We start from the raw sequence: 229223 nt of genomic DNA, 5'->3' as shown, positions 1-229223 counted from the left end.
GCGCTGGCCAAGGATGCCGGAATCGCTCTGACGGCCGCCGGCTCGGCCTTCCCGTACGGAAAAGATCCGGAAGACAAGAACATCCGCCTCGCCCCGAGCTTCCCGTCGCTCGGTGAGCTGGAGAAGTCGATGGACGGCGTCGCAACCTGCGTTCTGCTGGCCGCGACGGAGAAGCTGCTCGAAGGCTGAACGCATGTGAGTGGAAACTCGTAGCAGGCTACGCGTTTCCACTCACATGCGGCGAAGCCGCTCTCAGTGCCCGACGACAACCGCACCTTCGGGGGCCGAGGGCAACGGCCCCTTCTTCAGGAGCGTGGCCGAGAGCACCGCGCCGAGCAGGAAGATGCCCGACGCCCACCAGAAGGTGGTCGTGTAGCTGGCGATCTCGGCATTGGCCTGCAGCAGAGCCGCATCGGTTGCCGTTGCCATGTTGGTGCTGACGTAGCTGGTCGCGGCGTTGGCTGCCACGGTGCTCAGCAGTGCGGTACCGATCGAGCCGCCCACCTGCTGCATGGTGTTCACCGTTGCTGACGCGACGCCGGAGTCGTCCGGAGCGACGCCGGAGATTGCGCCCTGCATGGCCGGTGCCATGGTGGCACCGAGGCCGAGGCCCATGATGATCAGGCCGGGCAGGATGTGCGTGACGTAGCTGCTGTCCAGATCGATCTGGGTGAGCAGTCCCATTCCGATCGACGCGACGACAAGGCCGGTCGTCATCAGGATCCGCGGCCCGAACCGGGGGAGGATCAGTGCCGTCGACAGTGTCGCGGTGAGGATCAGCGACGCGATCATCGGCATGAACGCGAACCCGGTGGTGATCGGGGTGTACTTCAGCGTGCTCTGCAGGTAGTAGGTCAAGAACAGGAACACCGCGAACATGCCTGCGCCGGTGACGAACACCGCGAGGAATGATCCGGCCCGGGTGCGGTCCAGAACGATGCGCAGCGGCAGCAGAGGGTGTTCGACGCGATTCTGGATGGTCACGAAGACGGCGAGAAGAACGACACCTGCCGCCAGGAATCCGAGGGTGACGGGGTTGCTCCAGCCGTCGGATTCGGCGTGCGCGAAGCCGTAGACGATCGAGAACAGCGCGGCGGAGACGGCGATCGTTCCGGGGATATCGAGCTTGGGCCGGACGTCGACCTTGTGCTTGGCCAGGAACAGGAAGGCTCCGACGAAGGCGAGCGCAGCGAAGATCAGGTTGACGTACAGGCTCCAGCGCCAGTTTGCCCACTCGGTGAGCATGCCGCCGAGCAGTAGACCCAGTGCACCGCCGCCGCCGGCGATGGCACCGAAGATGCCGAAGGCCTTGGCGCGTTCCTTGGTGTCGGTGAAGGTGGTGGCCAGCAGTGACAGAGCCGCGGGTGCCAGCAGTGCGCCGAAGACGCCCTGACCGGCGCGGGCTGCGACGAGCATGCCGAAGTTGACGGCCGCGCCGCCCACTGCCGACATCAGCGCGAAGCCGACGAGGCCGATGAGGAAGGTGTTACGTCGACCGAAGAGGTCGCTCAGGCGTCCACCGAGGAGCAACAGGCTGCCGAACGCGAGTGCGTAGGCGGTGACGACCCAGGAGCGGTCGGCGTTGTCGAAGCCAAGATCGAGCTGGGCGGCGGGGAGTGCGATGTTCACGATGGTCGCGTCGAGCACGACCATGAGCTGGGCCAGTCCAAGAGTGGCGAGAATCAACCAGCGATTCCGGTGCGCACGCTCGTCCGCCGGCGTCGTGGTCGACGTTGAGCCGTCCACGTTCTCCGATGAAAGGGTGGTCATGGTGTCCTCGGTTCGACTATGCGGAGGTGTATCCTCCGGTTGTAGGGCAAAGGTAGCAGCTAAGTGGAGGAATGTCCTCCGCTTATCGGGTGAAACGGACATCGAATGAGTGTGAGAGCGGACACAACGGCATCGAAGCCCCTACGGGCGGATGCCGAACGCAACCGACGCCGCATCGTGGACGCGGCTCGCGAGCTGTTCGCTTCCCGCGGTATCGACATCACGCTCGACGACGTCGCCGCGCACGCCAAGGTGGGCGTCGGCACCGTCTATCGCCGCTTCTCGTGCAAGGAAGAGCTCATCGACGGCGTCTTCGAGCAGCGCCTCGAAGGAATGCTCGCCAGTGCCGAACGCGCCCTCGAAGCGGAAGATCCCTGGAGTGGGTTGGTGGGCTTTCTCTCGGACGTATGCGAGGAAATGGCGTCCGACCGCGGCCTCGGTGATGTGGTCCTCGGGTCGGACGAGGGGTGCCGCGGCATCGCGGAGATGCGCCGACGGATCGATCCGTTCTTCGCGAAAATCGTTGATCGCGCCCTCGAATCCGGTCAGCTGCGTCCCGATGTGGCCGTCACCGACTTCTATCCGGTGCTGGGGATGATCGGCTCGACCGTCGAATTCTCCAGTCATGTCGATCCCGCGAACTGGCGTCGGTACTTCACGGTGCTGCTCGACGGCCTGCGCGGTGATTCGGTACCCCGATCGGATCTCCCCGGACGTCCCTTCACCGACGACGAAGTGGATACGGCGAAGGCGGCCATGCACGGTCGCCGCCGCTGACTGGTGATTCGTCCAACTTCGGTCTGTACGTTGTGTGCGCCGTCACGTAAGGTGCGTCACGGTAAGTGCTACGCGGGGTAGCGCACACCTGGCAGCAGGTGTTCAGACGTTGGGGGTTCGATTTGCGTTCGACGCGTGTCTTCGGTTCGGCCGTGGCAGTGATGGCAGTGTTCATGGGGGTGACTGCGCCGGCCGTGTCGGCAGCACCGTCGACGGGTTCGACCGTCGAATCCGACTTCTACATTCCGCCGAGCCCGCTGCCTGCAGGCGCGGCGGGCGACGTGATTCGTTCCGAGCCTTCGCATCTCGCGCTGTCGGTGCCGGGCATCGGCGGCACCCTGCCGGGTGAGGCAACCCGAATCATGTACCGCAGCACCGATTCCAACGACGACGCCAACGCAGTCACGGGTACCTACATCGACCCGGCCGCGCCGTGGACCGGTCCGGGGCCGCGCCCGCTCGTGGTGTTGGCACCGGGAACGCAGGGGCAGGGCGATCAGTGCGCGCCGTCGAAGATGCTCAACAACGTCATCACCTACACCCCGCCGCTCGGATTCATGGTCGAGTACGAGGTACTGGCCGCGTATTCGCTTCTCTCCCAGGGCTATGGCGTCGTGATCACCGATTACGAGGGTCTCGGCACGCCGGGCGCGCACACCTATGTGAACCGCGCGTCCGAGGCTCATGCAGTGCTCGACGCGGCCCGCGCAGCTCAGCAGCTGCAGGGCACCAAGATCTCCGGCGACGGCCCGGTCGCGGCCTACGGCTACTCGCAGGGCGGCGGAGCTGCCGCAGCGGCGGCCGAGATCGCCGATGAATACGCCCCGGAACTCGATCTGGTCGGCACCTACGCAGGAGCACCTCCCGCGGATCTGAAGGCGACCCTCGAACAGGTCGACGGCACCATCCTCACCGGCGTGATCGGCTACACCCTCAACGGCCTGCTCAATTCCGACCCCGGTCTGCAGCCGATCGTCGACGAGAACATCAACGACGCAGGAAAGGCCATGCTCAACCTGGTCGCGAATCAGTGTGTCGGAGAGACGATTCTGAACGTCGGGCTGCACCGCACCACCGAGTACACCAAGACCGGCGAGCCGTTGTCGGTCGTGCTGGACAGGTTGCCCGTCGCGCAGGAAATCCTGGCCAAGAACAAGATCGGTGAGCGTACGCCGAATGCCCCGGTACTGATCCAGTCCGGTACCTCCGACGACATCGTGCCCCACGGTCAGGCCGTCGAACTGGCAGGCGACTGGTGCGGCAAGGGTGCAACAGTGCAGCTCAGTTCCGCGCAGGTCCCGGCTATCGTGCCGGGTTCCGGTGCCGGGCATCTGATCCCGGACATCCTCGGTCTCGGCGAAGCTCAGAGCTGGATCAAGGATCGCTTCTACGGAGTGCCCGCCCCGTCGAATTGCTGATCGGCAACCGATGATCGAACGGCCCGCGCTCACCGAGCGCGGGCCGTTCGGCGTTCCCTCCCATGTCGGCCATCGATTCGTGTTCAGCAGGCATGACCGACGTCACACCGTCGAGTTCTCCAACGAGCCCACAGCGGTGTGAGGGTGTAGAAGGATGCGCAGCAGGGTACTGCCCTGCAATGCCCTGAGGTTGGGCTGTCGAGCGGTTGGGGTGAGTGAACATGCGGGACAGTTACACGGAGGCGCTCGACACGTTGGCGTCGGAGCTGTCCGAAATGTCGAGAATTGCGGAACGAGCGATGGCTGACGCCACGCGCGCGCTCCTCACCGCCGACATCGTGCTCGCCGAGCAGACGATCGAGTACCGCGAAGAGATCGACACTCTCGCCGTCGAATGGGAACACGAGGCCTTCGCTTTCCTCGCTCGACAGTCGCCGGTTGCTCACGATCTGCGCCGTGTTGTATCCGGGATCAACATCGTGGCCGACCTCCAGCGCATGGGTGGACTCGCGGTGCACATCGCCGAGCTGGCCCGCCGCCGTCACCCCGCGCATGTGCTGCCGCCCGAGGTCGAGGGCGTGTTCACCGAGATGGGTCGGGTAGCCATCGCTCAAGCGGAGGCGACCCAACGGGTGCTCGAGACGCGGGACGCCGAACTCGCCGCGAGTCTGCGAACGCAGGACGAGGAGATGGACGCACTGCACCGCAGCCTGTTCATGTTGACCTCCGCGCCCGACTGGCCGCACGGTGTACCGGCCGCCGTCGACATCACGTTGCTCGGCCGCTTCTACGAGCGGTATTCCGACCACACCGTCGAGGTCGCGAAACGGGTCATCTTCCTGGTGACCGGAGCGCGCCCCACCGACGAGTCTTAGTCTGCGAGAACCCCTCGGAGATGGCAGGATCGGCACGATGAAACGTGACGTCTCCGCGTACCTCGATGTCGATGTGACCGAGGCCAGCACCCTCGAGTTCCAGATCGCGATCGCGCCGCATCCAGGAACCGAAGTGTGGGAAGCACTCTCGTTCACACTCGACGGCCAGCCCGTCGAAGCGCAGGAAATCAGTGGCGCGCACGGCACCCGCATCCACAAGCTGCACGCCGGCGTCGGCAAGCTCGAAGCGTCGTACTCGGCGACGATCTACGGCAACACCGATCCGGCACCGGTGTCCGATTACGACCTGTCGCTGTATCTGCGGCCGAGCCGCTACGCCGAGGCAGACAAGTTCTTCGGTTTCGCGGCAACGGAATTCGGCTCGTACCCCCCGTCGGAGAAGCTGCTCGCCGAGGTGTCGTCCTGGGTGGGAGCCCGGCTGAGCTACGTTCCCGGCAGCAGTGACCCCATCGACGGCGCCGTCGACACCCTCCTCGCCGGCGCCGGGGTGTGCCGCGACTACACCCACCTCGTCGTCGCACTGCTCCGCGCAGTGAACGTGCCCGCTCGACTCGTGGCCGTGTACGCGCCGGGCTGCGATCCGATGGACTTCCACGCAGTTGCCGAAGCCTTCGTCGAAGGACAATGGCGAGTGGTCGACGCCACCTGCCTCGCGCCGCGATCGACCCTGGTGCGTATCGCAACCGGACGCGACGCAGCCGATACCGCATTCCTCGACAATCACGGCGGATCGATCATCCTCAACAGCGCTGTCGTCGGAGCCGTCGTGGATGGGCCGCTGCCCTTCGACGACATCACCCAATTGGTGTCGATCACCTGATCCGGTCGCTTCGAGGCGCGTTAGGCTGCGGCCCGTGCGAATGTCGTTGCGGCGTGGTGGTGTGTGGACCGATGCGATCGTCGTCGGCGTGGTCGTAGCCGTCGGTGTCGTTGCCGCAGGTCTCACCCACCAGCCGATGGGGCAGTCAGGATATGTCAGTGAGCCTGTCGAATACCCTGTGGACATTCCGGGGTGCGAATCCGTGGAGCCGCCCGAGGAAGAGCAGTTCTACGGTGTATTCACATCAGGCCAGGAGAACTACGACAATCCCGCTTACCCTTGGCTGACGTCGAAGAAGGCGCACGCAATGTCGATCGCAGTGCGCGGCGCTCTCCCCTCGCAGGTTTCCCTCGTTGCCGGTTCGTCGTTCTCGCCCGGCGGTGATCCGCTGGTCTTCCAGCCGGTAGCCAGCGCGGACGCGGCATACGACCCCGGCACCTCCGCGGACGCGGTGGTCACACGCGACGGTGTCGAAGGTTCGCTGACGGTCAACGTCACCCGCGTCGACGACGGTCCGAAGCCCTGCCAGGCCGGCTGGCTCGATGCTCGCGAAACACTCTCCGACGGAACTGTCGTCGACACGCGGGACACCTGGGACGAATTCGACGGAGACCGCTCCCATACCAACTTCGCGCGCGTGTACGCACCCGATGGTTCCGTCGTCGTCGCGTCATCATCCGACCAAAACGCCGATTTCGAGACCACCGGTACCGTGCCACTGTCGATCGAGGAGTTGCGCTCGATAGCGCTGCGGCCGGAGTTGCTGTGGTCCACACCGGTTCCGATCGACACGCCTCCGCTCCCGATTTCATGCGACACCAATTCCGAGGGCGCAGGGCAGTTCTCGTCTCAGTCCGTCGATCGCCTCAACGCGTCTCTGGACGAGTTCTGGCGAGCGGCCCAGCTTCCAATCGAACTCGACAGACCGCTGGGCTCGATGCGAACCTCCCCGTCGGGATCGGCCGGAGCGTGCGGAGCCGTGATGGTCGGCGACGGCACCCTGACGATCAGAGTGATCGACGCGGACTACGAGCCCTCCGAAAACCCCTGGGGTGCGCTGACATTGCCTGACGGATCGCAATTCCGCGACGACAACCCAGGCGCGAGTGCAATGACTCTCGACGGTGATCCGATCGAGGACGTCACGTTGGTCAAACCGTCGGGCACCCGCGTGGACGTGCAGATTGCGGCTCGCGCAACCAGTGTCGACCGACCACTTCTGCAGGCAATCGCGCTGGCTGTAGCCGGTTCGGTCGACTGAGAATCGTGATCTTCATTGCCGGATTCATGATCGTGGTGGTGCTATCGACTGCGGCTGTTCGTTCACGTGACGGTCTCTGCAAGGCCGCCGTCGCGCTGGTGTGGCTTCCCCTCGGCATTGCTTTCCTGACCATTTGGGCGTTCAGCTATCGGTGGGCAAACCAATCAGGTTGTCGCGAAGCCTTTCCCGAGTATTTCGGGTACCGGCCGCCGGATTACGAGGTGGAGCCGTTTCCCGTCGAGGACCGGCAGACGTGGTGGCCTCTCGGTCGAGAATGCGTCGGCCGCGACTCCGATACCGGCACCGTGATCGTCGAGCACACTGGCTGGGTAACAACGATGATCGTGTATCCAGCCGTGACCTGTGCGGTGGTCGCACTGACTGTCGTCGTAGTGAGACTGTCTGCTCTCGGGCGACGCGCCGGCCGTGCGCGGTCGTGAGCTCCTGACGTGTCCGCCGGCCTGCACGGCGAACTGTATCGGTTTGATTGGGCGGGTTCTCGAGGGAATCCGCGGGCTTGTCACTGCCGCCTCGCGCGCCACTGAACCGGCCTGCGGGAGCAATCGTCATCCGCTGTAGATGACGCATGGCAGGATCGAGGCCATGTCTCGCACTCTGAACCTCGTCGGCGATCCGGAGGCCGATGCATTGCTCGCCGAGGATCCGTTCGCGCTCTTGATCGGCATGCTTCTCGATCAGCAGGTGCCGATGGAATCCGCCTTCGCCGGGCCGAAGAAGCTCGTCGACCGCCTCGGTGATCTGAAAGTCGATACCGTCGCCGACGCCGATCCGGACGACTTCGCCGCATTGTGCGCGCAGACCCCGGCCGTGCATCGTTTTCCCGGCTCGATGGCCAAGCGCATCCAGGGACTCGCCGCATTTCTCGTCGAGAACTACGACGGCAAGCCGCAGGAAATCTGGACCCGCGACGACCCCGACGGTGCCGAGGTTCTGAAGCGTCTCAAAGCACTTCCCGGCTATGGCGACCAGAAGGCGCGCATCTTCCTCGCGCTGCTCGGCAAGCAGATGGGCGTGACGCCCGACGGGTGGCGAAAGGCTGCCGGAGCGTACGGCGACGAGGGTGCACGTCGATCCATCGCCGATGTCGTCGACGAGAAGTCCCTGCTCGAGGTACGCGAATTCAAGAAGGCAGCGAAAGCGGCAGCCAAGAACAAATAAGTCTGTCGGTGCCCGTCGGTACGTTGTGGCAGAACTTGCACCGGGGGGACGAGATGACCGAGACGATCGGGACGTACGAGGGGTGGCTGGCCTCGCTCGACGAGGACGCACTGACGGATCTGCTGCGACGTCGACCGGACGTGGCAACCGACCCGCCACCCCGCTCGTTCGGGTTGCTCGCGCAACTGCTCGGCTCGCCTTGGCGGGTGGCGGCGTTACCTCGAAAACTCGACAGAGGTGCGCTCGACCTGCTCGAGTTGTTCGCGCTCATGGAGGATCTCAGCCGCGCCGAGATCGGCCACTGGACGGGCGAGGGAATCTCGAACGAGACGGCGCATATCGATACGGCCCTGAACACGCTGATGGCCTACGGCCTGATCTGGCCGCACACGGCAGAGGGCTCGGACGCGGTCGAGTACCGCCCCGTCGATCTGTCCGGCGTGTTCTCGCACCCATTCGGTCTTGCCCGTAGGCAGCGAAAGTTGTTCTTGCACTGCGCCGTCGAGCAGGACCGACTTGCTTTGTTGACCCGCCTTGGAGTCGACTCCTCGCTCGATCGAGCCGAACGCGCCGACGCCGTCGCGGCCGCGATGACCCCCGAACGTATCCGAGCCTTGTTCGACGACGGCCCGCCCGAGATGCGAGAGATGTTGTCTCGCTTCGTCGATGGACAACCGGCGTCGTTAATCTTCGACGTGCCGCCGACCGCAGGTACCGCCGCCTTCGAGCGCGGATTGCTGTACCGATCGGACGGGCATCGCGTCGAGATGCCGTTGGAAGTGAGCATCGCGTTGCGAGGAGACGGGTGGCGATTGCCCATCGAGCTGAGGCCGCCGGAATTCGCCAATCATGCTCTCTCACAGGATGACTCGCAGCGCGCCCGCTCCATAGCCTTGCTGCAGTTCTGTGAGCACACGCAGGCGTTGTTGACGGCAATCGACACCGATGGCCTGGCAATGATGAAGACCGGTGGCCTCAGCGCCAAAGAGCTCCGTGCGCTGACTGCTCGTCTGGGATTCGCCGACGAGCATCACACCGCGCTGATGCTGATGCTGGCGCGCGAAGCCGGTTTGCTCGCCGACCGGGGAAAGACCGGTATCGCATTGACCTCGACGTACGAAACATGGTCGACGAGCTCGCGATCCGAGCAGGCGGCAGCATTGCTGGCGGCGTGGTGGTGCTCGCCCTTCACGCCGACCCATCGGGTGCCGAGATCCTCCCAGAAGACCTCGCCGGTACTCAAGAAGATGCTCGACGATCCCGCAGCCGCAGACGTGCGTTCGACTGCCTTGGCGGCTCTTCTGCGCCTCGGCGGATCCGACAGCCCGACGCCGGTGTTGTCCGATCCCGACGAATTCGCCCGCTACCTCGACTGGCATATTCCGGTCGTCTCGACGAGCGCCGGGCCTGGCCACGTGCGCGCACTCTGGGCCGAGGCCACCCGCCTCGGAGTTCTGGTCGACGGCGCACCGACAGATCTGTGCGCCACCCTGACGGACTTCCGAGTGGGCCGAGACGGCGATCCGCGCCAGATCGCCTCCGCGCTGGCAACGCAGCTACAAGATATGGCCGAATGGGTGCCGTTCTCGGTGCGCCTGTTGCCCGATTCGACCGCAGTGGTCACCGGGCCGCCGAGCACCGAGGTGGCGTCGATACTCGGTGCGGCCGCGCAACCGGAGTCGAGGGAAGTGGCGTCGGTCTGGCGGTTCACGCCGGCGACGATCCGCAGGTTCTTCGACACCGGCGGTACCGGGGAGGAGTTGATCGACGCCCTCGCCGAGATGGCCGACACCGATGTTCCCCAAGCCCTGGCCTACACGATTCGAGACTGTTGGCGCACCTACGGCGCACTGGCCGTGCGCAAGATCCCGTGCGCCATCGTCTCCGAGGACGTCGTACTGCTGACGAACATCGAGACGGACGAGGCATTGGCGGTGCTGAAGTTCCAGCGGCTCGCGCCGACAGTCCTGATCAGTTCTGCCACACCCATCGACACTCTCGCGGTGCTGCGCAGGCACGGATACTCCCCGGTGCGACATTCCGACACCGGCCGGCTCGAGCTGGACAGCGCGACCAAGGTCCGCGCCAACACCACCCGCACCCCGCACCCGAGCGCACCCGCAGCACCGGCTCGACGCGAATCACGCGAGCTGGCACAGCTGCTGCAGACAGGCGACCCCGGCACCGTCGACGACGCGCGGGTGCGCTCCGCACTCAGCAGGCACAGCAGACTGCTGCCACGGGAGCTCGACGCGCTGACCGACGCCGCAGCGCGCGGCGCGCCCGTCTCGATCGACTATCAGAACTCCAAAGGCGCAATCGTGCGGCACGCGATCTCGGACGCGCTGCAGGACGGCAACTGGCTACTCGCGCTGTCGACGTCCACCGGCGCCCGGGAAAGCTTCGCGATCATGAACATCAGAGCGGTGTCCGTCGGTCCACACTGATGCACGATGCAACCGAGCCGTGGGTTCCACCGCGCACACCGACGCGCGATGCAACTGAGCCAATGGTTCCACCGCGCACACCGACGCGCGATGCAACTCTGTCGTCGGTCGCCGGTACCCTTTCGGGCGTGGCCCTCTACCGGAAGTACCGTCCTGCGACGTTCGCCGAAGTCGTCGGTCAGGAGCACGTCACCGAACCGATCAGCGTGGCGCTCGATTCCAACAGAATCAACCACGCCTATCTCTTCTCAGGCCCTCGTGGCTGCGGAAAGACGTCCTCGGCGCGCATCCTCGCCCGATCGCTGAACTGCGCCGAAGGACCGACCTCCACCCCCTGCGGTGTGTGCAACTCCTGCGTCGCACTGGCACCGGGCGGGCCCGGCAACTTCGACGTCGTCGAGATGGACGCAGCCAGCCACGGTGGCGTCGACGATGCACGCGACCTTCGAGACAAAGCCGTGTACGCCCCGGCCGAGTCGCGCTACGTCATCTTCATCATCGACGAGGCGCACATGGTCACCCCGGCCGGCTTCAACGCGCTACTCAAGGTCGTCGAGGAACCGCCGGAGCACCTGGTCTTCATCTTCGCGACCACCGAGCCCGAGAAGGTGCTCCCCACCATCCGCTCGCGAACCCACCACTACCCGTTCCGACTGCTCGCGCCGTCGACGATGCGCGGCCTGCTCGAGAAGATCTGTGGTCAGGAACAGGTCCCGGTCGAGGACGCGGTCTATCCACTCGTCATCCGCGCGGGTGGCGGTTCTCCGCGTGACTCGCTGTCGGTCATGGACCAGTTGCTGGCCGGAGCCGGACCGGAAGGCGTCACCTACCCGCGAGCTCTGTCACTGCTCGGCGTCACCGACGTCGCGCTGATCGACGAGGCCGTCGACGCCCTGGCCGCGGGAGACGGTGGCGCACTGTTCGGCACCGTCGACAAGGTGATGGACGCGGGCCACGACCCACGTCGCTTCGCGATCGACCTCCTCGATCGCATGCGAGACCTGATCCTCATGAAGGCCGTACCCGACGCCGGTGAACGTGGCCTGGTCGACGTGCCGGGCGACGTCCTCGAACGACTCCGCGACGAGGCGGACCTGCTCGGCTCGGCGACCCTGACTCGCTACGCCGAGATCGTCCACTCGGGCCTCGGCGAAATGCGAGGGGCCACCGCGCCGCGTCTGCTGCTCGAAGTGATGTGCGCACGGATGCTCCTGCCGTCGGCCTCCGATGCGGAATCGGCTGTGTTGCAGAGGCTCGAACGCGTCGAACGTCGCCTGGACGTCACCCTTCCTGCCGGCGAACAGGCCGCAGTGGCACAGGCAGCCGCAGACCCGGCACGACCACAGCTGCCCGCGACCGAAGAGCCTGCACCCTCCGGCCCGCCCCCGGTGAACAAATTCCAGCGACCGTCCCAGCGACAGCCGGCTGCCGAGGCCGCCCCCGCTCTGGCGCCAACCCCCGCTCCGACACCAGCGCCTGCGCCTGTCGCGGCACCCGAACCCATGGCGGTCCCGGAACCGTCTCCGGTGCCAGAGCCTGCAGCCCCCGAGCCCGCTCCCACACCCGAGCCTGCAGCCCCCGAACCGGCTCCCGCACCCGAACCGGCTCCCACACCCGAATCGGCTCCGACCCCCGAACCGGCTCCAACACCCGAACCGGTCCCGACACCCGAGCCCGAACCGGCTCCGACACCCGAGCCGGTCCCGACACCCGAGCCAGCTCCAACCCCCGAACCGGAACCCGCGCCCGCACCGGTCACGACTTCCGCTGCAGCGCAACAGCATTCGGAACCATCGCTCTCTCACGAGGATTTTCCGCCGGAGCCCGAGGACGAGTACGGCCCGGAACCCGAGCCGGTGTACGAATCCGAACCCGAGCCTGTCGCGGCACCCGCGGCTGCCTCCAACGAGCCCGATGCGGCGGCCGTCCGCGCGGTGTGGTCCGAGGTGCGAACCAAGGTACGAGAGCGAAGCAGAACCGTCGAGGTGATGTTGTCCGGTGCGTCGGTACGCACCGTCGAGAACGGCACCATCACTCTGGGCCACGATTCGGCACCGCTCGCGAAGCGTCTCGAAGAACCCCGCAACGCCGACGTCATTCGGGACGCGTTGCGTGACGTGTTCGGCGTCGAATGGTCGGTGGTCTGTCTGGTGGGTGCTGCGGCACCACCGGAACCGTCATCAGCAAAAAAAGATGAACCGGCAGCGAAACCCGCGTCGCTGCCGAAGTTCTCGAGGCCGAGCCAGGCAGGGGCTCCCCGTCCGACGTCGGACGGTTTCGGTTCAGCGGGCGATGGATCGGACGCAGATATTCCGATGCCCGAGGCCCCGGACTATCCCGATGATCCCGAGCCGGTAGGTCCGCCGCCTCCGGAGACACCGGAGGACGAGGAAGAACTGCTCAAGGCCGCGGCCGAACCCGCGGACCCGTCGGTTCGTCGGGACCCGGAAACGGTCGCCATGGAGCTGCTGGTGAGCGAACTCGGAGCGGTACCGCTCAAGGAGATCTGAGGCTCAGGCGAGCGTGAGATCGTCGGTGTCGACGAATACCAGTCGGCCGCTGTCGAGGGCGACGGCCCATCGCTTGGCGACGGCCCAGTCCCGCGAGGTGCTGTCGGTCGCTTGGACTCCGAAGTCGTCGACGATCGCGCCGGTCTCGTAGGCGTCGGATCCGGAACTGTCGGCTCCGGACTTGTCGTCGTTGCGAGTGCGTACCTTGACGCGAGCGCCCACGGTCGGTTCGTTGTCGGTTTCCATGGTCGGTCTTCTTTCGCCTTCGGTCGATCTGACGCATCGTAATTTCCCATGACGGGGTCGTTCAAACCTGAACCGCATCGTGGGTCATGCGAAACGCTCGTTTCGGTCCTTATGTCGGATCGGTATGCCAACTTACTGTGGCATGAGCTGAGGTCTGTCATGGCCTCGCACCGACGCGATCGGCCGGCACGGCGATCGCGACAAGATCGAGTATGTGGAAGGAACTGCGCGCTGTGACTACAGAGGCATTCATTTACGAGGCCATCAGGACTCCCCGAGGTAAAGGAAAGAACGGCTCCCTGCATTCGGTGAAGCCGATTTCCTTGGTGACCGGGCTGATCGACGAGCTTCGTCGACGTTTCCCCGACATGGACGAGAACCGAATCTCCGACCTCATCCTGGGCGTGGTCTCGCCCGTCGGAGATCAGGGTGCCGACATCGCCCGCACGGCCGTGCTCGCAGCCAAGATGCCCGACACCGTCGGCGGCTTCCAGCTCAACCGCTTCTGCGCGTCGGGCCTCGAGGCCGTCAACCTGGCCGCGCAGAAGGTGCGCTCGGGCTGGGACGAACTGGTTGTCGCGGGCGGCGTCGAGTCGATGTCTCGCGTGCCGATGGGCAGTGACGGCGGCGCATGGGCCATGGACCCGGCCACCAACTACGACACCTACTTCGCCCCGCAGGGCATCGGTGCCGACCTGATCGCCACCATCGAAGGATTCACCCGCGAGGACGTCGACGCGTATGCCGTCCAGTCCCAGGAGCGCGCCGCAGCGGCGTGGTCCGGTGGTTACTTCGCCAAGTCCGTCGTTCCGGTCACCGACCAGAACGGTCTGCTGATCCTCGATCAGGACGAGCACATGCGTCCGGGCAGCACCGTCGAGTCGCTCGGCAAGCTGAACCCGGCGTTCACCGGTATCGCGGCCATGGGCGGATTCGACGACGTGGCGCTGCAGAAGTACCACTGGATCGAGAAGATCGATCACGTCCACACCGGCGGCAACAGCTCCGGCATCGTCGACGGCGCAGCCCTCGTCCTCGTCGGCAGCGAGCAGGCGGGCAAGGACCTGAACATGGTCCCGCGCGCCCGCATCGTCGCGACGGCCACCAGTGGTGCCGACACGACCATCATGTTGACCGGACCGACCCCGGCGTCGAAGAAGGTTCTCGCCACCGCGGGACTGACCGTCGACGACATCGATCTGTTCGAGCTCAACGAGGCTTTCGCTTCCGTGGTGCTGCGTTTCCAGAAGGATCTGAAGATCCCGAACGAGAAGCTCAACGTCAACGGCGGCGCCATCGCCATGGGCCACCCGCTCGGTGCCACCGGAGCCATGATCACCGGCACCGTGCTCGACGAGCTCGAGCGCCGCGGCGGCCGGTACGCCTTGATCACCCTGTGCATCGGCGGCGGCATGGGCGTTGCCACCATCATCGAGCGAGTCTGAGGTAGAACGATGTCTGACAACATGATTCAGTGGGACCAGGACGCCGACGGCATCGTCGTTCTGACGATGGACGACCCCAACCAGGGCGCCAACACGATGAACCAGCTGTACAAGGACTCGATGGGCGCGACGGTCGACCGCCTCGAGGCCGAGAAGGACAGCATCACCGGAGTCGTGCTGACCTCCGCCAAGAAGACGTTTTTCGCCGGCGGCGATCTGCACACCCTCATCGAAGCCAAGCCCGAGGACGCCCAGCGGGTGTTCGACGAGGTCCAGGAAGTCAAGGGACAGCTGCGTCGGCTCGAGAAGCTCGGTAAGCCGGTCGTGTCCGCCATCAACGGCGCGGCACTCGGCGGCGGACTCGAGATCGCGCTCGCCACGCATCACCGCATCGCGGCCGATGTTCCCGGCGTGCAGATCGGTCTGCCCGAGGTCTCGCTCGGTCTCCTGCCCGGCGGCGGCGGCGTTGCCCGCATCACCCGGCTGCTCGGCATTCAGACCGGCTTCATGACGGTCCTCGCTCAGGGCACTCGGTTCCGTCCGGCCAAGGCTCTCGAAATCGGTCTGGTTCACGAATTGGTCGGCAGCATCGACGAATTGGTGCCCACCGCCAAGGCATGGATCAAGGCCAACCCCGAGGGTGGCGTCGCACCGTGGGACGTCAAGGGTTACAAGATCCCCGGCGGCACGCCGTCGAACCCGAAGCTCGCGCAGATCCTGCCTGCTTTCCCGTCCAATCTGCGCAAGCAGATCAAGGGCGCACCGATGCCGGCTCCGCGCGCGATTCTCGCTGCGGCAGTGGAGGGTGCACAGGTCGACTTCGACAATGCGTGCACCATCGAGTCGCGGTACTTCACCGAATTGGTCACCGGTCTGGTGTCCAAGAACATGATTCAGGCGTTCTTCTTCGACCTGCAGGCGATCAACGCCGGTAAGTCTCGTCCCGACGGCATCGAGAAGACCACCTTCACCAAGGTCGCGGTTCTCGGCGCAGGCATGATGGGCGCGGGCATCGCGTACGTGTGTGCCAAGGCCGGAATCGACGTGGTGCTCAAGGACGTTGCGATCGAGTCGGCGCAGAAGGGCAAGGCGTACTCCGAGGCCATCGAGGCCAAGGCACTCTCGCGTGGCAAGACCACCCAGGAGAAGTCGGACGCTCTGCTCGCACGCATCCACCCGACCGCCGATGCCAAGGACGTCGAAGGTGCCGACCTCGTCATCGAGGCCGTCTTCGAGTCGGAAGAGTTGAAGCAGAAGGTCTTCCAGGAGGTCGAGGACCTCGTCGATCCGACGGCGCTGCTCGGTTCCAACACCTCGACGCTGCCCATCACGAGCCTCGCTCAGGGCATCAAGCGTCAGGAAGACTTCATCGGCATCCACTTCTTCTCACCCGTCGACAAGATGCCGCTGGTGGAGATCATCCGCGGCGAGAAGACGTCGGATGCAGCCTTGGCCAAGGCATTCGACCTCGTGCAGCTCATCAAGAAGACCCCGATCGTCGTCAACGACAGTCGTGGATTCTTCACCTCTCGCGTGATCGGTACGTTCATCAACGAGGCCATCGCGATGTTGGGCGAGGGCGTCGAGCCGTCGACCATCGAGCAGGCCGGTCTGCAGGCCGGTTACCCGGCTGCGCCGCTGCAGCTTTCGGACGAGCTCACGCTCAACCTGATGCAGAAGATCCGCAAGGAAACCTACGACGCCATCAAGGCTGCCGGTGGAACCCCTCCCGAGGATCCGGCCGGCGAGGTCATCGACAAGATGGTCGACGAGTTCGAGCGTCCGTCGAAGGCCAAGGGTGCGGGCTTCTACGAGTACGAAGGCGGCAAGCGCGCCGGCCTGTGGCCCGGACTGCGTGATGCGTTCAAGTCGGGTTCGGCGGACATCCCGTTCGAGGACCTCAAGGAACGCATGCTGTTCATCGAGGCCATCGAGACGCAGAAGTGCTTCGACGAGGGTGTCCTGAACACCACCGCCGACGCCAACATCGGCTCGATCTTCGGCATCGGCTTCCCGGCGTGGACGGGTGGCGTGCACCAGTACGTCGTCGGCTACCCGGGTGGTCAGGCCGGATTCGTCGCTCGCGCGGACGAATTGGCCAAGAAGTACGGCGAGCGCTTCCAGGTTCCGGCCTCGCTGCGCTGACCCCATGTGAGTGGAAACGCGTAGCAGGCTACGAGTTTCCACTCACATGCGCGTAGCGCTCTCACCCGCGATGCGCGATCAACCTCTCGGCGCCGTCTGTGAATTGTTGCTTCATCAATTCGCAGGCGGCGTCGATGTCGTTTCGAACCAGGGCCGCGATTAGATCCTCGTGATTGCGCACGGCTGCTCGGCCCCAGTCGCGGTCGGTGGCGTAGAGACGGGTCGGGGTGTAGCGGGTGGCGTTGTTGAGAAACCACGCCAACTTGGACGACTCGGCCAGACGGTTCAGCACACGATGGAACTCGAACTCGATGTTCTCGACATCCTCGGCCCGGCCATTCTCGACGGCGACCGACAGGGCAGCGGTGAGCTCGGCGAGCCTGTCGAGTTCAATCTCGGTGATCTTCGGTGCCGCCCGGCGTACCAGTTCGACCGCGATCTGCCCCTGCAGCCAGAAGATGTCGACTATGTCGCTCGGCGTCAGCGCAGACACCACATAGCCGCGGTGGGGGACGAGCTCGACGATGCCCTCACCACGCAAGGTCAGTAGCGCCTCACGCACAGGGGTGACGCTGACGCCCAGCTGGGCTGCGGTCTCGTCGAGCCGGATGAAGTCTCCCGGACTCACCTCTCCGGACATCACCAGGTGCCGGACGTGGCTGGCGACTTCCTCGGACAACTGCGGCCGTCGCCTCAGAGCCGTCCGCTTGTCTGCCATGTCGAAAAGCCAATCACACCGCGGGCTTGGTCCGGAGCACAACCTTCGCGACGGGTTCGACGACGCGGGCAGCAATCGGCCCCAGGATGGCCATCAGCAGCACGTATGCGGTCGCCAGGGCTGCCAGTTCGCCTTCGACAGCTCCCGCGGCGACGGCCAGTCCGGCGATGACGATGGAGAACTCTCCGCGCGCCACCAGAGCCGCACCGGCGCGCAGTCGTCCCGGCCTGCCGATTCCCTGCCGACCTGCCGCCCACCAGCCCGTCGCGATCTTGGTCGCGGCGGTGGTGACGGCGAGGACGACGGCCCACCCCAGCACGGGCGGGATGGTCGACGGGTCGGTGCCCAGGCCGAACACGACGAAGAACATCGCGGCGAACAGGTCGCGTAGGGGTTCGAGGACGCGGGTCGCGTTGTCGGCCGTCGAGCCGGAGATCGCGATTCCCAACAGGAACGCGCCGACGGCCGCCGAGACCTGCAGTTCCGACGCGATGCCGGCCACCAGCAGGGCGGATCCCAGCACCTTGAGGAGCACGATTTCTCGGTCGGGACTGTCGACGATCGCCGAGACGAATCTGCCGTATTTCAGCGCGACGACCAACACGAAGGTGATGACGAACAGTGAGATGCCGAGGGCTTCGAGTCCGCCGAGGAAGCTGACTCCGCTCAGGACGGCGGTGAGGATCGGGAGGTAGATGGCCATCGCGAGGTCTTCGAACACCAGGATCGACAGCACGACCGGGGTTTCACGGTTTCCCAGACGGCCCAGATCGGTGAGAACTTTGGCGATGATGCCCGACGACGAGATGTACGTGACGCCGCCCATCACGAGCGCCCCGACTCCGCCCCAGCCGAGCAGCAGCGCGACGACGGCACCGGGCGCGAAGTTGAGGACGATGTCGACCAGACCCGCCATCCACGATCGACGCAGGCCGGTGACGAGCTCGGTTGCGGTGTATTCGAGGCCGAGCAGCAGCAACAGCAGGATGACGCCGATTTCGCTGGCGATCTCGCTGAACTCGTCGATGCCGCCGAGGTTGACGAATCCGCCGTTTCCGAAGGCCAGTCCGCCGAGCAGGTAGAACGGGATGGGGGAGACGCCGATCCGGCCGGCGAGACGAGCGAGAAGTCCGAGAACGAAGAACACGGCACCCAGCTCGGTGAGGGCGAGCGCGCTCTCGGCCACGGGTCAGCCCCGACTGATCTCAGGCATTGCCGAGCAACTTGGCTGCTGCGTCCAGTCCGTCCGCGGTGCCGACAGCGACCAGCAGGTCACCTGCGGCGAGCGTGAAGTCGGGGGTGGGTGACGGTTGTACCTGGCCGGCGCGCATGACAGCGACGACGGATACTCCGGTCTTGGTGCGCATGGCGGTGTCACCGAGTGTGCGGCTGACGAACCGTGAATTCGCGCGAATGGGGAGCTGACGAGTGTTGATTCCGGGGAGATCGCGATGCTCTTCCCCGAGCTGAGCAATGAGTTGCGGCGACCCGAGCAGATTGCCCAGGGCCGCCGCTTCCTCATTGCTCAGGGTGATGGACGCCTGCGTCGCATCGGGGTCGTCCTTGCGCGAAACGATCAACTCGTTCGCGCCGTCCTTGCGGGTGATGACGCCGATGCGGCGCCCGGAAGCGAGGGCAAAATCTTTCCGCACCCCGATTCCGGGCAGCAGGGTCACTTCGACGTTCATGGTCGAAATGCTAGCCCTGCAGGCAACGCGTTATCGCAGGATCAGGAGTGGAGCCTGCAGGAACGACCCGTGAAAATGTGAATCAGGATGCGACGGCAGCGAGCAGCGCTTCGCGCTGGTTTGCGCCGAGGCCGCCGATGCGGCGCGTATCTGCGATGGACAGCTGCTCGAGCAGCTGTGCGGCGCGCACGGATCCAACGCCCGGCAGGGCCTTGATCAGCGCGGACACCTTGGTCTTCTTGACGATCTCGTCGTTCTCCGCCTTGGCGAGGACGTCAGCGACGCTCAGTTCGCCGGACTTGACGGATGCGAGCAGCTTCGACCGCGCAGTGCGTGCCTCGGCCGCCTTGGCCAGCGCCGCGGTGCGCTGTTCCGGTGTCAATACTGGTAAAGCCATGGCCTGTTCTCCTCGATTGTGGTGACCCGTCGCTCGTTGACAGGTCTCGACCCTCTTGCATCGTGCCTGGTGGCTCTTCCAATCTAACCGAACAACACGGGTGTCATTCACGGTCGAACCACCGAACCTCCCTCGCCAGGCTACGTCCTATCCGATTCGGGGTGTGCCCCGACCAGCACTTCGGCCTTCCGGAGTCGGTGTGTGCTGGGTGTTCGACGCCTCGAGCCGGCCCGGTCGGGAGCGGTCGCGTGCGTTTTTCGATGGGCGACGTCGAGTGCCGTGCCGCGGGTACGGGCAGCGTACCCATATCCGAACGGTCGGTCGGATTGTTATTCTGGCGGCATGATGCGCACCCGAGGACTGCTGGCCGGACTGGCCGCGTCGATGCTCCTGCTCGTCGGCGCGGGTACCGCGGCCGCTGCTCCGATCAACGTTCCGTGGTCACCCGACGACGCGCTCGATTCGGAGGTCAGCTTCGAGTCCGGTGGCATCACCTTCTACGGCAGCCTTCGCATGCCGGTCGGCGACACCCGCGGCGTGGCATTGGTGCTGCCGGGCAGCGGGCCGACCGATCGCAACGGGAACTCGGGTGATCTGCACCTGAACACGACTGCATACGTCGCCGACGAGTTGTCCCGACGCGGTATTGCGAGCCTGCGTTTCGACAAGTTCGGGAGCGGCCGCACCGGACTGGCCGGGATGGATCCGAACAATCCTCCGGGCTTCGATGCGCAGGTCGACAATGCGGCCGACGCACTGGCGTTCCTGCAGCAGCGCACCGGAGTCGGGGCGGATCGCACGACGGTGATCGGGCACAGCGAGGGTGCACTGACGGCACTGCGCCTTGCTGATGCCGACAGCGCGGCGTTCACCCATGTCGGCCTGCTCGAGCCGTTGTCCATCCGCTACCTGGATCTGCTGACCGCGCAGGTCGATCGCAACATCGGCGAGGCCGTGGCGGTCGGCCAGTTCACCGAGGAGCAGGCCGCGTCGTCGCGGGATCGCTTCGCCCAGGCCGTCGCCGATATTCGCGCGGGACGACCGCTGTCCGCGGAGCCCGACCCGATAGTTGACGGTCTGAGACTGCGGCAGAGCGCCACCTTCCTGCGGGAAGCGGATGCCACGGACCCGGCGGATCTGGCTGCCGCGCTACCGGACTCGTACTCCTCGTTCCTGACCTGCTCGGACAAGGACCTGAACGTGTCCTGCGGCCAGGTCGAGAACGTGCGAGTGGCCCTGGGCCACACCGATCTCCACTTCGCGCACTTCGCCAACAGCTCGCACATGCTGGGCGAGCTCGGCCCGCTGCCCGCCGATCCGAACACCGCCTTGGCACCGCTGCCGCTCTCGGGGGAGTTTCGCGATGCGTTCGGCCGGTGGGTGGACGGACTCTGACCCGTCGAGTGCGCAGTTACGTCGTCGCTACCGGACAACCGCGAATCGGTGATGCGGCCTGGGTGCCCAGATCTCGCGGGCTGTACCCGACGGGATAGCCGGGGTAGGTCTTGTTGCCCGCGTCGGCTGTCGTGCGTGAGTGTTTTCTCGTGGGCAGGAAACGCTCCACACGAGCCTTGGTCCGCAGCGCCCGCACCGCGGCCCGTTCCAGCATGGGTGAGCCGGCGGGGAAGCCGAATGCGTTCGCCATCCGATCGTCGAGCAACGCGAACACGCCCTGCCGGACGGCCGGGGTGAGCGCGGCGGGAAACCACGAGCAGTACAGATCGAGGGTGTAGGTGCCGATGCGACGGTTGTCCTCGCTGAAGCGGAACGTGCGTTCTTCGTAATCGAGCTTGAACTGTGCGAACTCGGTGTACGACTCTGGAATGTCCTTGATGCCCATGCGTTTACCCACTTCGCTGTAGAAGTGGAAGGTCGCGAGCCGCTCCTTGGGATGCAGGCGACGCCACCCGTAGGTGTCGATCCATTCGATGGGCTCGTAGATGAACGTCGTGAGCACGTACAGCATGTCGTCGTTGGAGATGTCGTACTGCGCGTGCATTCGATTGACCGTCCGCAGTGACTCGCGACCTCGTTCGGAGTCGTATCCGTGCTCGACCATTTCCGACATCAGCAGCGAGGTGTCGTCGTACCGCTTCTGCGGTCGCTTCTCGAACTCGCCGGTCCGGGCCAGCAGAGCGGAGATCGTCGGCACGCAATAGGTTCGGAACAAGGCGAATTCGAGGGCCCGCTGATAATCCCAGGGGAACTCGTACCCCGCGGTGATCCGGTGAATGGTGTGACAGTCGCGGACCGGGTCGAGTTCCTCGACGCGGCGCAACCACCCGTATCGACCCCGACCCGGCGCGATGTCCATGGTCAGCCTCGTCCGTGGCGGAGTTTGAGCGCCAGCACCGAGAGCTTCATGTTCCGGGCTTTGCGCTTCATCGTCAGCAGATCGATCGGTGCCGCGAAGCCCTGCACGGTCAGTGATTTGACGGTGCTGAATTCACGAAGGCCGTCGTCGCCGTGGATGCGCCCGAAGCCCGAGTCGCCCGTTCCGCCGAACGGTAGGGCCGGGACGCCGGCGAAGCCCAGCACCGAATTGACCGTCACGACACCACAATCGAGCTTCTCGGCGGCGCGTCGCCCGACCGCGGTGTCCTTGGTGAACACCGATGCACCCAGACCGTAGGAGGACGCGTTGGCACGGGCGATGGCCTCGTCCAGGTCGCGGACCTTGTTGACGACGACGGTGGGCCCGAACGTCTCCTCGGTGATCGCGGTCGAATCCTCGGGAACGTCGGTGAGGACGACGGGGTCGATGTACGGCCCGTGCAGTGAGTCGAGACCTCCCACCAATGCGGTGCCGCCCTTGGCCAACGCATCCTCGATCTGGCCGCGGACGATGTCGCTCTGCTTGCCCAGCGTCATCGGGCCGTAGGACGAGGTCTTCGATCCACCGGGCTTCAATTCCTTGACCGCCCTGGTGAATTCGGCGACGAACCGGTCGTACACCGGGGCGGCGACGTAGATACGTTCGACTCCGGCGCAGGTCTGCCCGGCATTGCCCATCGCGCCGAACGTCGCGAACTCCACGGCCGCAGAGATATCGGCGTCGGCGTCGACGAGCATCGCGTCCTTACCGCCGCACTCGGCGATCAGCGGCGTCAACGACTTCGCGCACGTGGCCATGACTTTCTTGGCCGTCGCGGTCGAGCCGGTGAACGCGATCTTGTCGACGCGGGCTTCGACCAGGGCAGTGCCGGTGGAACCGTCGCCGGTGATCGTCTGGAACACCGGGTGGGGAGCGGCGAGCGACTGCCACTTCTCGGCCAACCAGACGCCGACACCCGGAGTGAGTTCGCTGGGCTTGAAGACGACGGTGTTGCCTGCGGCGAGGGCGTACGCGATCGACCCCATCGGCGTGTAGAGCGGGTAGTTCCACGGCCCGATGACGCCGACGACGCCGAACGGGCGGTAGCTGACGTAGGCCTTCTGGTTGATGGCGAGCAGACCCGATCCGACCCTGCGCTGTTTCAGGGTCTTGCCGGCGTGGCGCGCCGCCCAATCGATGTGCTCGACGCCCAACATGACTTCCAGCAGGGAGTCCTCGTCCGGCTTGCCGGTTTCGGCGGCGATGACGGCGGCAAGGCTCGCGGCGTCGCGGGCGATCGCGGTCTTGAATTCCAGGAGCCACCGCTTACGGCCCTCGAATCCCTGCGCGTCCCACCACCGGGCGGCCGAGCGGGCGCGGGCCACGGCGATCTCGACCTCGGCGGCGTCGGCGAAAGGGTACGTGGCGAGTGCGAGACCCGTTCTGGGATCGAGGCTTTCGAAGGTGCTCTCGTTCGTTCGTTCGATCTGGTCCGTCACGGGCTCTATCCTCCAGCAGATCGCATCACATATATTTGATGTGATTCAATGTTGTCCAGGACACACTATGCGTCCGTCACCGTTGCAACAACCCCCGCCGCCCCGCTGTGCAGGAGATGTGGAATGAGCCTCGATCTCACGCGCACGGCATCATCGAAACAGCCGATTCCGCGACGTCCGCAGTTGTCCGAGGATGTCGCCGTGAACATTCGTCGCAGGATCGTCGCCGGTGCGCTGAAGCCGGGGACGTTCGTCCGCATCGACGAGACCGCAGCCGAGTTGGGAGTCAGTGCCACCCCGGTACGCGAGGCGCTGGTGTCGCTGCGCGGCGAAGGGCTGCTCGAATCGGTCCCGCATCGGGGCTACCGCGTCGTCGAACTGACACAGCAGGACATCGACGACATCTTCTGGTTGCAGGGCACGATCGCCGCGGCCCTGGCCGAGCGCGCATCCCGGCGGGTGACGGCGGAGCATCTCCAGCAGTTGACCACCCTCAACGACGATCTACGCGACGCCGTGACACGCGCCGCCGCCGATGCCGTCGAACGGTGCGAGTTCGAGTTTCACCGCGCCATCAACAAGATCGCAGGCGGCACCACATTGGCGTGGTTTCTGCTCGGTGCCGTCAAGTACACCCCGACGCATCTCCATGCGTCCGACACCGACTGGGGACGGCGGGCGGTACGCGGCCACGAGGAATTGATCGAGGCGATGCGTCGAGCCGATCACCGGGCCGCCGGTGAACTGATGCGGCATCAGTTCACCGACGCGGCGACCCTGGTTCGATCGTTCAGCTGAGTTCGCTCAGCTCAGGTGATGCGGCTGGGGGTGCGACTTGTGTCCCTCGTCCGAGCCCTCGTTGTCCTGATGACCGTTCGACGTGCCCTGCGCTCCTGTTCCCGCCGGAACCATCGAGATGATCACCGACTTCGAGGTAGGGCAGTTGCTCTGCAGCGCAGTCGAATCCAACGGGATCAGCGGATTGGTCTCGGGGTAGTACGCAGCAGCCGACCCACGCGGGGTGTCGTACTCGACGATGCGGAACGACGGCGCGCACCGTTCCACGTCGTCGTCGTCCCACTTGGTGACGAGATCGACCATGTCGCCGTCGCGGAAGCCGAGCGTCGAGATGTCTTCTCGGTGCACGAAGATGACGCGTCGGCCGTTCTCGATGCCGCGGTACCGATCGCTGAGGCCGTAGATCGTCGTGTTGAACTGATCGTGGCTGCGCAACGTCTGCAGAATCAGATGGCCGGGCGGAACCTGCAGCACGTCGATCGGCGAGACGGCGAATTCGCCCTTCCCGCTCTTGGTTTCGAACGTCCTGCTGTCGCGAGGGGGATGTGGAAGGACGAAGCCGCCGGGGCGTCGAACATTGACCTCGTACCCTTCGCAACCGGCGACGACGCGCGAGATGTGCGTGCGAATGTTGCGGTAGTCGTCGCGGAAACCCTTCCAGTCGAGACCGTATCGGTCGCCGAGTGTCGCCTCGGCGATTCCGCTGACGATCGCGACCTCCGAGCGCAGGTACGGGCTCGCTGGCTTCAGCGGTCCTCGTGACGAGTGCACCGAGCAGGTGGAGTCCTCCACCGAAATCCATTGCTCGCCACTGGCTTGCACGTCCTTCTCGGTGCGTCCGAGGGTCGGCAGAATGAGAGCTGTCTCGCCGCAGACGAGATGCGAACGGTTGATCTTCGTGGAAATCTGCACGGTCATGCGCATCTTGCGCAGCGCCTCGAACGTGACATCGCTGTCGGGCGTCGCCTGTACGAAGTTGCCGCCGAGGCCGAGGAAGAAATGGGCCTTGCCGTCGCGCATGGCGCGGATCGAGTCGACGGTGTCCAAGCCGTGCTCACGGGGCGGCTCGAAGTCGAACTCTGCCGCCATGGCGTCGAGGAAGGCCACCGGAGGGCGCTCCCAGATGCCCATCGTTCGGTCGCCCTGCACGTTCGAATGGCCACGAACCGGAAGCAAACCGGCACCGGCCTTACCGATGTTTCCTTGCGCGAACGCGAGATTGGTGACTTCCTTGATGGTGGCGACGGCATTGCGATGCTGCGTCAGACCCATCGCCCAGCAGAAGACGGTGGCCTTGGAGTCGCGCAGCATTTCGGCGGCCTCGGTGATCTGCTGCATCGACAGACCGGTGACCTCGGTGACGAGATCGAAATCGACCTCGGCAACGTGTGCCTTCCACTCGTCGAATCCGACGGTGTATTCGCCGAGGAATTCGTGATCGAGGGCGTCCCACTTCACCAACAGCGCCCCGAGGGCCTGGAACAGAGCGAGGTCGCCGTTGAGCTTGATCGGCAGGTGCAGATCCGACAGATCGGTACCGGGACCGACCATGCCGCGCGGGGTCTGGGGGTTCTTGAAGTTCAGCAGTCCCGCTTCGCGAAGGGGATTGATGGACAGAATCTTTGCGCCGTTCTGCTTCGCCAGCTCGAGGGCGGAGAGCATACGCGGGTGATTCGTGCCGGGATTCTGGCCGGCCAGGATGATCAGTTCGGCGTTGTGAACGTCGTCGAGCGTGACGCTGGCCTTGCCGATGCCGATGGATTCCTGCAGCGCGATGGACGTCGACTCGTGACACATGTTGGAGCAGTCGGGCATGTTGTTGGTGCCGAACGACCGAGCGAACAACTGGTAGATGAACGCGGACTCGTTGGACGCACGACCCGAGGTGTAGAAGATGGCCTCGTCCGGGCTGGCCAGGCTCTTCAACTCGTCGCCGATCAGACGGAACGCATCGTCCCATTCGATGGGCTCGTAGTGGCTGCCGCCGGGGAGCTTGATCATCGGATGCGTGATGCGGCCTTGCTGACCCAACCAGTGTTCGGTGTGCGCATCGAGCTCGGCAATGCTGTGCTGCGCGAAGAACTCCGGAGTGGCTCGCGTCGTCGTCGCCTCCTCGGCGACGGCCTTGGCACCGTTCTCGCAGAACTCGGCGGCGTGCCGATGACCCGGATCGGGATCGGGCCACGCGCAGCTCATGCAGTCGAAGCCCTCGGCCTGGTTCAGCTTGAGGAGCGTCTGCGCGGTGCGCTTGGGACCCATGTGTCCCAGCGCGCGCTTCATCGACACCGCGACGGCGGTGGCACCTGCCGCATGGGTCTTCGGCTTCTCGATGTCGAGCTCGGCCTCGTCGACGTCGCTGTCGGTGCGTCTCATGCGGGTCCCTTCGTTGCGTTACCCCCGCCCTCGACCATAGCCGTAGGCTCAGCCGGCGAGGAGTGCGGTCACCAAATCCACGTACTCCTGTTTCGCCGAATCCTGGCTCGTGCCTTCGAGCTTCGCCCAGGCATCGAACTTTGCGCGGTTCACCATGTCCAGCCGTCCGGGACGCTTACCCGTCACGTCTCCGATCGAACCTTGCTTGAAGAGCGAGTACAGGCGCAGCAGATCGTCGTTGCTCGGCTTGGACGTGAGCTTCTTGACGTCAACCTGCGCATCGGCGAACGACTGGTCGAGATCGGACATGAACGAGCTCCTTCGGCTGTAGGTGCCGTCATCCTTGCACGGCGGCCTGCTCGAGGATGCGTATACAGTGCGCGACCAGAGCGTCGCGAGTGGCGTCGAGGGTGCCGTCCAGAAAACCGATGAACAGAGCCGTCAACGCGCCGACGGTTCCGACGGCGACGAGCTGCCGGTCGGCGGACTCGGGTAGCCGGGCACGAACCAGTTCGACGAACCCGGGCAGCAGGTCGAGTCCGCGTCGGCTCAGCGCAGGTTCGGCCAACGGAGCGATCAGCAGCACTCGTCCCATCCGAGGCTCGTCGACGACGATTTCGACGAACGCCCGGACGGGCGCGGCCACGGCGTCCTTCGGTGGTGCTCCGGCGACGGCGTTCTCCAGGGCCTCCTGCGCCCGAGCCCCTACCCAGGCGTAGACCGCGCGAACGAACGTGTCGCGATCGGTGAAGCTCTCGTAGAAGTAGCGCTCGGTGAGTCCGGCTGCGCGGCACACGGCGCGCACGTTGACCGCAGGTCCCTCCTGCGCGCCGAGGAGTTCGATCCCCGCATCGAGCAACGCGTCGTATCGCATGGATCTGCGCTCTTCCAACTGTTGACCACGCATGTTGTCGAGGCTACTTTGACAACATGCGTAGTCAGTTCGATCGACCTGTCCCACTCGGTCCCGACTCGCTCACCTGGAAGTACTTCGGTGACTGGCGGGGGATGTTGCAGGGCGTGTGGGCGGGGTCGATGCAGAACATGCACCCGGGCCTCGGAGCGGGCGTCGAACAGCATTCGACGTTCTTCGACGAGCGATGGCAGCGCCTCTACCGCTCCCTGTATCCGATCGGGGGAGTGGTGTTCGACGGCGACCGCGCCGAGGAAACCGCCCGCCAGGTTCGCGGCTACCACAACGACATCAAGGGAATCGACTCGAAAGGGCGCACGTATCACGCCCTCGATCCCGACACCTTCTACTGGGCACACGCGACGTTCTTCATGGGCACGGTGCTCACCGCCGACCGTTTCATGGGCGGACTGACCGAAACGCAGAAAGTGCAATTGTTCGACGAACACGTGCAGTGGTATCGGCTCTACGGCATGAGCATGCGATCGGTGCCCGAGACCTGGGCCGAATTCCAGAAGTACTGGGAGCACATGTGCACACACGTGCTCGAAGACAACATGGCTGCACGTGGAGTACTGGATCTGTCCGCGCTCGGACCACCTCCGTACGCGTCCTGGCTACCGGAACGACTGTGGGCAGTACTGCGCCGCCCGGTCGCATCGTTGTTCGTCTGGATCACCGTCGGGCTCTACGACCCGCCCGTCCGCGAGCTACTGGGATACACCTGGTCGGAGCGCGATGCACGACGGTTCGCACTGTTCGGCAGGGCAGTGGACCTGGCGTTCGGGCTGGTGCCGCGTCGTCGCCGACTCCATCCGCGCGCCCGGGCCGGCTGGGATCGCGTCGCGGGCCGCAGGCCGGCATCGGCTCCTCTGGCGCACACGCCCGCCCGCAATCTGCCGCCGGTACAGCGTCGCTCGCACCCGTCGCACTACAGCCCGAAAGTGTAGGTTTCCGGTCTCCGGGTACAACGCGGGTATGTACAACGTCAGAACTGGCAGCGGGTCGCCGCTGGTCCTCGTCCACGGGCTCGGGTCCTCGCACCGCAACTGGGATCCGATCGTCCCGGCACTTGCGGAACACCGCGAGGTCATTGCCCTCGATCTGCCCGGGTTCGGACGGACGCCGCCGTTGGCCGACGTGTCCATCGCGTCGTTGACCGATGCCCTGCGCGCGTACCTCGACAGCGAGGGATTGTCCGACGCCGATCTCGTCGGCAGCTCGATGGGCGCGCGGATGGTCGTCGAGCTGGCTCGCCGGGGGCACCGGGGGTCGATGGTGGCCCTCGATCCGGGCGGCTTCTGGAACGACCGTCAGGTCAAGGTTTTCGGGGCGACCATCACGGCATCGCTGGCGCTGATGAAGCGGGCGCAACCGCTGGTGCCCTTCCTGGCCGGAAATCCGATCACGAGAACCGCTGCGCTGGCGCAGTTCTCGGCCGCGCCGTGGAAACTGCCGAGCGGACTGGTCGAACGGGAGCTGAAGGGCTTCTCTGCCAAGACTTCACCCTCACTCGATGCGGCGCGGAAGGCGCTGATTCACGGGCCCAAGCAGCAGGGTGCCCCGAAAGGTTCCCTGCAGGGGTCGCTACTCATCGGCTGGGGCCGTCAGGACAAAGTGACGACGCCCAGCCAGGCAGAGGTGGCGATGCAGCGTTTTCCCGACGCCACCCTGCACTGGTTCGACAAATGCGGACACTTCCCGCACTGGGACCAGCCGACCGAAACCGCCCGAGTCATCCTGCGGGCAACCGGTCGCTAGCTCCCATGTGAGTGGAACCTCGTAGCCTGCTACGAAGTTCCACTCACAAGGCTCAACCGTTCCACCACGGACGCAGAGGTACGTCGGCCTGACCTTTCGGTCCCAGCTTGACCGCCAGAACCTGGTGCAGCTGAACGACATTGCGCTCGAATCCCAGACGGGACCCGGCCATGTACAGGCCCCAGACACGGGCGGTTCCCTCGCCGGCCTCGGCGACGCACGCATCCCAGTTGTCCACTAGGTTCTGGCACCACCCGGCGAGGGTCAGCGCGTAGTGCTCGCGCAGGTTCTCCTCGTGCCGGACCTCGAGTCCGACGTCCTGGATCTCGGTGATGATGCGACCCGATCCGGTGAGCTCCCCGTCGGGAAAGACGTACCGGTCGATGAAGCTGCCTGCCTTGGCGTGCGCGCGGTTGTCGGGCCGGGTGATCGAGTGGTTCAGCAGTCGACCACCGTCACGCAGCTTGGACTGGATGAACGTGAAGTACGCCGGGTAGTTGCCGACACCGATGTGCTCGGTCAGCCCGATCGACGAGATCGCGTCGAAATTCGTCTCGGGCACGTCGCGGTAATCGGAGAAGCGAACCTCGGCGAGGTCCGCAAGACCCTCGTCTTCGATGGCCTTCTGCGCCCACGAGGCCTGCTCCTGCGAGAGAGTCACACCGATGACCTGAACTCCGCGTCGCGCTGCGTAGCGCACCATCGAACCCCAGCCGCATCCGATGTCGAGCAGGCGATCACCGGGCTGCAGACCCAGTTTGTCGAACACCAACCGATACTTGTTCTCCTGCGCGGCCTCCAGAGACTGCTCGACGTTCTCGAATGCCGCACAGGTGTACGTCATCGAGGGACCGAGGACCATCTCGTAGAACCTGTTGGACACGTCGTAGTGGTGGTGGATCGCTTCGGCATCGCGTGTCTTGGAATGCCGCAGACCTTCGGCGATGCGACGCCACCGCGGAATCGCCTCCTGGGGCGGAGGAGCGATGGGGCGCAGCACGTCCCAGCCGAGCGACCGAGCGATCGAGGTCAAGGTCATGGCCGACGGGCGGCGAAAATGGAGCTCGTCGCCCATCAGCGCGAGCAGTTCGTAGGGATCACCGGGATGAACACCGGTGGCCTCCAGGTCGCCGGAGACATAGGCGCGGGCCATGCCGAGATCGCCGGGAGCTGTTGCGAGATAGGTGGTTCCGCGTGGGCTCTTGAGGTTGAGGCCGATCTTGGCATCCTCGGGGCCGGCCACGCTGCCGTCGTACGCGGTGAAACGCAGGGGAATGTTGCCGTCGGAGATCAGCTCGAGGATCTCGGAGATCTTGAGTTTCTGTGGCCCGTTCACCGTGCGATTGCCGGAGTCCTTGAACGTCGTCATTTGCGCTGCACCGCCTTCGAGTACAAATCCAGCAATCGGGATTCGCGATCGTATTTCTTCTTCAGTTCTCTGTATTTCTCGCCGCTGTAGAGAACGGCGAATTCATCCTCGGTGTAGTAAGCGTCCGAGTACAGCGATTTATGCCCCTCGAACTCGGTGACCTTCTTCTCGATGGCGCGGTTCGCGGCACCCTCGGGTCGACCGGGCACGATCGGCACCGACGACCAGAAGCCGATGTTGACGTAGGTGCGCTTGGGCTCGAGCGGGTACAGCGGCCACGGCCTGGACGGATCGGCTCCGGGGGCGGCCGGTTCGCGAAGACGCAAGGGGCACAACCACAACGGCTCGATCGGAATCTCGTCGAGAAACCAGCGTACGAATCCGGCGGTGTGTTCGATGGGAACCTCGACGTCCTGTACGACGCGTTCGCGCGGCGGATTTCCCTTGCGCTTCTCGAGTCGATCGGCGATGTCGTACTTGCGATCGAGGCCGATCAACTTCCAGTAGAAGCTGCTGCGCCGGTACTTGCGCGGCCAGAAGCGTCGGATCCGGGGGTTCTGGGTTCCGAACGCACGCGAGCACCAGAACCAGTCGGTGTCCCAGCGCCACAGGTAATCGTGGATGGTGAGCCGATCGGTCTTCGGAGTGTCCGACGAATGCTGGATCGAACGGTAGAAGATGTCGGCACCGGTGTAGTCGCTGACGGGTCCGGGCTCGTCGGTCTGAACCCCGAGAGTGAGATAGCTTTCGTCGGCGCTGAAGACGACGCCGTCCAGGTACTGAACTTCGATGCCGTCGTACTCACGCCGAGCGACGATGGTGTCCATCGTCGTTTGAAGCGTGTCCAGATCGTGGAATCGCAAGTGGCGCAGGGCAACGAACGGAAGTACCGGCTCGAGTTCGATCTTCAGCCGCGTCGAGTAGCCGAGAGTGCCGTACGAGTTGGGAAAGCCCCAGTACAGGTCCGCGTGCTCGCCCTCGGGGGTTGCCGTGAGGATTTCGCCGCTACCGGTGAGGACGTCGATCTCGAGTACCGACTCGTGCGGAAGCCCGCTGCGGAACGACGTCGACTCGATGCCGAGTCCGGTGACCGCGCCGCCGAGGGTGATCGTTTTGAGCTGCGGAACGACGAGAGGGGCGAGGCCGTAGGGCAGCGTCGCGTCGACCAGATCCTCGTACGTGCACATCCCCGCCACGTCGGCGGTGCGAGCCGCGGCATCGACGGTGACGACCTTGCTCAATCCCGAGACGTCGAGTCCCGGCGTCTTCGAGGTCGTCCTGGCCCGAAACAGGTTGGACGTCTTCTTAGCCAGACGCACCGTCGCGTCGGTCGGTATTGCGCGATAGCTGCGAAGCAACTTCTCGACACCCGACCGATGCGCTGCGTAACCGCTCTCCCTCGGTTCTGGCCGTCGTCCGAGAAGAGCATTCACTGAAGCCACGAGTAGACGCTATATCTCGTACTGCTCGGTATCCACCGAAGCTGCCGACGGTCCGGTGAAACTTCACGCAACTGTTGTCGAATCGGCCGGCTGAAACAGAACTATTCGGACAAATGGTTGCATCATGCATGTGTTTTTCGACGACAACTGATCCTGTGTGAACCACCTCACACACCCTCGGCGGCAGTGCCGACATCGGGAGCGACGCGAGGCAGGATGGAGAACGCAACCCCAATCGACTCGAAGGAGAACGTTCTCGTGGCTCAGGTCAGCGCATCCAGTTCCGCCACCATCGCCACCACACCCGATCAGGTGCTCGCCGCGCTCGCCGACTACGAAACCGTGCGGCCCCGCATCCTTCCCGAGCAGTATCGCGACTACCGGGTGGTGCAGGGCGGACAAGGCGGCGGCACCGTGGCCGAATGGACCCTGCAGGCCACCGAGAAGCGAGTGCGCAACGTGAGCGCCTCCGTCACGGTCTCCGGCTCGACCATCACCGAACGCGACGCCAACTCCTCGATGGTCACCACCTGGACCGTCGCCCCCGAAGGCAACGGGTCCGTCGTCACCACGACGACCGAGTGGGCGGGTGCCGGAGGAATCGGCGGATTCTTCGAGAAGACGTTCGCGCCCCTCGGATTGAAGAAGATCCAGGCCGCGACCCTCGACAACCTGCGCCGCGAGTTGATCTAGACCCGCTCGAAATCCGGCTCTTCGATCAACGCCAACGTGCCGACCACCACGGTGCGCATCGACCACAGAAACATCCCGTCGGGTCCACGGTCGATCGTGTCGTAGGCCCCCGGCAGGGTGTCGAGGTCGGTGCGCGCCGCGATCGCGTCGTCGTACTCACGGTCGCGGCGATCGGCGTTGTACACCATCTGCGCCAACGCCAGTGCATGTTCGCTGACGGTGATGACGGCCCACGTCGCCTGCTTGGAAGTCAGTTCGTAGCGCACTCGATATCGGGTCTGCACGGTGTCGGCCATGCGCAACGCGTCGACGGAACTGGGAGTCAGTCCGATCAAATACGCGGCGATGCCCGGGTTGCGGTGAACCAGCGCGCGAATGGCGGAGGCAAGTTCCAGCAACGCGTCGTGCATGGGCTCGTCGTCTCCGGGGAGCGGCGGAGACCACCGGCGCAGGATCTCCTCGGCGACCAGGGCCTTGAGCGCGGCCGGACCGTCGATGTTGTTGTAGATCGCGACGATCGATACGCCCAGCGCGTCGGCGACCGACTTCACCGTCACCTTGGGCAGCGTCAGGGCGATGCCCGCCTCGGCCATGGTTTCGGGAGTCACTCGACGCTTGCGCGGGGTCGAGCTCGCCGGCGCGTTCATGCCCTCAGGCTACGTGGGCTCAGAACTGACGGAACCTCAGCCGAGTGTCGAACCAGATCGTGCGGTCGAACGTCGTCCGACACCGTGCGACTACGCTGGAGGTCGCTTCGACCCACGCGAGAGGACGGCACAGTGCAACCCGGTGAACAGCCCGACATGGCCTCGATTCTGCAGCAGGCTCAGCAGATGCAGCAGCAACTGATGGCGGCACAGGCGGAGATCGCCGAAACCGAGGTCACCGGTCAGGCCGGCGGCGGACTCGTCGTCGCGACCGTCAAGGGAACGGGCGAAGTGGTCGGACTGACCATCGACCCCAAGATCGTCGATCCCGACGACGTCGAGACACTGCAGGACCTGGTGATCGGTGCCATCGCCGACGCGTCGAAGGCAGCGCAGAACGTAGCGAGCGAGAAGCTCGGCCCCCTCGCAGGCGGTCTCGGCGGCGGCTCCCTCGGACTACCCGGCTTCTAGGCGAGACGAGTGTACGAAGGTCCCGTACAGGATCTGATCGACGAGCTGGGAAAGTTTCCCGGCGTCGGTCCGAAGAGCGCTCAGCGCATAGCGTTTCACCTCCTGGCCGTCGAGCCACCCGAGGTCGATCGCCTCATGCGCGCGTTGCAGCGCATCCGCGACGGCGTGCAGTTCTGCATCGTCTGCGGGACCGTATCGGACAAGGAACTGTGCCGAATCTGCGCCGACTCCCGACGTGACAGGTCCATGATCTGCGTCGTCGAAGAGCCCAAAGACGTTCAGGCCGTGGAACGTACGCGCGAATTCAAAGGCCGATACCACGTACTCGGCGGAGCGCTCGACCCACTCAACGGGGTGGGCCCCGACCAGCTGCGCATCCGAGAGTTGTTGACCCGCGTCGGAACTCAGGACGACGGCGTCGACGTCACCGAGGTCATCATTGCCACCGACCCCAACACCGAGGGCGAAGCAACGGCTACGTATTTGGTGCGGATGATGCGCGATTTCCCCGGTCTCGCCATCACCCGTCTCGCCTCCGGCCTGCCGATGGGCGGAGACCTCGAATTCGCCGACGAACTCACACTCGGCCGAGCTCTGACCGGTAGGCGTCGTATGTGAGAGCGGCTTCGCCGCACGTGCGTGGAAGTTCGTAGCAGGGGTCGTGTTCAGTCCGGGGACATATGAGACACGAGATGTCCACGGACATGTGACACACGGGCTGTGATGATGCTGCGGGGCACTGAGACCGGCTATGGAGTAATCCATGGCCAGATCGGATGCCCGGATGAACCTGCTCGACGCCACCTTGACCGCATGGATCATCGAGGGAGCCGACGTCTTCGACGAACGAGGCCTGTCAGGCTTCTGCGCCGACCACGGGCTCTCCCGCAGTACCGCCAACCGTCACGCCGCCCGGATCCGAGAACGGGGCCGGTGGGAACTCGACTCCCGCCGGCCCCGCTCGAGCCCGACACGCACCCCCGACACCATCGAAGCCCGCATCATCGCGCTCCGCGGCAAATTGGGCCGCGACAACGGTGCCGACAACATCCGCTACGAGCTGACCAAGATTGCCGCCGAACATGATTGGGCCGGCAAAGGCTGGAAGGTCCCGGCCCGATCGACCATCAACAACATCCTCACCCGCCACGGCCTGGTGACCCCGGAACCCAAGAAGCGACCCAAATCGTCCTACCGCCGATTCCAATACGCCCGACCCCGTGACTGCTATCAGATCGACGCCACCGAAGTCGTACTCGCCGACGGCGGGAAAGCCACCGTCTTCGAGGTTCTCGACGACTGCACCCGCACCCTCGTCGCGACGTACGTCTGCCACGCCGAGACCACCACCGGAGCCATCACCGCCATCGGCAGAGCGTTCACCGACTACGGAGTACCGGCAATCGTGTTGTCCGACAACGGAATGGCATTCTGCGCGACCGCGTCGAAGGGCCGCTCGAAGTTCGGCGCGTTCGTCACCGGGTCCGGTGCCCGGCTCATTCACTCGAGCCCGTACCACCCGCAGACCAACGGCAAAGTCGAACGCCACCACCGCACCTTCAAACAGTGGCTCACCGACCAACCCACCCGGCCCGCCACCACCGCCGAGTTGCAGACGTCGTGCAACCGCTACCAGACGTTCTACAACACCGACCGCCGCCACAGTGCCGTGAACATGCCCCCGCAGCAGGCATGGAACCGCGCAACAACCCTGGGCGGCCCGCAGCACCTACCCGCCCAGGTCGACGCCACAGTCGGCACCCACTCCGTCTCCGGCTCCGGCGTGATCTCCGTCGGCGACCACACGATCTCGGTCGGACGGCCCCACGCACACACTCGCGTGACCGTCCTGCGCGACGGCAACCACATCACCACCTACACGGCCAGCGGAGAAGTCCTCGGCCACTTGCACCTGAACACCGACAAGCGCTACCAAGGACAACTCCACCGCCCCGCAGCCTAGAATCGTGTCTCACATGTATCGAGACACCCGTGTCCCACATGTATCAAGACAGCACACGTAGCAGGGGTCGAGTTTCCACTCACGACCCCGTCTATCCACAGCCTGTGGATAGATTCTGACGCGGTCACCGTAAACCGGCCATCCTGAGATACATGAGGACGAGACCGGCGGGTGCCTGGCAGCGACTACTGGACGATCAGCACGGAATCATCACCACGAAACAAATGCACGAGAACGGGGTCAACAAGGACTCCATCGACCACTGTGTGGAAACCGGGCAGTGGCTCCGGGTGTTTCGTGGAGTCATATCGGTGACCAACGGACCGCTGACTCGTGAGATGCAGCTGTCGGCGGCATTGTTGTTCGCGGGCCGGGGAGCGTTGCTCAGCCACACCACCGCCGCTGAGGAGTGGGGGTGGCGGCGGGTCAGTTCTGGGCCGGTTCATCTCACCGTTCCCTACGGGTGCTCGGCAATCAGCAGGCCGCCGACAATGCGACACGCCAAGCAGAACTTCACGTCGGAGAGCAATGAACAAATTCATCCCGGCGTGATCGTGCACCGTTCCCGAGCCATGAGCCACATCGGCGTCGAGACGAATCCGGCGCGAACGAGCGCTGCCGACACGGTGCTGGATCTGACAGTCGCGGAACCGTCGTCGAGGCAGGCGGTGATCACGCTGGTTTCAGCGATGTCATCGGGCGGCGTGAACGTCGCGGCAATGACGCGCAAGATCGAGGTCCGACGGCCGATGCGCTACCTGAAGGCGATTCTGCATACATTGGCTCTCATGCGCGACGGGGTCCATTCTGCGCTGGAGCACCGCTACGTGCTCGATGTCGAACAGGCGCACGGACTTCCGGCCGGGAAGCGACAGGCACCGGTCTTCGTCGACGGCCGTCAACTCTTCGAGGACATTCGTTACGAAATATGCGACCTCATCGTCAGGCTGGACGGCCAGGCTTTCCACTCCGCCAAGCAGCGGCGTTTTCGCGATCGACGACGCGACAATGCCGCGGAATTACGAAACCTGCCGCGGCTGATGTACGGCTGGCACGAAGTGACCGAAGACCCGTGCGGTGTGTACCGCGAAGTCCGCGAGGTGCTGGTCAGAGAGGGATGGAACGACGCGTCGTACCCCTGTGAACGGTGCACGTCGTGAGTGGAAAATCGTAGTGGGCTACGAAGTTTCACTCACGTGCGGCGGAGCCGCTCCTTGCGGAGTTGCGTGACCTCGGGGAGGTCGAGGGGAGCGAGAGTAGTGCCCAGCGCCCGTTCGAGTAGGTAGTCCGCCAACTCCGGGTTTCGGGCGAGTACCGGCCCATGCATGTACGTGCCCAGCACCGAACCCTGCACGACGCCTTCGCGTCCGTCTCCGACACCGTTACCCACCCCGTGCGTGACCTTGGCGAGCGGTGAGGCATCAGGCCCGAGTGTCGTTCCGCCGCGGTGATTCTCGAATCCACTGAGCTTCTGGGTGAGACCGTCGAGCGTGGGTTCGGTGACGACTTCACCGATGGATCGGGTGGCCTGGGGCGCGGTGGTCACGTCGAAGAGGGAAATGCCGTCGACGCGTTCGCCTGCGGAGGTCTCGTACCAGTGCCCGAGTACCTGAATCGCGGCGCAGATAGCGAGTACCGGCACACCGCGAGCAGCTGCGTTCTGCAGGCCCGGGTATCGGGTGAGGTGACGCGTCGCGAGGCGCTGAGCCGAATCCTCTGCTCCACCAAGGGTGTACACGTCCAACGAATCCGGGACCGGATCGTTGAGCGTGATGTGCACGACCTCGGCGTCGATGTCGCGCATCCGCAGTCGCTGGCGGAGAACGAGGGCATTGCCGTTGTCGCCGTAGGTGCCCATGACGTCGGGCAGAACGAGGCCGATCCGAACGGTGGACTCAGACATCCTTGGTCTCCCGTGCCAGTGCGCGACCGAGATCGCGGAACGCGGTGTAGTTCGCCAGCACTTCGACGCGTCCCGGCGGGCAGGATGCGATGGCCTGCAACGGATCTGCGATGGTGGTGTGCTGCGAACCGGCATACAGCAGGCGGACGCCCAGGTCGGTCGCGCGTTCACCGGCCGCGACGACAGCGACGTCCTCGAAGTGCTCGAAACGCACGTCCCACAGCCACGACAGGTCTTCACCGTCGGGAACCTGCCCGTTGACGGCGATGACGAGACCGTCGCACGTGGGGTCGATCATCGACAGCGCTTCCTGCCATCCGGCCGGATTCTTGGCCAGAAGCATTCGGACGGAATGCGATCCGTACTGGACGGTGGAATAGCGTCCGGCCACCTCGTCGACTCCCGATGCGGCTGCGACGGCGTCGGCAGGCGATGCGCCGAGAGTGACGGCTGCGGCCACGGCCTGAGCTGCGTTGCCGCGGTTGGCCTTTCCCGGCAGCGCCAATGTCATCGGCAGAACGAGCCCATCGGGGCCGTAGAGATTCTCGTCGTCGAGCCACCAATCCGGCGTCGGACGCTTGAAATCGCTTCCGGTGCTGTACCAGTGCTCGCCGTCCCAGACGATGGGTTCGCCGGTACGCGGGCAACTGACGGAGTCGCCGGCCCAGCCGCCGCCCGCTGCGACCCACACGACGTTCGGCGCATCGAACGCCGCCGAGGTGACGAGGACGTCGTCGCAGTTGGCAATGACGACGGTGTCGGGATGACGGGCCAACCCGGCGCGCAGGGCTCGCTCGATCATATTGATCTCGCCGACACGGTCGAGCTGGTCGCGGCTGAGATTCAGCAGCACGATCGCCGCGGGATCGACCGCGTCGGAAACGTGGGGGACGTGGAGTTCGTCGACCTCCAGGGCCGCCAGCTCCGCGTCGAAATGAGCGTGCAATGCCGCGACGATGCCGGCATCCATGTTCGCTCCGTCGGCCTGGGTGGCGACGTCGCCGAGAGTGGCCAGTGCTGCGGCCGTCATCCGCGTCGTAGTCGATTTGCCGTTGGTGCCGGTGACGATGACGGTGCGTCGCCCACGGCCCAGGCCGCCCAGAATGGTCGGATCGATCTTGAGCGCGACCAGACCACCGATCATCGAGCCCTTACCTCGGCCCGCCTTGCGGGACGCCCACGTCGCCAGCTCCGCCGCGCGTAATGCCACGCGGCCACGGGCGCCGATACGTCTGCGCTCACCCAGTTCAGCCATCCGCCGAGTCTGGCACAGAAGAGCGTGCAGTTTCACGTCGACGCTTGCTACCCCTCGCTCATTCCGCACGCTCCACTCCCGCCCTCATACCGGTACTTTCTCCAGAACTGGGGTCGGCTTCCTGGCAGCCATTCCGCCCAGGCAGCCGCCGATGACGATCGCTCCGCCGAGCAGGGCCAACAGCGACGGGGTTTCGTCGAGGAACGCCCAGGCACCCGCGATACCGACGACGGGAACCAGCAGCGAGAACGGTGCGACGAGACCGGCCGGGTTGCGGCTCATCAGGATGCTCCACAGGCCGCTTCCCATGATCGTGGCGGGAATCACGATGTACGCCAACGCGACCAGACCGGGCCAGCCCTGCGATCCGAACGAGTCGGCCAGCGCGTGCCAGCCCGTGCTCGGGCCCTCGACGACCGCCGACAGCGCCAACATCGGCACCGGCGGGATGACGGTCATCCACAGCATCAGTGTCATCGGGGAGTTGGATTTGGCCAGTCGGTTTCCGAGATTGCCGAAGGCCCAGCCCAGACCGGCGAGCAGGGTGAGGACGACAGGCAGCAGGGTGGCGTTCTGGGCGCGATCCCACCCGATGAGGACCATGCCGAGGACGGCCACACCGATGCCGATTGCCTGCCTGCGGCTCACGTGTTCGCGTAACAGCAGCGCGCCGAGAATGACGGTGAACGGAGCGGACGACTGCAGGACGAGCGACGCCAATCCGGTGGGCATGCCTGCCGCCATCGCCGCGAACAGGAAGGCGAACTGCAGGAAACCGAAGCCGAAGCCGTAGAGCAACAACCATTTCAGGGGCACCTTCGGTCGCGGAACGAACATCACGACCGGAACTGCGATGACCAGAAAGCGCAGTGCCGCGAAGAAGAAGGGCGGAAAGTGGTCGAGCCCGACGCGGATGGCGAGGAAGTTCAGTCCCCACAGAACGGCGACAGTCAGTCCGAGGAGGCGGTCGCGTGTGGTCATGCCATTTATCGTGACGGGTGCAAACAATCAGCACAATCGAATATATCCGCACCAACAGTTAAGATTTTCTGTATGAATGTGGAGCGGCTCCGGATCCTCGCTGAGCTTGCCGACCGCGGGACCGTTGCATCGGTCGCCGAGGCGATGTCGATGACTCCGTCGGCGGTGTCTCAACAGCTCAAGTTGCTGGCGCGCGAGGCCGGCGTGACATTGCTCGAACCGGACGGGCGCCGGCTGCGCCTCACCGACGCCGGGCGGGCACTGGTACTCAGAACCGACGAGGTTCTCGCTGCCCTCGCCCGCGCCACAGCAGAAATGGATCGTTATCGAGCGTCTCCGCGGGGACGCGTCCGAGTTGCCCTGTTCCCGTCGGGTGCGGCACTGCTGCTGCCCGGGGTCCTGACGCGGTTGGCGGACTCGGACGTCGACATCGATGCGCGCGACGAGGACCTGCCCGCATCCTCGGTGCCCGAGCTACTCGCCGATTACGACGTGGTGCTCACCCACCGAGACGACAGGGCTCCGTCGACGGCGGGTCCACGGATCGAGGTGACGACCCTGATGCGCGAGCCTATCGATCTGGTGTTGCCTCTCGATCACGCACTGGCGCAGCAAGGCTCGATCGATCTGCGAGACCTGATCGACGAGCGGTGGATCAGCGTTCGCGGCGGTTTTCCGGTCGACGACGTGTTGCTTTCCGTGGCCTCGGTGACCGGAGTTCAGCCGCGAGTTGTCCAACGCATCAACGACTTTCGAGTGACCGAAACACTCGTCGCGGCCGGGCACGGAGTGGCGTTGATGCCGCGCTACGCCGTTGTGCATCCGGGCCTGGTACGTCGAGAGCTCGCCGGCGTTCGAGCCGGGCGAATCTACGAACTCGCGACGAGGATGGATGCGCGGCGACTACCCGCGATCGCCGCTGTGCTCGATGCGTTCGGAGCGGAAGCGACGTTCAGGACAGCGCTTTGGCCTTGAGCGTCGTGAACTCGTCCTGATCGATGGTTCCGTTGTCCAGCAACGCCTTTGCGTGTGCGATCTCTTCGGACGCAGATCGACCGGCGACGTGCTTGATGTACTCCTCCTGCTGGTCCTGTGCGTGCTGCAGGGCGGCAACCTGACGCTTGGCCATGTTGCTGCCGTTCACGATGAGGTAGACCAGCGCGGTGAGGAACGGCGCAACGATGAGGAAGAGCACCCACAGGGCTTTGACGAACCCGGATGTCTTGTGGTCCCGAAAAAGATCTCCGATGATCGAGAACATCACCATGAGGTAGGCCACGAAGGCGAACCCGACGATGAGAAGCCAAAGAAAATCCCAGAAAGAATCCATGGCGAACTTCCATTCTCTAAGGTGCCCCGGCGGCTGATTCAGTGTGGCATTTGCGGCACCCCGTGCACACGGGTCTTTGGTCCCTTTCGTCGACCGGAAATCCCAGTGAGCCCCACGTCGACCGCGCCCGCTTTCTTTTCGTGAGGGCCCCACAACGCAACACGCCGCCCACCCCGAAAGGTGAGCGGCGTGTCGTCGAGCAGCGAAGTTACTTCAGCGCGCGGTTCACGGCCGAGACCACAGCGCGCAGTGACGCTGTGGTGATCGAGGTCGCGATGCCGACGCCCCAGACTGTGGTGGCGACACCTGCAGCCGAGGTGACCGAGGCTTCGACGTAGGCGGCGGCCTGGGCGTCGTCGCCTGCGGACAGTGCGTGCTCGGAGTAGTCGAGGACGCTGACGTCGTAACCGATGGTGGACAGCGCGTCGACGAACGAGGCGAGTGGTCCGTTGCCGGAGCCGGAGATTTCCTGCTCGACGCCGTCGACCTTGACCGTGGCGGTGATGGTGTCGGTTCCGCCGTCGATCTCGGCAGCCTGTACCGACTGCTTGATGCGCTCGAGCGGACGGATCGGCGTCAGGTACTCCTCGGCGAAGACGTCCCACATCTCCTTCGGCGAGACCTCGCCGCCCTCACCGTCGGTGATGCGCTGGACTGCCTGGGAGAACTCGATCTGCAGGCGACGCGGCAGGTTCAGCCCGTGATCGGACTTCATGATGTACGCGACGCCGCCCTTGCCGGACTGCGAGTTGACACGGATGACGGCCTCGTAGGTGCGGCCGACATCCTTGGGGTCGATGGGCAGGTACGGCACCTGCCAGGTGATGTCGCCGATGTCCGAACCCTGTTCGTCTGCCGTGACCTTCATGGCATCGAGGCCCTTGTTGATCGCGTCCTGATGGCTGCCCGAGAACGCGGTGTACACCAGATCACCGCCGTACGGATGACGCTCGGCGACGGGCAGCTGGTTGCAGTACTCGACCGTGCGGCGAATCTCGTCGATGTTGGAGAAGTCGATCTGCGGATCGACGCCGCGAGTGAACAGATTCAGGCCGAGCGTGACCAGGCAGACGTTGCCGGTGCGCTCACCGTTGCCGAACAGGCATCCCTCGATGCGATCGGCACCGGCCTGGTAGCCGAGTTCGGCTGCGGCAACACCGGTTCCGCGGTCGTTGTGCGGGTGCAGAGACAGTACGATGCTGTCGCGGCGATCGAGGTTGCGGCTCATCCACTCGATCGAGTCGGCGTAGACGTTCGGCGTCGCCATCTCGACGGTGGCCGGCAGGTTCAGGATCAAAGGCTTCTCGGGCGTCGGGTCGATGACCGCGGTGACCGCGTCGCACACCTCTTTGGCGTAGCTGAGTTCGGTGCCGGTGTAGGACTCGGGGGAGTACTCGTAGCGCCAGTCGGTATCGGGGAACTTGGCCGCTTCTTCGAGAACCTTGCGAGCACCGTCGGTCGCGATCTTCTTGATGACGTCACGATCGGCCCGGAACACCACTTTGCGCTGCAGGATCGACGTCGAGTTGTAGAAGTGCACGATGACGCTGCGAGCGCCCTCGCACGCGACGAACGTGCGCTCGATCAGCTCGGGACGGCACTGCGTCAGAACCTGGATGGTGACGTCGTCGGGAATCGCGCCGTCCTCGATGATCTCGCGGACGAAGTCGAAGTCGGTCTGGCTGGCGGACGGGAAGCCGACCTCGATCTGCTTGTAGCCCATCCGAACGAGCAGGTCGAACATGCGGCGCTTGCGCGCGGGACTCATCGGATCGATCAGCGCCTGGTTGCCGTCGCGCAGATCGACTGCACACCACTGTGGCGTCCGGTCGATGATCTTGTCCGGCCACGTGCGGTCGGGGAGGGTGATGGACTCCACTTCCTCGGCGAACGGCCGATAACGGAACGTGGGCATCGAGGAGTTCTTCTGAGTGTTCCACGCTGGCTGGTCGCTGGGAGCGGGCCGCGAGGGCGGGGTGATGGTGCGAGATCCCGAGGTGAATGCGTCGGCTGGTGACATGGTCTTCGTCTCTCCGTACAGATCAGAGCAATGGTGTTCGACCGGCGCAACGAACCCCGCGACGGGAAGCCAGTCTGGTCTCAGACCCCGTCGCGGCTGTTAAGAAGGAGAGCTCGCAGCATAGGGTGAGTGTACTACCGCAGACCGACCGCCTACCCGAGGGTTCGGGAGTCGAATTTTCCGGTCACGGTGTCGTGCCTGCGCTGCCACTGATCGATGTCGTTCAGTCGTCCGACATCGTCCGCGGTCCAACACCGTGCGAGGAGTTCGTAACCGAGATGATCGACCTCTGCGTGCCTGTCCCAGACTCGATGCGCCCAGCGGCGATCGTTGTGCGCCGCTTCGGCTCCCGCGAGCGCGGCACCGACCAGCTCGAACTGGATATCTCGTCGTAGCTCCATTGTGGCTGCCGCCGAGGAGTTTTCGCTTCGGAGGGCCGTCAACAATCGGTCGGTCAACTGCAGAACCCGCCGATCGGACCACAGCAGCGCCCGCCGAAAAGCGCCTGGCAGCAACAACCACAGCGCCGCGAAGGCCAAGGCGACACCCACCGCGGTCTCCACCACCCGATCGACGACGATGCCGCCGAGCGGAGCACCCGGATGCGAGATGGTGCCCATCAGCAACGCGAGTGGGGTGATGAACGTGACGGCGAGACCGTAATTGCGCGCCACACTGATCTCGATCGCGAACTGCAACACCATCAACACCACGATCACCGCGAGACCGGTCAGCGGCGAAAGATAGATCGCCGAGAACAGCACCACTCCGGCCAGAGTTCCGCCGAGCCGCTGCATGCCGCGATACGTCCCGTGCACACGATCCGGCCCCTGCTGGAGCACCAGGACCGCGCCGAGGATCGCCCAATCCGGCCTGCTCAAACCCATCGCCACACTGATCCCGCCGGCACCTGCCGCCGCGCAGAACACTCGGATCGCCGTCGACGCCGCATGCGAATCTCGATGCAACGACCGCTTCAACCGATACCCGATGCCCGGACGCGCCAGCGGCAGCTGGTCTCGTGGCGATTCGACCTCGTTCTCGGGATCCAGGACGGCACCGGCGCGCGCCCTCGTGGCAGCCGCAAACGCGAGATGGGCGTCGAACAGGGTCTGTACCAGCGCGGGGCGCGAGGTCCCGCGCGTCGACCCGGCCTCGTACACCGCGGCCCACGCCGCGTGCAGATGCGAGGCGGCGGTATGTCGATCGCCCACGGACGCCGTCGGCGATGTCGTGTACTTCTCGATCGCCGCCACGGCCGCACCGACGGCCGCCCGTTCGGGACCTCTCGGGTCACGCACCACCCCGGACATCGCGACCACCAGCGCCGACGCCACCCCGATCGCCGCGCACACGGCACCGCGGGTCGCGCTGATGTCGGCGGCAGGGAGGTACGACGCCACCGCGCACACCAGCACGAAGAAGAACGCTCCGGGCGGGCCGAGTCGCAGCGCTGCCACGACGTAGACCGCGACGAGAGCGAGAACGGACAACACAGTCACCGGGATCATCCGCGCCCACCCGGTCTCGCCGAAGTCGAGGGCGAGCCGACCGGCCGTCGCGCCCAGCCACACCGAGGCCACCAGGGCGGCCCCTGCGGTCAGCACCACCCACCACCGCGACCGGTAGGGACGGCCCTCGCCGTAGATCACCGCGAAACTGCCCGAGACCACCAGCAGTGCCTCGGTGTGGAAGCCGAGCAGCCACGCCAGGATCGCCGGAACACCGAACGCCAGGGCCGAACGCAGTCCACCGGGCCAACGCCGGCCGACAGCGGGGAGCCCGAAGAGCACCTTCAGGCCTCGAGCCGGCGGTGGTGGGAGATGTTCGGGAACGGTCACTCGAACATGTTAAGGCAGGCGAGAGGCCCTAAAGTCCCAGCTCGGAGCTACCCGGCCCACTGCTCGGGGCATTCGCTCGGTAAGGTGACCCGCGGACAATCGAACGATTGTCGGCTATCCAGCGGAGGTAAAACGCGTGGCTCTCATCGTCCAGAAGTACGGTGGATCGTCGGTGGGGACCGCCGAACGTATCCGACGCGTCGCTGAACGAATCGTCGAGACCAAGAAGGCGGGCAACGACGTTGTCGTCGTCGTATCGGCGATGGGCGACACCACCGACGAACTGCTCGACCTGGCACAGCAGGTGTGCCCGGCCCCGCCCGCTCGCGAGATGGACATGCTGCTCACCTCGGGTGAACGCATCTCCAACGCGCTGGTCGCGATGGCCATCCACTCGCTCGGCGCCGAGGCACGGTCGTTCACCGGTTCCCAGGCAGGCGTCGTCACCACCAGCGTGCACGGCAACGCCAAGATCATCGACGTCACCCCCGGCCGCGTCCGCAGCGCACTCGACGAGGGTTCGATCGTGCTCGTCGCCGGCTTCCAGGGCGTCAGCCAGGACAGCAAGGACGTCACGACGCTCGGTCGTGGTGGGTCCGACACCACCGCCGTCGCGCTCGCCGCGGCATTGAACGCCGACGTCTGCGAGATCTACACCGACGTCGACGGCATCTTCACAGCAGACCCGCGCATCGTTCCCAACGCACGCCACCTCGAGACCGTCTCGTTCGAGGAGATGCTCGAAATGGCAGCCTGCGGCGCGAAGGTGCTGATGCTGCGCTGCGTCGAATATGCCCGTCGCTACAACGTTCCCGTTCACGTGCGCTCGTCGTACACCACCAAACCCGGAACGATCGTCTCCGGATCTATGGAGGACATTCCAGTGGAAGAAGCAATTCTCACCGGCGTCGCACACGATCGCAGCGAGGCGAAGGTCACCGTCGTCGGTCTGCCCGACACACCGGGCTACGCCGCCAAGGTCTTTCGCGCCGTTGCCGACTCCGAGATCAACATCGACATGGTGTTGCAGAACGTCTCCAAGATCGACACCGGCAAGACCGACATCACCTTCACCTGCCCCAAGGCCGACGGCCCGACGGCTGTGGAGAAGCTCACCAAGCTGCAGGCCGATATCGGCTTCGCGCAGGTGCTCTACGACGACCACATCGGCAAGGTCTCGCTCGTCGGTGCCGGTATGAAGAGCCACCCCGGCGTCACCGCGACGTTCTGTGAGGCCCTCGCCGACGCCGGCATCAACATCGATCTCATCAGCACCTCCGAGATCCGTATCTCGGTGCTGTGCAGCGACACTCAGCTCGACGACGCCGTGCGCGCACTGCACGCCGCCTTCGATCTCGGCGGCGACGAAGAAGCCGTCGTGCACGCAGGAACAGGACGATAGCCATGACCACAGTTGCAGTCGTAGGAGCCACCGGCCAGGTCGGTGCCGTCATGCGAACCCTGTTGGAGGAGCGCAACTTTCCCGCCGACACCGTTCGATTCTTCGCCTCCGCACGCTCGGCGGGCAAGAAGCTGCCGTTCCGCGGCGAGGAGATCATCGTCGAGGACGCGTCCACTGCGGACCTCACCGGTATCGACATCGCTCTGTTCTCGGCCGGTGCCACGCTTTCGCGTGAGCAGGCACCGCGATTCGCTGCCGCAGGTGCCACCGTCATCGACAACTCGTCGGCGTTCCGCAAGGACTCCGATGTGCCGCTGGTGGTCAGCGAGGTCAACCCCGAGGCGGCGAAGAACCCGCCCCGCGGCATCATCGCCAACCCCAACTGCACCACCATGGCCGCCATGCCGGTGCTCAAGGTGCTGCACGACGAAGCCGGCTTGCAGCGGTTGATCGTTTCGAGTTACCAGGCGGTGTCCGGTAGCGGCCTCGCCGGCGTCGACGAGCTCGCCACGCAGGCACGCGCCGTCATCGACGACGTCGAAAAACTGGTGCACGACGGTTCGTCGGTCGATTTCCCGGCCCCGAACAAGTACGTCGCGCCCATCGCTTTCAACGTCCTGCCGCTGGCCGGCGCGTTGGTCGACGACGGATCCGGCGAGACGGACGAGGACCAGAAGCTACGCAACGAGTCGCGCAAGATCCTCGGACTGCCCGACCTGCTGGTCAGTGGCACCTGCGTGCGCGTTCCGGTCTTCACCGGGCACTCGCTGTCGATCAACGCCGAGTTCGCTTCACCGCTGTCAGTGGAACGCGCTCGTGAACTGCTGGCCTCCGCACCGGGTGTCTCGCTGGTCGACGTACCGACGCCGCTGGAAGCCGCAGGCAAGGACGACTCCCTCGTCGGCCGCATCCGCCAGGATCCGGGCGTCCCCGAGGGCCGCGGACTCGCGCTGTTCGTCTCGGGCGACAACCTGCGTAAGGGTGCCGCGCTCAACACCATTCAGATCGCCGAGCTCCTGGTCTGAGGTCGTGCGCGTTGTGTGTCCCCAGGGGTACGCACAACGCGCACGACGGTCAGTTCAGGCGGTGACCTTCGGCGGAGGCGTCGAAGATGTGCGCATGGGCTTCGTCGATGCGGACGTGAACGCGGTCGCCCTTCTCGGGCGGGCTGCGCCAATCGGCCCGAGCGACAATGGTTTCGGTCCGGCCGTTGATGTCCGCGCGGCCGAACACGAAGGCCTCGGAACCGAGCTCTTCGACGACGTCGATCTCGAGAGCTATTCCGCTGCTCGCGATCTCGATGTGCTCGGGACGAATGCCGAACATCACCTCGGTGGCGGAACCGAGCGTCTGACGTGGGACCGGGACTACCTGATCGGCCAGGCGGACGCCGCCGTCGGTGACCGGAGCGCGGAACAGATTCATCGACGGTGAGCCCATGAACCCGGCGACGAATGCGTTGACCGGGGTTCGGTAGAGCTCACGCGGGGTGGCGCACTGTTGCAGCACACCACCTTTCAGGACGGCGACGCGATCACCCATCGTCATGGCCTCGACCTGATCGTGCGTGACGTAGACCGTCGTCGTGCCGAGCCGACGCTGCAACTGAGCGATCTGCGTCCGCGTCTGAACCCTCAGTTTGGCGTCGAGATTGGACAGCGGCTCGTCCATCAAAAACACCTGGGGCTGCCGAACGATGGCGCGCCCCATGGCAACTCGCTGCCGCTGGCCGCCGGAGAGCGCCTTGGGCTTGCGGTCCAGGTACGGCTCGAGGTCGAGTAGCTTGGCGGCCTCCTCGACGCGAGTGCGAATGTCCTCCTTGTTCGCCTTCGCCAGCTTGAGGGCGAACCCCATGTTCTCGGCGACGGTCATGTGGGGGTACAGCGCGTAGTTCTGGAACACCATCGCGATGTCGCGATCCTTGGGTTCGGAATTGGTGACGTCCTTGCCGCCGATGAGGATGCGTCCCGAGTTGACCTCCTCTAGACCGGCGAGCATGCGGAGCGACGTCGACTTGCCGCAGCCGGAGGGGCCGACCAGAACGAGGAATTCACCGTCCTCGATGTGCAGGTCGAGCTCGTTCACCGCGGGGGTGTCAGAGCCGGGAAAAAGCCTGGTCGTGCGCTCGAACGAGATTGTTGCCATGCGAAATAGATCCCTCCACCGGCAGGAACGTGCCGGACGATCCGAGTGTGGGGTGACGGCGGGAGCCGACCAGCACATAGTATGGGCCCCATCACAACCAGGAGGAAGGTGGCCGGGTGAGCGGCTCCGTGTCCAGACGCACCGCCCTACGTGGGCTGGCGGCGGCCGCAGTGGCAGCCGGAGCAGCAGCCATACCCGTGGCGTCGACGACGCGTCGAGCACTGGCCGACGACTTCCTCCGCGGGCAGAGCCCACTGCTGTTCCATTCGCCGCAGCTGACGCCGTTCCGTGACGAGCTACCGCGGTTGCCGCTGATCAGCGGTACCGAGATCTCCCTCGACGCGCACAGTGCCACCCACTCGTTCCACGCCGATCTCAGGCCCGCTCCTACGTTCGGCTACGGCCAGTGCGACTACCTCGGGCCCACCATCGAGTCTCAGCAAGGCCAGCCCTGGACGCTGAAGTACTCGAACACCACCGCCGGCAATCCTCTCGCCGCCGACGTCGACACCTCGCTGCACGGCATGAGCGAGATGGATCGCACGATGACGCCGACGGCACTGCACCTGCACGGTGCCGTCACCGAACCGGCCAGTGACGGGCACTCCGAGATGCTGGTGCGTCCGGGCGAGTCGATGACTCACAATTTTTCCGGGCTCAATGATGCTGCCGGGCTGTGGTACCACGACCACGCCATGTCGATGACGCGCATCAACGTCTACGCGGGCCTGCTCGGGATGAACCTCGTCCGTGATCGTTGGGACACCGGTACTTCCGACAATGCGCTCGGTCTGCCTTCGGGTGAGTTCGAGTTGCCGTTGGTGCTGCAGGAAAAGATCATGAATCCCGACGGCAGCATGAGTATCCGCTCCAATATCACTGTGCCGCAGGGTAAGTGGGAGGGTGGCGGTACCGGCGACGTCGGCGTCGTCAACGGCAAGATCTGGCCGACGATGGAAGTGGCCCGGGGCATGTACCGGCTGCGACTCGTCAACGCCGGGTCGTACAGCGTGTGGAACCTGTTCTTCACCAACAAGTTACGTTTCTGGGTCATCGGAAACGACGGTGGATTGCTCGACGCGCCGGTGGAAACCACCAGCATCCGGCTCGCACCCGCCGAGCGCGCCGACATCCTCGTCGACTTCGGAGCCGTCGAGGCAGGTGCCCTCGTCGAGCTGCTGAACGACGAGCCGCCTCCGGCGCAGGCCGCGTCCCTCGGAGCCGTCCCGATGCCGATGTTCTGCCAGTTCCGCGTCGCGTCCGCGGCGGGGTTCCGGGGCGGGATGCCGTCGTTGCTGCGCGGGGGAAAGGGGCAGCCGGATCTGTTGCCCGCGTTGCCGACACCCACCTTCACGCGCACTGTCACCGTCAACCAGCCCTCCGGTGGGCTGAACCTCGACATGACGCTGATGAACTTGAACAACCTGCGGTACTCCGACCCGGACATCGAGATGCCCAAGCAGGGCACCGTGGAGATGTGGAACATCGTCAACACGACGGTGGAGCCGCACCCGATTCACCTGCACCTGGCGCACTTCCGGACGCTGGGGCGAATTCCCATCGACATCGCGGCGTACCAACGCGACTTCCCCCGGCCGACGTTCGGCACCAAATGGGCTCCGCCGGTGGAGAAGTTCCTCACCGGGCCCTCGGTGCCGCCGGCCACCTGGGAAGCCGGGTGGAAAGACACCGTCAACACGTACCCGGGCACCGTTACCCAGATCCTCGTTCGATTCCCGACGGCCGACGAACTCGGCTTCGATCCCGACGCCAGGTTCGCGGGACCGGCGGCACACCACGGCGGTCACGATATGAGCGGTCACGACATGAGTGGTCACGACATGCCGGCTACGGGCCCGTCCGAATTGCAGGGGTACATGTGGCACTGCCACATGCTCGACCACGAGGACCACGAAATGATGCTGCGGTACCGCACCGTCGCTCCGTGACGCACGACCCCGAACCTGTCCCGGGTCGAGAGTTGGTTGTATTCGCCGTCAGGTCGGCCCACACTGACCGTGCCGTGTAAGGCAATCACTGTGCTCGGTCGGTCTTTCTGCCCGTCGGCCGACTGCGACAACTGAACGGACCCAGGCCATGACCAGCGGAACGAAATCCGACCCGTGGGCTCTCACCACCGCCCCCGGCACCTCGGCGTACACCATGTACCGTGATCCCGACCACGAGCCACCTGCCCTCGTGTGCCAGGTTGGGTCGACGACTCTGCGATACCGCATCGAGGCAATCGAAGACCTGCACGGTTGGCTCACCGAACGTGGCGACTGGGTATTGCTCGGTGCCGCTGACGAGAAGAAGCCGGCTACGCCGGACACGGTCGAAGCGTGGGGACGCTCGCCGGACAACCCGGTCGGTGGTTGGTACGGGCTCAGGAACGGATACCGCGGCCGCTTCGGCATGTATCTGCCACCGCTACTCGAAGAGCTCGGCCTTGCAGAGCTCACCCACAATGCGCGGAACAACAGCATGCGCGCCTTGTAAGGGGCTCGTTGAAAAAGTCTGTCGGTGGGTGGGTATAGCTTTCGTGGTGTGAAGACATGGGGGGATGTGTTCGAGCTCGGGGACCAGGAATTGGTCTCCGAGCTCGCCGATGTGACCTCCCTCGAAAACGCTCTCGCAGCAAAGAGATTGACGTTGCTCGCCGAGATCGACCGACGCGGCTTGGCGATGAAACTCGGGCACTCGTCCGTCACCCGCTGGTACGCCCGATCGATACGGATCACCGACGGATCCGCCGCCCGCCAGAACGCACTGGGGTACTGGCTGTTCGATCACCCCACCGTGCTCGACGCCCTCGCCGACGGCCGCATCCATGCCGCACACGCCGCCGCCATCGCCGAGGGATACGACGTCGCGCTGGTGGCCGACCCGACGTTGGATCAGGAGCGCCGCGACGGAATTGTCGCCGAACTCCTCGACACCGCGATGCGCAACACCGCGGGGCAGGTGACCTCCCGCGCGCAGGCTTTGGCGCATGCGGCCGCGGACGACGCCCGAGCACGACACACGAAAGCCGAGAAACAAAGACGAGAGCAGGAACAGCAGGAACGCGAGCGTCATGATCAGGAGCGGCGGAAAGATGGTGGTGCGACCGCTACCGCTACCGGCCGGCTGCCCGATCCGGAACCGCCTGCACCCGAGCCTGTTCCGCCGACACCTACACCGCGACCGGTGTCGGAGAACTCGGCACTGAACCGGTTCGACCTGCATGCTCTGGCCAACGGCCGCTTCCAGGTCGGTGGCGACATCGACCGGTTGCTCGCCGAGAAGCTGCTCACCGCTCTGTCGCAGTTGACAGCACCGCGACCAGGTCCCGGCGGGGAGCGCGACCCACGCAGCCCGTCGAAGCGCCGGGCCGATGCACTCGATCAGATCCTCGACCGACACCTCCGCGGCAGCACTCGTGGGTCGGCGGGCGGGTCGCGGGCGTCGGTGCACCTGATCGTTCCCCTGCGGGACTTGCTCGCCCACGGCGCAAACAAGCAAACGGTCAGCACCGCAACGGAATCGGGCGACACCGGTACGGGCGCGGGGAGCTCCTCGAACGGCGGCGACAGCAACGGCTCGCGTCCGCATGGAGTGGCTCGAGGGGATATCGCTGCTCACGGCGAAGCGGCATCCGGATGTGGTGGTGCCGTGCAGAAATGTGTCCCCGAGCCGGGCGACGCGGACTGGCCGTTCCACCTCGACTGGACCGGGCCCATCAGTCGCTTCCTCGCCGAGCTGGTCACCTGCGACGCCGACCTGACCCCCGTCATCGTCGACCACCACGGCGTACCACTCGCGCTCGGACGAACCACCAGACTCGCCTCCGACGACCAACGCATCGCCCTGACCATCCGCGACACCTGCTGCGTCATGTGCGGCCGCCCCGCACAGTGGTGCCAAGCCCACCACATCAGATTCTGGGAACACGGCGGCCCCACCGACATCGACAACCTCGCGCTCGTCTGCGGAGAATGCCACCGCCTCGTCCACCACGGCGACTGGCAGCTGCTGATGGGCGACGACGGACACCCCTACGCCATCCCACCCGAATCCGTCGACCCCAGACAGGAACCCCTCCCCAGCTACCACCGACGAAAACAACGAGCAGCCTGACTCCACGCCGACAGCGGTCCAGCCGATCTATCGGACGGGAGGTACAACCGTGCGGTAGTGCGCCGCGATGTCGCCGGGGGTGGTGAACCAGACGCCGTCGTTGTTGGCGGTCAGGTGCTCGAGTGCAGCACGGAACCGTCGCAGTCGGTAGGGCTGTCCCGTCAGGAAGGTGTGCACGGAGATCGCGAGCACCACCGGTTGCCTTGCCGAGTTCTCCTTCAGCTCGTCGAAGCTTCCGATGATGTTGTGCTCGAACGCTTCTGCGGTCTGATGGTGATGGACGAACATCGGCAGATCGTTGATCTCGTGGGGATACGGGACGCTGAGCAGTGGGCCGCCGCGGGTCTGTAGCCACACCGGTTGGTCGTCGACGGGCCAGTCCAAGGTGTACTGGTAACCGCGCTCCGCGAGGAGGTCCTCGGTGACGCGGCTCGGGTTGGCGCCGGGGCTCATCCATCCTCGGGGCGGCGCTCCCTCGTGTCGCTCGATCGCGGCGGTGACATCCTCGATAGAGCGGCGTTCGGCGTCCTCGTCCTGATCGTTCGGTTGCACGGCATTCGTTCGGCCGTGTGCGACGACCTCGGCGTCGAGTGCTCGGAACGCCGCGGTCAGCTGCGGAGCGTGCTCGTACACCTCGGTGTTGACCAGCAGTGTCGGCCGAATTCCGTACTGCTGCAATGTCTCTGCGATGCGGAAGCCGCCGACGCGATTGCCGTATTCGCGCCAGCCCCAGTTGTACGTGTTGGGTTGGTCCATCGCGGGCGTGTAACCCAGGCCGGGCTGCCCGTCGTCATACGGAAAGTGCTCGCAGTTGACCGCGACATACACCGCGAGACGTGCGCCGCCCGGCCACTCGAACCGAGGCCGATCGACGATGGGGGAGTACTCGAAGCGGCCATGCGAGGGGAGAGCCATGGCCGGGGTATTGCCCGCGGCGAGTCGGCACAAACTGTCGGTCAGTCGGTGTGAGTCGCGACGTCCACCAGGTGGGCGATCTGCGGGTCCCGTGGCTCGAACACTCCGATTGCCGCCAGCTGCGGTGCCAGCTCTTTCAGCGTCGCGATCAGTTCGTCGTGAGCCTCGGTCCCGGGTTCCACGTCGCGGAGCGCGTGCGCATTCGCGACGAACGCCGCCACGGTGCCTTTCCTAATCCGGAGTCCGTCGAACGAGGATCATTCGTTTGAAGTGCGTCCTGGGGACGCACCGAATTGCCGGTCACGGTGGATCTCTTCCGTCGACGTGAGACGTGCCCGCCCCCCCTGGAACGTGGGTGTGCCCGATATCCGCGCGACGATTGGCTCTCGCGATGGCGGGGTCTTCGCTCGAGATCGGAGTGATGAGCGCAGTTGCGACAAAACTTAAAGTCAGGCTGGACTGTTTGTTGTTTTGACGCTACTGTGCGAAGTGTGACTACCGACACAGAGCTCAGCGACGGCGCGCCTACCCCGCGCCGCACGCAGGCCGAACGCACCGCGGGGACCCGCGCAAAGTTGCTCGATGCAGCCATCGAGTGCCTCGTCGAGCTGGGTTTCTCGAAGACCAGCACGCAGGAGATCGCGCGGCGTGCCGGAGTATCCCGTGGAGCGCAGCTGCACCACTTCCCGACCAAGGAGACGTTGGTGACCGCTGCCGTCGAGCATCTCGTCGACCGCCGCCTGTCCGAGATTCTGGAAGCCGAGCCCGATCCGGAACGCGGACCCGAGATCCTCGTCGACGCGTTCTCGGGCCCGCTGTTCTATGCCGCGCTCGAGCTGTGGGTCGCGGCACGTACCGATCCGGCTCTGCACGAGGCAATGGTTCCGCTCGAGCGCCGCGTCGCCGAGGCCATCCAGAGCGGCGCTCAGATCGTCATGGGTAGCCGCATGTCCACCGAGTCCATCGAGCTCAGCGTCGAGCTGGCACGCGGGCTCGCTGTATCGGCTCTGTTCCGTACCCCCGAAGCCGACGCGCAGCTGCGCGGACGGCTCCTCCCCGTCTGGTCCGAAAAGGTGATGGACTCGTGAATTCTGCACTGCCCCAACAAGTCGACGTGCTCGTCGTCGGAGCCGGTTTCGCCGGCCTCGCCGCGGTGGCGAAGATCCTCGCCGCCGATCCGAGTGCCGACGTGACCGTCATCGAGCGAGCGTCGGAGGTGGGCGGCACATGGCGGGACAACACCTACCCCGGGTGTGCGTGCGATGTCCCGACGTCGTTGTACTCGTTCTCGTTCGCGCCGAGCCCGAAGTGGAGTCACACCTTCGCGCGCCAACCGGAGCTGTTCGACTACCTCCAATCGGTGGTCGAGCGGCTGAACGTGCGGGATCGCATCGTCACCGATTGCGAACTGCTGTCGGCCGATTGGAGTGACACGGACCAGCGGTGGACCGTGCAGACCTCGAAGGGCGCGGCGAGCGTCAGAGTTCTCATAGCTGCCACCGGCGCACTGTCGACGCCGAAGATCCCGGACGTCCCGGGCATCGACACATTCCAGGGAACTGTGTTCCACTCCGCGACGTGGAACCACGAGCACGATCTCACCGGAGAGCGCGTCGCCGTGATCGGCACTGGAGCGTCGGCGGTGCAGTTCGTGCCCGAGATCGTCGACAAGGCCCAGCGGCTCACCGTCTTTCAGCGCACACCCGCCTGGGTAATCCCACGTCTGGACCGCACCATCGGCCGGGTCGAGCGGACTCTGTACGAGAAGGTCCCCGCGGCTCATCGCGCGGTTCGCGGCATCATCTACGGGTACCGCGAGGCATACGTGACCGTGCTGGCCGACAACCCGTGGATGTTGCCCGCCGTCAAGGCATTCGCGAAGGCCAATCTGAAGCGTCAGGTCAAGAACCCGACGAAGAGGGCGGCTCTGACCCCCGACTACGCACCCGGCTGCAAACGTCTTCTGCTGTCCAACGATTGGCTGCGGACGCTGGATCGACCCGACGTCGACTTGGTGACATCGGGCCTGACGTCGGTGACCGAGAACGGCGTCGTCGACGCGTCGGGCCGCAACTACGAGGTGGACACCATCATCTTCGCGACGGGGTTCACCCCGACCGAACCGCCGGTGTCGCATCTGTTGCGCGGCAGCGATGGTCGTACTCTCGCGGAGCGCTGGGGCGGTAGCCCGCAGGCCCACCTGGGTACCACCGTCGCCGGGTTCCCGAATCTCTTCCTGATGTACGGCCCCAACACCAATCTCGGGCACAGTTCGATCGTCTACATGCTCGAGTCGCAGGCCAATTACGTCGTCTCGGCGCTCAGCGAGATGCGGGACCATCATGCAACCGCCGTCGAGGTATCCGAATCCGCTCAGCAGCAGCACAACTCGTGGGTCGACTCTTCTCTCGACGGCACAGTCTGGAATGCCGGCGGCTGCTCGAGCTGGTACCTCGACGCCAACGGACGCAACTCGACGATGTGGCCCACGTACACGTTCCGGTTCCGCAACAAGACGCGAACGTTCGACACCTCGAATTACCGACTCGTCTCCGACACCCGTGAATCAGACAAGAAGGCGGTTTCCGCATGAGCGACTACGACGTACTGATCATCGGCTCCGGGTTCGGCGGGAGCGTCGCCGCGCTGCGGGCCGTCGAGAAGGGCTACCGGGTGGCGGTGCTGGAATCCGGCCGACGGTTCGCCGATCACGAATTGCCCAAGACCAGTTGGCGTTTGCGTAAGTACCTGTGGGCTCCGGCGCTCGGCTGCTACGGCGTCCAACGTATCCATCTGTTGCCCGACGTGCTGGTGATGGCGGGGGCAGGCGTCGGCGGAGGCTCGCTCAACTACGCCAACACGCTGTACCAGCCGCCGACGAAGTTCTTCGAGGACCCGCAGTGGGGCGCCGTCACGGACTGGAAGCGTGAGCTGAATCCGTACTACGACCAGGCGCGTCGGATGCTCGGGGTCGAGACGAACCCGACGATCACTGCCTCGGACAAGGTCATGAAGGAGGTCGCCGAGGACATGGGCGTGGGCGACACGTTCACCTCGACTCCGGTGGGCGTCTACTTCGGTGACCGTGGCAAGACCGCACCCGACCCGTTCTTCGGTGGTGCCGGCCCCGAGCGGACCGGGTGCACCGAGTGTGGTTCGTGCATGACGGGTTGCCGCGTCGGCGCGAAGAACACCCTCGTCAAGAATTACCTCTACCTCGCCGAACGTGCAGGCGCACACATCCTTCCGCTGACGACCGTCGTGGACGTCCGCCCGAACGGCAGCGGCTACGACGTGGTGACGCGGCGCACCGGCGGCAAGTTGCGCCGCAAGGAGAAGACGATCACCGCCGATCAGGTGGTCTTCTCGGCAGGCACCTATGGAACGCAGAAGCTCATGCTCGCCGCCAAGGAGACGGGCTCTTTGCCACGGCTGTCGAACAAGATCGGTTCGTTGGTACGTACCAACTCCGAGGCCGTGCTGGCCGCAACGGCGCGCGGACGCGAGGTCGATTACCACGAGGGAGTGGCGATCACCTCGTCGTTCCATCCGGACGATCACACGCACATCGAACCCGTGCGATACGGCAAGGGCAGCAACGCAATCGGGCTGCTGCAAACCGTTCTCAGCGACGGCGGCGGCAAGGTGCCGCGGATTCTCAAGACGCTCGGAGTGGCGCTGCGTCACCCCGGCGCGGCGGCCCGCAGTCTGTCGGTTCACAGGTGGTCCGAACGCACCGTCATCGCTCTGGTGATGCAGACCGACGACAACTCCCTCGAACTCGGCTCGAAGAAGGGGCCGTTCGGGCGTCGTCTGACGAGTCGGCCCGGGGCGGGCGATCCGCCGCCGCAGTGGATTCCGCAGGGGCACACGGCTATCAGGTTGCTCGCCGACAAGATCGGCGGCGATCCGGGCGGGTCGATCGCCGAGATCGTCAACATTCCGATGACCGCGCACTTCCTCGGCGGCTGCGCCATCGGTGATTCACCGAATACCGGTGTGATCGACGGCTACCAGCGGGTGTACGGGTACGAGGGCTTGCACGTGCTCGACGGGTCTGCCGTCAGCGCCAACCTCGGCGTCAATCCGTCTCTGACCATCACCGCGCAGGCCGAGCGGGCAATGGCGTTGTGGCCCAACAAGGGTGAGCCGGACCGTAGGCCTGCCGTCGGCTCGGGTTATGTCGAGGTGGCACCGGTTCAGCCGTCCAACCCGGTGGTGCCGGTGACCGCGCCGGGCGCGCTGCGCCTGCCGCTGACCGTCGTGGGGAGGGACTCCTGATGTGGAGCGTCGCCGAGTCGGAGACCGAGCGCACCGATTGGCCGGTCAGCCCCGCTGCGCCGTGGCCGGCGAACGTCCGAGCCACGATCTGGTGGCATCGCGCCCGGTCGTCGGATTTCGCGCCTGCCGGCGCGAAGACGTTGCCGATCACGATGTGCATGGTCGTCGACTACATGACGTCACCCGTCGGTCCCTACCGCGAGATACTGGCGAGCCCGGTGTTGCGCCGGGACGTCGGAAAGATTCCGCGGATGTCGGTGCCGTTCATCGCCGTGGATTCCGCGACGTCGGTGCACGGCGGCAGGACCAACTGGCATCTGCCCAAGGTGCTGGCCGAGTTCGACGGCGACGTGCTGAACAAGGCCGGGGTCAGCGGTGGGGACTGGTCGGTGCGGACCGGCTCCCGCGGCTTCGGGCCCGCTTTTCCGATGCGCGGATCGATCGGGTTCGCGCAGCCGGTGCCCGGCGGATCGGCTCTCGGCGTCGCAAGTTTGAAGGGGAAAGCCAGGTTGGCCCGGGTGGAGGTGGATGCGTCGGGGCCGACGCTCGATCGCTGGATGCCGTCGGGCACGTATTTCGGGTTGCAGATCGTGTCGGGTTCGATGCGGACGGGCGAAGCGCGGCTGGTGCCCTGACGGCAATCCTTTTCTTGACTTAGTACAGATTGATGGCATGCTGGTGGTCGAGCTCGAGGGTTTATGCCGCGTGAGTACGGGCATTCCCCATGAGAATCCGGCCGCGCCCTCGGCCGCACAGATTTCGTCCGGGACAGCCCTCTCGGACTCTCTACAGCCATCAGGAGGCTTCGTATGACCAAGCCGACCACCAGCAAGCCCACAACCAGCAACTCGGGAATCCCCGTAGCCAGCGACGACCAGTCGCTCACCGCCGGCGCACAGGGCCCGATCCTGCTGCACGATCACTACCTCATCGAAAAGATGGCGCAGTTCAACCGCGAGCGAGTCCCGGAGCGCGTCGTGCACGCCAAGGGCGCGGGCGCGTTCGGCGAGCTCGAGATCACCGGTGACATCAGCAAGTACACCAAGGCGAAGGCGTTGCAGCCCGGCGCGAAGACCGAGATGCTGGCACGGTTCTCCACCGTCGCCGGCGAGCAGGGTAGCCCCGACACCTGGCGTGATCCGCGCGGCTTCTCGCTGAAGTTCTACACCGAGGAAGGCAACTGGGACCTCGTCGGCAACAACACGCCGATCTTCTTCGTCAAGGATCCGATCAAGTTCCAGGACTTCATCCGCAGCCAGAAGCGCATGCCCGATTCCGGTCTGCGCGACAACAACATGCAGTGGGACTTCTGGACCCTCTCGCCCGAGTCGGCGCACCAGGTCACGTGGCTCATGGGTGACCGCGGCATCCCGAAGTCGTTCCGCCACATGGACGGTTTCGGTTCGCACACGTACCAGCTCATCGCCGAGGACGGCACGAAGACCTGGGTGAAGTTCCACTTCAAGACCGATCAGGGCATCGACTTCCTGACGCAGGACAAGGCCGACGAGGTTGCGGGTACGTCACCCGACCACCACCGTCAGGATCTGTTCGGGTCCATCAAGAACGGCGACTTCCCCAGCTGGACCCTCAAGGTCCAGCTCATGCCGTACGACGAGGCCGAAAACTACAAGTATAACCCGTTCGATCTCACCAAGGTCTGGTCGCAGAAGGATTACCCGCTCATCGAGGTCGGCAAGATGACCTTGAACCGGAACCCGGAGAACTTCTTCGCACAGATCGAGCAGAGCTCGTTCGAGCCGTCCAACACCGTGCCCGGCATCGGCTTCAGCCCCGACAAGATGCTGCTCGGCCGCGTGTTCTCCTACGCGGACGCGCATCGTTACCGCATCGGAGCGAACTATGCGCAGCTGCCGGTCAACGCCCCGAAGTCCGAGGTCAACTCGTACTCCAAGGACGGCAACATGCGGTACTCGTTCAACTCTCCGGAGACGCCCGTCTACGCGCCGAACTCCTTCGGCGGTCCGTCGGCGGACACGAACAAGTACGGCGACGACGGAGCGTGGGACTTCGAGCCTCGCTTCGTCCGCACCGGCTACATCGAGCACCCCGAGGACGGCGACTTCGTCCAAGCGGGAGCCCTCGTCCGCGAGGTCATGGACGATGCGCAGCGCGAGCGTCTGGTCGGGAACATCGTCGGACACGTCCTCAACGGCGTCAGCGAGCCGGTTCTGAGCCGAGTGTTCGAGTACTGGACCAACGTCGACCCCGAGCTCGGCAAGAAGGTCGAGGAAGGTGTTCGGTCGCAGCAGAACGAGACCGCTCCCACCACCGGTGCCGGCGCGATCGACGATCCTGCCGACGAGGCCGCCAAGGTCTGATCCGGACGTTCCTGGGATCGGCGTCACAACGACGCCGATCCCGGAATAACCGGCGCAGTGCCGCCGTTGTGCAATACAGACGGAAGCACAATAATGGCGTGCGATGCACACCGTCGTACAACGGCAGGGAGGCCACATCATGACGAACCCCATCACCAGCACCCTCGACGCAGGTCAGCAGAAGATCGCGGGCGACGCTCTGCAGGGCACCGTCGTCGACCTGATCGATCTCTCGCTCATCGCGAAGCAGGCGCACTGGAACGTGATCGGCAAGAACTTCCGGTCCGTGCACCTCGAGCTCGACGAATTAGTCACTGCTGCACGTGAATTCACCGATCAGGCGGCCGAGCGCGCGACCGCGATCGGTGTCAGCCCTGACGGCCGGGCAGCCACCGTCTCCTCGACGGCCGGAACCAAGGGCTTCGGTGCCGGGTGGACCCAGGACAGCGAAGTGGTGCCGGCCATCGTCGACAACATCGCTGCCGTCGTCGACCGGCTACGTGGACGCGTCGCCGATACCGCGGAAGCCGACCCGGTGACGCAGGACCTGCTCATCGCCATCACTGCTCGGCTCGAGCAGTTGCACTGGATGTGGCAGGCCCAGGCCAGCTGAAACCTGAATTCGATGCGGGCCCCTCACCGGTGGTGAGGGGCCCGTTTTGTTTGCGTGTACAGCCCATGGGTATTCGTACGCCCATGTCTGAAAGTGCTCCGAAGGTCGACGCGGTGTTGTTCGATATCGACGGCACGCTCGTCGATTCCAATTACGTCCATGTCGACGCGTGGTCCCGCGCGTTCCGCGATGCCGGGCACGAGGTGTCGTCGTGGCGCATTCATCGTAGTATCGGGATGGACGGGTCGAAGTTGCTGGAAGCGTTGGTCGGTTCGTCCGACAGCGCGCTCGCGCAGGAAGCGAAAACCCTGCACGGGGAGTACTACGCGGCGGCGTCGAAGACCTTGGAAATCCTGCCGGGTGCACGAGAGCTGTTGGCAGAGCTGAGTACTCGCGAGGTCACCGTGGTGCTCGCGACGTCCGCTCCGGAGTCCGAGCTGTCGACGTTGCGTGATCTGCTCGAGGTCGAGGATTCGGTAGCGGTGGTGACATCCGGCGAGGACGCCGAGGTGGCAAAGCCGGAGCCCGACATCATCGGTGTTGCGCTCGAGCGCGCCGGCGTCGACGCCGAACACGCGATCATGGTGGGAGACAGCGTGTGGGACATCGAATCCGCGGGCCGGGCAGGGGTGCGGGCCATCGGCGTGTTGAGCGGCGGTATCTCACGCGCAGAGCTGCTCGACGCGGGTGCGGTGGCAGTGTTCGACGACCCGGCCGATCTGCTGGAACACCTCGCCGCGAGCCCGATCCTTGCCGACAAGGCAAGTGCTTGAGCAACTTCCGAAAGCCTTGTCCGAGGGTCGACGGGTACGTCCCCATCGAAAGTTACGGCGCGATCGGTGACGGCCGGACCGTCGCGATGATCGCCGACGACGGCCGCATCGATTGGTTCCCGGTACCGAATCTCGATTCACCACCGCCGTTCGCATCGCTGCTCGACGCCCCGCACGGTGGGTACATCGAACTGACGCCCAGAGGCGAGTTCACCGTCGAGCGCGAATTCGTCCCCGGCACAAACGTTCTGACCACCACGTTCCGCACCGACAGCGGTACCGTCCGAATCACCGACTCGCTCAACACCGGTGTGGCCGGGCGATTGCCGTGGGTGGAGTTGGCGCGCCGTATCGACGGACTGGACGGAACAGTGGACATGACGTGGTCCGTCGCACCGGGCACGATGCTCGGTATCGCGTCGCCGTGGGCGTACGACACCGAGCACGGAACCGTCCTGCGCGTCGACGGATTGACGCTGGCAGTCCGGACTTTGGGGATCGAAGACGTGCAGCTCGCGGATCGCGACATCAGCGGCGTCTTCACCACCCGCTTGGGTTCTCGTCACGTCATCGGTGTTGTCGGAACCGAGAACGAACCGCTACCGCTGCCCGATCCTCGACACCTCGACGAGGGCATCGACCGGACCATCGACAATTGGCGCGTCTGGTCGGACGAGTTCTCGTATGAGGGCCCGTGGGCGAAGCACGTCGCTCGTAGCGCGTTGGCGTTGAAGCTGTTGCTGCACAGCCCATCCGGTGCTATCGCGGCGGCAGCGACCACGTCACTGCCCGAGAATCGCACCGGTGGCAAGAACTGGGACTACCGGTACGCCTGGGTTCGCGACGCCGCGTACACCATTCGGGCGCTGCAACGGTTCGGTCTGCGTGAGGAAATCCATGCTGCGGTCGCGTGGCTGCTGAAGGTCATTCGGGTCAACGATCCGTTGGTGAACGTGTTCTACACCCTCGGCGGCGAATTGCCGGGCGGCACAGAGCAGCCCGACGTGCCCGGCTGGCGCGGCATCGGACCGGTGGTCAACGGTAACGCCGCGGCGGACCAGCTCCAGCTCATGATCTTCGGAGACCTGTTCTCGATCATTCGGCAGTACGTGGACGCGGGCAACATCCTCGACGCACAGACCGGTCGGCTGTTGGCGACCATCGCGGACGAGGCCTGCGACTCGTGGCAGCGCAAGGATGCCGGTATCTGGGAGCTCGAGGTGGAGCAGCACTACACGAGCTCCAAGCTCGGGTGCTGGCAGGCACTGGACTGCGCGGTGCACCTGGCCGAAGCCGGGGAGATCCCGGGCATACCGGATCGGTGGAAAGCCGAGAAGGAGTGCATACGGCGGTACATCGAAACCGAGTGCTGGTCCGAGGAGCGGCAGACCTACCTCGCGTACCCGGGTGCCGACGGGCTCGACGCGTCGGTGCTGCTGGCAGCCGAGATGAACTTCGATCGCGGAGAACGCATTTCGTCCACGATCGATGCGCTCGGCGAGGAGCTCGGTGCCGGGCCGTTGATGTACCGCTACAGCGGAGTATCCGAGGAAGAGGTCACGTTCGTGGCCTGCGCGTTCTGGCGAGTGTCGGCGCTGTCGTGCGTCGGCCGCGACGACGAGGCCACGGCCCTGATGGACCAGTTGGTGGAAATGTCCAACGACGTCGGGCTGTACAGCGAGATGATCGATGCTTCGGATGGGTCGTTTCTGGGTAACTTCCCGCAGGGCTTGAGCCACCTGGCCCTGGTGAATGCGGCGTTGACCATCGCGCGTTCGCACGACGCCACAGCCTGACAACCGACCTCTAGCGCAAAGTGGGATCGAATGGATTTGGGAATCGACGGTAGAGCCGCACTGGTGACCGGAGCCGACTCCGGCATCGGGTGGCACACTGCGAAGCTGCTGCTGGCCGAAGGCGTCCGTGTGGTCGTCAGCGACAAGGACCAGAGTTCGCTGGACGAAGCCGCAGCGAAACTCGGTGCAGCGGAAGGACAGCTGTTCGCGTTCGCCGCGGACGTGACCGACACCGAGGCCGTCGAGAACCTGGCAGTGCGCACGCAGCAGGCCGTGGGCGACATCGACATTCTGGTGCAGTCCTCCGGTGTCACCGGCGCGCAGGGGCTGTTCCACGAGATCGACGAGGAAGGGTGGCGCTCCACCCTCGACATCGACCTCATGGGCCCGGTCCGCCTACTGCGCGCGTTTCTCCCCGCCCTCCGGCGCGGTGGATGGGGGCGCATCGTGCTGTTGACGTCCGAGGACGCCGTGCAGCCGTACGACGACGAACTGCCGTACTGCTCGGCCAAAGCCGGAGTACTGGCTCTGGCCAAGGGGCTTTCGCGCAGCTACGCGTCGGAGGGCCTGCTGGTCAACGCGGTCTCCCCGGCATTCATTCACACCCCGATGACCGACGCGATGATGGACAAGCGAGCCGAAGAGAAGGGCACCGACAGAGACGGTGCCATCGAGAGTTTCCTCGACGAGGAGCGTCCGTACATGGAACTGGGACGCCGCGGCGAACCCGAGGAAGTGGCCTCGGTGATCACGTTCCTGTGCTCGGATCGCGCGTCCTTCGTCAACGGATCCAACTACCGAGTCGACGCCGGTTCCGTCGCAACAATTTAGGAGAACAGCATGACCAATTTCGGATACACGTTGATGACCGAGCAGAGCGGTCCCAAAGAGCTGGTGAAGTACGCCGTCGGAGCCGAGAAGGTCGGCTTCGACTTCGAGGTCAGCAGTGACCACTACTCGCCGTGGCTCTCGTCCATGGGCCACTCTCCTTACGCGTGGACCACTTTGGGTGCGGTCGCGCAGGCCACCGAGCGCGTCGAACTCATGACGTACGTGACGTGCCCGATCATCCGGTACCACCCGGCCGTCGTCGCCCAGAAGGCGGCGACGTTGCAGATCCTGGCCGACGGACGCTTCACCCTGGGACTCGGCAGCGGCGAGAACCTCAACGAGCACGTCGTGGGTGAAGGCTGGCCCTCCATCGACAAGCGTCAGGACATGTTCGTCGAGGCACTCGAGATCATCCGCGCACTGCACGCCGGTGGCCTGGTCACCTACGAGGGCAAGCACTTTCGCGTCGACTCGGCCCGGATCTGGGACCTGCCCGAGGGCGGCGTCCCGATCGGCATCGCAGCCGGCGGCGAGAAGGCAGTAGCGCGGTTCGCCGAGTACGGCGATCACCTCATCGCCACCGAGCCGGACGCAGACCTCGTCAAGGCGTGGTCGGACAACCACGAGGGACCGGCGCGCTCCATCGGCCAGATCCCGATTTCGTGGGACCCCGACAAGGACGCCGCCATCGATCGCGCGCACGACCGTTTCCGCTGGTTCGCCGGCGGTTGGGCCGTCAACGCGGATCTGCCGACGACGGCCGGTTTCGCCGGTGCGACGAAGTTCGTCCGGAAAGAGGATGTGGCCGACACGATCCCGTGTGGACCGGACCTGGACGCCATCGTCGAGGCCGTGAAGCCGTACTGGGAGGCCGGTTACACCGACATCGCGCTGGTTCAGGTGGGCGACGAAACTCAGGAGCGCTTCCTGGCCGAGGCGGCCGGCCCACTGTTGGAGAAGCTTCGCGCTGCGTCCAGCTGAGCACACACGAGAAGACCCCGATCGAGACCATCGATCGGGGTCTTGTCGTTGTGCGGCAGTGCTACCGAGCCAAGCGCGGCAGGTTCTTCGAGATGCTCGACGTCAGTGCTTTGCCGACGATCGCAGCGAGACCGGGGATCGGGGCGTCGAATCCAATTGTGTAGTCGAGTTCGGTACCGCCGTCAGTGGTGGGGGTCAGCTTCTGCACACCCCAATGACCGCGTAGCGGGCCACCTTTGGTGATGCGGTACTCGATGAGGGTGTTCGGCTCGGAGACGGTTGTGGTCTCCTCGAACGCTGGGAGTGGCCCCAGCTTCAGGCTACGAGCCGATCCGACGCCGTTGCGGGAGGTGTCTCCATCGCGCACCCGGCGGATCTTGGCCAGAAACAACGGGCCGAGGTTCTCGTGTTCGGACAGCGCCGCGAAGACGACGTCGGGAGACGAAGCGAACCGATGGGTGACATGAACGCGGGTGGGGGTCGGCATGCCTCACAGTAGCGCCGATCAGGCAAAGAAAAGGGACCCGCTCGACTGAATCGAGTGGGTCCCTTTTCGTGGTCCAACTGTCGGGGTGGCGGGATTCGAACCCACGACCTCTTCGTCCCGAACGAAGCGCGCTACCAAGCTGCGCCACACCCCGTGTACCGCTGGAGAAGTCTAACTCACGACTGCCTCAGAACGCGAAACGCCCTCGTCGGAGACGTCCTTCGGGCCTTTTCTGGGGGCAGGAGTGAGCGTGATCAGGGTGGCTTCGGGGCGGCAGCAGAAGCGGGCAGGCGCGTACGGCGAGGTCCCGAGACCGGCCGATACGTGGAGCTGCGTGTGCGCACCCCACTTGGACGGACCCTTGACCCGGGAGCGGTCGATCTCGCAGTTCGTCACCAGCGCACCGTAGAACGGCAGGCACAGCTGGCCGCCGTGGGTGTGCCCGGCGAGGACGAGGTCGTAACCGTCCTGCGCGAACTTGTCCAACACCCGGGGCTCGGGGGAGTGGGTGATGCCGAGGCGCAAATCCGCCAACGGGTTCGGCTGGCCGGCGATGGTGTCGTAGCGATCGCGCTTCAGGTGCGGATCGTCGACGCCCGCCGATGCGATCCGGACTCCGGCGACCTCGAGTTCGCGGCGGACATGCGTCACGTCGAGCCAACCGCGTTCGGAGAACGCAGCCCGCAGGTCACGCCACGGAAGCGACTCGCCCGTCGTGCGCTTGTGGTTCTTGTCGAAGTACTTGAAGGGGTTTTTCGGCTTGGGCGCGAAGTAGTCGTTGCTGCCGAACACGAACAGCCCTGGACGCGACAGCAGCGGCCCGAGAGCCTGCACGACGCTGGGAACGGCGCGTTGGTGCGACAGATTGTCGCCGGTGTTGACCACGAGGTCGGGTTCGAGGCGGTCCAGTTCGCGGAGCCAGTTCTGCTTCATCCGCTGGCCCGGCATCATGTGCAGGTCGCTGATGTGCAGTACTCGCAGCGTCGCGGAGCCGGGTTCGAGCACCGCCATCGACGTCTCACGGAGCGTGAACGCGTTGCGCTCGACGAGGGTGACGTAGCCGATGCCCAAGGCCGCAGCACCCGCCGTCCCGATCACCGAGCTCTTGAGCGGTGCCGCTCTGACGACGTCGCGCGTGTGCTCGGCAACCGACCGCAGCTGCGTGGAGGCACTGCGCAGTTGCGTGGAAGCGCTGCGCAGTTGCGCCGAGGTTGGCAGTAACGAGGAACTGAAGTGAACGGCCACCCAGTCCACGATACGGCAGCAAGCCGATATGGACGCGCGAGCCGACGGCTGGGCCGCGTAGCGTTTCTGCCATGTCCGAACTCAAGGCCCGTATCCGAACCGACCTGACAACAGCGATGAAAGCGAAGGACAAGCTCCGGCTGGCAACGCTGCGCATGATCCTCGCCGCCATTCAGACCGAGGAGGTCTCCGGCAAGGAGGCCCACGAACTGACCGACGACGACGTTCTGAAGGTGCTGGCGAAGGAATCGAAGAAGCGCGGCGAATCGGCCGAGATCTACACGCAGAACGGTCGCGGCGAACTCGCCGCCAACGAGCACGCCGAGGCGCAGATCATCAACGAGTACCTGCCCACTCCGTTGACCGACGAGGAACTGGCCACCATCGTCGATACCGCCATCGCCCAGGTCGCCGAAGAATTGGGTGAACGACCAGCCATGAAGCAGATGGGTCAGGTCATGAAGATCGCGTCGGGACTCGCTGCCGGTAAGGCCGATGGATCCCGCCTGTCGAAGGCCGTCAAAGACCGTTTGTGACCACCCATGTGAGTGGAACCTCGTGACGGGTTCACGTGGTCGTCGCAACGTGCAGTCGTTTGTTGTACTCCTCGAGTGGAGTATCCCATCCCAGGGTTTTTCTGGGGCGGTTGTTCAGTAGAGCGGCGACCTCGTCGAGCCGTTCGGGACCGTGCACCGACAAGTCGGTGCCCTTCTTGAAGTACTGACGGAGCAGACCGTTGGTGTTCTCGTTGGTGCCCCGCTGCCACGGGGAGTGCGGATCACAGAAGTAGATCTGCACCCCTGTGGCGACGGTGATCTCGGCATGCTTGGCCATCTCCCCGCCTTGATCCCAGGTGATCGAACGCATCAGTGCCGCAGGCAGTTCCGCGATCTTCTTCGTCATCGCCTCGGCCACCGACGCCGCCGAATGATCGATGGGCAGATGCAGCAGCATCACCAACCGTGACGTCCGCTCGACCAGTGTCCCGATCGCCGACCCGCCCTTGGTGCCGATGATCAGATCACCCTCCCAATGGCCGGGAACGTTGCGGTCGGCGACCTCGGCGGGCCGTTCGGAGATGTTGATCATCCCGCGGATTTTCGATCGCCGTTCGGTGGTGCGGCGGTGCGCCAGCCGCACCGGCCGGCCCGTCCGAAGATGCCTGGTCAGCTCCTTGGTCAGGCCACCTTTGCCCTGAACGAAGAGGGTCTGATAGATCGTTTCGTGCGACACATGCATCTCCGGCGAGTGAGGAAATTCCTTCCTCAGTGTCGCCGAGATCTGCTCGGGCGAGTAGTCCAACTCGAGCAGCGCCTGCACCCGATCGCGCAGCAACGGCGTGAGCTCGAGCTTGCCCTTCTTCGGCCGTTTGGCTGCCTTTCGGGCATCACGCTCGGCCTGATGTGGCTTGTACTGTCCACGGAAGTACTTGTGCCGCTTGAGTTCTCGACTGATCGTCGACACCGCTCGCCCCAGGCATGTCGCGATCGCGGTCATCGTCCAGCCGTCCCGGACACCGTCGGCGATGAACTCGCGTTCCTCCAGTGAGAGGAAACGGCCCGTCGGCTCCGGTGTCGAGCGTGGACGCACGCCACCACGTTCGTACACCCAGTTCCAGCCGCTGCCCTCGCTGATACCGACTGCGAGGGCAGCGTCCTTGATCGTCACGCCACTGCTACGCAGTGACCAGAACGTCATCCGAACCTGATGTGAGAAACCCGGGTGAACCATCGCAAACATCCCTAATGATCAGGCACGTTGCAACCACCGCTCGAATCCGCCCGTAGTCCACTACGAAGTTCCACTCACATGCGGCGAAGCCGCTCAGCGAGGAGCGGTGAGCCCTGGGATTGCCGGTATCTGGATACCCGGCGGCAGGTCCGGTATCTGGATACCCGGCGGCAGGGCAGGGGCCGGAGCCGGTGCCGGGCGAACCGATCCGTCACTGACGTAGATCGTGATGTTCGATCCGGGAACCGCACTGCCCGACGGTGACGTCGACACGACGGTTCCGCGCGCAGCCTGATCGGCCGTCGTCACCGCTGTCACCTGGAAGCCCGCACCCTGCAGCGTGGACGTCGCGGACGACTGGCTCTGGCCGGTGACGTCGGGAACCTGTCCGTTGGCCGAACCGCGGACGTACTTCTGGTCGACGGGTGGAAGTTGGACGGGCCCGAAGTTGGTGGCGATCGGGCTCATCGCGTCGAACCAGGTTCTCGCGGGTTCGTTACCGCCGTACAGGTTTCCCGAACCGCAGGGCCGCAGCGGGAACGAGCAGATCTCGCTGGGCGTCGGTGAGTCGCCGTAGGTGTACACGGCGGCGGCGTAATTGTTGGTGAATCCGAGGAAGCCCGAGGATCGGTTCGACTCGGTGGTACCGGTCTTGCCGGACATCGGCAGGTTCCAGCCGGCCGAGGCAGCGGCGGACGCGGACGTGCCACCTGCCTGGTCGTCCTTGCTCATAGCGTTGGCGAGGGTGTTCGCCAGACCGGGTTCGACGACCTGCTCGCAGGCCTGGTGAGCGACGGGAACGGGCTTGCCGTCGCGGTCGAAGATCGAGTCGATCGGGGTCGGCGGGCACCATTTGCCACCGGAAGCCAAGGTCGCGGCCACGTTGGACAGCTCCAGCGGGTTCACCCAGGTGGGTCCGAGGGTGAACGAGCCGAGGTTCTGACTCTTCTGGAAATCGGCCATCGACTGCTCGGCACCCGAGGAACCCGGGTCGGTGTACGAGCGCAGGCCGAGACGGACGGCCATGTCGACCGTCGGCGTGACGCCGACGGACTCGATCAGCTTGACGAAAGCAGTATTGGGGGACTGAGCCAGCGCGTCGGTGATCGACAGCGCGGGTGGGTAGTTGCCCGCGTTCTCCACGCAGTAGGTGGAGGCCGGGCAGTTCCGAGCACCACCGTCGCCGACGCCCTTGACCTCCACGCGCTTGGGGACCTGCAGCGTTGCGCTGGTGCCCAGTCCGCGTTCCATGGCGGCGGCCGTGGTGAAGATCTTGAAAATGGAGCCGGCTCCGTTGCCCACGAGGGAGTGCGGTTGTGGCTGCACGGTCTCGTCGGCGTCGGCGTTGAGGCCGTAGGTGCGGCTGCTGCCCATGGCCAGGACGCGGTGCTGGTCCTGGCCCGGGGCGACGACGTTCATCACCGTCGCCACGCCGTCGAGCGAGGGGCTGGTGTTGCTGACCAGGGCGGCCTTGGTGGAGTTCTGGACCGCGGGGTCGAGCGTCGTGCGGATGAGGTATCCGCCCTTGTCGATCTGCTCTTGGCTGATTCCGGCCTGTGCGAGGTACTGCAACGCGTAGTCGCAGAAGAATCCTCGGTCGCCTGCTGCGATGCAGCCGCGGGGCAGGGTCTGGGGGACGGGCAGCACGCCGAGGGGCTCGGCCTTGAGTGCGGTGAGCTCGGCCGCACGCTCGGGGAGGTTCTGGATCATCGTGTCGAGCACGGTGTTCCTGCGCTCGATCACACCCTCTTCGTTGGTGTACGGGTTGAGGGCCGAGCTGGACTGGACCATGCCGGCGAGCATCGCGGCCTGGACGGCGCTGAGCTGGCTGGCATCGATGCCGAAGTACGTCTGAGCCGCGTCCTGAATGCCGAAGGAGGCATTACCGAACGGCACCAGGTTGAGGTAGCGGGTGAGGATCTCGTCCTTGGTCAGTTCCTTGTCGAGCGTCAACGCCATCCGGATCTCACGGATCTTGCGGGCGGGCGTCGTCTCGATGGCGGCGCGTCGCTCGGCGTCGGTCTTCGCCACGACCAGCAGCTGGTAGTTCTTCACGTACTGCTGGTCGATGGTCGATGCACCCTGCTGGACCTGGCCGCTGGTGGTGTTGGTCAGGAACGCGCGCAGCGTGCCCTGCCAGTCGACGCCCTGGTGCTCCGCGAAGCGCCGGTCCTCGATGGAGACGATGGCCAGCTTCATCTCGTTGGAGATCTTGTCGCTCGGTACCTCGAAGCGGCGCTGCTCGTACAGCCACGCGATCGGGTTGCCGTTGACGTCGGTCATCGTCGAAACAGCAGGTACGGCACCCTCGACCAACTCGGCCGAGACGTTGTCGACGGTATCGGCGGCGCGGTTGGACGCGAACCCGAACCCACCGGCCAAGGGGAACATCACGCCGGCGAGCAATGCACCGGCGAGTGCTGAACATCCGGCGAGCTTCGCCACGGTTTTTCCAACTGACACAGAGCACAGCGTACGTGTGCCTCGTTCGGATCGGCAGTGCCCCGCATGCGTTGTGCGCTGCGCCCCTGCTCGGGACGCCCGTACCAGAAATGTGACCTCACCGTCTTGCATTCGGGGCCGGGTTTACCTAAATTATGAGCACAGTGTGATTCGCATAACACTTGATAATGAATGTGGGGCAGCTCCTAGAATTTGTGCTTCGACACCGAGGTACAAACTGCTCGGAGCCTCCAGGACGCCCAGTGAGGGCGACCGAGACGTAAAGGGGATCCGCCATGCACACGACAACCGCGCCGACGCGACTCGATGTAGAGGAAGCAGAAGCACGTATCGCTTGGGTGTCACACGCTCGGTGCAAGGGCACGGATCCGGACCAGCTGTTCGTCCGGGGTGCAGCGCAGCGCAAGGCCGCGACCATCTGCCGGCACTGCCCGGTTCTGATGCAGTGCGGCGCGGATGCGCTCGACAATCGCGTCGAGTTCGGTGTGTGGGGTGGCATGACCGAGCGTCAGCGCAGGGCACTGCTCAAGCAGCACCCCGAGGTCGACTCGTGGTCCGAATTCTTCGAGACCCAGCGTCAGCAGCAGGCGGCGATCTGACCGCCTGCCGGCACGGCCGATCAGCCTCTGCGGGTCAGCTGGTCGGCCACCGCGCGTAGTGCGGCGAGGTCGGACACCTCGAACGGCAGGGACGGAACACCGACGATGGGCACGCGGGGGTGTGCGCCGGTGAAGCGTTTGAGCAACCGCACCTCGCGCGCCGCGGTCACTGCGCGTTGAGCGTGGATACGCAGCACCGCAGCAGTCAGTTCGGCACCGGGGTCGTCGATTCGGTCCAGGAGATCGGCGGCAGTGGCGGCGTGATCGGCCTGCACCGACGACAACGTCGGATGCGTCCGGTTCACCACCAGTCCGGCCAGCGGCATGTTCTCGGCGGAGAGTCGCTCGACGAAGAACGCGGCCTCGCGCAATGCGTCGGGCTCGGCGGCAGCGACGACGAGGAAACTGGTGCCGTCCTCGCGGAGCAATTGGTATGTGCGCGTAGCGCGTTCGCGGAACCCGCCGAACATCGAATCCAGCGATTGCACGAAAGCCGAAGCGTCGGAAAGCATTTGGCTGCCGATGACGGTCGAGACGCCGCGCATCGCCAGGCTCATCGCGCTGGTGACGACGCGGGTGATTCCTCGTCCGGGAGCGGTCAACAGCCGGATGAAACGACCGTCGAGAAACGACCCGAGCCGTTGCGGAGCGTCGAGGAAATCCAACGCGTTGCGCGACGGCGGAGTGTCCACCACGATCAGATCCCACGACGCGTCGAGGGACAGCTGCCCCAGCTTCTCCATCGCCATGTACTCCTGCGTGCCCGAAAAGGACGACGCCACAGTCTGATAGAACGGGTTGGCCAGAACCTGCGCCGCCTTTTCCGGCGTCGAATGTTCGATGACCATCTCGTCGAACGTGCGCCGCATGTTCAGCATCATCGCGTGCAGTTCGCCCTTGGCGTCGGCACCCAATTTCACCGGCTGCGGGCTGTTGTCGAGGTCGCCGAGCCCGAGGGCCTGAGCCAGCCGGCGAGCCGGATCGATGGTCAGCACGACGACACGCCTGCCCTGCTCGGCGGCGCGCAAAGCCATCGCCGCTGCGGTGGTGGTCTTCCCGACACCGCCTGCGCCGCAGACCACGACGATTCGTGACGCGGGGTCGGTGAGGATGCGGTCGACGTCGAGTTCGGTTGCTGCTGGTCGAGTCATCGGACACCCTGTTCTGCGAGCGTGGCGGCGAGCTCGTACAAGCCGCCGAGGTCGACGCCGTCGGCCAACATCGGCAGCGTCATGCGTGCGACGTCGAGCTCGTCGAGTTGTGTTGCGCTCTCCACCTGAGCGGACAGCGTCGACGCGTGCTCGATCGATTCGGTCAGTAGACCCGCGAAGTCGGCCTCGGACAACGTGATTCCGGTCTTGGCCAGACCCTCCTGAATTGCGACGGCGTCGATCTCGCCCTCGGCGATGGGTTCGAGGGAGTCGGCAGGCAGGTACGTCGGCTCGGTGCGGTTGACGATCACCGTGCCCAGGCGGAGGTCGGCTGCTTCGAGCTCGCGTACCGCATCTGCCGTCTCCTGCACCGGCAATGCTTCGAGCAGGGTGACCAGGTGCACGACGGTGTCCGACGAATGCAGCAACCGCACCACGCCCTCGCTCTGCGAGCGGACCGGGCCGCCCTTGGCCAGGTCGGCCATGGCCTTGGTGACGTCGAGGAAGTTTCCGATGCGGCCGGTGGGCGGCGAGTCGACGACCACCTCGTCGTACGCGCGGTTGCCCTTCTTGTCGGTGCGCACCACGCACTCCTTGACCTTTCCGGTCAGCAGTACGTCACGCAGGCCGGGCGCGATGGTCGTCGCGAACTCGATGGCACCGATCTTGCGCATCGCGCGGCCGGCGAAACCGAGGTTGTAGAACATGTCGAGATACTCGAGGAACGCGGTCTCGATGTCGATCGCCAGCGCGTAGACCTCGCCGCCGCCGTCCGCCGAGGCGACGCGGGTCTCCACCGGCGGGAGCTGCGGCACGTCGAACAGCTGCGCGATGCCCTGCCTGCCCTCGACCTCCACCAACAACACTCGCCGGCCACCCGCGGCCAGCGCCAACGCCAGCGCGGCAGCGACCGTCGACTTACCGGTACCGCCCTTGCCGGACACGAAATGCAGCCGCGCGGCGTCCGCCTTCGCCGGCCATCCCTCTTGCTTCGATGTACCCACGCCTCGACCATATAGAGACGCGATGCCGGTCGTCCGACAGAACCGAGAATCACCCGATCGCAGTGACGCACCCCTCGTACTCCGGTGGGCGATAGGCTTCGAGTCATGAGCGAAAAGATCATCTGGGAGTACTTCACCGCACCGGTGCTGATTCACGCCACCAAGCAGATTCTCGACAACTACGGCTCCGAGGGCTGGGAGCTCGTGACGATCATGGCGGGACCGAACGGCGGCGACACACTCGTCGCGTACTTCAAGCGTCCGAAGGGCTGACGCCGTGGCGAACTGGAGCGAACGCCTCTCCGAGCTGGGCATCGAGCTGCCCGACGTCGTTCCGCCGCTGGCCGCGTACGTCCCCGCCGTACAGGTGGGTTCGCTCGTCTACACCTCCGGTCAACTGCCGATCGTGGACGGGAACCTGACCTCCGTCGGCAAGGTGGGTGCCGACGTGTCGGCCGAGGACGCCACGGCAGCTGCGCGGATCTGTGCGTTGAACGCGCTGGCCGCGGTGCATGCGCTGGTCGGTATCGACTCGGTCGCACGCGTGATCAAGGCCGTCGGCTTCGTTGCTTCCGCGGAGGGCTTCACCGGTCAGCCGGGTGTCGTCAACGGAGCATCGAACGTCATCGGCGAGATTTTCGGTGACGCAGGCAAGCACGCCCGCTCGGCCGTCGGCGTCGCAGAACTTCCGCTCGGTGCGTCGGTGGAAGTGGAGCTCATCGTCGAACTGCAGTAGTCGACGTCCCATGAAGTGCACCGCAGGTCTCGTCGATTGCGGAACGCAGCAGGTCGGCATACACGGCGTGATCGGGGATCGTCGTCGGGCAGGCCGTCACACAGACGGTGACGACGTCCCCGTATCCGTACACGGCGTGGGTGATGCTGCAGCCCGGGCTCAGCGATGCGACCCCCGCGCACAGGGTTGCCCGGCTCGACCCCAACTCGAGGTCCAGACCGGTTCGATTGACGCTCGTCACCACGGTATGGCTGGTGACACGCTCGGGCGTTCCGCTGCGAGGGGCGACGAGCCGGGCGCGGCGACCGAAGCCGAGCAGTAGCGCGGCCGGGTAGAGCTCGGCCGACCGAGTGGCGTCGATGTGGCGGCGATCGTTCACGCGTTCACGCTGCAGGTTGAGCGCGTGCGCCACTGCCGATGCTCGGTCGGGCACGTCGGTGAGCTCGGGATGCAGATCGACGGCAGCCGGGACGGTTCGGTTGACGGCAGGCCAGGCCGCCGACGTCTCGATCGCGGTGGGCACCGTGGCGCGGATGCGGGTGCCGCCCCTCTCTCCGTGCGCAGCGAGATACGCCGACAACGCCGCTCCGACGGCGGTGAGCGCGGTAGCCGTGACGGTGGCCGGCCCGCCTGTCCACTGCGACTTCGGGAACTGCAGGACGTGCACCGCTCTTGTTTCGTCGGGATGGGCGTTGACGCGCGTGGGTTCGACCGGTGCGGGGGCAAACAGCTCCCCGGTCCGCACGGCGTCGAGATACGTCTGCTGTGCCCGCCCCATCCGCCGCTGCGACCGCGCCCAGCGGTAGGGCAGGAGCGCCGTCGCAACGGCCGCATCTCGCACGCGACGTGGACGCGAGACGGCAGGGTCGTCGGGGAACGTGACGTTGTCGGTCGGCTCGTCCGGTCCGAAGAGAGCGCGAACGATGCGGGTACCGACCGACCCGTCGGACAATGCGTGGCTGACCTGAACGATCATGACAGTGGCCGCACCGCGGATACCGTCGACGCCCGACAGGCCCCGGCCGACGTGCACGGTCCATGCCCGCGTCGTCGCATCGACCGGAACGCACGCGCGTTCGGCCAGAAACGAATTCAGCGTGTGACGACCGTCGGAGAGATCGTGGTCGACCACGTGGTCACGAGGCGGCGTCGGGTCCCTGATCCATCGGGGGTACTCCAACAGACCCACCGCATCGCCGATGCGAATCTGCAGTCTCGGAACGAATCGAGCGCGTCTCTCGACGTGGGCCACGACGTCGTCGAACGTCGGTGGCTCGTGGTCCCCCGAATCGAAGACGAACGTCGTGTACTGGTCCATCGAGCGATGCGGGGCCGAGGTGTAGTGGAACATCGCATCTTTGACGTCCATGGTGGTCACACCATCAGGGTGCCCACTCCCGCGCCCGATCAATCACCCTCTGCAAGTGCAATCCTCGGTGCACCGAGCATTCGTGGTCGACACCCGATTCCACCGACTCGAGGAACTCGTCCAGCAGTACGGCATAACAGTCGGTCGACGACGTGGATCGGTCGGTGAAGGTGTCGACTCCGGCGGGTCCGGACAGCTCGATCCGCATCAGCGACGGCATGACCGGTGTCCGCAGCGACAATTGGACGGTGCTACGTGCGCCGCCCTCGTGTTCGAGCAGAACGGTCCAACTGTCCGACGGCGTATCGCGGTGCGAGTAGGCAACGCGCGCAATGGTTCCCAGTGCCGCGTCGAGGAGATCGAAGACGTGTGGCCCGATGTCGAGGATCGCCCCGTCGTCGTGTCGCCACTGCGATTCCGAGTACGCCCCGCCGAGAGTGGCACCGGAGAACCAGGTTCCGGAGCCGGCTGCCCAGGGGCGGCCCGCTGTCGAGGCGAGGAATTGCCTTGTCTCCGGGGCGAATCGGAGTGTCAGAGTCACCATCGAACGAACTCCGGCGGTGGTGACGGCCTCGGCCAGTTCTTCGGCCTCTGCCACGGTGGCGGCAATGGGCTTGTCCAGCAACACATGTTTGCCTGCTCGCGCGGCGCGGAGCGCGAACCCGGCTTGCACGGCCGGTGGTACCGCGAACGCCACCGTGTCGACGGCATCGAGCAGGGCGTCGAAGGACTCGTAGACGGGTGCACCCAACTCGGCCGCGGCGTCCGGTCTGCGTGCCCACACTCCGGTGAAGTCCACTCCCGGATGGGCGAGCAGCGAGGGGGCCTGAGTCTTGCGGGCCCAGGGGCCGGCTCCGACGAGTCCGATCTTCATATGCGTCGACGTTAGTCGTCGTCACCGGTCCTGTTCCACCTCGAGAACAGTGGGCGTCCTACAGTGTTTCAATGGCCGACTCGAACTTGACGCATCCCGCCTACGGACTGGTCCGGCACGTGACGCCCACGGCGTCGGTTCTGCTCGCGGAGAACCCGGGCAAGATGACGCTCGACGGAACGAACACGTGGATTCTGCGGGCACCGGGTTCGGAGGAGTGCATCGTCGTCGACCCGGGTCCGAAGGACAAGGCCCATCTCGACGCCGTCGCCGCGTCGGGCACGGTGGTGCTGACGCTGGTGACCCATCGCCATGCCGATCACACGGCGGGGTTGAAGCGGTTTCACCGCAAGACAGGGGCACCGGTGCGGGCGGTGGGGGAGAAGTTCCTGCACGGCGGCGGTGAGCGGTTGGCCGACGGCGAGGTCATCGATGCGGCGGGTCTACGGATCCGAGTACTCCACACGCCCGGTCACACGGCGGATTCGGTGAGCTTCGTGCTCGACGACGCGGTCCTGACGGGAGATACGATCCTCGGCCGCGGCACCACGGTGCTCGACCCGAAGGACGGCTCGCTCGCGGACTATCTGAATTCGCTCGATCGACTCGAGGCCGCCGGTGCGGGCAAGACGGTGTTGCCGGGGCACGGGGCCGATCTACCGGACACCGCCGAGGTGGCGCGACTGTATCGCGCTCACCGTCGGCAGCGGCTGGATCAGGTGCGGGCGGCGTTGGCCGAGATCGGAGACGACGCCAAACCGATGCAGGTGGTGCGCCACGTCTACTCGGACGTGGAGAAGAAGTTGTGGCCGGCTGCGCGGATGTCGGTCAAGACGCAGCTGGCCTACCTCAGGGAGAACTAGCTAGCGAGCTCGGCGAGCCAGGCGCTCGGAGTCCGAGATCAGTACGGACTTGCCCTCGAGGCGCAGCCATCCGCGGTGTGCGAAGTCGGCCAGTGCCTTGTTGACGGTCTCGCGCGACGCTCCGACGAGCTGAGCGATCTCTTCCTGCGTCAGGTCGTGGGTGACGCGCAGCGATCCCGCTTCCTGGGTGCCGAAGCGCTGGGCGAGCTGCAGCAGCGCCTTGGCCACGCGTCCGGGGACGTCGGTGAAGATGAGGTCGGCCAGGTTGTTGTTGGTGCGACGCAACCGGCGAGCCAGGACGCGCAGCAGCTGCTCGGCGATCTCGGGGCGCTGATCGATCCAGTCCTTGAGGGCAGCGCGGTCCATGCTGACTGCGCGCACCTCGGTGACCGTGGTGGCCGAGGACGTGCGAGGGCCGGGGTCGAAGATGGAGAGCTCGCCGAACATGTCCGACGGTCCCATGATCGTCAGCAAGTTCTCGCGGCCGTCGGGGGAGCGTCGCCCGAGCTTGATCTTGCCGGAAACGATGATGTAGAGCCGGTCTCCGGGCTCACCCTCGTTGAACACCACGTGTCCCCGGGGGAAATCGACAGGCTGCAGCTGCTTCGTCAGTGCCGCAACCGCAGAGGGTTCGACTCCTTGGAAGATGCCGGCCCGTGCCAGGACGTCGTCCACTTGCGCTCCTTTTGGGATGTCGGCGATGCGGTGACCCGCACCCCCGAAGGCGTCTGTACACACTCGTCTCACCACCGAATCGCGCTGCGATTCAGGCGTCGATGCCGATGCAATGTTCAAACACAACAATTACCTCAGGGGAGTCTACTTCGACTCGGCCGAAACCGAGTGATCGACGCCACCACAGGTTGCCAGAGGAACGGCACGTCTGTTCGCGTTCACCGTAAATTCATCCGAATGCGGACAAATGGGTGCTCAACTGGCCCGTTGGTCGACCATGCCGTCGCGCGTGTCGATCGTGCGCGGAGGAGTCTGGTGACGCTTGCGGGTGTTGAACCGAGCCAGGGCGTGGGGGAAGCCCTCGTTCGCCAGTGTGGCGACCTCGGACTTACTTGCCTGATCGAGGAATTCCTCTACTTCGTGCTCCCGGACGCCGAGCTTGCTGAGCCGGAACTCGACGCGCTCCATCGCGAGTGCGAAGAGCATGAGTAGTACCGGAAAGAGCACCACGGCGAGTCCTTGCATACCGGCCAGTTAACACCGAAAAGGTCTCGATACAAACACAGCTCGGCGCGCTCGCGTAGTTCGTTACGCATTCTTGTCCGTACAGTTGTGGCGTGGAATCGACAGCCCCGAAACGCCCCGACGTGCGCAAACGCGAGGAGACGCGACTCGGCCTCGTGCGGCGGGCCCGGCGGATGAACCGAACGCTCGGGGTCGCGTTTCCGCACGTCTACTGCGAACTCGACTTCACCACGCCCCTCGAACTCGCCGTCGCGACCATCCTCTCGGCGCAGTGCACCGACAAGCGCGTCAACATGGTGACTCCGGCCCTGTTCGTGAGATACCGCACAGCTCGCGACTACGCCGAAGCCGACCGAACCGAACTCGAAGAGTTCATCCGAACCACCGGCTTCTACCGCAACAAGGCCAACTCGCTGATCGGGCTGGGTCAGAAGTTGCTCGAGAACTTCGACGGCGAAGTCCCCGCATCGTTGAAGGATCTGGTGACGTTGCCCGGCATCGGCCGGAAGACGGCCAACGTCGTGCTCGGCAACGCGTTCGACGTTCCCGGCATCACCGTCGACACCCACTTCGGCCGACTGGTGCGGCGCTGGCAGTGGACCGAAGAAGAGGACCCCGTCAAGGTGGAGCACGCCGTCGGCGCGCTGATCGAGCGGAAGGAGTGGACCGTGCTCTCCCATCGCGTCATCTTTCACGGTCGACGCGTCTGCCACTCCCGCACGCCGGCGTGCGGGGTGTGCGTCCTCGCCAAGGACTGCCCGTCGTTCGGCCTCGGCCCGACCGATCCGGCGACCGCTGCAGCCCTGGTGAGAGGTCCCGAGACCGATCATCTGCTCGCTCTCGCCGGAATCGTGTCGTGAACAAGGCCGCACTCCGCTGGTCTCTGGTCGCGCTCATTCTCGTCGTCGGGATGGTCTATGCCCTCTGGCCACGCAATGAATCTCCGGCAACGCAGCGCGCCGATGGTCCCGGTCTGGGGCAGCAAGGACCGTCGACGGCCGAGCGTCGGGCCGCCGATACTCCCGAGGCTCTGGCACCGCTGCGGCAGACCGCCGGTCTCGACGCATGTCCGACGCCGTCGGGCGCTGCAGCAGGCCCGTTGACGGGCATCACCCTCGAATGCATCGGCGACGGCTCGTCGATCGACCTCGGCCAGGCTCTGGCCGGGCGACCCGCACTGCTCAACATCTGGGCCTATTGGTGCGGCCCGTGCGCGAAGGAGTTGCCTTACCTGCAGCAATACGCGCAGCGGGCGGGTGATGCAGTCACGGTGTTGACCGTCCACAACGATGCCAACGAGTCCAACGGGCTGACCCGTCTGGCCGAGTACGGCGTCACGCTGCCCGGCGTTCAGGACGGTGCCGGACGCGTCGCCGCGGCGGCGGAAGCGCCGAACGTGCTGCCCGTATCCGTTTTGATATCTGCGGATGGCACTGTCGCCAAGGTGCTGACCGAACCCTTCACAAGCGTCGACGACATAGCCGACGCAGTCCGCGAGAACCTCGGAGTCGCGTCGTGAGCGCACCCGAGTGGCTCGGGCGCATGCTCGACGTCGCCGGCAGCGAAAGCGGACTGACCGACACCACCGGCATCAACCCGGTGCTGCAACGGCAGGCGCAGCCGGCCGATCGAACCCGCTCGGCGGCGGTGTTGGTGCTGTTCGGCGGTCCGGCTGCCGCCGATCCGACCGCGCCCGGTGGGCTACCCGCCGAGGCCGACGTACTGCTGACCCAGCGGGCGTCGACCTTGCGCGACCACAGCGGGCAGATCGCCTTCCCCGGCGGTGCCACCGACCCGGGTGACGACGGGCCCATCGGAACGGCGCTGCGCGAGGCCCAGGAAGAGACCGGTCTCGACCCGGCCGGCGTCGTACCGCTCGCGACGATGCCCGGCATCTACGTGCCGCCGTCTCGATTCGACGTGGTTCCCGTGCTCTCGTACTGGCAGAGTCCAACCCCGGTCCGCGTCGTCGACGCCGGCGAAACCGAGCGCGTGGTGCGAGTTCCCCTGCGCGAGTTGCTCGATCCGGCCAACCGATTCCAGGTGCGTCACCCCGCCGGCTACCAGGGCCCGGCCTTCTCGGTGCAGGGAATGCTGGTGTGGGGATTCACGGGCGGTATTCTGGCGGGCCTGCTCGCTGTGTCGGGCTGGGAGTCCGATTGGGACACGGGGGATATACGCGATCTGGAGGCCAGCTTGACTGCGGTAGGAGCGAGGCTCGATCGGTGACGGGTTCAGGGTGGGTCGATATCGCGGTGCTCGCCGTCGCGCTGCTGGCGGCGACGTCGGGATGGCGACAGGGGGCGGTGGCGTCGGCGTTGGCGTTTCTGGGAGTCGTTCTGGGTGCCGTCGCCGGGATTCTGGTGGCACCGCACGTGCTCGAACACGTCGACGGATCACGCACGAGGGTGTTCGTCGGTATCGCGTTGATCGTGGTGTTGGTGATCGTCGGTGAGGTGGCCGGCATGGTTCTGGGTCGTGCGTTGCGCAGCGGAATACATTCGCGCTCAGCAAGATCGGTCGACAGCACGATCGGGGCAGGTCTGCAGGCCGCGGCCGTGCTCGCTGCCGCATGGTTGCTCGCCATTCCGCTGACGTCCTCGTCGCAGCCCGAGGTGGCCAGTGCCGTGCGTGGCTCGACGGTCCTGGGCAAGGTCGACGAGGTGGCACCCGAGTGGCTGCGTCAGGTGCCCAAGGAATTCTCGGCGCTGCTCGACACCTCCGGGCTGCCGGACGTCATCGGTCCGTTCGGACGAACTCCGGTCGCCGACGTCGCCGCTCCCGACTCCGGGATCGCCGCAGGCCCCGTCCCGGTGGCGTTGCAGGCGAGCGTCATCAAGATCAACGGAATCGCCCCGAGTTGCCAGAAGGCGCTCGAGGGTTCGGGTTTCGTCGTCGGGCCGGATCTGGTGATGACCAACGCCCACGTGGTGGCCGGTACCTCCGAGGTGACCGTCGATTCTCCGGACGGCCCTCTCGACGCCGACGTCGTCCTGTTCGATCCCGAAGAAGATGTTGCAGTGCTTCGTGTTTCGCAGCTGCAGGCTCCGGTGTTGCCGTTTGCGCCGAACCCGGCCGAATCCGGATCCGACGCCATCGTGTTGGGCTACCCGGGCGGCGGTCCGTACACGGCGAGCCCAGCGCGCATTCGCGAGATCATCAACCTCAGTGGACCGGACATCTACCGCACCGGAACTGTTCAACGCGAGGTCTATACGGTTCGCGGATCGGTGCGGCAGGGCAATTCCGGTGGGCCACTGGTCAATTCGAACGGTGAGGTACTCGGTGTGGTGTTCGGTGCTGCCGTCGACGACCCCGATACCGGATTCGTCTTGACCGCAACCGAGATCTCGGACGAGCTCGCCCGCAGCTTCGATGCGCCGGTCAGTGTGGGCACCGGCGACTGCATCGTCTGACGGCGGGACGTCAGCTTTCGAGCGCGACGCGCAGGATTTCCTCGGACACGACGTCGGGGGCTTCCTGGTGCACGTAGTGCCCCACGTCCCGCACTGTTCGACGGGTCAGCCCCGGTGCCCAGTGCCGATCGCGATCGAGGGTGGTGGGTAGGACGTACGGATCGAGGTCACCGCTGATCTGCGCGACGGGGATCGAGGTCTTCACGTCGACGGCGTCCATGAAGCGTCGGCCCTCGGCGCGGAACTGGCTACGGAACGCCCAGCGCTGATATTCGAGTGCGCTGTGCGCGGCCCCGGGAATTCGGATGGCCGAGCGCATCTTGCCTGCGGTATCGGCGAAATCGTCGGTGCGCTGCCACTGCGACCCGGCGCGGCTGCGCATCAACTCCTCCACTGCCGCGCCCCCTCGGCGCGTCAACAGCTTCTCGGGGCGCAGCGGAACTTGATACCGAACGAAGTGCGGCAGCAGAGCACCGCGCTGTTCGGAATCCTTCAGCACGGCGCGGCGTAGCGAGATCGGGTGCGGTGCATTGATCAGGACCATGGAGCGGACCATTCGCGGATGCAGAGCCGAGCTTGCCCAGCACACCAGGCCGCCGTCGGCATGACCGACGAACGTCGCATGTGGGTACCCCAGCGCGCGAACGAGACCGACGATGTCGCCGGCCAGGGTCCATCCGTCGTAACCACGTGGGGGCTTGTCGGAGTCGCCGTAGCCGCGGAGGTCGACTGCGACCGCTCGCACTCCGGAACTCGCGAGCGCGTCGAGCTGGTGGTGCCAGGAGTACCAGAAGTCGGCGAAGCCGTGCAGCAGCACCACCAGCGGGGCATCGGGAGCATGCTCGCCGACCTCCACGGTGTGGAACCGGATTCCATTGGCATGGATGTCGCGATGGATCCACTGTCCCGGGTAACGGACCGTGGACGGATCGGGATGATTCATACTGCTCGACTCGCCGGGCGTCGTCTACTTCTTGTAGCCGGGGATTCCGGGAATGCTGTCGTGCTGGTTGGGCAGCACGGTCGACGCCTGCTTGAGGGAGTCGATGGTCTTCTCGGGCTTGCGCAGTTTCTTGACCCTGCGGTAGCCGAGGAACCCGAACAGGCCGGCGACCAGCACCATGAACACGAAGACGATGAGGAACGAGGCCCATCGGTAGAGCCACACGTCGAGGAGCTCGGCGGCGAAGAAGAAGAAGAAGAACGAGCTGAACAGCAGCACCGTCAGCGCGACGATGAAGAAGACGCTGCCCTGCAGACCCTTCTTGACCTCGCCGGTGACCTCGGCCTTGGCGAGGGCAACCTCGGCACGCACCAGCGTCGAGACCTGAGTCGTGGCGTCCTTGACGAGGTTTCCGATGCTCGCGCTACCGGGTGTGCGGGCATCGACATCGGTGAGAGGTATCGACGAAATCGTGTTCGGGACGCCGTTGCCGTATCCCTTGTCATTGCTGACGCTCAACTCTCGACCCCTTGTAATCGCTGTGCTCGGTATTGCGGTGATCGCTCTGCTCGGTGTTGCGGAAGATCGTATCGACAGTAGTGCCTAAGTAGCAGATTATCTGTCCCGCGGCGGCTGAGCGACGCTCGGCCCGTCGTCGGTTACCTCTCCGCCCGTCGCGACAAACACGGGAATGTTGCACGAATCGGCAACGAACGGCCCGGGGGCGTGAAATTCTCAGGTGTTCATCAGGTAATTTTCAGGGAACTTTCCCCTTCAGGAGCACTCGTGAGTTCACCACACGCCGTCACGGACGACGGCGCAATTCCCGCACCTCAGGTGCCTCGGTCCCGAATCGTCATCGCCTCGATGGTCGGTACGTCCATCGAGTTCTTCGACTTCTATATCTATGCAACGGCCGCAGTGCTCGTCTTCCCCCGCCTGTTCTTCCCCGCGGGCAACGACACGACCGCGCTGCTGGCGTCGTTCGCGACGTTCGGTTTGGCGTTCGTCGCGCGACCCATCGGCTCGATTCTGTTCGGCCACTTCGGTGATCGCATCGGACGCAAGGCCACCCTCGTCGGGTCCCTGCTGACGATGGGTGTCGCGACGTTCGCGATCGGGCTCCTGCCGACCTACGCCGCGGCGGGTCTGTGGGCACCGGCTCTGTTGGCGCTGATGCGCTTCACTCAGGGCGTGGGCCTCGGCGGTGAATGGAGTGGTGCGGCGCTACTGGCCACCGAAACCGCGAAGCCGGGCAAGCGAGCCTGGGCGGCGATGTACCCGCAGCTGGGCGCGCCGATCGGCTTCTTCTTCGCCAACGGCATCTTCCTGCTCATCGTCATCGCGACCGGCTACGACTCCGCGAACTCCGGCACCGACCATGCGTTCCTCACGTGGGGCTGGCGCATTCCGTTCCTGCTCAGCGCGATCATGGTGATCATCGGCCTGTACGTCCGCCTCAAGCTCGAGGAGACGCCGGTGTTCAAGCTGGCAGTCGAGCGCGGCCAGAAGGTCAAGACCCCGTTGGCCCAGGTGTTCAAGACGAGCTGGCGTCAGCTGATCATCGGCACGTTCGTCATGCTCGCCACGTACACGCTCTTCTACATCATGACGACGTGGGTGGTCAGTTACGGAACAGGCAAGGTGGCCGACGTCAACGGGCCCAAGCTCGCGATTCCGTACACGGACTTCCTGGAACTCCAGCTCATCGCGGTGCTGTTCTTCGCGGCGCTGATCCCGGTCGCCGGGCTGCTCGCCGACAAGTACGGCCGCCGCCCCACGCTCATCGTCATCACCGCGGCGATCGTGCTGTTCGGTCTGTCGTTCCACTGGTTCGCCGACCCGTCGTCCGCGTCGGCAGGCAAGATGCTGGTGTTCATGTGCGTCGGCCTGGGACTGATGGGTCTGACGTTCGGACCCATGAGTGCCGTTCTGCCGGAACTGTTTCCGACGAACGTGCGCTACACGGGCTCGGGAATCTCGTACAACACCGCGTCGATCCTCGGAGCTGCAGTGGCTCCGTTCATTGCAACCTGGCTGGTGAGTTCCTACGGCGTCGGCTGGGTGGGCGTCTATCTCGCCATCGCCGCTGCGCTGACCCTGATCTCGCTGATCATCATGAAGGAAACGCGAGACCAGTCGCTCGACAGCGTGTAGGTGCCTTCGGCAGTGGTGTGGATATGTGCCTCATAGGGCGCATATCCACACCACTGGCCGCTAGCGGCCCTTCTTGATCGCCTCGAACACCTTCGGGTCGACGAGAGTGGAGACGTCACCGAGTTCGCGGCCCTCGGCCACGTCACGGAGCAGGCGGCGCATGATCTTGCCCGACCTGGTCTTCGGCAACTCCGGCACGATGGAAATCTCTCGTGGCCGCGCGATCGGCGAAATCTCCTTGGAGACTTGAGCTTTGAGTTCGGCGATCAATGCGTCGCCGGTGTTCTCCTCGCCGCCGCGCAGGATGACGAACGCGACGATGCCCTGACCGGTGGTCTCGTCGGCGGCACCGACGACGGCAGCCTCGGCGACACTGTGATGACTGACCAGTGCCGACTCCACTTCCGACGTGGAGATGCGGTGGCCCGAGACGTTCATGACGTCGTCGACGCGGCCGAGGACCCACAGGGCGCCGTCCTCGTCGTACTTGGCACCGTCACCGGCGAAGTACCAGCCTTCTTCGGCGTAGCGGGACCAGTAGGTGTCCTTGTAGCGGTCCATGTCGCCCCAGATCCCGCGGAGCATCGCCGGCCACGGCTCGGAGAGAACGAGGTATCCGTTGCCGCCGTTGCCCAGTGGCTTGGCGTCGTCGTCGACGATCTTGGCGGAGATACCGGGCAGCGGAGTCATTGCCGAGCCGGGCTTGGTCGCGGTGACGCCGGGGAGCGGGGAGATCATGATCGCGCCGGTCTCGGTCTGCCACCAGGTGTCGACGATCGGTGCGCTGCCGCCGCCGACGACGTCGCGGAACCAGCGCCACGCCTCGGGGTTGATGGGCTCGCCGACGGACCCGAGCAGGCGGATCGAGGACAGATCGTGTGCCTCGGGAATCTCCTTGCCCCACTTCATGAATGTACGAACGAGGGTGGGGGAGGTGTAGTAGATCGACACCTTGTACTTCTCGATGACGTTCCAGTGCCGATGCTCGTCGGGCGAATTGGGGGTTCCCTCGTAGACGACCTGGGTGGCGCGGTTCGAGAGCGGTCCATAGACGATGTAGGAGTGCCCGGTGACCCAGCCGATGTCGGCGGTGCACCAGTAGACGTCCGTGCCCGCCTTGTGGTCGAAGACGTTGTGGTGGGTGTACGAGGTCTGTGTCAGGTAGCCGCCGGAGGTGTGGATGATGCCCTTGGGCTTACCCGTCGTACCGGAGGTGTAGAGGATGAACAGGGGGTGCTCGGCCGGGAACGGCTGCGCCTCATGCTCTTTCGACGCTTTCGCGACGGTCTCGTGCCACCACAGGTCGCGTCCCTCGGTCCAGGCGACGTCGGAGTCGGTGCGCTTGACGACCAGAACGTTCCGGATGGAGGCGGCTCCGTCCACGGCTTCGTCGACGGTGTCCTTGATGGGGGCGGGCTTGCCGCGTCGCCACTGGCCGTCGGTGGTGATGACGAGTTTGGCTTCGGCGTCGTCGATGCGCGAGCGCAGTGCGGTGGCGGAGAACCCGGCGAAGACGACCGAATGGGTCAGGCCGAGGCGTGCACAGGCGAGGATCGAGACGATGGCCTCGGGGATCATCGGCATGTAGATCGCGACGCGGTCACCGGAGACGAGGCCGAGTTCGGTCAGGGTGTTGGCCGCCTGGCTGACGTCGGCGAGCAGATCGGAGTAGGTGATGTCGCGGCTGTCGCCGGGTTCACCTTCCCAGTGGATGGCGACCTGGTCGCCGTGGCCGTCGAGGACGTGGCGGTCGACGCAGTTGTAGGCGACGTTGAGCTCGCCGTCGGCGAACCATTTCGCGACGGGGGCGTCGGACCAGTCGAGTACCTCGGTGAACGGGGTGTGCCAGTGCAGCCGGCGAGCCTGCTCCGCCCAGAACCCGAGTCGATCCTTCTCCGCGGCGGCGTACAGATCTGCCTGAGCGTTCGCCTGCGCCGCGAACTCGGCCGACGGCGCGTAGGAGGCAACCGCGGTGTCGTCGCTGCCGGAGGTACTGGTCGTCATCTCGAATAGCTCTCTTTCGTCCGATGCTTTTCGCCCATGAAACGGCACTTACAGGCCGGTCTCGAGCCCCTAGTGAGGGTAGTCACATGTGATGGCGATCGCACCGTTGCAATCGGCTGCAACCCCTTGATCTGCGGTGATCGGTTGTTTCCGCACGATGGACGGTCATCGCCGTCGTCGACGGGAGGCTGTCTCGGCGGCTATGCCCGCACTGTGAGAAATCGACTTGCCGAAACGTTTCGATCATGTTTCCGACTTACTCGCCGGTCAACAAAACCCGGGGGAGTTCACATGTTCGTTTCAGGATGTGTCTAAAGTTCGTTCCATCAGATCGTTGGTACGGCTCACAGGCCGTGTCTTGCGGTCGCCCACGAATCCCCGGGCGTCGCGCCCGAGGAACTGAGCACGGACGACCCCGTGTTCACATCTGGATGGAGGATTTCCTTGCGTAAAACACGCATCGCGTCAGCTGCAATCGCAGTTGTCGTCGGAGCGGCGCTGGTGACGGCGTGCTCTTCGAGCGATTCGACCGGCGGCGGAGGGTCAGGAGACGGCTCCGGCATCATCAACGCCTGGAGCGGTGAGCCGCAGAACCCCTTGGTGCCCACCAATACGAGCGAGAACACCGGCGGACGTGTCGTCGACTCGATCTTCGCAGGCTTGGTGTCCTACACCCCCGAGGGCGGTGTCGAGAACGAGGTCGCGGACTCGATCGATACCACCGACGGCCAGAACTACACCGTCACGTTGAAGGACGGCTGGCAGTTCACCGACGGCACGCCGGTCACGGCCAAGTCGTTCGTCGATGCCTGGAACTACGGCGCACTGTCGACCAATGCGCAGCTGCAGGGATCGTTCTTCGATCCGATTCAGGGCTACGACGAGGTCGCAGCCGAGAACCCGACGGTGCAGACCATGTCCGGTCTCAAGGTCGTCGACGACAAGACGTTCACCATCGAGCTCAAGCAGCCCGAGGCAGCGTTCCCCGATCGTCTCGGCTTCGCCGCGTACTACCCGCTGCCCGAGGTTGCGTACCAGGACATCGCCGCGTTCGGCGAGAACCCGATCGGCAACGGCCCGTACAAGTTCGCCCAGGAGGGCGCTTGGCAGCACAACGTGCGGATCGACCTGGTCACGAACCCCGACTACGCCGGTAACCGCAAGCCCGCCAACGGCGGCGTGAGCTTCATTCTGTACAGCAACCTCGACACCGCATACACGGACCTGCTGTCGAACAACGTCGACGTTCTCGACAACGTTCCGGCCTCGGCCGTCACCACCTTCGAGTCCGATCTTCCCGACCGCACGGTGAACCAGCCGTCCGCGTCGATCGAGACGTTCACGATTCCGGGCCGCCTCGCGCACTTCGGTGGCGAAGAGGGTGTGCTGCGTCGTCAGGCGATCTCCAAGGCGATCAACCGCGACCAGATCACCGAGCAGATCTTCAACAAGACCCGTACCCCGGCCAAGGACTTCACCAGCCCGGCCATCGACGGCTGGACCGGCGACCTCTCCGACGTCGGAAACGTCGAGTACGACCCCGAGGGTGCCAAGGCTCTGTGGGCCCAGGCCGACGCCATCGCGCCGTGGTCCGGAACGTTCTCCATCGCGTACAACTCCGACGGTGGACACCAGGAATGGGTGGATGCGGTCAGCAACAGCATCCGCAACACGCTCGGCATCGAGGCGCAGGGTGCGCCGTACCCGACGTTCGCTCAGCTGCGTACCGAAGCCACCAACCGCACCATCGCGACCGCCTTCCGGTCGGGCTGGCAGGGTGACTACCCGCAGCAGTACGGCTTCCTGGCACAGAACTACCAGACCGGTGGCAGCTCCAACGACGGTGAGTACTCCAACCCCGAGTTCGACCGTCTGCTCCGCGAGTCCGCAGGTGAGACCGACAAGACCAAGGCGCAGGAGCTGACCAACCAGGCTCAGGAAATTCTGCTCAACGACCTGCCCGCAGTGCCGACCTGGTACCGCAACGCAGCGAGTGGTTGGTCGGAGAACGTCACCAACGTCAAGATCGGTTGGGACGGAATCCCCATCTACAACCAGATCGAGAAGAACTGATCACGTTCGCTCCACTGCTGTAGAGACCGAGAAGGGCGGTAGGTCTTCCACCTACCGCCCTTCTCGTGTGCTCGCTCACTCCCGTATCTACGTTCGACGCCCCGCTGCAGCTGATCCTTGCGCCTCTGCGGTGACGTCCACCTTCCTCCAAAGGAGGTGATCCGATGCTCTGGTACATCGGACGCCGATTACTTCAGATGATCCCCGTGTTCATCGGGGCGACATTCTTGATCTATGCCATGGTCTTCTTGCTGCCAGGAGACCCCATCGCGGCATTGGCCGGAGACAAGGCGATCAGTCCCGCCGTCGCCGACCAACTGCGCGCCCGCTACAACCTCGACCAGCCGTTCATCGTGCAGTACCTGCTGTACCTGAAGGGCATTTTCACGTTCGACTTCGGCATGTCCTTCTCGGGCCGCCCGGTCAGTGAAGTTCTCGTACAAGCGTTTCCGATCACGGCCAAGCTCGCCTCGATGGCCCTCGTGATCGAGGCCGTGTTCGGTATCGGCTTCGGTCTCATCGCGGGTCTGCGCAAGGGCAAGCTGTTCGACTCGACGGTCCTCGTCGTCAGCCTCGTCATCATCGCCGTGCCGATCTTCGTCATCGGCTTTCTCGCGCAGTTCTTCATCGGTATCAAGTGGGGTTGGGTGCCGCCGACAGTGGGAGGCAACACCAGCTTCACCAACCTGTTGCTGCCGGCATTCGTACTCGGAGCCGTCTCGTTCGCCTACGTGGTGCGGTTGACGCGCACGTCGGTGGCCGAGAATCTCAGTGCGGACTTCGTGCGGACGGCGACGGCCAAGGGGCTCTCGCGTAACCGGGTCGTCAACGTGCACGTGTTGCGTAACTCGCTGATTCCCGTCGTGACGTTCCTCGGTGCAGATCTGGCCAGCCTCATGGGCGGCGCGATCATCACCGAAGGAATTTTCAACATCAACGGAGTCGGCGGCACCATCTACCAAGCCGTCATCCGCGGTGAGGCACCGACCGTTGTGTCTTTCGTGACCGTGCTGATCGTCGTCTATCTGGTCGCCAATCTCATCGTCGACCTTCTCTATGCCGCGCTCGACCCGAGGATTCGCTATGTCTGATCCCATCACCCCGAAGAGCGTCGACGCCGATCGCGCTACTCGCCAAGCACGTTTCGTCGAGGCCGACGAGGTCATCGACGTGTCGCAGACCGACGCTGTCGTCATCGACGACGCACCCGCCAGCATCTGGTCGGATGCGTGGCGGAACCTGCGCACGCGTCCGATGTTCATCGTCTCGGCCATCATCATCCTGGCCGTCATCGTGGTCGCAGCCGTACCTGGCCTGTTCACCAGTACCGATCCGCGCTTCTGCGATCTGCAGTTCAGCATGCAGGGCCCGGGATCCGGACACTGGTTCGGTTACGACCGCCAGGGCTGCGACATCTACTCCCGGGTGCTGTTCGGTGCTCGGGCGTCCGTGCTGACCGGAGTCGGGGTCACGTTCCTCGTGCTGGTCATCGGCGTCGTGTTCGGTGCTCTGGCCGGCTTCTACGGCGGCATCGCGGACTCGTTGCTCTCACGGATCACCGACATCTTCTTCGGCGTTCCGCTGATCTTGGCGGCCATCGTCCTCATGCAGCTGTTCACCGATCGCACGATCTTCACGGTGATTCTGGTGTTGGCGTTGTTCGGCTGGCCTCAGATGGCTCGCATCACTCGCGGTGCAGTGCTGTCGGCGAAGGGCAACGACTACGTAATGGCCTCGCAGGCTTTGGGTTTGACGCGACTGCGAACTCTGATCCGGCACGTCCTGCCCAACGCGATGGCACCGATCATCGTCATCACGACGATTTCACTCGGTACGTTCATCGTGGCCGAGGCGACGCTGTCGTTCCTCGGTATCGGACTGCCTCCCACCGAGGTCTCCTGGGGCGGCGACATCAGTGCCGCCCAGGTCACCCTGCGACAGGGCTCGACCATTCTCTTCTATCCTGCTGCAGCGCTGGCAATCACGGTGCTCGGCTTCATCATGATGGGTGACGCCCTGCGCGACGCCCTCGACCCGAAGGCGAGGAAGCGATGACGGATCCAGCACGCATCGCAGTGGAGCAGCCCCTGCTCGACATCCAAGATCTCGAGGTCTCGTTCCGGTCCAACTCCGGTGCGGTCCCGGCTGTTCGCGGAGTATCGCTGACGGTCTACCCGGGGCAGACCGTTGCGATCGTGGGCGAATCCGGTTCCGGTAAGTCGACCACCGCGCACTCGATCATCAACCTGCTTCCCGGAACCGGCACGGTGACGGCGGGGCGCATCCTGTTCGAGGGCCGTGACTTGGCGCAGGCCAAGGAAAAGGACTTCGTCGACATCCGCGGCAGCCAGATCGGCCTGGTTCCTCAGGACCCGATGTCCAACTTGAACCCGGTGTGGAAGATCGGCTTCCAGATCGAGGAGGCCCTCGCTGCCAACGGCATCGCCAAGGGTAAGGCGGCGCGTGTTCGGGCAGCCGAGCTGCTCGAAGAAGCGGGCCTCAGCGATTCGGAGAAGCGGGTCAATCAGTACCCGCACGAGTTCTCGGGCGGTATGCGTCAGCGCGCGCTCATCGCGATCGGGCTTTCGGCACGTCCGAAACTACTGATTGCCGACGAGCCGACGTCCGCTCTCGACGTGACCGTGCAGCGTCAGATTCTCGATCATCTCGAAGGTTTGACGAAGGAACTCGGAACCGCGGTTCTGCTGATCACCCACGATCTGGGCCTGGCTGCCGAACGAGCCGAGCACCTCGTCGTCATGAGCAAGGGGCGGATCGTGGAATCCGGTCCGGCACTGGAGATCCTGCAGGACCCTCAGCATCCGTACACGCGCAAGCTCGTCTCCGCCGCGCCGTCTCTCGCGTCGCAGCGACTGAAGTCGTCGGTGGTGCGCAAGGACATCGTCGAGCATGCCAAGCAGGTGGCGGTCGAGGCCGTCACCGAGGAGACCGACTCGGCATTCGAGCCGGCCGCGGACACTGTGCTCGTGGTCGAGGGGCTGACCAAGGAATTCAAGCTCCGGGGCGGCAACCCGTTCAAGTCGTCCGTGTTCACGGCCGTCAAGGATGTGTCGTTCGGAGTCGCACGCGGTACCACCACTGCGATCGTCGGCGAATCGGGTTCTGGCAAGTCGACTGTGGCACAAATGGTTCTGGGACTTCTCGAGCCCACTGCGGGTTCGGTGAAGTTCGACGGGCGCGATGTGGCGGGGTTGAACAACAAGGACGCGTTCGCGTTTCGTCGTCGAGTGCAGCCGATCTTCCAGAATCCGTACGGGACGCTGGACCCGATGTATTCGATCTTCAGCACCATCGAGGAGCCTCTGCGCACCCACAAGGTGGGGTCGAAGTCCGAGCGGGAAGCCAGGGTCCGTGATCTGCTGGACAAGGTGGCACTGCCGTCGTCGGTGATGCGCAGGTTCCCCAACGAGCTGTCCGGCGGCCAGCGGCAACGTGTCGCAATCGCTCGTGCGTTGGCCCTCGAGCCCGAAATGGTCATCTGCGACGAGGCAGTGTCGGCTCTGGACGTGTTGGTGCAGGCGCAGATCCTGTCTCTGCTCAACGACCTGCAGGCCGAGCTCGGGTTGACGTACCTGTTCATCACGCACGACCTCGCGGTGGTCCGTCAGATTGCTGACGACGTGCTCGTGATGCGCAGCGGCGAGATCGTCGAGGCGGCGTCGACCGATGCCGTCTTCGACAACCCGCAGCAGGAGTACACCCAGAAGCTGCTCGCAGCAATTCCGGGTGGCTCGGTGCAGCTGGGCGCATAGCCGCGGTGGGTGAGGGGGTACCGTCGTCTGTCGTGACGGACCCCCTCGCCCCGCTGCTGGAATTGCCCGGAGTTGTCGAATCCGCCGAACGGGCACGCGATGCCCTCGGTGCCGTGCATCGGCACAAGGCCAATCGTCGTGGGTGGCCGGCGACCGCGGCCGAGGCCGCTGTTCGGGCAGCTCGTTCGTCCTCCGCGCTCGAGGGCGGTTCGATGGATTTCCCTCGCGAAGGCGAGGAGGGTGACCCGATTCTGGCGGGTGCGCTGCGAGTGGCCGCTGCTCTCGACGGTGACGCCCTGCAGAACACGTTGTCGACGTGGAAGCGCGCACCACTGCAGACGCTGGCCCGCCTACATCTGTTGGCCGCCGCGGATCTCGTCGACGACGCGTCCTCGCTCGGTCGGCCGCGCGCGGACGCGGGCATCGGCGAGCGGCTCGATCTCCTTGCACAGTTGGTGACGGGTGGAACCTCCGCGCCGGCTCCGGTGATCGCGGCAGTCGTGCACGGTGAACTGTTGACGCTGCGGCCTTTCGGAACTGCCGACGGCATCGTCGCGCGTGCTGCATCGAGGTTGGTGGCTGCATCGTCGGGATTTGATCCGCACAACCTGGGCGTGCCCGAGGTGAGCTGGATGCGTCGAGCGAACGCGTACCGGGATGGAGCCGCCGGGTTCGCCGAGGGCACGGCAACGGGCGTCGGTAGTTGGGTGATCCTCTGCCTCGGAGCATTCGAAGCTGGTGCGGCAGAAGCGACTTCGATTGCAGAAGCTGCACAGTAGGAGTTGTGCACACGTAAAAGGGCGGCGATGCCGACTTGCGTCGACGTCGCCGCCCGTTAGCACGGAGCGCCTGGTTACCAAGCGTGCACAGGTGGGCTGTGATGGACTACCACGTGGCCTCGGCGAGAACTCGACGGTGATGAGGTCATCCCTGCAACCGGTGCAGGGTTCTTGCTGATCACCCACGAATATCGCAGGCCCACAACGCTTCTGCCATTAGGTGGCAAGCTCCGCGTGGGTGCCGGTGTCCGTGCTGGGAATCGCGGTCGGGAGAAGCGAACCTTCTCTTCCGGTTCGTTCTTGGCCTTCCGTTCTTCCGTACGTCATTTGTACCCCGTGACGCCGCTCACATCAAGGGTTTGGGCTCATCGTTTTCTGCGGAGTAGTCCGTAGGTGATCGCGCCGGCCGCTATTGCGCTGAAACCTGCTGCAGCACTGGCTACTACGGTCTTCCCGGACGGATTCGGAATGCGGGAGCGCAGCGAAACGGGGTTCGAGAATGTCAGAATCGGCCAGCCGAGGGACGAGGCCTCTTTGCGGAGCGCGCGGTCTGGATTGACGGCGGTGGGGTGCCCGACCGCCCGCAGCATCGGCACGTCGGTGATCGAATCCGAGTAGGCGTAGCTCTTGGCCAGGTCGTAATCATGTTGTGCCGCCAGGGACTTCATGGCGTCGACCTTGCCTTCGCCGTAGCAGTAGAAGTCGACCTCGCCGATGTACTTGCCGTCGACAGTCACCATCGTCGTGGCCATGCTGTGGTCGGCACCCAGCAGTTCGGCGATGGGGTGCACGATCTCGTCACCCGACGCCGAGACGACCACCACGTCGTGTCCGCGGAGTTTGTGGTCCGCGATCAGATCGGCCGCTTCGGCGAAGACGAGGGGATCGACGATGTCGTGCAGGGTTTCGGCCACCACTGCTCGCACCTGTTCGACGTCCCACCCGGCGGTCATGCCGGCGATGTGCGCGCGCATGCGTTCCATCTGGTCGTGATCGGCACCGGAGAGCAGGAACAGGAACTGCGCATAGCTGCTCTTGAGTACCGCTCGCCGGTTGATCAGACCTTGGTCGAAGAACGGCTTGCTGAAGGCCAGAGTGCTGGACTTCGCGATGATCGTTTTGTCGAGGTCGAAGAAGGCGGCGACGCGCGCTGCGCGTCGGCCGGCGGGGGCGTCGTCGGTGTCTGCGCTGAGGGTCACGATTGTCACCATAGTGGCCGGTGGTGACCGGTGGATGTCGCGCAACTTCTCTTCTCGACTCGCTCCGAACATGTCCACAAATTGAGACGGTTGAACTTGCAAACAAGGACGTCCACGGGTGTAGTATTTTCCACGAGCCCGGTTCATTCCGGGCGGTGTTCAGCCCGACCCCCCGGGGCTGAACCAGACGACCCTCGCCTCCTCCCCCCCTGGCGAGGGTCGTCCTCTTTTTCGGGGTAGGCCGAAAACTGGTACCGCGGTACCGGTATTCATCCACAGGGGCCGATCTATCCACATTTCCCCAAGTCGCGCGCCGCGCGAGCGGATTCTCGCGCACGCTTGGGTCCATGAAAACGGATCCGATTTCACGGCGGACGAATGCGAACGCGTCGATGTCGATCGACCATCACGGACTGCGTCAGGACGTGTATCGAATCGCCGCAGCCGCGGATTGTGTTGTGGAAGAGCAGAACTTACTGGTCGGTATCGGATCGGCGCGCCCGATTTGGGAATTCCAAGGAATTATTTTGATCGATTTTTCTTCTGCCGAGTCGGCGCTCGCAGGCGGATTTCCGCGGCGGCCCGGCGTCGTTCTTGTCACGGCCGCCTCGCCGACACTCGACGATTGGCGGACGGCCACAGCGCTCGGTGCCGAACACGTCGTCTCGTTACCCTCGGACGAGGACACGCTCGTTCGCATCCTCGGTGAACCCGTCGCCACATCGCCGGGCGGCGGTGGCGTCATCGTGGTCGTCGGTGCCCGCGGAGGTGCGGGTGCCTCCACGTTTGCGGCGGCGCTGGGCCTGTGCAGCAGTCGCACGGGGCAACGCACACTCATGGTCGAAGCCGACCGGTACGGCAGCGGCCTCGATCTGCTGCTCGGCTGGGAGAACGCCCCAGGTTTGCGATGGTCCGGCCTCGTCGTCGAGGGCGGGCGAGTATCCGGCGACGCACTCCACGGCGCGCTGCCATCGAAGAACGGATTGTCGGTGCTGGCACTCGGGCGAACCGACGACCGGCGAACCGGACTCTCGGCCGTTTCCGCGGCGGCTGTGCTCGACGCAGGGCGCGCTGGAGGCGATCTCGTGGTGTGCGACGCCCCGCGCCACTCCGATGACCTCTCGGACGCCCTGTACGCCGCGGCCGACCTCGTCGTACTGGTGCTGCCTGCGGAATTGCGGGCCGTGACGTCGGCAGAAGCAGTAGCGGACGAGATCTCGAGTCGAAATGCGAACGTCGGATTGGTCGTTCGTGGCCCCGCCCCCGGGGGACTGCGGGCCGCGGACATCGCGGCCGCCCTCGACCTGTCGCTGCTGACGTCGATGCGGGCCGAGCCGGGATTGGCCGAGCGTCTCGAGCGGGGCGGACTTGCTCTCGGCCGCCGGTCACCGCTCGCGGCGGCGGCAACCGTGGTACTGGATACGTTCGCGCACAAGCCCGGTGGTCAGCGGTGGGCCGCATGAGCGCAGTCGTCACCGCCGATCTGCTCGACCGCGTACGAGATCGGCTGGCTGCCTCGGCGCAGTCTCCAATGCCGGCGACCGTTGCCGCGGCCATCCGCACCGAGGCCGGGGGAGTCATCGGTGACACCGATATGCTTGCGGCACTGCGTATTCTGCAGACCGAGCTCACCGGAGCAGGACCGTTGGAGCCGCTCCTGTCCGAGCCAGGGGTGACCGATGTCCTGGTCACGGCGCCGGATCAGGTGTGGATCGATCGCGGTAGAGGCCTGGAACGCACCGGAGTCCAGTTCGCCGACGAAGCCGCGGTCAGGCGGCTGGCGCAACGGCTCGCTCTCTCGGCCGGTCGGCGATTGGACGATGCGCAGCCGTGGGTCGACGGCCGATTACCCGGCGTCGGACAGGGAGCGTTCGGGGTCCGTCTGCACGCGGTGCTGGCACCGGTGGCGAGCGGTGGAACCTGCCTGTCGTTGCGAGTGCTCCGCCCTGCTACCCAGGGGCTCGCCGCGCTCCGGGCGTCCGGTGCGGTGACCGAGGAGGGCTACGATCTGCTCGCGCGGATTGTGCTCGCGCGCTTGGCGTTTCTGGTCGTCGGAGGTACCGGCGCTGGAAAGACCACGCTTCTGGCTGCTCTGCTGGGCGAGGTCGACCCGGCCGAACGAATCGTCTGCGTGGAGGACGCGGCCGAGTTGGCACCGGCGCATCCTCATGTGGTGCGCCTGGTGGCCCGTGCTCCGAACGTCGAAGGTGTGGGCGAGGTGTCGGTTCGGCAATTGGTTCGCCAGGCACTGCGGATGCGACCCGATCGGCTCGTCGTCGGTGAGGTGCGCGGGGCCGAGGTGATCGACCTGATGACGGCGCTCAACACCGGGCACGACGGCGGCGCCGGAACCATCCATGCCAATTCGCCCTCGGAAGTTCCCGCTCGCCTCGAAGCTCTTGCCGCACTGGGCGGAATGGGTCGCGACGCCCTGCACAGTCAACTTGCGGCGGCCGTGCAGGTCGTCCTGCACGTCCACCGGAGCGCCGACGGCACGCGCAGATTGCGGGAGATCGGACTGGTGGAGGTGGATTCGACGGGTCGTGTTCATATCGTGCCGGCATGGTCCGCTGATTCCGACGCCGTGCCCGGGCAGCGCGGGCTGCACGAACTGCTCGCTCGGCGCTGTGGCGAGATGCGATGACGGCTGCACTGTGTGTCCTGGCCGCTGCATTTACGCTGTGGCCCAGCCGCTCTCGCCGACTACCGCGCCGCGGTCGAGTTGCCGTCGGCGTTCCTGGGTGGGCGCTCCCTGTCGCTGTTGCCGCGGCGTCGGCCGTGGGCATGTTCTGGATCGGCGGTCCGTGGGGCGCGGCGGCTCTGTTCGTGGCGGGCGGTACCGGATGGCACCGACATCGCCGTCGCACCGTGCGCGCCCGTCGTACGGCCGAATTGGATTGGTTGGCAACCGGAGTCGAAGTGGTCATCGGTGAACTGCGGGTCGGTGCGCACCCGGCGACGGCCGGCGAAGTGGCTGCGGACGAGTGCGGCGGGATCGCCTCGGAGGCGCTGCGCGGTGCTGCGTCCAGATCGCGAATCGGTGGACGCGCTGCCGACGGGATAGCCGCGTCGGATCCACTGTTGAACCCCGAACTGGACCGCTTGGCCGCGGCATGGCGGGTGGCCGACGAACACGGCCTCGCACTCGCCGAGTTGCTCGACGCCGTGCGCGAGGATCTGCTCGGACGTCGGCGATTCCGGGAACGAACCGAGGCGTCGCTCGCAGGGGCCCGCGCTACTGCATTGGTGTTGGCTGGACTGCCCGTTCTTGGGGTCGCGCTCGGACAACTGATGGGGGCCGATCCGCTGCGCATACTGCTGGGCGGCGGGCTGGGCGGAATCCTGCTCCTCATCGGAACCGCTCTCGGTTGCGCAGGTCTGCTGTGGACCGATGCGATCACCGGCAAGGTGACGACATGACGTGGGCGATCACGCTCTGTCTGGCAACGGCTTTGGTCGTCGTCCCCGCTGCCCGTGGCGGTTTGGCGCGAGTAGAGGTTTCAGGGCTTTCGACGACAGAAGCCGTCGACGACTCCGGACCCGATCCGCTCGCCGTGGCGACGACGTTCGACCTTCTCGCTGCGTGTCTGCGTTCCGGACTCCCGATCTCGACTGCCGCGGCGGCCGCAGCCCATTCCGCTCCGCCCGCATTCGGTGTCGCACTGCGCAAAGCCGCCGATCTGCTCGAGCTGGGGGCCGATGCAGCGACGGCGTGGGATGCAGTGGCAAAGGATCCGAAGACCGAGGCGCTGGCACGGATGGCGCGACGATCCGCTCGGGCCGGGTCGTCCATGGCGTCGGCGATGACGGAACTGGCTGCCACCCAACGAACTCGGGCCGAGGATGCGTCGGCGGCTGCGGCCGAACGGGCCGGTGTGCTGATAAGCGGACCGCTGGGCCTGTGCTTTCTGCCGGCTTTCATCTGCCTGGGCATCGTGCCCGTGGTGATCGGCCTTGCGGGCAATGTGCTGGCCGGCGGCGTGCTGTGACCGCCGAACTACGAATCGTCCGGTGCGGATACGCCGCGCCGGAATACTGGGAGGGGAAGCGTCATGATGCGGAATGCACTGCAGGAGATCAAGACTCGAGTCGCATTGTTCGGTGTGGAGGACGACGGTATGTCGACCGCGGAGTACGCGATCGGCACCATCGCGGCCGCGGCATTCGGCGCGGTGCTCTACACGGTGGTGACGGGGGACAGCATTGTGACCGCGCTGACGGGGATCATCGATCGAGCGCTCAACACAGCCGTCTGATTCCGGGCGGTGAGGACGGGGCTGTGACGGTGGAGGCGGCGATTGCCGTCGCGTCCATCGTCGCAGTGATCGTGGTGTGCATCGGTGCGATCGTGTCGGTGACGATGCACATCGGCTGTGTCGATGCTGCGCGGGAGGCGGCTCGGTTGGCGGCGAGAGGTGATGCGACCCGGGCGGTGTCGGTGGGGGAGCGGGTTGCGCCGGAGGGTGCTCGGATCACGGTGCGCGAAGACGGTGAATTCTTCGTCGCGCGGGTGGAGGTGGAGAGTCCGCTCCCGGGACTGACGTTGTCGGCGGAGGCCGTTGCTGCTGCGGAACCGGTTGCAGCGGAATGAGGCTCGCATTCCGAAAGGCGCTGCGCGATGACGAGGGCGGGGCGACGGTCTTGGCGGCACTGGCGATGTCGGCGTTGATCGCCGTCGTGGTGATGGTGATGCACGTCGGGTCGGCGGTGGGCGCTCGTCATCAGGCGCAGTCGGCTGCTGATCTCGCTGCATTGGCCGGTGCGGGGGCCCTCGATCGCGGGGTGGCCGATGCGTGTGAGACGGCGAGGGGATTGGCGATGCGAATGGGAACGGAGTTGCGGGAGTGCACGATCGACGATTGGGACGTGATCGTGACGGTGGGTCAGTCGGTGTTCCTCGGACGCTTCGGAATGTCCGACGCCACCGCGACGGCGCGGGCGGGGCCGGAGTGAGTCCGGGCCCCTGCCCGCCGGCCGCCCGAATCCGCAAACGCGCGCGCGTTTGTCAGGTGCGAGCGGAATCGCCCCGTTCGAGCCGGCGAATTCGCGCGCGTTCAGCGAATGCGCGCGCGTTTGCGGTGAAACCCGGCCTCGACCCCCGCCCGAGGACCCGAACCCGTGGCCGAGAGTCTTGCCACGGCCTCGGCGGGTCGGGATGTCCGCAGCGGTCAGCGCGGCGTGAATGCGGCGGTACCGGACTGCAGAGGGGCCAACCGAGTGAGTTGCGTGACGTGTTCCGGGGTCAGTTCCGCGAGTGAATTGACCTGCAGCAGTTGCATGGTGCGGATGATCTCCTCCCTCAGAATTTCGATCATGCGGTCGACGCCCGCGCGGCCACCGGCCATCAGGCCGTACAGATACGCGCGGCCGACGAGCGTGAACGATGCTCCCATTGCGATGGAGGCGACGATGTCGGCACCGTGCATGATGCCGGTGTCGACGGCTACTTCGAAGTCGGAGCCGACTTCACGGACGACCTGCGGCAGCAGGTGGAAGGGAACGGGAGCCCGATCGAGTTGTCGGCCTCCGTGATTGGACAGAACGATGCCGTCCACACCCAGTTCGGCCAGGCGCGCCGAATCCGCCACCGACTGAACACCTTTGACGACCAACTTGCCGGGCCAGATCTCACGGATGACGTCGAGATCCTCGAACGAGATGGAGGGATCCATCGCTGAATCGACCAGCTCTCCGACCGTGCCGCCGGTAGAGGTCAGCGACGCGAACTCCAGCTTGGGCGTGGTGAGGAAGTCCCACCACCACCATGGACGCGGAATGGCGTTGGCGATGGTCGACGCGGTCAACTGCGGCGGAATGGAGAACCCGTTGCGTTTGTCTCGCAGGCGAGCCCCGGCGACCGGTGTGTCGACCGTGAACAGGAGGGTGTCGAAGCCAGCTTTCGCGGCGCGTTCGACCAGACCGAACGAGATGTCGCGGTTACGCATGACGTAGAGCTGGAACCAGTTTCGGCCGTTCGGGTTGGTGGCCTTCACGTCCTCGATCGACGTGGTGCCCAGCGTCGAGAGGGAGAATGGAATTCCAGCAGCGCCGGCGGCGGCAGAACCGGCGTACTCACCCTCGGTCTGCATCAGGCGCGTGAAGCCCGTCGGGGCGATACCGAACGGAAGCGCGGACGGTCCGCCGAACACCGTCGTCGAGGTGTCGACGTGGGAGACGTCTCGCAGGATCGAGGGGTGGAATTCGACGTCACGGAAGGCCTGCCGGGCTCGGGAGAGTGAGATCTCGGCGTCGGCCGCGCCGTCGGTGTAATCGAATGCCGCGCGCGGGGTACGGCGACGGGCGATGGTGCGGAGATCGTCGATGGTCAGTGCCGCGCTGAGGCGTCGTCGGCGCAGGTTCAGATCGGGCTTCTTGAACGAGAGCACCTCGCGCAAGTCGGTGGCTTTCGGTATCTGCCGGGCAATGGGCATGCGTCGTCTCGATTCTGTGGGCTGATCCTCTCCCCACCACACCACCCGAGGTGTCGGCAGCAACGAGCAGGGTGGCGCACCAGTTCGATCCAAGCCTTGAACGCGCGCGCGTTTGCGAAAAATGACTGGCAATCCCCGCGAAACCCTGGCAATTTTGCGCGCGCATGGCAAGTGCGCGCGCGTTTGCGGCGAACCCCACAATTGGTACCCAGCCACCAGGTTCCTGACTGCGAGATGGGCCGGCTCATCCCTCGCGAGTGACGGCCGCCAACACTGCGGTCAGCACTCGAACGGCACCCTCTTTGTCGAGGGGGTCGTTACCGTTTCCGCATTTCGGGGATTGCACGCAGGACGGGCAACCGGTCTGACACTCGCAGGAGACGATCGCGTCCTTGGTGGCGGCGAGCCAGTCGGCGATGGCCACGTGTCCGCGGTCTGCGAAGCCTGCTCCGCCGTCGTATCCGTCGTAAACGAAGACGGTCGGGAGCCCGGTGTCGGGGTGTAATGCCGTCGACACTCCACCGATGTCCCATCGATCGCAGGTCGCGACCAACGGCAGCAAGCCGATGGCGGCGTGCTCGGCCGCGTGCAGCGATCCGGGGAATCGCTCGAACGGAACACCGCTGTGCTCCAACAAATCCGGGGTGATGGTGTACATGATGGCGCGGGTGTCGAGGGTCTGCGCCGGCATGTCGAGTTCGATGGAATCGAGGACCTCGCCCGAGGGGAGGCGTCGAAGATATCCCACCACCTGATGGGTGACGTTCACCTGCACCAGCGCGACGCGGACCTCGCCGTAGTCGACGGATTCGTGCACCGCCGTGATGGCGATGTCGGTGATCTCGCGGGCCGAGGTGTTCCACTCGGGTTGTTCGGCGTGCACCAGCGCGAGGCCGGCCTCGAGATCGAGCTCGTCGACCACGAAGGATTCGCCTTGATGAATGTGCACCGCACCGGGATGTGCTGTGGCAGGCGCACGTCCGCCGTCGACGGTGCCGAGCATGCGGCCGGACTCGCCGTCGACGATGGCGACCTGCACGCCCGTGCCGCCGCGAATGTTGACCGCACCGTGCGGAGACAGCTGCTGCCCCTCGGGGGTGATGAACCACCCGTGAGGACGCTTACGCACGTAGCCCTTCAGCTCGAGCTCTTCGAGTACCGATTCCGCGCTCAACGCCTCGGCCTCGGCTAGGGTGATCGGTAGTTCGACTGCAGCGCAAAGTAATTGGGGAGCAAGAATATACGGATTGGTCGGGTCGGTGACGGTTGCCTCGACCGGCTTGTCCAGCAGGGCCGCCGGGTGATGCACCAAGTAGGTATCCAACGGATCGTCGCGCGCGACGAGTACCAGCAGTGAGCCCTCCCCGCGTCGTCCGGCACGCCCACCCTGCTGCCAGAACGAGGCGACGGTACCGGGGAAACCGGCGACGATCACCGCGTCCAAACCGGCGATGTCGACGCCGAGTTCGAGGGCGTTGGTGGTGGCCACTCCCAGCAGAGTTCCGTCGGAGAGGTCCCGTTCGAGCTTTCGCCGATCCTCGGCCAAATAGCCTGCGCGATAAGCGGCGACGCGTCGGACCAACTGCGGATCGACGTCGGCGAGAATTCTCTGGGTCCCCAACGCGGTGACTTCGGCACCGCGCCTGGACCGTACGAACGCAAGTGTCCGCGCACCCTCGATCAACAGATCCGCCATGATGCGCGACGCCTCGGCCCCCGCCGATTTGCGTACCGGCGCACCGTTCTCGCCGGTGATTTCTCTGAGCAGCGGCGGTTCCCAGAGTGCGACGGTACGCGCTCCGTGGGGCGAGCCGTCCTCGGTGATCTCCTCGCAGGGCGCTCCGATGAGTCGGCTGGCAGCGCGTCCCGGCTCCGAGGTGGTGGCACTGGCGAGAACGAACACCGGAGACGCTCCGTAGCGCGCGCAGAGGCGTCGCAACCGACGGAGTACCAGGGCGACGTTGGAGCCGAAAACACCTCGGTAGTAATGGCATTCGTCGACCACCACGTAGCGAAGGTTGCGCAGGAAACGCGACCATCGTTCGTGCGCGCCGAGGATGCCCAGGTGCAACATGTCGGGATTGGTGAAGATCCAGCGCGCATTGGTTCTGGCCCACTGCCGAATCTCGATCGGGGTATCGCCGTCGTACGAGCTGGGAAACACCTCGGCGAGATCGTCTGACAGCGAACGTAACTCGTCGGTGATCGAGATGGTGGTGCGTAACTGATCGGCTCCGAGGGCCTTGGTCGGTGCGAGATACAGTGCCGTCGCCCGCGCGTCGGCGGCCAGCGTCGTCAGAATGGGCAGCTGATAGGCCAACGATTTGCCCGAAGCCGTACTCGTCGAGAGCACCACATGGCTGCCCTCGGCGGCGAGCGTCGCGGCCCGGGCCTGATGCGTCCACGGTTGTGCGATGCCCCGAGAGGTGATCACCTGCACCACTTCCGGGCCGACCCACGACGGCCATGGTGCAAAGTTGGACGATCGAGCCGGCATCTCGGCGACGTGCGTGACGGGGCCGTCGTCGGCGGGGGTACCGGCCAACACTCGATCCAGCAGCCGCTGCCCGTAACTCCGGACATCCGCACCGTCGTGCGGATGCTTCTCGCTCACTGCCGCTCTCCATGCATTCGTTCGATCTACTGGCCAGCCCGTTCGGGCTTGCTGGGTCGTTCCGCAGGCTCCACTCCTGGGCTTGCCGGGTCGTTCCGCAGGCTCCACTCCTGCCTAGGCGCGACCTGTGGTCCTCATGCTATCGCGGACCCGAAACGAGCGGCTCGAGCCCTGGTGAGAGCCGCATTCCACCCGTCCGGCGTTGTGTGTTGTTACAAGACGGGCAATTTGTTCGAAAAGGGGCGGTTTTCGACTGTTGCGAACGCGGAGTTCATGGTTCACTTGACGCGGTCGCAGCTTCTGTGTTCGTTCTACGCTTCGCAGGATCTTATGTTGCGGGCGCGGTACTGGGAGAGCTCGTCCATCAGGGGGAATCCTGAGGGGGATTCGTACAAGTGCAGCGGTCGGAACCGGCCCGATGGATCGAAAGTGCGCTCCATCGAATCCGGTGTTAGAAAGAGAAGGAAAAGCATGGCACAGGGAACTGTGAAGTGGTTCAACGCCGAAAAGGGCTTTGGATTCATCGCACCAGAAGACGGCTCCGCTGACGTTTTCGTTCACTACTCCGAGATCCAGGGCAGCGGCTTCCGCACCCTCGAGGAGAACCAGCGCGTCGAGTTCGAGGTCGGCCAGGGCACCAAGGGTCCTCAGGCAACGGGCGTTCGCGCAGTCTGATTCTTTTCTCTTCGGAGACGAGAACCTTCATCCCCCTTTCTCGATCGGCCGTGAAAAGCCGTTCGAGAAAGGGGGATGTTTCGTTCGTGGCGAACCACCAGGAAGAGTCGAAAGCAGTGTCTGCCGGTGTCGATGTCCTAATGTCCATGCTGTGAACCAGCTGTCCTTCTTCTCTGCCGAGTCGTTGCCGCCCGCGGTGACCGATCTCAGCGGACTGCTGGCTGCCACCGGCCATGTCGTCACGTCCTCGGGAGCGGCGCGTATCTCCGTCGTCGTCGACGCGCAGTGGCGGGCCGATGCCATTGCCGAGTTGATCGAACAATGTGGTTTGTCGGCAGAGCTGGGACGGTCCGAAGAAGACCGTCCTCTCGTCCGCACCGCGTCGGTTCCGGAACTGTCCGCGTTGGCGTCGTTGTGGACCAAGGGCGCGGTGAAGGCCGTGCCTCCCGGGTGGGTGCCCGGTTCTCGGGAGTTGCGGGCATGGGTGCTCGCGTCGGGGCGTCCCGAGGCGGAGGGGGAACGCTACGTACTCGGCCTCGATCCGCACGCGCCGGAGACTCATGCGGTCCTCGCTCAATCGTTGATGCGCGCGGGCATCGCGCCGACTCTGATCGGCACCCGCGGGTCCAATCCTGGCCTTCGAATCACCGGCCGACGTCGGCTGTTGCGCCTCACCGAGAACGTCGGCGAGGCTCCTGCGAATGTGGACGCACGTACCAATTGGCCCCACGCTGAGTAGGAAGATGAATGACTGATCTGCGAGTATTTGCTCGACGTATGTCAGTCTGTTAGGAGTGGGGCAGGCAAATCTGCTTGTGAAAACGCACTAGGGAAGGTTCGGCAGCAAGGTGGCAGCACGTAACAACGGCTCGGGGGACAGCTCCGCCGAGCCGCGTCGTCTGGTCATCGTCGAGTCTCCGACCAAGGCCAAAAAGATCGCTCCCTACCTCGGGAGCAACTATGTCGTCGAGGCCTCGGTCGGCCATATCCGCGACCTTCCTCGTGGTGCTGCCGACGTGCCCGCCAAATACAAGGGCGAGCCGTGGGCACGTCTGGGCGTGGACGTCGACCACGACTTCGAGGCCCTCTACGTCGTCTCGCCCGAGAAGAAGGGCAAGGTCGCAGAGCTCAAAAGCCTGCTCAAGGACGCCGACGAGCTGTATCTCGCCACTGACCCCGACCGCGAGGGCGAGGCCATCGCCTGGCATCTCCTCGAGACCCTGAACCCCAAAGTCCCGGTTCGACGCATGGTCTTCCACGAGATCACCAAGCCGGCGATCCTCGCGGCCGCCGCCGATACTCGCGACCTCGACCAAGACCTCGTCGACGCACAGGAAACCCGCCGCATCCTCGACCGTCTCTACGGCTACGAGGTCAGCCCGGTGCTGTGGAAGAAGGTCATGCCGAAGCTGTCGGCAGGCCGTGTGCAGTCCGTGGCCACCCGCATCATCGTCCAGCGTGAGCGCGAGCGGATGGCGTTCCGTAGCGCCGAGTACTGGGATATTTCTGCCACCCTCGACGCCGGGGCCGAGGCGAGCCCGCGCAGTTTCGGAGCTCGGCTGGTCAACGTCGACGGCAATCGCGTCGCCGCCGGCCGCGACTTCGGTCCCGACGGCAAGCTCAAGACCGAGTCGGTCACCGTTCTCGACGAACCGCATGCCCGACGCCTCGCCGACGCTCTCGAAGGCGTCGACCTCACCGTCGCGTCCGCCGAGGACAAGCCGTACACGCGCAAGCCGTACCCGCCGTTCATGACGTCGACGCTGCAGCAGGAGGCCGGCCGCAAGCTGCGGTTCAGTTCCGAGCGGACCATGCGCGTCGCGCAGCGTCTGTACGAGAACGGCTACATCACCTACATGCGTACCGACTCGACGTCGCTGTCCGCGTCTGCGGTCTCCGCGGCACGGGCGCAGGCGACCGAGCTGTACGGCCCGGAGTACGTGCACCCCACTCCGCGGCAGTACACCCGCAAGGTCAAGAACGCGCAGGAGGCGCACGAGGCCATCCGCCCCTCGGGTGACGTGTTCCAGACTCCCGGTCAGCTGCATTCGGCTCTACAGACCGACGAGTTCCGGCTCTACGAGCTGATCTGGCAGCGCACGGTGGCGTCGCAGATGGCAGATCTGCGCGGCACCACGCTGACCCTGCGCATCACCGGAACCGCCGGTACCGGCGAGGAGTGCACGTTCTCCGCGTCGGGTCGGACCATCACGTTCGCGGGCTTCCTCAAGGCCTACGTCGAGAGCGTCGACGACGAGGCAGGCGGTCAGACCGACGACGCCGAGTCGCGTCTGCCCGCGTTGAAGGCCGGCCAGGCGGTGACGGCCACCAAGCTCGATCCCGACGGTCACACCACCAACCCGCCGGCTCGATTCACCGAGGCGTCGCTGATCAAGACGCTCGAAGAGTTGGGAATCGGTCGGCCGTCGACGTATTCGTCGATCATCAAGACGATCCTCGACCGCGGTTACGTCTACAAGCGTGGCAGCGCTCTCGTGCCGTCGTGGGTGGCGTTCTCGGTGATTGCGTTGTTGGAAGCGCACTTCGGACGTCTGGTGGACTTCGACTTCACCGCCGGCATGGAAGACGATCTCGACGCGATCGCGGGAGGTCGTGAGCGGCGCGGAGATTGGCTGCAGAGCTTCTACTTCGGCGGCGAGACCGGTGCCGAGGGTTCGGTGGCGCGCTCGGGTGGCCTGAAGAAGATGGTGGGCCAGAACCTCGAAGACATCGATGCGCGCACCATCAACTCGATTCGTCTGTTCGACGACTCCGAGGGGCGCGAAATCCATGTGCGCGTGGGCCGTTACGGTCCGTACCTCGAGCGCATGGTCAAGAACGACGACGATCCGGACGGCGATCCGATCAGCCAGCGCGCCAACCTGCCCGACGACTTGCCGCCGGACGAGCTGACGATCGATTTCGCCGAAAAGCTGTTCGCCACACCACAAGAGGGCCGCAAGCTCGGTGTGGATCCGCTGACCGGTCACGACATCGTGGCGAAGGAAGGCCGTTTCGGGCCCTACGTCACCGAGATCCTGCCCGAGCCGGAACCTGAACCCACGCCCCCCGAGCCCGACATCGTCCCGGTGCCGTCCGGCAACGACGGTGATGGCGGCGGTGGCGTCAAGACTGCGGTGAAGAAGGCCGCGGCCAAGAAGGCCCCGGCCAAGAAGGCTGCAGCGAAGAAGGCCACCGGCCCCAAGCCGCGGACCGGTTCGTTGCTCAAGTCGATGGATCTGGCGACGATCACGCTCGAGGACGCGCTCAAGCTGCTGTCGTTGCCACGCGTCGTCGGTGTCGATCCCGAGTCCAAGGAAGAGATCACCGCGCAGAACGGCCGCTACGGCCCGTATCTGAAGAAGGGCACCGACTCTCGCTCGCTCGCCGACGAGGATCAGATGTTCACGGTCAGTCTCGAAGAGGCTCTGAAGATTTACGCCGAGCCCAAGCGTCGGGGCCGTCAGGGCGAGGCCAAGCCGCCGCTGCGGGAACTGGGCGTCGACCCGATCAGTGAGAAGCCGATGGTGATCAAGGACGGTCGATTCGGGCCGTACGTCACCGACGGCGAGACCAACGCAAGTCTGCGCAAGGACGACGAGGTCGAGACGATCACCGACGATCGCGCGTCGGAGTTGTTGGCGGACAGGCGTGCTCGTGGCCCGGTGAAGAAGAAGGCTCCGGCGAAGAAGGCCGCTGCGAAGAAGGCTCCGGCCAAGAAGGCTGCTGCGAAGAAGGCTCCGGCCAAGAAGGCTGCAGCCAAGAAGACCGCCACGAAGACGACGGCGGCCAAGACGACGACGAAGAAGGCTGCTGCCAAGAAGGCACCGGCGAAGAAGACCGACGGCGAGTAGCTCGCGAACTCGAAGTTGTGGATGGAATCGGCAGCGATCACGTCCACAGCTTCGAGTTCGGCACTGTCCGGGAACAGTGCGCCGGGACTAGTCGGTCCCAACCGTTAGGGTTGCCAGCATGGCGGGTGTGTTCGATCGTTTGGTCGGTCAGGAAGATGTCGAGGCCGATCTGACGGCTGCAGCAGTGGCTGCTCGTACGGGCGTCGACTCGTCGGCGATGACGCATTCGTGGCTCTTCACCGGCCCTCCCGGGTCCGGGCGTTCCATCGCCGCCCTGTGCTTCGCTGCGGCGTTGCAGTGCACCACCGAGGGCACTCCGGGGTGCGGACACTGTCAGGCGTGCTCGACGACGATGGCAGGCACTCACGGCGATGTGCGACGCGTCATCCCGGAGGGTCTGAGCATCAGCACCAAGGAGATGCGAGACATCGTCTCGGTCGCGTCGCGTCGGCCGAGCACCGGTCTGTGGCAGGTGGTCGTCGTCGAGGATGCCGATCGACTCACCGAGGGTGCCGGAAACGTACTGCTCAAGGTCGTCGAGGAGCCGCCCGCTCGGACGGTGTTCCTGTTGTGCGCTCCGTCGGTCGATCCGCAGGACATCTCGGTGACGCTGCGCTCGCGCTGCCGGCACGTCTCGTTGGTGACGCCCACCGTGCCGGCCATCGCGCAGGTGCTGCAGACCCGCGACAAGCTCGACGCCGAGACGGCGGAATGGGCCGCGTCGATCAGCGGCGGCCATGTGGGCAGAGCACGCCGACTCGCGACCGACGAGGACGCGCGGGCGCGACGCAAGCGGGCACTTGCCCTGGCGTCGGCTGCTGCTCGCCCCAATCAGGCGTACCTCGCAGCCGAGGAACTGGTGAAGGCCGCCGAGGACGAGGCCAAGGAAATGAGTGCCACTCGTGACGAGGCCGAGACCGAGGAGTTGCGCACGGCCCTCGGAGCCGGAGGCACAGGTAAGGGCGCTGCCGGAGCATTGCGCGGCTCGGCGGGCGTGCTCAAGGACCTGGAGAAGCGGCAGAAGTCTCGCGCCACCAGAACCGGCCGCGACTCGCTGGATCGGGCGTTGATGGACCTGGTGGGCCTGTACCGCGACGCGCTCGCACGTTCGTACGGCTCGACCGCGACGGCCACGCACCCCGACATGGCCGAGCAGGTCGAGCGAATGGCGAAAGCCGTGCCGCCCGAGGCTCTGCTGAAAAGCATCGAGGCGATCCTCGAATGCCGAGAGTCGTTGGCTGTCAACGCAAAACCCAAATTTGCGATCTATGCGATGGTCGCGACGCTCGGCGACGTGCTGCGTTAGTCCATCGCTTTTTTCCGCGCCCGCGAAGCGCGAAGATTGGCGACATTGCCGCACGTCTTCACGTCGTGCCAGACGCCGCTGTTGTTGCGGGAGCGGTCGTAGAAGGCAGATCCACATGCCTCGTTCTTGCATCGCTTGAGTCGACGCCACGTGTCCGCTTGTTGGGCGAGAAGCACTTCGGACCACATTTTCGACGCGATGTAGTCGGCCCCGGTGCCGGTCGGCATCAGTCGTACGGTGCCGTCGCCGCCCGGTAGAAGTTCCGCTCGGACGGCCGGACGCGTGGGCAGGTCGCCGGCAATTGCCGCTTCGACATCCGAGCGCAGAGCCCGCAGCGTGGCCGCATCGTCGTCCGACAGCGCGGTCTCCCACACGAGCGATGCTGCCTTCCCGTCCGCTAGGAGGTCGGGGAGGCCGTACGCGTCGATGGCTCGCGTGTTGAGCAGATTCTGAACCACCTGCAGTCCGTCGGGTGCCGGTGCGAGGTGAAAGCGCTCCGTCGGCGACTGTGACATAAGTGAACAGTATTTGACTATGTCGAACTGGTCAATTACTACTGACAGAGTCAAAAGCATTTAACCTCTGTCGTTAGGGTGAGTTCGATGGTGTCTGTTTCGGGAGCAACGGTATTGGTGACCGGCGGTCAGCGCGGTCTGGGCAAGGCGACAGTCGACGCATTGCTCGAGCGTGGGGCAACGAAGGTGTACGCGACTGCGAGGAGCCCGCGAGAGGACTCGGATCCTCGGGTGGTTCCCGTTGCTCTCGATGTCACCGACGCGGATTCCGTTGCCGCACTTGCCGATATCGCGTCCGATGTGTCGATCGTCTTCAACAACGCCGGCGCTCCCGGAACGACACCGTTGCTGACGACGTCGATCGACGACATTCGCGCGGTGTTCGAGACCAATGTCTTCGGCGCGCTGCGAATCGCACAAGAGTTCGCTCCGATACTGAAGGCAAACGGCGGCGGGGCGTTGATCGACATTCACTCGGTGCTGTCGTGGCTCGGCGGTGCAGGTGCCTACGGGGCATCGAAGGCGGCGATTTGGTCGGCCACCAACTCGCTCCGGCTCGAGCTCGCACCGCAGGGAACCCTCGTTGTGGGGGTGCATCTCGGGTACACCGACACCGACATGATCGCCGAACTCGACGTCCCGAAGAACGACCCGCGCGACGTGGTGCGCCAGGTACTCGACGCCCTGGAGGCGGGGGAGACCGAAGTGCTCGCCGACGACCTGACCAGGCACGTCAAGACGATCCTCAGCGGGCCTGCGGAAGGACTCGGCCTCGCGGGCTGACCGCCAGGGAGGGCGATTTTCGTTTCGACCCGATGCTCCGTTAGACTCACCAACGCCGAAAGGCACGCCGCCTTAGCTCAGTCGGTAGAGCATTTCACTCGTAATGAAAAGGTCAAGAGTTCGATTCTCTTAGGCGGCTCGCATCAGGGCAGGTCAGAGGTAGTTTCCACAGCCTCGGTCCTGCCCTTTTTCGTGCCCAAGGCACGTTTACGGCACGGTTTCAGCGAGGAGCCAGCTTGTTGAGTACTCCGCTTGCGTCTGGTGCCATCGCTGCGCGCTCGATGTAGTGCTTCTCGGTCACTGCGCTACCCGAGTGCCCGAGCTGTGCCGACGCCGCGCTCAGTCCCAGTTCGCGCTCGATCATCGTCCCCACGGTCTTGCGGAAGCTGTGCGGCTTCACCCAGGCGTAGTCGTCGCCTCGCACTTGTCTCCACGAAGTCCGGACGTTTCCCGGCCACCGAGGTGTACCGAGCCGAGACGGGAACACCAGACCCTCGGCCGACGGGATACCGCGGTCCCGCTGCCTTCTCAGGGCATCGGCTGAAAAGGTGGGGATCGTCACCGTGCGCCGTCCGCTCTTCGTCTTTGGGTGGTCCTGTCGAAACACTCCAGTGCCGGCCAGCTCGACAAGCGTCCCCGCAACGGTCACCACTACGGGGCCATCACCATCGAGGCCGGAGACGTCCTGCCATCGCAGCGCGAGACATTCGCCGATTCGGGTACCCGTTCCTATCATCACGTCGATGATCTCTGCCAGATCGTGGGCGCGTTCCGGGCCGAACCGCTTGCGCCCGTTCCCCAGGTCTCGGTCCTGCCATGCGGAAACTCGCCGTCGTAGCTCGTGCACGTCGTCGACGTCGAGTGCTCGTGCCTGGTTGCTCGAGGTCGGAGCCGGACTGGTGTCCGAGACAGGGTTGTAATCGACGGCGTCGAGGCGTGCCGCGAGCGCGAACGCCTGACTGAGGATGCCGCGCGCGTCCCGCTTACCCGAATCGGTCCGCACGGCACGCAGGAACGTCTCGATGCGGCCCGTGGTGGCCTCGTGTAGTCGGACCTTGCTCAGTCCGGGCGCAATGACCTTGTCGATGCAGCGTTGATACCCGGCAAGCGTCTGCAGTGAGCGCGTACCCCTCGGTGGAGGCGTGGCGATCCACAGCGCGAGCAGTTCACCCACCGTCGACTTGCCTGTGAGTCCGCTGCCACCTTGGGAGCGCTGCCGGTCTCGCAGCGAAACCTTCAGCGCGGTCTCAGCTTTCGCACCGCTCGCCCCGTTCGCCTTGACCTGACGGGTCGTGCCGTCGTAGTCGCGGTATCGGGTCCGAGCCACCCAGGTGCCGGTCGGATCGCCGTTGCTGTCCTTGAGCTCGGTCCGGGTGATCCTGCCCCACGTCCCGAGTTCGAGCGGCGGCCTAGGCATCACGAACCGTCCAGCTATCTGGCTCCGACCGGAGGCGTTCCAACAGCGAGTCGAGCTTCGCATCGATGAGAGAAAGTGTGCGTTGAGCTTCCTCGCGCGTTCCCCACAGGCCGTCGGACCCATCCTTGTCAGCGAGGGCCGCGTCCACCGCCACTACGTCGCGCTTCAACTTGAGGTCGGCGTATTCTCGCGCCTTCGATATGCGTGTTGTGTCCACGTGGTCACCCGAAGGATTGACGCCCTGACCACTAAACCATTGCGCTGCATCGAGACTCGACGAACTGACGTCTGGGAGTACCTGAACGGGGCCGTCGGGCAGGTGGGGGTAGATCAACGTTATTGGGGGGACCTCGAGCGCAGCCGCGATGGCAACGAGATCGGTCACTGGGATGGCTTTACGCTTCCCCGTTTCGTACTCGGATATTGCGGTGCGTGAGATTGGATGACCCAGTTCTGCGGTCCGTTCCGCAAGCCACATCGCAGGCCGTCCCTGTCGGTGAAGTCGAATCTGCTCGCCGATTCGCGCGGTGGTTTCACTAGCCCATGCCGTCATTTCAGTCAGCATATCCGCTCCCTTGCGCGGATTCCAGACGGTGTGTAGCGTCGCAGTCATTCCAGTCAGGAATGCGCAGTCTGTGATTTGAAACCAGTCAAGGAGAGTCATGACACCCGATGAGCTGCTCGCCCTCGGTACGAGCACTGACATCCCGACGTCCTGCAAGGCGCTTGGGATCAGCACGAGTAACGGCTACGCCCAGGCGAAGAAGGGAGAATTTCCGGTGCGCGTAATCCGAGTTGGTTCGCGGTACGTCGTGCCCACTGCAGGCTTGCTGGAGCTGCTAGGAGTACAGCGGTCTCCCGCCTCGGGCGCGGCCTGATGCCACTCACGCCCGACCCGTATGAAGTCGAGAGTTTCCCGGAGGAACTCGCAAACGAAAACGCCCCCGACGCGGCGGCAACCGCGATCGAGGGCAATGAATCCATTCCCAGCAGAAGGAAGAAGATCTCATGACCATCATAGCGACGGCACCGACAAGTGCCGAAGTGCACGCCCGGCTCGAGCCCGACGGCATGGAGCTGACCGTCTTGGCCGAGGTCGTCCGTGGCCCGTTCAAGGCGGCGATCAAGAGACACGACGCGAGGGACGGTGACGAGCCCTACTCGGACGCCCCGCAGATCGAGATCGACTGCAGCGAGCAGGACGGCGGCGAATGTTTTTGTGACCTAACCATTCTCCCGCATTATGTGGACGATTTCTTGCACGTGGCGATCGAGATCTGGGCGGACTTCAAGGTCATCTCCGGCGGCATCGAGATCGAGCGTGACGGCGGTGCATTCGTCGGAGAGTGGTTTGTCTCGGCCGGTACTAAGGGCACACCGAGCCGCTACATCGGAGAGGAGAAGCGCGAGGTGTTTGCGAGCACCACGTGGCAGGAGAACGACTGTGGACAACGCACTCAGCCGTACGTAGCCATCACGGCCGGGCCGTGCGTCGGTTTTCTGCCGTCGGAAGCGATGACGTTCGCTCTGGAGTGTGTCGAGGAGTCCGCCAGGGCCAAAGCCATCGAGGCGCTGGGGGTGACGGCGGCATGACCATCGACGTCATCAAGATCGACTGCACTTCGTGGTGTGTTGATGGTGATGGGCACCCCACCGAGACAGGGCGGGCTGACCAGAACTGCTACGGCATCGACAACTACGTGAACCTCAGCCTCGAAGAGGTCGAGAAGGATTCTTACGGGTCGTACTCATCGCGATTGGGGGTGACTCCCTACCGTGGGTTCAATCAACTGCCGACGGCGTACCTCCACGTTGACCTAATTCAACACGAGCTCGGGAACATCGATCGGGCGGTTCATCTCACCGCTACCGAGGCCCGAACTCTCGCAGCCGCGCTACTGACAGTGGCCGACACGATCGCCGAGGTGGCCTGACATGCCGATGATCACGACGCAGGTTGACTGCCCGACACCGACGATCACCCGATCCGGCTCGTTCACCACAATCCGCTTTGACCGAGGCCTGGCGCTCCAACTCGATCACGACGAGTGGACTGCGCTAGTCGAAGCCGTCGTCGCGACCGCAGCCGTGAGCGCAATTATCGACCACCAACGTGCGATCACACGCGACGAGAATGCCGTTCGTTCCGACGCCGAACTTCGGGAGGCCTTGCAGTGACGCCTACGGAGATCGTCCTGACGGTCGTTCTCATCATCGAAAATCTGGCGCTCATCGCGTCCGGATTCCATTCCTACACAGCTGAATAGCAACACACGTCATCAAAGGTCTGCCAACCAAATGACGAAACCCCGGCTACTCGGGTCATCAATCCGAGTAGCCGGGGCCAGAAAGGGACACGCCATGTCCAACACCACCCATCCTACCGAAACCGACCCCACCAATGCCCAGCCCACCGAACTCTGGCCGATCGAGCTGAACGATCCACCACCACTGAACAGCATTCTCGCGTTCGTCGGACCCATGATCCTCGAAACCCGAGACCGCGGCGAAGGCCGACTCAGCCCCCTCCCCATAGCAGGCACTCCCGACTGGGAGACCGCACCTGATCGAGTGAAATGGGCGGCCATCGCAGTCCTCGCACTCGAAGCGGCATGGATGTCCGAACGAGGACCAGTCGAGCGTGTGGCCTACAGCGAATCCGTCGAACGCGTTGCGGCCGAGATGAACTGGGGAGCCTACGGATATGAGGTCGGCTACGAAACCGGCCGACGCGATCAGGCCACTATCGAACGACGAACACGGCGTAACGCCGAGAAGCGAAGGAGCACAGCAGCGTGAGCGACGAGGAGTACGCCCTACCGAAACTGTGGAAGGCCACCGACCTGACGGCAGCGGCGCAACCGAAGTGGCTCGCTCGAGGTCGCATCCCCCGCGCTGCGATCAGCCTGCTCGTCGGCGACGAAGGCATAGGCAAGTCCCTGTTCTGGGTTCTCATCGCGGCCGCCGTCACCACCGGCCGAGCGTTGGCCGAATTCGGAATCCCCCGCCGCGATCCGGAGAACGTCATCGTGGTAATCACCGAGGACGACTGGGCCCCGGTCGTGCTGCCGAGGCTCATCGTCGCCGGGGCGGACCTCGACCGTATCTCGGTGATCTGCACCGAGGACGACGGATCGGGAGCGCCGATCTTCCCGCGGGACATGCACGTGGTGACCGACGCCGATGTAGCGCCAGGACTGATTGTGGTCGACGCCTGGCTCGACACCGTGCCGTCGAACCTGTCGGTCAAGGATCCCCAGCAGGCCCGCCGAGCCCTGCATCCATGGAAAGAGGCCGCGGTGAAGACAGGGGCGGCCGTGTTGCTGTTGACCCACACCAACAGGCTCGCGAGCGCCAACGCACGAGACAAGTACGGCGCGACTGGTGAGCTACGGAAGAAGGCTCGCATGGCGCTGTTCGCACAGGCCGACCCAGACGACGAAGGTCACCTGTTGATCGGGCCGGAGAAGGCGAACTCGGCCGGCAAGGTCGTGGCGTCGAAGTTCGCGATCGTAGCTGTGTCGCACTTCGCCTCCACACCCGACGACGACGGGACCGTCCCGAGGCTCGACCTGATCGGTGACTCAGCACAGACCATGAAGGAGCACATCTCGAATTCGTTCGACGGGCAGTCCGGTGAGCAACGCGGCGACTACACCGGTGCCGCCGCATGGCTCGAGGACTATTTGACCCAGCAGGGACGGTGCCCGGCGAAGCAGGCCAAGACCGAAGGAATCAAGGCCGGACACAACGAGCGCACCATCGAACGCGCCGCCAAGAAACTGAAGGTCGTCTCGGAATATCAGGGGTTCCCGCGTATCGCTCACTGGTCGCTACCGAGTGTTGTCGACCTGTCACCGGACGAGTTCACGGTCAGGACCGACAGCACCGACACCGACACCCATCACTCAGAACGTGTCGGAACTGTCGGTACTGAGCCTGACCAGCAGAAACGCGATGTCGGAACTGGGCATGAATTGCAGCTCCGACACCCCCATGTAGACGTCGGAACTGGTGTCGGAACTGCCTCCGCCGATCATGCCGAGCCACCCTCACCGACCGCCGGCGGTTTCACCAGCGGGGACATGAACGACCCCCCTGTTACTCAAACCGTGTCCTCACTTGTCCCTACTGGCGATGACCAGGCAAAACAGAATGTCCCCACTGGTGTCCCCACTGAGGAAAACCCCAGTGAGGACATAGGTCAGAACAGTGTCACCACTGCACCCGATGATCGGGGCGGACCATCCGAACCGACCCGCTGGAGAGTGTCCGGCGAAGTGGTCGAGACACCGCCCCGTCTTCACGTCGTGGCGGACACCGACAAGAGGGTGACCGCTCTGCAATGGGTCACCGATCACGTCATGGAGCTCATCGACGCCGGTACGACCACCGTCGAGTCGAGCACCGTGTACGGCGCTGGCGAAGCCGCCGGGTTCAGGATCGACAACCTCAGGCAGGCCGTCAAAAAGTGCGAACTCATCGGGGTAGCGGCCCGCAAGGGGTCGGGCACCGTGTGGTCACTCGGTACCGGAGGCGCGAACACCATCGTCTCTGCCGAGGCGTGGTTGACCGAATGGCTCCGATCCACAGGTGACTCCTGGGTCAAAGCTGCGGATGTATACGCCGCCGGACTTCAAGCCGGGTACGGCCGAGATGCCGTCAAAGCTGCCAGTCGGGCCCCGCACATTCGCAAGCGCGGTCAATCCATCTCGACGGAATGGTCGGTCGCCTCATGACTCACGACCGATTCGGCGAACAACGCGACGACTCGACCGAACAACCGCACGACCCCCGCTGTAGGCGTGGATGGCTCGGCACCGATCTCGACGGCCGGCCTGTTCCATGCATTCTCTGCAAGCCCCACCTGTTCCGATCGGAGTCCTGATGAGCCGACGCAAGACCACCCCCGCTGCTGGGCAGCAGACGCCGCTCGAGATGGCGCTGACAGCGATCCTCATAGACACTCCGCGGCTCGATGGAGCGGCCTGTATCGGCCACTGCGCACTTTTCGACCCACCCGGTGACGGCGAACCACGAGACGCCGTCGATGCCAGACACCGAGCCGCAGCACGCGTCTGTTGGACTTGCCCCGCTCTCGACGCCTGCCGAGACTGGGCCACGGGTGAACCATCCTCCGGCAGCATCATCGCCGCACAGGTGATGTCGGCAACCGGACGTACGGACAACACCGACGCATCAGAACCCCGAGGTGCCGCGTGAACCTCAACCCCGAACAGCAGGCACTGGCGCTCTACGCCGTCAATACCCTAGTGACACAACGTCTTCGCAACAACAATCCACTCCCTCCCGGCATGCGCCGACTCCACCACGACCTCGAAGTAACTTCCCTGCACGGAACCGAAACCGTTGAGCAACAACAACAATGGAACCCGGAAGACATCATCGACACCGCCCAAGCGGCAGCCATCCTGGGATGCTCGACCCGCTGGGTCCGCGCGATCCGAAGCGACCTGGACGGCCTCATGCTCTCCGGCCGATGGGCCTTCCAGCGACAACACGTCATCGACTATCACCGAGAGAAAGGCGCAACCGAATGAGTTTGGTCCAGCTACAGAAGACAATCGAAGGCTACCGAAGGTCGGCAGCGGATCTCATGGATCGCTACAGCCGGGAACAAGCGGACATCGCCGCCGATGCCACTCTCACCGAGATCGGCAAGAGAGAAGAGCTCGGGCCGCTGCACGAGGAGGTTACGGCGAAGGTCCGCGCCCTCCTCGCCGAGGAGAAGATCGCCGTCGTCCGCAAGAGAGAGGCGCTCGAGAAGCTGGTGTTCGGTATCACCGCCACCAACACGAACGACATCGACTCCTATAGAAATGCACAGGACCGGGCCGAGGCCCTCACCGACCACGACGAAGCATGGACGAAGTACAAGAGTGCGCTGCGCTCGAACGACAAGATCCTCGCTCAAGCCATCCTCGGACAGGCACTCGAACGCGGATGGACTCGGATTACCAACGACTACTGCGATCGAAACCCCTCGACCCGCGAAGCACTCGAAGATCTCAAAGCGCTGAACGCATACTCGAACAACACGTTCGGCGTCTCCGTCCACTACATGGTGCCCGCGCTCAGCACCACTCCCACGCTGCCCGTTCCGGCCGTCAGCAGCGGACAACTCGCTGCTTGGATGACCAACGGCGGACGACAGTAGAACCACAGTGACCTGCGGCGTCGGCGTCAATGCGTGTTTCCTGTCTCCTTTCCGCGCCAAGGGCAGCCACGACGGTCATCCCCGAGCTGCACCTGCGCCGACGCCGCCCCCAGGGGAGGTACCCCTCACACACCACCAGCCGTCCTCTCCTGGCATAGGCCTAGGTGTGTGTCACCCATCCGAGAAAAATCGACCTATGGAGGCATAGATGGCCAGTAAGGCTGCCCGTCCAGTGCCGGCGGGATTGCAGGAGAGTGGCGCGGCTCTGTGGAGATCGACCACGGATGCCTTCGAGCTCGAGCCGCACGAGCTGACGACTCTGCGTGAAGTGTGCCGGACGGTCGATGCGATCGACGCCTTGCAGGCCGTCGTCGACCGCGATGGCGTGATGAACGAATCGGCACAAGGTGTGCGCGCTCATCCGGCGCTGGTGGAGTTACGTCAGCAACGGCTCGCGCTCACCAAACTCGTTGCAGCGTTGGCGATCCCCGCAGACGCTCTTCCGGGTCCGATGCGTGGGCAGTACGGCATCAAGGGAGCAGTGTCGTGAAGCGTCGCACGGACACCAGTGCGCCGACCACGAACCTGACCGTGTTCGATGGTCGCCGGTATCGAACACCAGCTGCGTGGAAGGCGGCGTTCGATGAGTTCCTTGCTGCCCGCGCGGCGTGGTCGCGGGAGAATGCCGGCGCGCAGCTACCGCCGATCGAGGTGAACGGGGACCAGCCATTCGACTGGGATAGGTTCCGTAAATCGACGGAAGGTAGGGAATGACGACGATCGCCGGTATCTACGGGACGCGCTCGAGCCCGCGCGGTGGCAGACCGATCCGGGTCGCCTGGATGCATTCACGGGTGGTCTACGAGCACGCGTACAGCGGTGATCTAACCGCGCGTGAGCGCAAGCTGCCTGTGATCGGCGGCAACCAGATGCACCGCCTCGAGCTGCTGTGACACCGTGACCGACGCGAGCAGGTTATTTGTTCGGCGCTTTCGTCGATGACCATTGCGAGGGCTGACTTGTCCGGCCCACTGAGATTTCGGCGTCAAACTCACCGCAGCCGGGGTGTTCGGTGAATTGACCGGTGGCGGAATGCATGAGCGGGTCCAGGTACCTTCCTGTACCCCTTAGCGCCGAAACGACAGCCCGCAGGACACCCGTGGAACGGCGCCTGCGGGCGTTGTCGTATCCCACCAATGGCGAGCAGAGGGTTGGCCACGTTGTCGGCAACGGTCGATAGGACAGACGGTAATTCGAACGGTTGATCCTCCACCTGATTGGTCCGTTTTGAGGGGCCCAATAGTTACGGTGGGTGGATGAAGATCAGCTCGGAGCAGCACGCGAAGTTTCAGCCATTCGTCACATCGGTCGGTGGCTACGCGCCGACGATCGTGATGCAGGGTCTGATCACGCTGACGGGCGGTCAGGTTCCTACCGCGGGCATCGTCGACCGTGCGTTCGACGACAGTTCCACGACGGTCTGGCGGGGCCTGTGGCTTACCCCGGCGGCTCTCGCTTTCGTGGAGTTCGAGAACACCGGCAATGACGACTGGCATGCAGGGCGTTCAGGGCGGGGTGAAGTGACTCGGACCGATGGTTGGGTTCGCCGGTTGTCGTCAATTTCGTCGATCCAACTGAGGGACGTTGAGGCGACCCAGCCCGACTTCAGCTCAGAGTATCCGTGGCGGGCGGGTGGTTCGATTCACTTCATTGACGGCGTCGAAGTTCAAGTGCCGCTTTTCGAGGGGTCAACTAGCTATTGGGTCGCGGACTCCGCTAGTGACTTTCTCTCGTCCGTCGCTGCAGAGTTTTCGCGTGACGCACCTGTGGCCTGACTGTGCCGGTCTCCCGTCGTATAGCTCTGGATCGTAACGGCGGGCGGGAGGATAGGACGTTCGGCGGCGGACCTCTCCTCACGATGGGCGATACGGACGCGGCTCGGCTGGTGCGCACGTACCCTCACGGCCATGACCAAAGATAGCGATGACGCGTTGGCGTCCGGTGCAAGCACACTTTCGGACGGGAAGACCGAGGACATCGTCGCCGAGGCGCGAAAGACCATTGCTCGTGCTCGCGCCGAGGGGCGTGACGACATTGCGCAGGCGGCGCAGAAGGTGATTGAAGAGATCACGGCCGCGCACACGAACCTCGAGGAGAAGCACCAGGAGCACATCGATGCACGCACCGAATTGGCCGAGGCTGAGGCTGAGTACGAACGTGCCGTGGCCGCGCTCAAGGAAGAGGAGCGTAAAGCTGGAGGCGTCTAGCTTTACGTTGCCGATCTGGATGTCTGCGGCGATCTGTCGGTAACGGCGGATACAGTGCGGAAGATACAGTTGGTGGTAAGTCCAGCTATGAAGCCACATGTCTACCTTGAAGGGAGATCGACAGATGACTACCGTGCACGACGTCGCTGCCTACATCCTGGGTAGGCAGGGTGCAATGACGACGATGAAGCTGCAAAAGCTTGTCTACTACAGCCAGGGCTGGTCCCTTGCCTGGGACGAAGAGCCGCTTTTCCCTGAAAGCATCAGAGCCTGGGCGAACGGGCCTGTTGTCTACGAGCTGTTTGACAAGCACCGCGGGAAGTTTCGCGTGGCCAAATGGCCGTACGGCACCGGCGATGCACTGACCCAGGAGCAGCGAGATACCGTCGATGCTGTGCTCGATTCGTATGGCGGATTGTCGGGTCAGCAACTAATTGAGAAGACTCACGGGGAACGGCCCTGGCTCGAAGCTCGGGGAACTCTTGGTGATGGCGCATACGGCAATGCCGAGCTTGACCAGCAAACGATGCAAGACTTCTTCGGTGGCTTAGTGACCGCAACCGAGGTCTAGCGATCTTGGCAGCAAGGCGTCAGGAGAAGAAGCTTGCCCGGCAGGCGAACAACCAGAGCGACAAGCGCATCAACGCGATGGCCGAGCCTTCCCGGAAGGGAAAGCTGCCGGTCGTAGCGCCGAGGTCGATCGACGAAGACCGGTTTGCTTGGTCTGCCCAAGCCGTCGATTACGACTACAAAGCTGAGTGGGATTGGGATCTCTCCCCGAGAGAGCTGTTCAATGTGCTCAGCCTGTTGTCAGGACTCTCGAACCTGACTTGGCGAGAGGTCAAAGCTCAGACCTACAACGGGAGGGGTCAGGCCCGTAGGGTGCTGCACAAGTCGCAACCAGTCGATTCAATATGCGCGGAGGCGCAAGCCCGACTTGAGTCGCTATCGATACAGACCGAGTCGGTGTTTCGCCTAAGGCACGGAAGCGATATCAGAGTGTGGGGCTACCTGGAGGGTGCCCTGTTTCACATCGTCTGGTACGACCGCGCGCATGCAGTCTGTCCCGTCGACTAGTTTGAGTTGGCAGCTCACTCAGTCGTTGAGTCGAGACTACGGTGAGTGGATGCCGACGACATCGACCCGCGAACGCCCTTTCGGGCGAAACTGCTCGCAGTGCGGATCACAGATCGAAGTGACAGTGCAATCGCACTACATAATGAATCATAGACGCGGCACCGAACCCTACAAGACGACCGAGAGCCCTGGAGAGTGCACCTCGGGGTGCGTCGGCATTGTGGAGTGACCAGGATGGGCACCTTCCGGCGGGCTATCGACACGTGCGCTGGCAGAGTCCTCAGAATCGACCGATTGAGTCACAGGGTCGGTTCGGATTGCTCCGAACCTGTCGTAGCCCATAGTTAGGTTCACGGTATGGAACTGGACATTGAGCACCGGAAGCTACTCGACGAACACCTCACTGCCACTTCGCTACCGCCGCGACACGTGATACACACCGTCGGGACGCTCGTCGACGCAAACGACATCGTGGTCTCGTTCACCGAGTACGACGCAACCGAGCCGACGACGTGGCGTGTCTTCGTTTTAACCTCAACCAACATCGTCCACACAGAGATCCAGTACGACACCGACAACTACGACCGCGAGGAAGAGTCCTCGCCTTGGCGGCGAACCAACCCACCCGCGATGACAATCAACGCGGCCTGGACGCGACCGATTCGAACCATCACCGGTCTCCACCTCACACAGGTAGGGGATCTCGTCGGAACCGACCTCGGACGCCCATGGTTCAGAACTGCATCGCACATCGCATTCGCCGACCACTCGACTATGACTCTCCCGAACGAAGAGCACTTGTACCGCGATGACGTTCGCCGTAGGGCAACCGACTTCGTTAAAACACTCCGCAGCCTGATTGTCTGAGCGGTGGCGTACTCGGCCCAATTGCAGCACATGGACACACCATGGCTCACCGTCGACGAGGCTCGCGCTTACGCGCGTTGCGGTCGGCAGCAGATGTACCGCGCACTGCATACCGGCGAACTCGTTGGCACGCAGCGCAAGCGGCCGCAGGGCACGTGGCGGATTCATCGCGACGATCTCGACGCATGGCTGCGGGGGAGTAACCCCGAGCAGTCGGCGACGAAGCTCAAGCGCGTCACCCCCGAACCGCGTCGGTTGCGGTACCGGTGATTGAGAAGCCTCTCACCGTCGCCGACGTAGCGGCGATGGTTCCGCACACCGCCGACTGGGTTCGGGATGCCGCGAACAGTGGTGCGCTCGAATCCCTTCCGCGCGGTGGACGCCGGCACATGTTCACCGAGGCGCACGTTGCCGAATGGATCAGCAGGGGAGCGCCCAAATGGCCGGTATGCCCCTAGATCGGTTTGCAACGCCACCTACCTACCGGTCCTGGGAATCCCCTCGGCTCGCGCTCCGATCCGACGCGGCAATCCGACGAGCCGCACGACGCAACGAATCCTTCAGCCCGTCACTGATACCGACACCTTCGAAGAGAGGCAGTGTGCGCTGCACCCACGACTCGATCTCGGCCTGGTCAGCGTCGGAAATTGCCACGCTTTTACCTCGTTCGGGGGTGACGTTTGGGTGGGGGTTCGCCGGCGGTCCAGGCGTCGAGATCGTCGATGTGGATCAGCCACGCACCCTGCGGTGCCGTCTTCTGTCGGCCCTTGAGCCCGGAGCCTGCTTTCAACTCTTCTTGATACAGAGCGTTGTAGATGCTTTGCCGGTGGCAGCGAGCATGTTCTGCCGCCTCTCGGGGACTGAGCCACGGCGATGTCGGTACCCGCACTGCTCGAGCCGTTCTATGCAGCTCTCCGCGGCGTTCACGTCGGGCGTCACCGCTCTCCGTCTCCGCAATGAGATCCGCTACCCGTTCGATGGCGGCTGCGAGCAACGTCGTGACCTCTTGGAGTTCGTCAGACGTCGCGGTCCACCGATGGCGTAGTTCCTCAACCTCACGGCGAGCAATCATCAGACGGTCGATCTCAGTCTCAACTGTTCGGCCCACACCCATAGCTTTGGACGCTACGCCCGACTAGCTGCCAAAAACGAAGGATAGGGACGCAGGCTCGTTCTCGTCACTAATTCTTCGACTACAGCCTATCGTCGACGACGTGATCGAATTGGACTATGCCTTCCTGGCCGACTACGCGGTCGTGGCAGATGGCCGCTTGACCGTCGTCGGCGCAAGCTTTGTGACAGTGGCCGTACCCATGCCGGTTGACTATCGTTTCGCTGTTGCTGGGCGTATCCGAGCGAGTCTCGACGTCGAATCGTTTGACCTGCGGTTTTCCGTCAAGGCTCCCGGCTACGAGATTTCCACAGGCGGCGTCAGCCGACCAGGGGATCCTGATTCAACGACGTACGCAGACAAGCGGTCCACTCTATTTGTGCTCAACACAGTGATCCCTCTCGTCGACCCGGGACTCTACGAAATCTTTGTGGGCCTCAACGGAGAGACCGTTCGTCGGCTTGCGTTCGAGGCGGTCGACCTTCCGATCGTTTCGGCGGGGAAGACGTCGTTGGGCCCGTGAATCCGCCGATCCACCTGACTCAACACGTGCTGGATCGAATGTACGAGCGGGGTATCACGACTGCTGACATCGAGTACGCGATTGAAGCCCCAGACGAGACCGGCCCGTGTGACAATGGCGGCACCCGGTACCTGCGTGAAAATCCCGACGGTAGGGTATTGAAGGTATGGACAGTGGTTGACGGTCCCGTCATGGTCATAAAGTCCGCAGCCTGGAAGGGGAACTGATGTCCGCATCTATCACGGTCAAGATCGACAACGTCGCTGGTGCTGGCTACATCGCGCTGTCCAGTGAGCCAGTGGCCAGCACGATCGAGTACTCCGATTCAGTGATGATTGATCTGGACGCACTGGGCATGGTGGTCGGCATCGAGGTTTTGGAGCTGGACGGCCCCCTGCCGATTGACGAGATCGCCAAGGAGTTCCACATCCATTCGGACACCGCGATGACAGTTCGTCGGCTGCAGCCAACGCTGAACTCGGCGATATCCTTCCACTCGTCGAGTGGTGTGTCTGCAGTACGCAACGAAGCCAACTTGACGGAATGTCTTCATCACGTTCCGCGGCAGGTTGACTGCTAGAGATACGCACTGTCGGTGCTTGATCTGCCCTCACGGACCCCGTGGGGGCATTTTGTGTGAGTCCGTCTTGACCACATAACGGCCACACTTGTGCGCGAGAATCAGTCACTGGCAGTGATGTCGAGCGATGTAAATCCGTGCCTGAGGGCACTTTAAGGGCACGGTAACTGTGCGTACCAGGAGAAAACCCTTGGAACGTGAGCAAGAGCTGGACCACTTGACCTGGGCTCTTCGTAACCGTTGATAGCGGGCGGACTGCCTAGCAGGTTGGTCCGTATTGAAAAGGTCAAGAGTTCGATTCTCTTAGGCGGCTCAGACTCAGCCCCTCACCGATACAAATCTGTGAGGGGCTTTTTCGTATTCCGCTCCGGTGAGCGTCGGACTCGTCAGCCTCGCGGACCCCGCGACATCCATCACCGAACGAACAGGAACACCCACATGATCGACGCCGTCATCTTCACCAACTACTCCGATACCGAAACCCCCGTCCGAATCAGCACCATCGACGGACACCAGCATGTCGGCAAGATCGGGGCCGTCGACAACAACGATGACGACGGTGGCTTCATCACCGTCGCCCTCACCGAGGTCCCCACAGGGTCTCCCTACGTCACCGTCGTCATCGCTGTCGACGCGATCACCGCCATCGAAAGCTGAACCGCAGACACCCTGACCTTCCGCACCACCGTCGACGGGCACACTGGACGAGGTGTTCGCCTCCCTCGCCCCGGCCCGTCGTCGCCTCGCGTACGTCGTACTCGCTCTCGTCCTGATCGGGCTCGTCGTGGCCGTGGCGGCCTTCGTCGCATCGCGGACCACGAACGACCCCGTCGCGAGCGTCGACCAGTCCGTTCCCGGCCCGGTGCTGTTGGTACCCGGGTTCGGCGGATCCACCGATGCTCTCGAGGTGCTTGCGGCGGAACTACGGGAGAACGGCCGCGACGCCACCGTCGTGGCCCTGCCCGATGGTGGCGTCGGCGACCTGACCGCACAGGCGCAGACACTGCGCGACGCCGTCGACGCGGCTCTGACTCGGACGGGAGCGACCTCGGTCGACGTCGTCGGGTACTCCGCCGGCGGGGTGGTGGCCCGGATCTGGGCTGCCGATCTGGGCGGTGCCGAGCAGGCTCGACGCATCGTGACCCTCGGCTCCCCGCACCACGGCACCCAGGTGGCGGGTCTGGCTGCCCAGGTCCTGCCCGACCGGTGCCCGATCGCCTGCCAACAGCTGGCCCCGGACAGCTCCGTGCTGGCCGGCTTGAACTTGGGCGACGAGACGCCGGACGGGCCGCAGTGGGTGTCGATCTGGACCGAACTGGATCAAGTGGTGACGCCGCCATCGTCGGCCCAACTCGACGGCGCGATCGACATCCCCGTCCAGAGCGTGTGCGCGGACTCGGCCGTCGACCACGGAAACCTGCCCCGTGATCCTCTCGTCGGCGCGATGGTCTCGGCCCAGTTGGACGGCAGCTCTACCGCTGAGCTCGGCGCAGCCGACTGCAGCCGTCTCAGCTCGTGATGTCCTTGGTCGTGAAATTCGCCCACGCGGCCCCCAGGAGCACGACGACGTAGACGCCCTGCAAACCGACGCCGCGCACCAGGTCCCGCGTCGGCACCGGGTCGCGGAAGAGATCGACGAAGGCCAGCCAGTACCGCGTCGGAAGGTACGGCGCGATGGCGTCGGCGGCGTCCAGCGTCAGCAGTAGCGAGCTGGCGATGAGGAAGGCCAACGCACCCAACGTTGCCGCGAGTGGCGAGTCGGTCAGGGTCGACAGGAACAACCCCATCGCGGCAACTCCGAGCATCGACAGGGTCACGTAGAGGACCGCTATGACGGTGCGTACGGCGACCTGTTCGTCGGTCAGTACCGTGCCTGACACGCTCGAGACGCCGGCCAACGACGTGGTGTCGAACAGCGTCGTGCCGACGAAGTATGCGACGGCTGCCACGATGACGACGGCCAGCAGCACGAACGCGGCCACCGAGATCAGCTTCGCCACCAGTAGCTTCGTTCGTCCCACCGGGCGAGCCAGCAGGTAGCGGAGGGTGCCGGCCTGGGCCTCCCCGGCGACGGAATCGCCGGCGATGACCGACACCGCGACGGGCAGGAACAGCGGGAGCACGATGGCGAGAGCGGCGAGTGGGAAGAGCTGGCCGTTCGTGGTCACCGCGGACAGGAAGGCAGGGCCGTCGCCGGGACGCGGACCGACGTCGGTGAGGGCCAGCAGGCCCGCGACGATGGTCGGCAGCAGGTTCAGCAGGAGAATGACGACCCAGGTGCGGGGTCGGCGAAGCATCGCGCGCAGTTCGACGCCGATCATGCGGTCACCTCCGATCGGACGGAACCTTCGCGAGGGCCAGCGGGACCGTCGACTCGGTCCGAGCTGGCACCGGTGACCGCCAGCACCGACTGCTCGAGGCTCATCTGCTGCGGGCTCAACTCGCTCACCCGGACTCCGCCTTCGACGAGCAGTCGATTGAGCAGGGCCGGATCAGGGTGTTCGATCACGAGTTGCTGCCCGTCACGCTCGAGCACGGTGGCGTCCTCCACGTCGGACAGGACCGTCACCGCGTCGGCGGGGTCGGGGGTACGCACGAGCACTCGGCCGGTGGGTTGTTGGAATGCAGAGAGCTGATCCTGCAGAACGAGGCGACCTCGATCGAGCACTCCCACTCGGTCGCACAATTGCTCCACTTCGGCCAGCAGGTGGCTCGAGAGGAAGACTGTGGTGCCTCGGGAATGCAAGTCCAGCAACAACTCTCGAATCTCGAGGATTCCCTGTGGATCGAGGCCATTGGTCGGCTCGTCGAGTATCAGCAGCTCGGGGGTACGCATGAGGGCCGCGGCCAAGCCGAGGCGCTGCCGCATGCCGAGCGAGTACTGCTTGACCGGCCTGCGTCCGACCCCGGCGAGGCCCACCTGCTCGAGGGCCTCGCCGACGCGGGCGGTGCGGGTGCGCCGAGAACCACCGGGGCCGGCCGCGTCGAGCAGCGTGAGGTTTCGTCGCCCGGAAAGATTGGGGTAGGCGGCGGGGTTCTCGATCAGTGCACCCACCCGCGGCAGCACGCTCCTGCGTCGTCGGGGCATCTCCTCGCCGAGCACCTGCATCTGCCCGGAGGTGGCCAGGACCAGCCCGAGCAGCATCCGAACGGTCGTCGTCTTGCCGGAGCCGTTCGCGCCCACGAAGCCGTAGATGTCGCCGGCGCGCACGTTGAGGTCGACGCCGTCGACGGCCCGCACCGATCCGTAACGCTTGGTGAGGCCGGTCGTGCGGATCATGTGGCTGCTCCTTCGAGCTGCTGGGCGGCGGTGGCCAAGGTTTCTGCGGTGACGGTGCCGGAGAGCAGATATCGGCGGCGGTCTCCGGCGGGCTCGGTGATCAGGACGTTCAGCGGTCCGATCGACAGTGCGACGCTGTCGCCGGTCACGACTGCGCCGGGAGCGGCCCGCAACTGGTCGACGAGCCCGCGCGCGGCGCGACGCGGCAGCGGAGCGGCGATCAGCTCGGTCACTCCGCGGCCGTATATCCCGACGGATCCCGGTTCGTCGCGGGCCCGCAGATCCAGTCCGGACAGAGTCGACGGAAGACGGGGAGAGTCGGTCCCGTCGGCGAACGAGGCGATGTCGAGGCCGTCCTGCTGCTGCACATCGGTTCCCGGGGGCGGGACGAAACGGACGGTGTCGGCGTCGGGCATCTCGGATGAGAAGTCCAGGAATGCAGTGCTGACAACAGGCCGAGCGGCCCCGCCGGCGAGCACGTCGACCTGCAGTGGCAGCCCGCTGTCGGGGTCGGCCCACACGTCGACCTCGGTGATGGTGCTCTGCGGCTCGGCGGGGACGAGCCGCAGGCCAGGGGCGTCCCGGCCGGCAATTCGGCGGGTCGGCAGTCGGGTGACCTCGTCGGTGGTCGCCTCACTGAGCAGTCGCTGCCCGAGCTCCGGCGGCAGCAGGTCGGCCTCGCGCGGCAGGCGCAGGCTCGGTTCGGGGACCGGGGTTGCCACAGCCGTGTTCTGTTCGTAGTCCCATCTCCACAGCAGAGCCGGGGACCGGTAGAGACCTCGTTCACCGGCGAGGCGGACGGTGTCGACGCGAAAGCTGTCCGGGGCGCGATACCAGGCGCGCAGGGTCGTGGTGTCGCCCAACAGATCCGGTAGGCCGCCGAGTCCGTCGGTGACCGGCAGGGTGACGCCGCCGACGGCCTGGGCGTAGCCCGAATACGGTGCTGCGGTGGAGGACTGGACCCGAGACAGCAGTTCCGCCGCACCGATGTCCGACGCGGCGACGGGCAGGCGCTCGATCACCGAGGGCGTGGCGACGAGCACGGCGATGCCGAGCACCACCGCCAGCCACCGCCACTGTCCACGCACCTCATCGACCGTACGGACGTAGCCGATGTGCCGCATGTGCGTGGTACAAAGCCGGCGGCTAGCGGACGAGCACGAACTCCGCGAGACCGTAACTCACGCCGTTGATCTGGAGCTCGATCGAGTGCGGGCCGGGGTAGTACGTGCGTGTGGTCAACGTTCTGAACGAGTGTCGGCGCGCAACCTCGATGCTCTCTCCGGGCGCGACCGATTTGGTCGTCAGCTTGAACGTCTTCCCCGTCACCCCGCCGTTCGCTTTGGTGTGGTGCACGACGTAGTCGATCGCGATCTTTGCGGGCTCGACGCCGACGTTGCGAATTTTCGCGGTGAACTGCAGGCTGTCGCCGATCTGCAGCTCGGCCACGTCCACGGCAGGGCCCGTCACCTCGAGTTCGGCCGGGGCGAAACCCAGTAACGCGAGCGCGTCGGTGTTCCCCTTCTTGATCACCGTCCGAAGCGCATGGCGCGCGAGCCGGTCTGTGTTGGCGTCCGGCTCGCCCAGCCACCGTGCCGCGGTCCCGACGACGACATCCGGGATATCTCGGCTGAAGTCGTTGAGGTGGTTGGCAACCGACCGCCGAACGTAGTCGCTGTCGTCTCGGTACAGCCTGTCCAGAATCGGCACGGTCACGCCGGGGCGCGCAAGTATTTCGGGCACTCTCACCGACCACGGCAAGTACGGTCGAGTGCCTTCCGACGCGAGGCGGCGAACGTGTTCGTCCGGCGATTGCGTCCACTCGGCCGCGATGGCGAGAGCCCGATCCAGATCGGTTCGCAGGAAGGTCCGGATGGCGAATTCGGAGGTCAGTCGGCCGGTGAGCTCGGCGAGCAAGGACATCCCGTCGTCGAACGCGGTCGCAGTGCGCTCGTCGACGGCCTTCGATGCGACGGCGCTGGTCACGGGCCAGACCGACCAGCCTCGAAAGTCGGGATCCGCAGCGGCCAGTCGGATGGTCCGAGCGAACTGGGCGTAATCGCCCGGCAGCCCTGTCAGTAGCGCGTCACGCAGCAGGTCGGCGCGGGCTCGGAGTGCGAGTGGACCCAACCCGTCCGACGACTCTCGAAGCAACGACAGATCCGCGTTCGGAGCAGCCGTACGAATGGTCCGAAACAGCGTGTGGGCTGCGTCCGGACCGAGTAGTTCATCGGCGAAGGGCATGAGAGCTTCTTACCCGACGCATCGCGTTCGTTCGGAGGCGGACCGAAGGTACGGATTATCCGGCGAAACGCCCGATTCTCGGCTGCCCGAACGGCAGCAGTGTAAAAAGAACTGCGATAACCTTCGCGAAACACAATGTGCTGAAACGCTGGTCAATGCTGGTCAATGCTGGTCTTCGGTGGTGAAGTACCGAATTCCGGTCCCGGTCCGATCATTCTGTGCAACGCGCTACGAACCTGGGGGGTCGCATCGTGCTCGTCGTCGACTCGAACCGACTCGTGAGCCCGGTGTACCGAGCCGATGAGCGATCGCGGTGAGCGGGTGGCTCTGGGTGGTGATCCTCAACGGGATCACCGCTGCTGCGTACTCGGGGATCGTGCTGTTCATCGTCCGAGGGCTGTTGCGAACCGGGCAGTTTCGCGCCAACCGGCTCGCGGTCGCCACCGCCGCGATCTTCACGACGTGTGCCGCCCACCACTTGATCCATGCGTGGCATCTGACGGCCGGGCTCGGCACTCACACATCGCATCTCGGTACCGATTCCGGCATGGGAACCCTGGACGCGATGCGGGAGTCGATGGGCGGGACCGTCGATGTGATGGTGACGGCCTCGACGGCACTCGCCGGCGTCGTCTACCTGGGGATGCGCCGCTTCTACGGACCGTTGCTCCGCTCACCTGCGATGTTCGACGACGCGAGCGAGGCCCGGTATCGGCAGCTGGCGGCGAACCTCCCGCACACGTCGGTGCTGGTCGTCGATCGCGACCTGCGATTCATACTCGTCGAAGGTGCCGGACTGCTGGCGGAAGGATACGACCCGCGGCGGATGGAGGGGCAGCTGCTGCAAGACACTGTGCCGCCGGAGGTCTATGCCCGGCTGAAGCCGTTTTACACAGCGGCCATCGATGGGGAGCAATCGTCCTTCGACTCCGTGGGTTCCCGGACGGGTGCGATCTTCGCCGTCAAGACCAGACCTCTGCGCGATGACACAGGTCGAATCGTCGGCGCGATGGTGCTGTCCGAGGACGTCACCGCCGAGCGCGAGGCGCGCGCCGAGCTCGAGCAGGCGCGCGCGTTCCGTGATGCGGTGCTGACGGCATCGCCTGACGTCACCATCGTCACCGATGTCGAGACCAGGACCGTGAAGTGGGCCTCGCGCAACGTCAGGTCATTGTTGACCGGGCCGAACCAGGACGGCTCACCCGGCGACACCGCCGCCCCCGAGGACGGGTTGGAGTCGGTGGTGCCCGAGGACATCGACGTCGTCCGGGCAGCGGACCGGGACGCTGCCTCCCTGCCGGATGGGGAGAGCGTCAGCATCCGGTACCGGGTGCGTGCGGCGGACGGCTCGCACCGGCGCTGCCGCGGCGGTGCTGTTCTGCGATTTGGACGGGTTCAAACGAATCAACGACACCGGCGGCCATGCGGCCGGTGACGCCGTGCTGGTCGAGGTCGCTCGCCGATTGCGTTCGGTGCTGCGGGCCGAGGACTCGATCGCCCGCGTCGGCGGCGACGAGTTCGTTCTCGTCGTCGATGCGTTGCCTGCGGAGAACGGATCAGGCAAGCCTGCGGGCGGCGCGCTAGCCGCACAGGTCGCCGAACGAATCCGGACGGTACTCGCAGCGCCCATCGCGTACGGAGGCCGTGAGTACGTGGTGTCGGCAAGCGTCGGGATGGTGTTGGTCCGCCGGGGCGTCAGTGCCCAGGAAGCGCTGCGCGATGCGGACTCCGCGATGTACCGGGCGAAGCAACTGGGCAAGGACCGAATCGAACTGTTCGACGACGCGCTGCGGGTGCACGCGATCGAGCGTGCGTACATCGAACAGACCCTGAGGGACGCGCTCGATCCTGATCGGGTCGGTTCCGCGACGTTCGGTGTGGCCTACCAACCGGTCTACGATCTCGGCAGTCGTCGACTCGTCAGTTTCGAGGCGCTCGCTCGCCTGCGGGACAGCACGGGCACAGCGATTTCACCCGACAGATTCATCCCGGTGGCCGAGGACACGGGACTCATTTCCGATCTGGGTGAGCGCGTGCTCGACGACGCTCTCGGCACCCTCGCGCGGTGGCGATCCGAGAACCCGCCTACCTCCGCGTCCGACGCGCCCGTCACGATGGCCGTGAATCTCAGTGCCCGACAGGCTCAACACGTCGACATTTGTGCGGCAGTGGAAACAGCCCTCGAGCGGCATCGCATGGCTCCGGGGGACCTCGTTCTCGAGCTCACCGAGTCCGTGTTGCTCGATTCCGGCTCGTCGGTCCTGCGTCAGCTCGGCGAATTACGCACACTGGGTGTGGGAATCGCCATCGACGACTTCGGAACGGGCTTCGCGAGCCTGCGATACCTCGCTACGCTGCCGGTGAGCGCAGTGAAGATAGACCGGTCGTTCACGTCCAGCATGACCAGTGACGCGACGAGCAGCAGCATCGTCGGAGCAATCATCAATCTGGCCCGCGATCTGAAACTGGGCTGCGTGGTCGAGGGCATCGAAACTCTCGACCAACTCGAAGCGCTGCCCAATTCTGTTCAGGGACAAGGCTATCTGCTGGGCAGGCCTGCCGAGATCGCGTCGGATACCTGGAATCCCTGAGCCTCACCGCGGGGTTGCCGAGGCCCGTCGAGCCAGGGTTGCAACTCCCAGTAGAAGTACCAGCACCAAGGCCGCAAGTCCGGTCATGGCTGCGGTTGCGGACATCGAGAGGGTGGCGATTCCGATTCCCACGGCCGGAATGCCCAGGCCGAGGTATGCGATCAGGAACAGTCCGGCCAAGGCCTCGCTTCGTTCGGCCGGTGCCGCCATCGCGGCGACGGCTCCCACTGCGGCCTTGAACAGGACGCCCGCCCCGATTCCGGCCACGACGCCGCCGACCAGGAATGTCGGCAGGCTCAGGGTGTGCATTCCGACCACCAGCGCGATCAGACCGAGGGCCTCGGCCGAGATGCCGAGTGAGAGTTTCGCTGTACTCGACATGCGGCTGGTCATCGTCTGCGCGAGCGCTGCCGTGCCGAACACCGCGAACACGGTGGCACCGCTGAGGGCGCGGGACGGATGGTCGAGTGTGCCCGCGACGAATCCCGGTGCCACCGAGGTGAACACACCGAACACTGCGAACGACGCGAAACCGGCTGCGGCAGCGGCGAAGTACCCGGCGCGATCACCGTGATCGGCACTGATTCGCTGCGGGCGATAGGCGGGCCGCTCCGGCATTTCGGCCACGGTCTCGGGTACCAGCGCGACACCGACGACAGCGACGACGATCAGTACCGCGAACACCAGATACGGGGTGTGCAGGGGAGCCGCGACGAACTGCGCCAGGAACCCGGCTACCAACGGCCCGACGCCGAGTCCGCCGATGTTCGCTGCGGTGGAGACCTTCTCGAATCGCTGGCCGGACGCGGTCGGCCGGTGCGTGGAATGCAGCTCGTGCAGGTAGGCCGTGGCGGTCGCGGTGAGTGCTCCGACGCCGAGTCCGGTGATGAGCCGTGCGACGAGCAGTAGAGGAAGTGCAGTGCCGCTGAGGAACATGACCGCAGCCACCAATTCGAGCAGCAACGCGGCGATCAAGACCTTCTTCCGGCCCACCCAGTCCGAGACATGTCCGGCCAGAACAAGACTGACGATCACGCCGACGGCGTAGGCCGCGAACACGATCGTGACCATGAACGTCGAGAAGCCGTCACGCACTTGATAGAGCGGGTACAGCGGGCTGGGCACGGTGGAGAACGCCATCGCGGTGAGGAATGCCGCCGCAACCACCCAGAAGCCGACGCCGTGTCGACGAGTCGAGGTCGGTGAGTGAGTCTGTGCCGGCGGAGCGGCGGGCAGGGTGTCGTAGGACATGTCGTTCTCCGATGTCGGTGTTGTTCGTTCGGATACGACTGTCCTCGGACTCGACCATCACGTCCAACGAAGAAAAACGCTGACAACTATCTCGATATGCGATCATCGATGGATGGAGCTGCGCCACCTCGAGTGCTTCGTCGCGGTCAGTGAAGAACAGAACTTCACCCGTGCCGCTGCCCGTCTGCATATCGTTCAATCTGCGGTTTCGGCGGCGATCAAGTCCCTCGAACGAGAACTGGGTGCATCGCTGCTCGATCGCAACTCCAAGCGTGTCCTGCTGACCGAGGCCGGTCGGGCTCTGCTTCCCCGTGCTCGGGTCGTCCTCGATGCCGCTCGCGATGCCCGTGATGCGGTCGACGACGTTCGAGGCGGCCTGCGCGGCACCGTCAGAATCGGCACGTTGACCTCCATCAAGCTGATCGACCTTCCCGGTCTGCTGGGCGAGTACCACCGCCGGTTTCCGCACGTCCAGCTCATCACCGGCGCAGCGCCGTCGGGCACCCAGGGGCTACTCGAATCGGTGGCGGACGGTCGACTGGACCTCGCGTTCGTCTCCGACTCCGGCCGACGGCCCGCCGGGATCGACGTGCGAGAACTCGCGTCGTCGGTATTGGATCTGGTGCTCCCGTCGGACCACCCCCTGGCCGAACGAGAATCCCTGACGCTGGATGACATTGCACCGTACGACTTCATCGACTCGCCCATCGGCTTCGGAAACCGCGCGGTGGCCGACCGCGCGTTCGCCGACGCGGGATTGCAGCGACGCGTGAGCATCGAAATCACCGATATCTCCACCGGCGTTGCCTACGTCCGCAACGGCCTCGGGATATCGCTGCTACCCCGGTTCGTCCTGACCGAGCGGAGCGGTGTGGTCGTCACCACGGTGTCGGAAGTGGATCTGACGTGGCCGCTCGCGGTTGCGACCTCGTCGACTCGCGCTCCGAGCGCGGCGGTACGTGCCCTGCTGGGCGTGCTCGACGAATTTCTCGCCTGAGCTGCGGTAACCGGGAAGTTTTGTGCGCTGCGACGCGTTGAACACGAGTAATGGATGATCTTCTGGTTGCCCCCACTCGACTCTGGACACCCTCGCGTGTCCTGGTCACCAAGTCTGCGTCCGAGTTACCCCACACCGCGGAAATTCTCCGTCGGTGCGAAGCAGCAGGCGTCGCCGACATCGACATTCTGTCCGGTGACCGCCTCACCGGACTGCGTGGTGAGTCCGAGCGCGAGACCTACGCACGAGCCAAGTCGACGATGGCCGTGGTGGTCGCCCCGCCGAGTGTGCTGAAACCGCAACCGATTCCGCCGAGCGCGGACTGGCGGATCGACCTGGCGAAAGGATGCCCGGCGCATTGCCAGTACTGCTATCTCGCCGGCTCGTTGTCCGGTCCGCCGATCACCAGGGTCTTCGTCAACCTCGACGACGTGTTGGCCGGTATCGGCACTCACGCAGGCCGCGGTTCCATCACCTCCGGCACCGATGAGCGTGGGCACGAAGGCACCACATTCGAGTTATCGTGCTACACCGATCCTTTGGGGATCGAACACGTGACGGGCTCTCTTGCCGAGGCCGTTCGCAGAGTGGGCGCGGGCGTGTACGGCGACGACGTATCGCTGCGTTTCACCACCAAGTTCGACGACGTCCGCGAGTTGGTGACGCTCGACCACGGCCGCCGAACGCGAGTTCGGCTGTCGGTCAACGCCGATGACATTGCCCACCGCTTCGAGGGCGGTACGGCACGTATGCCGGCTCGGATAGAAGCGCTGCGGCAGTTGGCACTGGCCGGTTATCGAGTGGGGTTGACGATCGCGCCGATCATGCCGATCCCGCAGTGGCGCGAGCAGTACGGTCGATTGCTTGCGAATGTCTCCGACGCGTTGCGCGACGTGCCCGATCTCATTCTGACCGCCGAAATCATCACTCACCGCTTCACGCCGTCGAGCAAGGATGTGTTGTTGAGCTGGTATCCGGGAACGAAACTGGAGATGGACGAGGGCGCGCGCACAGCGAAGAGAAACAAGTTCGGCGGCGTGAAATACGTCTATCCGAAGGACACGATGGCCGAGATGCGCAGCTGGTTCGTCGACGAACTTCGCGACGTTCTGCCCGACGCGCAGCTGCTGTACTGGACGTGAACCGTCACAGGGCATCGAATCGGTCTCGCGCTCGGTCGATGTCGTCCATGTGCGTGGTTGCCCACGCCAGCAGGACGTCGACGGGAGTTCGGAGTGTTTTGCCCAGGGGAGTGATTCGATATTCCACCGCCACCGGGCGGGTGCTCAGCACCGTGCGTTCGATGATTCCGTTGCGTTCGAGCTTGCGCAGCGTTCCGGTGAGGGACTTCTGAGTCACCTCGGGAATCCCGCGGCGGAGATCGTTGAATCGGCAGGGGCGCTCGCACAATTCGTTCAATACTTGCAGCGACCATTTGTCCAGCACCTGATCCAACAATTCGCGGTGCGGGGCAGTGATCGTGAGTTCTGCGTTGCCGTCGGCGGTATCGGTCATGAAACCAGGTTCCCTTGAAGTGTCCTTTGTGTACCAGGTATCAACGTTATACCTGAATTTCTACGACGAAGGACCAACCATGAGCGTCACTCGATTCACCCCGCCCGGAATGATGCAACCCACCCCGTATCACCACGTGGCGGTGGGTCAGGGTTCTCGACACATCCACGTCAGCGGTCAGATCGCCCGGAACGAGGACGGGTCGGCCATCGATACCGACGACCTCGCCGGTCAGGTTGCGCAGGCGCTGCGCAATACCGCGATCGGATTGACCGGTGCAGGAGCAACATTCGAGGACGTACTGCGGCTGACGTTCTACGTCACGCACTGGGCTCCCGAGCTGATCGGTGAGTTCATGGACGGCGTCACGCGCGTCGCCGACGAGATCGGACTGCCGACTCCCATGCCGCCTGCGTCGTTGATCGGAGTGGATTACCTCTTCGAACCGGACGTGCGGGTCGAGGTGGAAGCAACCGCGATTCTGGACTGAAACCGCGGATAGGCCGGTGACTTCTCGGCGGTGCGGAGGTCGATACCGGCAAACCCACCCGACCTTTGGAGTGACATGGCGATTCTGACCTACAACCTGCATGTTTCCCTCGACGGCTACATCGAGGATCCCGACGGCAGCCTCGACTACTCGATGCCCGACGAGGAATCGCATCGGTTCTCGAATCGACAGACCGTGGAGACGAGCGTCTTTCTGTTCGGACGGCGGCTGTACGAGGCCATGGAGGACTACTGGACCGACCCGGAACGGGCGGCCGGCGACCCCGTCGAAGCCGAATTCGCCGAGCTGTACAAGGCAACTCCCCGGGTGGTCTTCTCGGACACCCTCACTTCCGTGCCCGACGGTTGCCGGCTGGTCCGTAGTGCCGACGCCGTCGCGGAAGTGGAGCGAATGAAACGGGAGACCGAGGGCACGTTGGCCGTCGCCGGCGCGTCGTTGGCCGCATCGTTGTTCGACTCGATCGACCAGTTCGAGCTCATTGTCGTCCCGACCATCCTGGGTGGTGGAAAGCCGTACTTCCCCGTGGGGCACCGACTGAACCTGGTGCTGGAAGAGCAGAGGCACTTCCCCACGTCGGGCTGGATGTATCTGCGGTACAGGGTGGTTCGGTAAGCAGACCTGTCGTCCGGCCCGATCGCGCAGAATGGGCTCATGACATCCGGTGATCGTCGTCAGTGGTGGACCTTGCCCGCGCACCAGCGGTGGCTCGACACAGAATCGGCTCGGCTCCTCCGGTTCGGTAGCTCGCTCGAGCATCCTGCCGGGGGAGCGGCGTGGTTGAACGACCGCGGACATCCGGACCTGAGCCATCCGGCCCTGACCTACATCACTGCTCGGATGGCGCACGTGCATTTCCTGGCCTCGATGCAGGGGTATCCGGGGTCTCGTAGGAAAGCCGATCGAGTGTTCGACGGTCTACTGACGACGTTGCGGGACAGCACGAACGGCGGGTGGTTCGAGTCCAGCGCCGACGCCTCGTCTCCCGATGCGACGAAGACGGCCTACACGCACGCCTTCGTAGTGTTGGCTGCAGCCGCAGCCGCAGCGGCGGGACACCCCAGTGGACGGGGGCTTCTCGACGAAGCCCTCGAGGTCGTGGATCGGCGATTCTGGGACGAGAACCACGGCATGTGCGCAGACACCTGGAATGCGAGCTGGACCGCGCTCGACGGTTATCGCGGAATCAACGCCAACATGCACATGGTCGAGGCGCTGCTGGCGGCGGCCGATGCGGGTGCGCCCGAGGTCTGGCGAAGCAGGGCAGTACGCATCTGCGACAACGTGATCGGCTGGTCACAGGCGAACGAGAATCGCATTCCCGAGCATTTCACTGCGGAATGGCAGCCGATGCTCGAGTACAACAGCGGCGACACAGCAAACCAGTTCAAGCCTTACGGAGCAACGGTGGGGCACGGTTTCGAGTGGGCGCGGCTGCTCGTGCAGGCGAGTCTCGTGGCCGATAGCCCTGGTGGCCACGATTACGTTGCCGCCGCCGCGTCGCTGTATCACCGCGCGGCGCAGGACGGCTGGCAACCCGGCCCGTCGCCTGGCTTCGTCTACACCACCGACTGGACTGGGCGACCGGTAGTGAGAGAGCGTCTGCACTGGGTGTTGTGCGAGGCGATCGCGGCCGCCGCGACACTGGGTCGTCGGACCGGAGAAGACCGCTACGACAACGACTATCGCACCTGGTGGGACATTGCCGCCGACTCCTTCATCGACCTCGTCGACGGCTCCTGGCATCACGAACTCGACGCGGACAACAGGCCCGCAGCCACGGTGTGGAGTGGCAAACCCGACCTGTACCACGCTGTGCAGGCAACATGGATCAGCCGAGGTGTGAACAGCTCGAGTATGGTGGCGGCGCTGCTGGCGGCCTGAATGGCCGCATCGGACCAAAACCGTCCGTTGGGTATGTAGTGTCGTCTCGTGCGCGAAGGTAGAAGACACAACGCCGTCATCGACGTATCCGTCATCGTCACGGTGGTCGCACTCGGTGTCGTTGCGGCCGGACTGCTGCATTCGCCGGAAAGTGAACTGCCGCCCGGAAATGCTGTGTCATCCGGAGAGGCCGCGCGCGACGGTGACTACTCCATCGTCTCCGAGCCTGTCGAGTATCCGGCCGACATTCCGGGGTGCTCCGAGGTCGAGCCACCCCCGCCCAGTGAGGATGGGCGCCTCATCTCGGTCATCGGGAGTCAGGCTCCGTCCTACGACAATCCTGCCTACCCGTGGTTGACCGCGAGCAAGGCGGGAGCGATGACCGACGCTCTCGTGGGCGCACTTCCAGCGGATGTCACCGTGAAGTTGGCCGCCCCATCCCAGTCGCTGACCTTCCAACCGGTGGACGACTTCGGCGGTAATGTGCCGGAGGGCCTCGAGGCAAGCACCAGTGCCCGCGGCGACCTGACTCGCGCGGGGGTGTCTGCGTTTGCCAGCGTCGATGTTCGACCGTCGTCGACGGGGATTCCGGCCTGTGTCGCAGGCGTTCTCGACGCCCGCACCACCGAGCCCGACGGAACGGTGGTCGATACCGACGACAGTTGGTACGAGATCGGCGGTGACCGCACGAACAGTCGCAGAGCGACGGCGTATCACCCGGACGGAACTCTGGTCACCGCGAATCTTAGTACTACCGTCGGTCCCGAATTTCCCTTGGACACATCCGAGTTGACCCGAATCGCGGCGCTGCCGGGCCTCCGAGTCGGTTCGCCTGCACCGGCGGGAAGCGCTGCGCCGCGCCAGGATTGCTCGGTCTCGCTCGCAGGGGAGGCGACAGCGGTGGATATCGACGAGGTGTCCTTGGACGCCGCGAACGAGGCGTTGACGACAACGTGGCAGGCGCTACCCGATGCGCCGGTACTGAACCGGCCGATCGGGTCACTGGTACCCGATCGCACGGGCAGGGGTGCCTGTACGGACATCGACGTAGTGAACTCCGATGTAGCGCTGTCGATTTCCGTATCCTCCGGCGCGGCACTCCCGGTGGCGAGGGACCCCTACGATCCGGAGAATGCGTACGAACCGGTTGTGGAGCTGCGAACATTGCCCGACGGTTCGGTGCTCGAATCGTACGACGTCGATCTGTCGAGCAGCATGACCGCGGAGGACGGAACCATGCGGTTGGCGAGGTCGGTCACGCTGACGCGACCGTCCGGCGTGCAGGTGTCGGTTCGGTCGACGGCGGATTTCGTTTCTGGTGGGGGCCGTTCGACACGGCCGGAACCGCTGCCACTCGAGCTACTGGATGCAGTGGCCCAAGCTCCGATCACGGAGTGGCCGTGAAAGATTCGACGACACGCACTGTTCTCGCAGCAGCCGCGGTGATGGTGGCAGTGGTATCCGTCGCCGCGGCTGCGGTCGTGCTGGTGAATGTGGACGTGTCCGTGAAGCCGTCGATGGACGATGCAACGACGTCGGCCTTCGACGAGATGCCGACGTTCTCGGAGGAGACGGAGACAATTGAGGCGCTGGCTGGGCCGGCGCTCGAGCCCAGCTGGCGGATCGACGCAGAGACCGTCTACGGCAGGCAATTCGCTGCATTCCGTTCGCCGACCGCAAGTTTGACGTTCGATCTCGGGGTCACGGGCGTGATCGACGCCGGCGATGTTCTCGTCACCGCAATGGGTCTTCCGAATCCACGGTCGTCTTCGCTCGATGCAGTCGAGTTCGTGGCCCTCGATGCCGACGACGGCAGTGTGCGATGGAAGGCGTCGCCCGGCACAGTCGACGTATGCGCGAGTGTCCCCGTTCAGGGCGACATCGTCTGTCTGGACTCGTATTCCGATGTGCAGTCCCTCGTCACTATCGGTACGAACGACGGGGTGGTGAAGCGGATACCGGTCCCCGAGGGCTGGTACGTCTACGCGATCGAGAGCGACGGGACATCGGTGCTGTTGTTGGAAGGCAGCCCTGAGGATGGCGAATCCGTGTTGCACGGCGGGTCGGTGAATGCACTCGACCGAATGTGGACGCTACCGATCACCACATCCGTGGGGTGGGAGGGCCTGAGTGGCACGGTGATTCACACGGCCGACGGGCGAGGCGTCGTGACGATGGGCGGAGAGGCTACATTTTTCGATCCGACCACCGGAGCACCCGTCGAGGGTCTCGACATGACCTCGGACGACACCGTCGTCGACTCCACCGGCGCTACTGTCTGGGAGTTGCCGGATCCGTTCGATACGGACAAGGTCATCGGCAACACTCGTTATTCGATCGACGGTCCGGCGTATGTCGCGACGACGGATTCCGGTGATGTGCGGTGGCATTGGACCATCCCGGCTGGATCCGATGGGTTCACCGACAGCGGCACTATCGCCCAGACGCGATCGGGTGTGTTCTTCCTCGGAACCGATTCGATGGTTCGTCTCGAATCGGTTCCGAGTTGACGCCGAGCAGCTCTACCGTGCGGCAGTGCTATTCCCGGTGCGGAGTGCGCTCACCGGTTTTCGGGTCCACGTCGAACAGTTGATCGGTGTTGTCGGGGGAGTAGACGACGGTGTCGACTTCCCGCGCGCGTCGTCGGGCACCGTCGCGAACGGCGAAGAACGCGGCTGCGAACAGTACGACCACGGTGATGCCGGCGACGATCGCCCATCCCTCGAAGCCGCCCGCCAGAGCCGCGATCAGACCGCCCGCGGATGCGATTCCGGCGAAGATCAAGATGACGGCCAGCATGTTCTCGACTGCACGTGCCCAGCTCGTTTTCGAAGGCCTTTTCTCGACCATGGGGATGTTCCTCTCGCTAAGTTCCGTCGCCGAATACCCGAAACCCGGTCGTCTAAGCCCTGCGGTGCTACTGGGCCTTGCGTGCGCGGTACGCGGCGACCGCCGCGCGGTTGCCGCAGGTGGTGCTGCAGAAGCGGCGAGAGCGGTTTCGGGAGAGGTCGAGAACCAGCCCGTTGCAGTCCGGATCGGCGCAGACGTCGAAACGAGAGAGCTCGTCGGCTCGGATGACGTCGATCATGGCCATCGCGGTCTCGACGACGATGCGGGTTGCCAGTGGACTGTCGTCGGCGACGGCATGGATGTGCCAGTCGAGAGTGTCGTGCCGGACCAGTCGGGGCAGGGCCGAGGATTCGGCAAGCAAGCGGTTCACCTCGAGCACGGCGTCGTCTCGACTGCTGGTGAGCAGTGATCGCAGGGTCGGACGCAGTGCCCGCACAGCCTCGAGCTCGGCGTCGTCGCCGTCGAACCGTCCGGAGTAGCCCTGGTCGGTGAAGAAGTCGGCCAGCTCCTCGCGGGTGGTCAGCGTGTCCGGGTCTTCGGCGGAATTGACCAATGCCACGGCGGACAGAAGCGACAGTTCTGCGTCATGAGCAAAAAGCATGTTGACACCTTACCAATCCACTCCCTACTGTCACATGTCATGACGGCTTACACTCATGACGCGCAAGTGGATCGCGCAGCTGCACACGACGCTGCGGCACGGTCGCGTCGACTCTCGGGGCTCGGGTTCGCGCTCCTGTCCGCGGCATCGTTCGGGCTCTCCGGCTCGTTGGCCAAAGGCCTGCTCGATGCCGGCTGGACCGCCGGTGCCGCCGTGACTGCGCGCATCCTGCTCGCGGCAGCGGTGTTGCTGATTCCGTCGATTCTCGCGCTGCGTGGACGCTGGGGCCTGTTGGCCAAGAATTGGAAGCTGCTCGTGGCCTACGGTGCCTTCGCGGTGGCCGGTTGTCAGCTCGCGTTCTTCAACGCCGTCGGCCGAATGGACGTGGGTGTCGCACTGCTCATCGAATTCACCTCGCCCGTAGCCGTCATTGGCTGGATGTGGTTTCGGCACCAGCAGCGTCCGGGTCGGCTGACGCTGGTCGGTGCGCTGTTGGCCGCAATGGGACTGGTGCTCGTGCTCGACCTGATCTCCGGCGCGGACGTCGACAGCGTCGGCGTGCTGTGGGCGCTCGGTGCGATGGCGGGAGCCGCCGTCTACTGGGTGCTCTCCGCCGACGAGAGCAACGGTTTGCCGCCGATCGTGCTCGCCGGGGGCGGTCTGCTGGCAGGTGGACTCATTCTGCTCGCCGCCGGGCTGGTCGGCATCGTCCCGTTCGCGGCTCCGCTGACCGACGTCACGTTCGTCGAAGCCGTTGTGCCGTGGTGGGTTCCGATCATCGGTCTCGGTGTGGTGACCGCCGCGCTGGCGTACGTGCTCGGAATTGCGGCCGGTCGACGCCTCGGCTCGCGGCTGGCGTCGTTCATGGGTCTGATGGAAGTTGTTGCGGCGCTTGTGTTCGCGTGGCTGTTGCTCGGTCAGGCTCCGGGACCGATTCAATTGGCCGGTGGCGCACTGATTCTGCTCGGTGTCGTCGTCGTCAAATCAGGTGAACGCGTCACCTCGGACGAACCGGTGGAGCCGCTGCAGAGCAGAGCATGACAGCTGCTCAGCCGTCGACGCGTCCGAATACGACGGCGGCCAGAATGGTGTGCGCACTGGCGATCACGGAGGCGAGAGGTTCGCGTTCGGGGGACAGCAACCATTGCTGAGCGATGGTGAGAACCGCGCCCACCAGGCCCATCGCCAGCGTTTTACGGTTCGGCCCGGCCAGGCCTCGGCTGGACCCTACGGTGTCGGCGACCTGTAGCACCGTCGCCGAGAACGAGGTGGTGGTCTTGCGGTACAACGCGTCGACGGTGGGGGATACGCCGAGGATTTCGACGAAGGCGATACGAGCGGACTTCGGTTGCTCGGCGACGAACGTGAAGAATCCGGTCAGGGCTCCTCGGAGCACCTGTTCGCTGGACTCCGTCTCCGAGGCCGCTCCGGCCAGGATGCTCTCGCGCATCGCGTCGGTGGCGCGGGCGTAGGTGGCCATCAGGAGTTCTTCGCTGTTGGTGAATGACTCGTAGAAGTAGCGCTTGGTCAGGCCCGCTTCGCTGCAGACTTTCTCCACGGTCGCCGTCCGGTACCCGGTGGTGCCGAACACTTCGACGGCGGCGTCGAGCAGGCGGATCCGGCGCTCCTGCTGCCGCTGCTGCGGATCGGCACCTCGATAGGTGCGGCCGACTTCACTGTGATGGGTAGTCACAGACAGATCTTGACACCGCTCGGTATCAGATGCAAAGTGTTCGCAGGAATGCATCTCGATCGAGGGGGAGACATGGCGTCATCGACGCTCCGGAACAAGGTCGTTCTGATCACCGGCGCGGCACGAGGAATCGGTGCCGAGACCGCACGTGCGTTGGCAGGTCGTGGAGCCAAGTTGGTACTCGTCGACGTCGACGAGGCCCCGCTGCGGGAGGTCGCGACGCAGCTGAAGGCCGAGGCGTTCGTCGCCGACGTCCGAAATCTGGACGACATGCAGCGCGCCGTCGACGGCGGCATCGCGGCCTACGGAGGCATCGATCTGGTGCTCGCCAATGCGGGGATCGCCAGCTACGGATCGATTCTGCAGGTGGACCCGGCCACGTTCCAGCGCGTCATGGACATCAACGTGATGGGCGTGTTCAACACCGTCCGCGCTGCGTTGCCGTCGCTGATCGAACGCAACGGCTACATCCTCGTCGTCTCCTCGCTGGCCGCGTTCACCCCGTGCCCCGGCTTGGCCGCGTACAACGCCAGCAAGGCCGCTGCCGAGCATTTCGCCAATGCGCTTCGGCTGGAAGTGAACTACCGAGGAGTCGACGTCGGCTCGGCCCACATGGCCTGGATCGATACCCCGATGGTCCAGGACGCGAAGTCCGATCTCAGCGCCTTCCAGGATTTGCTCGCGGTACTGCCCGGCCCCCTCGGGAAGACGATGACCGTCGAGCAATGCGTGGATGCGTTCGTCGACGGCCTGGCCAAGCGCAAGCGCCGCGTCTACGTACCGCGGTGGGTTGGTGCGGCGTCCTGGTTCAAGGCCGTCATCACCTCGCGCGTCGGCGATCGCAGCATGTTGGCGCACGTGCCGACGATCCTGCCCAAGATGGACGAAGAAGTAGCGCGTCTCGGTAGGTCCGAGAGCGCCCGCAACAAAATCAGCTGACCCCCCACCGAAGGAATCGTTGTTCATGACTGCCGTACTGACCACTCCCGAGGTCGATGTCCTCATCATCGGCGCCGGCCTGTCCGGGATCGGTGCCGCGCGTCACCTCGGGCACGATCTGCCCGGGAAGACGTACACCATCCTCGAAAGCCGCGGGGCGATCGGTGGCACCTGGGATCTGTTCCGCTACCCCGGTATTCGCTCCGATTCCGACATGTACACCCTCGGGTACAGCTTCAAGCCGTGGACGGGAGAGAAGTCCATCGCCGACGGTTCCGACATCCGTAACTACATCGTCGAAACCGCGCGAGAAGCGGGTGTGGACAAGCACATTCGATACCACCACAAGGTCGTCGCCCTCGAATGGTCGTCCGAGCAGCAGTTCTGGACGGTCACGGCGCAGCGCAGCGACACCGACGAGACCGTCACGATCACCGCGTCGTTCGTGTTCTCCTGCAGTGGTTACTACAACTACGACAAGGGTTTCAGTCCGGAGTTCGTCGGCCAGGAGAACTTCGGTGGGCAGGTGATCCACCCGCAGCACTGGCCCGAGGATCTGGATTACGCGGGCAAGAAGGTCGTCGTCATCGGCAGCGGTGCAACGGCGATCACGCTGGCTCCCAACCTCGCTCGTGAGGCCGAGCACGTGACGCTGCTGCAGCGCTCGCCGAGCTACATCCTCTCGCTCCCCTCGAAGGACCCGATTGCGCAGACACTGCGGAAACGTCTGCCGAAGAAGTTGGCGTACAGCGTGACTCGGCTCAAGAACGTGTCGATGGCCATGTTGATCTTCACGTTGAGCCAGAAGTACCCGGAATTCATGAAGAAGCGGATCCGAAAGATGCAGGAGGGCTGGCTGCCGAAGGGATACGACCTCGACACCCACTTCACCCCGTCGTACAACCCGTGGGATCAGCGCCTGTGCCTGGTGCCCGACAACGATCTGTTCCGCTCGATCCGCAAGGACGAGGTCTCGATCGTCACCGATCACATCGACAGCTTCACCGAGACCGGCCTGAAGTTGAAGTCCGGCCAGCACCTCGACGCCGATATCGTCGTCACCGCAACGGGATTGAACCTGTCCGCACTCGGCGGCGCGACCTTCCGCGTCGACGGTAGAGACGTGGATCTGCCCAGCACCATGGCGTACAAGGGCATGATGCTCACCGGCATCCCCAACTTCGCTTTTGTCGTCGGGTACACCAACGCGTCGTGGACGCTCAAGGCCGACATGGTCTCGAACTACGTCATGCGCCTGCTCGCCCACATGGACGAGAACGGATACAGCACCGTCGAGCTCGAACGCGACCCGTCCGTGGACGAAGAGCCGTTCCTCGATTTCGCCGCCGGCTACGTGCTGCGGGCCGTGGACAACTTCCCGAGGCAGGGCAGCGAAACCCCGTGGAAGCTGCGGATGAACTACTTCCGCGACCTGCCGGTTCTGCGGTACGGCAAGCTCGTCGACAAGGCGATGAAGTTCGGGCGGCCTCGATCGAAGGTCGCGGTCGCCTCCTGACGGGAATAGATCGAGTCCCTGATCGTTTGTTCCGGACATGAAAATTGGCATCATCGGAAGTGGATTCATCGGTGGAACGCTCGTGCGCCGGTTGACGGCGCTCGGTCACGAGGTTCGGTTCTCGAACTCACGAGACCCGGAGACTCTGGCGGAGCTGGCGTCGGAAACCGGAGCGACGGCGGTGTGGGCAGCGGACGCGGCGCAGGATGCGGACCTGGTCATCCTCAGCATCCCGCAGAAGAACGTGCCCGACCTCGCCGCTGGTATCGCCGGCGCACGCAAGCCCGGAGCGCCGATCATCGAAACGAACAACTACTACCCGCAGCAGCGCGACGGTCTGATCGAAGACATCGAAGGCGGCACACCCGAGAGCGTGTGGGTGTCGCAGCAGCTCGGTGAGCCGGTGATCAAGGCCTTCAACGGAATTTGGTACAAGCACCTGCTCGAGAAGGGTGTTCCTGCCGGAACCGACAAGCGCATCGCGCTGCCGATCGCCGGGGACGACGCAGAGTCGAAGAAGTTGGTGTTCTCGGTGATCGACGAGCTCGGCTTCGACCCGGTCGATGCCGGTTCGCTCGCCGAGTCGTGGCGTCAGCAGCCGGGAACCCCGGTGTACGGCAAGGACTTCGGCGTCGACGACACGGTGAAGGCGTTGGCCGAGGCGTCCCCGGAACGCTCCGCGGAATGGAAAGCTTGAGCCGATCTACTCGAGCCGCTGAACTACCTGACGCGACCCTCGCGGAGTGTGCGCTCCGCGAGGTCGCGTAGCGGCCCGGTCAGGGCCGAATCGCCGACCCGGCACGATTGCTCGCCCACCGACACGTTCCACACGAAGGTGTCGCGGGCCTGCGACTCGGCCGGCTCGGGTGGGGGCGGCTCAGCGAGGTACGGGCGCGCAGCTTCGACCAGCGACTGCCATTCCGGCTCGTCGGTCTCGACCACTCCGCGCTTGGACATTCCGGCGATCCCGCCGGTTCGCAGTACCTCGATGCGCAGGCTCATGCCCCTCGATCACACCCGATCGTCGCTCGGCTCCCGTGTTGACTGAACTCCCACGGTAGACCAACCGGTGGCCACGGCCCGTGCGACGTCGGAATCGGCACCGAATCGCTTCTGCGCTGCGAGCAGCGTCGCCGCGGAGAATCCGGCGAAGTCGACCGTCGGTGCCAGACCCCCGACAGTCATGGTGTCGAACCAGACCTGGCCGACGCGGTCCCACGCCGGGCCACCCAAAGTGGTTGCGGCGACGGCGAACGCGCGGTTGGGAATGCCCGAGTTGATGTGCACACCGCCGTCGTCCTCGGTGGTGACGACGAAGTCGTCCATGCTCGCCGGCTGTGGGTCCTTGCCGAGTACATCGTCGTCGTACGCGGTGCCGGGCTCGAGAAGCGAGCGCAGCGCCTTGCCCTGCACCGCGGGCAGGAACAGGCCTTCACCGATCAACCACGACGCGTCCTCGGCGTTCTGCTTCGCGGTGTACTGCTCCACGAGTGCACCGAACACGTCGGAGATGGACTCGTTCAGTGCGCCGGCCTGGTCCTTGTATTCGAGCGGGGTGGTGTACTGCGTGAAACCGTGCGCGAGCTCGTGCGCGATGACGCCCAGAGAAACGGTGAAGCGGGCGAACACCTCTCCGTCACCGTCGCCGAACACCATGCGAGAACCGTCCCAGAACGCGTTGTCGTAGTCCCGGCCGTAATGCACCGTCGCATCGAGGGGCAGGCCGCTGCCGTCGAGACTCGAGTAGCCGTACACCTCGTCGAAGAACGCATACGTGGCACCGAGGCCGTCGTATGCCTCGTCGGTCGCAGCATCGCCGGTGGGATCCTCACCCTCGGCACGAACCTGCTGACCCGGGAGGTCGCGGGTCGCTTTCGCATCGGAGATGGTGCGTTCGAGGGTGCCGCCTGTCCGCGGTGCGATGGCGGTACGTGCCTGGACGACCTCTCTGCCCGCCCGCATCTCGCGGTCGGCCAGCAGAGTCGCGCGGGCACCGGCTCCCTGCAGACGCTCGAGCAGAAACGGTGGAACTACGCCATGCGAGTGGAGCCTGCGGAACGATCCGGAATCGGTATCTGTCGTCATGTGCGGTGACCCCCTAGGTCCGTGGCATGTGCGGTGATGGTTCCCAGTGTGCCCGAGGGCACCGACACATTCGGGTCCACCGCACCGAGCTCACTCACGCAGCGTCGACAGATCGATACTGTCCACCTCGCTCGGGGGACGCAGCGCGGTGACGGTCGCCCAGTTCCGTGCCAGTAGGGAGGCGTCGGAGTCGTCGTCCTCGGCGTGGATCTCGTCGAACCGGACGGTGACGAAATCTTCTCCGCGATCGCCTATTTCGGCCTGCACCGCGCCGTATCGGGCCAGCGAGGCCGGAACGATCCCGGCGAAATCCGACCGTGCAACGTCGGGAATGTTGACGTTGACGACCGCATCGACGGTCAGATGCGAGATCATCCATGTCACCGCCAGATGCGCGACGTGTTCGGCGGTGTCCCAGTGCGACGGCCGAGTGGCGAGCGACGACAGCGCCATGGCGGGGACCCCGTGAGTCAGCGCTGTCAGCGCCGCGCCCACCGTGCCCGAATGCAGTACGGCCGCACCGGTATTGGGGCCGTGATTGATACCGGAGAGGACCACGTCGGGTGGATCGCCGAAGGCCCCTCGGGTGGCGACAAACGCGATGAGGGCCGGTGAGGCCTGTACCGCATACACTTCGACACCGCGCAGCCCCTCGATCTCGGTTCGCTCGATACCCAGGTGATCGTCGACGCCCATCCCCGTCAACGATGCACTGGCACCGCTGCGTTCCTCGTGGGGAGCGGCCACCACGACGTCGAGGCCGGCGTCGAGCGCGACCCGCGCCAGCAGCGCGATGCCTGCGCTGTCCACACCGTCGTCGTTGGTGATCAGCGCCCTCATTTCTTGCCCGCCTTGCCGTACGGACGCACGTCGACCGATTCGGTGAGTCCGAGAACCAGGTCTTTTCGGCCGCTACCGAGGCCGCGGCGGGTGACGTTGGCGGTGCCCGCTCCGCCGCCCAGGCGGAGCGCCTCCGGCATCGACATTCCCTGGGCGATTCCGGCGGCGATGCCGGCGCTCATCGAATCGCCTGCACCGTGGTGGTCGACCATCTGCAGACCCGGAGTGACGATTTCGAGTACGTCGCCTTCCACCAGAGCCAAGGCAGGGTCTCCCGCTCGGGAGATCACAACCACCTCGGCACCGTCGTCGTGCATCTTTCGCATCGCATCGATCAGGTGCTTCGGGTCCTCGGACTCGGCTCCGCCGTCGGAAATGAGGTCCTCGTGGCTGACCTTGAGCACCGTGAGACCGCCGGCGAGGGCAGCCAGCATCGTCGGTCCGGACAGGTCCGCCACCACCGGGACGTCGAGCGCACGTAGGTCGGCGCACAGTCGCTCGTAGACCTCGGGCGGCACGATGTTGTCGGCGTGCGGACCGCCGAGAATTGCCACGTCGCTGCGGGCGCCGGTGGCAAGTGCCGCGCCGAACAGGTCGTCGAGCGCGTGCCTGGCCAGCGGCGGCGGATCGACCGTGGCCAGTACCTCGCGCTCTCCGCTTCGGCGATCGTGCACGTAGGAGCCGCTTTCCTGGCCGATGTCGACGGAGACGACGGAGATGCCCTCGCTCTCGACGATGCCCCGCAATACGGCACCGATCTCGCCGCCGAACACCCCGGCGAGGGTGACATCGAGACCCAGCACCGACGCCATTCTGGCGATCCAGTGACCCTGACCGCCCGCGTGCACGTGCAGTTCGGTACTGCCGTTGGGGGCAGCGTCGAGGGTCACCGTCAGTAGTGGGGACGGCGCGAAGACGAACGCGCTGGGCGCGCGGGAGGAGGTGGACATCGTGAGCGAATGCCCGATATGTCAGGTCCGAAACAGCTACAACTCGAAAACGTCGACTCAGAATCGACGACGCAGGCGCATCCCGATGGGGCGTCCGTCGGGGTCGACGAACAGCCGGTAGGCGAGTGCGGCGAGTCGCTGCTGCCAGACGGGCGGCACCGTGATCTCGTGCATTCGCAGTCGGCCGACGGGCCGGGGCTTCGCGGACGGGTTGCGGTGCCAGTTGTCCAGGGCCGTCGCGCTCGCCGAGATCACGTCGAAGAACTGCTGTGGGTCGACGAGGTCGGCGTCGTCGCCGTCGGCCCGCCCGAGGTGTTCGCGGATCAGTTCGAGTCTCAGGTTGCGCGCGTGGGTTCTGGCGCCGTCGCCGAGGCCTGCTGGGTCCAAGGGTGCCCGATCGTCGCGCTGCTCGTCGACAATGGCCGCGGTCAGCTCCGAATCATGGGTCCAGGAGCGGCGATTGAAGTTGTCCGACCCCACTGCCGCCCACACGTCGTCGATGATGCAGACCTTCGAGTGCACGTATACCGGTATGCCACGGTCGTTTTCGATGTCGAGTACCAGTACGCGGTCACCGCCGGCCGCGCGGATGACCCCGAGCGCCGCCGAGTGTCCCAGCAGCGCAGAGGGAATGGTCAGGTTGCTGTCGTCGTCGAGGTGTTTGGGGACCACCACCACCAGCCGCAGGTTCGGCTTGCGGCGCAGTGCCGCGGCGAACACACGCGCGACGTCGACGGACCACAGATATTGGTCCTCGATGTAGATCAGCTCGGTCGCACGGTCGAGGGCTTTGGCGTACGCACGGGCCGCGCTGCGCTCGCCTCTCGTCGCGAACGGGTAGGCGGGGCGTCGACGCGGGTAAGTACGCAGCAGCTGAACCGAGCACGTGCCCTGCGGCTCCGGGGCGGCGGCAGCGGGTGGCAACTCCGACGGTTCACGCGTGACTCCGCGCAGGAAATCGGGAATGGCATGCCACGGTAGACGCGAGAGCGCCGCGGGATCTTCCCACCGTTCGCGGAAGACGTCCTCCACATCCCGGACTGCGGGCCCCTCGATCTGCACCTGCACGTCGTGCCACGCCGGAATCTCGCCGTACTCGGGCGGGAAGGGGCGCGAGACGGGATCGCCGAAGTGATCGGCGTCGTCGCGTCGAGCACGGGCCAGATCGATACCGCCCACGAAAGCGACGTCGGGCAGATCTTTCCTGCCGTACCGCACGACCACGAACTTCTGATGGTGGCTTCCGGTGACCAGCACGCGCTGGTCCAGAATGACCTCGCCGCCCGCCTCCTCCAGCCGCAGCGCGAGCTTGCGGTTCTTCGGACCGGTGAAACCGAGGGTTTCCATGTGGGAGCGCCACACCATGCCCTTGACGACGCCACCGCGGTGCGCGACGGCGGCCAGGGCATCCTCGACGGTCACGCCGTCGTCGGTGAGCAGCTGCTCCGGGTCCCCGCGCCAATCGGTGAAGAGCACCAGATCGTCGCGCTCGGTCTGCTCGAGGGCCCGTGCGAGTGCCGCGAAGTACGTCTTGCCGTGCACGAGGTTCTCGACGCGATTGCCCTCGGTCCAGGCCGAAATTCGGGTGTCGTCGTTGCCTCGCTCGGGCGCGGTCAGGAACCATGGGTGCCCCGGATCGAAACTGCGCTCGGGAGCTGTCAGAGCAGAGGTGGACCGACCGAATTTCTCGGCAACTCCGTCTACGACGCGCCGGATGCGCTGCACTATCACGATGGCATTGTTCCACCCGGTTTGAAGGCCACAGTGGGCGGGCACCCCGGCGATATGACTCAGGTACCCAACGTCACGCTCAGAAACGGCAAGCAGATTCCCCAGCTCGGTTTCGGCGTCTTTCAGATCGACGCCGACGAGACCGCGAAGGCCGTCGAAACGGCGCTCGAGATCGGCTACCGACACATCGACACCGCGCAGATGTACGGCAACGAGAAGCAGGTCGGCGAGGGCATTCGCAACTCCGGCATCGACCGCGAATCGGTGTTCGTCACCAGCAAGCTCAACAACGGTTTCCACCGGCCCGACGACGCGCGCTCGGCGTTCGACAAGACGCTCAGCGACCTCGGGACCGACTACGTCGATCTCTTCCTCATCCACTGGCCGCTGCCCACCCGGTACGACGGCGACTTCGTCTCCACGTGGAAGACGTTGGAGGAGTTCGCGGCCGACGGCCGGGCCCGCAACATCGGCGTCTCGAACTTCCAGCCCGCTCACCTCGATCGCCTCGCCGAAGAGACCGAGACGGTCCCCGCTGTGAACCAGATCGAGGTGCACCCCTACTTCGTCAACCACGACGTGTGGGCCTACGGCCGCGAACATGCCATCCCCACCGAGGCGTGGTCGCCGATCGCTCAGGGCAACGTTCTCGACGACGCGGAACTGAAGCGAATCGCCGACGCCACAGGCAAATCCGTTGCACAGGTGGTGCTGCGCTGGCACATTCAGCGTGGCAACATCATCTTCCCGAAGTCGGTGACACCGGAGCGAGTGAAGGCCAACTTCGACATCTTCGACTTCGAGCTGAGCTCGGCCGACGTCGATGCGATCACTGCACTCGACAAGGGCGAGGAAGGCCGGAACGGTCCGAATCCGGACACGTTCGACATGATCCCGGACTAGATCGTAACACTGTGGGCCCGAACGTCTTCGGACGTTCGGGCCCACAGTGCTGTTCGAACGGCTGTCGGTGCTTCAGTGCTTCAGGGTTGATCCGGTGGCGGCGATGACCTGTTCGGTGGTCACGCCAGGCGCCAGTTCCACCAGCTCTAGCGTGCCGTCGCCGACGACATCGATGACGGCCAGGTTGGTGATGATGCGGTCGACGACGCCCTGGCCGGTCAGCGGCAGGGTGCACGCGTCGAGGATCTTCGGATTGCCGTCGCGGTCGGTGTGTTCCATGACCACGATGACGCGTCGAGCCCCGTGTACCAGGTCCATCGCGCCGCCCATGCCCTTGACCATCTTGCCGGGGACCATCCAGTTGGCGAGGTCGCCGTTACGGGACACCTGCATGCCGCCGAGAACGGCTGTGTCGATGTGGCCGCCTCGGATCATGCCGAAGCTCAGCGACGAATCGAAGTACGACGCACCGGGATTGACGGTGACGGTCTCCTTTCCGGCATTGATGAGGTTGGCGTCGACCTCGTCCTCGGTGGGGTAGGGGCCGGTGCCGAGGATGCCGTTCTCCGAATGCAGAGTGACGTTTACCTTGTCGGTGAGGTAGCCCGGGATCAGCGTCGGCAAGCCGATGCCGAGGTTGACGTATTCGCCGTCGACCATCTCGGCCGCCGCACGCTCGGCCATCCGGTCTCGGGTCCATCCTGCGGTCATGCTCGAACTCCTGAACTGACGGTGCGCTTTTCGATGCGCTTGTCCTGTGGACCGGTATGTACGACACGTTGGACGAACACCCCGGGAAGATGCACCTGGGCCGGGTCGATTTCGCCGGGCTCGACGAGCTTTTCCACCTGAGCGATGGTGATCCTGCCCGCCATCGCTGCCAGCGGATTGAAGTTCATCGCTGTCTTGTCGAACACGAGATTGCCTGCGGTGTCGCCGATCTCGGCATGCACCAGAGCGAAGTCGGCGTTGATCGCCTCCTCGAGCACGTAGCGTTTGTTGCCGAACACCCGTGTTTCCTTGGGCGGTGACTCGATCGAGACGGAACCGTCGGCGTTGTAGCGCCACGGCATTCCGCCGTCGGCGATGGGGCTGCCGACCCCGGCGGGGGTGAAGAAGGCGGGAATGCCGGTGCCGCCGGCGCGGAGACGCTCGGCGAGCGTGCCCTGCGGTGTCAATTCCACTTCGAGTTCGCCGGCGAGGTACTGCCGGGCGAACTCCTTGTTCTCGCCGACGTACGACGCAGTGACGCGGCGAATACGTCCGGCTGCCAACAGAATTCCCAATCCGTAGCCGTCGACGCCGCAGTTGTTGGAGAACACCTCCAATTCGTCCGCGTCGGTGTCGGCGATGGCCTCGATGAGGGCATCGGGGATGCCGCACAGGCCGAAGCCGCCGACCGCGATGGTCGCTCCTCTACCGATGTCCGCCACCGCGTCGGCTGCGGAGTCGTAGGTCTTTCCTGTCACGTGAACTCCTGATGTGTTCGTTGAGCAAACGATGGGTCCAGTGAACTCGACCTGCGGGCATTGCGGAGGTGTTGGGAAATTCTGCTCGATTGTCGAACATGAAGTGCGTCGGCGTTCACTCAGTGGACGTACAGTGGTGCGGTGACTGTGCTCGATGCCAACGCAGGCGTCATCGCCAAAGTGTGTGCTCTGCTGCGTGCCGCCAGTGCGGCGGAGGCGGCCGGTACCTCGACCACCGAGTTGGCGAGGTCTGCTGGCGTTGCGCGGCCGACGGCGCATCGGCTGTTGACGGAATTGGCCGACGAGGGATTCGTCGACCGCGATACGGGAACCGGACGGTGGGCACTGGGACCGGAAATCTATCTCCTCGGCTCCATGGCCGCGTTGCGCTACGACGTCACCGATCAGGCCCGAGATATCGTGCAGGACTTGGCAATGCGGAGCGGCGAGAGCGCGTTCCTGTCCGCGCGTCGAGGTGGCGAGACGGTGTGTCTGCTTCGGGTGGAGGGCAGCTTCCCGCTACGGTCGCATGTGCTGTACGAGGGCATCCGATTACCGCTGGGTGTGGCCTCCGCAGGCTTGGCCGTTCTCGCTCATCTCCCGGACCGCGAGGTCGACGACTACCTCGACGGAGTCGATCTGGTGCCCGAGTGGGGAGCCGATCATTCGGAGTCGGCGATTCGCCACCGGATCGAGCTGACGCGGTCCTCGGGCTACGCCGTCAACCCGGCGTTGCTCGTGGAAGGCAGCTGGGGACTGGGCGCGGCGGTGTTCGACCGCGGCCGCAGGCCGGCATGGGCGTTGAGTCTGACCGGTGTGGAAACGAGGTTTCGAGAGGACAGACGTCGGGAGTTGGGAAAGATGCTGCTCGACGCCGCGCATCGGCTCACCCTGCAGGTGGGCACCCGTCCCGATCCGATCTAGCCGTCCAGTTCTTCGAGAATGTCTGCGGCATCCTGGCTTCCGCCGGCTGCCAGCCGCTGCAGTTCGTCGCGGTCCTCGCGCTCTCCGGCGCTTTCGACGAGCATGTCGACGGCGTCGCTGTTGCCGGCTGCGGCAAGTGAACGCAGATCGTCGACGGTGCCCTGCTCCACCAATTCGTCGATCGCGTCCTGGTCACCGCCCGCAGCCCGTGCACGTAGCGCGGTCAGGTCGGATGGCGTGGGTTCGGTCATGTACGGAGTTTAAGTCGCCCGTGCGAGGCGAGGAACAATTCTGACGTACGCGATCATGCCGATCAGCTCCACCAACGTCTGCGTCACCACAACGACTGCGGCGAGGGAAAGAGCCGGCGGCAGCGCGAGCGCGAGAGGCAGCACCACCAGCGAGTTCCGGGTCGCCCCGGAGAAGATCAAAGCCCGGGTCGCGGGCACGTCCTGGCGGGTGACCCGAGCCGTCGCGAGTCCCACGACGGCCATGACGACCAGAAACGCCACGAAGATCGGCACTGCTGCGATCAGCTGAGATGCCTCGCTGCGGACTGCGTCGGCTTGAGATGCGACGACGACTGCGAGGGTTGCCATCATGATCGGCACCATTGCCGCGGCCATGGCGTCCATGATGTGAGTGCCGAGGCGTGTGCGTCGTGCCAACCACTGCGTTGCCGCAGCCAATGTCAGTGGCAGCGCGATCAGTAGGACGAACGCCTCGACGAACGGTGCGACGTCGACGATCTCCATTACCTCGGATCCGACAAACAACCAGAGGTAGAGCGGCAAGAACGCGATCTGCAGCAGCATCAGTAATGGAGCAGCGGCGAGAAGTCGTTCCGATGCCGCCCCGGCCAATCCGCTGAAGACGATGACGTAGTCGATGCACGGAGCCAACAGCACGAGAAGTATCCCGACGAGCACCGCTTCGTTACTCGCAACGAACCGGGTCAGTGCGAACACGACGATCGGGACGAGTACGAAATTGAGCACCACGACGCTCAGCAAGAAATTCCGGTCGCGTAGCGAATCGCCGATGGCGGAGAACGGAACTGCGAGGAACGTTGCGTAGAGCAAGACGATCAGCGCCGGATTGATGGCGATCTCGAATGCGGGAGCCGATGCCGGTGCCGCCAACCCGACAACAACTCCGACGGCCAACGCCAGTAGGTACAGCGGGATCTGGAACTTCTCGAGCCACGCCACTGCCGAACCGGTCACGTGGTACTCGTCGATGAAGTGCAGAGGGTGGGCACGTACCGAGGATAGGCGTTGTCGAGTATTCGGGGGATGTGGCTCGGGTACGCGATCATCGCCGCGTCGGTCCGACGACCTGGGGTTCGACGGGTCCGGCGTTCTTGTCGGTGGGTCGGGATACTCTTCTTCCAGTTCGAACATGCGTTCTTGTTTCGATTCACTGGGGGGTGAAGAGATGGCGATACCGACGGTGTCGTTGGATGCGTTGACCGCTGCTGCGCGGGAAGAGAATCGGCTGGCGGCTCGCAAGATTTCCGCGTGCTACTCCGTCCATCGGAGCTGGATCACTCTCGACACCAAGCACAAGCACTACAGCCGGTATGGGCGCACCGAGATGGCGGTGGCGTTGGGGTGTTCGGCGACGGTCGCCGAGGCGTATGTCTCGGTCGGGGTCGCCCTGCACACTCGACTGCCGCTGGTGAAGAATGTATTCGAGGCTGGGGAGATCGACCTTCCGCGAGTGAGGGTGGTGTGCCGGATCCTCGACAACCTCTCCGACGACATCGTGAAGTCGGTCGAGGACGAGATCGTCGAAACAGCCCGCCGGTCGTCACCGGGGCCGCTGGAGAAGGAGATCTGGGACATTCTGCTGCGGGTGGCACCGGAGGAAGCGGCAGCGTTGCGGGAGTTCGCGAAGAAGTTCCGCAATGTTTCCTACGCACCAGCTGGGGAATTGGCCCGGATCCGAGCAGAATTGACCGCCCCCGAAGCCGCGGCCGCATGGCAGCTCCTGGAGGAAATGGCCGACACGCTCTGCTCGAAAGACCCACGCGGAAAACAGGATCGGCTGTGTGACGCCTTCATGGCGCGGATGCACGGTGAACCCCGGCTGGTATGCCTGTGTCAACGAGCGGACTGCCCGAAGAAAGATGCAGAGCTGCCGGATCGTCGGGTGCCGTTGACGATGGTCACCGTCGATATCGCAACGCTGATCGGACTGCTCGCGAATCCGGCGTACCTGGCCGGGCACGGATCCATCGATCCCGACCTCGCGCGGGAGTTGGCGCGCAACAGTCAGTGGCAGATCCTGCTCACCGAGGCGGTGACGCTGGCAGAGAAACTCGGACTGGCAATGCAGAACCCGGAAACCGGGGACTGGGAACAACGTTCGGCAGAAACCACAGCCGAGCCGAGTGCGACAGAGCCTGACGTGACACAACCCAACGCGGAACCGAATACAGTGAAATCGGATACGCCGGCAACGCAGCCGGATACAGGGACGAGGAGCGCAGGCACGGACACCGCACCACCTCCGCCATCACCACAGTCGCCGCCTGACCCAGGACCGCACACCGGGGCCGGTTCATGCCCAAACCCGGGTTCGGTTGCGCCAGAATATCATTCGACGACCAACACAACGTCACCCGAGTCGACCGCGGATCCCGACACCCGGCAACGACGTCGGAATGCCTTGGCGGCCTCTGCAGCCCTGTTCTGTACTCACACACCCGTCGGCAGGGGCACACGGCACAGCTCTGCCCTCGACCTATCCTCGGCGGTCCGCCCCGACAACCCGACGATCCGCCCCGCAGGCCGCACCGCACAGCGCACTTCCTCAGCCATCTACCTCGGCAACGCCTCCCTCGCCGCAGCACTCGAAGCCGCCATCGCCGCCGACCCCACTCTCGGCAAGTCCGTCGGGCGCGACCCCCTCACCGACCGAGCCCTGATCTACCGACCCGACGCCCTCACCACCGCCGCCGTACGGCTACGCGACCGCCATTGCCGTTTCCCCGGCTGCCACCGACCTGCGGAACGCTGCCAACTCGACCACGTCGCTCCGTTCGATCACGCCAATCCACTCGGCGGCGGCTGGACGACAGTCAACAACCTCCAATGCCTTTGCGAATACCACCACAGCGTCAAGACCGCCGGCTACTGGACCGCCGTCATGCTCCCCGGCGGTGCCATCCTATGGACCTCCACCTCGAAGACAACCCGAATCACCCTGCCCGCCAACGGAACCGCGGTACCCATCCTCGGCAACGACCTCCGGCCCTGTATCCCCACCAAACCGCGACGATCCGGCATCATCGCCTACCCCGACCCACCGGACAACGAACAGCCGGAGACAGACGACACGGCAGCACCGCCCTTCTAGAGGCCGCGTTCTTGGATGCAACGTTCAGTAGTCGAACGCCTCGAACCTGACGTCCTCGCCAGCCAACCACCCCAGAACTGCTGCGTGTAGAGGAGGCACAGCGCACACATAGAACTGCCTTCGCCCGACGTGGCCTACGGCTTTGACGTCGGCCGCGGTCATTCGTCGCATGTATGTCCGGGCTCGGAGCTGTTCGAGAGTGCGTGCCTTGGCATGCCCGTCGGTGTCCAACTGTCCGGTGATGAACACCATGATCGCCATCCCCAAGTGGCCGACCTGCTCGATGACGTCGACGGCGAGAGCCAGGTCCTCTGCGCGGATGCTCCACAGCAGGGTCAGCGCGAGTCCGGATTCGTGGGCAGCATGCGCCTGCGCCATGAAGGGCGTGATCCCGATCCCCGATGCCACGACCACTACGTCGTCGGTATCGGGCTGCGTATCGCCGTATCTGGTGTCGTCCTCGCCGCCGAAGCCCATGACAGGGACGGCCAGGTCCGACCCTGGAGTCCACCGCGACAGCAGGCGGCTGACCGGTCCGTGCTCCCGAACGGTTATCTCGAATACATTGCTGCCCGAAGTGTTCGGTTCGCTGGACACCGTGAACGTTCTGATGAAGTCGTCGTTGAGGGAGCTCGGGTCATGATCGCGCATGTGCGACCAGCCACGATCGAGTCGATCCGAGAAGTCGAGGGTGACGTGTTGCCCTGCACGCCATCGCACCGGCGTCGACGACTCGCCCGGAGAAAGCCGGAATGTGTAGCGCGATATCGTCGGTGTGATCGGCAGCTTGTGGATCAGCGAGGCAAGCATTCTGTCCGCTGATCTGGGCCGCCGGCCCGAACCTCCGACCTCGCGGGCCAATCTTCGAACCGGCGGGTTGTACGGCGACGGGTCGAGCAGCGTGCCTCGGAATGCAAGGCCCTCTCTTACGAAGCGCACTGCCTCGATATCGATCCGTACAGCCATACTGCTATGTGGCAGAACGCTTTCAGCGGCATCTCCGATCAGTACCTCTGCGCGTCCCGTCAGGTAGAGGATGTCGCCGGTGTCGAAATCGGGAAAGGTGAGTCCCACTGCCCGGTCGGAAGTGATGTTTCCCAACGTCTGGTAGAGGCGGTTCCCCGAGTACTCCGGGTACACCAGGGTCACGCCCTCCGTGTCGGAGTTGCTGAAAATCCGGACGAATCCTGGTGCCCCACCGCGGATGTTGGTGTCCATGCTGTGGGCACCGTGTCGGCTGGAGATGAGGAACGTGTCGGATCTGCCGATGAGGGCGAGGGCGTCGGCTGGTAGCGGGAGTGAATCGGTGATCAACTGCGGAGATGATGCGTAGGGTGTTATCGCCCGCTTGTTCAGATATTTGGGGCAGTTTCCGAGGGTTTCGTCGACTGCGACATTCACCTGTACGTCGAGAGATTCGCTGGTCTCCGAAGGCGTTGTGTCCGTTCGCCTTTCTAGCACCATCGCGTCGTGCAGCCGTCCTGCGATCTTGACCCGGCCCCTGTGCTCGAGATCGATGACGAGGCCCGAGACCAGCTTTCCTCGTCCGTTCGTGGCTTCGTCGCCCACGAGACCCTCGAGCACTGGGTCGGTACCCGTCCAGTGAGCGCCCGGATCTGCGGGGCGAGGTTCGAGCCGGGTCCGAAACCTCACTCGGAGAACACTGTCCGCGGCCACGGTTGCTGTTCCCGGAGCGCCTCCGAGCAGCGTTGTCCACACACGGCCGTCGACGCCGATCGTCCCCAGCGCCACGAGTGGGCTCCGGCTCATCCAGGGTCCGTATGCGGCGGGCAGCCCTGGGACAGTGGGGTTGTCCTCGTACGGCACCTGCAGAAGACGGTGCATCGTCTCTTCGCCTGGATGCCACTGGCTCGGCACGTGGTCGTCATCTGTTCGCATGAGGTCTGGCCGTTCTCGGAGACTGTTGGCATACATGGCTATTGGGAATGACCGGTGCGGAATCGGGAACAAGTTCTCTATCAGGCTGCGTGTCGCGCCCCGGAAGATCGATGAAGGAAGGTGGTGATCAGGGTGGCGACGTCGTCGAGGTGGCTTTCGAGGAGGAAGTGGCCCCCGTCCAGCAGATGAATTTCCGCGTCGGGGAGATCGCGCAGGAACGCGCGCGCACCGTCGGGTCCGAAGATCTCGTCGTTTTTGCCCCAGACAGCAAGGAGCGGGGGACGACAATCGCGAAAGTAGCGCTGCACCGCGGGATACAGGCGGACGTTGGTCGGATAGTCGGCGAACAGCCGCAATTGGACCTCGTCGATGCCGGGGCGGGTGAGTAGCGCGTGGTCGTGGATCCAAGCGTCGGGACTCAGGAGCGTCGAATCGGAGACACCGTGGACGTACTGCCATCGGACCGCGTCCAGTTCGAGTGCTTCGCGCAGCGGCGCCGCGGTTTCCGGTGTGCGGTTATTCGCGTAGGTCCATAGAGGAGCCCAGAACGAGTCGACGAACCCTTCCTCGTAGGCATTTCCGTTCTGGGTGACGATGGCGGTGATGCGATCGGGATGGCTGAGGGCGAGACGCCATCCGACGGGTGCGCCGTAGTCCTGGGTGTAGATCGCGTACCGGTCGAGACCCAGCTGCTCGAGGAGGTGATCGGTCACTGCGGTGAGCGCGTCGAAGGTGTAGTCGAAGTTGTCGACGGATGGAGCTGACGAGTATCCGAAGCCGATGAGGTCGGGTGCGATCACGTGAAAATGCTTGCCCAACAACGGGATGAGGTGGCGGAACATGAAAGAGCTCGAGGGTGTTCCGTGCAGCAGCACGATGGTGGGATCGGCGGGATTGCCGGCCTCGCGGTAGAAGACTTCGAGTCCGTCGACGGTGGTGGTGTGGTGATGAACGGCGACCATGGATAACCCCTATGGGTAGTTGATGTGGTTACTCCCATGACGGAACCACACTGGCCGTAACCTGTCAAGCGGTCTATGATGGTTACATGGACACCGCGGAAGCACGGGCGATCGATGAGGCACTGCTGATCGACCTGCTCAACACCACACCGGTCGTGGATGATCAGCCGATCGATCTCCTGGCGGGCGACGCCGACGGCCGAGACTGGCTGAGTGCACGCGGCGGGACCGGAAGCGCCGAGGAGCTTCGGGTGTGTCGCGCTCTGCGTGACGACCTTCAGCGGGTGGTGCGGGGTGAGGCGTCACCGTCGTCGCTGAGAACGTACTTGGATGGCCTCTCGCGGGTGCCGGTGCTGACCGATGACGCGCTGGACTGGAATCTGCAGGTAGCCGAGGACCGACGACTGGCTGCACGAATAGTGCTGGCCTGGGCGGAGATTCGTGAGAGTATTCCCGGCGCACTGCGTCCGTGTGCGAATGACGAGTGCCGCCTGTTTCTCCTGGATCGCTCCCGTGCGGGCACCGCGCGGTGGTGTTCGATGGCCACGTGTGGCAACAAGATGAAGGCCCGACGGCACCGTGCTCGGGCAGCGGGCGACTGATTGTCGCGCGCCTCAGCGGGCGCAGGGCGATCGCCCTCGTCGCGAACATTCTGCTGGCCGGCGCGGGGTGTGCCGTCTCCTGCTCGGGCGCAACACGCGAGCCCACGACCGACCGATCGTGGGCTCGTCGTGCAGGAGGTGAGAGTCGCTCTCGGGCGCTAGGACCCGAGGGCGACCAGGGCTGGGGGCGTCAGACCAGGTTGCGAATGTGGTCGCGCGTGAATTCGATGCGCTCGTCGACGCGGCCGTCGCCGACCTTGTTCACCCACTCCGGATCGGAGAGCAGCGCGCGTCCGACAGCCACCAGATCGAACTCGCCGTCCTGGAACTGGCCCGCCAGCGCGTCCAATCCCGTCACACCGGAGGCCGCGTCCTCCGACCATGCCGAGGTGAACACCGAATCGAGGCCCACGGAGCCGACGGTGATGGTCGGAACGCCGGTGAGCTTGCGCGTCCAACCGGCCAGACCGAGCTTGCCGTCCACTCCGTCCAGTTCGGGGAATGCCGGATCCCAGTGCCGCCGAGTCGAAGCATGCAGTACGTCCACGCCTGCGTCGACCAGTGGCGTGAGGACGCGATCGAGTTCGGCCGGGTTCTCTGCGAGTCGAGCGTCGAAGTGGTTGCTCTTCCACTGCGAGAAGCGGTAGACGATGGCAAAGTCCTCACCCACCGCGGCGCGGATCGCAGCGACAACCTGTGCGGGGAAGCGGGTCCGGGCCTCGAGAGATCCGCCGAATTCGTCGTCACGCACATTGGTTGTTGCCCAGAGGAATTCGTCGAGGAGATAACCGTGAGCGCCGTGCAGTTCCAGGCCGTCGAAGCCGGTGTTCTTCGCGTTGACGGCAGCCTGAACCCAGTGCGAGGTCAGTTCGTCGAGGTCGGCGTCGGTGAAGGCGCGCCCGACCGAGGAGCCGTCGAGAGCGATGCCGGACGGGCTGACGGTGGTGACGTCGGGGAACAGGCGTGGCTCGGTGCCGCGCTCGACACCCAGGTGCCACAACTGCGGGATGATCGCGCTGCCCTCGGCGTGGACCGCATCGACGACGCCCTTCCATCCTTCGAGGCTGGCGTCGCCGTAGATCCTCGGTACGCGGGTGTGCGGTCCTGCGGCGGGGTCGGGGATGTACGTGCCCTCGGTGATGATGAGGCCGGTGCCGCCTGCTGCACGTTTGCGGTAGTACTCCGCCACGTCCGGGCCGGGGATGCCGTCGGGCGAGAACGCCCTCGTCATCGGGGCCATGGCGAAGCGGTTACGCAGCTTCAGCGACTTGACCTCGAACGGCTCGAAGAGCCCGGCGGTGGACAGGTGTGGTGTTGTCGTTGCAGTTTCGGTCACGCCTGCGCACAACCTGGTCGGACTCCGAGCTATTCCCCCTCCCGGACTGTAGCGTCGAAACACTATGAGCCAGTCGCCGCTGATATCAGCTTCCGAATTGCACGGTCTGTTCGAGATGGGTCGCGGCCCAGTGGTCCTGGACATTCGGTGGACTCTCCAGAACGGTAGCGACAGAGCAGGTTACGAGTCGGGGCACATCCCGACCGCGCAATTCGTCGACCTCGGTACGGAACTGGCGGCACCGCCAGACGATCGTGGCCGCCATCCGCTGCCCGACGCGGATACGTTCGTTGCGGCGATGCGAGGAGCCGGAGTCGGCGACGATTCCGCGGTGGTGGTCTACGACGCGGGCCCGGCAACTGCGGCTGCGCGGGCCTGGTGGTTGCTCCGCTACTTCGGCCACCGGGATGTGCGCGTACTCGACGGCGGGTTCGCGCGATGGGTCGACGAGGGCTATTCAGTCGGCACCGAGCCCTCGATCGTGGCGGCCGGATCGTTCACGGCGCGGCCGCCGCTGGCCCGGGTCCTCGAAGTCGGGGACGTGCTGGCCTTCGCCCGCGAGAACGTCCTGCTCGACGCCCGCGCACCCGAGCGATTCCGCGGCGAGGTCGAGCCAGTCGATCCCGTGGCCGGCCACATCCCCGGGGCGGTCAACAGGCCGACGACCGACAATGTCGATTCCGACGGGCGCTTCCTGCCCCCGGAGGTACTCGATGGCGCATTCGGTGGACTCGTACCGAAGGGAAAGGACGTCGCCGTCTACTGCGGCTCGGGCGTGACCGCTGCACATCAGGTTCTCGCACTGGAGTTGGCAGGCATCGATGCCGCGTTGTATCCCGGCTCGTGGTCGGGTTGGATCACCGATCCGACGCGGCCGAGGGCATGACACACCGGCGCTGAGCTGGCAGTTCATTCAACCAGGGTTGAACTTGAATCTGACTTCAACTATACCTGGGGAATGAAGGTTGCAGGCAAGGTCGCCATCGTCACCGGAGGTGGTGGCGGAATCGGCGGAGCCATCGCCGCCAGACTCACCGAACACGGAGCCCGCGTCGTCGTCTCCGATGTGGACGAGTCCACGGCCCGATCCGTGGTCGACGCCATCGAGCGAGACCGGCCGGGCACAGCCGTCGCTGCCGCGGCCGACGCGTCGGACATCGGGGATATCGAGCGGCTGATCGCGGTCGCCGAAGAGTCGTTCGGACCGGTCGATCTGTATTTCGCAAACGCCGGCATCAGTGGTGCCCCCGGGCTCGACGCCAGCGAACAGGACTGGGACCTGTCCTTCGACGTCAATGTGCGCGCACACATCCGCGCTGCGCAGCTGTTGGTGCCCGGTTGGCTCGAACGTGGTGAGGGCTACTTCGTCAGTACGGCCTCGGCAGCGGGCTTGCTCACCCAGATCGGTTCCGCGACATACGCGACGACCAAGCATGCTGCGGTCGGGTTCGCCGAATGGCTCAACGTCACCTACGGCAATCGGGGCATTCGCGTCAGCTGCCTGTGCCCGATGGGCGTCAATACCAAGCTGCTCTACGAAGGCCGCGAATCGGGAGATGCCTTGGGAGCGGCCGCAACTGCCGCGGTACTGAGCGCGGGCGCTGTGCTGGAGCCGCTCGACGTCGCCGACGTGGTGCTCGACGCGATGGACCGGGAGCAGTTCCTGATCCTGCCCCACGAGAACGTACTGGACATGTACCGCAACAAAGGTGCCGATTACGACCGGTGGTTGCGCGGCATGCGCCGCTACCAGGACAGCTTGCTCGACAACCAACAGGGGAACTGAACGTGGCATTTTTCGAGACCAGCGACCGCGCAAAGAAGTACGAGTCGGATCTGTTGGAGTTCATGGACTCTCACGTCTATCCGGCGGAGGCGGTGTACGAGCAACAGATGCTCGAAGCCGGTGACCCGCACTTCCATCCCCCGATTCTCGAGGACCTGAAGAAGGAAGCGCGCTCGCGTGGACTGTGGAATCTGTTCCATCCGCACCCCGAGTGGGGCCCCGGCCTGACCAACCTCGAATACGCTCCGCTGGCCGAGATCATGGGCCGCAGCCTGCTCGCCCCCGAGGCATGCAATTGCAACGCACCCGACACGGGCAACATGGAGGTGTTCACACTCTTCGGTACCGACGAGCACAAAGAGAAGTACCTGAAGCCGTTGCTGGACGGCAAGATTCGCTCGGCCTTCGCGATGACCGAGCCCGACGTCGCCAGTTCCGATGCCACCAATATCGCAATGAAGATGGACCGCGACGGCGACGACTTCATCCTGAACGGGCGCAAATGGTGGACGTCGAACGCGATGCACAAGAACTGCAAGGTTCTGATCGTCATGGGCAAGACCGATCCCGAGGCAGCAACGCACCGGCAGCAGTCGATGCTCGTCGTGCCCATCGATGCGCCCGGCGTCACCGTGCTGCGCAACCTGCCCGTCTTCGGCTACGTCGACCGAGAGGGCCACGCCGAGGTTCTCTTCGAGGACGTGCGGGTGCCGGCGAAGGACGTGCTGAAGGGGCCGGGTGAGGGATTCGCCATCAGTCAGGCTCGGCTGGGGCCCGGCCGTATCCATCACGCGATGCGGACCATCGGTGTTGCGGAACGGGCGCTCGAATTACTTTGTCGCCGTGCGGTTTCACGGGTGACCTTCGGCAAGCCGGTCGCCATGCGTGCGAACATCCAGGACTGGATCGCCGAGGCGCGCATCGAGATCGAGAAGACGCGGCTGCTCACGTTCAAGGCCGCGTACCTGATGGACACCGTCGGAAACAAGGAAGCGCGTACCGAGATCGCAGCGATCAAAGTTGCTGCGCCCGAGATGGCGCTGAAGATCATCGACCGCGCCATTCAGGTGCACGGCGGAGGCGGAGTCAGCAACGACTTCCCGCTGGCGATGATGTACGCACACGTGCGGACGCTGCGGCTCGCCGACGGTCCCGACGAGGTACACAAGATGTCCATCGCGAAGATGGAGCTGCGCAAGTACATGTGAACGTAGCTCACCTCAGGAAGGCAAGGCTGTGCTAATTTCTGCCGATGACAAGGACCTTCCTGGGGTGCGCCTTTGCCGTCGCCACGGCCCTGACGCTGGCATCGTGCAGCAGCAACACCGCTGACGACGCCGGCTCCGACACCCGAAGCGTCACCGTCGACACACTCGCCGGACCCACGCAGATCACGGGAACGCCACAGCGCATCGTCGCATTCGGGCAGCAGTGGGTGGACGCGCTGCTCGAATTCGACGTGCAACCCGTCGGGTATGTCTCCGCCGGATCGAACGGCGACGAACGCGGGCTCTACCCCTGGCAGTCCGCAGTGGGTGCGGATGCCCAGATGCTCGATTCGGCCGCCGTCGATCAGATGGGGGCTTCGGTGCCGACCGAGCAGATCGCGGCGCTACAGCCCGACCTGATCCTGCTGTCGGGGATACCGTCGATAGAGCCGTACAAGAGCTTGTCCGACGTCGCGCCCACGATATTTCCGAAGGCGGAGAAGGTCGAGACGTGGGAATCGCAGATCGAGACGCTCGGGCGGGTGCTCGATCGCGAGGACGATGCACAGAGCATCATCGACGAGGGGCATGCCGTCACCGATGGCATCCGTCAGCAGTACCCGGAGCTCGACGGTAAGTCGGCTGTGTTGTCGCAGTTCGTTTTCGACAGTCAGCAGCTTGCGGTCGTCGCCGACCCGGAGGACGGTGCCGCGAAGGTCTTCGACAGCATCGGTCTCGACGTCCCGCAGGATTTGGTGAACTCGCCCGACATCTCTCACGGCCGGATCGTGCTGAGCCCCGAACGGCTGGACGTTCTCACCGCAGACCTCGTGGTCATTCTCCCCAACGGCGGCACGCGCGAAGACCTCGAACAACTTCCGGGATTCACCAGCCTGCCCGCGGCGACCGGCGGCGGAGTTGCCGTCGTCGACTACGCGACGGTGGTGGGATTCAATACACCATCGAAAGCGTCGGTCGAGTTCTCGCTGAACAAGATTCGTCCGCAGCTCGAGGCTGTGGGTACCTAGTTGTCGGGTGACCAGGACGGGTCGCGTCCGATGAAGGCCATCAACCTGTCCTGGGCGGACGCGTTGTCGTCGACGTCGACGGCGGGGCCGAACTGCCCGCTCTCGCGGAGCACGCGGTCCATCGGTTTCATGGCGATCAGCGCTGCGGCGCAACGCTCTTCGCCGAGATCGGGTTCGCGTCCCAGGGCTTTGGCCAAGTCCCAGGTGTGCATCCACACATCAGCGGTATAGAACCGGTCGATCGCGTCTTCGACCGGCATGTCGCCGATGTGCGGATTGCTCAGGATGCGGCCCGCGGGGGCGTCGAGGATGGCTTGGATGTCGGCGACGTGTCGCGCCCACGCGGCGGCAGGATCGCGCGTCACGTCGAGTTCGGTGAGCTCGACACCCTCGACACCGCCGAGGAAACCACGTGACCAACCGACGAGGTGTTCGACGACACCCAGCGCGTTCCACTCCGGTACCGGACTGGGCCGAGACCACGCGTCCCCGGAAACGGAATCGACCAACGCCGTGAACGCGGCGGCGTCCCGTGCATGCTGTGCAGCCGGTCCCGTCAACAGTGCATCGAGTTTCTCGTAGCCCTCCCTGACTCCGACATCCATTCCGCTGCAGAGCATCCCGTCTCGGGTTGCGAAGTCGGACAGCACGCTCAGCACCCTCAATCGCGTGCCGCCGTCGTCGCGGGCCTCGAAAGCCATTGTCTCGAGGGCGACCGAATCCGGATCGCCTTCGTAGGTGAAGGTCCACACGATCCGCTCGTTCGCGCGAACCTCGTGGAAGCTGCCGAAGAACGACGCGATCTCTTCGCCGTCGCGGTCGTTCGCGAACGACCATGCACCGCCGGTTCGCGCGTCCCACGCGATGATTCGCGTCGTCACCGACCGTGGGCCCACCCACTGCCGATACAGATCGGGGTCGACGTGTGCGCGGAACACCTGCTCGGGCGACGCGTCGAACTGCCGGATGATCTCGATTGTGGGTACTTTGTCGTCCGCTACTATCTCGGTTTCGTGCTCGGTCATGACACGTCCTTCTGAGAGTCGTCTTGTGTTACAACGTGATCCAGCAGGTCGTCGAGTCGGCGGTAGCGCTGCTCGGCCTCCTGGCGATAACGCCCGATCCACTTCGCCATAAGGCCGAACACCTCCGCATCCAAGTGCACCGGTCTGCGCTGGGCGTCTTTGCTGCGCGTCACCAGCCCGGCGTCCTCGAGCACCTTCACATGCTTGGAGACTGCCTGCAGGCTCATGTCGTACGGCTCGGCCAGTTCGCTGACGTTGGCGTCGGCACCCGCAAGCCGAGCAACCATGTCACGCCGAGTGGGGTCCGCCAACGCTGCAAAGGTTCGATTGAGCTGCTCGATACGGTCGTCCACGGTCACCCACTTCCTCGAATATAGCCAAGATATGCCCCTCGAGCTGTGTAGTCAACCAATTGGTTTACAAGGATCGCAGAAGGGTTGACAGCCTGCTGTCGTGCGCGCAGTATTGACAGCATCCTGTCAATCGACGTGAGGACCGTTCCGTGATCACCGTTGCGCTGTATGCCACCGACACCATGGCTGATTGGGAGTACGGCTACCTCATCGCCGGGCTCGCGATGGCCCGCGAGCAGAATCCCGACGCCAACCGGTTGCTCGTCGCATCGGAGTCGGGGGAGGCGGTGACGACGATGGGCGGCCTGAGGATTACCCCCGACGTCGCGTTGGCCGATCTTCCGTCCGTCGACGCGCTGATTCTGCCCGGTGCCGGCACGTGGGAATCCGCTAACGGGGCGGCGTTGGAACTGGCCGCCGAACTTGTTGCCGCGGGCACTCCGGTCGCAGCAATCTGCGGGGCAACCTACGGGCTGGCTCGGACCGGCCTGCTCGACGACCGGTCGCATACCTCGAATGCGGCCGAATTCCTCACTCAGGCTGCGGAATACCGCGGAGCGGAGCATTACCGTGAGGAGAAGGCAGTGTCCGACGGCACCGTCATCACCGCGGGAGCGACCGCACCGATCGAGTTCGCCAAGCTGGTGTTCGAGCGCCTGGAGGTGTTCCCGCAGCCCATCATCGACGCATGGTATGGGCTCTACACGACGGGGGAGCGCAGATTCTACGACCAGCTGACGGGCGCATGAGCCGACGAACGCCGGAGGGAGATGCGCTCACCGAGGTGGTCCTGCCGGTCTTCGAGCTCAACGGCGAATTCCTCGCTGCCGCACAGGACATCACCGAACCGACAGGATTGACGCCGGCCTGGTGGCAGGTTCTCGGGGCCACTCTCGACGAGCCGCTCTCGGTGGCCGACATTGCGCGACGCGTCGGTCTGGGTTTGGCGCGGCAAAGTGTGCAACGAACCGCAAACTTGTTGGTGGACAAGGGCTGGGCTGTCTACATCGAGAATCCGAACCACAAGCGAGCGAAGCTCCTCGAGCCCACCCCGAAGGGACGCGAGACCGTAGCCGCTCTGCGAGATGCTCAACACGCGTGGTCGGACGCCGTGGGCGCCGCGGTGGGTGAGGACGAATTGCGTTCTTTTGCACAGACTTTGGAGAAGATTGTTGCGGCATCCCGCGCCTACCGTGGTGGCCGTGCATAATTCGGGGATGTCAGCGCTCGCGATCGTTCTTTCCGGACTCCTGGCCGGTTTGCTCTCGCAATCCGACGGGGTCGATATCTTCGGCGACACCAGCGTCGGGGGTGTGGTGTTCTCCAGCGGCGGAGGGGGAGTCGCCGTAGCAGTGATTCTGGCGTCGGGTCTGGCTATGCTCGTCCGTCGGCGCAGTATTTTGGCCGGCCTGTCCATCGCTGCGGCCACTGGCGCCGGGGTGACGGCACTGATGATGCCCTCCGGCCTCGCCGAGGTGGTGGCAGGCGGAGTTCTGTTGGGATGCACTGCAGTACGGGCGAACGGTGTACGAGCTCGGCAAGCACTGTCGATCGGGTCGTTCCTCGTCGGACTACTCAGTGCAGGCGCGGTCGAGGCCTTGCAGCATCCGAGTATCCCGCGTCGCTACGCCGACTACCTCACCGAATCCGATATCGGTCCGCCGGTGGTCGTTCCGGTGCTGTGCGTACTGGTCGTAATTGCAGTGGCCTGGGCAGCTCGTGTCGACCGCAGCGACGACCATGTGCCACCGGAACGGAGCATCCGCACGGTCGGGGCAATACTACTGATCTCGATCGGTGGCTTGCTGCTCAATATGTTGTTCGTGCAGATGCTGTTTCGAGCTGAAGACGGCTTCGGTGGAAGCTGGTACTTCGGCCTCGTCGTCGTACCAGTGTTGTTCGGTGCTGCCGCTCTGCTACCGGGTCGCGGAGGCATTCTTGTGCTCGCCGGGACAGCCGTGTTGCTCACCTCGACCACCACCGCTGGGGTGGGCATCGATGTGTCGGACGGTATCTGGGTGCTCGGGCTCGTGGCAATCACGGCAGTTGCGGTGACAGTGGGCGCGGCACTCGGGCTGCGCTGGGGTCGACCGATCGTCGGCTTCGCGACCCTGGCAGTGGTGTGTACGACCGCGCTGTTCGAGCGCCCCCCGTGGGACAACGTGCACTACGCGGCAAGTCTGGTGATCTTCCCGGCCGCTGCGGTCTATCTGTACGTGGCGTGCACGCCGGCTACTCCCACTCCCTCGCCCCCCACGCCCTTGACCATCGGCCTCGCGGTACCGGTGGCAATCACGGTGCCGATGGTCGTCACCTACGGTTGGACGGCGTACACGCCGCTCACATCCGCCCTGCACAACTCGACGTGGCCCAGTATGGAACTGTGGCTCTCCACGGGCGCGGCAGTGGTAGCGGTGGTCCTCGCGGGTGTCGGAACCCGGTTACTCGGTCGTCGGCCACTACTGAATTGATTACCGGAGTACCGTTTTCTGCATGGCTTACAGATACCTCGGAAACAGTGGACTGAAGATTTCGGAGATCACGTACGGCAATTGGTTGACCCATGGTTCGCAGGTGGAGAACGACATCGCGACCCAGTGCGTGCGTGCGGCTCTCGATGCAGGCATCACCACATTCGATACCGCCGATGTCTACGCCAACGGGGCTGCGGAAACGGTCCTCGGTGACGCGTTGAAGGGCGAGCGCCGCGAATCGCTGGAGATCTTCACCAAGGTCTACTTCCCCGTCGGACCTAAGGGCCCCAACGACACCGGTCTGTCCCGCAAACACATCTTCGAAGGCATCGATGCCTCGCTGCGTCGCCTCGGTACCGACTACGTCGATCTCTACCAGGCCCACCGCTACGACGTCGAGACCCCGCTCGAAGAGACCATCGCCGCGTTCGGCGACGTCGTCCGTCAGGGCAAGGCCCTCTACATCGGCGTCTCGGAGTGGACGGCCGATCAGCTCCGCGCCGGCCAGGAACTGGCACGGCAGAACGGGTTCTCGATCATCTCGAACCAGCCGCAGTACTCTGCCCTGTGGCGCGTCATCGAGGATCAGGTGATCCCGACGTCGAAGGAACTGGGCATCTCGCAGATCGTCTGGTCACCCATCGCTCAGGGCGTGCTCACCGGCAAGTACCTACCCGGACAACCGCTGCCCGACGGCTCGCGCGCCAAGGACGACAAGGGCGGCGACAAGATGATCGCGCGCTACCTCGACGATCAGACGCTCACCCGGGTGCAGGCACTCAAGCCGATCGCCGACGATCTCGGAATCACCATGGCGCAGTTGGCCGTTGCCTGGGTTCTGGCCAACGACAACATTTCCGCCGCGCTGGTCGGGGCATCGCGTCCCGAGCAGATCGCCGAGAACATCAAGGCGTCCGAGGTCATCCTGGACGCGGATGTACTCGCCAAGATCGACGAAGCCCTCGGCGATTCGGTCGAGCGCGATGCGGGTAAGACCGGCTCCCCGGAAGCCCGGTTGGTCTAGAAATTCGTCGCTCGGTCCACGTTTGACGGGGCGGAGCTGCGGTACTCGGCGTTAATGTGGACCATGCGCTCACCACTCCGTAATCGCAGCACCGCCCCGGCTCCCGCATCCCCAGCCCGGGTGGTGGTGGTCGGCGGCGGGTTCGGCGGCTTCTACGCACTGCGCAAGATGCAGAAGCTGTTGGGCCCGGACCGCGCCTCGTTCACCCTGGTTGCGCCCAACGACTACCTGCTCTACAGCCCGTTGCTGCCCGAGGTGGCGACCGGCGTGCTTGATCCGCGGGACATCGCGGTGTCGACACGACAGACGTTGCGGCGCACCAAGTTGGTGCTGGGACACGTCACGTCCGTCGACTTCGAGAATCGACGCGTTCGCGTCGCCGGTCCCGACGGTGATTCGGACCTGGCCTGGGACAAGCTGATTCTGGCCCCGGGTTCGGTGACGAGGCAGTTCGACATCCCCGGTGTCGCCGAGCACGCACACGGTCTCAAGACCCTGAGCGAAGCGGTGTTCATTCGCAACCACGTGTTGAAGCAGTTGGATGCAGCCGACGAACTGCCCGACACGCCGGAGGGCCGCGCCGAACGCAAGGAACGGCTCACCGTCGTCGCTGTGGGAGCCGGCTATACGGGCACCGAATTCGTTGCGCAGATGCAGAATTGGATTCGCGGTATCGCTACCCGGTGGGCGACGGTCGACCCGTCGGACATTCGGTGGTTGCTCATCGACCTCGCGCCTGCGGTGCTGCCGGAACTGGGCGAGCGACTCGGCAAGGAAGCAATGGAAGTCCTCGCGGCTCGCGGCGTCGAGGTGCGTCTCGGGGTGTCGGTGGAGTCGGCCACGGCGAACGCGGTGACGCTGACGGACGGCGACGTCGTACCGACACGCACCCTGGTGTGGGGAGCGGGCGTGGCTGCGAGCCCCCTCATCGCGCAACTCGATTTGCCGACCGAAAAGGGCCGGCTTGTGGTCAACCCCGACCTCACGGTCCCCGGCGTGGACGACGTCTGGGCCATCGGTGACGCGGCCGCGGTGCCCGATATCGCCGCCGACCCGTCGAAGCCGACGCCGCCCACCGCTCAGCACGCGCAGCGGCAGGGCACAGCGGTGGCCAAGAACGTCGCCGCGTCCCTCGGCGTCGGTACTGCTCGACCGTACCGACACAAGGATCTGGGACTGGTCGCCGACCTGGGCGGATTCGACGGTGTGGCAAAGCCTTTGGGCGTGCCCCTCACCGGAGCCGTCGCGAAGTTCGTCGCCCGCGGTTATCACCTTTATGCCCTGCCCACCGCCTCCGCCCGGGTGCGCGTGGCCACCGATTGGCTGTACTCGACGGTGCTGTCCACCCGCGTGGTCAACCTCGATCAGGTGCGCTCCGAGGATGCGTTGATCGCCAAGGCGCAGGGGACCGGCGTGTACGACTAGGCAGCCATGTGCGCGCAAACTCGTAGCCCACTACGAGTTTCCGCGCACGACCGTCACCGAAGGTGATGCACCTCCTGCAGCCCGTAGACCGGGGTGTCGATGCCCTCGTAACGCGCCTTGATCTGCAGCGCCAGGTACAGCGAATAGTGGCGTGACTGATGCAGATTGCCGCCGTGGAACCAGAAGTTCTCCTGCTGCGTCGGCTTCCACATGTTCCGCTGTTCGCCCTCCCACGGACCGGGGTCTTTGGTGGTGTCCGAGCCCAGGCCCCAGCACTTGCCCACCTTGTCGGCGGTTTCCTGATCGATGAGGTCGGCGACCCAGCCGTTCATCGAGCCGTAGCCGGTGGCGTAGACGATGAGGTCCGCCGGCAGTTCGGTCCCGTCCTCGAGTACGACGCCGGTCTTGCTGATCCGCTCCACTTGTCCGGCAACGAGTTTGATCTTGCCGTCCGCGACGAGCTCGGATGCGCCGACGTCGATGTAGTAGCCCGAGCCGCGGCGCAGGTACTTCATGAACAGGCCGGAACCGTCGTCACCGAAGTCGTGCTGGAAGCCTGCCTTCTCGAGGCGATCGTAGAAATCCTTGTCCTGCTCCGCGATCTGCTGATACACCGGAATCTGGAACTCGTGCATGATCCGGTACGGCAGCGACGCGAACGTGAGATCGGCTTTGGCCGTGGTCATTCCGGATTCCACTGCGCGCTCGGAGTACAGATCGCCGAGAGCGATCTCGCACAACGAATCCGACTTGACTATGTGTGTGGACGAGCGCTGCAGCATCGTGACGTCGACGCCCGTCTCGTACAGCGCCTTGCAGATGTCGTGCGCCGAGTTGTTGGAACCGACGACCACCACGCGCTTGCCGACATAGGCGTCGGGACCGGGGTGTTCGCTGGAATGGTGCTGCTCGCCCTCGAACTCGTCCATGCCGGGGAAGTTCGGCACGTTCTTCTTGCCCGACATTCCGGTGGCCATCACCAACTGCTTGGGCCGCAGGATCACTTCCTCGCCGTCGCGGTCGACGACGACGGTCCACTCCTTCGCGGTCTCGTCGTAGGTCGCGGACTTCGCGGTCGTCTTGCTCCAGTACGGAACCTCCATGACCTTGGTGTACATCTCGAGCCAATCGCCGATCTTGTCCTTCGGCGCGAACACCGGCCAGTTCGGCGGGAACGGCAGGTAGGGCAGATGGTCGTACCAGACCGGGTCGTGCAGGCACAGTGACTTGTATCGGCCACGCCACTGATCTCCGGGGCGCTCGGCACGGTCGACGACGATCGCCGGGACGCCGAGTTGACGGAACCGAGCACCGAGAGCGATGCCGCCCTGCCCGCCGCCGACGACGAGGACGTACGGCTGCACGCTGTAGCCGAGCTCCTTCTCTTCCATCTCCTTCTTCTCGGCCCAGTTCTGGGTATCGGCATTCGAGCCGTGCACGGCACCCTTGATGCGGGACTTGCCCTGCCGCTCCTCGTATCCCTTGAGTTCCTGCATCGTCGTCAGCAGCGTCCACGCCACGTCGTCACCGGTCTCGGCGTCCGTCGTCAAACGCAGATGTCCCTTGCCGCGGCTCGTCGCCGTCTCGAATGCGATCCACGCCGAGACGACGCGGTCTGCTTCGTCGGGGGTCTCGGTGGTGTGAAATCCCGTCGGGTCGGTATCGGCGAGCCTCTCGCCCAGCATGTCGGCGACGCCGTCCCGGCCCTCGACCGTCTTGAGGTTCCAGGTGAACGTGACGAGATCGCGCCAGAAGCTGCTGACGGCGAACATGCCGGCAACACGAGGAATGTCCCGGGCGACCAGGGCGTCCTCGAACTTCGACAACCAGGCGTCGACCCGTTCCTGCGGGGTGTGCGTGCGGGTGATCGAGTCGGGCTCGATGGTCTGGGTCATGAAAACTCCTTGCGATGAAGAGGTGCCGTGTATGTGACCCAGCACACTCTCTTCGGATAGCCGGGTCGAGAGTTGCAATGCGTTGCAGCGGCTCATGCCGGTGACAGCTTCTTCAACCCCGACGACTGGAATCCAACGACGTAGATCAATGTCCACAGCACCAGCCAGTCGACGAAGCCCAGTGCGTTGCCGGAGATGCCGGCCGCGACGACGGGTTCGTGGAGCACGTGCTCGGCAAGTACGTAGTAGTAGGCCAGGAACGTGCCGATGGCCAGCGCGAAAGTCAGTACTGCGCGTCCCGCCGCCGGGAAGCGACTGCCGAAGCCGTTCGCCCAAAAGATCATCCAGAATGCCCAGCAGACTCCGATCTGTGCCGGGAACTGGTTGATCACCGTGCCGAGTTCTGCGGTGGCTTCCGAGCCGACGAGTAGCTTCGCGAGCGGAACCATCAGGAAGTAGATGGCAGTGCCGAGCACCGCGTTGCCGACGGTGGCCGCCAGTGCGGTCCGTCCGCCGCCGCCGGCCAATTTCCAGGGCCAGTTGTCCAGGGTCTGGCCGGTCAGGATCACCGAGACGACGATCGAGTAGAACCAGCCGAGTGCGGTGTCCACGGACATCAGGGGATCGGTGGCCGAGAGCGAGACCGACGGCAGTCCGAACACGAAGTACAACGCGAGGGTCGGGACGGCGACGAATGCGATCTCGCACAGCCCGATCAGCGGTTGCTTCATGCGCAGCACGGTCCACGGCCAGTGTTGCCAGTTGAGGACCACCATGACCCAGGTTCCGAATCCGAACAGCACGAACAGCGCTCCGGCGAAGTAGCCGAGCCCGCCCTCGCGAGAACCGGCGAAATCCGGGTACAACGCCCCGAGGCCGCTGCCGAGGATCCAGGTGACGGCAACGGCGAACACGGCCGTCGAAGTCAGGATCGCGAGCCCGCGCATCGGTTGTTTCAGAGAGTCGAATCCGGCGAATTCACAATCGAATCCGATGAACACGATGAAGAGAATGGCCCAGAACAGCGCGGCGTTGAACGGCAGCGGATAGAAGTTCCAGGGACTGGTGGTGGGATCGGCGAGCACATACCAGGTCGCCAGCGACACGGCCATGACCACGGCGAGGTTGGCCAGTCCGAATATGAGCCAGTTGCCCTGTGCTGACGCCGTTTTCGGCTCATCGAGGGGTCGGTCTGCGGTTGCGGTCATGGGGGTCTCTTCTCGGTGGGTCGACAGGGTCGCCGTCACTATGAGCTGAATCACAGCCCACCGTCAGGGTTGCGGGAGGTTGCAGTGCGACCGATTCGATGCAACGCACTGCAACCCTGTCGGAAGTGGTCGTCGTCACATAAACCTGTGTGCATCCAATTCAGTCAGGAGTGAGAACCGATGCGTGCAGCTGTGTATTACGGCCCGAACAAGGTGGAGATCACCGACGTACCCGAGCCGAATCCCGGTGCGGGGCAGGTCAAGGTCAAGGTCGGGTTCAACGGAATCTGCGGAACCGACCTGCACGAGTACTACGCAGGCCCCATCTTCATCCCCACCTCGCCGCATCCGCTGACCGGCCAGGAGATGCCCCTGGTGCTCGGACACGAGTTCTCGGGCACGGTCACCGAGCTCGGCACGGGTGTCACCGGCATCTCGGTCGGCGATCGCGTTGCCATCGAACCGCTCTACCGCTGTGGACACTGCGGACCCTGCCGGGCAGGAAACTACAACATCTGCGCGCAGATCGGCTTCCACGGACTGATGTCCGACGGCGGAATGGCCGAATACACCGTGGTCCCCACGGACATGATTCACGCCCTACCCGACAACGTCTCTCTCGAACTCGGTGCCCTCGTCGAACCGATGTCGGTTGCCTATCACGCTGCGACACTGGGGGATCCGAAGCCCGAGGACACCGCGATGGTGTTCGGAGCCGGCCCCATCGGCATCGGCCTGTGGTTCGCGTTGCGCGGTAAGGGACTCGACAACGTCTACGTCGTCGAACCGTCGCCGACGCGTCGCGCCTCGATCGAAGCGCTCGGTGCCAAGACCCTCGACCCGACGGCAGTGGACGTGCCCGCCTTCATCGCCGATCTGACCGACGGCAACGGGGCCGACGCCATCTACGACGCGGCCGGTGTGCAACCGGCCGTCGAGACCGCGCTGGGCTGCATCGGTGCTCGCAAACCGCTCGTCAGCGTCGCGATCTACGAAAAGCCGCTCACCACACCGCTGCAGAAGCTCGTCATGAACGAATCCCGCATCCAGGGATCGCTCTGCTACACCTCCGCCGACTACGAGGCCGTCATCGATCTGATGAGCCAGGGCCACTACGACACGACGGGCTGGGTGGACAAGATCACGCTCGACGGCGTCATCGACGACGGATTCGAGGCGCTGCACGCAGGCACCAAGATGAAAGTTCTGGTCGACCCCTCGACGGGTGTACCCGCATGAGCGCGGTGCTGGTGACAGGGGCCGGTCAGGGCATCGGACGGGCGATCGCGTTGCGGTTGGCCAACGACGGGCACGACATCGCGTTGGTCGACCTGGCCGAGGACAAGATCGCCGGCGTGGCCGACGAGGTGCGTCGAACAGGCTCGAAGGCAACGACATTCGTCGCCGACGTCAGTGATCGCGATCAAGTGTTCGCGGCCGTCGAACATACCCATAAAGCGCTCGGCGGCTTCGACGTCATCGTCAACAATGCCGGAATCGCACAGGTCGCGCCGCTCGACGACGTCCGCCCGGAAGACACGAAGAAGATCTGGGCCGTCAACGTCGACGGTGTGCTCTGGGGAATTCAAGCTGCGGCAGCCACATTCAAGGCGCTCGGCCAGAAGGGCAAGATCATCAACGCTTCCTCGATCGCAGGCCACGACGGGTTCGCGATGCTCGGGGTCTACAGCGCAACGAAATTCGCGGTCCGGGCATTGACCCAGGCTGCGGCCAAGGAGTACGCCTCGGACGGCATCACCGTCAACGCGTACTGCCCCGGCGTTGTCGGCACCGACATGTGGGTGACCATCGACAAGCGCTTCGCCGAGCTGACCGGTGCCGCCGAGGGGGAGACCTACGACAAGTTCGTCGGCGGTATCGCTCTCGGTCGGGCGCAGACTCCCGAGGACGTCGCCGCGTTCGTCTCGTATCTCGCCGGACCCGACTCGGACTACATGACCGGACAGGCACCGTTGATCGATGGTGGTTTGGTCTACCGGTGACCCCGCATGAATCCGCTTTGTGAGCTGGAGCACAATTGACAGCGATGACGCAGTCGACAGGCCCTGAACCTGCGCTGGCGGCCGGCGAAGACCCGCGCCGCTACGCGCAGATTCTCACTGCCGTGTACGACGCGACCATGACCGGCGGGAAGTCTCCCGCGCGTCCCCGCGAGGTCATCGGTGACTCCTGGCGGCGGTTGCAGACCCTCGGTATCGACCCGGAACTGGGCAATCCTGCCGAGAGACAGATGGACGCGTCCGATCTCGAGTTCAGTCGACGGGAATCGGGGTTGTTCGACATTCTGGACGACCTCGCCCGTGGCCTGGAATCGGTGGTGCAGGACGGCGACAACATTCTCGTCGTCGCCGATCGGAACGGTCGAGTGCTGTGGCGCAGCGGATCGACGTCGGTGCTCGACCGCGCCGACGGTCTCGGGTTCGTCGAAGGGGCCAACTGGGCCGAGGACTCGGTGGGCACCAATGCCATCGGGACAGCATTGGTCTCACGCCGCGCTGTGCAGATCTTCTCGGCCGAACACTATGTGCGCAGCCATCATTCGTGGACCTGCGCCGGAGCGCCCATTCGCGATCCGCGTACCGGCCAGGTGCTCGGCGCCATCGACGTCAGCGGGCCGGCCAAGACGGTGCACCCCACCACCATCGCCCTGGTCGACGCCGTGGCGAGGTTGGCGGAATCGCAGCTGCGCGAGATTCACCGAACCACCTTGGATCGACTGCGTTCGGTGGCCGCACCGATGCTGGCGCGCCTGCAGTCCCCGGCGCTGGCCGTCGACGCGAACGGGTGGGTCGCGGCCGTCGAATCGGTGGCACTGCGCAATCGCATCCTGCTGCCCGAGGACCTCGCGACGGGACGCTTCTGGCTGCCGAGCCTCGGGGTGTGCGACTTCGAACCCCTGCCCGGTGGATGGCTGGTGCGACCCACTTCTCATGGTCGTTCCGCCGGCTCCACTCCTGGCGAGTCGGCGGACTCGTTCGTCGCGGAGTCCGGTAACACGACGACGATTCGCATCGACCTGCGCGATTCGCAGAAGCCTCGTATCGAGGTGCGCAGCGAGGTGGGGGAGTGGACCCACGAGCCGACGCCCCGGCACGCCGAGATTCTGTACCTGCTGGCCATCCACCGGCAGGGACGCACCGCGTCGCAGATGGCTGCAGACCTCTTCGGCGACGACGGCCGCGCGATCACCGTGCGGGCCGAGATGTCGCGCCTGCGCAAACACCTCGCCGGCATCATCTCCACCCAGCCCTACCGGCTGGACGAGTCGGCGACGGTCGACGTGATCACGCCGGCGGACATGAACAGGCTGCTACCGCATTCGTCGGCCCCCGCTATCCGGGCCGCACGGGGCTGAGCCGTAGCGCAGAATCGGGGAATGAACCGCCTCGCCCGCATCCTCGACGCGTCGGATCCCGGGCAGTTACGGCTGCGCGGTGCCTCGGCGACGACGCTGACGGTGTTGCTCGCGATGGTGGTCCTGCTGCTCGGTACTCGCGCCATCGGCCAGCCGGTGACCGTGGCGATGCTCGGCACCGTGGTGGCGATGCAGGCGTCGGCGTCGGTCAAGGACAAAGACCAGGACAGCCGGCTCGTCACCACCGCCCTGATGGTGCTGCCCGCCTCGGCGGCAGTGACGGTTGCGGCGCTGCTCTCGCGGCTCGGTGCGGTGGCCGACGTCGGATTCATCGCGGTGTTGTTCGCGGCCGTATGGGTGCGCAGATTCGGACCCCGTGGCACCGCGCTCGGCATGGTCGCGTTCATCTCGTACTTCTTCGCGTTGTTCCTTCAGGCGACCCCGGGGCAAGTGCCGATGCTGATCGCGGCGATCGTCGGCGGAGTGCTCATCGCTCTGTTCGTACGGGCGGTGGTCTTTCCGGACCGACCGATCGTGGAGGTGCGGCGGCTGCTCTACGCCATGCGAGCGGTATCGGAATCGGTGCTCGCAGCGGCATCGGCGCGTGAGGACCGTGATCTGGAACTGTTGCGGCGCAGGCTCGATCGGCTCGGAAACACCGCCCTGATGATCGACGACTGGCTCGACCGTCACGACGCGGGACAACTGCTCAGCGTGACGAGTACCGATCTGTCGCTTCGTGTGTTCGACGCCCAGATCGCCACCGAACAACTCGTCAGCTCACTGTGGGCTCTCGATCCCGCCAAGCCGTGGCCGACCGCGCTGGGGCAAGCGACCACCGCGCTGGGATCGTGCCTGCAGAACGCCCCGTCCGCCGAGCAACTCAAGGCCGCCCGACGGTTGGCCGCCACGGCGGCCGAGCGCGCCGACCCGTCGACCCCCGCCGGTATCGCGACGGTGTCCGCGCAACGAGCGGTGCAGGCACACATCGCCATTCATCACATCACCACCAATGCGGTGGCTGTCACGTCGAGTCCTCGACAGGCTGCTGTCGAGCCGGCGGACAAGGACAAGCCTGCCGGCCTGAACCCCAGCACCAAGGCGGCAATCCAGGTTGCTGTCGCGACCAGCGCGGCAACGGTATTGGGGGAGCTGGTCTCACCGGATCGTTGGTACTGGGCCGTGTTGACGGCGTTCCTGGTGTTCACCGGGGCGTCGACGCGCGGCGAGATTCTGACCAGAGCCGGCCAACGCATCCTCGGCACGATGGCGGGAGTGCTTGCGGGAGTGGTGATCGCGGCACTCGTCGGCAATCACCAATCCGTTCAGTTGGTGCTCATCGTCGTCTGTGTCTTCTTCGCGTTCTACCTGGTGACCGTCGCGTATGCGTTGCTGTCGTTCTTCGTGACCATTCTGCTCGCGATGCTCTACGGGCTGCTCGGCACGTTCAGCATCGAGGTTCTCGAACTACGGATCATCGAGACTGCAGTGGGTGGAGCCGTCGGTATTGCGTCCGCCTACTTCATCTTCTCGACCGGAACACGAAAGACATTGGTGGACAAAGTCGATACGTATCTCGACCAATTGGACGCCCTGATCGACACCAGCGTCGAATCGGTGATCACCCCAGGAAACGCCACCGACCTCGTGGCGTCGACGCGCACGCTCGACAACGCGCTGAAGGAGGTCGTGACGGCGGGGAAGCCGCTCGTGCTCGGGCCGACGACCCGCAGCCGGCGAGGGGCGAAGCGATTACTGCGGGTGCTGACCGTCAGCGGCCGATCCGCCCACGCACTCGCACGAGCCGGAGTGCTGGCGTCGCGTGCCGAACCGGAGACGGCACCCTCGGCCGAGACTGCCCAGGCCCTGCGCGACGCTGCGGCGCTGGTGCGTGAGACCGCCCGGCACGTGGAGGCCGCGATCGCAGGCAAGCGGGTGGACCAGCCCGAGAAGGTCACCGACACAACGGTGTTGGACGTGTTGCTCACCAGTGCGAACTCGCCCGGGCCGGTGCGGGTCGCGGTGCGGGCGCTGAACATCATGAATCGGACGCTCGCGGACGTCCTGAGCCGGGCTTGACCTTCACACGGTGACAAGGTCTTGGCTGACGGCCATGATCGACTCACTTTGGCACCAGAACTCTTCTGTGCGGCTTCGGGCTGCGCTCGACATCGGAATATCGAAGAACCCAGAACTCCTCGACGCGCTGCTCGAGCGTTGCGCCGCCGAACCGGATTTTCAGGTTCGAGAGATGTTGACGTGGGCATTGATTCGTCTCCCCGCTGCGTCGACGGTGCCCAGGCTGATGCACGAAGTGCGCACCGGCGGCGCACAGGCTCGCAGTCAGGCGTTGCACACGTTGTCGAAGGTCAAGGACCGGTCGGCCTGGCCGGTGATCACCGAGCCGCTCATCACCGACTCCGACGACGAGGTGGCCCGAAGCGCGTGGCGGGCGGCGGTCGTCCTGGTCCCCGACGGCAGCGAGCAGTGGTTGGCGACGACGCTGTCCACTCAGCTGGGGCGAGGCGGGCGGGAGTTGCAGCGCAGCCTCAGCCGCGCACTGGTGGTACTCGGGTCGGTGATCGAGCCGATGGTGCGCGAGGCCGCGTCGAGCAAGGATGTTGCTGTTCGCGCGCACGCGCTGGCGACGGAGTCGCTGCTGCGAGACCCCGACAGCGGATTTGCGTTGTTCGAGGCCCAGCGCGTCGATGCACTTGGCGCAGCCGACCCGACGGGGTGAGATAGGCAGATGTTGATCGGTGAGGTGGCGCGGCGGTCCGGGGTCAGCGCGCGCATGCTTCGGCACTACGACCGGCTCGGGCTCGTGCAGCCGACCTCGCGGACTGGCACCGGATACCGCGAATACTCTCCGGCCGACGTGCGTCGTCTGTTCCACGTCGAATCGCTCCGGTCGCTCGGGTTGTCCCTGCACGACGTCGGGCGTGCACTGGACGATCCGAGTTTCGCGGCGACGGGACTCGTCGACGAGCTGGCTACCCGAGCCGAAGAGCGCATCGCGCGAGATACCGAGCTGCTGACGCGGTTGCGCCGCATCGGGAGCGCCCGACCGGAGGATTGGGAGGACGTCCTCGGTGTCATCGGCATGCTCGGAGACCTGGACTCGGTGAGCGCGGGGAAGCGGCAGTCTGCGGCATTGTCCTCCGTCGGAGATCGCCCCATCCCGGCCGAGGCTCTGGCCGAGGCGGTGTTGCGCGAGCCCGCAACCAACGTCGCCGGCGCGCTGCGATGGGCACTCGCGCAGACCGGGAGCGACGCCGTCTCGGCGCTGCGGCAGGGCCTCGACTCACCGGATCCCGAGGTGCGTCGCCGCGCCGTCGATACCGTCGTCGAGATTCCGCATCCCGACGCCACCGAGGTGCTGCGGGAGGCGCTGGGCCACGAGGACGGGCAGGTACGACGACTCGCGGCGCTGGAACTGGGTGCCCGAGGAATCGTCGACGCGATTGCGGTGCTGATCGAGATGGTCCACGAGGGTACGAACGATGTGGACGCGGCAGACGTGCTCGGTGAGCTCGGGTATGCAGACTCCACGGTCGCGGCCCTCATGGACGGCCCGAGTGAGATTGCGGCGCGCCTACGGGTGACCCAGGCACTGGCCAGCATTCCGGGTCCGGCGGCGGCGCAGGCTCTGCGCGAGCTGACTCAGGATGAGGACCGCTCGATCGCGCTGACGGCGACGTACCTCCTGGACCGGAGAGAACGAGCCGCTTCGGTACCGTCGGAGTCATGAAGGCACTCGGACTGCTCGCGGCACTGTCGATCACATTGGCCGCGACTGCCTGCTCCACCTCGACCACCCCGGCCGCACCCGCCGAGCCCGCTGCCGAGAACCAGGTCACCGTCGCCGATCGGATGTTCACACCGCAGACCTTGACGATCACCGCGGGCGAGACCGTGACCTGGGTGTTCGCCGACCGCGCGATGGCGCACAACGTCGTCGCCGACGACAAGTCGTTCCGCAGTGAACTGATGCAGTCGGGGCAGTTCACCCATACCTTCGACACGGCGGGCACCTTCACCTACCACTGCACCCCGCACCCCGACATGACCGCGACGATCATCGTCGAACCGTGATGGACTGCTAGTCATGGCAACCCGGACGCGCGGCATCGCCGCACCTCTCGGCGTCGGCCTGGCCGCAGTCGGCGGTGCTGTGCTGCTGCACGTCCGCGATCCCCGAACCTCGACGTACCTGCCGTGCCCGTTCCACGCCCTCACCGGACTGTGGTGTCCGGGTTGCGGTGCGACCAGGGCTTTCGGCGACCTCACTCGCGGAGACACCGTGGCTGCCGCGTCGAGCAACGTCGTGGCGGTGGTGCTCGGTGTCGTCGCGATCGGTGTCTGGGCCGCGTGGCTGCGAGCACGATGGACGCAGACGCCACTGACGCTGCCTCGTCCCAATCGCCCGACCGTCGTCGTCGGGGTTGCCCTATTGGTCTTGTTCACCGTGGTGCGCAACACTGCGTGGGGCACCGCCCTCGCCCCGACCTGACATCCCTAGGAGGCTGCTGTGCTGCTGCAAATCTTCTCGATCATCGTGCTGCTGGGCGTGCTCATCGCGCTCATCCCCACGGCCCGACGCGTCTTCAAGAAGGGTGACGACGAATGAGCGACTCACTGCGAGATCGGGTGCGAGCGAAACTGCTCGCCCAGATCGCCGACGACGGAGGCACGGCAGCCGAGCAGGCAGAGGGCGACGACCCCCGCCTGAACGCACTGCGCGACGACCTCGAAGCACTGGACGCAGCCCCCGACGGAGACCCGGTGATCGACGATATCGCCGCCAGGCACTGGGTGCCCTGACCGCTGTCTCCCTCTGGACTCCCCTCGGGGAGTCAATGTGACATGTGGTGGCCTTTTCGGGGGTCAATGTCACGTTGAGTGGACCGTCGGGATAGGTCGAGTTGGGTGGACTGCTGAGGCGCATCTAGTATCTATGTTGTGTCCGAGACGAGATCCGCAGCCGATACGGCGTACCTGACTGTCAAGGAGCTCATCATTTCGGGGGAACTTCCCGGTGGTGAGCTCGTCAGTGAAGGGGAGATCGCGACGCGGCTCGAGATCAGCCGCACACCGGTCCGCGAGGCGTTCCTTCGCCTCCAGGTCGAGGGATGGATGCGCCTCTATCCCAAGCGCGGGGCGCTGGTCGTCTCCATCGCGGTGGGTGAGGCGGAGAGCGTCGTCGACGCAAGGCGATTGGTCGAGGCCGGCAGTGTTCGCGCCTTCGTCGGTGATGCGGATGCCCGCGCACGAGTGGTCGAGGCGCTACGCGACAACCTGCGAATCCAGGACAAGCTGGCAGTCGACGGCACCGCAGCGGAGTTCAGCGCCGCCGACGCAGATTTCCATCGCACCGTCGTCCGCGCCGGCAACAACCCGTTGCTCGACGCGTTCTACGACGGACTTCGCGAGCGACAGCGGCGGATGACCGCGGCATCCCTGACCCGTGATCCGGGTCAGATCTCGCGCATCGTCGACGACCACCGCAGACTCGCCGACCTGATCGAAGCCGGGGACGCAGACGAATTCGAGCGAGCCGTCGAACAACACATGCTCAGGGTGCACGGCTTGCGCACAGACAGAGGGGGAACACGATGACCGAGGACATGATCGACGACGACGTCCGACAGACGACGGCCAAACGCTGGCTGTTGGTTGCCGTCGGCATGTTCGCCGTCGCCTGGGGCGGCAACGAATTCACACCGCTCTTGGTGATGTATCGACTCGACCACGGCTTCTCTGCCGTGGTGGTCGATACGTTCCTGTTCGCGTACGTTCTGGGCATCATTCCGGCGATGCTGATCTGTGGTCCGTTGTCCGATCGACTCGGCCGACGCCCGATCATGTTGCCCGCGCCCGCAATTGCCGCTGCCGGTTCCATTCTGATCGCCCTCGGCCCCGACAACGCCTTCATGCTCTTCGGCGGGCGAGTGCTCAGCGGCATCGCGCTCGGAATCGGTATGGCCGTCGGCGGTAGCTGGGTCAAAGAACTCTCCAGTCGCGACGCCACCGCCAAGCCCGGTGCCGGAGCGCGCCGCGCCGCGATGTCGTTGACGGCGGGCTTCGCCCTGGGAGCCGGCGTCGCCGGTGTGCTCGCGCAGTGGGCACCCTGGCCGACGCACCTCGCGTACAGCGTGCATGTGCTGATCTGCATCGCCGCGTTCGTCGGCATGCTGTCGGTCCCCGAGACACGCAGCGCCGCAGCATCATCGGGAAGGAAGAGCCTCGTCGACGATCTCAGAATTCCGTCGGCGTCGCATCGACGCTTCCTGTTCGTCGTGTTGCCCTTGGCCCCATGGGTTTTCGGCGCGGCAAGCGTGGCCTATGCGGTGCTGCCATCTCTGATGGCCGACGCGTTGGCCGACGAGCCCGGAGGCGGTTACCCCGTCGCCCTGTCCGCTGCGATGGCGGTGATCGCCCTCGGTTCCGGATTCGCGATCCAGGCTGTCGGGCGTCGGATCGACACACCCGCCAATGCGCGCGGCGCTTTGGTTGCGCTGTCTCTGTTGGTGGTCGGTATGGCTGTCGCGGCGTGGGCGGCGTCGGTGCTCACCATCGCCGCGGCATTGATCGCGGCAGCGGTTCTCGGTTGCGGGTACGGCATGGCGCTGGTTTCGGGTCTGCAAGAGGTGCAACGCATTGCGGGCCCCGACGATCTCGCCGGCCTCACCGCTGTGTTCTATTCGCTGACGTATCTCGGCTTTGCGGTGCCCGCTGTGCTGTCGGCGCTGACCGAGACCTGGCCAGGGGTGGTCACGTATCCGATCATCTTCGGATTCGGCGCGGTGATGGCGGCACTGTGTGGCCTGGTGGTGCGATCGAAAACGTCCGCTCACCTGCCCTAGGGGTCGTGCGCGTTGTGCGTACCTGGAGGGACGCACAACGCGCACGAAGGAGGCTAGGATCAGCGCCATCATGGTGCAGTCCTCGCGCACGGTCCCGCCGTATCGGGTGCCCCCGACAGCTTTGGTAGCTGCTGCCACGGTCTGGAATCGACGCGAAGCGTACTGGTTTCTCGTCGCGGTGATCGTGCCTGCCGCATGCTGGTCGAGGTATCCCGCGCTGGTGCCGTACATGTTCGCGATCGTTCTGTTCGGGGCTCTGGTGTTTCGCTATCGACGGATCGCCTCGGGGGTGTCGATGCTGCGCTGGGGAGTGATCGCACACGTCGAGACCGTGGACACGGCACTGCGCGGCGATCGCAACCTCCGACTCGCACACGCCACCGGGTGGAATGTCCAACGGCGTTGGTACACAGGACCGTTGACGGAATCTACGGTGCGCTATCGAGCGGGGGATGCGCGCGGGCACCTGTTCGTTCGGGGACTGCCGTTCACCACCGGTGTGGTGCTCGCGCACTCGAAACACCCGGCTTCAGCGATGGTCATCAGCGACTTCCCCTGCGATCTGCAACTGGACGGCACGGGACGCTGGGCGGCAACGTTCCCGCAAGGATTCTGGCGACAGGCATCTGCGACGGTCGCGCTGTACGGCTACGCCGTGGCAGGTCTCGCGGTCTCGCTCGGGTATCGCTGACGGCAATCGGCTCCCCAGACTCGGAAATATGCCTCTGATCGGAGGCACATTTCCGAAACCGGGGAGCCGATTGCCCGCCGGACCTACGGCAACGACGGCAATTGCGTGTCCACAAGCCATGCGTCCCACAGGGTTCGGGGGCAACCGAAGCGAGAGGCGAGGTCGGTGAAGTCGGCGGTCGCCACGGTGGAGTAGCGGTATTTGGAGGTCCATTCCTGGATCAGGCCGAAGAATCGTTCGTCGCCGATGGTGCGTCGCAGTGCGTGCAAGGCCAGCGCGCCGCGCTTGTAGACGCGGTCGTCGAAGATGCGGGCGGGCCCGGGATCGGTGAGCTGCAGATCCATCGCGAGCCCTCGCTGAATGGTGTGCGCTCGCTTGGCCTTGTCGTGAGCCGTTGCGCCGCCGGAGTTCTCGGCCCAGATCCATTCCGAGTAGCAAGCGAATCCTTCGTGCAGCCAGATGTCTGCCCACTTGCCTAGGGTGAGGGAATTGCCGAACCACTGGTGGGCCAATTCGTGTGCAACCAGGCGCTCGTAGTACCGGGAACCCGAACAGTGGTTGGCACCGAAGATGGACAGGCCCTGCGCCTCGACCGGGATTTCGAGATCGTCGTCGGTCACCACCACGGTGTACGCCGCGAAAGGGTAAGGGCCGTAGAGCCGTACGAAGGTGTCCATCATCTGGGGTTGACGGCCGAAGTCGTGGTCGAACTGAGCTCGTAGCCGCGGGGGCGTGATCGCGTTCATCGGCACCGGTCCCGGGCTGACGACGCGATGCTCGTACGGGCCGATCTGAATGGTCGCGAGATAACTGGCCATCGGCTCGGGCTGCTCGTACACCCACGTGGTCCGGCTGGCCCGAGTCTGCTTGCGTACCAACGTGCCGTTGGCCACCGCGTAGTACGGCGAATCGGTGGTGATGGTGATGCCGTAGCTCGCCTTGGACACCGGGTGGTCGTCACACGGAAACCACGATGCGGCACCGTTCGGCTGACTCGCGACGATTGATCCCTCGGTGAGCTCTTCCCAGCCGACCTCACCCCAGAAACCGTTGATGGGCTTGGGTGTTCCGCCGTACGCCACCGTGACCACCAGTGCCGCTCCGGACGCGATGGGCTTGGCGGGAGTGATCTTCAGCTTGCCCCGCTGGTGGCTGAACTTCACCGAACGTGACCCGTTGACCGACACCTTCGACACGTTCATCGCCGGGCCGAGATCCAACGCGAATTTCGACACCGTCGCCGTGGTGACCGCGGTGATCTTCGCTTTGCCCGTCAATCGGTTGCTCTCGACCTTGTACTCGAGGTCGAGTTCGTAGCGCGAGACGCGATAGCCGCGATTGCCGTTCTGCGGAAGATACGTATCGATCGGATTGTCACTGGAGTCGACGTCGAACACCGGTGCCACGAGCCTGTCCGGCATTGAAGATCACCCCTCGTTTCGGTCGTCGCGAATCCGCGGAAAGGGATCACCCTTGGCCCACGGTGCGATCGGATTGCCCTGCCAACGAGTATGCGCGGGAACCGTATCGCCGCGCATCACCAGAGAGGCAGGCCCCACCGTCGCACCATCACCTATACCCGATGCAGGCAAAGCGACACAGTGCGGTCCCAGGGTTGCGCCTCTGCCGAGATCGACGGTGTCCATGGACATGATCCGATCATGGAACAGGTGCGTCTGCACAACGCACCCTCGGTTGACCGTCGCACCGTCGGCCAACGTCACGAGGTCTGCCTCGGGGAGCCAGTACGTCTCGCACCACACACCTCGACCGATGTCCGCCCCGAGCCACCGCAGCCACATGTTGAGCACCGCGGTGCCCTCGGCAGCGCGCGCGAACCACGGTGCGGCGACGGTCTCGACGAACGTGTCGGCCACCTCGTTGCGCCAGACGAACGAACTCCACAGCGGATGATCGGTCTTGCCGATCCGGCCGACCCACAGCCACTTCGCGGCCGCCGACACAGCTGCAGCCACGAAGCCGGCGACGAGCAACACGACACCGCTGAGCGCGGCAGCGAGCCAGTAGCCGATCGAGTCGGCAATCGCGGTCAGTCCGAACAACACGCCGAGCCCGATGCCGAACGTCACGACGACGGGAATCAGCCGGCACGTCTCTACGAGTGAACGGGCGATCTTCAACTTCCGAGGCGGGTCGAACGTGCGCGACGAGTCGGCACTGCCTGCCGCGCGGCGCAACCGGACCGGTGGACTACCGAGCCATGACGAGCCCGACTTCGCCTTGTCCGGAGTTGCCGACAGCACCGCAACGAGACCGTTCTTCGGGACGGTCCGCCCCGGTCCCGTCATGCCGGAGTTTCCGAGGAACGCCCGCTTGCCCACCTTGGCGTCGCCCAGGTGCATCCAGCCGCCGCCGAGTTCGTAGCTCGCAACCATGGTGTCGTCGGCGAGGAACGCGCCGTCGGCGACGGTGGTGAACTTGGGAATCATCAGCACTGTCGACGCCTCGACGTCCTTGCCGATCTTCGCGCCCAGCAACCGGAGCCAATGCGGTGTCAGCAGCGACGCGTAGAGCGGGAACAGGAAGGTGCGCGCCGAATCCATCAGGCGTTCGGTGGCCCACACCTGCCAGCCGATGCGGCTGCGCACGGGGTGGTAGCCGCCGACGAGACCGATGCCGAGCAACCGCACCGCGACGACGGTGATCAGCGCGAACACCGCCAACGACACCAGAGTGGCGACGGGCAGCATCACCAAGCCGCGCTCGAAGGCCCCCAGCACGGAGTCCGCGGTGTGAATCCACCAGCCCATCAGCACCAGGCTGACGCCGATGGAGAACAGGGCCATGCCGGAGAGGAACAGCGACGCGACGCCGTAGGCGAACACCCACTTGGTGGCGCGCGGCGGGGTCTCCGCCGGCCACGGATGATCGGCCTTGCCCACTTTCTGCGCGGGCGAGCCGGACCACATCTGGCCGGCCTTGACTCGTCCGACGACGGCGGAGCCGGCCGTCACGACCGCGTTCTTGCCGACCTTTGTGCCGGGCAGCAGCGTGGAGCGGGCACCGACAGTGGCACCCGCACCGATCTCGATGCCGCCGATGTAGACGAGATCGCCGTCGATCCAATGACCGGACAGGTCGACCTCGGGCTCGATGGAGCAACCGTCGCCGAGTTCGAGCATGCCGGTCACGGGCGGCAGGGTGTGCAGGTCGACGCCCTTGCCGATCTTCGAACCGAGAGCGCGCGCGTAGTAGACCATCCACGGTGCACCCGAGAGGTTGGACGCGCCACTGGCATCAGTCAATCGCGTTGCCGCCCAAAGCCTTATGTGCATACTGCCGCCGCGTCGATATGCGCCGGGTTTCAACCCCGCCAGCAGTATCCGTGAGCCGATCACCGAGATGGCCATGCGCCCGACCGGGGTGATGAACAGGACGAATGCGAGCAGAATCCACCACCACGACAGCGTCGGAGCCCACGGCACATCGCCGAACCAGGCCATGACGTTGAACAGCAGGCCGAGCCAGGTGACCCACTGCAACCCGGTCAGGGTCGTCAACGGCACGGTCGCCAGAATCTGCGCCCACTGCGCGGTGCGGGACGTCGGTGCCACGTCGCGGGGGATTGCCTCCACGACAGGCTTCAGGTCGTCCAGATACTGTGCCAGAGAACCCAACCGCGGGTGGTCGTAGAGCTGCGCGACGGTGATCTCGGGGAACCGCTCGCGCAGTGCCGTCACCAGCTGAGCGGCCGACAGTGAACCGCCGCCGTTGGCGAAGAAGTCGGCGTTCTCGTCGTTGACCTGAGCGCCGAGGATGTTGGTCCACAACTCGGCCACCCACCCCGCGGTACCTCCGAGCGCCGACGCGCCCGCCATGCCGGGCAGCGGCCACGGGAGCGCATTGCGGTCGACCTTGCCCGAGGTACGTGTGGGCATCTCGTCGACCAGCGCGAGCCGCGGTACGAGCGCCGACGGCAACTGCTCGGCCAACAAGGCGCGCGCGGCCTCCAGGTCGAAGTCGGGATTGGTACTGGCGAGATATCCCACCAGAACCGAGTTGCCCGCAGCGGTCTTGCGGACTGCCGCGGCCGCACCGCCGACGCCCGGAAGTGCTTGCAGCGCATTGTCTATCTCGCCCAGCTCGATGCGTCGGCCGCCGAGCTTGACCTGGTCGTCGGCGCGGCCCTGGAACAGCAGTCCTTCGAGCTCGAGCTTCACCAGATCGCCGCTGCGATACGCCCGGTCCCACCCGAGAGAGGGCATGGGTGCGTACTTCTCGGCGTCCTTGGCCGGATCGAGATACCGGGCGAGGCCGACGCCGCCGATGACGAGCTCGCCCACTTCGCCGACCGCCACCGGAGTGCCCGAGGCGTCGACGACCGCCAGATCCCAACCGTCCAGCGGTAATCCGATGCGGACCGGACCTTTACCGTCCATGATGGACGCGCACGCGACAACCGTCGCCTCGGTGGGGCCGTAGGTGTTCCAGACTTCACGGCCTTCGACGGCCAGCCGCTCGGCCAGCTCGGGTGGGCATGCTTCGCCGCCGAAGATCAACAGCCGCACCGCTTCCAGTGCCACGGCGGGCCACAGTGACGCCAGCGTAGGCACCGTCGAGACGACGCTGATGTCTCGGGAGACGAGCCACGGACCGAGGTCGAAGCCGGATCGCACCAGGGAGCGCGGGGCGGGCACCAGGCAGGCGCCGTGCCGCCACGCCAGCCACATCTCCTCGCAGGAGGCGTCGAACGCGACCGACAGGCCGGCGAGCACTCGGTCTCCCGGCCCCAGCGGATCTTTCTGCAGGAACATCCGAGCCTCGGCGTCGACGAACGCCGCGGCGTTACGGTGGCTGACTGCAACACCTTTGGGAGTTCCGGTCGAACCTGAGGTGAAGATCACCCACGCGTCGTCCTCGGGTGTGGGCGGCTCGGGCACCGGAGTACCGCCACCCAGTTCAGGCGCATTCTGTTTCGGCGCGGTGCCGGCAGCGATACCGCCCGCAGTGACGATGGCCGTCACCTGCGCCTCGCCGAAGACCAGTTCGGCGCGCTCTTCCGGATCGTCGGCGTCGACGGGTACGTACGCAGCCCCGACCTCGAGGATCGACAGAATCGCGACGTAGAGCGAGAAGGACCCCGACGGCATCCTGATGCCGACGCGGTCGCCGCGCCGGACACCGGCGTCGGCGAGCCACTGGGCACCCTCGGCGATGTCGTCCAGCAGTTCGGCGTAGCTGACCGACACCGTCCCGTCGTCGATCGCGGGTGCATCCGGGAAGCGATCGGCGGTCTCCTGCAGTACGTCGATCAGTGTGCGGGCCGGCGGGGCAAGGGGCGAGCGGAGAAACGCGGCCGGAGCAGGTGCGATATCCGTGCTCGAACCCGGCAGATCGTTCTCTTGGTGCACAGGCAACCGGGTGTCCTTCTCGTTCGTTGGCAGATGACTCTCGTGGTGCTGGGGAAAGCAGCGCCGTTGGTTATCTCACGTTCTGTTTGCCAGCAGGTGAACGAGCGCGCCTTCCCACCGCGGAAATCCTACTGCTGTGTCGGAGCGATCCCCGGCTTGACAAAACCTGGCGGGTTTGCCAGTGTCTTGACCACGGTCACGAGTACCAGCATCGAGCCCCGGCTTGCTGGTCGGCAACCCTCCTTCGCGGTGGGGTGCTCCGGGTGACGACCAGGCTGACACCGAAAAATCGGTGCGGCAAGCGCGGACTCGTTCACGAATATCTTCCGTTGCGGGTCCCTCGAACGTGAGGGCTTGATCTGTCATGACGTCTGTACTTTCCCGTCCCTGCACACCTTTTGCCCCTGTTTCCGGCACGGAGTTGCAGGTTCCGTTGGTTCACGGCGGCACGTGCACCTACGCCAATTTCGATTACGCGGCCAGCGCGCCTGCGCTGTCGGCGGTGACCGATCGGATCGCGGAGTTGCTGCCGTTCTACTCGAGCGTGCACCGCGGGGCCGGCTACGCGTCTCGGGTGTGCACCGCGGCGTACGAGAAGGCGCGAAAGACCGTAGCTGATTTCGTTGGTGCACAAACGAATTCAGTGGTCGTGTTCACGCGCAACACCACCGATTCGCTCAATCTGTTGGCCGCGTGCGTGCCGGGGGAGACCGTGGTGCTCGATATCGAACACCACGCCAACCTCCTTCCGTGGCGCAATCGCCGAGTGGTGGTCGCAGCATCGACGCTGGCCGAGACGCTCGCCCGGCTCGACGCCGAACTGGCTGCGAAACCTGCTGCGCTACTGGCCATCACGGGTGCATCGAACGTCACCGGCGAAGTGCTCCCCATCGCGCAACTGGCCGATCTCGCGCATCGCCACGGTGCCCGGATCGTCGTCGACGGCGCACAGCTCGTTCCGCACCGTCGAGTGGACATCGCCGCACTCGGTGTGGACTATCTGGCGTTCTCCGGTCACAAGCTCTACGCTCCGTTCGGCGCGGGTGTGCTTGTGGGAAGCCGTGATTGGCTCGACGCGGGCGAGCCCCACCTGGCCGGCGGCGGTGCCGTGCGCAGTGTGACGATCGAGCACACCGACTGGGCTCCCGCACCGCAGCGTCACGAGGCGGGAACGCCCAACGTGCTCGGAGTCGCCGCGCTGGCGGCGGCGTGCGAGGCCATCGCGTCGTTCGACGAGGATGCCGCGACGGCGCACGAGCGGGAATTGTCCACCCGATTGCGGGACGGGTTGGCCGCACTGAAGGGTGTCGAACTGCTGCAGGTGTGGGCCGACGCGCCCGACGTCGTCGGCATCGTCACCTTCACCGTCGCCGGCCACGACCCCGGTGAAGTGGCGGCGTACCTGTCGGCCGAACACGGCATCGGAGTGCGCGACGGAAAGTTCTGCGCCCACCCGCTGCTGCGCCGGCTCGGTCATGCCGACGGTGCCGTGCGGGCCAGTATCGGTCTCGGCAGTTCCTCGGCCGACGTGGACCGACTCGTCGACGCGTTGGCAGCGTTCGTCGAGTCCGGGCCGACATGGGCTTACGCCGAAGAAGCCGGGTGGTGGAACCCCGTACCGGACCCTCGTCCCTTCCCCGCCCTGGCCGACGGGGCCGCCGGGGTTGGATCCCCGTGCAGCCCCACAGGCAGTTAGCATGGCGTCATGACCGTGAGTGTCGTGTCGCGTGGCAATCGCCACTGGTGCAACAGGTATGTCGATCTGTGCCGCACTGCGTCCGGGTCGTGTTCGAGTTCGGCTCCGCTCCGACCGCATGCGCATCCCGACCGACGAATCAGGACCACCACTCATGTCGCACAATCACACCCGCATAGCCATCGAATCCGCTGACGTCTGGACCGAGCTGACCGTCGGGCCCGAGGTGAACACCGTCAGAATCGTTGCCTCGGACCTGCGGGAAGCTCAGCAGCAACGCGCCCGGTTGCACGCGGAAGCCGTCGACCGCGGTGAATCGGCCGACAATCTCGCGGTCTTCCTCGATCTCGAGATCTACATCGCTGCCGACGCCAGGACGGCCCGTCGGGAATTCGCCGCACTCGACGCGCCGGCAAGCCCGTCGTCCATCCGCTACGTCGGTACCCCGTCGGGACTGGCGAGTTTGATCTCCGACGTCACCGCGGCCGACGTCGCCGACGGCGTGACGCTGCAGGTACACGGCGAGATCGAGCGGCAGTCGACGTTCCTGGCCGCGGGAGTGTTGCCGCTCCTCGAATCGCGCGGCACCCGCCTCGACACCGACGTCGTCGACGCGATCCTCGGCGCACCCCGAATTGCCCCGACCCTTGCTTCCTAGGTCGTTCGAGCTCAGGTGACGTCGATCGCCAGACCTGCGGTGATGCGCAGCAACTCGGAGTACGACGAGCGGAAGATCGTGTCGATGTGCCCGGCCGCGGCCCACAGTTCCGGGTGGGCCGCAAGGTCCTGATCGACGAAAGTATCCAAATTCGTCGGATGGCCCACCGGAGCGATTCCCCCGATCGGCTGGCCGGTGGCGTGCTTGGCGGTACGCAGATCGGCCCGGGCGAGCGTGCCGCCGAGACGCTCACCGGTGTGCTCGAGATGAACATTGTGAGCCCCGGACACCAGGAGCAACACCGGCTCGTCGTCGAGCAGAAACACCATCGACTTCACGATCGCACCCACCTCGACGCCCAACGCAGCTGCGGCGTCGGCGGCGGTGTGGGTGCCCTCGGGACTGTTCACCACCACCCCGTGATGACCACGAGAAATCAGGGTGTCGGCAACATGGGCTGCATTCGGATGAAGTAGCCGGGACATGCCCCAACCCTATTGCCACACGACCGTTTACGCAGACAGGTCGAGATCACCGAACAATCTCAATCGCGCCATTCCCCCGTCGGGGAAGATGTCCATTCGCACCTCCGACACCGGGGCGTCGTGGTCGAGGACGAAGCGATGCCGAGTGTCGGGCTGCAGTGTCGTTCGCGGCAGGAGTTCGATCCAGTCGCCGTCACCCAGTCGCCCTTGCAGGGACGCCGCGCCGGGGGCGTTGCCCAGGAAGCAACTGGTGTCCAGCTCGGCCAGCCGAATTCGGCCCGTGCCGGCGAGCTGCACCTGCACCCAGTCGTTGGCGTCGTTGCGTCGACGCGAGGTCTCCCAGCCTTCGCCCATCGAGCGCGGCGGGCCGGGGAACAGCAGATTGTTGGGGGAGCTGTAGAACATGTTGGAGCAGGCCGAGACGTATGCGCCGTTCTCGAGCGCAGCCAGATCGACGGGCCCGACGGCGAGGAACTTCGGGTCCGGCACGCCGCGTCCCAGTACTCGCAGCCGAGCGACGCCGCCGTCCGGGTAGATGGACAGCTTGACGTGCGTCCACCGGGCGTCGGACGCGACCTCGAATCGGTTCTCGCTGTCGCCGTCGACGGCACTACGGGCAACGATGGTCGTCCATTCCGTCTCGTACAGCTCGGTCGGTGACGGGAATCCGGTCACCTCGGCGGCCTCGACCGAAATTTCCGGCGGGTAGTTGCCGGTGAACCACGACGTGTCGACGATGACGGCCGATACGACACCGGCAGCTCCGAGTCGCACGATCGCCTCGTCGTGGCCGGCCTCGCGTCGGCGCCGCGTCTCCCACCCGTCGTAGATCTGCCCCTTGTGCCCGAACGTCGCGGTCGAGTAGTCGGCTTTGCCCGGTGTGATCAGATTTTCCTTCTCGGCGAACGTCTCGTCGTTCGCCCACACCACTGCGCCGCCGAGTGTGCGGACAGCGAGATCGGGCATCGGCAGAGGGAAGGTGGCAGTCATGGGATGCCACTTTACTGGCTCGGCATCGATTCACCGGCGCTGCGACGACGGCGCAGAACCGCTGCCGCAGCCATCAGCAGCACGCCGATCAGGATGTAGAGACCCAGTCCGAGTGCCGGCTGCCCGACCCCCGCACCCGAGAAGTACACGATGCTGCGCACTCCTTCGGTGCCGATGCCCGGGGTGATCCACCGGCCGATCGACGCGTACACATGCGGCAGTACGTTGGCCCCGAAAGCGCCTCCAGCGCTGGGATTTCCGAGGATGACGAACAGCACGATCGCCGCCGGTACCGCAGCCACTCCGATCAGGGCTCGCAGACCCATCGTGAACAGTCCGGTGGCGAAGACGACCCCGGTGCCCAGCACGGTGAGCGGAAACCAGTGTCCGGCAAAGGTTCCGAGTACGTGGGTGGTCAGCAGTGCTCCCAGTGCGCCCGAGGCAATCGAGTACGCGGCGAGAATGCCGACGTGGACACAGGTTTCGCGTCGGGTCGTCGGTGCCCCGATGAGGAGACCGAAGGCGGCCGCGAGGAGGTAGCCGCCGACGACCCAGCCCACCGACAGATAAAAGCCGGACAACCCACGGTTGTCGTGCACACCGACCGGGATCTCGTCACGCACCACGAATTGGCGCCCCTGAGCGGCATCGACCTCGGTGAAGATCGATTCGAGGGCGGTCGCCACCGAGCTGCCGGCAGCGCTCGCGGTGATCAGTGTGTCGGTGCCGCTCGAGCCGACGACGTAGGCACCGAGGATGTCCCGATCGCGGAGCAGAGTGCGAACCTCGGCGGTGTCCGCTGCCGTACGCGCGTCGAGCGGCGCACCGTCGATGGCGTCGAGGCGGTCGGCGGTCTGCTGGTCCAGGCCGGCGGGAAGCCCGGCCTCGGTCACCACGACGATCGGAATCGCGTGGGGAGTCGGCTGATGGAACGCCGACACGTAGCTGAGGATGAAGCCGAGTTGCAGCACCAGCACTGCGGCGGCGAGTAGTGACATCTTGCGCATGAAAAGTGCTCCTGAACATGTCGAGACTCGAAGACCTTGTCGATACCCGAGGTATTCAATACTCTAGGTATCGTGAATGCCGAGCAGCAAGAAGAGTGGCGATCGACACAGCCACAGCGCAGGCCGCAGCGCACCGATGTGCGAGAGAGACTGCTCGCCGCAGCCGCCGACGAGTTCACCGAGCGCGGATACGCGGCGGCCAAGCTCACCGACATAGCCGATAGGGCCGGCTTCACGAAGGGGGCCGTGTACTCCAACTTCGATTCCAAGCAAGGGCTGTTCGCCGAACTGCTGGCACAGCGCTCACTCGATCTCGCCGCCCGAGTACTCGCTCACGTGTCCGACCTGGACCCGCAGGCGGCAGCGGGAGCCGGCGGCGGCGAAATCGCATCCTGGGTGGTCGCCGAGCCGCGGTGGCCACTACTGACCGTCGAATTCGGGATTCTCGCGGGCCGAGACCCGGTGGTCGCCGAGCGTTACCGCACCGACCGCCGTGCCCTCCGCTCCGAGCTCGAACGACTCATCGCCGATCGAGCGGTGCAATGGGGTGTGGGGGAAGCGTTCGATGCTCGACGCCTCGCGATGTCCTTGGCTGCGTTGATCTCCGGATTGGCCGTGGAACATTCGGTGGATCCGGAGGAGATCGACCGGTCCGTCATCGCCGATGCCGTGTCGGAACTGTTCGCCGGAGCGATAGCCAGAGCACAGCTCGATTGAGGGCTGCGCTACCGGGTACTCCGGGTTCATGACTGCTCAGAATCCAGAACCCGATGAGACTGCCGGCCTCGAAGCGGGCGGTAGCGTGACGCCGGGCGATACTCCTCCAGCCGAGACAGCAGTCGGTGGGCCCAACCACGAACCGCCGCAGCGCAGCCGAGTGATGCCGATCGTCGTCATCGTTCTGGTGGCATTGTTGGCAATCGTGATCGCCGGTGGCCTGATCGGCCGAGTCGTCGGCCTCTTCGGCTGACCTCGCGATATCAGTACGGCGGCCAGCCGCCTTCGGGACCCAACAGTCGGCCGAGGCGACGGTGATCGATCTCGACCAACTCCCTGCGCATGACCAGCCGTTCGGTCGGTTCGTCGTTGTCGAGTCGATGGCCGAGCTCCATCAGCACGTCCCTGGGTTCGAAACCGTCGGGAGCCATCATCAGGTTCGAGACGTACCGCCAGCCGAATTTCGATTCGTACGCGCGCGCCGCGGTGCCCAGGGCGCTACGTGATTCTGCGTCCATGGCCGTGCACATCTTGTTCGGCTCGGGCAGCGTCGCGGCCAAGGCGTCGATGACGTTGTCGGACAACTCGTTCAGCTCGGCGGCCGCCGCAGTGAACAACTCGTCCCGCGACCGGTACGGGCGACCGTCGGCGAGACGTGAGGCCCAGGCAACCGAACAACAACACTCGTAGAGCGCGTGTACCGCTTTGCGACGCGGCAGATCGTTGAATGTCTCGAGACCCAACCCCTGATGCATCAACATGCATGAATGATGGGGGACCGGAGTCGGCCATTGCCATAGCTGAGCAGGCTCTTAGCGCAGACGTTACTCGGCGTAACACGCCCTGTGGGTACTGCTGCGTCTGCCGCTAGGCTCGCAGGCATGACCGAACGGAACTGGACCGCATTCTCTGTGGAGATCGCAGACCACATCGCGCACGTGACACTTCTCGGGCCGAACAAGGGCAACGCCATGGGCCCTGATTTCTGGAGCGAATGCCCAGAACTGTTCGACCGACTCGATGCCGATCCCGAGGTACGGGCCGTGGTTCTCGCGGGCTCCGGGAGGAACTTCACCTACGGTCTCGACCTGCCGGCCATGGCCGGAACGTTCGGACCGCTGATGGCCGACCAAGCACTCGCCGGACCCAGGACCACGTTCCACGACACCATCAAGACGATGCAGAAGGCCGTCAACGCCGTGGCGGACTGCCGCAAGCCCGTCGTCGCCGCAGTGCAGGGTTGGTGCATCGGTGGCGGCGTCGACCTCATCACCGCCGCCGACGTGCGATACGCCAGCGCCGACGCGAAGTTCAGCGTCCGCGAGGTGCGTGTCGCGATCGTCGCCGACATGGGATCTCTCGCTCGACTCCCCGCAATTATCGGCGACGGCCACCTGCGTGAGCTCGCGTTGACCGGCAAGGACATCGACGCGGCGCGCGCCGAGAAGATCGGCCTGGTCAACGACGTGTTCGAAGACCACGATGCCGTCCTCGCGGCCGCCCGCGAGTGCGCCGCGGCCATTGCTGCGAACCCGCCCCTGGTTGTGCAGGGCATCAAGACCGTCCTCGACCATTCCCGGTCGGCGAGCGTCGACGACTCGCTGAGATTCGTTGCGGCCTGGAATGCGGCTTTCCTCGCCTCACACGATCTCACCGAGGCCATCACCTCGGTGTTCGAGAAGCGTCCGGCCCAATTCACCGGTAGCTGACGTGGTCGAATACGCCGAAGAGCTGGGTACACAGCTGGTTCGGCTGCAGCGGATTCGGGAGCGCAACATCGCGCAGATCTCGTCCTCGGGCGTCGTCGACGGTGCCGCCTACGTATGCCTGTTCCGCCTGCTGCGCGACGGACCGATGCGGTCCAGCGAGCTCGCCGCGATGGTCAACTCGGACCCGTCCACGGTCAGCAGGCAGGTAGGCCAGCTGGTCGAGCGAGGACATGTCGCTCGGGTACCCGACGAACGTGACGGGCGGGCATTCGTTCTGGCCGTCACCCCGTCCGGCGAGGAAGCTGCAGCGGCCATCCAGCAACGCCGCACCGAGAACCTCGGACGAGTCATCGAAGGATGGGCCGAGGAGGATCGGGCGACGCTGGTCGGACTGCTGGACCGATTCTTGACCGATTACGAGACCATCAGACCGGACCTGCCCACTCAACGCCCGGGTAACGTCTGAGCCTCGGACTCCGAGAACTCGGTGCCGACGGTCGAGTCGTTTCGTACGCTCGAGCCCTGCCTCGACGGCCGGGGCGCGACGCCGTCGTACGCGAATGCTCGGACTGCTCGGAACGGACGGAGGGGACGCGATGCCAACCGATCACGACCTACCCTCCCCGTCGTCCGAGATCGGACCCCGATCGGGCTCGATCCGGCTCGAGCGTCGCGTGGCCCGGGGTATCGCAGTGCTCGTCCCGTCGTTCGGCGTGATCGGCGCGATCATCATGCTGTCGGACGACGGTCCGGTGGGCACGACAGCCGTGCTGATTTGCACGATCGTGCTGCTCTCCACCCTGCCGGTGGGAGCGTGGTGGTGGTTACGGTCGGTGGACGCCTCGCACATGCCCGGATGGTTTGTGATCTATGCGGACGTGGGGGTGTCGGGGCTACTGCTGACCTTTGCGGACCGGGACCTGGCTCTGTACGGGGCTGCCCTGTTCTCGGTGATCGGCACCTACATCGCATACTTCTCCCGCCGCAACGTACTGAAATTTCACACGGCGTTCGTCAACGCCGTCATTCTGCTGCTCGCGGTTCTGGCCGTCCTCGAACGCCCGGACGACCCGGCCTCGATCGTCGCGCGCGCTCTCGTCACGGTGCTTGTGGTCAACTCGGTGCTCGCCTTTCGCGCCGTCATCCAACGCCAGCTCGACCTCGCCAACACCGACTCCTTGACGGGCCTGCTCAATCGGCGCGGTCTGGAACTGCGGCTCGAGCGGATGCTGGGCAGATTGGCCGTCACTGAATCCGTGGCGTTGATGGTGGTCGATCTGGACCAGTTCAAGCGGGTCAACGACACCTTCGGCCACGCGATGGGTGACCGGGTTCTTCGTCGGACAGCGCGGCGGCTGAGCGCTGTCACCGGTAGACGTCCGTGCGTGGCGCGGACCGGAGGTGAAGAGTTCACGATTGCCGTTCCGGTCGACGCCGACTCCGCGAAACACCTGGCCGACGACATTCGCGAGGCGGTGCACGATCCAGGCGACGACGTGCCGGTGACGGTCAGCATCGGGGTCGCGATACTCGATGCCGGCCGGTGGCGGTCGGCCGATTCGTCCTACGAGTCGGCCGAGTTGATGCACAACGGACTGCTCGACGCCGACGCAGCGATGTACGAGTCGAAACACGCGGGTGGAAACAAAGCAACGGTGTACACCGGCACCTGACATGCCGGTGTACACCGTTGGTCGTTCCCGGGAAACGTTCTGGGGAGAACGAATCGAACCGTCAGCGCAGAGCGCTCTTCGAAGTCTCAGCGCAGAGCGCTCTTCGGGTCGTTCCACAGCTGGTCGGTGAAATCCTCCAACGCGACGAGCACGATGGTGTCCTCGGTGCGCCTGAGAATCGACTTGCTGGCCCGCACCTGAACGATGTCGCCGGTCTTGTCGGTCATCCGCCACAGGGAGTCCGCACGGGTGGCGACGGTGGTCAGGAACATCTCCGCGACGTTCACGCCCTCCGGAGCTCGATCCGGGAAGATGTCGTGCAGGTGGAAGTCCTCTCGTTCTGTCCGGTCGAGTCCGAACAGATCGTCGAAGGCCTCGTTTGCGAACACGATGGCACCGGTGGGATCGACAGCCAGAATCGGTACCGGGATCCGGTCGAGAACGACGGTCACCGGCAGATCGGGGAACTGGGTCGGGTCCGATATCGGCCGCGACTCCAGATTGCGCCGATCACCGGCGGTGCCGTTGGAAGTGCTGTCGGTCATACGTCTCCCCAAACTGTGGTTCGTCGGCTCACGGCCGAAACGAGGTGTTGTGATGCCGAAAGGATCAGTGACCCGGATTGTCCGTCAAACGCTTGAAGGACGCAGCGATTTCGGCCTCGGCTTCTGCGCGACCCACCCAGTCTGCACCGGTGACGTGCTTGTTGGGTTCGAGATCCTTGTAATGGACGAAGAAATGCTTGATCGCGTCGAGCTCGAAGGTCGAGACGTCGCTCAGGTCCTGGATGTGATCCCAGCGGGTGTCGCCGGCCGGCACACACAGCACCTTGTCGTCGCCGCCTGCTTCGTCGACCATCTTGAACATGGCCACCGGGCGGGCCTCGACGATGACACCGGGGTACACCGACTCGGGCAGCAGCACCAGCGCGTCGAGCGGATCGCCGTCCTCGCCCAGGGTGTTCTCGATGAAACCGTAGTCGGCCGGATACGCCATCGCGGTGTAGAGGTAGCGGTCGAGGCGAACACGTCCGGTGACGTGGTCGACCTCGTACTTGTTGCGCTGCCCCTTGGGGATCTCGATGGTGACGTCGAACGACACGTGCAGTCCTCACTGTCTTGGTTCGAGCCCGACCGGACTCGAGTGGTTTGCGAATGTCTCTATGGTGGCGGCGCAAGGCTACCGGACCCGAGGATACTGTTGACTCGATGATCATGGGTACGACCACGGCAATGACGGAGGAACGGTGGCGGGGCTGACACGGCGATTCCTCGGTCCCATGGCGGGGCGTAGACGCAGGAAGAAGCGGTTGATCCTCACGCTGTGCGCGGTGTTCGTCGTGGTCCTTGCCGTCACGACCGCCGCTCTGGTGCTGCCCAGGGTCTCCGAGAGTGCCGACGCCGCGATCGCACCCCCACCCGAGACGGTGCTGCCGAACCCGTCGATCACCGCGTTCCCCGACTCCGCCCCGGTGCCGAGCGCAGCCGGTCTCGCGGGCGCGTTGGCACCCGTGGTGGACGACGCCGCGCTCGGCACCTTCACCGGAACCGTGGCCGACGCGCAGACCGGCCAGATCCTGTGGTCGCAGAATCCCGACACGCCCATGACTCCCGCATCGACGACCAAGGTGCTCACGGCAGCGGCCGCGATGCTCGCGCTTCCGTCCGACCACCGCGTCGCGACCCGGGTGGTCCAGGGCAGCGGTGAGGGCAACATCGTGCTGATCGCCGGCGGCGACCCCACGCTCACCGCCCTGCCGGTGGGTACGACCGGGTTCTATCCGGGAGCGGCGCGTATCGACGACCTGGTGGAGCAGATCCGTCGCAGCGGAACCGCAGTGCGCAGCATCAGCGTCGACACGTCCATCTACTCCGGCGACACGATGGCCCAGGGCTGGTTCCCGGCCGACATCGCCGCCGGATCGATCACCCCGATCGAACCGATCATGCTCGACGGCGGCCGCTCGAACCCCCTCGTCGACGAATCGCCGCGTAGCACCACGCCTGCCCTCGATGCCGGCCGCGCCCTCGCCGCGGGACTCGGCGTCGACCCCGCTGCGGTGACGACGGGCAAGGCGGCGGAGGGTGCCGATCAGATCGCATCGGTGCAGTCGGCCCCGTTGCGAGATCGGCTGCAGCAGATGATCTATCGGTCCGACAACGTACTCGCCGAAGCGGTGGGCCGAGAACTCTCGCTCGAGATGAACACGGCGGCAAGCTTTTCCGGGGCGGTGGCGTCCATCGGCCAGACCCTGTTCTCGGCCGGCTTCGACATGGCCGGTCTGTCGTTGCAGGACGCGAGCGGACTGTCGGTCGACGGCAGGATTCCCGCGCGCCTGCTCGATCAGGTGCTGACGTCGGCAGCCGGGAGCGGTCAACCGGCACTGCGGCCCATGCTCGACTACCTACCGGTCGCCGGTGCCACCGGAACGCTGTCCGATCGGTACGCCTCGGGTGATCGCACCGGTGCCGGCTGGGTTCGCGCGAAGACCGGAACCCTCTCCGCTGCAAGCGCTCTGGCGGGGTACGTCGTCGACGTAGACGGTCGGATCCTGACGTTCGCCCTGATGTCCAACGACCGGCCACCCGATGTCAGTCGACCCGCCCTCGATGCCGTCGCATCGACCCTGAGAATGTGTGGTTGCCGATGAGCACCGAAACAGCAACCGCCGACGACAACGACGCCACGTCCGGGTTCGCCGGCGCAGTCGACTGGGCGGTGGCCGCGAAGGCCGGAGCGAGATTGGCCCGCCGAGGGCCGGCCACCTCGCGATACACCGCCGCCGCAGCCGTGGAAGAGCTTGCCGCAGCATCGGTTCGGGCCGAGGGTCCGGTGCGGGAGACGACCGGTCTGGCCGACGGTCTGCCGGTGCCCGACGCCCAGGTGGTCGATCGAGCAGGATGGATCGCAGCGGCGGCCGCGTCGATGAAGCACCTCACCGGGGACGAGAACGAGGCACCCCCGACCGGACTGCTCGGTGGCAAGCCCGCCGGGTTGCAGGCCGGTGCCATGCTCGCGTTCCTGTCCAGTGCCATTCTGGGACAGTACGATCCGTTCACCGGTGAGAGCGGCACCCTGCTGCTGGTCGCACCCAATGTGATCGCCGTCGAACGTGCACTTCGCGTCTCGCCCAGTGATTTTCGACTCTGGGTATGCCTGCACGAGGTGACCCACCGAGTGCAGTTCTCCTCCGCGCCGTGGCTCGGGCAGTACATGCGGGACAACGTCGGATTGCTCTCCGACGGCACCGACGAGCCGATGTCCGATGTCCTCACTCGGCTGAGCGGCGCTCTGAAGGCCAGGAAGAATCCCGGCGGATCCGCCGAGGACGCCGGCATCATCGGTCTGCTCCGCGCGACCCAGCCCGAGCCGCAGCGGCAGGCGATCGACCGGCTTCTCGTTCTCGGAACACTGCTCGAAGGTCACGCCGACCACGTCATGGACGCCGTCGGACCGGCAGTCGTGCCGTCGGTGGTGCAGATCCGCCGCGCGTTCGATCGGCGACGCCAACGCAAAGTCAACCCCGTGCAACGCGTCGTGCGCACGCTGCTCGGGATGGACGCGAAGATGGCGCAATACGTACGCGGCAAGGCATTCGTCGATCACGTCGTCGGCTCGGTGGGAATGGAACGCTTCAACACGGTGTGGACCGGGCCGGACACTCTGCCGTTGCTGTCGGAGATCGAGGACCCGGATGCGTGGGTCGCGCGAGTCCTTGGCTGAGCCTGCGGAACGACCCATGCTGCCCGAGTCTCCGGCGTTGCTGGAGGTTCGGCGAGCGGTGCGGGGTTGGTTGGCGGCGCATCCCGGCCCGGTAGCGGTGGCGTTGTCCGGTGGTGCGGATTCACTGGCGCTCACTGCGGCGACGGCAGCCGAGGCTTCGAACGTGACGGCGCTGATCGTCGATCATGGGCTGCAGGCGGGATCGGCCGAGGTGGCTGCCGTCGCCGCCGAGCGTGCCCGGTTGCTGGGCGTCGACGACGCCCGAGTGCTGACGGTGACCGTGGCCGGTTCGGGCGGGATGGAAGCTGCCGCTCGCCGAGCCCGATACGACGCATTGGACGGCGCGCGCGGTGATGCCTCGGTGCTGGTGGCGCACACTCTCGACGATCAGGCGGAGACGGTGCTGCTGGGCCTCGGTCGCGGCTCGGGGCCGCGGTCCATCGCCGGAATGGCAGCGTTCGACGCCCCGTGGGGTCGGCCGCTCCTCGGGGTCCGCCGCGCCGTGACGCGGGCCGCGTGCGCGGAGCTGGGACTCGAACCGTTCGAGGATCCGCACAACACCGATCCCGACTTCACTCGGGTGCGACTACGCCACGAGGTGTTGCCGTTGCTCGAGGACGTGCTCGGTGGGGGCGTCGCTCCGGCTCTGGCCCGCACGGCCGAGCAGTTGCAGGACGACGGCCGAGCGCTCGACGCCATTGCCGCGGCCGTCGTCGATACGAACACGCGCGAGTTGGACGTCTCGGTGATCGAATCGTCCGACCCTGCGATCCGCCGCCGAGTGGTACGGCGCTGGCTCCTCGGCCGGGGTGTGACGTCGTTGTCGGACCGTCAGATCCGCGCTGTCGATGCGCTCGTCGTGCGCTGGACCGGGCAGGGCGGAGTTGCGCTGCCTGGGGGAACGCCGGAGGCGAGGTTGGTGTGCTCGCGTCGGCATGGCAGGCTGAGCGTCGGCCTGGAGAACGAATGAAGGGAAACCCCGTGTACGAGGGCGACATCGAATCGGTTCTCATTTCCGAGGAACAGATCAAAACACGGACCGCGGAACTCGCAGAGGAAATTGCCAAGCGGTATCCCGAGGGTGCTCCCGAAGGCGACTTGCTGCTGGTCGGCGTTCTCAAGGGCGCGATCATGTTCATGACCGACTTCGCGCGGGCCCTGCCCATCCCGGCGCAGCTCGAGTTCATGGCGGTGAGCTCCTACGGCTCGTCGACGTCGTCCTCCGGCGTCGTCCGGATTCTCAAGGACCTCGACCGCGACATCACCGGACGTCACGTGCTGATCGTCGAGGACATCATCGACTCGGGTCTGACACTGAGCTGGCTCAAGCGCAACCTGGCGACCCGGTCGCCCGCCTCGCTGTCGGTGGTGACGTTGCTGCGTAAGCCCGACGCGATCAAGGTCGACGTCGAGGTCGCGAACGTGGGCTTCGACATCCCCAACGAGTTCGTCGTCGGCTACGGCCTCGATTACAACGAGCGATACCGCGATCTGCCGTACATCGGTCTGCTGGACCCGAAGGTGTACAGCTGATCCGAGTTCTTTCGGCTCCGCCCGTGTCGCTGCGCTGGACCGTCCGTCAATGGACCATTGCCGCGCCGAGACGTATGCAATGGTCCATCGATCCGGATAGTGTGCGGCGATACACGGGGAACTGCCGGGGGAGTGCAGTCGTTGGAGGGGAAGAAGCGTCGACGCCGACAGGCGCGTGGACGCAGAGCGCCAGGTAAGAGCGAGTCCGATGTCCGAGTCTCGCGGTAGCCTGGAGTATCCGGCGGGCAGGGAGCAGCCAGCGCGCGGGAGCGGACTGAAAGGACACGGCCGAGTCGGCTGAAGCTGTATGAATCGGAAGACAGTAATACGAAATCTCGCCATCGTTTTCGGCATTCTGTTGGTGATCTATGCCTTCAGCTACTTCGGTAACGACACGCGGAACTGGACGTCGGTCGACACCTCGGTGGCGATCGCCCAGCTCGACGACCGCAATGTCGAGTCCGCGCAGATCGACGACCGTGAGCAGCAGATTCGGCTGACCCTCAAAGAGGCCTCCGACGCCACGGACAACGAGAAGCAGATCATCGCGAAGTATCCGGACTCGGCGTCCGAGCAGATCTTCGACAAGGTCGACTCGCAGGGCTTGAAAAGCTACAACACCACCGTCACCCAGGAGAGCTGGTTCAGCTCGTTCCTGCTTCTCATCCTCCCGATGGTGTTGATCCTCGGCGTGATCATCTTCGTGATGAGCCGTATGCAGGGCGGCGGCCGCGGCGGTGTCATGGGCTTCGGGAAGTCCAAAGCCAAGCAGCTGACGAAAGATATGCCGAAGACCACGTTCGCCGATGTCGCGGGCGCGGACGAGGCTGTCGAAGAGCTCTACGAGATCAAGGACTTCCTGCAGAACCCGGCGCGCTACCAGGCCCTCGGTGCCAAGATTCCGCGCGGCGTCCTGCTGTACGGCCCTCCCGGAACCGGCAAGACGCTGCTGGCGCGCGCCGTCGCAGGCGAGGCGGGCGTCCCGTTCTTCACCATCTCCGGCTCCGACTTCGTCGAGATGTTCGTCGGCGTCGGTGCATCCCGCGTGCGCGACCTGTTCGAGCAGGCCAAGCAGAACAGCCCCTGCATCATCTTCGTCGACGAGATCGACGCCGTCGGCCGCCAGCGCGGCGCAGGCATGGGCGGCGGACACGACGAGCGCGAGCAGACGCTCAACCAGCTGCTCGTCGAAATGGACGGCTTCGGTGAGCGCACCGGCGTCATCCTCATCGCCGCCACCAACCGGCCCGACATCCTCGACCCGGCCCTGCTGCGTCCGGGCCGTTTCGACCGTCAGATCCCGGTCGGTGCCCCCGACCTGGCCGGCCGTCGAGCGATCCTGAAGGTGCACTCGGCCGGAAAGCCCGTCGCGCAGGATGCAGACCTCGAAGGTCTGGCCAAGCGAACCGTCGGAATGTCGGGTGCAGACCTGGCCAACGTCATCAACGAAGCGGCACTGCTCACCGCTCGTGAGAACGGCACCGTCATCACCGAGGCGTCGCTCGAAGAATCCGTCGACCGCGTCGTCGGTGGTCCGCGCCGCAAGAGCCGCATCATCAGCGAGCACGAGCGCAAGATCACCGCGTACCACGAGGGTGGCCACACTCTCGCGGCATGGGCGATGCCCGACATCGAGCCCGTGTACAAGGTGACCATCCTCGCGCGCGGTCGCACCGGCGGCCACGCGATGACGGTCCCCGAGGACGACAAGGGCCTGATGACGCGGTCGGAGATGATCGCACGCCTGGTGATGGCCATGGGTGGACGCGCCGCGGAAGAGCTTGTGTTCCACGAGCCGACCACCGGAGCGTCCTCGGACATCGACCAGGCCACCAAGATCGCCCGCGCTATGGTCACCGAGTACGGCATGAGCAGCAAGCTCGGTGCCGTTCGCTACGGACAGGAACAGGGCGACCCGTTCCTCGGTCGTTCGATGGGACAGCAGTCGGACTTCTCGCACGAGGTCGCACGCGAAATCGACGAGGAGGTGCGCAAGCTCATCGAAGCCGCGCACACCGAGGCGTGGGCCATCCTCAACGAGTACCGCGACCTGCTCGACACCCTTGCCTCCGAGCTGCTCGAACGTGAGACGCTGACCCGCAAGGACCTCGAGAAGATCTTCCACAGCGTCACCAAGCGCCCGCGCATCACGCTGTTCAACGACTTCGGTGACCGTAAGCCGTCGGACAAGCCGCCGGTCAAGACTCCTCGCGAGCTCGCAGCCGAGCGCGGCGAGCCGTGGCCTCCGGTACCACCGGCGCCGAAACAGCTTCCGCCACAACAGTTTCCGCAGCCCAGCTACGCCGGGTCGCCGCAGCTGACCAAGGGTGGGCAGCAGAACGGCAGCAACGGTTACAACGGCGCACCCAGCAACGGCGCACCCGGCACCGGCGAGCTCGGACCGAACACGGGTGCCGGTCGACGTAGCGCGCCTGCCCCCGGCGACTACAACGGCAGTAGCAACAACGGCGGCGGCTACAACGGGGCTACCAACGGTGGCGGCTACAACGGCGCTACCAACGGCGGTCCTGCCAACGGAAGCTACGGCGGGCCGACCACAGGCGGCGGATACTCCGAGGGCTATCGCCGGCCCGAGCCCCGATCGGGTCCCAATGGTTCGGGCCCCGATTACGGCGCTCCCGCCGGCTGGTCGGCACCCGGCTGGCCGCCGCGCGATCAGCCACAGGTGCCGCGCTACCAAGGCCCGTCCACGCCGCCGGCTCAGTACCAGCCTCCGCGTGAACAGGACTCGGATCAGGGCTACCACCAGCATCCGACGTATCAGCAGCCGCAGTCCTACCAGCCGCCCCAGCCGCAGCAGTCGTACGACCCGCAGCAGCCGCAGCAGTCGTATCAGCCGCCGCAGTACCAGCCGGATCCGTTCCGGCCGGACGCCGGGGAGCACGGTCGCACGTCCCGGCACGAGCCTCCCTACAGCGAGAATTCCGAGGGCGCGCCGGAGTCGACTCCCACATGGGAGGTTCCGGAAAGCTCGCACAACTACCCGCTGCCCGGAGACGATCGACCCGCTCATGGTTCGTCGGAGGAGTCGCAACAGGGTGAGCACGGCGACCGTCACGGAAACAACGACGGCGACGCCGGCCCACGCACCCAACGGTGGGAAGGACCGGGCGGCTCACACCGCTAGTCCGATCATTAGGCTGACTGGGTCGACCGTCGCGGTCGACCCAGTGCGTCGTTTCGAACCCGTGCTGTTGTTCGTCGGCGAGCCGTTCACACCGAGCAGCACGCCCGCCCAGCTGCCACATTCTCGGAGCCCAACCGGAGGTACGTTCTCGTGTCAGTCAACAGGACCGACGAGTCGACAGGCGACTCGGCAGAAGTCCCAGCAGCCGTGCAATCCGCCGCCCCGCAGCAGGGAATCGCGGAGACGGTGGCCTTTGCCACGGGCGCGGTGTTCGACCAGCCCCGCGCGGAGGCTGCGGTACGCGAGTTGCTCATTGCCGTCGGTGAGGATCCCGACCGCCAGGGCCTGCTCGATACCCCGGCTCGTGTCGCCCGGTCCTACCGCGAGATCTTCGCCGGCCTCTACACCGATCCGGACACCGCGCTGAACACGACCTTCGACGAAGGCCATCAAGAACTGGTTCTGGTTCGAGACATCCCCATGTACTCCACGTGCGAGCACCACCTGGTCTCGTTCCACGGCGTCGCCCACGTGGGATACATCCCCGGCAAGAGCGGCAAGGTGACCGGTCTGTCGAAGCTGGCCCGCGTGGTGGACATGTACGCCAAGCGTCCCCAGGTGCAGGAGCGGTTGACCAGCCAAATCGCCGACGCGTTGATGCGCAAGCTCGACCCGCGCGGTGCGATCGTCGTGATCGAGGCCGAGCATCTCTGCATGGCGATGCGCGGTATCCGCAAGCCCGGTGCCAGCACCACCACCTCGGCGGTCCGGGGTCTGCTGCAGTCCAGCGCGGCATCGCGTTCGGAAGCCTTGGACCTGATCCTCCGGAAATGACGGTTCCGGTCCGATCACGATGATTCTCGCGCGCTCCGTTCCCGCTGCGCCCATCGTCATGGGCGTTCTCAACGTGACGGCCGATTCGTTCTCCGACGGCGGTCGCTACCTCGACGTCGACGCGGCCGTCGAACACGGTCTGGTGATGCATCGGCTGGGAGTCGACATCGTCGACGTCGGCGGGGAATCCACGCGCCCCGGGGCGGACCGCGTCGACCCGTCGGTCGAGGTGCAGCGCGTCGTACCGGTCATCTCGGCGTTGGCCGCCGAAGGCGTGAGCACCAGCGTCGACACGATGCGCGCACACGTCGCCGCTGCGGCGATCGAGGCCGGGGTGTCGATCGTCAACGACGTCTCGGGCGGTCGAGCCGACCCCGCGATGGCCGGCGTGGTCGCGCAAGGCGGGCTGCCGTGGATCCTGATGCACTGGCGGGCCGCCGACTCGGCGTTCCGGCACACCGGTCCGGCCGATCACTACGACGACGTGGTCGCCGACGTCCGCCGCGAACTGCTCGAGCAGGTCGACCACGCAGTGAGCGCCGGGGTCGACGCGTCGCGGATCGTGCTGGACCCGGGCCTCGGATTCGCCAAGAACGCAGAGCACAACTGGCAGCTGCTGCGCGGACTGCCCACCCTGGTGGAATCCGGTTTCCCGGTTCTGGTGGGTGCGTCCCGCAAACGTTTTCTGGGCTCGCTCCTCGCCGAACCCGACGGTTCACCGCGTCCACCGGACGGCCGGGAGATCGCGACGGCCGTCGTCTCGGCCCTCGCCGTCGCCGGCGGCGCGTGGGGAGTGCGGGTGCACGACGTCCGGTCGTCACTCGACGCGGTGGCCGTCGTGCGGGCATGGCAGGGTGGTCGCGCATGAGCGAGATCAACAGTGCCGCTGCAGGGACTCGTCGCGGTGACCGCATCGAATTGCGCGGGCTGACCGTCCGCGGCAATCACGGGGTCTTCGACTTCGAGAAGCGAGACGGCCAGGACTTCGTCGTCGACATCACCGTCTGGATGGATCTCTCGCCCGCGGCCGAGACCGACGATCTGACTCGGACGTTGCACTACGGCGAGCTGGCCGAACATGCCGCGGCGGTCGTAGCGGGCCCGTCCCGGGATCTGATCGAGACGGTCTCCGCCGAGATCGCCGAGGTGGTGCTCGGTTACGACTCCCGAGTCGACGCGGTGGAGGTGGTGCTGCACAAGCCGTCGGCTCCCATTCCCCTGACGTTCGGCGACGTTGCCGTGGTGGCCTATCGGGAGCGAAAGTGAGCCGTGCAGTGCTGTCGATCGGCAGCAACATCGGCGACTCGATGAGCCACTTGCGTTCTGTCACAACGGAATTGGGTTCGCGCGTGGTGGCGTGCTCGGCCGTGCATCGATCTGCTCCGTGGGGTGGCGTCGAGCAACAGGACTTCCTCAACGCGATCGTGGTGGCCGAGGACGATGCCTACGGCCCGTGGGACTGGTTGCGTCTGGCGCAGCAACTCGAGGAGGCAGCGGACCGCGTTCGAGTGCAGCGTTGGGGACCCCGCAGCCTCGACGTCGACGTGATCGTGTGCGACGACGTCATCAGTGAGGACCCGCGCCTGATTCTTCCCCATCCCCGTGCGCACGAGCGCGCGTTCGTGCTGCTGCCGTGGCTGGACGTCGAGCCCGACGCCACACTTCGGGTCGGCGGGGTGGACGTGCCGGTCTCCGATCTGCTCGAGCGACTGAGTGCCGACGAGCGAGTGGGAGTCGTCCGTCTCGACGACGACGGTGATCGACTGTGGTGACCAATCCCACCAAGCTCTGGGATGTCTTGGGTTTGTTTCTGATCGCCGCAGTGGGCACGTGGCTGCTGGTGCGGGTTTTCTACGGTTCGTTTCCGCCGATCCCGGTGTACGCCGGAGCGTCGCTGTATCTGGTCGCGATGGTGGAAGTGGTGACCGCGGTGATCGTCCGCAATCGCATCGCCGAGCATCGAGTGGGTACCGGTCTGCACGACCTGCATCCGTTGACGGTCTTCCGGGCGCTGGTGTTGGCGAAGGCGTCGCTGCTGGTGGGAACCGCTCTGGTGGGGGTGTGCGTCGGTTTCCTGGTGTACGTATTGCCACGAGCGGCAACTGTGCGAGCGGCGTCGGCGGACCGAGCCGGAGCGATCGTGGCCCTCGTCGCGGGCCTGGCCGTCGTCGCCGCCGCGGTGTGGCTCGAGCAGTGCTGCCGCACCCCGGAAGATCGGGACGACGAGCGCTCCCGATAACGTATCCGTCCCTCGATCGTTACCTTCGTTGTGTACGTGATCGGTCGGGGATGACCAGATGCGACCGACAGGCCGGTTACCCTTGAGAACATGACAGATCAGACTCGCGCCAAGAAGGGACGCCGAAAGCGGCGTAGTGCGAGCCAGCTGTTCCTCGCGGCGCTCGTCGTGTTAGGCATCGTCGCCAGTGTGCTGTTGTTGTTCAGCGAAAGCGTGCAGTGGATGCGCGTCGGGGTGCTCTCGGCGCTGTGGGCCGCGGTGATCGGTGCGTTCGCGATGACGAAGTACCGCAGGGAAGCGGCCGCGGATCAGACCAAGGCCAAGGACTTACAGACCGTTTACGAACTACAACTCGCCCGCGAGATCTCGGCCCGACGCGAGTACGAGATGAGCGTCGAAGCCCGGGTGCGCAACGAGACGCGGTTGGAATCGGACGAGGTCGCTGCGCTGCGTAACGAACTGGCCGCGCTGCGCCAGAACCTGCAGGTGCTCTTCGAGGGCAATCTACCGACCGAACGGGTCGCACTGCGCGCCGAGGCGATGCGGATGCAGGAACTCGGTGGCCGTGGCTACGACAGCTATCAGCCCGCACCGTCCGGGTTGTACGTACGGGGTGGCGGCAACGGCAACGGACCCGCAGGCCCCGGCTTCAACGGCGTGGGTACGCCCTACGACGAGCCGGTCACCGCCGAGACGTCGGTGGTCTATCCCGAGGATCCGGACGAAATGCCCCGTGCGACGGCGGCACCGGACCCCGATTCCGGGTACGCACAGGACGCGTCCGCCGAGCAGGGTTCTGCACCGGAGGGTTCCGACGACGTCACCGACGCCGGGCAGAACGACCGCACCGAGCCGCCGGCCGCGCAGTCCCGCCCCTACGGGGCACCGAGGCCGGCCGGTCGGGTGAGCCCGCCCACCTCGCCGTTCACCGCATACAACTTCGAGCAGACGCGTCGACCCGCGGCCGAATCCGAACCGGCCGAATCAGCAGCAGTCGAGGACGCCGAACCTGTCGAGGAGGCACAGGCTCAGCAGGCCCCCGAGCCCGAATCGGCCGAAGAAGAGGCCACGTACCCGGAGTCTCGCCGCTCGCTGCGAGATTCGGCCGATGCGTTCTTCGCAGCCGACCGCGTCGACGACACGCCTGCCGAGGAGACGGCGGATGCACCGCGACGCGGACGCAGGCGCGCCGAATCCCCCGAGGAGGCGTCCGGCGCGCACTCCAACGGCCGTTCCGTCGCCGAGATCATGGCCGGGCTGGCAGGCGGCGATTCGGCCGACACGACGACCACCGACGCCGGCACGCGTCGCCGTCGCCGTCGCGCAGACTGAGAACCAGATCACACCGGTTTCCCATGGCACGTTCGGTGCCGCTGTCGCTATTGTTCCCTGCAGGACGTCTGGTACCCGCCGAGCGGGACTGGAACGAACGAGAGGAAAATTTCGGTGACCTCATCAGGGTTCACTGGTGGTCTGTCTCCGGCTCGCTTGACCGTGGGTGTCGTCTCCGCCGGTCGGGTCGGTACGGCTTTCGGTGAGGCGCTCGAACGCGTCGGACACGTTGTCGTCGGTGCCGCCGCGGTATCGGACGCATCCATCGCGCGAGTACGTGATCGATTGCCCGAGTCGCAGATTCTGCCTGTCGACGAGGTTGCCCGTCGCGCCGAACTGCTGATTCTGGCGGTGCCGGACTACGAACTGGCCTCGATCGTCGCCGGTCTCGCCGCGACCGGGGCGGTCGCGCCGGGCAAGTTGGTGGCGCACACCTCCGGCGCGAACGGCGTCGCGGTACTGGAGCCGTTGGCTGCCCTTGGCGCGGTTCCGTTGGCAATACATCCGGCCATGACATTCAGCGGCGGACTCGAGGACACCGACCGGATGACGGCCGCGTGCTTCGGCATCACCGCGGGCGACGAGATCGGTTATGCGGTAGCCCAAGCCCTCGTCCTCGAGATCGGCGGCGAGCCGGTGCACGTGCCCGAGAGCAACCGGGCGCTCTACCACGCGGCGCTGGCTCACGGCAGCAATCACCTCGTGACGTTGGTCGTCGACGCGGTCGAGGCACTGCGAGTTGCGTTGGCCGGTCCGGGTTTTCCTGGATCCGATGCCGAACGTGGTGTGCCCGAGCGCGTTCTGGCTCCTCTGCTCGAAGCTGCACTGGACAATGCGCTGCGCAACGGACAATCCGCACTGACCGGCCCGGTGGCCCGAGGCGATACCGCGGCTGTGGGCAAACACCTCGAAGTGCTCGAGGCCGTCGATCCACGGATCGCCGCCGGGTACCGTGCGCTGTCGCTGCGGTCCGCCCAACGTATCGGTGCCGCAGCCGATCTGATCGAGATTCTGGAAGGAAAGCGATGACCCTCGCGGGCAGCTACACGAAGGGGCAGTTGACGGTTCATCACGATCCCGCGGTGATCACGTCGGTGTCCAAGGCCCTACGTGGCGTCGGCAAGCAGGTCGCTCTGGTGCCGACCATGGGCGCATTGCATGCCGGCCACCTGCAGTTGGTGCGCCAGGCGAAGCTCACCGGCGCGGTCGTGATCGTGTCGATTTTCGTCAATCCACTGCAGTTCGGCGTGGGGGAGGACCTCGACGCCTATCCGCGGACCCTCGACGCCGATGTCGAACTGCTCCGCGGCGAGGGCGTGGAATTGGTCTTCGCGCCGTCCGCATCGGACATGTACCCGTCCGGGCCGCGCACCACGGTCCATCCCGGTCCGCTCGGTAGTGAACTCGAAGGTGCCAGCAGACCAACGCATTTCGCGGGAATGCTCACCGTCGTGGCCAAGCTGCTGCAGATAGCCGCTCCGCATCGGGCGTACTTCGGGGAGAAGGACTACCAGCAGCTGACGTTGATCCGGCAGATGGTGCGAGACCTGAACTTCGACGTCGCGGTCATCGGAGTCCCGACGGTTCGCGAGCAGGACGGTCTGGCGCTGTCCTCGCGCAACAGGTATCTCGATGCAGAACAGCGTGATGCTGCAATGGCGTTGTCCGCTGCACTCGTGGCCGGGGCGCACGCCGCTGCCGGTGGTCCGGAGGCGATCATCGCCACCGCGCGTGCCGTACTCGACCAGGTGCCGTTGGTCCAGGTCGACTACCTCGAAGTGCGCGACCCGCATCTCGGCCCGGCTCCCGAACGCGGGGACGGCAGACTGCTCGTGGCGGCCAAGGTGGGTACCACGAGATTGATCGACAACGTCGGTGTCGCCGTCGGCACCGGTTTCTTGGAGTACCCGGACGATCCGAAAAGTGGAGAGTGACACGATGTTTCGTACCATGATGAAGTCCAAGATCCATCGCGCCACCGTCACGCACGCGGACCTGCACTACGTGGGCTCGGTGACCGTCGATCAGGAACTGATGGAAGCAGCCGATCTGCTCGAAGGCGAGCAGGTCACCATCGTCGACATCGACAACGGTGCGCGGCTGGAGACCTACGTGATCACCGGTGAGCGGGGCAGTGGTGTGATCGGAATCAATGGGGCCGCAGCGCATCTGGTGAACCCGGGTGACCTGGTCATCCTGATCGCCTACGGGGTCATGAACGAGCAGGAGGTTGCCGACTACGCACCCCGGGTGGTGTTCGTCGACGACAAGAACCGGCCGGTCGAGCTCGGCAGCGACCCGGCTCATGCGCCCGCCGGTTCGGGTCTGATCACGCCGCGCGATCTGCGGGCCGACTCCGTGCTGGTCTGACTCGATGCTTCTCGCAATCGATGTACGCAACACCAGCACGGTGGTCGGGCTCTTCACCGGCACCGGGGATCACTCGAAACTGCTGCGCGATTGGCGTATTCGCACCGATCCCCATGTGACGGCCGACGAGCTGGCGTTCATGTTGCGGGGGTTGTTGGGCGAACAGGCCGAGCAGATCACCGGGGTGACGGCTCTGTCCACGGTGCCGTCCGTGCTGCGCGAGATGCGGACGATGCTCGTGCGCTACTGGGATCACGTGGTGCACGTGGTGGTCGAACCCGGTGTGCGGACCGGGGTTCCGCTGCTGGTCGACAATCCCAAAGAGGTCGGGGCCGATCGCATCGTCAATACCCTTGCCGCACATGATCTGTACGACTCGGCGTGCATCGTGGTGGATTTCGGCACCACCACGTGTGTCGACGTCGTCTCGGCCAAGGGCGAGTTCCTCGGCGGAGCGATCGCGCCCGGTCTCGAAATTTCGGCCTCGGCCATGTCGACTCGCACCGCGACGCTGCGTGAGGTCGAGATGGTGCGGCCGCGATCGGTCCTGGGAAAGAACACCGTCGAGTGCATCCAGGCGGGCACCATCTTCGGTTTCGCCGGCCTGGTGGACGGGCTCGTCGGACGCATCAGACGTGAGGTGCCGGAGGTCAAAGGCGCCGACGTCGCGGTCATCGGTACCGGAGACATCGCTGCGCTGATCCTGCCCGAGTCGACGACCATCGAGCATCACGAACCCGACCTGACGCTGGAGGGTCTGCGACTGGTCTACGAACGCAACATGGCAAAGCGGCGGCCACGCTGAGTGTTTCAGCGGCGCCCGCGCTGAGTGTTTCGGCGAAGCGGGGTAGCGCGTCGGGCGTTCGTGTGTCAGAATTCTCGGCGTGATGACGTGCATGGCCACCCAGGAGTGTTGTCGAGGCTGACCGCTGCCTCGTTCGTTACACACCCCTGGAGTAGAGCTTCATGCTTTCCACACCTGTATTTTCTGCACCCACCCGACCCCGTTCGACCTCGCGGTCGGTCTCGACATTGCCGACTCGGCTGCGTCCTCCCGACCTGCTTCGGATCACCGATCAGGGCGCATCGGACGTCCTCGAGGGTCGCTTCGACCACCTGCTTCCCGGCGGTGGACAGTGGCCTACCGACGAGCGTTGGGCCACTCGCCTGCACTCCGACGACGATCTCGACGTCTGGTTGATCAGCTGGGTTCCCGAGCGATCCACCGAACTGCACGATCACGCCGGATCGCTCGGTGCATTGACCGTCCTGAGTGGTTCCTTGCTCGAATACCGTTGGGCGGGAACCGAACTGAAGGAACGTCACCTCGACGCCGGAGATCAGGCAGCCTTTCCGCTGGGTTGGGTGCACGACGTGATGCACGATCCGGCGTCGGCCACGACCGGGCCCACCCTCAGCGTGCACGCCTACTCACCGCCGCTGACGGCGATGTCGTACTACGAAGTGACCGAGCGTGCCACGCTGCGCCGTACCCGCAGTGAGCTCACCGCCGAACCCGAGAAGGCCACGAGATGACCATCGTCGAAATGCTCGAATCCGCTCGCGAGACCATCGATCGCATGACCGTCTTCGAGCTCCGTGATGCTGTCGACCGCGGCGCGGTCGTCGTCGACATTCGCCCGCAGGCACAGCGCGCTGTCGAGGGCACCCTGCCCGGTGCGTTGGCCATCGAACGCAACGTCCTCGAATGGCGTCTCGATCCCACCAGTGACGCGCGTCTGGCGATTGCCACCGACCACGACGTCGAGTGGATCGTCATCTGCTCCGAGGGCTACACCTCCTCGCTCGCGGCCGCGTCGCTCAAGCTGCTGGGTCTGCACAGGGCCACCGATCTGGTCGGCGGCTATCAGGCACTGAAGTCCGCCGGGCTGCTCGGGGTGTTGACGCAGGCCAAGCACTGCGTTCGCGAGGCCGAGGCCGTCGCAGCGCACTGATCGTCCCGACAGTCTCGGACTGTAAAGTGTGTGCGCGTGAGTGATACAGCTTCTACCCAGCCGGCCGACGACACCCCGGAGCAGCTACGGATTCGTCGCGCCAAGCGCGCTGCGTTGCTCGAGCGCGGGGTCGAGGCGTATCCGGTGTCGGTTCCACGGACCCATTCGCTGCTCGAGATCCGCACCCAGTTTCCCGAGCTCGACGCCGACACGACGACCGGCCTGATCGTCGGCGTCGTCGGCCGCGTGATCTTCGTCCGTAACACCGGCAAGCTGTGCTTCGCCACCCTGCAGGAGGGCGACGGCACCCAGCTCCAAGCCATGATCAGCCTGGCAGGTGTCGGCGAGGACGCCCTCGCAGCGTGGAAGGCCGACGTCGACCTGGGCGACTTCGTGTTCGTCCACGGCGAGGTCATCAGCTCCCGTCGCGGTGAGCTCTCGGTGATGGCCGACGCGTGGCAGATCGCATCGAAGTCGTTGCGGCCCTTGCCCGTCGCGCACAAGGAACTCAGCGAAGAGACGCGGATCCGACAGCGTTACCTGGATCTGATCACGCGTCCAGAGGCCCGAGAGACCGCCCGCAAGCGCATCGCCGTCGTTCGTGAACTGCGCAACGCACTCGAGCGTCGCGGCTTCCTCGAGGTCGAGACGCCGATGCTGCAGACGCTGCACGGCGGTGCCGCGGCCCGGCCGTTCGTCACCCACTCCAATGCAATGGACACGGACCTGTACCTGCGCATAGCGCCGGAGCTGTTCCTCAAGCGCTGCGTCGTCGGCGGCATCGAGAAGGTCTTCGAGATCAACCGCAACTTCCGCAACGAAGGTGCCGACTCCTCGCACTCGCCGGAGTTCGCGATGCTCGAGACCTACGAGGCCTACGGCACGTACGACGACTCGGCGAAGATGACGCGGGAACTCGTCCAGGAAGTGGCCATGGCCGCGCTGGGATCCACCGTCGTGACGCTTCCCGACGGCACCTCCTACGATCTCGGCGGCGAATGGACGACGCTCGAGATGTACCCGTCGCTGTCGGAGTCGCTCGGATTCGACGTCACTCCTGACACCACCGTCGACGAACTGCTCGCGATCGCCGACAAGGTCGGGCTGGACGTGCCGCGCAAGGACGGCGTCTCGATCTATGGCCACGGCAAGCTCGTCGAGGAACTGTGGGAACACCAGGTGGGCGACGCGTTGACCGAACCGACGTTCGTTCGTGATTTCCCCGTCGAGACGTCGCCGCTGACGCGTCAGCACCGCAGCAAGCCGGGCGTCACCGAGAAGTGGGACCTGTACGTTCGCGGATTCGAGCTGGCGACCGGCTACTCGGAGCTGGTCGACCCGATCATCCAGCGCGAGCGCTTCGAGGACCAGGCGCGTCAGGCTGCCGCAGGCGACGACGAGGCGATGGTGCTCGACGAGGACTTCCTGGCGGCCATGGAACAGGGAATGCCGCCGACCACCGGAACCGGTATGGGAATCGACCGTCTGCTGATGGCGTTGACCGGGCTGGGTATCCGAGAAACGATCCTGTTTCCGATCGTCAAGCCGTCGCAGGCCTGATCGGGAGGTATGTCCGCTGTTCGCCAGCAGCGGACATCGAATGGGAAACGTTTTGCAAAGTGCCTGCGTTATGAACAGTAAGCAGGCAGCAGTGAAGTATCCGCTGGGGGTTGCGCAGCATTTCAGGGGTGGAGGGTCGGCGTTCGTCACGTCGGCCAACTACAGTGAGAATCAGTCTTACCTTCAAATGCACAAGCGACCTCAGCGTATGGACACTGCGGAGCTGGAAGAACTGGTGGGCGAGCTACCACCCACCAAGAAGTGAGGGAGAGCGATGTTCGAGAGGTTCACCGATCGCGCGCGGCGTGTTGTCGTCCTGGCTCAAGAAGAAGCCCGGATGCTCAACCACAACTACATCGGCACGGAGCACATTCTGCTCGGCCTCATTCACGAGGGCGAAGGCGTCGCAGCCAAGTCTCTCGAGTCGCTGGGCATCTCCCTCGAAGGAGTACGCAGCCAGGTCGAGGAGATTATCGGCCAGGGCCAGCAGGCTCCGTCCGGTCACATTCCGTTCACTCCGCGCGCCAAGAAAGTACTCGAGCTCAGCCTGCGTGAAGCACTGCAGCTCGGCCACAACTACATCGGCACCGAGCACATCCTGCTCGGCCTGATCCGCGAAGGCGAAGGCGTCGCAGCTCAGGTTCTGGTCAAGCTCGGAGCCGACCTCAACCGCGTGCGCCAGCAGGTCATCCAGCTGCTGTCGGGCTACCAGGGCAAGGAGCCGTCCGAGAGCGGCAGCGGCCGCGGCGAGGCGGGCACCCCGTCGACGTCACTGGTTCTCGACCAGTTCGGACGCAACCTCACCCAGGCCGCGCTCGAAGGCAAGCTCGACCCGGTCATCGGCCGCGCGAAGGAAATCGAGCGCGTCATGCAGGTGCTGTCGCGTCGTACCAAGAACAACCCTGTTCTCATCGGCGAGCCCGGTGTCGGTAAGACCGCAGTCGTCGAAGGCCTGGCTCAGGCCATCGTCAACGGCGAGGTTCCCGAGACGCTCAAGGACAAGCAGCTCTACACCCTCGACCTCGGCTCGCTCGTGGCCGGCAGCCGTTACCGCGGTGACTTCGAGGAGCGCCTGAAGAAGGTGCTCAAGGAGATCAACACCCGCGGCGACATCATCCTGTTCATCGACGAGCTGCACACGCTCGTCGGCGCAGGTGCCGCCGAAGGTGCCATCGACGCAGCGTCGATCCTCAAGCCGAAGCTGGCTCGTGGCGAACTGCAGACCATCGGTGCCACCACGCTCGACGAGTACCGCAAGTACATCGAGAAGGACGCCGCTCTCGAGCGTCGTTTCCAGCCCGTCCAGGTCGGCGAGCCGACCGTCGAGCACACCATCGAGATCCTCAAGGGTCTGCGCGATCGCTACGAGGCACACCACCGCGTCTCGATCACCGACGGTGCACTCGTCGCTGCCGCCACTCTGGCCGACCGGTACATCAACGATCGGTTCTTGCCCGACAAGGCAATCGACCTCATCGACGAGGCGGGCGCGCGGATGCGCATCCGCCGGATGACCGCGCCGCCAGACCTGCGTGAGTTCGACGACAAGATCGCCGACGCGCGCCGGGAGAAGGAATCGGCCATCGACGCTCAGGACTTCGAGAAGGCTGCGAACCTGCGCGACAAGGAGAAGACCCTCGTCGGTCAGCGTGCCGAGCGGGAGAAGCAGTGGCGTTCCGGCGACCTCGATGTCATCGCCGAGGTCGACGACGAGCAGATCGCCGAGGTTCTGGGCAACTGGACCGGCATCCCCGTCTTCAAGCTCACCGAGGAGGAGACCACCCGTCTGCTCCGCATGGAAGACGAGCTGCACAAGCGGATCATCGGCCAGGTCGAGGCAGTCAAGGCCGTCTCCAAGGCGATCCGTCGTACCCGTGCAGGTCTGAAGGACCCGAAGCGCCCGTCGGGCTCGTTCATCTTCGCCGGCCCGTCCGGTGTCGGTAAGACCGAGCTGTCGAAGGCACTCGCGAACTTCCTGTTCGGCGAGGACGACGCGCTGATCCAGATCGACATGGGCGAGTTCCACGACCGCTTCACGGCCTCGCGTCTGTTCGGTGCTCCTCCCGGATACGTCGGCTACGAAGAGGGTGGCCAGCTCACCGAGAAGGTCCGCCGCAAGCCGTTCTCCGTCGTGCTGTTCGACGAGATCGAGAAGGCACACCAGGAGATCTACAACACCCTCCTGCAGGTGCTCGAAGACGGCCGTCTCACCGACGGCCAGGGACGCACGGTCGACTTCAAGAACACCGTGCTGATCTTCACCTCGAACCTCGGTACCTCGGACATCTCGAAGGCAGTCGGCCTCGGCTTCTCCTCGGGCGAAGGCACCGGATCGAACTACGAGCGGATGAAGCTCAAGGTCAACGACGAGCTGAAGAAGCACTTCCGCCCCGAGTTCCTGAACCGCATCGACGACATCGTCGTGTTCCACCAGCTCACCAAGGACGAGATCATCCAGATGGTCGATCTCATGCTCAACCGAGTCGAAGGTGCGCTCAAGAACAAGGACATGGCGATCGAGGTCACTGAGAAGGCGAAGTCTCTGCTCGCCAAGCGCGGATTCGACCCCGTCCTGGGTGCGCGGCCACTGCGTCGCACCATCCAGCGCGAGATCGAGGACCAGTTGTCGGAGAAGATCCTCTTCGGCGAGATCGAAGCCGGCCAGATCATCCTGGTCGACGTCGAGAACTGGGACGGCGAAGGTGCAGGCGAGGACGCGAAGTTCACGTTCCGCGGTGAGAAGAAAGCCATCATCGTCCCCGACGAGGTTCCGGTCGATCTGGCCAAGGCCGCCGGAGACAGCGACAGCGAGTAAGTTCCACCAGTTCCAACACAACGGGCGATCCTCTTCGGAGGGTCGCCCGTTGTCGTATGTCCACAAGCCAACCAACACCCGCCCCCCGCCCCCGTTCGCGTCAATGGACCCCTGCAGCGCTCAGACGCATGCAATGGTTCATTCACGCAGATCACCTCCGTGGGTGAATGGGCCGTTGCACCGTTCAGACGTGTGTGCAGGGGTCCATTGACGGAGGGTGCGAACAGCGAGAGCAACGGCGATGACGGCAAGTTCCGACAGCACGAGCCAGAACAGCACTGTCACGTCGGGAGCCCAACGGCCCAGGGTGGAGATGGGTACACCGGTGAGCGTCGGTGTCGCGAAGTACAGCACTCCTCCGGCAGCAACAGCGATGAGGACGTGCGCAGGTGCCCACCGGCCGGGCGCGGTTTGCCGGCGAAGCAGAATGCGGATCGCGCACACGGCGAGCAGCACGGCGACAGCGGTCGAGCCGATCAACAGCATGGCGTACAGGCCCGGGCCGGTGCTGCGGGGCTCGTCGAATCCGAGTCGAGTGAGAACCAGTGCGCGGGTCGCCGAGGCCAACTGTTCGGCTTCGAGTTCGCCGTATCGGTTGGTCGCGAACACTACGGCCATGTGGCGGTCCGGGATGAGCGCAACGTGGGTGAAGTAGCCGGGAACGGCCCCCGAGTGCCAGCGCATCTCGGTACCGTCGGGCAGGGTTTCGACGTACCAGCCGAATCCATAGGACAGTCCCGACCCCGTGGGCACCGCATCTCGACCGGTCGACGCCACAGTGGTGAGTTGGCTCGATGCGTAGCGTGAGAGTTCGTCGATGGATCCGGCGAGGTAGCCGTAGCCCAACCCGGCGTTGTCGATTCCGGTGTCGATGCGTCGAGGGAAGGTGAAGAACGGGACGTGACCGGGTGGCACTGCTTCGCTGGTGTGCACACCGGTTTCACGGGCGACGACGTCGGCGAACGGTTCGTCGGTGATTCTCTCGACGATTGCTTGCAGCAGTAGATAGTCGAGGCTGGAGTAGCGGAACGAACCCGGGTCGTCGGGTGTGAGCCGCAGGGTGGGCACCACGTCGAGGGCTCGTTCTGTTCTTCCCCACACGTCCAACGCGGTGACGTCGTGGGGTAGCCCGCCGGTGTGGTGGATCAGGTCTGCAACGGTGACGTCGGCCGAGATGATCGAATTCGATTCGGGCAAAACGTCTTCGACGAGATCGGTCAGGTCGAGACGGTGCTGGGCCACGAGCGCCTGCACCGTTGCTGCCGTCACCGATTTCGATACCGAACCCCACACGAAGGGTGTGCCGTCGTCGATCGGGGAACCGTTTCCGTCCATCCCGACCGCCACGTCCTCGGTGACCTCGCCTTCGGAGACGACGCGAAGCGCCACTCCGGGCAGACCCAACACGTCGGCGACGTGCTCGACGTCCGACCGGGCGTCGGTGTCGGGTGGAACAGGAGAGATCGAGGTAAGGATGGCTGCCACGGTCAACAGGGTGTGCACGATGCGCATGAATGGGCGTCCCTCGGTCGGCGAACTGCGTTGCCGCACGAGTGAATCAAGGAACTCCCCGCGATCGCCTCGGTGAAGACCCTGATTTCGGTGCTGAGATCAGGCGTCGCTTTCGTGAACGAGGTCCGCGATCCAGGGCAATATGTCGGTGTATGCGGCCAGGGCTCCGGGTGCATGATTCGCGCCGGTTATCGGGACGACCGGAAAGTCGTATTCGCGGTAGGTGACGTCGGCACCGAGCTCCTGCCAGCGTTCGAGCAGAGTGCGGGACTGCTCGATCGGTACGACGTCGTCCGCGACGCCGTGCGACAGGTAGACCGGCATGCTCGGTGCGATTCGGCCGACGGTGTTCGCATCGATCACGTCTACGATTCCGGGGTCGTTCAGGTGGGCGGTGAGTGGGCGTCCGTCTCGGGTGAGTTCGCTGGTGTCGACGGTGTCGTTCGCTGCACGGTCGGTGCTGCACCAGTTCTGCGCGGCGTCCAGCAGTGCGGTGCCGTCGGCGTCGAACACGCTTCGGATGTCGTCGGCACGTTCGGGGTATGCGTTGCTCATGCCGTCGACCGCGAACAGGACGGCGCTGCCGAGTGTGGTGCCGTCGAGGGGCTCGATGTTGAGCGTCGGATCTGCCGGTGGCGCACCGACATACGCGCCGACGATGTTGAGCTCGGGGGCATACCCATTGGCAAGTTCGGCAGCGGCCGCAGATGCGAACCCACCCTCCGAGTACCCGTACAGCACCACCGGCGCGTCATCGTCGGCGGTTCTCGCTACGTCGAGCAACGCGTGTCCCGAGGCCAGACGGTTCAGATACGTGTGCCCGCCCGGAGTGCCGAGTCCCTGGTAGTCGGTCGCTACGACGCGATAGCCGGCCAGCAGTAACGGCAGGATGGCGGGGGACGAGCCGATTGTGCCGAGAACCGCCGATCCGGCACAGCGATCTGCCATCCCGGATGTACCGGGCGCGTAGGCGATCACCGGTCGCGGTCCGGGGCCGGGCCACGGCGCGGTGGGGGTCATCGTGTACCCGGAGACGGTCATGGGTTCGCCGTGCGTATCTGTGGAGGTGTACAGGATTCGTTCGATGTCGAAGCCGAGTCCGAAACCTCTGGGCGAGTTCATCGGTCGTACTCGCACCACATCGCCGGGCGAATGTCCCGTCGATTCCACCGGCAGGTCGTAGAAGTCCGACAGGGGATCGGCGACGACGGGTGCCGACAGCGTGACACCCCAGACGAGCGCCGCCGCCACGATCATCGCTGTTCGCCGCAGGCAACTGGTGGCTCGCTCGTTCGTCATGTCGAGATCTCCGCACTCGATGGCCCGGTCACCCCGCCGACGTTAGCCTGAGTATCGGCCCTATGAAGGGTCGACGACGAAAGGACTCGGTTCGATGCCAACACGTACCTCACGCACCGCATGGAATGGAACTCTCGAACAAGGTTCCGGCCAGGTGGAGCTGTCCAGTTCGGGTGCAGCGACGTTCGACGTGTCGTTTCCCAAGCGTGCCGCCGAGAACGCCGACGGCACCACCAGCCCGGAGGAACTGATCGCAGCGGCTCATTCGAGCTGTTACGCGATGCAATTGTCGGCGCTGATCGCCGAAGCAGGCGGTACTCCGCAGAGTCTCGAAGTCACCGCTGATGTCTCGCTCGGTCCGGATCAGCCCGGTTTCAAGCTCACCGGTATCAAATTGACCGTCCGCGGCGAGGTGGACGGTCTCGACGCCGACGGGTTTGCGAAGGCGGCGCAGGCAGCGAAAGAGACCTGCCCGGTCAGCAAGGCTCTCACCGGTGTCGAGATCACGCTGGACGCCGCGCTCGAAGGCTGATCGAACGGATCACCCGATGTGAGACTGGCGAACAGTCGTCAGGTTTGAAATAGTTCGTGAATCGACCCATCCACGGATGGTTCGGTGCCGAATCGAGGTCAAGCATCGGGTTAGATCGGCTGTTGCATACCTTCGGGGAATGTAACGACCAGCCTAGGAAGGATGTGCCCACCATGTTGTGGACGCGCTTCCTAGGCCTGGGTGCCCTCGCAGTCGCAGCGCACGCGGCAGCCCCGCACGGATTACCCCGCGACATCGTCTATGCAATCGTGGTCCTGGCCACAATGGCGGCATTCGTCTATCGGTACCTGCGCGAGAACGGTCCGGATCGGCGCACATGGAAGTACATGGCCCTCGGTGTCGGCTGTTGGGGCGTGGGCGACGGCTTGGTCGCCCTGATGCAGTACGGGGGCGGTCGGGTCTCGACTTTCTCGGCCGCGGACGTGCTGTTTCTGGCCGGGTACGTGATCATCGCTGTGGGGTTCGCGCGTGCGGCCGACGAGAACGGGCTCGTTTTCGGTTTGGAAGAGCTGCTCGAATGTCTGGTGGTCGCAGTGGGCGTCGGTCTGGCCGCGTGGATGTTCGTCGTTCCCGGCGACTGGACGGGGCCGCTGGCCTCGATGCTCTCGTTCCTGCCTGCGACCGTCTACCTGACCATCGACGCGTTCTTGCTCACTCTCATCGGCAGTCTCTATCTGTTGACGCGTTCGACCGGAATCCCGGTCGTGGCTGCCACCATCGGCACAGTGCTTCTCACCGTGTCCGACTTCGCCACCTACTCTCGGCTCGACGATGTCGAGCTCTACCGCTCGCTGATCCCGAACACGCTGTGGCTGGCGGCCTACGTGTGCTTCGGAGTCGTTGCGCTGTTCGTGCCGGAGCGGGCGGTCGCACGGATCGAGCGGCCCAGTCCGTTCAGGTTCGGGCGAGCACGATTCGTCGGTCTGGGTCTCGCGGTTGCCGTCACCCCGGCGGCCATGGCCGTGCAACTGGCTCGCGGAGTGCCCGTCGCGCAGTGGG

General features: G+C 65.1%; 229 protein-coding genes, 2 tRNA genes and 1 riboswitch (2 of these 232 running past the window's edge). Of the genes, 152 read left to right on the top strand and 79 right to left on the bottom strand.

Annotated elements, in window-relative coordinates:
- Positions 1-189: the 3' end of an aminotransferase class I/II-fold pyridoxal phosphate-dependent enzyme gene (locus K414_RS0102850; RefSeq protein WP_027494563.1), read on the top strand. It extends 1098 nt beyond the left edge of the window; only the last 189 of its 1287 coding nucleotides appear in the window; its start codon lies off the left edge, out of view; its stop codon occupies positions 187-189.
- A 63-nt stretch (positions 190-252) separates the two neighbouring features.
- On the opposite strand, the gene K414_RS0102845 is transcribed toward K414_RS0102850, so the two are convergent.
- Positions 253-1770, bottom strand: a complete 1518-nt coding sequence (locus K414_RS0102845) for an MFS transporter (RefSeq protein WP_027494562.1) — start codon at positions 1768-1770, stop codon at positions 253-255.
- 105 nt (positions 1771-1875) lie between these two features.
- Between K414_RS0102845 and K414_RS0102840 the strand changes: the two genes are divergently transcribed.
- The 9 genes from K414_RS0102840 to K414_RS0102795 all read left to right on the top strand — a co-directional run bounded on the left by K414_RS0102840 (position 1876) and on the right by K414_RS0102795 (position 13078).
- Positions 1876-2547: a TetR/AcrR family transcriptional regulator gene (locus tag K414_RS0102840; RefSeq protein WP_027494561.1), complete on the top strand. Its 672-nt coding sequence runs from the start codon at positions 1876-1878 to the stop codon at positions 2545-2547.
- Positions 2548-2708: 161 nt separating this feature from the next.
- Positions 2709-3965, top strand: coding sequence for a lipase family protein (locus tag K414_RS0102835; RefSeq protein WP_037219672.1), 1257 nt, complete (start codon positions 2709-2711; stop codon positions 3963-3965).
- Between the two features lie 221 nt (positions 3966-4186).
- A complete protein-coding gene (gene phoU / locus K414_RS0102825; RefSeq protein WP_027494559.1) occupies positions 4187-4840 on the top strand; it encodes a phosphate signaling complex protein PhoU in 654 nt (217 codons plus the stop codon).
- A gap of 37 nt (positions 4841-4877) precedes the next feature.
- The gene (locus K414_RS0102820; RefSeq protein ID WP_027494558.1) at positions 4878-5681 is read left to right on the top strand and encodes a transglutaminase family protein; all 804 of its coding nucleotides are present in this window, start codon (positions 4878-4880) and stop codon (positions 5679-5681) included.
- A 34-nt stretch (positions 5682-5715) separates the two neighbouring features.
- On the top strand, positions 5716-6942 hold the full coding sequence (locus tag K414_RS0102815; protein ID WP_152530349.1) for a hypothetical protein: 1227 nt from the start codon (positions 5716-5718) through the stop codon (positions 6940-6942).
- A gap of 5 nt (positions 6943-6947) precedes the next feature.
- Entirely contained in the window at positions 6948-7382 is a 435-nt protein-coding gene (locus tag K414_RS0102810) for a hypothetical protein (RefSeq protein WP_027494556.1), read from the top strand.
- A 163-nt stretch (positions 7383-7545) separates the two neighbouring features.
- Complete coding sequence (locus tag K414_RS0102805; RefSeq protein ID WP_027494555.1) at positions 7546-8121, top strand: HhH-GPD-type base excision DNA repair protein; 576 nt, start codon at positions 7546-7548, stop codon at positions 8119-8121.
- Positions 8122-8174: 53 nt separating this feature from the next.
- The gene (locus K414_RS0102800) at positions 8175-10568 is read left to right on the top strand and encodes a helicase-associated domain-containing protein (RefSeq protein WP_152530348.1); all 2394 of its coding nucleotides are present in this window, start codon (positions 8175-8177) and stop codon (positions 10566-10568) included.
- Between the two features lie 128 nt (positions 10569-10696).
- Entirely contained in the window at positions 10697-13078 is a 2382-nt protein-coding gene (locus tag K414_RS0102795) for a DNA polymerase III subunit gamma and tau (protein WP_027494553.1), read from the top strand.
- Between the two features lie 3 nt (positions 13079-13081).
- Here K414_RS0102795 and K414_RS0102790 read toward each other — a convergent pair whose 3' ends face one another.
- Positions 13082-13324 (bottom strand): hypothetical protein, encoded by a 243-nt coding sequence (locus K414_RS0102790; protein ID WP_027494552.1) that lies wholly within the window; start codon positions 13322-13324, stop codon positions 13082-13084.
- 233 nt (positions 13325-13557) lie between these two features.
- Between K414_RS0102790 and K414_RS0102785 the strand changes: the two genes are divergently transcribed.
- Positions 13558-14769 carry an acetyl-CoA C-acetyltransferase gene (locus K414_RS0102785; RefSeq protein WP_027494551.1) on the top strand — a complete coding sequence of 404 codons (1212 nt, stop codon included), beginning with the start codon at positions 13558-13560 and terminating at the stop codon, positions 14767-14769.
- A gap of 9 nt (positions 14770-14778) precedes the next feature.
- Positions 14779-16914, top strand: coding sequence for a 3-hydroxyacyl-CoA dehydrogenase NAD-binding domain-containing protein (locus tag K414_RS0102780; protein WP_027494550.1), 2136 nt, complete (start codon positions 14779-14781; stop codon positions 16912-16914).
- 61 nt (positions 16915-16975) lie between these two features.
- Here K414_RS0102780 and K414_RS0102775 read toward each other — a convergent pair whose 3' ends face one another.
- The 4 genes from K414_RS0102775 to mihF all read right to left on the bottom strand — a co-directional run bounded on the left by K414_RS0102775 (position 16976) and on the right by mihF (position 19717).
- Entirely contained in the window at positions 16976-17632 is a 657-nt protein-coding gene (locus K414_RS0102775) for a GntR family transcriptional regulator (RefSeq protein WP_027494549.1), read from the bottom strand.
- Between the two features lie 13 nt (positions 17633-17645).
- The gene (locus K414_RS0102770) at positions 17646-18818 is read right to left on the bottom strand and encodes a cation:proton antiporter (protein ID WP_027494548.1); all 1173 of its coding nucleotides are present in this window, start codon (positions 18816-18818) and stop codon (positions 17646-17648) included.
- Positions 18819-18837: 19 nt separating this feature from the next.
- Entirely contained in the window at positions 18838-19320 is a 483-nt protein-coding gene (locus tag K414_RS0102765; RefSeq protein ID WP_027494547.1) for a cation:proton antiporter regulatory subunit, read from the bottom strand.
- 82 nt (positions 19321-19402) lie between these two features.
- A complete protein-coding gene (mihF, locus tag K414_RS0102760) occupies positions 19403-19717 on the bottom strand; it encodes an integration host factor, actinobacterial type (RefSeq protein ID WP_008712632.1) in 315 nt (104 codons plus the stop codon).
- A gap of 342 nt (positions 19718-20059) precedes the next feature.
- On the opposite strand from mihF, the gene K414_RS0102755 reads away from it, so the two are divergent.
- Positions 20060-21112, top strand: coding sequence for an alpha/beta fold hydrolase (locus tag K414_RS0102755; RefSeq protein WP_051364903.1), 1053 nt, complete (start codon positions 20060-20062; stop codon positions 21110-21112).
- Positions 21113-21128: 16 nt separating this feature from the next.
- Here the strand turns inward: K414_RS0102755 and K414_RS0102750 are convergent, their stop codons facing one another.
- Entirely contained in the window at positions 21129-22031 is a 903-nt protein-coding gene (locus K414_RS0102750; RefSeq protein WP_037218826.1) for an oxygenase MpaB family protein, read from the bottom strand.
- Between the two features lie 2 nt (positions 22032-22033).
- Positions 22034-23530, bottom strand: a complete 1497-nt coding sequence (locus K414_RS0102745; protein ID WP_027494544.1) for an aldehyde dehydrogenase family protein — start codon at positions 23528-23530, stop codon at positions 22034-22036.
- 123 nt (positions 23531-23653) lie between these two features.
- Between K414_RS0102745 and K414_RS0102740 the strand changes: the two genes are divergently transcribed.
- Positions 23654-24328 (top strand): GntR family transcriptional regulator, encoded by a 675-nt coding sequence (locus K414_RS0102740; RefSeq protein ID WP_027494543.1) that lies wholly within the window; start codon positions 23654-23656, stop codon positions 24326-24328.
- Positions 24329-24334: 6 nt separating this feature from the next.
- Here the strand turns inward: K414_RS0102740 and K414_RS0102735 are convergent, their stop codons facing one another.
- The 3 genes from K414_RS0102735 to K414_RS0102725 are packed head-to-tail and all read right to left on the bottom strand — an operon-like array spanning position 24335 to position 27608.
- Positions 24335-26701, bottom strand: coding sequence for an FdhF/YdeP family oxidoreductase (locus K414_RS0102735; RefSeq protein WP_027494542.1), 2367 nt, complete (start codon positions 26699-26701; stop codon positions 24335-24337).
- Positions 26702-26749: 48 nt separating this feature from the next.
- Positions 26750-27010: an acyl-CoA-binding protein gene (locus tag K414_RS0102730; protein ID WP_027494541.1), complete on the bottom strand. Its 261-nt coding sequence runs from the start codon at positions 27008-27010 to the stop codon at positions 26750-26752.
- Between the two features lie 28 nt (positions 27011-27038).
- Positions 27039-27608, bottom strand: coding sequence for a TetR family transcriptional regulator (locus tag K414_RS0102725; protein ID WP_027494540.1), 570 nt, complete (start codon positions 27606-27608; stop codon positions 27039-27041).
- A 23-nt stretch (positions 27609-27631) separates the two neighbouring features.
- Between K414_RS0102725 and K414_RS0102720 the strand changes: the two genes are divergently transcribed.
- Together K414_RS0102720 and K414_RS0102715 are read left to right on the top strand one after the other, a co-directional pair.
- A complete protein-coding gene (locus K414_RS0102720; RefSeq protein WP_027494539.1) occupies positions 27632-28564 on the top strand; it encodes an oxygenase MpaB family protein in 933 nt (310 codons plus the stop codon).
- A 28-nt stretch (positions 28565-28592) separates the two neighbouring features.
- Positions 28593-29375 carry an alpha/beta fold hydrolase gene (locus tag K414_RS0102715; protein WP_027494538.1) on the top strand — a complete coding sequence of 261 codons (783 nt, stop codon included), beginning with the start codon at positions 28593-28595 and terminating at the stop codon, positions 29373-29375.
- Between the two features lie 52 nt (positions 29376-29427).
- Here K414_RS0102715 and K414_RS0102710 read toward each other — a convergent pair whose 3' ends face one another.
- Complete coding sequence (locus K414_RS0102710) at positions 29428-30744, bottom strand: class I SAM-dependent methyltransferase (protein WP_027494537.1); 1317 nt, start codon at positions 30742-30744, stop codon at positions 29428-29430.
- Positions 30741-32186, bottom strand: a complete 1446-nt coding sequence (locus tag K414_RS0102705; protein WP_045841447.1) for an FAD-binding oxidoreductase — start codon at positions 32184-32186, stop codon at positions 30741-30743. Before K414_RS0102705 ends, K414_RS0102710 begins: the two co-directional genes overlap by 4 nt.
- Positions 32187-32444: 258 nt before the next feature.
- Between K414_RS0102705 and K414_RS0102700 the strand changes: the two genes are divergently transcribed.
- On the top strand, positions 32445-32879 hold the full coding sequence (locus K414_RS0102700) for an SRPBCC family protein (RefSeq protein WP_027494535.1): 435 nt from the start codon (positions 32445-32447) through the stop codon (positions 32877-32879).
- On the opposite strand, the gene K414_RS0102695 is transcribed toward K414_RS0102700, so the two are convergent.
- The gene (locus K414_RS0102695; protein WP_141214863.1) at positions 32876-33526 is read right to left on the bottom strand and encodes a hypothetical protein; all 651 of its coding nucleotides are present in this window, start codon (positions 33524-33526) and stop codon (positions 32876-32878) included. The genes K414_RS0102700 and K414_RS0102695 overlap by 4 nt on opposite strands.
- 132 nt (positions 33527-33658) lie before the next feature.
- Between K414_RS0102695 and K414_RS0102690 the strand changes: the two genes are divergently transcribed.
- The 4 genes from K414_RS0102690 (at position 33659) to K414_RS0102675 (ending at position 37120) form a co-directional block, all read left to right on the top strand.
- Positions 33659-33997 (top strand): YbaB/EbfC family nucleoid-associated protein, encoded by a 339-nt coding sequence (locus K414_RS0102690; protein WP_027494533.1) that lies wholly within the window; start codon positions 33659-33661, stop codon positions 33995-33997.
- 9 nt (positions 33998-34006) lie between these two features.
- Positions 34007-34615: a recombination mediator RecR gene (gene recR / locus K414_RS0102685; protein WP_027494532.1), complete on the top strand. Its 609-nt coding sequence runs from the start codon at positions 34007-34009 to the stop codon at positions 34613-34615.
- Between the two features lie 145 nt (positions 34616-34760).
- Entirely contained in the window at positions 34761-35960 is a 1200-nt protein-coding gene (locus K414_RS0102680) for an IS481 family transposase (RefSeq protein WP_027494531.1), read from the top strand.
- A gap of 152 nt (positions 35961-36112) precedes the next feature.
- Positions 36113-37120, top strand: a complete 1008-nt coding sequence (locus K414_RS0102675; protein ID WP_027494530.1) for a type IV toxin-antitoxin system AbiEi family antitoxin domain-containing protein — start codon at positions 36113-36115, stop codon at positions 37118-37120.
- Between the two features lie 32 nt (positions 37121-37152).
- Here the strand turns inward: K414_RS0102675 and K414_RS0102670 are convergent, their stop codons facing one another.
- The 3 genes from K414_RS0102670 to K414_RS0102660 all read right to left on the bottom strand — a co-directional run bounded on the left by K414_RS0102670 (position 37153) and on the right by K414_RS0102660 (position 40099).
- Positions 37153-37863: a glutamine amidotransferase gene (locus tag K414_RS0102670; RefSeq protein WP_027494529.1), complete on the bottom strand. Its 711-nt coding sequence runs from the start codon at positions 37861-37863 to the stop codon at positions 37153-37155.
- On the bottom strand, positions 37856-39118 hold the full coding sequence (locus tag K414_RS0102665) for a Mur ligase family protein (protein ID WP_032388126.1): 1263 nt from the start codon (positions 39116-39118) through the stop codon (positions 37856-37858). The genes K414_RS0102670 and K414_RS0102665 overlap by 8 nt, the downstream gene beginning before the upstream one ends.
- 84 nt (positions 39119-39202) lie before the next feature.
- Positions 39203-40099, bottom strand: a complete 897-nt coding sequence (locus tag K414_RS0102660) for an EamA family transporter (protein WP_027494527.1) — start codon at positions 40097-40099, stop codon at positions 39203-39205.
- Between the two features lie 72 nt (positions 40100-40171).
- On the opposite strand from K414_RS0102660, the gene K414_RS0102655 reads away from it, so the two are divergent.
- Entirely contained in the window at positions 40172-41074 is a 903-nt protein-coding gene (locus tag K414_RS0102655; protein ID WP_027494526.1) for a LysR family transcriptional regulator, read from the top strand.
- Here the strand turns inward: K414_RS0102655 and K414_RS0102650 are convergent.
- The 3 genes from K414_RS0102650 to K414_RS25890 form a co-directional block, all read right to left on the bottom strand.
- Positions 41052-41429, bottom strand: a complete 378-nt coding sequence (locus K414_RS0102650) for an SHOCT domain-containing protein (protein WP_027494525.1) — start codon at positions 41427-41429, stop codon at positions 41052-41054. The two genes, K414_RS0102655 and K414_RS0102650, sit on opposite strands and share 23 nt — an antisense overlap.
- A gap of 208 nt (positions 41430-41637) precedes the next feature.
- Complete coding sequence (gene leuA / locus K414_RS0102645) at positions 41638-43449, bottom strand: 2-isopropylmalate synthase (protein WP_027494524.1); 1812 nt, start codon at positions 43447-43449, stop codon at positions 41638-41640.
- A 152-nt stretch (positions 43450-43601) separates the two neighbouring features.
- Positions 43602-45290 carry an FUSC family protein gene (locus K414_RS25890; protein WP_037218823.1) on the bottom strand — a complete coding sequence of 563 codons (1689 nt, stop codon included), beginning with the start codon at positions 45288-45290 and terminating at the stop codon, positions 43602-43604.
- Positions 45291-45426: 136 nt separating this feature from the next.
- Between K414_RS25890 and K414_RS0102635 the strand changes: the two genes are divergently transcribed.
- A complete protein-coding gene (locus K414_RS0102635; protein ID WP_027494523.1) occupies positions 45427-46692 on the top strand; it encodes an aspartate kinase in 1266 nt (421 codons plus the stop codon).
- Between the two features lie 2 nt (positions 46693-46694).
- Complete coding sequence (locus K414_RS0102630; protein ID WP_027494522.1) at positions 46695-47717, top strand: aspartate-semialdehyde dehydrogenase; 1023 nt, start codon at positions 46695-46697, stop codon at positions 47715-47717.
- A 49-nt stretch (positions 47718-47766) separates the two neighbouring features.
- Here the strand turns inward: K414_RS0102630 and ugpC are convergent, their stop codons facing one another.
- Complete coding sequence (gene ugpC / locus K414_RS0102625; protein ID WP_027494521.1) at positions 47767-48837, bottom strand: sn-glycerol-3-phosphate ABC transporter ATP-binding protein UgpC; 1071 nt, start codon at positions 48835-48837, stop codon at positions 47767-47769.
- A 116-nt stretch (positions 48838-48953) separates the two neighbouring features.
- Here ugpC and K414_RS0102620 point away from each other — a divergent pair, with 116 nt between their 5' ends.
- The 3 genes from K414_RS0102620 to K414_RS0102610 all read left to right on the top strand — a co-directional run bounded on the left by K414_RS0102620 (position 48954) and on the right by K414_RS0102610 (position 52956).
- Positions 48954-50786, top strand: a complete 1833-nt coding sequence (locus K414_RS0102620; RefSeq protein ID WP_027494520.1) for a multicopper oxidase domain-containing protein — start codon at positions 48954-48956, stop codon at positions 50784-50786.
- A gap of 148 nt (positions 50787-50934) precedes the next feature.
- The gene (locus K414_RS0102615; RefSeq protein ID WP_027494519.1) at positions 50935-51336 is read left to right on the top strand and encodes a DUF6855 family protein; all 402 of its coding nucleotides are present in this window, start codon (positions 50935-50937) and stop codon (positions 51334-51336) included.
- A 48-nt stretch (positions 51337-51384) separates the two neighbouring features.
- The gene (locus K414_RS0102610) at positions 51385-52956 is read left to right on the top strand and encodes an HNH endonuclease signature motif containing protein (RefSeq protein ID WP_027494518.1); all 1572 of its coding nucleotides are present in this window, start codon (positions 51385-51387) and stop codon (positions 52954-52956) included.
- 27 nt (positions 52957-52983) lie between these two features.
- Here the strand turns inward: K414_RS0102610 and K414_RS0102605 are convergent, their stop codons facing one another.
- Together K414_RS0102605 and K414_RS0102600 are read right to left on the bottom strand one after the other, a co-directional pair.
- Positions 52984-53871, bottom strand: a complete 888-nt coding sequence (locus tag K414_RS0102605) for a polysaccharide deacetylase family protein (RefSeq protein ID WP_027494517.1) — start codon at positions 53869-53871, stop codon at positions 52984-52986.
- A gap of 41 nt (positions 53872-53912) precedes the next feature.
- Positions 53913-54092 carry a hypothetical protein gene (locus tag K414_RS0102600; protein ID WP_027494516.1) on the bottom strand — a complete coding sequence of 60 codons (180 nt, stop codon included), beginning with the start codon at positions 54090-54092 and terminating at the stop codon, positions 53913-53915.
- Between the two features lie 270 nt (positions 54093-54362).
- Here K414_RS0102600 and K414_RS0102595 point away from each other — a divergent pair, with 270 nt between their 5' ends.
- From K414_RS0102595 to K414_RS0102550, 10 genes are all read left to right on the top strand, one after another.
- Positions 54363-54959, top strand: a complete 597-nt coding sequence (locus K414_RS0102595; RefSeq protein WP_027494515.1) for a TetR/AcrR family transcriptional regulator — start codon at positions 54363-54365, stop codon at positions 54957-54959.
- Positions 54956-56464 (top strand): NAD(P)/FAD-dependent oxidoreductase, encoded by a 1509-nt coding sequence (locus K414_RS0102590; RefSeq protein ID WP_237606116.1) that lies wholly within the window; start codon positions 54956-54958, stop codon positions 56462-56464. Before K414_RS0102595 ends, K414_RS0102590 begins: the two co-directional genes overlap by 4 nt.
- Complete coding sequence (locus K414_RS0102585; protein ID WP_027494513.1) at positions 56461-58152, top strand: GMC family oxidoreductase; 1692 nt, start codon at positions 56461-56463, stop codon at positions 58150-58152. The genes K414_RS0102590 and K414_RS0102585 overlap by 4 nt, the downstream gene beginning before the upstream one ends.
- Positions 58152-58787 (top strand): hypothetical protein, encoded by a 636-nt coding sequence (locus tag K414_RS0102580; RefSeq protein ID WP_027494512.1) that lies wholly within the window; start codon positions 58152-58154, stop codon positions 58785-58787. Before K414_RS0102585 ends, K414_RS0102580 begins: the two co-directional genes overlap by 1 nt.
- 174 nt (positions 58788-58961) lie before the next feature.
- Entirely contained in the window at positions 58962-60494 is a 1533-nt protein-coding gene (locus K414_RS0102575; RefSeq protein ID WP_027494511.1) for a catalase, read from the top strand.
- A 139-nt stretch (positions 60495-60633) separates the two neighbouring features.
- Positions 60634-61107 carry a DNA starvation/stationary phase protection protein gene (locus K414_RS0102570; RefSeq protein WP_027494510.1) on the top strand — a complete coding sequence of 158 codons (474 nt, stop codon included), beginning with the start codon at positions 60634-60636 and terminating at the stop codon, positions 61105-61107.
- Between the two features lie 83 nt (positions 61108-61190).
- Positions 61191-61880: an HAD family hydrolase gene (locus K414_RS0102565; RefSeq protein WP_027494509.1), complete on the top strand. Its 690-nt coding sequence runs from the start codon at positions 61191-61193 to the stop codon at positions 61878-61880.
- Positions 61877-63676 (top strand): glycoside hydrolase family 15 protein, encoded by a 1800-nt coding sequence (locus K414_RS0102560; protein WP_027494508.1) that lies wholly within the window; start codon positions 61877-61879, stop codon positions 63674-63676. The genes K414_RS0102565 and K414_RS0102560 overlap by 4 nt, the downstream gene beginning before the upstream one ends.
- A 30-nt stretch (positions 63677-63706) precedes the next feature.
- Positions 63707-64507: an SDR family oxidoreductase gene (locus K414_RS0102555; RefSeq protein ID WP_027494507.1), complete on the top strand. Its 801-nt coding sequence runs from the start codon at positions 63707-63709 to the stop codon at positions 64505-64507.
- A 9-nt stretch (positions 64508-64516) separates the two neighbouring features.
- Entirely contained in the window at positions 64517-65488 is a 972-nt protein-coding gene (locus K414_RS0102550; RefSeq protein WP_027494506.1) for an LLM class F420-dependent oxidoreductase, read from the top strand.
- Between the two features lie 61 nt (positions 65489-65549).
- Here K414_RS0102550 and K414_RS0102545 read toward each other — a convergent pair whose 3' ends face one another.
- The 3 genes from K414_RS0102545 to K414_RS0102535 all read right to left on the bottom strand — a co-directional run bounded on the left by K414_RS0102545 (position 65550) and on the right by K414_RS0102535 (position 67073).
- Positions 65550-65975, bottom strand: a complete 426-nt coding sequence (locus tag K414_RS0102545; RefSeq protein ID WP_027494505.1) for an SRPBCC family protein — start codon at positions 65973-65975, stop codon at positions 65550-65552.
- Positions 65976-66055: 80 nt separating this feature from the next.
- A tRNA-Pro gene (locus K414_RS0102540) sits at positions 66056-66129 on the bottom strand.
- A gap of 17 nt (positions 66130-66146) precedes the next feature.
- Positions 66147-67073 carry a metallophosphoesterase gene (locus tag K414_RS0102535; protein ID WP_237606421.1) on the bottom strand — a complete coding sequence of 309 codons (927 nt, stop codon included), beginning with the start codon at positions 67071-67073 and terminating at the stop codon, positions 66147-66149.
- 218 nt (positions 67074-67291) lie between these two features.
- On the opposite strand from K414_RS0102535, the gene K414_RS0102530 reads away from it, so the two are divergent.
- Positions 67292-67756 (top strand): GatB/YqeY domain-containing protein, encoded by a 465-nt coding sequence (locus K414_RS0102530; protein WP_027494503.1) that lies wholly within the window; start codon positions 67292-67294, stop codon positions 67754-67756.
- Between the two features lie 31 nt (positions 67757-67787).
- Here the strand turns inward: K414_RS0102530 and K414_RS0102525 are convergent, their stop codons facing one another.
- Positions 67788-68918: an IS30 family transposase gene (locus tag K414_RS0102525; protein WP_202595090.1), complete on the bottom strand. Its 1131-nt coding sequence runs from the start codon at positions 68916-68918 to the stop codon at positions 67788-67790.
- A 126-nt stretch (positions 68919-69044) separates the two neighbouring features.
- On the bottom strand, positions 69045-71396 hold the full coding sequence (locus K414_RS0102520) for a penicillin-binding protein (RefSeq protein ID WP_027494501.1): 2352 nt from the start codon (positions 71394-71396) through the stop codon (positions 69045-69047).
- 293 nt (positions 71397-71689) lie between these two features.
- Between K414_RS0102520 and K414_RS0102515 the strand changes: the two genes are divergently transcribed.
- Positions 71690-72013: a WhiB family transcriptional regulator gene (locus K414_RS0102515; RefSeq protein WP_008712729.1), complete on the top strand. Its 324-nt coding sequence runs from the start codon at positions 71690-71692 to the stop codon at positions 72011-72013.
- Between the two features lie 20 nt (positions 72014-72033).
- Here K414_RS0102515 and K414_RS0102510 read toward each other — a convergent pair whose 3' ends face one another.
- On the bottom strand, positions 72034-73164 hold the full coding sequence (locus K414_RS0102510) for an ArsA family ATPase (protein ID WP_027494500.1): 1131 nt from the start codon (positions 73162-73164) through the stop codon (positions 72034-72036).
- Complete coding sequence (locus K414_RS0102505; protein ID WP_027494499.1) at positions 73161-74168, bottom strand: ArsA-related P-loop ATPase; 1008 nt, start codon at positions 74166-74168, stop codon at positions 73161-73163. The genes K414_RS0102510 and K414_RS0102505 overlap by 4 nt, the downstream gene beginning before the upstream one ends.
- A 105-nt stretch (positions 74169-74273) precedes the next feature.
- Here K414_RS0102505 and K414_RS28810 point away from each other — a divergent pair, with 105 nt between their 5' ends.
- Both K414_RS28810 and K414_RS0102495 read left to right on the top strand, forming a co-directional pair.
- Positions 74274-74441 (top strand): DUF4177 domain-containing protein, encoded by a 168-nt coding sequence (locus K414_RS28810; protein WP_072691993.1) that lies wholly within the window; start codon positions 74274-74276, stop codon positions 74439-74441.
- A 4-nt stretch (positions 74442-74445) separates the two neighbouring features.
- On the top strand, positions 74446-74904 hold the full coding sequence (locus K414_RS0102495; protein ID WP_027494498.1) for a RidA family protein: 459 nt from the start codon (positions 74446-74448) through the stop codon (positions 74902-74904).
- Here the strand turns inward: K414_RS0102495 and K414_RS0102490 are convergent.
- Entirely contained in the window at positions 74885-76273 is a 1389-nt protein-coding gene (locus tag K414_RS0102490) for a wax ester/triacylglycerol synthase domain-containing protein (protein WP_237606419.1), read from the bottom strand. The genes K414_RS0102495 and K414_RS0102490 overlap by 20 nt on opposite strands.
- A gap of 13 nt (positions 76274-76286) precedes the next feature.
- Complete coding sequence (locus tag K414_RS0102485) at positions 76287-77147, bottom strand: Gfo/Idh/MocA family oxidoreductase (RefSeq protein WP_027494496.1); 861 nt, start codon at positions 77145-77147, stop codon at positions 76287-76289.
- A gap of 71 nt (positions 77148-77218) precedes the next feature.
- On the opposite strand from K414_RS0102485, the gene K414_RS0102480 reads away from it, so the two are divergent.
- Positions 77219-78010, top strand: coding sequence for an MBL fold metallo-hydrolase (locus K414_RS0102480; protein WP_027494495.1), 792 nt, complete (start codon positions 77219-77221; stop codon positions 78008-78010).
- On the opposite strand, the gene K414_RS0102475 is transcribed toward K414_RS0102480, so the two are convergent.
- Together K414_RS0102475 and K414_RS0102470 are read right to left on the bottom strand one after the other, a co-directional pair.
- Positions 78011-78685, bottom strand: coding sequence for a Crp/Fnr family transcriptional regulator (locus tag K414_RS0102475; protein ID WP_027494494.1), 675 nt, complete (start codon positions 78683-78685; stop codon positions 78011-78013).
- Between the two features lie 255 nt (positions 78686-78940).
- Positions 78941-79210 (bottom strand): hypothetical protein, encoded by a 270-nt coding sequence (locus K414_RS0102470; protein ID WP_027494493.1) that lies wholly within the window; start codon positions 79208-79210, stop codon positions 78941-78943.
- 173 nt (positions 79211-79383) lie between these two features.
- Between K414_RS0102470 and nth the strand changes: the two genes are divergently transcribed.
- From nth to marP, 4 genes are read left to right on the top strand one after another with little or no spacing between them, the layout of a single operon-like run.
- Entirely contained in the window at positions 79384-80070 is a 687-nt protein-coding gene (nth, locus tag K414_RS0102465; protein ID WP_205912677.1) for an endonuclease III, read from the top strand.
- Positions 80071-80120: 50 nt separating this feature from the next.
- Complete coding sequence (locus K414_RS0102460; RefSeq protein ID WP_051365293.1) at positions 80121-80729, top strand: TlpA disulfide reductase family protein; 609 nt, start codon at positions 80121-80123, stop codon at positions 80727-80729.
- A gap of 23 nt (positions 80730-80752) precedes the next feature.
- Positions 80753-81439, top strand: coding sequence for a CoA pyrophosphatase (locus K414_RS0102455; protein ID WP_037219664.1), 687 nt, complete (start codon positions 80753-80755; stop codon positions 81437-81439).
- The gene (gene marP / locus K414_RS0102450; RefSeq protein ID WP_027494489.1) at positions 81436-82626 is read left to right on the top strand and encodes an acid resistance serine protease MarP; all 1191 of its coding nucleotides are present in this window, start codon (positions 81436-81438) and stop codon (positions 82624-82626) included. Before K414_RS0102455 ends, marP begins: the two co-directional genes overlap by 4 nt.
- A 10-nt stretch (positions 82627-82636) precedes the next feature.
- On the opposite strand, the gene K414_RS0102445 is transcribed toward marP, so the two are convergent.
- Together K414_RS0102445 and K414_RS0102440 are read right to left on the bottom strand one after the other, a co-directional pair.
- Positions 82637-83569, bottom strand: a complete 933-nt coding sequence (locus tag K414_RS0102445) for an alpha/beta hydrolase (RefSeq protein WP_027494488.1) — start codon at positions 83567-83569, stop codon at positions 82637-82639.
- A gap of 24 nt (positions 83570-83593) precedes the next feature.
- A complete protein-coding gene (locus K414_RS0102440; protein WP_027494487.1) occupies positions 83594-84088 on the bottom strand; it encodes a phage holin family protein in 495 nt (164 codons plus the stop codon).
- Between the two features lie 267 nt (positions 84089-84355).
- Here K414_RS0102440 and K414_RS0102435 point away from each other — a divergent pair, with 267 nt between their 5' ends.
- Positions 84356-85726 (top strand): MFS transporter, encoded by a 1371-nt coding sequence (locus tag K414_RS0102435; protein ID WP_027494486.1) that lies wholly within the window; start codon positions 84356-84358, stop codon positions 85724-85726.
- 60 nt (positions 85727-85786) lie between these two features.
- Here the strand turns inward: K414_RS0102435 and acs are convergent, their stop codons facing one another.
- Positions 85787-87730, bottom strand: coding sequence for an acetate--CoA ligase (gene acs / locus K414_RS0102430; protein WP_027494485.1), 1944 nt, complete (start codon positions 87728-87730; stop codon positions 85787-85789).
- A gap of 444 nt (positions 87731-88174) precedes the next feature.
- On the opposite strand from acs, the gene K414_RS0102425 reads away from it, so the two are divergent.
- The 5 genes from K414_RS0102425 (at position 88175) to K414_RS0102405 (ending at position 94355) form a co-directional block, all read left to right on the top strand.
- On the top strand, positions 88175-89803 hold the full coding sequence (locus K414_RS0102425; protein ID WP_027494484.1) for an ABC transporter substrate-binding protein: 1629 nt from the start codon (positions 88175-88177) through the stop codon (positions 89801-89803).
- Between the two features lie 164 nt (positions 89804-89967).
- Positions 89968-90894, top strand: a complete 927-nt coding sequence (locus K414_RS0102420) for an ABC transporter permease (RefSeq protein WP_027494483.1) — start codon at positions 89968-89970, stop codon at positions 90892-90894.
- Positions 90887-91858, top strand: coding sequence for an ABC transporter permease (locus K414_RS0102415; protein WP_027494482.1), 972 nt, complete (start codon positions 90887-90889; stop codon positions 91856-91858). The genes K414_RS0102420 and K414_RS0102415 overlap by 8 nt, the downstream gene beginning before the upstream one ends.
- Positions 91855-93576, top strand: a complete 1722-nt coding sequence (locus K414_RS0102410) for an ABC transporter ATP-binding protein (protein WP_027494481.1) — start codon at positions 91855-91857, stop codon at positions 93574-93576. The genes K414_RS0102415 and K414_RS0102410 overlap by 4 nt, the downstream gene beginning before the upstream one ends.
- A 32-nt stretch (positions 93577-93608) precedes the next feature.
- Positions 93609-94355 (top strand): hypothetical protein, encoded by a 747-nt coding sequence (locus K414_RS0102405; RefSeq protein ID WP_027494480.1) that lies wholly within the window; start codon positions 93609-93611, stop codon positions 94353-94355.
- A gap of 365 nt (positions 94356-94720) precedes the next feature.
- On the opposite strand, the gene K414_RS0102400 is transcribed toward K414_RS0102405, so the two are convergent.
- Complete coding sequence (locus K414_RS0102400) at positions 94721-95554, bottom strand: HAD-IB family hydrolase (RefSeq protein ID WP_027494479.1); 834 nt, start codon at positions 95552-95554, stop codon at positions 94721-94723.
- A gap of 347 nt (positions 95555-95901) precedes the next feature.
- On the opposite strand from K414_RS0102400, the gene ssd reads away from it, so the two are divergent.
- From ssd to K414_RS0102365, 7 genes are all read left to right on the top strand, one after another.
- Entirely contained in the window at positions 95902-97017 is a 1116-nt protein-coding gene (ssd, locus tag K414_RS0102395; RefSeq protein ID WP_081701518.1) for a septum site-determining protein Ssd, read from the top strand.
- On the top strand, positions 97014-98198 hold the full coding sequence (locus tag K414_RS0102390; RefSeq protein WP_202595040.1) for a TadA family conjugal transfer-associated ATPase: 1185 nt from the start codon (positions 97014-97016) through the stop codon (positions 98196-98198). Before ssd ends, K414_RS0102390 begins: the two co-directional genes overlap by 4 nt.
- Positions 98195-98974 carry a type II secretion system F family protein gene (locus K414_RS0102385; protein ID WP_027494476.1) on the top strand — a complete coding sequence of 260 codons (780 nt, stop codon included), beginning with the start codon at positions 98195-98197 and terminating at the stop codon, positions 98972-98974. The genes K414_RS0102390 and K414_RS0102385 overlap by 4 nt, the downstream gene beginning before the upstream one ends.
- On the top strand, positions 98971-99543 hold the full coding sequence (locus K414_RS0102380; RefSeq protein ID WP_027494475.1) for a type II secretion system F family protein: 573 nt from the start codon (positions 98971-98973) through the stop codon (positions 99541-99543). The genes K414_RS0102385 and K414_RS0102380 overlap by 4 nt, the downstream gene beginning before the upstream one ends.
- 66 nt (positions 99544-99609) lie before the next feature.
- Positions 99610-99810 carry a DUF4244 domain-containing protein gene (locus K414_RS0102375; RefSeq protein WP_037219658.1) on the top strand — a complete coding sequence of 67 codons (201 nt, stop codon included), beginning with the start codon at positions 99610-99612 and terminating at the stop codon, positions 99808-99810.
- Positions 99811-99833: 23 nt separating this feature from the next.
- The gene (locus K414_RS0102370; protein WP_032392769.1) at positions 99834-100145 is read left to right on the top strand and encodes a TadE family type IV pilus minor pilin; all 312 of its coding nucleotides are present in this window, start codon (positions 99834-99836) and stop codon (positions 100143-100145) included.
- On the top strand, positions 100142-100507 hold the full coding sequence (locus K414_RS0102365) for an Rv3654c family TadE-like protein (protein ID WP_027494473.1): 366 nt from the start codon (positions 100142-100144) through the stop codon (positions 100505-100507). Before K414_RS0102370 ends, K414_RS0102365 begins: the two co-directional genes overlap by 4 nt.
- Positions 100508-100722: 215 nt before the next feature.
- Here K414_RS0102365 and K414_RS0102360 read toward each other — a convergent pair whose 3' ends face one another.
- Entirely contained in the window at positions 100723-101985 is a 1263-nt protein-coding gene (locus tag K414_RS0102360) for an alpha-hydroxy acid oxidase (protein WP_037218820.1), read from the bottom strand.
- A 244-nt stretch (positions 101986-102229) separates the two neighbouring features.
- Complete coding sequence (locus K414_RS0102355; RefSeq protein WP_051364900.1) at positions 102230-104599, bottom strand: DEAD/DEAH box helicase; 2370 nt, start codon at positions 104597-104599, stop codon at positions 102230-102232.
- A gap of 471 nt (positions 104600-105070) precedes the next feature.
- On the opposite strand from K414_RS0102355, the gene K414_RS0102350 reads away from it, so the two are divergent.
- The 4 genes from K414_RS0102350 (at position 105071) to K414_RS0102335 (ending at position 110434) form a co-directional block, all read left to right on the top strand.
- Positions 105071-105274, top strand: coding sequence for a cold-shock protein (locus K414_RS0102350; protein WP_005248460.1), 204 nt, complete (start codon positions 105071-105073; stop codon positions 105272-105274).
- A gap of 151 nt (positions 105275-105425) precedes the next feature.
- Entirely contained in the window at positions 105426-106013 is a 588-nt protein-coding gene (locus K414_RS0102345) for a hypothetical protein (RefSeq protein ID WP_027494470.1), read from the top strand.
- A 109-nt stretch (positions 106014-106122) separates the two neighbouring features.
- The gene (gene topA, locus K414_RS0102340) at positions 106123-109128 is read left to right on the top strand and encodes a type I DNA topoisomerase (protein ID WP_027494469.1); all 3006 of its coding nucleotides are present in this window, start codon (positions 106123-106125) and stop codon (positions 109126-109128) included.
- A gap of 118 nt (positions 109129-109246) precedes the next feature.
- A complete protein-coding gene (locus K414_RS0102335) occupies positions 109247-110434 on the top strand; it encodes a DNA polymerase III subunit delta' (RefSeq protein ID WP_027494468.1) in 1188 nt (395 codons plus the stop codon).
- Here the strand turns inward: K414_RS0102335 and K414_RS0102330 are convergent.
- Positions 110431-110949 (bottom strand): CGNR zinc finger domain-containing protein, encoded by a 519-nt coding sequence (locus K414_RS0102330; protein WP_032369317.1) that lies wholly within the window; start codon positions 110947-110949, stop codon positions 110431-110433. The two genes, K414_RS0102335 and K414_RS0102330, sit on opposite strands and share 4 nt — an antisense overlap.
- An 87-nt stretch (positions 110950-111036) precedes the next feature.
- Here K414_RS0102330 and K414_RS0102325 point away from each other — a divergent pair, with 87 nt between their 5' ends.
- A complete protein-coding gene (locus K414_RS0102325; RefSeq protein ID WP_027494466.1) occupies positions 111037-111732 on the top strand; it encodes an SDR family oxidoreductase in 696 nt (231 codons plus the stop codon).
- A 66-nt stretch (positions 111733-111798) separates the two neighbouring features.
- Positions 111799-111871: transfer RNA gene (locus K414_RS0102320), tRNA-Thr, on the top strand.
- 81 nt (positions 111872-111952) lie between these two features.
- Here the strand turns inward: K414_RS0102320 and K414_RS25885 are convergent.
- On the bottom strand, positions 111953-113149 hold the full coding sequence (locus tag K414_RS25885; RefSeq protein WP_051364899.1) for a tyrosine-type recombinase/integrase: 1197 nt from the start codon (positions 113147-113149) through the stop codon (positions 111953-111955).
- Positions 113142-113627, bottom strand: coding sequence for a helix-turn-helix domain-containing protein (locus tag K414_RS29515; RefSeq protein WP_272913805.1), 486 nt, complete (start codon positions 113625-113627; stop codon positions 113142-113144). The genes K414_RS25885 and K414_RS29515 overlap by 8 nt, the downstream gene beginning before the upstream one ends.
- A gap of 530 nt (positions 113628-114157) precedes the next feature.
- On the opposite strand from K414_RS29515, the gene K414_RS0102305 reads away from it, so the two are divergent.
- The 17 genes from K414_RS0102305 to K414_RS0102210 all read left to right on the top strand — a co-directional run bounded on the left by K414_RS0102305 (position 114158) and on the right by K414_RS0102210 (position 123996).
- Entirely contained in the window at positions 114158-114742 is a 585-nt protein-coding gene (locus K414_RS0102305; RefSeq protein WP_027494465.1) for a hypothetical protein, read from the top strand.
- Positions 114739-115083 (top strand): hypothetical protein, encoded by a 345-nt coding sequence (locus K414_RS0102300; protein WP_027494464.1) that lies wholly within the window; start codon positions 114739-114741, stop codon positions 115081-115083. The genes K414_RS0102305 and K414_RS0102300 overlap by 4 nt, the downstream gene beginning before the upstream one ends.
- A gap of 1 nt (position 115084) precedes the next feature.
- Entirely contained in the window at positions 115085-115327 is a 243-nt protein-coding gene (locus tag K414_RS0102295; RefSeq protein WP_027494463.1) for a hypothetical protein, read from the top strand.
- A 183-nt stretch (positions 115328-115510) separates the two neighbouring features.
- Entirely contained in the window at positions 115511-115948 is a 438-nt protein-coding gene (locus K414_RS0102285) for a hypothetical protein (RefSeq protein ID WP_027494462.1), read from the top strand.
- The gene (locus K414_RS28085) at positions 115945-117888 is read left to right on the top strand and encodes an AAA family ATPase (protein WP_051364897.1); all 1944 of its coding nucleotides are present in this window, start codon (positions 115945-115947) and stop codon (positions 117886-117888) included. The genes K414_RS0102285 and K414_RS28085 overlap by 4 nt, the downstream gene beginning before the upstream one ends.
- Before the next feature lie 148 nt (positions 117889-118036).
- Positions 118037-118372, top strand: a complete 336-nt coding sequence (locus K414_RS25870) for a transcriptional regulator (protein WP_202595039.1) — start codon at positions 118037-118039, stop codon at positions 118370-118372.
- Complete coding sequence (locus K414_RS0102265) at positions 118369-118710, top strand: hypothetical protein (protein WP_027494461.1); 342 nt, start codon at positions 118369-118371, stop codon at positions 118708-118710. Before K414_RS25870 ends, K414_RS0102265 begins: the two co-directional genes overlap by 4 nt.
- Positions 118707-119327, top strand: a complete 621-nt coding sequence (locus K414_RS25865) for a hypothetical protein (protein ID WP_051364896.1) — start codon at positions 118707-118709, stop codon at positions 119325-119327. Before K414_RS0102265 ends, K414_RS25865 begins: the two co-directional genes overlap by 4 nt.
- Positions 119328-119535: 208 nt before the next feature.
- Positions 119536-119877 carry a hypothetical protein gene (locus tag K414_RS0102255; RefSeq protein ID WP_027494460.1) on the top strand — a complete coding sequence of 114 codons (342 nt, stop codon included), beginning with the start codon at positions 119536-119538 and terminating at the stop codon, positions 119875-119877.
- A 220-nt stretch (positions 119878-120097) separates the two neighbouring features.
- Positions 120098-120280, top strand: a complete 183-nt coding sequence (locus K414_RS0102245; RefSeq protein ID WP_027494458.1) for a hypothetical protein — start codon at positions 120098-120100, stop codon at positions 120278-120280.
- Positions 120281-120643: 363 nt separating this feature from the next.
- Positions 120644-121162, top strand: a complete 519-nt coding sequence (locus tag K414_RS0102240) for a hypothetical protein (RefSeq protein WP_152530345.1) — start codon at positions 120644-120646, stop codon at positions 121160-121162.
- A gap of 132 nt (positions 121163-121294) precedes the next feature.
- Positions 121295-121594 (top strand): hypothetical protein, encoded by a 300-nt coding sequence (locus K414_RS0102235; RefSeq protein ID WP_027494456.1) that lies wholly within the window; start codon positions 121295-121297, stop codon positions 121592-121594.
- A gap of 124 nt (positions 121595-121718) precedes the next feature.
- Positions 121719-122165, top strand: a complete 447-nt coding sequence (locus K414_RS0102230) for a type II toxin-antitoxin system antitoxin SocA domain-containing protein (protein ID WP_027494455.1) — start codon at positions 121719-121721, stop codon at positions 122163-122165.
- Between the two features lie 5 nt (positions 122166-122170).
- Entirely contained in the window at positions 122171-122671 is a 501-nt protein-coding gene (locus K414_RS28080) for a hypothetical protein (RefSeq protein ID WP_051364895.1), read from the top strand.
- Positions 122672-123028: 357 nt separating this feature from the next.
- Positions 123029-123538: a hypothetical protein gene (locus K414_RS0102220; RefSeq protein WP_027494454.1), complete on the top strand. Its 510-nt coding sequence runs from the start codon at positions 123029-123031 to the stop codon at positions 123536-123538.
- A 3-nt stretch (positions 123539-123541) separates the two neighbouring features.
- Positions 123542-123808, top strand: coding sequence for a helix-turn-helix domain-containing protein (locus K414_RS0102215; protein WP_051364894.1), 267 nt, complete (start codon positions 123542-123544; stop codon positions 123806-123808).
- Positions 123805-123996, top strand: a complete 192-nt coding sequence (locus K414_RS0102210; protein ID WP_027494452.1) for a helix-turn-helix domain-containing protein — start codon at positions 123805-123807, stop codon at positions 123994-123996. Before K414_RS0102215 ends, K414_RS0102210 begins: the two co-directional genes overlap by 4 nt.
- A gap of 200 nt (positions 123997-124196) precedes the next feature.
- On the opposite strand, the gene K414_RS25855 is transcribed toward K414_RS0102210, so the two are convergent.
- A complete protein-coding gene (locus K414_RS25855; RefSeq protein WP_152530344.1) occupies positions 124197-124610 on the bottom strand; it encodes a helix-turn-helix domain-containing protein in 414 nt (137 codons plus the stop codon).
- A gap of 142 nt (positions 124611-124752) precedes the next feature.
- Here K414_RS25855 and K414_RS25850 point away from each other — a divergent pair, with 142 nt between their 5' ends.
- The 4 genes from K414_RS25850 (at position 124753) to K414_RS0102175 (ending at position 127271) form a co-directional block, all read left to right on the top strand.
- Positions 124753-125172: a hypothetical protein gene (locus tag K414_RS25850; protein ID WP_051364893.1), complete on the top strand. Its 420-nt coding sequence runs from the start codon at positions 124753-124755 to the stop codon at positions 125170-125172.
- A gap of 226 nt (positions 125173-125398) precedes the next feature.
- Positions 125399-125752, top strand: a complete 354-nt coding sequence (locus tag K414_RS25845) for a DUF2283 domain-containing protein (protein ID WP_051364892.1) — start codon at positions 125399-125401, stop codon at positions 125750-125752.
- Between the two features lie 438 nt (positions 125753-126190).
- Positions 126191-126409 (top strand): hypothetical protein, encoded by a 219-nt coding sequence (locus tag K414_RS0102180; RefSeq protein WP_027494450.1) that lies wholly within the window; start codon positions 126191-126193, stop codon positions 126407-126409.
- A 52-nt stretch (positions 126410-126461) separates the two neighbouring features.
- A complete protein-coding gene (locus K414_RS0102175; RefSeq protein WP_027494449.1) occupies positions 126462-127271 on the top strand; it encodes an alpha/beta fold hydrolase in 810 nt (269 codons plus the stop codon).
- Here K414_RS0102175 and K414_RS0102170 read toward each other — a convergent pair.
- The 4 genes from K414_RS0102170 to K414_RS0102155 are packed head-to-tail and all read right to left on the bottom strand — an operon-like array spanning position 127261 to position 131276.
- Positions 127261-128073, bottom strand: coding sequence for an ABC transporter permease (locus K414_RS0102170; protein ID WP_027494448.1), 813 nt, complete (start codon positions 128071-128073; stop codon positions 127261-127263). The genes K414_RS0102175 and K414_RS0102170 overlap by 11 nt on opposite strands.
- A complete protein-coding gene (locus K414_RS25840; RefSeq protein WP_032391304.1) occupies positions 128070-129032 on the bottom strand; it encodes an ATP-binding cassette domain-containing protein in 963 nt (320 codons plus the stop codon). Before K414_RS25840 ends, K414_RS0102170 begins: the two co-directional genes overlap by 4 nt.
- Positions 129029-130120 carry a transcriptional regulator gene (locus K414_RS0102160; RefSeq protein ID WP_152530343.1) on the bottom strand — a complete coding sequence of 364 codons (1092 nt, stop codon included), beginning with the start codon at positions 130118-130120 and terminating at the stop codon, positions 129029-129031. Before K414_RS0102160 ends, K414_RS25840 begins: the two co-directional genes overlap by 4 nt.
- A 58-nt stretch (positions 130121-130178) precedes the next feature.
- Positions 130179-131276 carry a DNA alkylation repair protein gene (locus K414_RS0102155; protein WP_027494446.1) on the bottom strand — a complete coding sequence of 366 codons (1098 nt, stop codon included), beginning with the start codon at positions 131274-131276 and terminating at the stop codon, positions 130179-130181.
- A gap of 313 nt (positions 131277-131589) precedes the next feature.
- Here K414_RS0102155 and K414_RS0102145 point away from each other — a divergent pair, with 313 nt between their 5' ends.
- Positions 131590-132711: a PAS domain-containing protein gene (locus K414_RS0102145; RefSeq protein ID WP_027494445.1), complete on the top strand. Its 1122-nt coding sequence runs from the start codon at positions 131590-131592 to the stop codon at positions 132709-132711.
- Positions 132611-133867 carry a bifunctional diguanylate cyclase/phosphodiesterase gene (locus K414_RS25835; protein WP_051364890.1) on the top strand — a complete coding sequence of 419 codons (1257 nt, stop codon included), beginning with the start codon at positions 132611-132613 and terminating at the stop codon, positions 133865-133867. Before K414_RS0102145 ends, K414_RS25835 begins: the two co-directional genes overlap by 101 nt.
- A gap of 3 nt (positions 133868-133870) precedes the next feature.
- On the opposite strand, the gene K414_RS25830 is transcribed toward K414_RS25835, so the two are convergent.
- Positions 133871-135118 carry an MFS transporter gene (locus K414_RS25830; RefSeq protein ID WP_032373817.1) on the bottom strand — a complete coding sequence of 416 codons (1248 nt, stop codon included), beginning with the start codon at positions 135116-135118 and terminating at the stop codon, positions 133871-133873.
- Positions 135119-135230: 112 nt separating this feature from the next.
- Between K414_RS25830 and K414_RS0102130 the strand changes: the two genes are divergently transcribed.
- Both K414_RS0102130 and K414_RS0102125 read left to right on the top strand, forming a co-directional pair.
- Complete coding sequence (locus K414_RS0102130; RefSeq protein ID WP_027494444.1) at positions 135231-136115, top strand: LysR family transcriptional regulator; 885 nt, start codon at positions 135231-135233, stop codon at positions 136113-136115.
- A 50-nt stretch (positions 136116-136165) separates the two neighbouring features.
- Positions 136166-137257 (top strand): spore photoproduct lyase family protein, encoded by a 1092-nt coding sequence (locus K414_RS0102125; RefSeq protein WP_027494443.1) that lies wholly within the window; start codon positions 136166-136168, stop codon positions 137255-137257.
- Positions 137258-137261: 4 nt separating this feature from the next.
- Here the strand turns inward: K414_RS0102125 and K414_RS0102120 are convergent, their stop codons facing one another.
- Positions 137262-137630, bottom strand: coding sequence for a helix-turn-helix domain-containing protein (locus K414_RS0102120; protein ID WP_027494442.1), 369 nt, complete (start codon positions 137628-137630; stop codon positions 137262-137264).
- 79 nt (positions 137631-137709) lie between these two features.
- On the opposite strand from K414_RS0102120, the gene K414_RS0102115 reads away from it, so the two are divergent.
- From K414_RS0102115 to K414_RS0102095, 5 genes are all read left to right on the top strand, one after another.
- Positions 137710-138120, top strand: coding sequence for a RidA family protein (locus K414_RS0102115; RefSeq protein WP_027494441.1), 411 nt, complete (start codon positions 137710-137712; stop codon positions 138118-138120).
- Positions 138121-138195: 75 nt separating this feature from the next.
- Complete coding sequence (locus tag K414_RS0102110; protein WP_027494440.1) at positions 138196-138753, top strand: dihydrofolate reductase family protein; 558 nt, start codon at positions 138196-138198, stop codon at positions 138751-138753.
- Between the two features lie 39 nt (positions 138754-138792).
- Positions 138793-140022 (top strand): AGE family epimerase/isomerase, encoded by a 1230-nt coding sequence (locus K414_RS0102105; protein WP_027494439.1) that lies wholly within the window; start codon positions 138793-138795, stop codon positions 140020-140022.
- A 48-nt stretch (positions 140023-140070) separates the two neighbouring features.
- Positions 140071-141426 (top strand): hypothetical protein, encoded by a 1356-nt coding sequence (locus K414_RS0102100; protein WP_027494438.1) that lies wholly within the window; start codon positions 140071-140073, stop codon positions 141424-141426.
- Positions 141423-142532 (top strand): hypothetical protein, encoded by a 1110-nt coding sequence (locus tag K414_RS0102095; protein WP_027494437.1) that lies wholly within the window; start codon positions 141423-141425, stop codon positions 142530-142532. Before K414_RS0102100 ends, K414_RS0102095 begins: the two co-directional genes overlap by 4 nt.
- Before the next feature lie 28 nt (positions 142533-142560).
- Here K414_RS0102095 and K414_RS25825 read toward each other — a convergent pair whose 3' ends face one another.
- Together K414_RS25825 and K414_RS0102085 are read right to left on the bottom strand one after the other, a co-directional pair.
- Positions 142561-142821 carry a hypothetical protein gene (locus K414_RS25825; RefSeq protein WP_051364889.1) on the bottom strand — a complete coding sequence of 87 codons (261 nt, stop codon included), beginning with the start codon at positions 142819-142821 and terminating at the stop codon, positions 142561-142563.
- 118 nt (positions 142822-142939) lie between these two features.
- Complete coding sequence (locus K414_RS0102085) at positions 142940-143473, bottom strand: CGNR zinc finger domain-containing protein (protein WP_027494436.1); 534 nt, start codon at positions 143471-143473, stop codon at positions 142940-142942.
- Between the two features lie 39 nt (positions 143474-143512).
- Here K414_RS0102085 and K414_RS0102080 point away from each other — a divergent pair, with 39 nt between their 5' ends.
- Positions 143513-144514: a DMT family transporter gene (locus K414_RS0102080; protein ID WP_027494435.1), complete on the top strand. Its 1002-nt coding sequence runs from the start codon at positions 143513-143515 to the stop codon at positions 144512-144514.
- A 7-nt stretch (positions 144515-144521) separates the two neighbouring features.
- Here the strand turns inward: K414_RS0102080 and K414_RS0102075 are convergent, their stop codons facing one another.
- Positions 144522-145166, bottom strand: a complete 645-nt coding sequence (locus K414_RS0102075) for a TetR/AcrR family transcriptional regulator (protein WP_027494434.1) — start codon at positions 145164-145166, stop codon at positions 144522-144524.
- Positions 145167-145238: 72 nt separating this feature from the next.
- Between K414_RS0102075 and K414_RS0102070 the strand changes: the two genes are divergently transcribed.
- From K414_RS0102070 to K414_RS0102060, 3 genes are read left to right on the top strand one after another with little or no spacing between them, the layout of a single operon-like run.
- A complete protein-coding gene (locus tag K414_RS0102070; protein WP_027494433.1) occupies positions 145239-146105 on the top strand; it encodes an SDR family oxidoreductase in 867 nt (288 codons plus the stop codon).
- A 25-nt stretch (positions 146106-146130) separates the two neighbouring features.
- Positions 146131-147621, top strand: a complete 1491-nt coding sequence (locus tag K414_RS0102065) for an NAD(P)/FAD-dependent oxidoreductase (RefSeq protein ID WP_037218819.1) — start codon at positions 146131-146133, stop codon at positions 147619-147621.
- Positions 147622-147658: 37 nt separating this feature from the next.
- Positions 147659-148318 carry an NAD(P)-binding domain-containing protein gene (locus K414_RS0102060; protein ID WP_027494431.1) on the top strand — a complete coding sequence of 220 codons (660 nt, stop codon included), beginning with the start codon at positions 147659-147661 and terminating at the stop codon, positions 148316-148318.
- Between the two features lie 23 nt (positions 148319-148341).
- On the opposite strand, the gene K414_RS0102055 is transcribed toward K414_RS0102060, so the two are convergent.
- The 5 genes from K414_RS0102055 to K414_RS0102035 all read right to left on the bottom strand — a co-directional run bounded on the left by K414_RS0102055 (position 148342) and on the right by K414_RS0102035 (position 153227).
- A complete protein-coding gene (locus K414_RS0102055; RefSeq protein WP_027494430.1) occupies positions 148342-148623 on the bottom strand; it encodes a protealysin inhibitor emfourin in 282 nt (93 codons plus the stop codon).
- A gap of 9 nt (positions 148624-148632) precedes the next feature.
- Entirely contained in the window at positions 148633-149706 is a 1074-nt protein-coding gene (locus tag K414_RS0102050; RefSeq protein WP_027494429.1) for a M4 family metallopeptidase, read from the bottom strand.
- Between the two features lie 90 nt (positions 149707-149796).
- Entirely contained in the window at positions 149797-150546 is a 750-nt protein-coding gene (locus tag K414_RS0102045; protein ID WP_027494428.1) for a 5'/3'-nucleotidase SurE, read from the bottom strand.
- The gene (locus K414_RS0102040; RefSeq protein ID WP_027494427.1) at positions 150543-151496 is read right to left on the bottom strand and encodes a PfkB family carbohydrate kinase; all 954 of its coding nucleotides are present in this window, start codon (positions 151494-151496) and stop codon (positions 150543-150545) included. Before K414_RS0102040 ends, K414_RS0102045 begins: the two co-directional genes overlap by 4 nt.
- 57 nt (positions 151497-151553) lie before the next feature.
- Positions 151554-153227 carry a phospholipase D-like domain-containing protein gene (locus tag K414_RS0102035; RefSeq protein ID WP_027494426.1) on the bottom strand — a complete coding sequence of 558 codons (1674 nt, stop codon included), beginning with the start codon at positions 153225-153227 and terminating at the stop codon, positions 151554-151556.
- Positions 153228-153281: 54 nt separating this feature from the next.
- Between K414_RS0102035 and K414_RS0102030 the strand changes: the two genes are divergently transcribed.
- Complete coding sequence (locus K414_RS0102030; protein ID WP_027494425.1) at positions 153282-154130, top strand: aldo/keto reductase; 849 nt, start codon at positions 153282-153284, stop codon at positions 154128-154130.
- Between the two features lie 72 nt (positions 154131-154202).
- On the opposite strand, the gene K414_RS0102025 is transcribed toward K414_RS0102030, so the two are convergent.
- Both K414_RS0102025 and K414_RS0102020 read right to left on the bottom strand, forming a co-directional pair.
- Complete coding sequence (locus K414_RS0102025; protein ID WP_027494424.1) at positions 154203-154841, bottom strand: 3-oxoacid CoA-transferase subunit B; 639 nt, start codon at positions 154839-154841, stop codon at positions 154203-154205.
- Positions 154838-155599 (bottom strand): CoA transferase subunit A, encoded by a 762-nt coding sequence (locus tag K414_RS0102020; RefSeq protein ID WP_027494423.1) that lies wholly within the window; start codon positions 155597-155599, stop codon positions 154838-154840. Before K414_RS0102020 ends, K414_RS0102025 begins: the two co-directional genes overlap by 4 nt.
- 141 nt (positions 155600-155740) lie before the next feature.
- Between K414_RS0102020 and K414_RS0102015 the strand changes: the two genes are divergently transcribed.
- A complete protein-coding gene (locus K414_RS0102015) occupies positions 155741-156523 on the top strand; it encodes an IclR family transcriptional regulator (protein ID WP_032384209.1) in 783 nt (260 codons plus the stop codon).
- Here the strand turns inward: K414_RS0102015 and K414_RS0102010 are convergent.
- Positions 156520-156774: a hypothetical protein gene (locus K414_RS0102010; RefSeq protein WP_037218818.1), complete on the bottom strand. Its 255-nt coding sequence runs from the start codon at positions 156772-156774 to the stop codon at positions 156520-156522. The two genes, K414_RS0102015 and K414_RS0102010, sit on opposite strands and share 4 nt — an antisense overlap.
- 9 nt (positions 156775-156783) lie before the next feature.
- The gene (locus K414_RS0102005) at positions 156784-157749 is read right to left on the bottom strand and encodes a bile acid:sodium symporter (protein WP_027494420.1); all 966 of its coding nucleotides are present in this window, start codon (positions 157747-157749) and stop codon (positions 156784-156786) included.
- A 211-nt stretch (positions 157750-157960) separates the two neighbouring features.
- On the opposite strand from K414_RS0102005, the gene K414_RS28075 reads away from it, so the two are divergent.
- Entirely contained in the window at positions 157961-159886 is a 1926-nt protein-coding gene (locus tag K414_RS28075; protein ID WP_027494419.1) for an HNH endonuclease signature motif containing protein, read from the top strand.
- 24 nt (positions 159887-159910) lie between these two features.
- Here K414_RS28075 and K414_RS0101995 read toward each other — a convergent pair whose 3' ends face one another.
- Entirely contained in the window at positions 159911-161731 is a 1821-nt protein-coding gene (locus tag K414_RS0101995; protein WP_161631774.1) for a pyridoxamine 5'-phosphate oxidase family protein, read from the bottom strand.
- 134 nt (positions 161732-161865) lie between these two features.
- Positions 161866-162747 carry an alpha/beta hydrolase gene (locus K414_RS0101990; protein ID WP_027494417.1) on the bottom strand — a complete coding sequence of 294 codons (882 nt, stop codon included), beginning with the start codon at positions 162745-162747 and terminating at the stop codon, positions 161866-161868.
- 86 nt (positions 162748-162833) lie between these two features.
- Here K414_RS0101990 and K414_RS0101985 point away from each other — a divergent pair, with 86 nt between their 5' ends.
- Complete coding sequence (locus tag K414_RS0101985; protein ID WP_027494416.1) at positions 162834-163349, top strand: CGNR zinc finger domain-containing protein; 516 nt, start codon at positions 162834-162836, stop codon at positions 163347-163349.
- A gap of 190 nt (positions 163350-163539) precedes the next feature.
- Here K414_RS0101985 and K414_RS0101980 read toward each other — a convergent pair whose 3' ends face one another.
- On the bottom strand, positions 163540-164685 hold the full coding sequence (locus K414_RS0101980; RefSeq protein ID WP_027494415.1) for an NADH:flavin oxidoreductase: 1146 nt from the start codon (positions 164683-164685) through the stop codon (positions 163540-163542).
- Between the two features lie 64 nt (positions 164686-164749).
- Between K414_RS0101980 and K414_RS0101975 the strand changes: the two genes are divergently transcribed.
- The 4 genes from K414_RS0101975 (at position 164750) to K414_RS0101960 (ending at position 168707) form a co-directional block, all read left to right on the top strand.
- Positions 164750-165571 carry a sulfurtransferase gene (locus K414_RS0101975; RefSeq protein WP_027494414.1) on the top strand — a complete coding sequence of 274 codons (822 nt, stop codon included), beginning with the start codon at positions 164750-164752 and terminating at the stop codon, positions 165569-165571.
- 72 nt (positions 165572-165643) lie between these two features.
- Positions 165644-166471, top strand: a complete 828-nt coding sequence (locus K414_RS0101970; RefSeq protein WP_027494413.1) for an SDR family oxidoreductase — start codon at positions 165644-165646, stop codon at positions 166469-166471.
- Positions 166472-166473: 2 nt separating this feature from the next.
- Positions 166474-167679, top strand: coding sequence for an acyl-CoA dehydrogenase family protein (locus K414_RS0101965; protein ID WP_027494412.1), 1206 nt, complete (start codon positions 166474-166476; stop codon positions 167677-167679).
- Positions 167680-167723: 44 nt separating this feature from the next.
- On the top strand, positions 167724-168707 hold the full coding sequence (locus K414_RS0101960; RefSeq protein WP_081701512.1) for an ABC transporter substrate-binding protein: 984 nt from the start codon (positions 167724-167726) through the stop codon (positions 168705-168707).
- Here the strand turns inward: K414_RS0101960 and K414_RS29805 are convergent.
- Both K414_RS29805 and K414_RS0101950 read right to left on the bottom strand, forming a co-directional pair.
- Complete coding sequence (locus tag K414_RS29805; protein ID WP_027494410.1) at positions 168704-169732, bottom strand: TIGR03086 family metal-binding protein; 1029 nt, start codon at positions 169730-169732, stop codon at positions 168704-168706. The two genes, K414_RS0101960 and K414_RS29805, sit on opposite strands and share 4 nt — an antisense overlap.
- Positions 169729-170085: a metalloregulator ArsR/SmtB family transcription factor gene (locus tag K414_RS0101950; protein ID WP_027494409.1), complete on the bottom strand. Its 357-nt coding sequence runs from the start codon at positions 170083-170085 to the stop codon at positions 169729-169731. The genes K414_RS29805 and K414_RS0101950 overlap by 4 nt, the downstream gene beginning before the upstream one ends.
- Before the next feature lie 149 nt (positions 170086-170234).
- Between K414_RS0101950 and K414_RS0101945 the strand changes: the two genes are divergently transcribed.
- The 5 genes from K414_RS0101945 (at position 170235) to K414_RS0101925 (ending at position 175008) form a co-directional block, all read left to right on the top strand.
- On the top strand, positions 170235-170834 hold the full coding sequence (locus K414_RS0101945) for a DJ-1/PfpI family protein (protein ID WP_027494408.1): 600 nt from the start codon (positions 170235-170237) through the stop codon (positions 170832-170834).
- The gene (locus K414_RS0101940; RefSeq protein WP_027494407.1) at positions 170831-171295 is read left to right on the top strand and encodes a MarR family transcriptional regulator; all 465 of its coding nucleotides are present in this window, start codon (positions 170831-170833) and stop codon (positions 171293-171295) included. Before K414_RS0101945 ends, K414_RS0101940 begins: the two co-directional genes overlap by 4 nt.
- 7 nt (positions 171296-171302) lie before the next feature.
- Positions 171303-172556 carry a hypothetical protein gene (locus K414_RS0101935; protein WP_027494406.1) on the top strand — a complete coding sequence of 418 codons (1254 nt, stop codon included), beginning with the start codon at positions 171303-171305 and terminating at the stop codon, positions 172554-172556.
- 22 nt (positions 172557-172578) lie between these two features.
- On the top strand, positions 172579-173583 hold the full coding sequence (locus tag K414_RS0101930; RefSeq protein WP_027494405.1) for an aldo/keto reductase family protein: 1005 nt from the start codon (positions 172579-172581) through the stop codon (positions 173581-173583).
- Between the two features lie 63 nt (positions 173584-173646).
- Positions 173647-175008, top strand: coding sequence for an NAD(P)/FAD-dependent oxidoreductase (locus K414_RS0101925; protein WP_051365290.1), 1362 nt, complete (start codon positions 173647-173649; stop codon positions 175006-175008).
- Positions 175009-175061: 53 nt separating this feature from the next.
- Here K414_RS0101925 and K414_RS0101920 read toward each other — a convergent pair whose 3' ends face one another.
- Together K414_RS0101920 and K414_RS0101915 are read right to left on the bottom strand one after the other, a co-directional pair.
- Positions 175062-176903: an NAD(P)/FAD-dependent oxidoreductase gene (locus K414_RS0101920; protein WP_027494403.1), complete on the bottom strand. Its 1842-nt coding sequence runs from the start codon at positions 176901-176903 to the stop codon at positions 175062-175064.
- 92 nt (positions 176904-176995) lie between these two features.
- Positions 176996-178111 (bottom strand): hypothetical protein, encoded by a 1116-nt coding sequence (locus K414_RS0101915; protein WP_027494402.1) that lies wholly within the window; start codon positions 178109-178111, stop codon positions 176996-176998.
- Positions 178112-178291: 180 nt separating this feature from the next.
- On the opposite strand from K414_RS0101915, the gene K414_RS0101910 reads away from it, so the two are divergent.
- The 12 genes from K414_RS0101910 (at position 178292) to K414_RS0101850 (ending at position 189044) form a co-directional block, all read left to right on the top strand.
- Entirely contained in the window at positions 178292-179350 is a 1059-nt protein-coding gene (locus tag K414_RS0101910; protein ID WP_027494401.1) for a 2,3-butanediol dehydrogenase, read from the top strand.
- Positions 179347-180114, top strand: a complete 768-nt coding sequence (locus tag K414_RS0101905; protein WP_027494400.1) for an acetoin reductase — start codon at positions 179347-179349, stop codon at positions 180112-180114. Before K414_RS0101910 ends, K414_RS0101905 begins: the two co-directional genes overlap by 4 nt.
- Before the next feature lie 44 nt (positions 180115-180158).
- Entirely contained in the window at positions 180159-181487 is a 1329-nt protein-coding gene (locus K414_RS0101900; RefSeq protein ID WP_027494399.1) for a GAF domain-containing protein, read from the top strand.
- A 21-nt stretch (positions 181488-181508) separates the two neighbouring features.
- Complete coding sequence (locus K414_RS0101895; RefSeq protein WP_027494398.1) at positions 181509-183566, top strand: FUSC family protein; 2058 nt, start codon at positions 181509-181511, stop codon at positions 183564-183566.
- A 34-nt stretch (positions 183567-183600) separates the two neighbouring features.
- Positions 183601-184227: a HEAT repeat domain-containing protein gene (locus tag K414_RS25805; protein WP_051364888.1), complete on the top strand. Its 627-nt coding sequence runs from the start codon at positions 183601-183603 to the stop codon at positions 184225-184227.
- Between the two features lie 9 nt (positions 184228-184236).
- Positions 184237-185238: a HEAT repeat domain-containing protein gene (locus K414_RS0101885; protein ID WP_027494397.1), complete on the top strand. Its 1002-nt coding sequence runs from the start codon at positions 184237-184239 to the stop codon at positions 185236-185238.
- The gene (locus tag K414_RS0101880; RefSeq protein WP_027494396.1) at positions 185235-185582 is read left to right on the top strand and encodes a plastocyanin/azurin family copper-binding protein; all 348 of its coding nucleotides are present in this window, start codon (positions 185235-185237) and stop codon (positions 185580-185582) included. The genes K414_RS0101885 and K414_RS0101880 overlap by 4 nt, the downstream gene beginning before the upstream one ends.
- 13 nt (positions 185583-185595) lie before the next feature.
- Positions 185596-186000, top strand: coding sequence for a DUF2752 domain-containing protein (locus K414_RS0101875; protein ID WP_027494395.1), 405 nt, complete (start codon positions 185596-185598; stop codon positions 185998-186000).
- Between the two features lie 113 nt (positions 186001-186113).
- Positions 186114-186311, top strand: a complete 198-nt coding sequence (locus K414_RS0101865; RefSeq protein WP_027494394.1) for a hypothetical protein — start codon at positions 186114-186116, stop codon at positions 186309-186311.
- Between the two features lie 138 nt (positions 186312-186449).
- Positions 186450-187106, top strand: a complete 657-nt coding sequence (locus K414_RS0101860) for a GntR family transcriptional regulator (protein WP_027494393.1) — start codon at positions 186450-186452, stop codon at positions 187104-187106.
- The gene (locus tag K414_RS0101855) at positions 187103-188353 is read left to right on the top strand and encodes an MFS transporter (protein ID WP_051364887.1); all 1251 of its coding nucleotides are present in this window, start codon (positions 187103-187105) and stop codon (positions 188351-188353) included. Before K414_RS0101860 ends, K414_RS0101855 begins: the two co-directional genes overlap by 4 nt.
- A gap of 70 nt (positions 188354-188423) precedes the next feature.
- Positions 188424-189044, top strand: coding sequence for a hypothetical protein (locus K414_RS0101850; protein ID WP_027494391.1), 621 nt, complete (start codon positions 188424-188426; stop codon positions 189042-189044).
- Between the two features lie 83 nt (positions 189045-189127).
- Here K414_RS0101850 and K414_RS0101845 read toward each other — a convergent pair whose 3' ends face one another.
- A complete protein-coding gene (locus tag K414_RS0101845) occupies positions 189128-190465 on the bottom strand; it encodes a M1 family metallopeptidase (protein ID WP_032364488.1) in 1338 nt (445 codons plus the stop codon).
- Between the two features lie 6 nt (positions 190466-190471).
- Entirely contained in the window at positions 190472-194416 is a 3945-nt protein-coding gene (locus K414_RS25800) for a Pls/PosA family non-ribosomal peptide synthetase (RefSeq protein WP_237606413.1), read from the bottom strand.
- 194 nt (positions 194417-194610) lie between these two features.
- A riboswitch (SAM riboswitch) is annotated at positions 194611-194726 on the top strand.
- Between the two features lie 54 nt (positions 194727-194780).
- Here K414_RS25800 and K414_RS0101835 point away from each other — a divergent pair.
- Together K414_RS0101835 and K414_RS0101830 are read left to right on the top strand one after the other, a co-directional pair.
- The gene (locus K414_RS0101835) at positions 194781-196112 is read left to right on the top strand and encodes an aminotransferase class V-fold PLP-dependent enzyme (RefSeq protein WP_027494389.1); all 1332 of its coding nucleotides are present in this window, start codon (positions 194781-194783) and stop codon (positions 196110-196112) included.
- A 154-nt stretch (positions 196113-196266) separates the two neighbouring features.
- A complete protein-coding gene (locus K414_RS0101830) occupies positions 196267-196770 on the top strand; it encodes a hypothetical protein (protein WP_027494388.1) in 504 nt (167 codons plus the stop codon).
- A gap of 11 nt (positions 196771-196781) precedes the next feature.
- Here the strand turns inward: K414_RS0101830 and K414_RS0101825 are convergent, their stop codons facing one another.
- The 3 genes from K414_RS0101825 to K414_RS25795 are packed head-to-tail and all read right to left on the bottom strand — an operon-like array spanning position 196782 to position 199252.
- Positions 196782-197255, bottom strand: coding sequence for a YbaK/EbsC family protein (locus K414_RS0101825; RefSeq protein WP_027494387.1), 474 nt, complete (start codon positions 197253-197255; stop codon positions 196782-196784).
- A gap of 27 nt (positions 197256-197282) precedes the next feature.
- Positions 197283-198245, bottom strand: coding sequence for an allantoicase (gene alc, locus K414_RS0101820; protein ID WP_027494386.1), 963 nt, complete (start codon positions 198243-198245; stop codon positions 197283-197285).
- Positions 198246-198256: 11 nt separating this feature from the next.
- Entirely contained in the window at positions 198257-199252 is a 996-nt protein-coding gene (locus tag K414_RS25795) for a hypothetical protein (protein WP_037218812.1), read from the bottom strand.
- A 138-nt stretch (positions 199253-199390) separates the two neighbouring features.
- Here K414_RS25795 and K414_RS0101810 point away from each other — a divergent pair, with 138 nt between their 5' ends.
- Both K414_RS0101810 and K414_RS0101805 read left to right on the top strand, forming a co-directional pair.
- Positions 199391-199969, top strand: a complete 579-nt coding sequence (locus K414_RS0101810) for a TetR/AcrR family transcriptional regulator (protein WP_027494385.1) — start codon at positions 199391-199393, stop codon at positions 199967-199969.
- A gap of 28 nt (positions 199970-199997) precedes the next feature.
- Complete coding sequence (locus K414_RS0101805) at positions 199998-200222, top strand: DUF6480 family protein (RefSeq protein WP_027494384.1); 225 nt, start codon at positions 199998-200000, stop codon at positions 200220-200222.
- 10 nt (positions 200223-200232) lie between these two features.
- On the opposite strand, the gene K414_RS0101800 is transcribed toward K414_RS0101805, so the two are convergent.
- Positions 200233-200730, bottom strand: a complete 498-nt coding sequence (locus K414_RS0101800) for a 2-oxo-4-hydroxy-4-carboxy-5-ureidoimidazoline decarboxylase (protein ID WP_027494383.1) — start codon at positions 200728-200730, stop codon at positions 200233-200235.
- 120 nt (positions 200731-200850) lie between these two features.
- On the opposite strand from K414_RS0101800, the gene K414_RS0101795 reads away from it, so the two are divergent.
- From K414_RS0101795 to K414_RS0101785, 3 genes are all read left to right on the top strand, one after another.
- A complete protein-coding gene (locus K414_RS0101795; RefSeq protein ID WP_027494382.1) occupies positions 200851-201678 on the top strand; it encodes a crotonase/enoyl-CoA hydratase family protein in 828 nt (275 codons plus the stop codon).
- 1 nt (position 201679) lies between these two features.
- Entirely contained in the window at positions 201680-202144 is a 465-nt protein-coding gene (locus K414_RS0101790; protein WP_027494381.1) for a MarR family transcriptional regulator, read from the top strand.
- A 130-nt stretch (positions 202145-202274) separates the two neighbouring features.
- Positions 202275-203351, top strand: a complete 1077-nt coding sequence (locus K414_RS0101785) for a GGDEF domain-containing protein (RefSeq protein WP_027494380.1) — start codon at positions 202275-202277, stop codon at positions 203349-203351.
- Positions 203352-203437: 86 nt separating this feature from the next.
- On the opposite strand, the gene K414_RS0101780 is transcribed toward K414_RS0101785, so the two are convergent.
- Positions 203438-203896, bottom strand: a complete 459-nt coding sequence (locus K414_RS0101780) for a PAS domain-containing protein (protein WP_027494379.1) — start codon at positions 203894-203896, stop codon at positions 203438-203440.
- A gap of 64 nt (positions 203897-203960) precedes the next feature.
- Entirely contained in the window at positions 203961-204452 is a 492-nt protein-coding gene (locus K414_RS0101775) for an inorganic diphosphatase (protein WP_027494378.1), read from the bottom strand.
- A gap of 178 nt (positions 204453-204630) precedes the next feature.
- Here K414_RS0101775 and dacB point away from each other — a divergent pair, with 178 nt between their 5' ends.
- From dacB to K414_RS0101670, 19 genes are all read left to right on the top strand, one after another.
- Positions 204631-206001: a D-alanyl-D-alanine carboxypeptidase/D-alanyl-D-alanine-endopeptidase gene (dacB, locus tag K414_RS0101765; protein ID WP_051365287.1), complete on the top strand. Its 1371-nt coding sequence runs from the start codon at positions 204631-204633 to the stop codon at positions 205999-206001.
- Positions 205998-207074: a zinc-dependent metalloprotease gene (locus tag K414_RS0101760; RefSeq protein WP_027494376.1), complete on the top strand. Its 1077-nt coding sequence runs from the start codon at positions 205998-206000 to the stop codon at positions 207072-207074. Before dacB ends, K414_RS0101760 begins: the two co-directional genes overlap by 4 nt.
- A 16-nt stretch (positions 207075-207090) precedes the next feature.
- Positions 207091-208044 carry a tRNA lysidine(34) synthetase TilS gene (tilS, locus tag K414_RS0101755; RefSeq protein ID WP_027494375.1) on the top strand — a complete coding sequence of 318 codons (954 nt, stop codon included), beginning with the start codon at positions 207091-207093 and terminating at the stop codon, positions 208042-208044.
- Positions 208045-208055: 11 nt separating this feature from the next.
- On the top strand, positions 208056-208607 hold the full coding sequence (gene hpt, locus K414_RS0101750; protein WP_027494374.1) for a hypoxanthine phosphoribosyltransferase: 552 nt from the start codon (positions 208056-208058) through the stop codon (positions 208605-208607).
- A gap of 307 nt (positions 208608-208914) precedes the next feature.
- Entirely contained in the window at positions 208915-211755 is a 2841-nt protein-coding gene (ftsH, locus tag K414_RS0101745) for an ATP-dependent zinc metalloprotease FtsH (RefSeq protein ID WP_051364886.1), read from the top strand.
- A 234-nt stretch (positions 211756-211989) separates the two neighbouring features.
- Positions 211990-212589: a GTP cyclohydrolase I FolE gene (folE, locus tag K414_RS0101740; protein WP_027494372.1), complete on the top strand. Its 600-nt coding sequence runs from the start codon at positions 211990-211992 to the stop codon at positions 212587-212589.
- Positions 212590-212608: 19 nt separating this feature from the next.
- Entirely contained in the window at positions 212609-213457 is an 849-nt protein-coding gene (folP, locus tag K414_RS0101735; RefSeq protein ID WP_202595038.1) for a dihydropteroate synthase, read from the top strand.
- Positions 213454-213855, top strand: a complete 402-nt coding sequence (gene folB, locus K414_RS0101730; RefSeq protein WP_045841635.1) for a dihydroneopterin aldolase — start codon at positions 213454-213456, stop codon at positions 213853-213855. Before folP ends, folB begins: the two co-directional genes overlap by 4 nt.
- Positions 213852-214361: a 2-amino-4-hydroxy-6-hydroxymethyldihydropteridine diphosphokinase gene (gene folK / locus K414_RS0101725; protein ID WP_027494369.1), complete on the top strand. Its 510-nt coding sequence runs from the start codon at positions 213852-213854 to the stop codon at positions 214359-214361. The genes folB and folK overlap by 4 nt, the downstream gene beginning before the upstream one ends.
- Positions 214358-214828, top strand: coding sequence for a DUF3180 domain-containing protein (locus K414_RS0101720; RefSeq protein WP_037219619.1), 471 nt, complete (start codon positions 214358-214360; stop codon positions 214826-214828). The genes folK and K414_RS0101720 overlap by 4 nt, the downstream gene beginning before the upstream one ends.
- A 90-nt stretch (positions 214829-214918) precedes the next feature.
- A complete protein-coding gene (locus K414_RS0101715; RefSeq protein ID WP_027494367.1) occupies positions 214919-216160 on the top strand; it encodes a DUF6779 domain-containing protein in 1242 nt (413 codons plus the stop codon).
- A gap of 114 nt (positions 216161-216274) precedes the next feature.
- Positions 216275-217189: a DUF2520 domain-containing protein gene (locus tag K414_RS0101710; RefSeq protein WP_027494366.1), complete on the top strand. Its 915-nt coding sequence runs from the start codon at positions 216275-216277 to the stop codon at positions 217187-217189.
- The gene (gene panC, locus K414_RS0101705) at positions 217186-218094 is read left to right on the top strand and encodes a pantoate--beta-alanine ligase (protein WP_027494365.1); all 909 of its coding nucleotides are present in this window, start codon (positions 217186-217188) and stop codon (positions 218092-218094) included. Before K414_RS0101710 ends, panC begins: the two co-directional genes overlap by 4 nt.
- A gap of 4 nt (positions 218095-218098) precedes the next feature.
- Positions 218099-218530, top strand: coding sequence for an aspartate 1-decarboxylase (gene panD, locus K414_RS0101700; RefSeq protein ID WP_027494364.1), 432 nt, complete (start codon positions 218099-218101; stop codon positions 218528-218530).
- 4 nt (positions 218531-218534) lie between these two features.
- On the top strand, positions 218535-219335 hold the full coding sequence (locus K414_RS0101695) for a type III pantothenate kinase (RefSeq protein ID WP_027494363.1): 801 nt from the start codon (positions 218535-218537) through the stop codon (positions 219333-219335).
- Positions 219336-219496: 161 nt separating this feature from the next.
- Entirely contained in the window at positions 219497-220066 is a 570-nt protein-coding gene (locus K414_RS0101690; RefSeq protein ID WP_080735589.1) for a cysteine dioxygenase family protein, read from the top strand.
- Entirely contained in the window at positions 220063-220485 is a 423-nt protein-coding gene (locus tag K414_RS0101685) for a rhodanese-like domain-containing protein (RefSeq protein ID WP_027494361.1), read from the top strand. The genes K414_RS0101690 and K414_RS0101685 overlap by 4 nt, the downstream gene beginning before the upstream one ends.
- 36 nt (positions 220486-220521) lie before the next feature.
- Positions 220522-222045 carry a lysine--tRNA ligase gene (gene lysS / locus K414_RS0101680; RefSeq protein ID WP_027494360.1) on the top strand — a complete coding sequence of 508 codons (1524 nt, stop codon included), beginning with the start codon at positions 220522-220524 and terminating at the stop codon, positions 222043-222045.
- 274 nt (positions 222046-222319) lie between these two features.
- A complete protein-coding gene (locus K414_RS0101670; RefSeq protein ID WP_027494358.1) occupies positions 222320-224860 on the top strand; it encodes an ATP-dependent Clp protease ATP-binding subunit in 2541 nt (846 codons plus the stop codon).
- Between the two features lie 138 nt (positions 224861-224998).
- Here K414_RS0101670 and K414_RS0101665 read toward each other — a convergent pair whose 3' ends face one another.
- Entirely contained in the window at positions 224999-226372 is a 1374-nt protein-coding gene (locus tag K414_RS0101665; protein ID WP_027494357.1) for a serine hydrolase domain-containing protein, read from the bottom strand.
- A 99-nt stretch (positions 226373-226471) separates the two neighbouring features.
- Positions 226472-227671 carry a lipase family protein gene (locus tag K414_RS0101660; RefSeq protein ID WP_202595037.1) on the bottom strand — a complete coding sequence of 400 codons (1200 nt, stop codon included), beginning with the start codon at positions 227669-227671 and terminating at the stop codon, positions 226472-226474.
- Positions 227672-227765: 94 nt separating this feature from the next.
- On the opposite strand from K414_RS0101660, the gene K414_RS0101655 reads away from it, so the two are divergent.
- Positions 227766-228203, top strand: coding sequence for an OsmC family protein (locus tag K414_RS0101655; RefSeq protein ID WP_027494355.1), 438 nt, complete (start codon positions 227766-227768; stop codon positions 228201-228203).
- 173 nt (positions 228204-228376) lie between these two features.
- Positions 228377-229223 carry the beginning of a bifunctional diguanylate cyclase/phosphodiesterase gene (locus K414_RS25790; protein ID WP_094622827.1) on the top strand. It continues 1448 nt past the right edge of the window, so only the first 847 of its 2295 coding nucleotides appear in the window; its start codon is at positions 228377-228379; its stop codon lies off the right edge, out of view.

It is taken from the genome of Rhodococcus sp. JG-3 (assembly GCF_000482405.1).
Taxonomy (GTDB): Bacteria; Actinomycetota; Actinomycetes; order Mycobacteriales; family Mycobacteriaceae; genus Rhodococcoides; species Rhodococcoides fascians.
The sequence above is the reverse complement of the archived record's forward strand: the minus strand, read 5'-3'. Positions and strand labels throughout refer to the sequence as shown.

Bases quoted from the DNA above. Each gene is read 5' to 3' on its own strand.
- K414_RS0102845 (WP_027494562.1), bottom strand. From the start codon at position 1,770: ATGACCACCCTTTCATCGGAGAACGTGGACGGCTCAACGTCGACCACG.
- K414_RS0102840 (WP_027494561.1), top strand. From the start codon at position 1,876: ATGAGTGTGAGAGCGGACACAACGGCATCGAAGCCCCTACGGGCGGAT.
- K414_RS0102835 (WP_037219672.1), top strand. From the start codon at position 2,709: ATGGCAGTGTTCATGGGGGTGACTGCGCCGGCCGTGTCGGCAGCACCG.
- phoU (WP_027494559.1), top strand. From the start codon at position 4,187: ATGCGGGACAGTTACACGGAGGCGCTCGACACGTTGGCGTCGGAGCTG.
- K414_RS0102820 (WP_027494558.1), top strand. From the start codon at position 4,878: ATGAAACGTGACGTCTCCGCGTACCTCGATGTCGATGTGACCGAGGCC.
- K414_RS0102805 (WP_027494555.1), top strand. From the start codon at position 7,546: ATGTCTCGCACTCTGAACCTCGTCGGCGATCCGGAGGCCGATGCATTG.
- K414_RS0102800 (WP_152530348.1), top strand. From the start codon at position 8,175: ATGACCGAGACGATCGGGACGTACGAGGGGTGGCTGGCCTCGCTCGAC.
- K414_RS0102790 (WP_027494552.1), bottom strand. From the start codon at position 13,324: ATGGAAACCGACAACGAACCGACCGTGGGCGCTCGCGTCAAGGTACGC.
- K414_RS0102780 (WP_027494550.1), top strand. From the start codon at position 14,779: ATGTCTGACAACATGATTCAGTGGGACCAGGACGCCGACGGCATCGTC.
- K414_RS0102775 (WP_027494549.1), bottom strand. From the start codon at position 17,632: ATGGCAGACAAGCGGACGGCTCTGAGGCGACGGCCGCAGTTGTCCGAG.
- K414_RS0102765 (WP_027494547.1), bottom strand. From the start codon at position 19,320: ATGAACGTCGAAGTGACCCTGCTGCCCGGAATCGGGGTGCGGAAAGAT.
- mihF (WP_008712632.1), bottom strand. From the start codon at position 19,717: ATGGCTTTACCAGTATTGACACCGGAACAGCGCACCGCGGCGCTGGCC.
- K414_RS0102755 (WP_051364903.1), top strand. From the start codon at position 20,060: ATGATGCGCACCCGAGGACTGCTGGCCGGACTGGCCGCGTCGATGCTC.
- K414_RS0102750 (WP_037218826.1), bottom strand. From the start codon at position 22,031: ATGGACATCGCGCCGGGTCGGGGTCGATACGGGTGGTTGCGCCGCGTC.
- K414_RS0102740 (WP_027494543.1), top strand. From the start codon at position 23,654: ATGAGCCTCGATCTCACGCGCACGGCATCATCGAAACAGCCGATTCCG.
- K414_RS0102735 (WP_027494542.1), bottom strand. From the start codon at position 26,701: ATGAGACGCACCGACAGCGACGTCGACGAGGCCGAGCTCGACATCGAG.
- K414_RS0102730 (WP_027494541.1), bottom strand. From the start codon at position 27,010: ATGTCCGATCTCGACCAGTCGTTCGCCGATGCGCAGGTTGACGTCAAG.
- K414_RS0102725 (WP_027494540.1), bottom strand. From the start codon at position 27,608: ATGCGTGGTCAACAGTTGGAAGAGCGCAGATCCATGCGATACGACGCG.
- K414_RS0102720 (WP_027494539.1), top strand. From the start codon at position 27,632: ATGCGTAGTCAGTTCGATCGACCTGTCCCACTCGGTCCCGACTCGCTC.
- K414_RS0102715 (WP_027494538.1), top strand. From the start codon at position 28,593: ATGTACAACGTCAGAACTGGCAGCGGGTCGCCGCTGGTCCTCGTCCAC.
- K414_RS0102710 (WP_027494537.1), bottom strand. From the start codon at position 30,744: ATGACGACGTTCAAGGACTCCGGCAATCGCACGGTGAACGGGCCACAG.
- K414_RS0102695 (WP_141214863.1), bottom strand. From the start codon at position 33,526: ATGAACGCGCCGGCGAGCTCGACCCCGCGCAAGCGTCGAGTGACTCCC.
- K414_RS0102680 (WP_027494531.1), top strand. From the start codon at position 34,761: ATGGCCAGATCGGATGCCCGGATGAACCTGCTCGACGCCACCTTGACC.
- K414_RS0102675 (WP_027494530.1), top strand. From the start codon at position 36,113: ATGAGGACGAGACCGGCGGGTGCCTGGCAGCGACTACTGGACGATCAG.
- K414_RS0102670 (WP_027494529.1), bottom strand. From the start codon at position 37,863: ATGTCTGAGTCCACCGTTCGGATCGGCCTCGTTCTGCCCGACGTCATG.
- K414_RS0102665 (WP_032388126.1), bottom strand. From the start codon at position 39,118: ATGGCTGAACTGGGTGAGCGCAGACGTATCGGCGCCCGTGGCCGCGTG.
- K414_RS0102660 (WP_027494527.1), bottom strand. From the start codon at position 40,099: ATGACCACACGCGACCGCCTCCTCGGACTGACTGTCGCCGTTCTGTGG.
- K414_RS0102655 (WP_027494526.1), top strand. From the start codon at position 40,172: ATGAATGTGGAGCGGCTCCGGATCCTCGCTGAGCTTGCCGACCGCGGG.
- K414_RS0102650 (WP_027494525.1), bottom strand. From the start codon at position 41,429: ATGGATTCTTTCTGGGATTTTCTTTGGCTTCTCATCGTCGGGTTCGCC.
- leuA (WP_027494524.1), bottom strand. From the start codon at position 43,449: ATGTCACCAGCCGACGCATTCACCTCGGGATCTCGCACCATCACCCCG.
- K414_RS0102630 (WP_027494522.1), top strand. From the start codon at position 46,695: ATGACCACAGTTGCAGTCGTAGGAGCCACCGGCCAGGTCGGTGCCGTC.
- ugpC (WP_027494521.1), bottom strand. From the start codon at position 48,837: ATGGCAACAATCTCGTTCGAGCGCACGACCAGGCTTTTTCCCGGCTCT.
- K414_RS0102615 (WP_027494519.1), top strand. From the start codon at position 50,935: ATGACCAGCGGAACGAAATCCGACCCGTGGGCTCTCACCACCGCCCCC.
- K414_RS0102605 (WP_027494517.1), bottom strand. From the start codon at position 53,871: ATGGCTCTCCCCTCGCATGGCCGCTTCGAGTACTCCCCCATCGTCGAT.
- K414_RS0102585 (WP_027494513.1), top strand. From the start codon at position 56,461: ATGAGCGACTACGACGTACTGATCATCGGCTCCGGGTTCGGCGGGAGC.
- K414_RS0102580 (WP_027494512.1), top strand. From the start codon at position 58,152: ATGTGGAGCGTCGCCGAGTCGGAGACCGAGCGCACCGATTGGCCGGTC.
- K414_RS0102575 (WP_027494511.1), top strand. From the start codon at position 58,962: ATGACCAAGCCGACCACCAGCAAGCCCACAACCAGCAACTCGGGAATC.
- K414_RS0102570 (WP_027494510.1), top strand. From the start codon at position 60,634: ATGACGAACCCCATCACCAGCACCCTCGACGCAGGTCAGCAGAAGATC.
- K414_RS0102565 (WP_027494509.1), top strand. From the start codon at position 61,191: ATGTCTGAAAGTGCTCCGAAGGTCGACGCGGTGTTGTTCGATATCGAC.
- K414_RS0102555 (WP_027494507.1), top strand. From the start codon at position 63,707: ATGGATTTGGGAATCGACGGTAGAGCCGCACTGGTGACCGGAGCCGAC.
- K414_RS0102550 (WP_027494506.1), top strand. From the start codon at position 64,517: ATGACCAATTTCGGATACACGTTGATGACCGAGCAGAGCGGTCCCAAA.
- K414_RS0102545 (WP_027494505.1), bottom strand. From the start codon at position 65,975: ATGCCGACCCCCACCCGCGTTCATGTCACCCATCGGTTCGCTTCGTCT.
- K414_RS0102530 (WP_027494503.1), top strand. From the start codon at position 67,292: ATGTCCGAACTCAAGGCCCGTATCCGAACCGACCTGACAACAGCGATG.
- K414_RS0102525 (WP_202595090.1), bottom strand. From the start codon at position 68,918: ATGACGTTCTGGTCACTGCGTAGCAGTGGCGTGACGATCAAGGACGCT.
- K414_RS0102515 (WP_008712729.1), top strand. From the start codon at position 71,690: ATGCACACGACAACCGCGCCGACGCGACTCGATGTAGAGGAAGCAGAA.
- K414_RS0102510 (WP_027494500.1), bottom strand. From the start codon at position 73,164: ATGACTCGACCAGCAGCAACCGAACTCGACGTCGACCGCATCCTCACC.
- K414_RS28810 (WP_072691993.1), top strand. From the start codon at position 74,274: ATGAGCGAAAAGATCATCTGGGAGTACTTCACCGCACCGGTGCTGATT.
- K414_RS0102490 (WP_237606419.1), bottom strand. From the start codon at position 76,273: ATGGACGTCAAAGATGCGATGTTCCACTACACCTCGGCCCCGCATCGC.
- K414_RS0102485 (WP_027494496.1), bottom strand. From the start codon at position 77,147: ATGAAGATCGGACTCGTCGGAGCCGGCCCCTGGGCCCGCAAGACTCAG.
- K414_RS0102480 (WP_027494495.1), top strand. From the start codon at position 77,219: ATGGCCGACTCGAACTTGACGCATCCCGCCTACGGACTGGTCCGGCAC.
- K414_RS0102470 (WP_027494493.1), bottom strand. From the start codon at position 79,210: ATGCAAGGACTCGCCGTGGTGCTCTTTCCGGTACTACTCATGCTCTTC.
- nth (WP_205912677.1), top strand. From the start codon at position 79,384: ATGAACCGAACGCTCGGGGTCGCGTTTCCGCACGTCTACTGCGAACTC.
- K414_RS0102460 (WP_051365293.1), top strand. From the start codon at position 80,121: ATGGTCTATGCCCTCTGGCCACGCAATGAATCTCCGGCAACGCAGCGC.
- K414_RS0102455 (WP_037219664.1), top strand. From the start codon at position 80,753: ATGCTCGACGTCGCCGGCAGCGAAAGCGGACTGACCGACACCACCGGC.
- K414_RS0102445 (WP_027494488.1), bottom strand. From the start codon at position 83,569: ATGAATCATCCCGATCCGTCCACGGTCCGTTACCCGGGACAGTGGATC.
- acs (WP_027494485.1), bottom strand. From the start codon at position 87,730: ATGACGACCAGTACCTCCGGCAGCGACGACACCGCGGTTGCCTCCTAC.
- K414_RS0102420 (WP_027494483.1), top strand. From the start codon at position 89,968: ATGCTCTGGTACATCGGACGCCGATTACTTCAGATGATCCCCGTGTTC.
- K414_RS0102415 (WP_027494482.1), top strand. From the start codon at position 90,887: ATGTCTGATCCCATCACCCCGAAGAGCGTCGACGCCGATCGCGCTACT.
- K414_RS0102410 (WP_027494481.1), top strand. From the start codon at position 91,855: ATGACGGATCCAGCACGCATCGCAGTGGAGCAGCCCCTGCTCGACATC.
- ssd (WP_081701518.1), top strand. From the start codon at position 95,902: ATGAAAACGGATCCGATTTCACGGCGGACGAATGCGAACGCGTCGATG.
- K414_RS0102390 (WP_202595040.1), top strand. From the start codon at position 97,014: ATGAGCGCAGTCGTCACCGCCGATCTGCTCGACCGCGTACGAGATCGG.
- K414_RS0102385 (WP_027494476.1), top strand. From the start codon at position 98,195: ATGACGGCTGCACTGTGTGTCCTGGCCGCTGCATTTACGCTGTGGCCC.
- K414_RS0102380 (WP_027494475.1), top strand. From the start codon at position 98,971: ATGACGTGGGCGATCACGCTCTGTCTGGCAACGGCTTTGGTCGTCGTC.
- K414_RS0102375 (WP_037219658.1), top strand. From the start codon at position 99,610: ATGCGGAATGCACTGCAGGAGATCAAGACTCGAGTCGCATTGTTCGGT.
- K414_RS0102365 (WP_027494473.1), top strand. From the start codon at position 100,142: ATGAGGCTCGCATTCCGAAAGGCGCTGCGCGATGACGAGGGCGGGGCG.
- K414_RS0102360 (WP_037218820.1), bottom strand. From the start codon at position 101,985: ATGCCCATTGCCCGGCAGATACCGAAAGCCACCGACTTGCGCGAGGTG.
- K414_RS0102350 (WP_005248460.1), top strand. From the start codon at position 105,071: ATGGCACAGGGAACTGTGAAGTGGTTCAACGCCGAAAAGGGCTTTGGA.
- K414_RS0102335 (WP_027494468.1), top strand. From the start codon at position 109,247: ATGGCGGGTGTGTTCGATCGTTTGGTCGGTCAGGAAGATGTCGAGGCC.
- K414_RS0102330 (WP_032369317.1), bottom strand. From the start codon at position 110,949: ATGTCACAGTCGCCGACGGAGCGCTTTCACCTCGCACCGGCACCCGAC.
- K414_RS0102325 (WP_027494466.1), top strand. From the start codon at position 111,037: ATGGTGTCTGTTTCGGGAGCAACGGTATTGGTGACCGGCGGTCAGCGC.
- K414_RS25885 (WP_051364899.1), bottom strand. From the start codon at position 113,149: ATGCCTAGGCCGCCGCTCGAACTCGGGACGTGGGGCAGGATCACCCGG.
- K414_RS29515 (WP_272913805.1), bottom strand. From the start codon at position 113,627: ATGTGGCTTGCGGAACGGACCGCAGAACTGGGTCATCCAATCTCACGC.
- K414_RS0102305 (WP_027494465.1), top strand. From the start codon at position 114,158: ATGACCATCATAGCGACGGCACCGACAAGTGCCGAAGTGCACGCCCGG.
- K414_RS0102300 (WP_027494464.1), top strand. From the start codon at position 114,739: ATGACCATCGACGTCATCAAGATCGACTGCACTTCGTGGTGTGTTGAT.
- K414_RS0102295 (WP_027494463.1), top strand. From the start codon at position 115,085: ATGCCGATGATCACGACGCAGGTTGACTGCCCGACACCGACGATCACC.
- K414_RS0102285 (WP_027494462.1), top strand. From the start codon at position 115,511: ATGTCCAACACCACCCATCCTACCGAAACCGACCCCACCAATGCCCAG.
- K414_RS25870 (WP_202595039.1), top strand. From the start codon at position 118,037: ATGAGCCGACGCAAGACCACCCCCGCTGCTGGGCAGCAGACGCCGCTC.
- K414_RS25865 (WP_051364896.1), top strand. From the start codon at position 118,707: ATGAGTTTGGTCCAGCTACAGAAGACAATCGAAGGCTACCGAAGGTCG.
- K414_RS0102255 (WP_027494460.1), top strand. From the start codon at position 119,536: ATGGCCAGTAAGGCTGCCCGTCCAGTGCCGGCGGGATTGCAGGAGAGT.
- K414_RS0102245 (WP_027494458.1), top strand. From the start codon at position 120,098: ATGACGACGATCGCCGGTATCTACGGGACGCGCTCGAGCCCGCGCGGT.
- K414_RS0102240 (WP_152530345.1), top strand. From the start codon at position 120,644: ATGAAGATCAGCTCGGAGCAGCACGCGAAGTTTCAGCCATTCGTCACA.
- K414_RS0102235 (WP_027494456.1), top strand. From the start codon at position 121,295: ATGACCAAAGATAGCGATGACGCGTTGGCGTCCGGTGCAAGCACACTT.
- K414_RS0102230 (WP_027494455.1), top strand. From the start codon at position 121,719: ATGACTACCGTGCACGACGTCGCTGCCTACATCCTGGGTAGGCAGGGT.
- K414_RS0102220 (WP_027494454.1), top strand. From the start codon at position 123,029: ATGGAACTGGACATTGAGCACCGGAAGCTACTCGACGAACACCTCACT.
- K414_RS25855 (WP_152530344.1), bottom strand. From the start codon at position 124,610: ATGATTGCTCGCCGTGAGGTTGAGGAACTACGCCATCGGTGGACCGCG.
- K414_RS25845 (WP_051364892.1), top strand. From the start codon at position 125,399: ATGTCCGCATCTATCACGGTCAAGATCGACAACGTCGCTGGTGCTGGC.
- K414_RS0102180 (WP_027494450.1), top strand. From the start codon at position 126,191: ATGATCGACGCCGTCATCTTCACCAACTACTCCGATACCGAAACCCCC.
- K414_RS0102170 (WP_027494448.1), bottom strand. From the start codon at position 128,073: ATGATCGGCGTCGAACTGCGCGCGATGCTTCGCCGACCCCGCACCTGG.
- K414_RS25840 (WP_032391304.1), bottom strand. From the start codon at position 129,032: ATGATCCGCACGACCGGCCTCACCAAGCGTTACGGATCGGTGCGGGCC.
- K414_RS0102155 (WP_027494446.1), bottom strand. From the start codon at position 131,276: ATGCCCTTCGCCGATGAACTACTCGGTCCGGACGCAGCCCACACGCTG.
- K414_RS25830 (WP_032373817.1), bottom strand. From the start codon at position 135,118: ATGTCCTACGACACCCTGCCCGCCGCTCCGCCGGCACAGACTCACTCA.
- K414_RS0102130 (WP_027494444.1), top strand. From the start codon at position 135,231: ATGGAGCTGCGCCACCTCGAGTGCTTCGTCGCGGTCAGTGAAGAACAG.
- K414_RS0102125 (WP_027494443.1), top strand. From the start codon at position 136,166: ATGGATGATCTTCTGGTTGCCCCCACTCGACTCTGGACACCCTCGCGT.
- K414_RS0102120 (WP_027494442.1), bottom strand. From the start codon at position 137,630: ATGACCGATACCGCCGACGGCAACGCAGAACTCACGATCACTGCCCCG.
- K414_RS0102115 (WP_027494441.1), top strand. From the start codon at position 137,710: ATGAGCGTCACTCGATTCACCCCGCCCGGAATGATGCAACCCACCCCG.
- K414_RS0102110 (WP_027494440.1), top strand. From the start codon at position 138,196: ATGGCGATTCTGACCTACAACCTGCATGTTTCCCTCGACGGCTACATC.
- K414_RS0102105 (WP_027494439.1), top strand. From the start codon at position 138,793: ATGACATCCGGTGATCGTCGTCAGTGGTGGACCTTGCCCGCGCACCAG.
- K414_RS25825 (WP_051364889.1), bottom strand. From the start codon at position 142,821: ATGCTGGCCGTCATCTTGATCTTCGCCGGAATCGCATCCGCGGGCGGT.
- K414_RS0102085 (WP_027494436.1), bottom strand. From the start codon at position 143,473: ATGCTTTTTGCTCATGACGCAGAACTGTCGCTTCTGTCCGCCGTGGCA.
- K414_RS0102080 (WP_027494435.1), top strand. From the start codon at position 143,513: ATGACGGCTTACACTCATGACGCGCAAGTGGATCGCGCAGCTGCACAC.
- K414_RS0102070 (WP_027494433.1), top strand. From the start codon at position 145,239: ATGGCGTCATCGACGCTCCGGAACAAGGTCGTTCTGATCACCGGCGCG.
- K414_RS0102065 (WP_037218819.1), top strand. From the start codon at position 146,131: ATGACTGCCGTACTGACCACTCCCGAGGTCGATGTCCTCATCATCGGC.
- K414_RS0102060 (WP_027494431.1), top strand. From the start codon at position 147,659: ATGAAAATTGGCATCATCGGAAGTGGATTCATCGGTGGAACGCTCGTG.
- K414_RS0102055 (WP_027494430.1), bottom strand. From the start codon at position 148,623: ATGAGCCTGCGCATCGAGGTACTGCGAACCGGCGGGATCGCCGGAATG.
- K414_RS0102050 (WP_027494429.1), bottom strand. From the start codon at position 149,706: ATGACGACAGATACCGATTCCGGATCGTTCCGCAGGCTCCACTCGCAT.
- K414_RS0102045 (WP_027494428.1), bottom strand. From the start codon at position 150,546: ATGAGGGCGCTGATCACCAACGACGACGGTGTGGACAGCGCAGGCATC.
- K414_RS0102040 (WP_027494427.1), bottom strand. From the start codon at position 151,496: ATGTCCACCTCCTCCCGCGCGCCCAGCGCGTTCGTCTTCGCGCCGTCC.
- K414_RS0102030 (WP_027494425.1), top strand. From the start codon at position 153,282: ATGACTCAGGTACCCAACGTCACGCTCAGAAACGGCAAGCAGATTCCC.
- K414_RS0102025 (WP_027494424.1), bottom strand. From the start codon at position 154,841: ATGACCGCAGGATGGACCCGAGACCGGATGGCCGAGCGTGCGGCGGCC.
- K414_RS0102010 (WP_037218818.1), bottom strand. From the start codon at position 156,774: ATGACCGAACCCACGCCATCCGACCTGACCGCGCTACGTGCACGGGCT.
- K414_RS28075 (WP_027494419.1), top strand. From the start codon at position 157,961: ATGGCGATACCGACGGTGTCGTTGGATGCGTTGACCGCTGCTGCGCGG.
- K414_RS0101995 (WP_161631774.1), bottom strand. From the start codon at position 161,731: ATGCACCGTCTTCTGCAGGTGCCGTACGAGGACAACCCCACTGTCCCA.
- K414_RS0101990 (WP_027494417.1), bottom strand. From the start codon at position 162,747: ATGGTCGCCGTTCATCACCACACCACCACCGTCGACGGACTCGAAGTC.
- K414_RS0101985 (WP_027494416.1), top strand. From the start codon at position 162,834: ATGGACACCGCGGAAGCACGGGCGATCGATGAGGCACTGCTGATCGAC.
- K414_RS0101975 (WP_027494414.1), top strand. From the start codon at position 164,750: ATGAGCCAGTCGCCGCTGATATCAGCTTCCGAATTGCACGGTCTGTTC.
- K414_RS0101970 (WP_027494413.1), top strand. From the start codon at position 165,644: ATGAAGGTTGCAGGCAAGGTCGCCATCGTCACCGGAGGTGGTGGCGGA.
- K414_RS0101960 (WP_081701512.1), top strand. From the start codon at position 167,724: ATGACAAGGACCTTCCTGGGGTGCGCCTTTGCCGTCGCCACGGCCCTG.
- K414_RS29805 (WP_027494410.1), bottom strand. From the start codon at position 169,732: ATGACCGAGCACGAAACCGAGATAGTAGCGGACGACAAAGTACCCACA.
- K414_RS0101940 (WP_027494407.1), top strand. From the start codon at position 170,831: ATGAGCCGACGAACGCCGGAGGGAGATGCGCTCACCGAGGTGGTCCTG.
- K414_RS0101935 (WP_027494406.1), top strand. From the start codon at position 171,303: ATGTCAGCGCTCGCGATCGTTCTTTCCGGACTCCTGGCCGGTTTGCTC.
- K414_RS0101930 (WP_027494405.1), top strand. From the start codon at position 172,579: ATGGCTTACAGATACCTCGGAAACAGTGGACTGAAGATTTCGGAGATC.
- K414_RS0101925 (WP_051365290.1), top strand. From the start codon at position 173,647: ATGCGCTCACCACTCCGTAATCGCAGCACCGCCCCGGCTCCCGCATCC.
- K414_RS0101920 (WP_027494403.1), bottom strand. From the start codon at position 176,903: ATGACCCAGACCATCGAGCCCGACTCGATCACCCGCACGCACACCCCG.
- K414_RS0101915 (WP_027494402.1), bottom strand. From the start codon at position 178,111: ATGACCGCAACCGCAGACCGACCCCTCGATGAGCCGAAAACGGCGTCA.
- K414_RS0101910 (WP_027494401.1), top strand. From the start codon at position 178,292: ATGCGTGCAGCTGTGTATTACGGCCCGAACAAGGTGGAGATCACCGAC.
- K414_RS0101905 (WP_027494400.1), top strand. From the start codon at position 179,347: ATGAGCGCGGTGCTGGTGACAGGGGCCGGTCAGGGCATCGGACGGGCG.
- K414_RS0101900 (WP_027494399.1), top strand. From the start codon at position 180,159: ATGACGCAGTCGACAGGCCCTGAACCTGCGCTGGCGGCCGGCGAAGAC.
- K414_RS0101895 (WP_027494398.1), top strand. From the start codon at position 181,509: ATGAACCGCCTCGCCCGCATCCTCGACGCGTCGGATCCCGGGCAGTTA.
- K414_RS25805 (WP_051364888.1), top strand. From the start codon at position 183,601: ATGATCGACTCACTTTGGCACCAGAACTCTTCTGTGCGGCTTCGGGCT.
- K414_RS0101885 (WP_027494397.1), top strand. From the start codon at position 184,237: ATGTTGATCGGTGAGGTGGCGCGGCGGTCCGGGGTCAGCGCGCGCATG.
- K414_RS0101880 (WP_027494396.1), top strand. From the start codon at position 185,235: ATGAAGGCACTCGGACTGCTCGCGGCACTGTCGATCACATTGGCCGCG.
- K414_RS0101875 (WP_027494395.1), top strand. From the start codon at position 185,596: ATGGCAACCCGGACGCGCGGCATCGCCGCACCTCTCGGCGTCGGCCTG.
- K414_RS0101865 (WP_027494394.1), top strand. From the start codon at position 186,114: ATGAGCGACTCACTGCGAGATCGGGTGCGAGCGAAACTGCTCGCCCAG.
- K414_RS0101855 (WP_051364887.1), top strand. From the start codon at position 187,103: ATGACCGAGGACATGATCGACGACGACGTCCGACAGACGACGGCCAAA.
- K414_RS0101850 (WP_027494391.1), top strand. From the start codon at position 188,424: ATGGTGCAGTCCTCGCGCACGGTCCCGCCGTATCGGGTGCCCCCGACA.
- K414_RS0101845 (WP_032364488.1), bottom strand. From the start codon at position 190,465: ATGCCGGACAGGCTCGTGGCACCGGTGTTCGACGTCGACTCCAGTGAC.
- K414_RS0101835 (WP_027494389.1), top strand. From the start codon at position 194,781: ATGACGTCTGTACTTTCCCGTCCCTGCACACCTTTTGCCCCTGTTTCC.
- K414_RS0101830 (WP_027494388.1), top strand. From the start codon at position 196,267: ATGTCGCACAATCACACCCGCATAGCCATCGAATCCGCTGACGTCTGG.
- K414_RS0101825 (WP_027494387.1), bottom strand. From the start codon at position 197,255: ATGTCCCGGCTACTTCATCCGAATGCAGCCCATGTTGCCGACACCCTG.
- alc (WP_027494386.1), bottom strand. From the start codon at position 198,245: ATGACTGCCACCTTCCCTCTGCCGATGCCCGATCTCGCTGTCCGCACA.
- K414_RS25795 (WP_037218812.1), bottom strand. From the start codon at position 199,252: ATGCGCAAGATGTCACTACTCGCCGCCGCAGTGCTGGTGCTGCAACTC.
- K414_RS0101805 (WP_027494384.1), top strand. From the start codon at position 199,998: ATGACTGCTCAGAATCCAGAACCCGATGAGACTGCCGGCCTCGAAGCG.
- K414_RS0101800 (WP_027494383.1), bottom strand. From the start codon at position 200,730: ATGTTGATGCATCAGGGGTTGGGTCTCGAGACATTCAACGATCTGCCG.
- K414_RS0101795 (WP_027494382.1), top strand. From the start codon at position 200,851: ATGACCGAACGGAACTGGACCGCATTCTCTGTGGAGATCGCAGACCAC.
- K414_RS0101785 (WP_027494380.1), top strand. From the start codon at position 202,275: ATGCCAACCGATCACGACCTACCCTCCCCGTCGTCCGAGATCGGACCC.
- K414_RS0101780 (WP_027494379.1), bottom strand. From the start codon at position 203,896: ATGACCGACAGCACTTCCAACGGCACCGCCGGTGATCGGCGCAATCTG.
- dacB (WP_051365287.1), top strand. From the start codon at position 204,631: ATGGCGGGGCGTAGACGCAGGAAGAAGCGGTTGATCCTCACGCTGTGC.
- K414_RS0101760 (WP_027494376.1), top strand. From the start codon at position 205,998: ATGAGCACCGAAACAGCAACCGCCGACGACAACGACGCCACGTCCGGG.
- tilS (WP_027494375.1), top strand. From the start codon at position 207,091: ATGCTGCCCGAGTCTCCGGCGTTGCTGGAGGTTCGGCGAGCGGTGCGG.
- ftsH (WP_051364886.1), top strand. From the start codon at position 208,915: ATGAATCGGAAGACAGTAATACGAAATCTCGCCATCGTTTTCGGCATT.
- folP (WP_202595038.1), top strand. From the start codon at position 212,609: ATGATTCTCGCGCGCTCCGTTCCCGCTGCGCCCATCGTCATGGGCGTT.
- folB (WP_045841635.1), top strand. From the start codon at position 213,454: ATGAGCGAGATCAACAGTGCCGCTGCAGGGACTCGTCGCGGTGACCGC.
- K414_RS0101715 (WP_027494367.1), top strand. From the start codon at position 214,919: ATGACAGATCAGACTCGCGCCAAGAAGGGACGCCGAAAGCGGCGTAGT.
- panC (WP_027494365.1), top strand. From the start codon at position 217,186: ATGACCCTCGCGGGCAGCTACACGAAGGGGCAGTTGACGGTTCATCAC.
- panD (WP_027494364.1), top strand. From the start codon at position 218,099: ATGTTTCGTACCATGATGAAGTCCAAGATCCATCGCGCCACCGTCACG.
- K414_RS0101695 (WP_027494363.1), top strand. From the start codon at position 218,535: ATGCTTCTCGCAATCGATGTACGCAACACCAGCACGGTGGTCGGGCTC.
- K414_RS0101690 (WP_080735589.1), top strand. From the start codon at position 219,497: ATGCTTTCCACACCTGTATTTTCTGCACCCACCCGACCCCGTTCGACC.
- K414_RS0101685 (WP_027494361.1), top strand. From the start codon at position 220,063: ATGACCATCGTCGAAATGCTCGAATCCGCTCGCGAGACCATCGATCGC.
- K414_RS0101670 (WP_027494358.1), top strand. From the start codon at position 222,320: ATGTTCGAGAGGTTCACCGATCGCGCGCGGCGTGTTGTCGTCCTGGCT.
- K414_RS0101665 (WP_027494357.1), bottom strand. From the start codon at position 226,372: ATGCGCATCGTGCACACCCTGTTGACCGTGGCAGCCATCCTTACCTCG.
- K414_RS0101660 (WP_202595037.1), bottom strand. From the start codon at position 227,671: ATGACGAACGAGCGAGCCACCAGTTGCCTGCGGCGAACAGCGATGATC.
- K414_RS0101655 (WP_027494355.1), top strand. From the start codon at position 227,766: ATGCCAACACGTACCTCACGCACCGCATGGAATGGAACTCTCGAACAA.